At 74.0% G+C, this 185,253-nt stretch carries 170 protein-coding genes and 4 pseudogenes; 75 read left to right on the top strand and 99 right to left on the bottom strand.

Annotation, left to right across the window (positions count from 1 at the left end; all coding sequences use genetic code 11):
* Positions 1 to 123: 123 nt before the first annotated feature.
* Positions 124 to 1,242, bottom strand: a complete 1,119-nt coding sequence (locus tag ACF08D_RS16800) for an aminoglycoside phosphotransferase family protein (RefSeq protein ID WP_392223369.1) — start codon at positions 1,240 to 1,242, stop codon at positions 124 to 126.
* A gap of 233 nt (positions 1,243 to 1,475) precedes the next feature.
* On the opposite strand from ACF08D_RS16800, the gene ACF08D_RS16795 reads away from it, so the two are divergent.
* On the top strand, positions 1,476 to 2,969 hold the full coding sequence (locus tag ACF08D_RS16795) for a hypothetical protein (RefSeq protein WP_392223368.1): 1,494 nt from the start codon (positions 1,476 to 1,478) through the stop codon (positions 2,967 to 2,969).
* Positions 2,970 to 3,063: 94 nt separating this feature from the next.
* On the opposite strand, the gene ACF08D_RS16790 is transcribed toward ACF08D_RS16795, so the two are convergent.
* On the bottom strand, positions 3,064 to 4,500 hold the full coding sequence (locus ACF08D_RS16790) for a PP2C family protein-serine/threonine phosphatase (protein ID WP_392223367.1): 1,437 nt from the start codon (positions 4,498 to 4,500) through the stop codon (positions 3,064 to 3,066).
* A 236-nt stretch (positions 4,501 to 4,736) separates the two neighbouring features.
* A complete protein-coding gene (locus ACF08D_RS16785) occupies positions 4,737 to 5,531 on the bottom strand; it encodes an SDR family NAD(P)-dependent oxidoreductase (RefSeq protein ID WP_392223366.1) in 795 nt (264 codons plus the stop codon).
* 172 nt (positions 5,532 to 5,703) lie between these two features.
* Between ACF08D_RS16785 and ACF08D_RS16780 the strand changes: the two genes are divergently transcribed.
* Together ACF08D_RS16780 and ACF08D_RS16775 are read left to right on the top strand one after the other, a co-directional pair.
* Entirely contained in the window at positions 5,704 to 6,723 is a 1,020-nt protein-coding gene (locus tag ACF08D_RS16780) for an SDR family oxidoreductase (RefSeq protein ID WP_392224081.1), read from the top strand.
* Positions 6,724 to 6,869: 146 nt separating this feature from the next.
* The gene (locus ACF08D_RS16775; RefSeq protein WP_392223365.1) at positions 6,870 to 7,748 is read left to right on the top strand and encodes a hypothetical protein; all 879 of its coding nucleotides are present in this window, start codon (positions 6,870 to 6,872) and stop codon (positions 7,746 to 7,748) included.
* Between the two features lie 40 nt (positions 7,749 to 7,788).
* Here the strand turns inward: ACF08D_RS16775 and ACF08D_RS16770 are convergent, their stop codons facing one another.
* The 4 genes from ACF08D_RS16770 to ACF08D_RS16755 all read right to left on the bottom strand — a co-directional run bounded on the left by ACF08D_RS16770 (position 7,789) and on the right by ACF08D_RS16755 (position 11,668).
* On the bottom strand, positions 7,789 to 9,060 hold the full coding sequence (locus tag ACF08D_RS16770; RefSeq protein WP_392223364.1) for a cation:proton antiporter: 1,272 nt from the start codon (positions 9,058 to 9,060) through the stop codon (positions 7,789 to 7,791).
* On the bottom strand, positions 9,057 to 9,863 hold the full coding sequence (locus ACF08D_RS16765; RefSeq protein ID WP_392223363.1) for a VOC family protein: 807 nt from the start codon (positions 9,861 to 9,863) through the stop codon (positions 9,057 to 9,059). Before ACF08D_RS16765 ends, ACF08D_RS16770 begins: the two co-directional genes overlap by 4 nt.
* Positions 9,864 to 10,020: 157 nt before the next feature.
* Complete coding sequence (locus tag ACF08D_RS16760) at positions 10,021 to 10,902, bottom strand: ribonuclease BN (RefSeq protein ID WP_392223362.1); 882 nt, start codon at positions 10,900 to 10,902, stop codon at positions 10,021 to 10,023.
* Between the two features lie 97 nt (positions 10,903 to 10,999).
* Positions 11,000 to 11,668, bottom strand: a complete 669-nt coding sequence (locus ACF08D_RS16755) for an HAD family acid phosphatase (RefSeq protein ID WP_392223361.1) — start codon at positions 11,666 to 11,668, stop codon at positions 11,000 to 11,002.
* Positions 11,669 to 11,845: 177 nt separating this feature from the next.
* On the opposite strand from ACF08D_RS16755, the gene ACF08D_RS16750 reads away from it, so the two are divergent.
* The gene (locus ACF08D_RS16750) at positions 11,846 to 12,865 is read left to right on the top strand and encodes a GNAT family N-acetyltransferase (protein WP_392223360.1); all 1,020 of its coding nucleotides are present in this window, start codon (positions 11,846 to 11,848) and stop codon (positions 12,863 to 12,865) included.
* Between the two features lie 75 nt (positions 12,866 to 12,940).
* Here ACF08D_RS16750 and ACF08D_RS16745 read toward each other — a convergent pair whose 3' ends face one another.
* Both ACF08D_RS16745 and ACF08D_RS16740 read right to left on the bottom strand, forming a co-directional pair.
* Positions 12,941 to 14,275, bottom strand: coding sequence for a 3-hydroxybutyrate oligomer hydrolase family protein (locus ACF08D_RS16745; RefSeq protein WP_392224080.1), 1,335 nt, complete (start codon positions 14,273 to 14,275; stop codon positions 12,941 to 12,943).
* Between the two features lie 606 nt (positions 14,276 to 14,881).
* Positions 14,882 to 15,490, bottom strand: a pseudogene (locus tag ACF08D_RS16740) (PHB depolymerase family esterase); the annotation flags it as partial.
* 506 nt (positions 15,491 to 15,996) lie between these two features.
* On the opposite strand from ACF08D_RS16740, the gene ACF08D_RS16735 reads away from it, so the two are divergent.
* Entirely contained in the window at positions 15,997 to 16,188 is a 192-nt protein-coding gene (locus ACF08D_RS16735) for a hypothetical protein (RefSeq protein ID WP_392223359.1), read from the top strand.
* Positions 16,189 to 16,219: 31 nt separating this feature from the next.
* On the opposite strand, the gene ACF08D_RS16730 is transcribed toward ACF08D_RS16735, so the two are convergent.
* The 6 genes from ACF08D_RS16730 to ACF08D_RS16705 all read right to left on the bottom strand — a co-directional run bounded on the left by ACF08D_RS16730 (position 16,220) and on the right by ACF08D_RS16705 (position 21,757).
* The gene (locus tag ACF08D_RS16730; protein WP_392223358.1) at positions 16,220 to 16,570 is read right to left on the bottom strand and encodes a hypothetical protein; all 351 of its coding nucleotides are present in this window, start codon (positions 16,568 to 16,570) and stop codon (positions 16,220 to 16,222) included.
* Positions 16,571 to 16,764: 194 nt separating this feature from the next.
* Positions 16,765 to 17,682 carry a S1 family peptidase gene (locus ACF08D_RS16725; protein WP_392223357.1) on the bottom strand — a complete coding sequence of 306 codons (918 nt, stop codon included), beginning with the start codon at positions 17,680 to 17,682 and terminating at the stop codon, positions 16,765 to 16,767.
* Positions 17,683 to 18,456: 774 nt separating this feature from the next.
* A complete protein-coding gene (locus ACF08D_RS16720) occupies positions 18,457 to 18,903 on the bottom strand; it encodes a VOC family protein (RefSeq protein WP_392223356.1) in 447 nt (148 codons plus the stop codon).
* Between the two features lie 30 nt (positions 18,904 to 18,933).
* Positions 18,934 to 19,371 (bottom strand): helix-turn-helix transcriptional regulator, encoded by a 438-nt coding sequence (locus tag ACF08D_RS16715; protein WP_392224079.1) that lies wholly within the window; start codon positions 19,369 to 19,371, stop codon positions 18,934 to 18,936.
* A 186-nt stretch (positions 19,372 to 19,557) separates the two neighbouring features.
* Complete coding sequence (locus ACF08D_RS16710) at positions 19,558 to 20,997, bottom strand: glutamate decarboxylase (RefSeq protein WP_392223355.1); 1,440 nt, start codon at positions 20,995 to 20,997, stop codon at positions 19,558 to 19,560.
* Between the two features lie 154 nt (positions 20,998 to 21,151).
* Positions 21,152 to 21,757: a TetR/AcrR family transcriptional regulator gene (locus ACF08D_RS16705; RefSeq protein WP_392223354.1), complete on the bottom strand. Its 606-nt coding sequence runs from the start codon at positions 21,755 to 21,757 to the stop codon at positions 21,152 to 21,154.
* Between the two features lie 176 nt (positions 21,758 to 21,933).
* On the opposite strand from ACF08D_RS16705, the gene ACF08D_RS16700 reads away from it, so the two are divergent.
* The 3 genes from ACF08D_RS16700 (at position 21,934) to ACF08D_RS16690 (ending at position 25,771) form a co-directional block, all read left to right on the top strand.
* Positions 21,934 to 23,346, top strand: a complete 1,413-nt coding sequence (locus ACF08D_RS16700) for a purine-cytosine permease family protein (RefSeq protein WP_392223353.1) — start codon at positions 21,934 to 21,936, stop codon at positions 23,344 to 23,346.
* A 57-nt stretch (positions 23,347 to 23,403) separates the two neighbouring features.
* Complete coding sequence (locus tag ACF08D_RS16695; RefSeq protein WP_392223352.1) at positions 23,404 to 25,047, top strand: amidohydrolase; 1,644 nt, start codon at positions 23,404 to 23,406, stop codon at positions 25,045 to 25,047.
* Positions 25,048 to 25,216: 169 nt separating this feature from the next.
* Positions 25,217 to 25,771, top strand: a complete 555-nt coding sequence (locus tag ACF08D_RS16690; RefSeq protein WP_392223351.1) for a hypothetical protein — start codon at positions 25,217 to 25,219, stop codon at positions 25,769 to 25,771.
* A gap of 3 nt (positions 25,772 to 25,774) precedes the next feature.
* On the opposite strand, the gene ACF08D_RS16685 is transcribed toward ACF08D_RS16690, so the two are convergent.
* From ACF08D_RS16685 to ACF08D_RS16665, 5 genes are all read right to left on the bottom strand, one after another.
* Entirely contained in the window at positions 25,775 to 26,140 is a 366-nt protein-coding gene (locus tag ACF08D_RS16685; protein WP_392223350.1) for a hypothetical protein, read from the bottom strand.
* An 83-nt stretch (positions 26,141 to 26,223) separates the two neighbouring features.
* Positions 26,224 to 26,598, bottom strand: coding sequence for a fluoride efflux transporter CrcB (gene crcB / locus ACF08D_RS16680; RefSeq protein ID WP_392223349.1), 375 nt, complete (start codon positions 26,596 to 26,598; stop codon positions 26,224 to 26,226).
* Positions 26,595 to 27,008: a fluoride efflux transporter FluC gene (locus ACF08D_RS16675; RefSeq protein WP_392223348.1), complete on the bottom strand. Its 414-nt coding sequence runs from the start codon at positions 27,006 to 27,008 to the stop codon at positions 26,595 to 26,597. The genes crcB and ACF08D_RS16675 overlap by 4 nt, the downstream gene beginning before the upstream one ends.
* An 84-nt stretch (positions 27,009 to 27,092) precedes the next feature.
* On the bottom strand, positions 27,093 to 27,308 hold the full coding sequence (locus ACF08D_RS16670; RefSeq protein WP_392223347.1) for a hypothetical protein: 216 nt from the start codon (positions 27,306 to 27,308) through the stop codon (positions 27,093 to 27,095).
* A gap of 175 nt (positions 27,309 to 27,483) precedes the next feature.
* On the bottom strand, positions 27,484 to 28,800 hold the full coding sequence (locus tag ACF08D_RS16665) for a phytase (protein ID WP_392223346.1): 1,317 nt from the start codon (positions 28,798 to 28,800) through the stop codon (positions 27,484 to 27,486).
* Between the two features lie 329 nt (positions 28,801 to 29,129).
* Between ACF08D_RS16665 and ACF08D_RS16660 the strand changes: the two genes are divergently transcribed.
* Together ACF08D_RS16660 and ACF08D_RS16655 are read left to right on the top strand one after the other, a co-directional pair.
* The gene (locus tag ACF08D_RS16660) at positions 29,130 to 31,334 is read left to right on the top strand and encodes a SpoIIE family protein phosphatase (protein WP_392223345.1); all 2,205 of its coding nucleotides are present in this window, start codon (positions 29,130 to 29,132) and stop codon (positions 31,332 to 31,334) included.
* 57 nt (positions 31,335 to 31,391) lie between these two features.
* Positions 31,392 to 31,691, top strand: a complete 300-nt coding sequence (locus tag ACF08D_RS16655; protein WP_392223344.1) for a hypothetical protein — start codon at positions 31,392 to 31,394, stop codon at positions 31,689 to 31,691.
* A 103-nt stretch (positions 31,692 to 31,794) separates the two neighbouring features.
* Here ACF08D_RS16655 and ACF08D_RS16650 read toward each other — a convergent pair whose 3' ends face one another.
* From ACF08D_RS16650 to ACF08D_RS16635, 4 genes are all read right to left on the bottom strand, one after another.
* A complete protein-coding gene (locus tag ACF08D_RS16650; RefSeq protein ID WP_392223343.1) occupies positions 31,795 to 32,415 on the bottom strand; it encodes an L-threonylcarbamoyladenylate synthase in 621 nt (206 codons plus the stop codon).
* 115 nt (positions 32,416 to 32,530) lie between these two features.
* Positions 32,531 to 33,526 carry a hypothetical protein gene (locus tag ACF08D_RS16645; RefSeq protein ID WP_392223342.1) on the bottom strand — a complete coding sequence of 332 codons (996 nt, stop codon included), beginning with the start codon at positions 33,524 to 33,526 and terminating at the stop codon, positions 32,531 to 32,533.
* A 179-nt stretch (positions 33,527 to 33,705) separates the two neighbouring features.
* The gene (locus ACF08D_RS16640) at positions 33,706 to 35,181 is read right to left on the bottom strand and encodes an amidohydrolase family protein (protein ID WP_392223341.1); all 1,476 of its coding nucleotides are present in this window, start codon (positions 35,179 to 35,181) and stop codon (positions 33,706 to 33,708) included.
* A gap of 133 nt (positions 35,182 to 35,314) precedes the next feature.
* On the bottom strand, positions 35,315 to 35,905 hold the full coding sequence (locus ACF08D_RS16635) for a cysteine hydrolase family protein (protein ID WP_392223340.1): 591 nt from the start codon (positions 35,903 to 35,905) through the stop codon (positions 35,315 to 35,317).
* Positions 35,906 to 36,036: 131 nt separating this feature from the next.
* Between ACF08D_RS16635 and ACF08D_RS16630 the strand changes: the two genes are divergently transcribed.
* Positions 36,037 to 37,179, top strand: coding sequence for a GlxA family transcriptional regulator (locus ACF08D_RS16630; protein WP_392223339.1), 1,143 nt, complete (start codon positions 36,037 to 36,039; stop codon positions 37,177 to 37,179).
* A gap of 57 nt (positions 37,180 to 37,236) precedes the next feature.
* On the opposite strand, the gene ACF08D_RS16625 is transcribed toward ACF08D_RS16630, so the two are convergent.
* From ACF08D_RS16625 to ACF08D_RS16600, 6 genes are all read right to left on the bottom strand, one after another.
* Positions 37,237 to 38,598 carry a diacylglycerol/lipid kinase family protein gene (locus ACF08D_RS16625; protein ID WP_392223338.1) on the bottom strand — a complete coding sequence of 454 codons (1,362 nt, stop codon included), beginning with the start codon at positions 38,596 to 38,598 and terminating at the stop codon, positions 37,237 to 37,239.
* Positions 38,599 to 38,662: 64 nt separating this feature from the next.
* Positions 38,663 to 39,976: a hypothetical protein gene (locus ACF08D_RS16620; protein ID WP_392223337.1), complete on the bottom strand. Its 1,314-nt coding sequence runs from the start codon at positions 39,974 to 39,976 to the stop codon at positions 38,663 to 38,665.
* A complete protein-coding gene (locus tag ACF08D_RS16615) occupies positions 39,973 to 42,144 on the bottom strand; it encodes a transglycosylase domain-containing protein (protein ID WP_392223336.1) in 2,172 nt (723 codons plus the stop codon). Before ACF08D_RS16615 ends, ACF08D_RS16620 begins: the two co-directional genes overlap by 4 nt.
* A 301-nt stretch (positions 42,145 to 42,445) precedes the next feature.
* Positions 42,446 to 43,750: a DUF2993 domain-containing protein gene (locus ACF08D_RS16610; RefSeq protein ID WP_392223335.1), complete on the bottom strand. Its 1,305-nt coding sequence runs from the start codon at positions 43,748 to 43,750 to the stop codon at positions 42,446 to 42,448.
* A 179-nt stretch (positions 43,751 to 43,929) separates the two neighbouring features.
* Positions 43,930 to 44,916: an NAD-dependent epimerase/dehydratase family protein gene (locus tag ACF08D_RS16605; RefSeq protein WP_392223334.1), complete on the bottom strand. Its 987-nt coding sequence runs from the start codon at positions 44,914 to 44,916 to the stop codon at positions 43,930 to 43,932.
* Positions 44,917 to 44,997: 81 nt separating this feature from the next.
* On the bottom strand, positions 44,998 to 45,480 hold the full coding sequence (locus ACF08D_RS16600; protein WP_392223333.1) for a GNAT family N-acetyltransferase: 483 nt from the start codon (positions 45,478 to 45,480) through the stop codon (positions 44,998 to 45,000).
* Between the two features lie 122 nt (positions 45,481 to 45,602).
* Here ACF08D_RS16600 and ACF08D_RS16595 point away from each other — a divergent pair, with 122 nt between their 5' ends.
* Positions 45,603 to 46,475 (top strand): SDR family NAD(P)-dependent oxidoreductase, encoded by an 873-nt coding sequence (locus ACF08D_RS16595; RefSeq protein WP_392223332.1) that lies wholly within the window; start codon positions 45,603 to 45,605, stop codon positions 46,473 to 46,475.
* Positions 46,476 to 46,497: 22 nt separating this feature from the next.
* Here ACF08D_RS16595 and ACF08D_RS16590 read toward each other — a convergent pair whose 3' ends face one another.
* The 3 genes from ACF08D_RS16590 to ACF08D_RS16580 all read right to left on the bottom strand — a co-directional run bounded on the left by ACF08D_RS16590 (position 46,498) and on the right by ACF08D_RS16580 (position 48,695).
* Positions 46,498 to 47,016 carry a hypothetical protein gene (locus tag ACF08D_RS16590; RefSeq protein ID WP_392223331.1) on the bottom strand — a complete coding sequence of 173 codons (519 nt, stop codon included), beginning with the start codon at positions 47,014 to 47,016 and terminating at the stop codon, positions 46,498 to 46,500.
* 70 nt (positions 47,017 to 47,086) lie between these two features.
* Positions 47,087 to 47,959, bottom strand: a complete 873-nt coding sequence (locus ACF08D_RS16585) for a hypothetical protein (RefSeq protein ID WP_392223330.1) — start codon at positions 47,957 to 47,959, stop codon at positions 47,087 to 47,089.
* Between the two features lie 100 nt (positions 47,960 to 48,059).
* Positions 48,060 to 48,695: a TetR/AcrR family transcriptional regulator gene (locus ACF08D_RS16580; protein WP_392223329.1), complete on the bottom strand. Its 636-nt coding sequence runs from the start codon at positions 48,693 to 48,695 to the stop codon at positions 48,060 to 48,062.
* 168 nt (positions 48,696 to 48,863) lie between these two features.
* On the opposite strand from ACF08D_RS16580, the gene ACF08D_RS16575 reads away from it, so the two are divergent.
* Positions 48,864 to 50,399, top strand: a complete 1,536-nt coding sequence (locus ACF08D_RS16575) for an FAD-dependent monooxygenase (protein WP_392223328.1) — start codon at positions 48,864 to 48,866, stop codon at positions 50,397 to 50,399.
* Positions 50,400 to 50,462: 63 nt separating this feature from the next.
* Here ACF08D_RS16575 and ACF08D_RS16570 read toward each other — a convergent pair whose 3' ends face one another.
* From ACF08D_RS16570 to ACF08D_RS16560, 3 genes are all read right to left on the bottom strand, one after another.
* Positions 50,463 to 51,149, bottom strand: a complete 687-nt coding sequence (locus tag ACF08D_RS16570) for a ScbR family autoregulator-binding transcription factor (protein WP_392223327.1) — start codon at positions 51,147 to 51,149, stop codon at positions 50,463 to 50,465.
* 242 nt (positions 51,150 to 51,391) lie between these two features.
* Positions 51,392 to 52,339 (bottom strand): ScbA/BarX family gamma-butyrolactone biosynthesis protein, encoded by a 948-nt coding sequence (locus ACF08D_RS16565; RefSeq protein WP_392223326.1) that lies wholly within the window; start codon positions 52,337 to 52,339, stop codon positions 51,392 to 51,394.
* Between the two features lie 610 nt (positions 52,340 to 52,949).
* A complete protein-coding gene (locus ACF08D_RS16560; protein ID WP_392223325.1) occupies positions 52,950 to 53,681 on the bottom strand; it encodes a DUF4142 domain-containing protein in 732 nt (243 codons plus the stop codon).
* 199 nt (positions 53,682 to 53,880) lie between these two features.
* Here ACF08D_RS16560 and ACF08D_RS16555 point away from each other — a divergent pair, with 199 nt between their 5' ends.
* Together ACF08D_RS16555 and ACF08D_RS16550 are read left to right on the top strand one after the other, a co-directional pair.
* Positions 53,881 to 54,402 carry a MarR family winged helix-turn-helix transcriptional regulator gene (locus ACF08D_RS16555; RefSeq protein WP_392223324.1) on the top strand — a complete coding sequence of 174 codons (522 nt, stop codon included), beginning with the start codon at positions 53,881 to 53,883 and terminating at the stop codon, positions 54,400 to 54,402.
* 163 nt (positions 54,403 to 54,565) lie between these two features.
* Positions 54,566 to 54,808 (top strand): DUF6411 family protein, encoded by a 243-nt coding sequence (locus ACF08D_RS16550; protein ID WP_392223323.1) that lies wholly within the window; start codon positions 54,566 to 54,568, stop codon positions 54,806 to 54,808.
* A 171-nt stretch (positions 54,809 to 54,979) separates the two neighbouring features.
* Here the strand turns inward: ACF08D_RS16550 and ACF08D_RS16545 are convergent, their stop codons facing one another.
* Positions 54,980 to 55,714, bottom strand: coding sequence for an alpha/beta fold hydrolase (locus ACF08D_RS16545; protein ID WP_392223322.1), 735 nt, complete (start codon positions 55,712 to 55,714; stop codon positions 54,980 to 54,982).
* Positions 55,715 to 55,936: 222 nt separating this feature from the next.
* On the opposite strand from ACF08D_RS16545, the gene ACF08D_RS16540 reads away from it, so the two are divergent.
* The 5 genes from ACF08D_RS16540 (at position 55,937) to ACF08D_RS16520 (ending at position 60,071) form a co-directional block, all read left to right on the top strand.
* Entirely contained in the window at positions 55,937 to 56,521 is a 585-nt protein-coding gene (locus ACF08D_RS16540; protein WP_392223321.1) for a hypothetical protein, read from the top strand.
* Between the two features lie 112 nt (positions 56,522 to 56,633).
* Entirely contained in the window at positions 56,634 to 57,434 is an 801-nt protein-coding gene (locus ACF08D_RS16535; RefSeq protein WP_392224078.1) for an alpha/beta fold hydrolase, read from the top strand.
* Entirely contained in the window at positions 57,431 to 58,786 is a 1,356-nt protein-coding gene (locus ACF08D_RS16530; protein WP_392223320.1) for a SpoIIE family protein phosphatase, read from the top strand. The genes ACF08D_RS16535 and ACF08D_RS16530 overlap by 4 nt, the downstream gene beginning before the upstream one ends.
* On the top strand, positions 58,783 to 59,121 hold the full coding sequence (locus ACF08D_RS16525; protein ID WP_392223319.1) for an STAS domain-containing protein: 339 nt from the start codon (positions 58,783 to 58,785) through the stop codon (positions 59,119 to 59,121). Before ACF08D_RS16530 ends, ACF08D_RS16525 begins: the two co-directional genes overlap by 4 nt.
* A 119-nt stretch (positions 59,122 to 59,240) precedes the next feature.
* The gene (locus ACF08D_RS16520) at positions 59,241 to 60,071 is read left to right on the top strand and encodes an SDR family NAD(P)-dependent oxidoreductase (RefSeq protein ID WP_392223318.1); all 831 of its coding nucleotides are present in this window, start codon (positions 59,241 to 59,243) and stop codon (positions 60,069 to 60,071) included.
* Positions 60,072 to 60,086: 15 nt separating this feature from the next.
* On the opposite strand, the gene ACF08D_RS16515 is transcribed toward ACF08D_RS16520, so the two are convergent.
* The 3 genes from ACF08D_RS16515 to ACF08D_RS16505 all read right to left on the bottom strand — a co-directional run bounded on the left by ACF08D_RS16515 (position 60,087) and on the right by ACF08D_RS16505 (position 63,428).
* On the bottom strand, positions 60,087 to 60,734 hold the full coding sequence (locus ACF08D_RS16515) for a TMEM175 family protein (RefSeq protein WP_392223317.1): 648 nt from the start codon (positions 60,732 to 60,734) through the stop codon (positions 60,087 to 60,089).
* Positions 60,735 to 60,975: 241 nt separating this feature from the next.
* Complete coding sequence (locus ACF08D_RS16510; RefSeq protein WP_392224077.1) at positions 60,976 to 61,614, bottom strand: response regulator; 639 nt, start codon at positions 61,612 to 61,614, stop codon at positions 60,976 to 60,978.
* Positions 61,611 to 63,428, bottom strand: a complete 1,818-nt coding sequence (locus tag ACF08D_RS16505; RefSeq protein ID WP_392223316.1) for a sensor histidine kinase — start codon at positions 63,426 to 63,428, stop codon at positions 61,611 to 61,613. The genes ACF08D_RS16510 and ACF08D_RS16505 overlap by 4 nt, the downstream gene beginning before the upstream one ends.
* A 388-nt stretch (positions 63,429 to 63,816) precedes the next feature.
* Between ACF08D_RS16505 and ACF08D_RS16500 the strand changes: the two genes are divergently transcribed.
* Positions 63,817 to 64,656, top strand: a complete 840-nt coding sequence (locus tag ACF08D_RS16500) for a D-alanyl-D-alanine carboxypeptidase family protein (RefSeq protein ID WP_392224076.1) — start codon at positions 63,817 to 63,819, stop codon at positions 64,654 to 64,656.
* Between the two features lie 171 nt (positions 64,657 to 64,827).
* Complete coding sequence (locus ACF08D_RS16495; RefSeq protein WP_392223315.1) at positions 64,828 to 65,541, top strand: methyltransferase domain-containing protein; 714 nt, start codon at positions 64,828 to 64,830, stop codon at positions 65,539 to 65,541.
* A gap of 92 nt (positions 65,542 to 65,633) precedes the next feature.
* Here the strand turns inward: ACF08D_RS16495 and ACF08D_RS16490 are convergent, their stop codons facing one another.
* Both ACF08D_RS16490 and ACF08D_RS16485 read right to left on the bottom strand, forming a co-directional pair.
* Positions 65,634 to 65,858 carry a ferredoxin gene (locus tag ACF08D_RS16490; RefSeq protein WP_392223314.1) on the bottom strand — a complete coding sequence of 75 codons (225 nt, stop codon included), beginning with the start codon at positions 65,856 to 65,858 and terminating at the stop codon, positions 65,634 to 65,636.
* The gene (locus ACF08D_RS16485; RefSeq protein ID WP_392223313.1) at positions 65,855 to 67,048 is read right to left on the bottom strand and encodes a cytochrome P450; all 1,194 of its coding nucleotides are present in this window, start codon (positions 67,046 to 67,048) and stop codon (positions 65,855 to 65,857) included. The genes ACF08D_RS16490 and ACF08D_RS16485 overlap by 4 nt, the downstream gene beginning before the upstream one ends.
* 170 nt (positions 67,049 to 67,218) lie before the next feature.
* On the opposite strand from ACF08D_RS16485, the gene ACF08D_RS16480 reads away from it, so the two are divergent.
* The 4 genes from ACF08D_RS16480 (at position 67,219) to tpg (ending at position 72,120) form a co-directional block, all read left to right on the top strand.
* The gene (locus ACF08D_RS16480) at positions 67,219 to 67,989 is read left to right on the top strand and encodes a TetR/AcrR family transcriptional regulator (RefSeq protein ID WP_392223312.1); all 771 of its coding nucleotides are present in this window, start codon (positions 67,219 to 67,221) and stop codon (positions 67,987 to 67,989) included.
* A 135-nt stretch (positions 67,990 to 68,124) separates the two neighbouring features.
* Complete coding sequence (locus ACF08D_RS16475) at positions 68,125 to 69,192, top strand: hypothetical protein (RefSeq protein WP_392223311.1); 1,068 nt, start codon at positions 68,125 to 68,127, stop codon at positions 69,190 to 69,192.
* 94 nt (positions 69,193 to 69,286) lie between these two features.
* The gene (tap, locus tag ACF08D_RS16470) at positions 69,287 to 71,560 is read left to right on the top strand and encodes a telomere-associated protein Tap (protein ID WP_392223310.1); all 2,274 of its coding nucleotides are present in this window, start codon (positions 69,287 to 69,289) and stop codon (positions 71,558 to 71,560) included.
* 5 nt (positions 71,561 to 71,565) lie between these two features.
* Complete coding sequence (gene tpg / locus ACF08D_RS16465) at positions 71,566 to 72,120, top strand: telomere-protecting terminal protein Tpg (RefSeq protein ID WP_392224075.1); 555 nt, start codon at positions 71,566 to 71,568, stop codon at positions 72,118 to 72,120.
* On the opposite strand, the gene ACF08D_RS16460 is transcribed toward tpg, so the two are convergent.
* The gene (locus ACF08D_RS16460; protein ID WP_392223309.1) at positions 72,099 to 72,563 is read right to left on the bottom strand and encodes an ankyrin repeat domain-containing protein; all 465 of its coding nucleotides are present in this window, start codon (positions 72,561 to 72,563) and stop codon (positions 72,099 to 72,101) included. The genes tpg and ACF08D_RS16460 overlap by 22 nt on opposite strands.
* Positions 72,564 to 73,030: 467 nt before the next feature.
* On the opposite strand from ACF08D_RS16460, the gene ACF08D_RS16455 reads away from it, so the two are divergent.
* The gene (locus ACF08D_RS16455) at positions 73,031 to 73,363 is read left to right on the top strand and encodes an STAS domain-containing protein (protein WP_392223308.1); all 333 of its coding nucleotides are present in this window, start codon (positions 73,031 to 73,033) and stop codon (positions 73,361 to 73,363) included.
* 14 nt (positions 73,364 to 73,377) lie between these two features.
* On the opposite strand, the gene ACF08D_RS16450 is transcribed toward ACF08D_RS16455, so the two are convergent.
* On the bottom strand, positions 73,378 to 73,593 hold the full coding sequence (locus ACF08D_RS16450) for a DUF6199 family natural product biosynthesis protein (RefSeq protein ID WP_392223307.1): 216 nt from the start codon (positions 73,591 to 73,593) through the stop codon (positions 73,378 to 73,380).
* Positions 73,594 to 73,865: 272 nt separating this feature from the next.
* On the opposite strand from ACF08D_RS16450, the gene ACF08D_RS16445 reads away from it, so the two are divergent.
* Positions 73,866 to 74,447 (top strand): YdeI family protein, encoded by a 582-nt coding sequence (locus ACF08D_RS16445; protein ID WP_392223306.1) that lies wholly within the window; start codon positions 73,866 to 73,868, stop codon positions 74,445 to 74,447.
* A 45-nt stretch (positions 74,448 to 74,492) separates the two neighbouring features.
* Here ACF08D_RS16445 and ACF08D_RS16440 read toward each other — a convergent pair whose 3' ends face one another.
* Positions 74,493 to 77,660: a CHAT domain-containing protein gene (locus ACF08D_RS16440; protein WP_392223305.1), complete on the bottom strand. Its 3,168-nt coding sequence runs from the start codon at positions 77,658 to 77,660 to the stop codon at positions 74,493 to 74,495.
* A gap of 272 nt (positions 77,661 to 77,932) precedes the next feature.
* Here ACF08D_RS16440 and ACF08D_RS16435 point away from each other — a divergent pair, with 272 nt between their 5' ends.
* The 10 genes from ACF08D_RS16435 (at position 77,933) to ACF08D_RS16390 (ending at position 85,949) form a co-directional block, all read left to right on the top strand.
* Entirely contained in the window at positions 77,933 to 78,295 is a 363-nt protein-coding gene (locus ACF08D_RS16435; RefSeq protein WP_392223304.1) for a hypothetical protein, read from the top strand.
* Positions 78,292 to 79,224 carry a hypothetical protein gene (locus tag ACF08D_RS16430; RefSeq protein WP_392223303.1) on the top strand — a complete coding sequence of 311 codons (933 nt, stop codon included), beginning with the start codon at positions 78,292 to 78,294 and terminating at the stop codon, positions 79,222 to 79,224. The genes ACF08D_RS16435 and ACF08D_RS16430 overlap by 4 nt, the downstream gene beginning before the upstream one ends.
* 213 nt (positions 79,225 to 79,437) lie before the next feature.
* Positions 79,438 to 81,246 carry a PP2C family protein-serine/threonine phosphatase gene (locus ACF08D_RS16425; RefSeq protein ID WP_392223302.1) on the top strand — a complete coding sequence of 603 codons (1,809 nt, stop codon included), beginning with the start codon at positions 79,438 to 79,440 and terminating at the stop codon, positions 81,244 to 81,246.
* Entirely contained in the window at positions 81,243 to 82,433 is a 1,191-nt protein-coding gene (locus ACF08D_RS16420; RefSeq protein WP_392223301.1) for a B12-binding domain-containing protein, read from the top strand. Before ACF08D_RS16425 ends, ACF08D_RS16420 begins: the two co-directional genes overlap by 4 nt.
* On the top strand, positions 82,430 to 82,852 hold the full coding sequence (locus ACF08D_RS16415) for an STAS domain-containing protein (RefSeq protein ID WP_392223300.1): 423 nt from the start codon (positions 82,430 to 82,432) through the stop codon (positions 82,850 to 82,852). Before ACF08D_RS16420 ends, ACF08D_RS16415 begins: the two co-directional genes overlap by 4 nt.
* 90 nt (positions 82,853 to 82,942) lie before the next feature.
* Entirely contained in the window at positions 82,943 to 83,320 is a 378-nt protein-coding gene (locus tag ACF08D_RS16410) for an STAS domain-containing protein (protein ID WP_392223299.1), read from the top strand.
* On the top strand, positions 83,317 to 83,952 hold the full coding sequence (locus tag ACF08D_RS16405; RefSeq protein WP_392223298.1) for an ATP-binding protein: 636 nt from the start codon (positions 83,317 to 83,319) through the stop codon (positions 83,950 to 83,952). Before ACF08D_RS16410 ends, ACF08D_RS16405 begins: the two co-directional genes overlap by 4 nt.
* Before the next feature lie 153 nt (positions 83,953 to 84,105).
* A complete protein-coding gene (locus ACF08D_RS16400) occupies positions 84,106 to 84,522 on the top strand; it encodes a CBS domain-containing protein (protein WP_392223297.1) in 417 nt (138 codons plus the stop codon).
* A 197-nt stretch (positions 84,523 to 84,719) separates the two neighbouring features.
* Positions 84,720 to 85,133: a RidA family protein gene (locus ACF08D_RS16395; protein ID WP_392223296.1), complete on the top strand. Its 414-nt coding sequence runs from the start codon at positions 84,720 to 84,722 to the stop codon at positions 85,131 to 85,133.
* A gap of 75 nt (positions 85,134 to 85,208) precedes the next feature.
* The gene (locus ACF08D_RS16390; RefSeq protein WP_392223295.1) at positions 85,209 to 85,949 is read left to right on the top strand and encodes a tyrosine-protein phosphatase; all 741 of its coding nucleotides are present in this window, start codon (positions 85,209 to 85,211) and stop codon (positions 85,947 to 85,949) included.
* Here the strand turns inward: ACF08D_RS16390 and ACF08D_RS16385 are convergent.
* A complete protein-coding gene (locus ACF08D_RS16385; RefSeq protein ID WP_392223294.1) occupies positions 85,946 to 86,380 on the bottom strand; it encodes a nuclear transport factor 2 family protein in 435 nt (144 codons plus the stop codon). The two genes, ACF08D_RS16390 and ACF08D_RS16385, sit on opposite strands and share 4 nt — an antisense overlap.
* A 209-nt stretch (positions 86,381 to 86,589) precedes the next feature.
* Here ACF08D_RS16385 and ACF08D_RS16380 point away from each other — a divergent pair, with 209 nt between their 5' ends.
* Positions 86,590 to 88,086 (top strand): PLP-dependent aminotransferase family protein, encoded by a 1,497-nt coding sequence (locus tag ACF08D_RS16380; protein WP_392223293.1) that lies wholly within the window; start codon positions 86,590 to 86,592, stop codon positions 88,084 to 88,086.
* Here the strand turns inward: ACF08D_RS16380 and ACF08D_RS16375 are convergent.
* On the bottom strand, positions 88,041 to 88,550 hold the full coding sequence (locus ACF08D_RS16375) for a cupin domain-containing protein (RefSeq protein WP_392223292.1): 510 nt from the start codon (positions 88,548 to 88,550) through the stop codon (positions 88,041 to 88,043). The two genes, ACF08D_RS16380 and ACF08D_RS16375, sit on opposite strands and share 46 nt — an antisense overlap.
* 280 nt (positions 88,551 to 88,830) lie before the next feature.
* On the opposite strand from ACF08D_RS16375, the gene ACF08D_RS16370 reads away from it, so the two are divergent.
* Positions 88,831 to 90,201, top strand: a complete 1,371-nt coding sequence (locus ACF08D_RS16370; protein WP_392223291.1) for a serine hydrolase domain-containing protein — start codon at positions 88,831 to 88,833, stop codon at positions 90,199 to 90,201.
* 156 nt (positions 90,202 to 90,357) lie between these two features.
* Here ACF08D_RS16370 and ACF08D_RS16365 read toward each other — a convergent pair whose 3' ends face one another.
* The 7 genes from ACF08D_RS16365 to ACF08D_RS16335 all read right to left on the bottom strand — a co-directional run bounded on the left by ACF08D_RS16365 (position 90,358) and on the right by ACF08D_RS16335 (position 104,998).
* Positions 90,358 to 93,384: a condensation domain-containing protein gene (locus ACF08D_RS16365; RefSeq protein WP_392223290.1), complete on the bottom strand. Its 3,027-nt coding sequence runs from the start codon at positions 93,382 to 93,384 to the stop codon at positions 90,358 to 90,360.
* Positions 93,374 to 95,464: an amino acid adenylation domain-containing protein gene (locus ACF08D_RS16360; RefSeq protein ID WP_392223289.1), complete on the bottom strand. Its 2,091-nt coding sequence runs from the start codon at positions 95,462 to 95,464 to the stop codon at positions 93,374 to 93,376. Before ACF08D_RS16360 ends, ACF08D_RS16365 begins: the two co-directional genes overlap by 11 nt.
* A gap of 1 nt (position 95,465) precedes the next feature.
* Positions 95,466 to 97,418: a non-ribosomal peptide synthetase gene (locus tag ACF08D_RS16355; RefSeq protein ID WP_392223288.1), complete on the bottom strand. Its 1,953-nt coding sequence runs from the start codon at positions 97,416 to 97,418 to the stop codon at positions 95,466 to 95,468.
* On the bottom strand, positions 97,415 to 100,729 hold the full coding sequence (locus tag ACF08D_RS16350) for an amino acid adenylation domain-containing protein (protein ID WP_392223287.1): 3,315 nt from the start codon (positions 100,727 to 100,729) through the stop codon (positions 97,415 to 97,417). The genes ACF08D_RS16355 and ACF08D_RS16350 overlap by 4 nt, the downstream gene beginning before the upstream one ends.
* A 163-nt stretch (positions 100,730 to 100,892) precedes the next feature.
* Positions 100,893 to 102,383, bottom strand: coding sequence for a non-ribosomal peptide synthetase (locus ACF08D_RS16345; protein WP_392223286.1), 1,491 nt, complete (start codon positions 102,381 to 102,383; stop codon positions 100,893 to 100,895).
* Positions 102,384 to 102,441: 58 nt separating this feature from the next.
* Positions 102,442 to 103,731 (bottom strand): MFS transporter, encoded by a 1,290-nt coding sequence (locus ACF08D_RS16340; protein WP_392223285.1) that lies wholly within the window; start codon positions 103,729 to 103,731, stop codon positions 102,442 to 102,444.
* 370 nt (positions 103,732 to 104,101) lie between these two features.
* Positions 104,102 to 104,998, bottom strand: a complete 897-nt coding sequence (locus ACF08D_RS16335) for an arginase family protein (RefSeq protein WP_392223284.1) — start codon at positions 104,996 to 104,998, stop codon at positions 104,102 to 104,104.
* 578 nt (positions 104,999 to 105,576) lie between these two features.
* Between ACF08D_RS16335 and ACF08D_RS16330 the strand changes: the two genes are divergently transcribed.
* On the top strand, positions 105,577 to 106,488 hold the full coding sequence (locus tag ACF08D_RS16330) for a helix-turn-helix domain-containing protein (protein WP_392223283.1): 912 nt from the start codon (positions 105,577 to 105,579) through the stop codon (positions 106,486 to 106,488).
* Positions 106,489 to 106,542: 54 nt separating this feature from the next.
* On the opposite strand, the gene ACF08D_RS16325 is transcribed toward ACF08D_RS16330, so the two are convergent.
* Complete coding sequence (locus ACF08D_RS16325) at positions 106,543 to 107,400, bottom strand: alpha/beta fold hydrolase (RefSeq protein ID WP_392223282.1); 858 nt, start codon at positions 107,398 to 107,400, stop codon at positions 106,543 to 106,545.
* 271 nt (positions 107,401 to 107,671) lie between these two features.
* Between ACF08D_RS16325 and ACF08D_RS16320 the strand changes: the two genes are divergently transcribed.
* The gene (locus tag ACF08D_RS16320) at positions 107,672 to 108,253 is read left to right on the top strand and encodes a hypothetical protein (RefSeq protein WP_392223281.1); all 582 of its coding nucleotides are present in this window, start codon (positions 107,672 to 107,674) and stop codon (positions 108,251 to 108,253) included.
* Between the two features lie 203 nt (positions 108,254 to 108,456).
* On the top strand, positions 108,457 to 109,092 hold the full coding sequence (locus tag ACF08D_RS16315) for an NADPH-dependent F420 reductase (protein ID WP_392223280.1): 636 nt from the start codon (positions 108,457 to 108,459) through the stop codon (positions 109,090 to 109,092).
* Between the two features lie 44 nt (positions 109,093 to 109,136).
* On the opposite strand, the gene ACF08D_RS16310 is transcribed toward ACF08D_RS16315, so the two are convergent.
* The 8 genes and pseudogenes from ACF08D_RS16310 to ACF08D_RS16275 all read right to left on the bottom strand — a co-directional run bounded on the left by ACF08D_RS16310 (position 109,137) and on the right by ACF08D_RS16275 (position 115,395).
* Positions 109,137 to 109,367 (bottom strand): hypothetical protein, encoded by a 231-nt coding sequence (locus ACF08D_RS16310; protein ID WP_392223279.1) that lies wholly within the window; start codon positions 109,365 to 109,367, stop codon positions 109,137 to 109,139.
* A gap of 128 nt (positions 109,368 to 109,495) precedes the next feature.
* Positions 109,496 to 110,011: pseudogene (locus ACF08D_RS16305) on the bottom strand (DinB family protein).
* Positions 110,012 to 110,161: 150 nt separating this feature from the next.
* Positions 110,162 to 111,112 (bottom strand): polyphosphate kinase 2, encoded by a 951-nt coding sequence (ppk2, locus tag ACF08D_RS16300; RefSeq protein WP_392223278.1) that lies wholly within the window; start codon positions 111,110 to 111,112, stop codon positions 110,162 to 110,164.
* Between the two features lie 156 nt (positions 111,113 to 111,268).
* On the bottom strand, positions 111,269 to 112,528 hold the full coding sequence (locus tag ACF08D_RS16295) for a PP2C family protein-serine/threonine phosphatase (protein ID WP_392223277.1): 1,260 nt from the start codon (positions 112,526 to 112,528) through the stop codon (positions 111,269 to 111,271).
* A gap of 169 nt (positions 112,529 to 112,697) precedes the next feature.
* Positions 112,698 to 113,375, bottom strand: a complete 678-nt coding sequence (locus tag ACF08D_RS16290) for a DUF5701 family protein (protein WP_392223276.1) — start codon at positions 113,373 to 113,375, stop codon at positions 112,698 to 112,700.
* A gap of 113 nt (positions 113,376 to 113,488) precedes the next feature.
* Positions 113,489 to 114,013, bottom strand: a complete 525-nt coding sequence (locus ACF08D_RS16285; RefSeq protein WP_392223275.1) for a hypothetical protein — start codon at positions 114,011 to 114,013, stop codon at positions 113,489 to 113,491.
* Positions 114,014 to 114,166: 153 nt separating this feature from the next.
* Positions 114,167 to 114,940 (bottom strand): alpha/beta fold hydrolase, encoded by a 774-nt coding sequence (locus tag ACF08D_RS16280; RefSeq protein ID WP_392223274.1) that lies wholly within the window; start codon positions 114,938 to 114,940, stop codon positions 114,167 to 114,169.
* 86 nt (positions 114,941 to 115,026) lie between these two features.
* Positions 115,027 to 115,395, bottom strand: coding sequence for a winged helix-turn-helix transcriptional regulator (locus tag ACF08D_RS16275; protein WP_392224074.1), 369 nt, complete (start codon positions 115,393 to 115,395; stop codon positions 115,027 to 115,029).
* Positions 115,396 to 115,530: 135 nt separating this feature from the next.
* Here ACF08D_RS16275 and ACF08D_RS16270 point away from each other — a divergent pair, with 135 nt between their 5' ends.
* The 6 genes from ACF08D_RS16270 (at position 115,531) to ACF08D_RS16245 (ending at position 120,475) form a co-directional block, all read left to right on the top strand.
* Positions 115,531 to 116,409: an NAD(P)-dependent oxidoreductase gene (locus ACF08D_RS16270; RefSeq protein WP_392223273.1), complete on the top strand. Its 879-nt coding sequence runs from the start codon at positions 115,531 to 115,533 to the stop codon at positions 116,407 to 116,409.
* Positions 116,410 to 116,679: 270 nt separating this feature from the next.
* A complete protein-coding gene (locus tag ACF08D_RS16265) occupies positions 116,680 to 117,423 on the top strand; it encodes a GNAT family N-acetyltransferase (RefSeq protein WP_392223272.1) in 744 nt (247 codons plus the stop codon).
* Between the two features lie 178 nt (positions 117,424 to 117,601).
* A complete protein-coding gene (locus ACF08D_RS16260) occupies positions 117,602 to 118,276 on the top strand; it encodes a HEAT repeat domain-containing protein (RefSeq protein ID WP_392223271.1) in 675 nt (224 codons plus the stop codon).
* Positions 118,277 to 118,279: 3 nt separating this feature from the next.
* Positions 118,280 to 119,284, top strand: coding sequence for a MerR family transcriptional regulator (locus ACF08D_RS16255; RefSeq protein WP_392223270.1), 1,005 nt, complete (start codon positions 118,280 to 118,282; stop codon positions 119,282 to 119,284).
* Positions 119,285 to 119,412: 128 nt separating this feature from the next.
* A complete protein-coding gene (locus ACF08D_RS16250) occupies positions 119,413 to 119,814 on the top strand; it encodes a hypothetical protein (protein ID WP_392223269.1) in 402 nt (133 codons plus the stop codon).
* A 34-nt stretch (positions 119,815 to 119,848) separates the two neighbouring features.
* Positions 119,849 to 120,475 (top strand): DUF1707 domain-containing protein, encoded by a 627-nt coding sequence (locus tag ACF08D_RS16245; RefSeq protein ID WP_392223268.1) that lies wholly within the window; start codon positions 119,849 to 119,851, stop codon positions 120,473 to 120,475.
* Positions 120,476 to 120,488: 13 nt separating this feature from the next.
* Here ACF08D_RS16245 and ACF08D_RS16240 read toward each other — a convergent pair whose 3' ends face one another.
* Together ACF08D_RS16240 and ACF08D_RS16235 are read right to left on the bottom strand one after the other, a co-directional pair.
* Positions 120,489 to 120,875, bottom strand: coding sequence for a hypothetical protein (locus ACF08D_RS16240; protein WP_392224073.1), 387 nt, complete (start codon positions 120,873 to 120,875; stop codon positions 120,489 to 120,491).
* A gap of 526 nt (positions 120,876 to 121,401) precedes the next feature.
* Positions 121,402 to 124,641 carry an RHS repeat-associated core domain-containing protein gene (locus ACF08D_RS16235; protein ID WP_392223267.1) on the bottom strand — a complete coding sequence of 1,080 codons (3,240 nt, stop codon included), beginning with the start codon at positions 124,639 to 124,641 and terminating at the stop codon, positions 121,402 to 121,404.
* Positions 124,642 to 125,524: 883 nt separating this feature from the next.
* On the opposite strand from ACF08D_RS16235, the pseudogene ACF08D_RS16230 reads away from it, so the two are divergent.
* Positions 125,525 to 125,614 (top strand): annotated as a pseudogene (locus ACF08D_RS16230) (IS5/IS1182 family transposase); the annotation flags it as partial.
* A gap of 418 nt (positions 125,615 to 126,032) precedes the next feature.
* Here ACF08D_RS16230 and ACF08D_RS16225 read toward each other — a convergent pair.
* Complete coding sequence (locus ACF08D_RS16225; protein ID WP_392223266.1) at positions 126,033 to 126,539, bottom strand: carboxymuconolactone decarboxylase family protein; 507 nt, start codon at positions 126,537 to 126,539, stop codon at positions 126,033 to 126,035.
* Between the two features lie 70 nt (positions 126,540 to 126,609).
* Between ACF08D_RS16225 and ACF08D_RS16220 the strand changes: the two genes are divergently transcribed.
* Positions 126,610 to 127,497: a sigma-70 family RNA polymerase sigma factor gene (locus ACF08D_RS16220; protein ID WP_392223265.1), complete on the top strand. Its 888-nt coding sequence runs from the start codon at positions 126,610 to 126,612 to the stop codon at positions 127,495 to 127,497.
* Between the two features lie 104 nt (positions 127,498 to 127,601).
* Here ACF08D_RS16220 and ACF08D_RS16215 read toward each other — a convergent pair whose 3' ends face one another.
* The 6 genes from ACF08D_RS16215 to ACF08D_RS16190 all read right to left on the bottom strand — a co-directional run bounded on the left by ACF08D_RS16215 (position 127,602) and on the right by ACF08D_RS16190 (position 132,428).
* Positions 127,602 to 128,108, bottom strand: a complete 507-nt coding sequence (locus ACF08D_RS16215; RefSeq protein WP_392223264.1) for a MarR family transcriptional regulator — start codon at positions 128,106 to 128,108, stop codon at positions 127,602 to 127,604.
* Between the two features lie 161 nt (positions 128,109 to 128,269).
* On the bottom strand, positions 128,270 to 129,553 hold the full coding sequence (locus ACF08D_RS16210) for a PP2C family protein-serine/threonine phosphatase (RefSeq protein ID WP_392223263.1): 1,284 nt from the start codon (positions 129,551 to 129,553) through the stop codon (positions 128,270 to 128,272).
* The gene (locus tag ACF08D_RS16205; protein WP_392223262.1) at positions 129,526 to 130,530 is read right to left on the bottom strand and encodes a SpoIIE family protein phosphatase; all 1,005 of its coding nucleotides are present in this window, start codon (positions 130,528 to 130,530) and stop codon (positions 129,526 to 129,528) included. Before ACF08D_RS16205 ends, ACF08D_RS16210 begins: the two co-directional genes overlap by 28 nt.
* A gap of 38 nt (positions 130,531 to 130,568) precedes the next feature.
* Positions 130,569 to 131,159: an anti-sigma regulatory factor gene (locus ACF08D_RS16200; RefSeq protein WP_392223261.1), complete on the bottom strand. Its 591-nt coding sequence runs from the start codon at positions 131,157 to 131,159 to the stop codon at positions 130,569 to 130,571.
* Positions 131,143 to 131,553 carry an STAS domain-containing protein gene (locus ACF08D_RS16195; RefSeq protein WP_392223260.1) on the bottom strand — a complete coding sequence of 137 codons (411 nt, stop codon included), beginning with the start codon at positions 131,551 to 131,553 and terminating at the stop codon, positions 131,143 to 131,145. Before ACF08D_RS16195 ends, ACF08D_RS16200 begins: the two co-directional genes overlap by 17 nt.
* Complete coding sequence (locus ACF08D_RS16190) at positions 131,550 to 132,428, bottom strand: STAS domain-containing protein (RefSeq protein ID WP_392223259.1); 879 nt, start codon at positions 132,426 to 132,428, stop codon at positions 131,550 to 131,552. Before ACF08D_RS16190 ends, ACF08D_RS16195 begins: the two co-directional genes overlap by 4 nt.
* Positions 132,429 to 132,642: 214 nt before the next feature.
* Between ACF08D_RS16190 and ACF08D_RS16185 the strand changes: the two genes are divergently transcribed.
* A complete protein-coding gene (locus ACF08D_RS16185; RefSeq protein WP_392223258.1) occupies positions 132,643 to 133,110 on the top strand; it encodes a MarR family winged helix-turn-helix transcriptional regulator in 468 nt (155 codons plus the stop codon).
* A gap of 312 nt (positions 133,111 to 133,422) precedes the next feature.
* Here ACF08D_RS16185 and ACF08D_RS16180 read toward each other — a convergent pair whose 3' ends face one another.
* On the bottom strand, positions 133,423 to 133,914 hold the full coding sequence (locus tag ACF08D_RS16180) for a MarR family winged helix-turn-helix transcriptional regulator (RefSeq protein ID WP_392223257.1): 492 nt from the start codon (positions 133,912 to 133,914) through the stop codon (positions 133,423 to 133,425).
* Between the two features lie 102 nt (positions 133,915 to 134,016).
* Between ACF08D_RS16180 and ACF08D_RS16175 the strand changes: the two genes are divergently transcribed.
* The 3 genes from ACF08D_RS16175 to ACF08D_RS16165 all read left to right on the top strand — a co-directional run bounded on the left by ACF08D_RS16175 (position 134,017) and on the right by ACF08D_RS16165 (position 137,268).
* Entirely contained in the window at positions 134,017 to 135,195 is a 1,179-nt protein-coding gene (locus tag ACF08D_RS16175) for a PP2C family protein-serine/threonine phosphatase (protein WP_392223256.1), read from the top strand.
* 290 nt (positions 135,196 to 135,485) lie between these two features.
* On the top strand, positions 135,486 to 136,652 hold the full coding sequence (locus tag ACF08D_RS16170; protein ID WP_392223255.1) for a PP2C family protein-serine/threonine phosphatase: 1,167 nt from the start codon (positions 135,486 to 135,488) through the stop codon (positions 136,650 to 136,652).
* Between the two features lie 82 nt (positions 136,653 to 136,734).
* Positions 136,735 to 137,268, top strand: coding sequence for a hypothetical protein (locus ACF08D_RS16165; RefSeq protein WP_392223254.1), 534 nt, complete (start codon positions 136,735 to 136,737; stop codon positions 137,266 to 137,268).
* Between the two features lie 54 nt (positions 137,269 to 137,322).
* Here ACF08D_RS16165 and ACF08D_RS16160 read toward each other — a convergent pair whose 3' ends face one another.
* From ACF08D_RS16160 to ACF08D_RS16140, 5 genes are all read right to left on the bottom strand, one after another.
* Positions 137,323 to 138,513, bottom strand: coding sequence for a glycosyltransferase (locus tag ACF08D_RS16160; protein ID WP_392223253.1), 1,191 nt, complete (start codon positions 138,511 to 138,513; stop codon positions 137,323 to 137,325).
* 443 nt (positions 138,514 to 138,956) lie between these two features.
* Positions 138,957 to 141,128: a TerD family protein gene (locus ACF08D_RS16155; protein WP_392223252.1), complete on the bottom strand. Its 2,172-nt coding sequence runs from the start codon at positions 141,126 to 141,128 to the stop codon at positions 138,957 to 138,959.
* Positions 141,129 to 141,200: 72 nt separating this feature from the next.
* On the bottom strand, positions 141,201 to 141,779 hold the full coding sequence (locus ACF08D_RS16150; RefSeq protein WP_392223251.1) for a dienelactone hydrolase family protein: 579 nt from the start codon (positions 141,777 to 141,779) through the stop codon (positions 141,201 to 141,203).
* Positions 141,780 to 142,007: 228 nt separating this feature from the next.
* Complete coding sequence (locus tag ACF08D_RS16145; RefSeq protein ID WP_392223250.1) at positions 142,008 to 143,540, bottom strand: sensor histidine kinase; 1,533 nt, start codon at positions 143,538 to 143,540, stop codon at positions 142,008 to 142,010.
* Positions 143,541 to 143,555: 15 nt separating this feature from the next.
* Positions 143,556 to 144,308 carry a response regulator transcription factor gene (locus ACF08D_RS16140; protein ID WP_392223249.1) on the bottom strand — a complete coding sequence of 251 codons (753 nt, stop codon included), beginning with the start codon at positions 144,306 to 144,308 and terminating at the stop codon, positions 143,556 to 143,558.
* 332 nt (positions 144,309 to 144,640) lie between these two features.
* On the opposite strand from ACF08D_RS16140, the gene ACF08D_RS16135 reads away from it, so the two are divergent.
* The gene (locus ACF08D_RS16135; RefSeq protein WP_392223248.1) at positions 144,641 to 145,234 is read left to right on the top strand and encodes a carbonic anhydrase; all 594 of its coding nucleotides are present in this window, start codon (positions 144,641 to 144,643) and stop codon (positions 145,232 to 145,234) included.
* Positions 145,235 to 145,343: 109 nt separating this feature from the next.
* Positions 145,344 to 147,077 (top strand): SulP family inorganic anion transporter, encoded by a 1,734-nt coding sequence (locus ACF08D_RS16130; RefSeq protein ID WP_392223247.1) that lies wholly within the window; start codon positions 145,344 to 145,346, stop codon positions 147,075 to 147,077.
* A 22-nt stretch (positions 147,078 to 147,099) separates the two neighbouring features.
* On the opposite strand, the gene ACF08D_RS16125 is transcribed toward ACF08D_RS16130, so the two are convergent.
* The 12 genes from ACF08D_RS16125 to ACF08D_RS16070 form a co-directional block, all read right to left on the bottom strand.
* Positions 147,100 to 147,774 (bottom strand): LysE family translocator, encoded by a 675-nt coding sequence (locus tag ACF08D_RS16125; protein WP_392223246.1) that lies wholly within the window; start codon positions 147,772 to 147,774, stop codon positions 147,100 to 147,102.
* 72 nt (positions 147,775 to 147,846) lie between these two features.
* Entirely contained in the window at positions 147,847 to 149,106 is a 1,260-nt protein-coding gene (locus ACF08D_RS16120) for an aspartate aminotransferase family protein (protein ID WP_392223245.1), read from the bottom strand.
* 52 nt (positions 149,107 to 149,158) lie between these two features.
* Positions 149,159 to 149,683, bottom strand: a complete 525-nt coding sequence (locus ACF08D_RS16115; RefSeq protein ID WP_392223244.1) for a flavin reductase family protein — start codon at positions 149,681 to 149,683, stop codon at positions 149,159 to 149,161.
* Position 149,684: 1 nt separating this feature from the next.
* Complete coding sequence (locus tag ACF08D_RS16110; protein ID WP_392223243.1) at positions 149,685 to 151,379, bottom strand: amino acid adenylation domain-containing protein; 1,695 nt, start codon at positions 151,377 to 151,379, stop codon at positions 149,685 to 149,687.
* 6 nt (positions 151,380 to 151,385) lie between these two features.
* A complete protein-coding gene (locus ACF08D_RS16105; RefSeq protein ID WP_392223242.1) occupies positions 151,386 to 152,459 on the bottom strand; it encodes a hypothetical protein in 1,074 nt (357 codons plus the stop codon).
* A gap of 109 nt (positions 152,460 to 152,568) precedes the next feature.
* Entirely contained in the window at positions 152,569 to 153,618 is a 1,050-nt protein-coding gene (locus tag ACF08D_RS16100) for a 4'-phosphopantetheinyl transferase family protein (RefSeq protein WP_392223241.1), read from the bottom strand.
* Entirely contained in the window at positions 153,611 to 154,780 is a 1,170-nt protein-coding gene (locus ACF08D_RS16095) for an acyl-CoA dehydrogenase family protein (protein WP_392223240.1), read from the bottom strand. Before ACF08D_RS16095 ends, ACF08D_RS16100 begins: the two co-directional genes overlap by 8 nt.
* On the bottom strand, positions 154,777 to 155,031 hold the full coding sequence (locus ACF08D_RS16090; protein ID WP_392223239.1) for an acyl carrier protein: 255 nt from the start codon (positions 155,029 to 155,031) through the stop codon (positions 154,777 to 154,779). The genes ACF08D_RS16095 and ACF08D_RS16090 overlap by 4 nt, the downstream gene beginning before the upstream one ends.
* 139 nt (positions 155,032 to 155,170) lie before the next feature.
* A complete protein-coding gene (locus ACF08D_RS16085; protein WP_392223238.1) occupies positions 155,171 to 156,523 on the bottom strand; it encodes a type III PLP-dependent enzyme in 1,353 nt (450 codons plus the stop codon).
* Positions 156,516 to 158,024 carry a class I adenylate-forming enzyme family protein gene (locus ACF08D_RS16080; protein ID WP_392223237.1) on the bottom strand — a complete coding sequence of 503 codons (1,509 nt, stop codon included), beginning with the start codon at positions 158,022 to 158,024 and terminating at the stop codon, positions 156,516 to 156,518. Before ACF08D_RS16080 ends, ACF08D_RS16085 begins: the two co-directional genes overlap by 8 nt.
* Positions 158,021 to 159,295, bottom strand: coding sequence for an acyl carrier protein (locus tag ACF08D_RS16075; RefSeq protein ID WP_392223236.1), 1,275 nt, complete (start codon positions 159,293 to 159,295; stop codon positions 158,021 to 158,023). Before ACF08D_RS16075 ends, ACF08D_RS16080 begins: the two co-directional genes overlap by 4 nt.
* Entirely contained in the window at positions 159,292 to 159,564 is a 273-nt protein-coding gene (locus ACF08D_RS16070) for an acyl carrier protein (RefSeq protein ID WP_392223235.1), read from the bottom strand. Before ACF08D_RS16070 ends, ACF08D_RS16075 begins: the two co-directional genes overlap by 4 nt.
* 890 nt (positions 159,565 to 160,454) lie before the next feature.
* On the opposite strand from ACF08D_RS16070, the gene ectA reads away from it, so the two are divergent.
* The 3 genes from ectA to ACF08D_RS16055 are packed head-to-tail and all read left to right on the top strand — an operon-like array spanning position 160,455 to position 162,363.
* On the top strand, positions 160,455 to 161,036 hold the full coding sequence (gene ectA, locus ACF08D_RS16065; protein ID WP_392223234.1) for a diaminobutyrate acetyltransferase: 582 nt from the start codon (positions 160,455 to 160,457) through the stop codon (positions 161,034 to 161,036).
* Complete coding sequence (locus ACF08D_RS16060) at positions 161,033 to 161,869, top strand: enoyl-CoA hydratase-related protein (protein WP_392223233.1); 837 nt, start codon at positions 161,033 to 161,035, stop codon at positions 161,867 to 161,869. The genes ectA and ACF08D_RS16060 overlap by 4 nt, the downstream gene beginning before the upstream one ends.
* 56 nt (positions 161,870 to 161,925) lie before the next feature.
* Complete coding sequence (locus ACF08D_RS16055; RefSeq protein WP_392223232.1) at positions 161,926 to 162,363, top strand: hypothetical protein; 438 nt, start codon at positions 161,926 to 161,928, stop codon at positions 162,361 to 162,363.
* Positions 162,364 to 162,491: 128 nt separating this feature from the next.
* On the opposite strand, the gene ACF08D_RS16050 is transcribed toward ACF08D_RS16055, so the two are convergent.
* Positions 162,492 to 163,544 (bottom strand): Kelch repeat-containing protein, encoded by a 1,053-nt coding sequence (locus ACF08D_RS16050; protein WP_392223231.1) that lies wholly within the window; start codon positions 163,542 to 163,544, stop codon positions 162,492 to 162,494.
* Between the two features lie 363 nt (positions 163,545 to 163,907).
* Between ACF08D_RS16050 and ACF08D_RS16045 the strand changes: the two genes are divergently transcribed.
* Positions 163,908 to 164,270 carry a DoxX family protein gene (locus tag ACF08D_RS16045; RefSeq protein ID WP_392223230.1) on the top strand — a complete coding sequence of 121 codons (363 nt, stop codon included), beginning with the start codon at positions 163,908 to 163,910 and terminating at the stop codon, positions 164,268 to 164,270.
* A gap of 7 nt (positions 164,271 to 164,277) precedes the next feature.
* Here the strand turns inward: ACF08D_RS16045 and ACF08D_RS16040 are convergent, their stop codons facing one another.
* The gene (locus ACF08D_RS16040) at positions 164,278 to 165,129 is read right to left on the bottom strand and encodes a LysR substrate-binding domain-containing protein (protein ID WP_392223229.1); all 852 of its coding nucleotides are present in this window, start codon (positions 165,127 to 165,129) and stop codon (positions 164,278 to 164,280) included.
* A 176-nt stretch (positions 165,130 to 165,305) separates the two neighbouring features.
* Here ACF08D_RS16040 and map point away from each other — a divergent pair, with 176 nt between their 5' ends.
* Together map and ACF08D_RS16030 are read left to right on the top strand one after the other, a co-directional pair.
* On the top strand, positions 165,306 to 166,082 hold the full coding sequence (gene map, locus ACF08D_RS16035; RefSeq protein WP_392223228.1) for a type I methionyl aminopeptidase: 777 nt from the start codon (positions 165,306 to 165,308) through the stop codon (positions 166,080 to 166,082).
* A 373-nt stretch (positions 166,083 to 166,455) separates the two neighbouring features.
* Complete coding sequence (locus ACF08D_RS16030; protein ID WP_392223227.1) at positions 166,456 to 167,046, top strand: hypothetical protein; 591 nt, start codon at positions 166,456 to 166,458, stop codon at positions 167,044 to 167,046.
* An 18-nt stretch (positions 167,047 to 167,064) separates the two neighbouring features.
* Here ACF08D_RS16030 and dapA read toward each other — a convergent pair whose 3' ends face one another.
* Positions 167,065 to 167,982 carry a 4-hydroxy-tetrahydrodipicolinate synthase gene (gene dapA, locus ACF08D_RS16025; protein ID WP_392223226.1) on the bottom strand — a complete coding sequence of 306 codons (918 nt, stop codon included), beginning with the start codon at positions 167,980 to 167,982 and terminating at the stop codon, positions 167,065 to 167,067.
* A gap of 70 nt (positions 167,983 to 168,052) precedes the next feature.
* On the opposite strand from dapA, the gene ACF08D_RS16020 reads away from it, so the two are divergent.
* Together ACF08D_RS16020 and ACF08D_RS16015 are read left to right on the top strand one after the other, a co-directional pair.
* A complete protein-coding gene (locus ACF08D_RS16020) occupies positions 168,053 to 169,036 on the top strand; it encodes a LysR substrate-binding domain-containing protein (protein ID WP_392223225.1) in 984 nt (327 codons plus the stop codon).
* Between the two features lie 100 nt (positions 169,037 to 169,136).
* Positions 169,137 to 169,607 carry a hemerythrin domain-containing protein gene (locus ACF08D_RS16015; RefSeq protein WP_392223224.1) on the top strand — a complete coding sequence of 157 codons (471 nt, stop codon included), beginning with the start codon at positions 169,137 to 169,139 and terminating at the stop codon, positions 169,605 to 169,607.
* Positions 169,608 to 169,622: 15 nt separating this feature from the next.
* Here ACF08D_RS16015 and ACF08D_RS16010 read toward each other — a convergent pair whose 3' ends face one another.
* Complete coding sequence (locus ACF08D_RS16010; protein ID WP_392223223.1) at positions 169,623 to 171,071, bottom strand: helix-turn-helix domain-containing protein; 1,449 nt, start codon at positions 171,069 to 171,071, stop codon at positions 169,623 to 169,625.
* Between the two features lie 237 nt (positions 171,072 to 171,308).
* On the opposite strand from ACF08D_RS16010, the gene ACF08D_RS16005 reads away from it, so the two are divergent.
* Both ACF08D_RS16005 and ACF08D_RS16000 read left to right on the top strand, forming a co-directional pair.
* Complete coding sequence (locus tag ACF08D_RS16005; protein ID WP_392223222.1) at positions 171,309 to 171,932, top strand: hypothetical protein; 624 nt, start codon at positions 171,309 to 171,311, stop codon at positions 171,930 to 171,932.
* A gap of 198 nt (positions 171,933 to 172,130) precedes the next feature.
* Entirely contained in the window at positions 172,131 to 172,343 is a 213-nt protein-coding gene (locus tag ACF08D_RS16000; RefSeq protein WP_392223221.1) for a hypothetical protein, read from the top strand.
* Here ACF08D_RS16000 and ACF08D_RS15995 read toward each other — a convergent pair.
* A complete protein-coding gene (locus ACF08D_RS15995; protein ID WP_392223220.1) occupies positions 172,333 to 173,187 on the bottom strand; it encodes a hypothetical protein in 855 nt (284 codons plus the stop codon). The genes ACF08D_RS16000 and ACF08D_RS15995 overlap by 11 nt on opposite strands.
* Before the next feature lie 87 nt (positions 173,188 to 173,274).
* On the opposite strand from ACF08D_RS15995, the gene ACF08D_RS15990 reads away from it, so the two are divergent.
* The 6 genes from ACF08D_RS15990 to ACF08D_RS15965 all read left to right on the top strand — a co-directional run bounded on the left by ACF08D_RS15990 (position 173,275) and on the right by ACF08D_RS15965 (position 179,426).
* A complete protein-coding gene (locus tag ACF08D_RS15990) occupies positions 173,275 to 173,724 on the top strand; it encodes a hypothetical protein (protein WP_392223219.1) in 450 nt (149 codons plus the stop codon).
* A 175-nt stretch (positions 173,725 to 173,899) separates the two neighbouring features.
* Positions 173,900 to 174,349: a hypothetical protein gene (locus ACF08D_RS15985; protein ID WP_392223218.1), complete on the top strand. Its 450-nt coding sequence runs from the start codon at positions 173,900 to 173,902 to the stop codon at positions 174,347 to 174,349.
* Between the two features lie 332 nt (positions 174,350 to 174,681).
* On the top strand, positions 174,682 to 175,488 hold the full coding sequence (locus ACF08D_RS15980) for a hypothetical protein (protein ID WP_392223217.1): 807 nt from the start codon (positions 174,682 to 174,684) through the stop codon (positions 175,486 to 175,488).
* The gene (locus tag ACF08D_RS15975) at positions 175,485 to 175,973 is read left to right on the top strand and encodes a hypothetical protein (protein ID WP_392223216.1); all 489 of its coding nucleotides are present in this window, start codon (positions 175,485 to 175,487) and stop codon (positions 175,971 to 175,973) included. The genes ACF08D_RS15980 and ACF08D_RS15975 overlap by 4 nt, the downstream gene beginning before the upstream one ends.
* A 675-nt stretch (positions 175,974 to 176,648) precedes the next feature.
* Entirely contained in the window at positions 176,649 to 177,353 is a 705-nt protein-coding gene (locus ACF08D_RS15970) for a beta/gamma crystallin domain-containing protein (protein ID WP_392223215.1), read from the top strand.
* Between the two features lie 1,629 nt (positions 177,354 to 178,982).
* Positions 178,983 to 179,426 (top strand): hypothetical protein, encoded by a 444-nt coding sequence (locus tag ACF08D_RS15965; protein ID WP_392223214.1) that lies wholly within the window; start codon positions 178,983 to 178,985, stop codon positions 179,424 to 179,426.
* Positions 179,427 to 179,480: 54 nt separating this feature from the next.
* Here ACF08D_RS15965 and ACF08D_RS15960 read toward each other — a convergent pair whose 3' ends face one another.
* Complete coding sequence (locus ACF08D_RS15960) at positions 179,481 to 179,681, bottom strand: hypothetical protein (RefSeq protein WP_392223213.1); 201 nt, start codon at positions 179,679 to 179,681, stop codon at positions 179,481 to 179,483.
* A 345-nt stretch (positions 179,682 to 180,026) separates the two neighbouring features.
* On the opposite strand from ACF08D_RS15960, the gene ACF08D_RS15955 reads away from it, so the two are divergent.
* Positions 180,027 to 180,557, top strand: coding sequence for a hypothetical protein (locus ACF08D_RS15955; RefSeq protein WP_392223212.1), 531 nt, complete (start codon positions 180,027 to 180,029; stop codon positions 180,555 to 180,557).
* A 479-nt stretch (positions 180,558 to 181,036) separates the two neighbouring features.
* Here the strand turns inward: ACF08D_RS15955 and ACF08D_RS15950 are convergent.
* The 3 genes and pseudogenes from ACF08D_RS15950 to ACF08D_RS15940 form a co-directional block, all read right to left on the bottom strand.
* Positions 181,037 to 181,225, bottom strand: a pseudogene (locus ACF08D_RS15950) (hypothetical protein); the annotation flags it as partial.
* A 9-nt stretch (positions 181,226 to 181,234) separates the two neighbouring features.
* Entirely contained in the window at positions 181,235 to 181,576 is a 342-nt protein-coding gene (locus tag ACF08D_RS15945) for a PadR family transcriptional regulator (protein WP_392223211.1), read from the bottom strand.
* A gap of 87 nt (positions 181,577 to 181,663) precedes the next feature.
* The gene (locus tag ACF08D_RS15940) at positions 181,664 to 184,186 is read right to left on the bottom strand and encodes a Helicase associated domain protein (RefSeq protein ID WP_392223210.1); all 2,523 of its coding nucleotides are present in this window, start codon (positions 184,184 to 184,186) and stop codon (positions 181,664 to 181,666) included.
* 323 nt (positions 184,187 to 184,509) lie between these two features.
* On the opposite strand from ACF08D_RS15940, the gene ACF08D_RS15935 reads away from it, so the two are divergent.
* Positions 184,510 to 184,956, top strand: coding sequence for a hypothetical protein (locus tag ACF08D_RS15935; protein ID WP_392223209.1), 447 nt, complete (start codon positions 184,510 to 184,512; stop codon positions 184,954 to 184,956).
* Positions 184,957 to 185,253: the final 297 nt, after the last annotated feature.

The following is a 185,253-nucleotide window of genomic DNA, read 5'->3' as shown; positions in this document are numbered from 1 at the left end:
GGGGGGCGCGGCCCCCCCCCGCCCCCACCCCGCCCCGCCGCGGGGGGTTGTGGGGGCCCCACGGGGCGCGCCCCGGCCGGGGGGGGGCCCCCCCGGGCCCGGGGCCCCACCGCCCCGCGGGGCTCAGCGGGTGCCGACCGCCGCGCGCACCGCCCGCCGGGCGAGCGCGCAGTCGTCGTGCAACCGCCGCAGCAGCAGCCGCTGTTCCTCACCGGCCGACACCGCGCCCGGAGCGGCCGGGACGGAACCGGCGGGCGGAGCCTCGCGTATCGTGCGCTGCACGGCGGTCTCGTACGTCCGGATCTCCCGGGTCACCACCAGCATCAGGTTCACCAGAAACGCGTCCCGGGCCGCCGGGCCCTCGCGCTGGGCGAGCTGGCTGATGTGCCGCCGCGCCGCGGGAGCGTCACCCAGCACCGTCCACAGCGTCGCCAGGTCGTACCCCGGCAGGTACCAGCCCGCGTGCTCCCAGTCGACCAGCACCGGACCGGCGGGCGACAGCAGGATGTTGGAGAGCAGGGCGTCCCCGTGGCAGAACTGCCCCATCGCCTGCCGCCCGCCCGCGTGCGCCAGGCCGTGCAGCAGCTTCTGGAGGTCGTCCCGGTCCCGGTCGGTGAACAGGCCCAGCTCGTGGTAGCGCGAGATGCGCGAGCCGTAGTCGAGGGGGGCGTCGAAGGTACCGGCCGGCGGGCGCCAGGAGTTGACCCGGGCGATCGCGCCGAGCGCCGCCCGGACGTCCGCGCGCGGCGGGGCCTCCAGGGGGTGGCGGGTGAGGGCGGCGGCCCGCCCCGGCATCCGCTCGATGACGAGCGTGCAGTTGTCGGGGTCGGCGGCGATCAGCCGCGGCGCCCGCACCGGCGGCCGGTGCCGTACGAAGGCCCGGTAGGCGGCGATCTCGTGGCGGAACCGCTCGACCCACGCGGGGGAGTGGTCCAGTAAACACTTGGCGACGGCGGTGGCGCGTCCGGTGGTCCCCACCAGCAGGACCGACCGGCCGCTGCGCCGCATCACCTGCACCGGGTTGAACTCCGGGCAGATCCGGTGCACCGACGCGATGGCCTTCCGCAACTGCGCGCCCTGGGGACCGGACAAGTCGATCCTCCCGCTCAGCGGCCCGGCCACCGCACCCGCCCAGCGCCGGGCCCGTCCCGCCTGCGTGGGGTCCAGGTAGGGGCCGCCGCCCGCCGGGACGGTGCGCTGCGGACGGGGCGGGGCGGACACGGAGGACGATGCTGTGTACATGGGCGAGCCAGATCCCTTCGTGTGCCGACGATGCGAACGCTGCCCCGTCCCGGCGTCCGGCCGGACACCCTGGGGAATGAGGGCCGGTCACCGGGGCGGGGTGGCGCTTTCCTACCTGACACCCGGGCGCGGGTGGCACACCATCTGGCGGACCCTGGCGAACCCTGGCGAATAGTCGCCAGCCCTATGACAGCGGGCTAGTGTCAAGTCAGCCGAGAACCTGGGGGCTTGACGTGACCGGAGAACCCAACACCCGCCTTGCAGACCTGTTCGGCCTGGCCGGCTGGTCCAAAGGAGAACTCGCGAGACTCGTGAACCGGCAGGCGGCGGCCATGGGCCACCCCCAGCTGGCGACCGACACCTCGCGGGTGCGGCGCTGGATCGACATGGGGGAGACCCCGCGCGATCCCGTACCCCGGGTGCTGGCGGCCCTGTTCACCGAGCGACTCGGCCGTGTCGTGACCATCGAGGACCTCGGGTTCGTACGGCACGGGCGCGCCGGGAAACGGCGGGACGTCAGGAACGACGACAACCCTGACGGGCTGCCCTGGGCGCCCGAGCGTACGGCCGCGGTCCTCACCGAATTCACGGGAATGGACCTCATGCTCAACCGACGCGGCTTGGTGGGCGCGGGCGCCGCGCTCGCCGCAGGCTCCGCACTGACCAGCGCCATGCACGACTGGCTCCACACCGACCCCTCTCTCGCCGGCGACCGCCCCCGTCCCCAGGACCCGCTGCACGCCGACCCCGCCGGATTCGACCGCTACGAGGCAGCGCCCATCGGGTCGCAGGAGATCGAGGCGCTGGAGCGCTCGGTCGAGGTGTTCCGCGCCTGGGACGCCGCCCGGGGCGGCGGGCTCCAGCGCAAGGCCGTCGTCGGACAGCTCAACGAGGTGGGCGGCATGCTCGCCTACCGCCACCCCGAGCACCTCCAGCGCAGGCTGTGGGGCGTCGCCGCCAACCTCGCCGTGCTGGCCGGATGGATGTCGCACGACGTGGGCCTGGAGCCCACCGCGCAGAAGTACTTCGTCATCGCCGCCCACGCGGCCCGTGAGGGCGGCGACCGCCCCCGCGCCGGCGAGGCCCTCTCCCGGGCGGCCCGCCAGATGGTCCACCTGGGCCGCCCCGACGAGGCCCTCGACCTGATGAAGCTCGCCCGGTCCGGCTCGGGCGACGAGATCCTGCCGCGCACCCAGGCGATGCTGCACACCATCGAGGCGTGGGCGCAGGCGTCCATGGGCCGCGGCCAGGCGATGCGCCGCACCCTGGGCGAGGCGGAGGAGCTGTTCGTCTCGGACAAGTCCGACGTGCCGCTGCCGAGCTGGATGCAGACCTTCAAGAGCGAGGACCTGTACGGCATGCAGGCCCTGGCGTACCGGACGCTGGCCGAGCACGAGCCCGCCGCCGCCCGCCAGGCGCAGCACTTCGCGCAGAAGGCGCTGTCCCTCCGCAACGACGGCCGGCAGCGCTCCAAGATCTTCGACTATCTCTCGATGGCCTCGGCCTGCTTCATCGCCGACGACCCCGAGCAGGCCGACCGGTACGCCCGGCTCGCCCTGATGTCCATGGGGGAGACCTCGTCGCAGCGCACCTGGGACCGGCTGCGGGAGATGTACCGGCTCACCGGCCAGTACGCGGGCTACGCGAAGATCGAGGACCTCCGCGAGGAGATCCAGCTCGCCATGCCCAAGTCGGTGGCCAAGAAGCCCAGGGCCGCCCGGGCCTGACGCCCGTGCGACCCGCTCCACCCCTCAAATACCCTGATAAACGCCGCTGTTGAGCCGGTTCCGGCCCGGCGGACGCCCCCCGGGGCGGCGCGGCTCAGCCGATCCGCACGACCATGACACAGGCGTCGCACGCGCGCGGTGACCTCCCGAACTCCTCCGTCAACGACCGTACGCACTCCTGCGCGTCGCGCGCCGCGGCGAACCGCGGTGCCAGCTCCAGCAGCCTCTCCCGGCCGGTGTCGCGCGTCAGGCCGTCCGTGTGCAGCACCAGCACGTCCCCCGGCAGCAGCCGGACCTCGTCCTGCTCGTACGCCGCCCCGGGCGTCGCCCCGAGCAGGGCGCCCTCCGGCCGCTCCAGCGCCCGCCCCGTCCCGCCGCGGAACAGCAGCGGGGCGGGGTGGCCCGCCTGCGCCCAGGCCAGCGTCCGGGTCCGCCGGTCGTAGCGGCAGCACACCGCGCTGCCCAGGGCCGGCTGCGAGGAGGAGTCCAGCACCTGGTTGAGGTGGCCCATCAGGGCGCCGGGGCGGATCCCGGCGACGGCCAGGCCCCGCAGGGCGCCCAGCAGCATCGCCATGGTGGACGTCGCCGAGATGCCGTGCCCGGTGAGGTCGCCGACCGTCAGCAGGGCTTGCCCGTCGGGCAGTTCCAGCGCGTCGTACCAGTCGCCGCCGACCGGCGCGCCGGATCCCGCCGGCAGGTACTGCCCGGCCAGGTCCAGCCCGGCGGGGCCCTCGGACGGGAAGCCGGAGGAACCGCGCCACGGCGGCAGCACCGCCTCGTGCAGCTCCAGCGCCATCCGGTGCTCGGTCTGCTCGATGTGGCGGGTGCGCCGCAGGGAGTCCCGGGACTCGCGCACCGCACGCTCGCTGCGGCGCAGTTCGCTGACGTCCCGCAGGACCGCCCACATGGAGGCCGTGCAGCCGTCGGTGTCGAGCACGGGCTCGCCCATCATGTGCAGCGTCCGCACCCGGCCGTCCACGCGGACGATCCGGAACTCGCCGTCGATGGGCTTGCCGTCGATCAGGCAGCCGGTGACCATCGCCGTCAGCAGCGCCTGGTCCTCGGCGAACACCATCGAGGGCAGCTCGTCCAGGGTCATCGGGCCGGCCTCGGGCGACCGGCCGAAGATCACGTACAGCTCGTCGGACCAGCTCACCTCGTCGGTGAGCAGGTTCCACTCGGCGCTGCCGACCCGGCTGAGCAGCGACCCGGTGGGCGGCGGACCGGCGGGCGCCTCGACCCCGGCGGCGCCGGCGGCGCCCGCCGGGGCGGTCCCGGTCTCGGTGAGCCCCTCCGGGACGCCCTCCTTGAGCTGACCCAACTGGGCGCCCAGGTCGTCGAGTTGGTGGACGGCGAGATCGCACAGCGCGCGCTGCCAGCGGCCCTGCGGGTCGTCCTCGTCCGTCACGGCGTCCCGGCGTACCGCGTCGACGCCTCCCCGCAGTCTGCGGGTCTGCGAGATCAGGGCGTCCAGCGTGCCGCGCTCCGGCGGCTGCGGGGCGGGACGGTCCGCGAACAGATGGGACGGCATGTCGTACTCCGATACAGGCGCGATCGCGGCCAGGGTCTGAAACTGAGGACCGGTTACGACTGTTGCACAGGCGGGGACCCCCTGTAAGGGGTTTGGCAACACTCGATACGGTGGTGCTTACGGCATATGCCTACGGCCCGGCGGGAACGGCCTCTAGGTCGGCCGTCCGGTGGGCGCCCGGTCGTCCGCCCGGCACCGGCTGTCCGGCACCGGCCGTCCGGCCGGCCCGGCCGGGCTCAGGGCAGGATCGCGTCCACATAGCCGCCGTCGACCCGGACCGCCGCGCCCGTCGTCGCCGAAGCCTGCGGGGAACTCAGGTACACCACCATATGGGCGATCTCCTCCGGCTCGATCAACCGCTGGAGCAGCGACTGCGGCCGATGGGTGCGCATGAACGCGCGCTGGGCCTCCTCCCAGCCCAGATCCCGGTCCACCAGCTCGTACACAAAATCTTCGACACCACCCGTATGGGTGGGTCCTGCGATTACCGAGTTGACGGTCACGCCGGTCCCGGCGGCCTCCTTGGCGAAGCCCCGGCTCACCGCCAGCAGCGCCGTCTTGGACATCCCGTAGTGGATCATCTCGGCCGGGGTCACCACCGCGGAGTCGCTGGCGATGTACTGCACCCGCCCCCAGCCCCGCTCCTTCATCCCCGGGAGGTACGCCCGGGTCAGCCGCACCGCCGCGAGGACGTTCACCTCGAAGTACCGCCGCCACTCCTCGTCCGCGATCTCCAGGGCCGGGCGGGCCTCGAAGATGCCCAGGTTGTTGACGAGGACGTCCACCTCGGGCAGCAGCTCCCGCGCCAGCGCGGCGCCCTCCTCGCTCGCGATGTCCGCCGCGACCGGGACGACCTCGGCGTCCGGGACCTCCGCCCGCAGCCGCTTCACCGCGGCCGTGACACCGTCCTCGCTCCGCCCGTTCACCGCCACCGTCGCTCCCGCGCGGGCCAGCCCGGTGGCGATCGCCGCGCCGATGCCCTGCGTCGAGCCGGTGACCAGCGCCGTCCTGCCGGTGAGGTCCAGATGCATCCGACCGGTTTCCCTTCTCGTGTCCCGTTCACGCCGTTCATGACGTTCGTACCGTCCCCCGCGTCCCATGCTGCCCACCCGCATCCGCTCATACCCGCCCGTGACGGACGTGGACCGCCGCGCAGGGGGTACCCGGGGCCGAGGCGGTCACCGGAGGAGAGGAGCCGTGAACATGAACGCGGGCAAGCGGGTCGTCGTCACTGGAGCCACCGGAAACGTCGGGACGAGCGTGGTCGCCGCCCTCGCGGCCGACCCCCGCGTCGACTCCGTCCTGGGCCTGGCCCGCCGCCTGCCCGGCTGGTCACCGCCCGGCACCGAGTGGGCGCGGGTCGACCTCCGCGAGGAGAACGACCTGACCGGGCACTTCGAGGGCGCCGACGCGGTGATCCACCTGGCCTGGGCCTTCCAGCCCACCCACGACCCGGTGGCCACCTGGCGCACCAACGTCCTCGGCAGCCTCCAGGTCTTCCGCGACGTGGCCGCCGCAGGCGTACCGGCGCTGGTCCACGCCTCGTCCGTCGGCGCCTACGCGCCCGGGCCCAAGGACGACGCCGTCGACGAGTCCTGGCCCACGCACGGCTGGCCAGGAGCCGCGTACACCCGGGAGAAGTCCTACCTGGAACGCGTCCTGGACACCTTCGAGGCCCGCAACCCGGGCGTGCGCGTCGTCCGGATGCGCCCGGCGTTCCTCTTCAAGCAGGAGTCCGGCCCCGAGCAGCGGCGGATCTTCGCCGGGCGGTTCCTGCCGGGGCAGCTGGCCGGCCCCCGGACGATCCCCGTCGTCCCCGACATCCCCGGCCTGCGCTTCCAGGCGCTGCACACCGACGACGCCGCCGAGGCGTACCGGCTCGCCGCCACCGGGGACGCGAGCGGCGCCTTCAATCTGGCCGCCGATCCGGTGCTGGACGCCCGCGAGCTGGCCGGGCTCCTCGACGCGAAGGTGATACGGCTGCCCCGGCCGGCGATCCGCGCCGCGCTGGCGGCCGGGTGGGGGCTGCGCCTGATCCCCGCCTCGCCCCAGCTCTTCGACGCCGTGCTGCGCATCCCGGTCCTGGACTGGTCGCGGGCGCGCACCGAGCTCGGCTGGACCCCGCGCCGCACCTCCCTGGAGGCCGTCGAGGAGATGCTGGAGGGCATGCGCACGGGCACCGGCATGGACACCGCACCGCTGCGCGGCCGCCGGGCGAGCTGACCCCCGGCGCGGCCGGCCCCCCGGCGTCTGCGCGACACGCCCGCGCCGGCAGGTGACGCCGGGGCCCCGGGTGGGCACACCACAGACAGGGGCAGGACGCCCGGGCGTCCCCTCGCACACCCATGCGGTCGGTGAAGGGGGCCAGCGTGCCGGACAGGCGTCCTCGGGGCTATCAGCCGGACTGGCAACCTCGCCCCGCCACCCAGGAGTTGCTCGCGGCGGTCCAGCTCATCCTGGGCCGGTACGCGGCACAGCTTCCCTTGACGATCCGTCAGATATGGTACGCGGCCGTCGCCGACGGCGTCCTCACCCGCCAGGAGCGCACCTACAAGCGGCTGGTCGACGTCCTCGGCATGGCCCGCCGCTCCGGCCGGGTCTCCTGGCTGGCCATCGGCGACGGCACGGACCCCGCGGTGGAGCCGGTCGCCTACGACGGCCCCGGCGGCTTCCGGCAGGCGCAGCTGGAGGCCGCCCGGGGCTTCCGGCTCGACCGCCAGGCCGGGCAGGAGGACCGGCTGGAGGTGTGGTGCGCGTCGGCCGGGCTGGTGCCGCAGCTCGCCACCGTCACCGACCCCTGGGGCGTCCCCGTGTACGTGTCCGCCGGCGGGCTGTCCGGCAAGCGGGCCGCCGCCCAGCGGGCCGCGGCGGGCGGCCACAGCTCCGTACGCATCCTGGTCGTCGCCGACTGGGACCCCAGCGGGGTGCACCTCTACACCGCGCTCGCCGAGGACGTCACCGCCTTCGCCGCCCTCGACGCGCCCGATGTGACGATGCGCTTCGAACGGCTCGCCGTCACCGAGCGCCAGATCGCCGACCACCGGCTGCCCACCGCCCCGGTGAAGGCCGGCGACCGGCGCTCCTTCCCCAAGGCGGCCACCACCCAGGCCGAGGCGCTGCCGCCCGACGTGCTCGCCGCCCTGGTCCGCGACGCGATCAGCGGCAGCCGGGACACCGGTGTGCTGGCCGAGGTCCTGGAACGCGAGGACGTCCAGCGGCGGGCCCTCCTGGAGCGCTTCCCGGTCTGACCCGCACCCGTCACCGGGCCACCGCGAGGGCCGGGAACGGTCACGGCGGCGTCTCGTCCGCCGCCGTCCGCCCGCGCATCCGGTCGAGCCGGCTGATCACCGGCGTCGCGGTCGTCCCGTGCACCACCACCGAGGCCAGCACGGTGAAGGCGACCGCCGACCACAGCTCGGGCGCCAGGCCGCCGAACCCGTGCTCCCCGAGCGCGTACGACAGGTAGAACAGCGACCCGATGCCGCGCAGCCCGAACACCGCCGTCACCATCCGCTCCCGGCGCCCCGCCGCCGAGCCGAGCTGCGCCACCCAGCCGGTGAGCGGGCGCACCACCAGCACCAGCAGCAGCCCGACCGCCACCGCCTGCCAGGTCAGGGCCTCGAGGCCGCCCCCGGCGACGTACCCGCCGAGCAGGAACAGCAGCACCGCGGTGAACAGCCGCTCGATCTGCTCGGTGAACTCGTGCAGCACCTTGTGGTACCCGTGGCTGCGCTCGGCGGCGCGCAGGGTGCAGGCCGCCACGAACACCGCGAGGAAGCCGTAGCCGTGCAGCAGCTCCGTCACCCCGTACGACAGGAAGGTGGCGCCCAGCGCGACGAACCCCTCCATGTGCTCCGACAGGCGCAGCGCCGACGTCCGGGCCCGGAAGAACATCCAGCCCAGCAGCCGTCCCACCGCTATCCCGGCAATCAGCCCGATCGCGACCTTCCCCACCGCGTCGGTCAGGGACCAGCCGCCGATCCAGCCGCCCGACCAGCCGGTGCCCGCGGCGGCGGCCAGCGCGACGGCCGCCAGCACGAACGGGAAGGCGAGCCCGTCGTTGAGGCCCGCCTCGCTGGTGAGCGTGAAGCGCACCTCGTCCTCGTCCTCCTCCGCGTCGGTGGGCTCCCCCACCCGCACCTCGGCCGCCAGCACCGGGTCGGTGGGCGCGAGGACGGCGCCCAGCAGCAGCGCGGCGGCGGGCGGCCAGTCCAGCAGCGCCCAGGCGAGCACGGCCGTCGCCGCGATGGTCAGCGGCATGGTGATGCCCAGCAGCCGCCAGGTGCCCGCCCAGGCCCGCCACCCGGGCGGCCGGTTGATCGCGAGCCCCGCGCCCATCAGCGACACGATCACGCACAGCTCGGTGGCGTGCTCCACCCACAGCCGGTCGGTCAGCGGGTCGACCACCGGCACGGGCAGCGGCAGCAGCTGGACGAAGGCGCCCGCGGCCAGGAAGACCATGGGCATGGAGAACGGGCGGCGGAACACCACACGGGGCAGGACGGCGGCCGCGAGGGCGCCGACGCCCAGCCCGGCGTACACCAGATCGGAAAACGTCATTCAGGCAATGTGCGCGCGGTGACCGTGAACAAACCCCCGTCGGGGTCCCGCAGTGCGGCCTGGACACCGGGGTCGTGGTGGAGCACGGAGCCCCCGTGCCGCCGCGCGGCCGCCACGCACCCGTCGACGTCGCGCACCGGGAAGTGGACCTCCCAGCGCGGCCGGATCGCGGGGTCGGGCGCGGCCTCCAGGGCACCGGAGCTCAGCCGGGCGACCACCAGGCCCGCGCTGCGCAGCACCACCTCGTCGGCCTCGTACTCGACGTCGCAGCTGCCGGGCCGGTCGGAGGCCCAGTCGAAGACCTCCCCGTAGAAGATCGCGGACTCGAAGGCGTCCCGGGTGCGCAGCCGCAGCCAGGCCGGCGAGGCGGCGCGCCAGGTCTCCCAGCCCGACAGCAGCTGGCCCTCCCAGATCCCGAAGACCGCGCCGTCCCGGTCCGCGGCGAGCGCCCCGCGCCCGACCACGAAACCGACCGGGCCCACGGCCACCGTGCCGCTGCGCTCCCTGATCCGCGCGGCCGTCTGGTCGGCGTCGCGGACGGCGAAGTACGGGGTCCAGGCGACGGCCACCTGGAGCGCGGACGCCAGCGCCCCGATCCCGGCGACGGGCGTCCCACCCTCCAGGGCGACGCTGAACTCCTCGCCGAGCCGTGCCCGGCGGAACTCCCAGCCCATCGTGGCGCCGTAGAACTCCTGGGCGGCGCTCAGGTCGCGGGTCATCAGGCTCACCCAGCAGGGGGCACCGAACACGGAGCTGCTGGACGTCACCGCTGACGTGGTGGTGGCTGTCGGCTTCCTGTTCATGTGCAAAACCGTCCCGGGGTCCCCAGTGGTGCGGATGTGCCGCAGGCCGCCTCGACCTGCTCTGTCGTCTCCTGTGCCTCTGCCCGGTGTCCATCCTTGCACTCTTTGCACGGGATGGCCTTTCTCCCCTCGCGCACCCGGGACGCGCCCCGGCGGCTCACCGGCGGCGGCGTGCCCGGCGGACCCGGTCGCGCCACCGGCGCAGCACCCGGGCGAGATGCCAGCGCTCCTCGTAGACCAGCCGGCCCACCAGCGCCCCGCCGAACACCACGAAACCCACCCCGACCAGCCACGACTGGACGACCAGCATGGTGCCGACCGGTCCGTAGGTCACCGCGTTGGAGGCGATCAGCGGGGAGAAGACCAGGCGGGAGAAGACCCGCAGCCCCGCCAGCCCGATCACCGTGCACACCGCCCCGGGCAGCAGCGCCCGCCAGGGGAGCCGGCCGCCGAGCAGCAGCCGCTGCGACCACCAGAAGAACAGCACCGCGCTGCCGAAGGCGAGCACCACGCGCCAGGCGAGGTCGATGCCGGTCGCCGGGTGGGAGGCCACGTCGGCCGACAGCAGCAGATAGCCGATGAGCAGGGCGAGCCACACCGCGTGGCGCCACATGGTGTGCCAGCGCGCGGCGGGCAGTTCCCAGACCTTCTCGTAGCCGGTCTGCACTACACCGCCGAACGTCAGACCGAACACGGCCAGCGCGGCGATACCGAAGCCGGTGGTCGACTCCAGGGCCGCCCCGGGCGGCGCGAACAGCCGCTCCACCTCGTCCGTGGAGGCCGTCGCCACCCCGAGCCCGTCCGACAGCCACTGCGCGAAACCCGAACCGCCGGCCGGGTCGGCCGCCGCCACCACGATCAGCAGCGGGACCAGCGTCAGCAGCCCGAGGGCCGCGAAGCCCATCGAGCGGTGCATCAGCTCCAGGTCGGTCCCGGTCCGCCAGCCGCGCCCGGCGGCCGAGCCGTGGAAGGCGCCGTGCAGCCGCCCGAACCACCTGTCGCGGGACCCGCCCTCGGTCCCGGGAGACTTCTCGGACATGCACCTCGCATACCCGGCGGCGGGGTGCGCGGCCCGGGTGGGCGCGGGGGAGGGCCCGAATGGACGCCTCCGCCCGCGCCGCCGCGCCCGGCGGGTCCTACGACAGCTTGCCGTCGTAGTCGGGCAGCTTGAACGTCCGCTCGGCGTGGCCGCCGACCAGGTCGGTGGGCCGGTTGCCGACGTTGGCGATGATCGTGTAGCCCTTGGCCTCGATCTCGGCGCGCTTGCCCGTCTTGTACGCGCTCACCTCGTCGAACAGGTCGGGCAGGTCGCGCACGTACAGACCGTCGACGGGGTAGCCGACCGCCTTGAGGTTGTACGCGGTGGGCGCGTGCAGGATGCCGGGCCGGGCGGTGACGAAGAAGACGTCCACGCCGCGCGAGTCCGCGTACCGGGCCAGGTCCAGGGAGGCCCGGACGGCGGGCGTGGGGAACTCCCAGAAGTAGTGGAAGTCCGTCTCCAGCGAGGTGTTGTCGATGTCGAACACCACCGCCAGCTTCTTGCCGGAGGGCGACGCGGTGCGCTGCTCTATGTAGGGGCGGGCCTGGCTGAGCGCGGCGGCGACGTCACGCTGCCAGGTTCCGTAGTCCACGCCGGCGAGCTGGGCGCCGGTGAAGGCGGGGCCCGCCGCCGCGGTCCTGGCCGCGGCGGGGGCGGCGGCCGGGGCGGCCTGCGGGGCGGCGGTCGCCGCCGTGGCGGCGGTGGCGGTGAGAGCGAGGGCTGCCGTGGTGACGCCCAGTCTGGCGGTCCATCCGGGTGCGCGCATGGGGGGTTCAACTCCTGTGGGGAGAAGGGTCGGTGGAAGCGCTTGGCATGCTCGCGCCTCATCATGGACGGAATGAGGCGTTCCATCTACTGGTCGGTAGCCACGGGTTTTCGGAGTGGGGATCCGTACGGGAAAATCCGTTTGCGCGCGCGGCCCCCCGGCGCCGACAGTGGCCCGATGCGAACGGGACGAACCATGTCCGTGCGGGCCGCCCGGCCCGAGGACGCGCCGCGGATATGCGAGCTGCTCAACACCATCGACACCATCGAGATCGGGGCCCCGGAGACCGACCTGCACAGCGTCGAGGCCGATCTGACGCACGCGGAGACCGACCTCGAACAGGACTCGTGGCTGGCCTTCGACGAGGAGGACCGGCTCGTCGCCTACGCCCTGCTGTGGGACGAGTCGGGCGCCGAACGGATCGACATCGACCACTATGTGCTCCCCGAGCACCAGGACGCGGGCGAGCACCTGCTCGGCCTGGCCGAGCGGCGGGCCCGCGACCGGGCCCGCGCCAACGGCGCCGAGCGGGCCGTCATCCACCTCAACCTCAACCTCAGGCCCACCATCGACACCGGCATGCTCGCCCGGCGCGGCTGGCACACCGTCCGGCGCCACCAGGTGATGGTGCGCGACCTGTCCCCGCAGGACGACCCGCTGCCCGAGCCGCCCGCCGGGGTCACCCTCCGCGACTGCACCGCCGAGGAGGACAGGCGGCGCGCCCACGCGCTGGTGGAGGAGACCTTCGCCGAGCACTTCGACCACCAGCCGCGCACCTACGAGCAGTGGCTGGAGGACATCGACGCCGCCCGCCGCGACTGGTCGCTGGTCTGGATCGCCTCCACCGGCGACGGAGAAGGCGACGGAGAAGGCGTCGGCGATGGTGGCGTCGGCGGCGGGGAGGGCCGCGAGGACGCCGCCGTGCTCGTCACCCGCAACGACCGCACCGGCATGGGCTGGGTGGGCAACCTCGGCGTCCGCAAGAACGCCCGCGGGCGGGGCCTCGGCGGCTACCTGCTGCGGCACGCCTTCGGCACGTACGCCGCCCTCGGCCGCGACCGGATCGGGCTGGGCGTCGACACCCTCAACGAGACCGGTGCCCTGCGGATCTACGAGGCGCACGGCATGCGGCTGCACTACGCCGTGGACACCTGGGAGGTCACGCTCCCCGCCACCACTCCCGCGGCTTCCGGCTGAAGCCACGTCACGGCGGCCCGGTCCGGGTGACCGGGCCGGGCCGCCATGACGACCGGGGGCGGCGGGGGCGGGGGGTCAGAGGCGGCAGCCGGGCCCGGCCTGCGCCGGTACCGTCCGCCCGGGCGGCGGCCGGTGCCCCCGCACGGCCCAGTCCTCCAGCGCGGTGAACGCCGCGCGGTGGCACGGCACCAGCGGCCGGAGCCGGTCCGGGAAGGCGTCCACCAGCGCGTCGGTGTGGGTGCCGCCCTCGATCCGGTAGTACCGGTGCAGCCCGCCCCGGCCCGCGTCCCGCACCATCCGCGCGTACACGTCGGAGGTCCGGCCGATGGGCAGCAGGACGTCCAGCGTGCCGTGCACGGTGATCAGCGGCTTGCCGATCCGGCCCGTCAGCGCGACCCGGCCGACCGCCCGCCGCAGCTCCGCCGGACGGGAACCGTAGGCGTAGTCCTCGTCCCGCCCGGTGTACGCCGGGTCGAACTCCTCGCGGTACACCCGCTGCGTCAGGCCCCAGTAGGTGGTGTGGTGGTACGGCCACAGGAACTCCGACCCGGCCGGGTAGCCGGCGGCGTGCATCGCCGCGCGCGCCGCGCCGGCGCCCGGGCCGCCCGCCGCGTACACCGGGTACTGCCGCAGCGCCGGCGGGAGGAACGTGAAGAGGTTCGGGCCGTCCGCCCGCCACAGGGTCCCCTCCCAGTCCACCCCGCCGTCGTACAGCTCCGGGTGGTTCTCCAGCTGCCAGCGCACCAGATAGCCGCCGTTGGACATCCCGGTGACCAGGGTCCGGGCCGGCGGGCGGTGGTAGTGCCGCCCCACCACCGCCCGGGCGGCGCGCGTCAGCTGCGTCAGGCGGGTGTTCCACTCGGCGACCGCGTCACCGGGCGCCCGGCCGTCGAGGTGGAAGGACATGCCGGTGTTGCCCTTGTCGGTGGCGGCGAAGGCGTACCCCCGCGACAGCACCCAGTCGCCGATGGCCCGGTCGTTGGCGTACTGCTCGCGGTTGCCCGGGGTGCCGGAGACCACCAGCCCGCCGTTCCAGCGGGCCGGGAGCCGGATGACGAACTGGGCATCGTGCCGCCAGCCGTGGTTGGTGTTGGTGGTGGACGTGTCGGGGAAGTAGCCGTCGATCTGCACGCCCGGCACCCCCCGGGGCACCGGCAGGTCCCTGGGCGTGAGCCCCGCCCAGTCGGCCGGGTCGGTGTGCCCGGACGCCGCGGTCCCGGCGGTCGTCAGGTCGGGCAGGCAGGCCGCCACCTGGTGCGCGGCGCCCGGCACCCGGGGGGCGGGGCAGCGGGCGGTGTCCGCGCGGGCGGCCACGGGGGCCGAGGGGACGCAGCCGTCGTCCGCGAGCGTGTAGTGCCCGGCGGGCGACTCCCTGAGGGTGTGCGTGACGAACGTGTTGTAGAGGCCCATGTTCTGGCCCGAGCCCTTGGCGTAGGTGATCCCGCCGCTCGTCGTCGCCCGCCCGGCCGCCACATGCCGGTAGTTGTCGGCGGTCCAGCAGGAGACCGGCGCGCCGCCCGTGGTGCGCACGGTGACCGGCGCGGACAGTGCTCCGGGCCGCCCCTCCCCGTCGCGGGCCGCCACCGCGTAGGTGTGGGTCGTGCCGGGCGCGAGCCCCGTGTCGGTGAACGGGGGAGCGGTGGGCGTCGCGACGGGCGCGCCGTCGCGGTGGACCGTGTAGCCGGAGGCGCCCGGGACGGCCGCCCAGCCGAGGGTGACACCGGTGGCGGTCACGGCGCTCGCGGCCAGACCGGCGGGCGCGGGCAGCCCGCCCGGCGGCTCACCCGGGCCCGCCAGGCCGAAGAACTCCGTGATCCAGTGGCTGGAACAGATGCTGTCCAGGAAGTACGCCGCCGCCTCACCGCACTGCCGGGCCCCGGAACCGGGGTCCACCGGCGTGCCGTGGCCCAGGCCCGGCACCCGGTTCACCTCCACGGCGACCGTCCCGTCCGGGGCCGCGTACTGCTCCTGCCGGGTGGAGCCGGTCCCGATCACCACCGTACGGGTCGGGGTCTGCGGCAGCCCGTGCACCGCCGTCCACTGGTCGCGCAGCTCGTCCGCGTTGCGCGGCACCACCGTGGTGTCCCGGTCGCCGTGCCAGACCGCCACCCTGGGCCACGGCCCCGTCCACGACGGATGGGCGTCGCGCACCCGCTGCGCCCACTGGGCCGGGGTCCGGTCCACCCCCGGGCTCATGCAGGAGTACGCGGCCGTCACGTCGCGGGCGCAGTCGTGCGGGAGCCCGGCGACCACCGCGCCGGAGGCGAAGACGTCGGGGTAGGCGGCCAGCATCGCCGAGGTCATCGCGCCCCCGGCGGACAGACCGGTCACATGCACGCGCCGCGCGTCGGCGCCGTAGGAGGACACGGAGTGCGCGACCATCTGCCGGATCGACGCCGCCTCGCCCTGGCCGCGCCGGCTGTCCGACGGCTGGAACCAGTTGAAGCACCGGTTGAGGTTGTTGGCCGTGCTCTGCTCGGCCAGCACCAGGAGGAACCCGTACCGGTCCGCGTACTGCGCCAGCCCCGAACGGCCGGCGTAGTCCTGCGCGTTCTGGGTGCACCCGTGCAGGGCCACCACGACCGGGGGCGACGCGGGCAGGGAGGCGGGGCGGTACACGTACATGGCCAGCGCGCCCGGGTTCGCCCCGAAGGCGGTGACCCGGGTCAGCCCCACGGCCGCCCGCGCTCCCGGCTGTGCGGCGGGCTCGGCGAGCGCGGCCGGCGGTGTGGCGGGTCCGGCGAGCGCGGTGGGCGCCGGGCCGGTGAGGACGGCGGCGAGCGCCAGCACCAGAGCGGTCAGGACGGCGAGCGGCCGCCCGGGGGCGCGGCGTCGGCGGCGGGTGGGCGGTGGGGGCATGGCGGCTCCTCGGGGGCAGGCCGGCGGGTGGGGATTCCGGCACCGTAGGACCGCGGGATACCGCTCGGTATGTCAGGGGGCACCACAGTCGCCGCGACCGCGCGCGGAGACCGGGGGATTGCGCTCGGTGACCGGCCGTGCTAAGCGCGGGCCTCCGCCCGGAAGGCGGGCGGGCTGCGCGCGGCGGGCCCGATCACGCCCCGTACACTCGTCCACCGCTGCCCGCAGCGGTGGTGAGGGATCAACAGACGTCTTGGGAAAGGGCATTACACATGGACTCCGCCGTGCGAGGCGACGCACCCATCTACGACGGCCTCATCGAGGAGCGCGGCGACGTGCCCGCCGATGTGCGGCGCGTCGCCGAGGAGACGATCCGCCAGCTCACCCGCGCGTTCGACTTCAGCGCCGTGGGCCGGTCGTCCGGCTACCCGGGCATGGGTTTCCCGCCCCCCGCGTCCATATGAGGACCTCCGGCGGGGGGCGGTGCGCCGGGCCTCAGGGCTGGGCGTCCACGAGCCCGCACACCCACGCGAGGACGTCGTGCACGCCCCGCACATGGGCCGTGCGCTCCGGGGTCTCGGTGACGTCGCCGAGCTGGACCACCGCCGCGTCCAGCTCCGCCGTGAGCGCGTGGCTGGACGGCACGCCCCCGGTGCCGGCGGCCCCCGTCACCGGGCCCTCCGCCGACCGCCCCAGCGTCCACTCGTAGGCCGCCACGGCGCCCAGCGCGAAGGGGGTGCCCAGCCCGGGGGTGGCGGCCTTGTGCGCCAGCCGGTGATACGCCGCCTCGACCTGGGTACGCGCCCTGGTGCCGATCAGTACGTCCTGCTCGGGTTCGAAATCCACGTTCATAACGGTACGTCTCACCGCGGGGGCCGATGCGATGCCCCGACATGCGAACTTTCCGCCGGAGCGCCGCCCCGCGGTCGGGCCTCCCCGCCGGGACCGGTTCCGCGGTACGGCGGGCACGGCAGCGGCGGCCCGCCGGGAGGAGGCGGACCGCCGGTGGTGCGGGTGCGAGCCCGTGCGGGCGGGTGGTTCTAGAAGACGCTCACGCCGTACGCGCTGAGCGCCTCGGTGACGGGCTGGAAGAACGTGGTGCCGCCGCTGGAGCAGTTGCCGCTGCCGCCCGAGGTCAGGCCGAGCGCGGTGCTGCCGGAGAAGAGCGCGCCGCCGCTGTCGCCGGGCTCGGCGCAGACGTTGGTCTGGATCATGCCGTACACGACGTCGCCGCCGCCGTAGTTGACGGTCGCGTTGAGGCCCGTGACGGTGCCGCCGCGCAGACCGGTGGTGCTGCCGCTGCGCTGGACGGACTGGCCCACGGAGGCGTTGCCCGCGCCGGTGATGTCGCGGTAGCCGCCGTTGTAGAGGTAGACGCGGCCGTCCGCCGCCGAGGCGTTGGCGTGCCGGATGATGCCGTAGTCGTTGGTGGGGAAGCTGGAGCCCGTACGGGTGCCGAGCACCGCCGTGTTGCCCGAGTTGGTGTACCAGGTGCTGCCCATGTTGGTGCAGTGCCCGGCCGTCAGGGCGTAGTAGGTGTTGCCGCTGCGGACGTTGAAGCCGAGCGAGCAGCGTCCGCCGCCCGCGTAGATGGCCTGTCCGCCCGCGATGAGCTTGGTGAACCGGCCCGGGGTGCGCTTGATCTCCAGGGCGCCGGCGCGGCTGCCCGCCGCCTCCCGGATGCGGGCCAGTTCGGCGGCCGAGACGGTGGAGTCGGCCGTGACGACCAGCTTGCCGGTGCGGGTGTCGGTGTACCAGGCGGTGCCCGGGACGTCGGCGCCGCGGACGGCCTCGCTCGCTTGGGCGAGCTGGGAGGCGGTCGCCCGGGCGCCGTCGAGCGGCGCGGCGCCGGCGCTGGGAGCGGCAAGCGCGGAAGCGGTGAGAAGGGCGGCCGCGACGGCGGTCAGTCGCGCGCCTCTCGTGAGGCCGCTGAGGGGGGCGAAGCGCTTGAGGTTCACTGCATCCTCCGGTGGGGGATTCCGTGGCCCGCTGGGTGGGCGGGCCGTATGGGTGCCGGCGGGACGGCACCGGCGGCGGGTAGGCCGTCATGTGCCTGTCAAGCGACGAGAGGAATCCTCGGCTCCGGTCGGGTGCGGGGACAAGCGTGCCTTTCGGTCGTGCTACGCGCGTCAGTCGATCACGCCGTACGAGGCGGCCGGCGCCGGGCCCGGCGGGCACCGGAACCGGCCCCCGGGCGCCCCGGCGGCGGCGCGGGCGCAGGGGGTTTCGCAAAGCGACGCACTCCTTTGCTGAAAGCGCGTCAGGCGGCTGCTCCCGGCGTGGCGGACGGGGCGTCAGGTGTGCGCCGGATGCGCGGGGTGGGCCGCCGCCCGCGCGGTGGGCGGAACGCGATCGGCGCAGTTCAGCGTTCAACCGGGGCGGGGCCGCGAAGGTCTGGACCGGACCGGGGGCATCCGCTTCCGGCGGGGCGCCCCTCCGCTCCGGCGCGGGCCCCCGGGCGCCGGGGCGCGGCGGTGGCGCCGGCAATCACGGACGCCGCCGCCCCGCCCGGCGGCCCCGGGGACGGCCGGTGCGCCGGTCCGTCGCCACCGGGGGCCGGGGGCCGCCGCGCGGGTGCCCGGGGACGCGGCCGGGCGCTCCCTTATGGGGCGATCACGCCCGTTCGCCCCGGGCGCCACGCTGTCCGAATCCCGCCCCTCGGGCCCCGGCAACCGGCCGTACGGGCCTCAGCGGGCCCGCCCCTCGGGCCCCGGCAACCGGTCGTACGGGCCTCAGCAGGCCCACTCCTTGCCGGTGTCCAGGCCCCCCTCGCGCGGCTGGGTGAACGAGAACCAGTTCCCCGAGTCGTCCCGGAAGATCGCCTCCGTGCCGTACGGCCGCTCCTGCGGCTCCTGGAGGAACTGGACGCCCCGGGCCCTGAGCCGCTCGTAGTCCCCGTGGATGTCGTCGGTGGACAGCACCCCCGCGCCCAGCACGCCCTTGGACACCAGCGTCCGCATGGCCTCCGCGGACTCCGGGTCCATGGCCGGCGCGCCCGGCACCATCAGTGTCAGCTCCACGTCGGGCTGGTCCTTGGCGCCGACGGTCAGCCAGCGCATGCCGCCCTCGCCCATCGTCATGTCCGTGCGGACCTCCAGCCCCAGCTTCTCGGTGTAGAACTCCTTGGCCCGGTCCTGGTCCAGGACCCAGACGGTGGAGATGGCGAGACCCTTGATCATGTCGTGCTCCTCGGCGGTCGGCTTCGACTGTCACCGTAGGCCGGGGCCGCCCCCGTCCGCTTCTCCGGAATTGCGCTCCTCGCCGGCTGTCCCGTCCCGCGGCTCGGGGGCGGGCAGCGCGTTGGGGAACCCGCCGGCCCACAGCATCGCGTAGCACCCCGGGATCAGGGCTGCCCCGCGCCCCACGTGCCGCGCGCGGTACTCGCTGGGGGAGAGCCCGGTGGCCTTCTTGAACCGCGCGGAGAAGGTGCCCAGGCTGGTGAAGCCGACCAGGCCGCAGATCTCCGTCACCGACAGATCGGCCGTGCGGAGCATCTCCTCCGCCCGTTCGATCCGCCGCCTCGACAGGTACTGCCCCGGCGTCTCCCCGTACACCGCCCGGAACGCCCGGATGAAGTGGAAGCGCGAGTACCCGGCGTGCGCGGCGACCGCGTCCAGGTCGAGCGGCCCGGCCCAATCGCGGTCCATGGCGTCCTTGGCGAGCCGCAACTGCTTCAGCCGGGCCAGGCGGGCGCGGTGCACCAGGGGGCCGAGGCCGTCCCGGCGGCGGGGAGGAGTGGTCACGCCTCCCATGCTGGCACGCGGGAATCGGGGCGTCCGGGGGCGGCCGACCCCTCCGGTCCGGCCGGCCGGCCCCGCGCCCCCGGCCGCCGCTCAGTGGCGGCCCGGGCGGTGCGGGTTCTTGGTCTCGGCACCGTGCGCGAAGCCCCCCGCGTCGTCGGCGTCCCGCTGCGGCCCCGGCTGGCGCTCCAGCCGGTCGAGCACCCGCCGCAGGTCCTCCAGCAGCAGGTCCGCCAGGTCGTGGCCGAAGCCGTTGCGCACGACCACCCGCAGCACCGCCAGGTCGGTGCGGTTCGCCGGGAAGGTGTACGCGGGCACCAGCCAGCCGCGCTCCCGCAGGGCCGCCGACACGTCGTACACGCTGTACCGCTCGACGCCCTCCCTGACCCGGAACGCGAACACCGGCGCCTCGCCGCCGTCGGTGATCAGCTCGAACGGCCCCAGCTCCGCGATCCGCCGCGCCAGCCGCATCGCGACGTCCCGGCTGGTCTGCTGGACCCGCCGGTAGCCGTCGTGGCCGAGCCGCAGGAACGTGTAGTACTGCGCCACCACCTGGGCGCCCGGCCGGGAGAAGTTCAGCGCGAAGGTCGGCATGTCGCCGCCCAGGTAGTTCACATGGAAGACGAGGTCCTCCGGCAGCGCCTCCGCGTCCCGCCACAGCGCCCAGCCCACCCCCGGCATGACCAGCCCGTACTTGTGGCCCGAGGTGTTGATCGACGCCACCCGGGGCACCCGGAAGTCCCACTCCAGGTCCGGGTCGAGGAAGGGCGCGATCATGGCCCCCGACGCGCCGTCGACATGGACCGGTACGTCGAGTCCGGTACGCGCCTGGAGGTCGTCCAGGGCCGCCGCGATCGCGCCGACGGGCTCGTAGCTGCCGTCGAAGGTCGAGCCCAGCACGGTGACGACCCCGATGGTGTTCTCGTCGCACAGCTCGACCGCCGTCTCCGGCGTCAGGTGGTACCGGTCGCCCTCCATGGGCGCGTAGCGAGGCTCCACCTCGAAATAGTCGGCGAACTTCTCCCAGCAGATCTGGACGTTGACCCCCATCACGAGGTTGGGCCGGTCCACCGCCTTGCCCGCCGCCCGGCGCCGGTGCTGCCAGCGCCGCTTCAGCGCGAGCCCCGCGAGCATCGCGGCCTCGCTGGAACCGGTCGTCGAGCACCCCACCACCTGGCGCGGGTCGCCCGCGTGCCAGAGGCGGGCGAGCATCTGCACGCACCGCATCTCCAGCTCCGCCGTCTGCGGGTACTCGTCCTTGTCGATCATGTTCTTGTCGGCGCACTCCGCCATCAGGCGCTGGGCCTGCGGCTCCGCCCACGTACTGACGAACGTCGCCAGGTTCAGCCGGGCGTTGCCGTCGAGCATCAGCTCGTCGTGCACCAGCTGGTAGGCGGTGTCCGGCTCCATCGGCCCGTCGGGCAGGGCGTGCCGGGGGACCCTCACCGGCTCCCGGCTGAAGAGGGGGTTGGCCTCGATGTCGCGGCTGCGCCGCACGTCGTGCGGGGAGCGCCTTCCATGGTCGAGGGTCATCGTGCGACGTCCTTCCGCGCGGGCTGGACACGGACGGGCCCGTGTCTCCCTGCGGCTTTCCCGCCCTCCGGCGCCGCGTCAGCGGGCTCCGCGCATTCCCCCCGGAATGGACCAACGGGCCTTCGGGGCGGGCGGACCCTCACTCCGTACCGGGTCAGGCCACCACGAGCCGGCGCGCCGCCGCCCGCGCGGTGCGCAGCGCCCCGGCGCGGTCCGTACCGTGCTGGCTCAGCACCACCCGGGTGCTCAGCCCGTCCAGCAGCGCGAGCAGGGTGTCCGCCCGCTCCGGGATCTCCGCCTCCGGGACGGTGAAGCGGCCCTGCGCCGCACCCTTCGCCAGCAGCACCTCCAGGTCGCTCTGCCACCCGAGGTCCAGCTCCTCCTGGGCGGCGCGCAGCGGCCCCTCGCCGGTGGTACGCGCCCACAGCTCGATCCACACCGTCCAGCGCGGGTCCCGGGGGCCGCGCGGCAGGTACAGCTCCAGGAACTGGTCCAGCTTGCGGTCGGCGGTGGTCCGCCGGGCCAGCAGCGCGCGCCGCTCCTCGGTGAGCGCCGCCTCGCTCCAGCGCAGCGCCTCCAGCAGCAGCCGGTCCTTGCTGCCGAAGTAGTACAGGAGGTGGCCTCCGCTGGTGTCCAGCCGGTCGGCGAGTGCCGCCATGGTGAGGGTCGCCAGCCCGTCCTCGGCGATGGCGGCCATGGCCGCCTCCAGGATCCGTTCCGGTGTGATGCGCCCGTCCCGCCGCCGACCCGCGCCTGCCACCCGTTCCGCCCTCCGCGTCCCTGCCGCCCGATCCCGCCGTGCCCGACCCTATCCCCCTCTCCGGGGGACCGGACCGCGCCGGGGTATTGACGGACTCCCCACCATGCCGCATCTTGAATGCCATTCAAAGAACTAGAACGGCATTCAAACAACGCCTGCACACATCTGGAGGTCGGATGGCGACCGGACCCATCGGCACGGGAGTCGCGAGCGACGAGGTCTTCCACGTCGAGACGCACGGGATCGACCCGATCCCCGACAGCGACCGGCACGGCAGCCCCAAGGACCTCTTCTGGCTCTGGTTCGGCTCGAACCTGACCTTCACCTACGTCATCAACGGCGCCCTCGCCGTCGCCTTCGGCCTGTCCTTCTGGCAGGCCACCACCGTCGTGGTCGTCGGCGGCCTCGCCTTCGTGGTGATCAGCGCCGCCGGGCTGAGCGGGATACGCACCGGCACCGCCACCCTCGTCATCTCCCGCGCCGCCTTCGGCCACCTCGGCAACATCCCGGCCGGCTTCCTCAACTGGGTCGTCAGCATCGGCTACACCATCGTCAACACCGTGGTGGGCACCCTCGCCCTCGAAGCCTTCCTCACCGGCCTCGGCTGGGCGTCCGGCGACACCGCCCGCGCCCTCAGCCTGCTGATCACCCTCACCCTGACCTTCGCCGTCGCCCTGTGGGGCCACGCCACCGTGCAGCTCGCCGAGCGCTGGCTCGCCTACGTCCTCGCCGCCGGCTTCGCCGTCTTCCTGGCCTTCGTCCTCCCGCAGGCCGACCCCGGCGCCCCCGCCGCCGACGGCGCCGGCTGGCCCGCCTGGAGCCTCGCCCTCGTCGTCGCGCTCGCCGGCCCCTTCTCGTACCTCCCGATGCCCGCCGACTACACGCGCTACCTGCCCCGCGACACCCCGCTGCGCGCGATCACCTGGACCGGCGCACTCGGCGGCTTCGTCTCCTCCGTCGCCCTCGGCGTCGGTGGCGTCGCCGCCGCCACCAGCACCGACATGACCGACGCGGTGGCCGGCGCCACCGGCCTGCTGCCGGGCTGGTTCCAGCCCCTCTTCCTGCTGCTCGTCCTCGGCGGATCGGTCACCAACTCGATCATCACGCTGTACTCATCCGGCCTCAACCTCCAGGTGCTGGGCATCCCCTGGCGCCGCGCCAAGGCCCTCCTCATCAGCGCCGCCGTCACCGCCGCCGGCTCCCTCGGCGCGCTGTTCCTCACCGACTTCACCACCTCCCTGCTCGGCTTCCTCTCGCTGCTGATCATCGTCTTCGCCCCGTGGAGCGGCGTCTTCCTCGCCGACATGCTGCTGCGCCGCTGCCGGTACGACACCCAGGCCCTGGCCGCCGGCCGGACCGGCGCCTACGGCTACCGCTCCGGCTACCACCCCGCCGGTGTGACGGCCCTCCTCACCGGCCTGGTCTTCGCGGCCCTCACCTGCGACTCGGAGCTGTGGACCGGCCCGCTCACGGCACCCCTCGGCGGCGCCGACCTCACCCCCTACGGCGCGGTCGTCTCCGGCCTCACGTACTGGGCCCTCGCCCACCGCACCCTCCGGCACACCGCCGCCCCCGTCCCCGCCCACTGACCCCACGACCCGGACCCCCCGACCCGTACCGACCCCGTCCCTCAGGAGCGCACCACCATGCCCACCCCCGCCGACCTCGTCCTGCGCGGCGCCCGCGTCCACACCGTCGACCCCCGCCTCCCGGAGGCCGAGGCCCTGGCTGTACGCGACGGCCGCATCGTCCACGTCGGCACCGACGCCGAGGCCGACCGGTGGACCGGCCCCGGCACCCGGGTCGTCGAGGCGGGCGGACGGCTCGTCCTGCCCGGCTTCATCGACGCGCACAACCACGTACGGCTCGGGTCCGACGACGCCTGCGTCCAGCTCGCCGGAGCCGGCACGCTCACCGCCGTCCACGACCGGATCACCGCCTGGCTCGACCGCCACCCCGACGCCGACTGGGTCGAGGCCGAGGCGTTCGACTACTCCGCCATGCCCGGCGGCCGGATGCCGCACGCCCGGGACCTCGACCCCGTCACCGGCGACCACCCGGCCCTCGTCCTCAGCTACGACGTCCACACCGCCTGGCTCAACACCGCGGCCCTGCGCCGCCTCGGCATCGACCGCGACCACACCGCCCTGCCCTTCGGCGACGCCGACACCGACCCCGTCACCGGCGAACCCACCGGCTTCGTCCGCAACTTCGCCGTCAAGGGCCTCTCCCGCGACGGCCACCGCGCCCTCCGGGAGCTCGGCGTCCCCTGGGCGTCCCCCGACCGGCAGTACGGCCGCCTCGCACGCAGCCTCGACGACGCCGTCCGCTTCGGCATCACCACCGTCGTCGAACCGCAGAACTCCCTCGACGACCTCGCCCTGTTCACCCGCGCCCGCGCCGAGGGCCGCCTGCGCTCCCGGCTCGTCGCCGCGCTGTTCCACCCCCGCGGCACCACCGACGCGGACCTCGACGCCTTCGAGGAGGCCGCCCGCCGCTTCTCCGACGACCGGATGCGCGTCGGCCCGCTCAAGCTGTACATCGACGACGTCGTCGAACCCCGCACCGCCGCCCTCCTCGAACCGTACGCGGGCTGCCGCCACCACCGGGGCGACACCTACTACCCGCCCGAGGAGTTCGCCGACCTCCTCGCCCGGCTCGACGCCCGCGGCTTCCAGTGCTTCGTCCACGCCACCGGCGACCGCGGCATCCGCACCGTCCTCGACGCCGTCGCACACGCCCGCGCCACCAACGGCCCCCGCGACGCCCGCCACCAGGTCGTGCACGTCGAGTGCCTCGACCCGGCCGACGTCCCGCGCTTCGCCGAACTCGGCGTCGTCGCCTGCATGCAGCCCCGCCACTGCGCCCCCGAGATCGCCGGCCCCGGCCAGGACTGGGCCGAGAACGTCGGAGCCCACCGCTGGCACAAGGCCTGGCCCATGCGCAGCCTCCACCGCGCGGACGCGGCCCTCGCCTTCTCCAGCGACTGGAACGTCGCCGAGATGGACCCCATGATCGGCCTCTACACCGCCGTCACCCGCCGCCCCCTCGCCGGCGGCGAACCCTGGTGCCCCGAGGAGACCGTCGACCTGACGACCGCCGTGCACGGCTACACCATGGGGTCGGCCCACGCCAACTTCCTGGAGGACGAACTCGGTTCCCTGACCACCGGGAAGCTCGCCGACTTCGTCGTCCTCTCCCGCGACATCTTCGCCGTCGCCCCCGAGGACATCCCCGGCACCGTCGCCGAGACCGTGGTGGTCGGCGGAGAGATCGTGCACGAAGCCTGAGCCCCCGGCCGGCCCGCCCCCGCCGGCCGCTCCCCCCGCGGCCCGCGCACACGGCCGCGTACCCGCCCGGACACCCAGCGCGACGGGACCGGCGGGTACGCGCCACCGCACGCAACGGGTTCGGCGCGGACCGGTGCGCGGGCCGGGGGAGTGCCGATACGGTCCGCCCATGGACGACGTCGAGTTGACCAAGGGCACCGACACCTGCGCGCCGCCCGACCGCTACGTACGGCTCCGGCTGGCCGCCTACGACGCCGCCGCGGACGCCGGCATCTCCTGGGCCCTGCGCGCCCCGCGCCCCCGCCGGGAGGAGCTGCGCATCGCCCGCGAACTGCACCAGGACATCCAGGCCGCCCGGGCCGCGTGGGGCGCGCCCGACAGCCCCGGCGACCACTGGCCCCAGCTGGTGCGCAGGCTCCACAGCCTCCTCCACATCAGCCACCTCATCCCCGCCCTGCTGGAGACCAGCGGCGGCCAGGACCTCGACGCCGACCTGGTCCAGGCGCTGAGGACCGCCGCCGTCATGTGCGGCGACTTCGGCGGGCCGCTCACCGAACTGGAGGACGCCCTGCGCGGCGGCGCGCCCCGCACCGACCACCGCGACCCCGCCCGCGCCGCCGACCTCGACCTCCTGGCCACCGCCTGCCGCCACGCCTTGACCGCCCTGCTGCTCCTGGACAAGCAGCTGCTCACGCGCATCACCGCGGGCGCGGGCGCCCCGTAGCGGTCAGCGCCGCCCCATAAGCCCCCGCACCCGCCGGCGCAGCGACCGGCGCAGCCGCCGCACCGGACGCGGCGGCCCGGCGGGCGCCGCGGCGGTGCCCAGCGGCACGTGGGGCACCGGGCGGCGCACCCCACCGGTCTGCAGCACACAGGAGGGCACCCCGCCCGTCACGCGCGCGTGGCCGACCGTGACGGTGAACGGCCGGGGCGGATCGCCGGGCAGCTCGGCCGCCACCGAGGCGCCGGGGCCCTTGCCGTAGCCGACGACCTTGCCGTCGACCAGCACCTCGAACGGGCCGGTACGAGCGAGGAACTGGACCGTGACCGAGTGTCCGTCCAGATCGACGTGGAAGCGGTGACCGAGCGCCATGGCATGCCTCCCGGGCCGGGGCCGACCAGCACCTCCAGCGTACGCAGCCCGCCGCGCCCGCGCCGGTCACGCCCGCACACCCTTCAGGCCCAGAGGGCCTCCGCCAGCGCGGCACCCGCGCACACCGCGCCCAGGCCGGCGGCCGTGCTGCCCACCACGTTCAGCAGCGCCGTGCGCGACGCGCCGCCCTCGATCAGCCGCAGCGTCTCGTACGAGAAGGTCGAGTAGGTGGTCAGCGCCCCGCACAGGCCCGTCCCCACCAGCAGCCGCACCGGCGACGAGGCCGCCCCCGCCACGACCGCCCCCGTCAGCACGCCCAGCACCAGGCACCCGGCGACATTGGCCGTGAACGTCCCCCAGGGGAAGGCCGAGCGGCGCCGGAGCGAGACGGCCCGGTCGGTCAGATACCGCAGGGGCGCCCCCACCGCGGCCCCCACGGCCACCCACAGCCAGGTCACCGCGGCCACCTCCCCGCGACGGCCCGGCGCGTGAGCCACACCGACGCCCCGGCCGCGGCCAGCGCCAGCAGCGGCGTGAGCACCAGGCAGGCGAGGCCCGCCCCGGCCCGGCCGCCCGCCAGCAGGGTCCGTACGTCGACCGTGTACGCCGAGAAGGTGGTGAACCCCCCGAGCACCCCGGTGCCGAAGAACGGCCGCACCAGCCGGTGGGCCCTCCGCACGCCGTCGGTGACCACCATCAGCACACCGATGAGGGCGCACCCGGTGACGTTCACCCACAGGGTCGTCCACGGGAAGCCGCCGGCCGGCGTCGGCCACAGCAGCGCCGCTCCGTGCCGCGCCGAGGCGCCGGCGGCGCCGCCCAGTGCCACGGCGGCCACCACCGGCGCCTGTGCCCGCCACGCTGCCATGACCGTCCGTCCCGCCCGCCCTCACCCGGCCGGGTCCCGGCGGGCCCGGCGCGGGTCTGTCGCGGGCGTCAGCGTAACGCGCCGTTACCGCCGCAGACCGTCCAGGGGGCGCAGGTCGTCACCGGTCAGCGCCCGGCCCGCGCCCTGCGGCTCCGGGCTGCCGGTGTTGCCGTACGACTGCGTCGAGAAGTTGCCGTTCTGCGTGTGCACCTCGCGGTCGCCGTTCGCCGACGCCAGGGGGGCCGAGACCCCGAGGACGGCGGCGGCGACACCGGCGGTGGCCAGAACCTTCTTGATCATGGTGCGTTCCTTGCTGTCGGTCGGGCCGTCCCGCGGGCCCCGGAGGCCCGGAGACCGGGGACGCGCCCGCTGTTCGGGGGACTCGGCCTGCCCAACGGCCGCGCCGATGCCGACGTATGCCGCATTCACCCGTTTGCCGGTGCCCCCGCCGCTGCCCCCGCCGGGGGGCCCGGGGCTACCTGTCGACGCGGTCCAGCACCTCGCCCAGGTCCACGAACGCGAAGTTGGTGGCCTCGCGGCCGTCCTCCGCCGGGGTGTCGTGGCCGTCCTGCACGACGAGCAGGCCGCGCGGGTACTTCCGGCCCAGCGGGGCGTTCAGCGCGGCGGCGCCGTCGCACTCCTCGGAGCCGTCCACCCGGCCGCCGGGCCCGGCGACGACGCGGAAGCCGCCCTCGTACTCATGGGCCTCCGCCACCTCGCGGTCGTACAGGGCGAAGGTGTCGTCGCCCTGGCTGGACGCCAGCAGATACCCGTCGCCCCGGCCCTGCGGGATCAGCGTCAGGCCCTCGACGTCGGCCGCCAGGCGCGAGCCGCCGAAGCCCGGGTCGGCGCCGGGGACGCACTCCTCGGTGGCCTCGTCGTACGCCGCGGGCACACCGTACTCGCGGACGCGGTCCACGAGCCGGGGCGCGGCGCCGGTCAGGTCCGCGCGCACGCGCCAGATGCCGACGTCCTCCTGCCCGGCGTAGAGCATGCCGTTCGCCGGGTCGACGACCATCCCCTCCACCTGCGGAAGCTCGTCCGGCTCGCCGCACGGCGACCACGCGGTGCCGTCCGGCAGCCGGAAGGACGAGGGCAGGTCGATGCTTCGCACCGTGCGGTAGGTGAGGGTGCCGGCGGCGGTGGGGAGCAGCTCCAGCAGGGCCACGGTGGTCCGGCCCCGGCGGCTGACCAGGGCGTACGAGCGGCCGGAGGCGGCGTCGCGCCAGGTGGCCAGTCCGTACGCGGTGTGCTGGGCGTTGATCTCGTCCTGGTCCGCCGAGAACACCGGCGGGACGGCCGGGTCGGTGACGTCGGCCAGCGGCCCGCCGGGGCGGCCGGGCACGATGCGGTGGAAGCGGAGCCGGTCGTGGCCCCGGTCCGTGGTCACCGCGATGTCCGCGCGCCCGGCAGGCAGGCGCACACCGTGGACCAGGTCCACGTTGTTGAACCGGCCCGGGGCGTCGCCCGGGCGGGCGGCCGGGGGAGCGGGGACCGCCTGCACCTGCCGGGCGTCGAGGTCGTACACCCGCAGGCCGCCCTCCTTCGCGGTGGCGATGACCAGGCTGCGGTCCGGCCGGGCGGCGTCGCGCCAGATCGCCGGGTCGTCGGCGTCGGCGGCGCCGCCCGCCTCGTCGTCGTACAGCGTGGCCGTCTCCGCGCGCGGCGCGATGCCGGGCAGCGGCCCGGACGGGCCGGCCGGGACCGCCCCGGCGGGCGCCGCGGCGGTGAGCGCCAGCAGCGCCGTCGTCAGGAGCAGGGCGGCCGGCCGGACGGGACAGTGCCTGAACACGTGGGGAACCCCTTGCTGTCGGTGGGCGGGACATCGGGATACGGAGGGGGTGCATGTCGGGAGCATGGCAAGTCAGGGAGATCCTGGAGCCACCCGGTGACCCTGCGGCCTACGGCCGGTGTGCCCCGCGTGAACGCGACGGGTCCACGGCTCGGGGCCCCGTTTCGTGAGCCGGTGCTCCACGGCTCGGTGCCCCCGCGTCCCGAGCCGGTGCGCGGGGGCCGGATTCGGGCGCGGGGCCGGTGGTACCCGCCGCACCAGCCGCCTCGGTCACCGGCGTGCGCGCGCGCCGGGAACGAGGCACGGTGGCAGCACGGGAAGGAGCGGTCATGGGCGGCGGACAGGGGCCCCCGGCCGGCCGTGGCGCGGGCGGCGCGGCGGACGCGGGCGGGGCGGGCGCGGGCACGGGCCCGGCCGCGCGGGACCCCGACACGGGCGCGGACGCGGGCACGGCCGCACCGGGGGCGGACGCGGGCACGGCGGCACCCGGGGCCGTGGGGGCCCCGGTGGCCGGGGCCTCGTCCGCCGAAGGGCTGCTCGACGTCCTCGGGGTCGCGGCCGTGGTGCTGGACGCCGAGGGGCGCATCGTGCTGTGGAGCCCGCAGGCCGAGGCCCTGCTGGGCTACACCGCCGAGGAGGCCCTGGGACGGCACGCCGCGAACCTCCTCGTCGCCGAGGAGCACCACGAACGGGTGGTGCGCCTGTTCGAGCAGGTGATGAGCAGCGGCGACGCGTGGTCGGGCGAGTTCCCCGTACGCCGCAAGGACGGCACCCGGCGCGTCCTGGAGTTCCGCAACATGCGCCTCCTGGACGACCGGGGCGACTACTACGCCCTCGGGCTCGCCACCGACCAGGCCGCCCTGCGCCGGGTCGAACGCGACCTCGCGCTGTCGGTTCGGCTCGTGGACCAGTCACCGATCGGCCTCGCCGTCGTCGGCACGGACCTGCGGTGCGTCGGGGTCAACGCGGCACTGGAACGGATCGACGGACTCAGCGCCGAGCGGCACAAGGGCCGGCGGGTCGCCGAGGTGCTCCCCTTCGTGGACGCCGAGGCGGTCGAGGAGGCCATGCGTACCGTCCTGGTCAGCGGAAAGCCGCTGCTGGACCGGCAGATGGTGGGCCGCACCCCGGCCGACCCCGGCAACGACCACGCCTGGTCGGTCTCCCTGTACCGGCTGGAGGACGTGGCCGGCCGGGTCCTGGGACTGGCCGCCTCGGTGGTCGACGTCACCGACCGCTACCTGTCCGCGACCGAGGCCGAACGCGCCCGCGACCGCCTCGCGCTGGTCGCCGACGCCTCCGTACGCATCGGCACCACCCTCGACCTCGAACAGACCGCCCGCGAACTGGCCGACGTCGCCGTGCCCGCGCTCGCCGACATCGCCGCCGTCGACGTCCTCGACACCGTGCTCGAGGGCCGCCCCGCCCGCATCGCCGCCGACGGGCCCGCGGTCATCCGGGCGCTGGCCGTCGCCGCCGCCTACCCCACCGTCGCCGTCGACGCCGCCGACCCGCCCGGCGAACCCGCCCACTACGGCGCCGACCGCCTGGTCACCCGCTGTGTGCGCACCGCCCGGCCGGTGCTGGTCCCCGAGGTCGACGCCGACTCCCTGCCCCGCATCGCCCGCGACGAGCACGCCACCGAGCTCCTCGCCCGCGCCGGCATCCACTCCTACCTCGCCGTCCCCCTGATCGCCCGCGGCGAGGTGCTGGGCGCACTCGACCTCAAACGCGGCCGCAACCCGTTCCCGTTCACCGAGGACGACGCCCTGCTCGCCAGCGAACTGGCCGCCCGGGCCGCCGTCTGCATCGACAACGCCCGGCTGTTCCGCCGCCAGCGCGAGACGGCGCTCACCCTCCAGCGCAGCCTGCTCCCCGAGCCGCCCCGCCACCTGGTCGGCCTGGACGTGGCCTCCCGCTACCAGCCGGCCGGAGTGGGCAGCGAGGTGGGCGGCGACTGGTTCGACGTCATCCCCATGGACGACGGCCGCACCGCCCTGGTCGTGGGCGACGTGATGGGCAGCGGCATCCACTCCGCCACCACCATGGGCCGGCTGCGCACCGCCACCCAGACCCTCTCCCGGCTGCCGCTCGGACCGGCCGAGGTCCTGCACCATCTCGACGAGATCACCGCCGGACTGGACCCTTCGCTCGCCACCTGCGTCCACGTCATCTACGACCCCCACCGCGCCCAGTGCTGCGTCTCCACCGCGGGCCACCCGCCCCCCGTGCTGATCCGCGCGGGCGAGGGCCCCCGGCTGCTCGACCTCCCCACCGGCCCGCCCCTCGGTGTGGGCGGCGTCCCCTTCCGTGCCGTGGCCGCGGAACTCGCACCCGGCGACCGGCTGGTGCTCTACACCGACGGGCTGGTCGAGACCCGCGACCAGGACATCGACGTCCGGCTCGACCAGCTGCTCGACCTGCTCCGCACCCCCGACGCGACCCTGGAGGACACCTGCGACCGTCTGCTGCGCGAACTGCGCAACAGCGGCAACCACGACGACGTCGCCCTGCTGGTCGCCCTGGTCACCTGACGAGGCGGGGTGCGGGTCCGGGCGTGACTGATGGTGGATCGGGGCGTTGGTCTGGCTATGACCACATCTCAGCGCATTCTCGCCACCCTCGCCCTGGCCGCCGGTGCCGCCGGGGCCTCCGTCCTGTCGGCCCCCGCCGCGAGCGCGGCCATCGTGCCCGCCCCCGGCCCCCAGGGCCCGTCCGTGCTCAGCCGGGTCGACGACCTCGCCTCGATCGGCGTCGCCCCCGAGCACCGTGACAAGGTCCCCACGGTGACCGAGCAGTTCGGCGGGCTCGACGGGCTCCAGCGCCTCGGCGAGGCGCGGCAGCTCATCGAGCCGGTCGCCCCGGTGCTGGCCTTCCTGCCCATCGGCTGACGGCCCGTCACGCCCGGCCCGGGCCGCTCCTTTCCCGGGCCGGCCCGTGCCTGGGCGGCTTCCTTCCCGGGCCGGTCCCTTCCCGGGCGGGCCCGGCGGGCGGCTACTCGAACCGGGAGGTGTCGCCCGCCCCCCGGCGTACGATCTCCGCCTCGCCGCTCGAGAAGTCGATGACCGTGGTCGGCTCGGTGCCGCAGTCGCCCGAGTCGACCACCGCGTCCACCTCGTGGTCGAGGCGCTCCTTGATCTCCCACCCCTGCGTCAGGGGCTCCTCCTCGTCCGGCAGCAGCAGCGTGCTGGACAGCAGCGGCTCGCCCAGCTCCGCGAGCAGCGCTTGCGCGACCCCGTGGTCGGGGATCCTCACCCCCACGGTCTTCTTCTTCGGGTGCAGCAGCTGGCGCGGCACCTCCTTCGTGGCGGGCAGGATGAAGGTGTAGCTGCCCGGGGTCGACGCCTTGATCGCACGGAACACATCGTTGTCGATGTGCGTGAACTGGCCCAGCTGTGCGAAGTTCTCGCACACCAGGGTGAAGTGGTGCCGGTCGTCCAGGTTGCGGATCGACTTGATCCGGCCGATGCCGTCCCGGTTGCCGAGCTGACAGCCCAGGGCGAAACAGGAGTCCGTCGGGTAGGCGACGAGGGCGCCGGAGCGGATGAGGTCGACCACGCTGCTGATCGTGCGCCGCTGGGGGTTGTCGGGGTGCACATTGAAGTACTTCGCCATTCACCGAGCGTACGCGATGGACGCCCGCCCGGCCGGGGCGCCGTGCGGGCGCAGGTCCCGCCCCGGCCGCCGCGGCGGGCGAGCCGGGACGGGACCTGCGCCCGCCGGGCCGGTCTCAGCTCGCGGGCGCCTGGTACAGGCCCCGGCCCGCACGGCGGGCACGGGAGGTGGCCACCAGCCGGTCGAGCGTGCTGCGCACGGTGTTGACGGCACCGGCGGTCGCGTCGCGCCCGAGCTCCTTGGCGACGTCACGCGCGCGGACGGGGGTGTCACCGCTGCGGGCGAGGATGGCGGCGACCTGCTCGGTCAGGCCGCTGTTGCCGTCGGCCCCGGAGGCGGACGCGGCGCCGGACGTCGCGGACTTCTCCGCCGCGGAGGTCCTGGCGGCCGGCTTCTTGGCCGCGGCCTTCCGCGCACCGGCCTTCGCCGTTGCCTTCTTTGCCGTTGTCTTCTTCGTCGCCGCCTTCTTGGGCGCGGACTTCCGGGTTGCGGGCTGCTCGGCGGGGGACGTGGTGGCGGCCGTGCCGGTGGTGGTCTCGGCCGCCGTCTTGGCCTCGGCCGTCGTGCCGGCGGCGGGCTCGGCCGCTGCCTTCGTCCCCTGCTTGTCGGTCGCCTTGGCCGGCGCCTTGGCCGCAGGCTTGGTCGCCGGCTTGGCGGCCTGCTTGGTGGTGGACGTGGTCCTGGTGGACGCGGCCCTGGCCGGGCGGGTGGTCTTCTTCGCGGGCTTCCTGGCCGCGCTCTTGCGCCCGCTCGCGGACGCGGTACGACGGGAGCGCTGCGCCGGGACGGCCTCCTCGGCGGCCGGCCGGGACTCCGCCGCCTCCCCGGACTTCTCCTCCGCCTGCCGGTCCGCGTCCTGCTCCTCGGCCGGTTCCGCTACGGGGAGTTGGGCGGTGGCGTCGGTGGTGTCTTCGGTGCGCTGCGCCGGCAGCGACGACGTGGACAGCGACTGCAGCGCGGCCAGTGCGCTGCGGACCGACTCCAGTCGCTCGGTGACGGCCGCGAGGTCCTTCTCCAGGGACTGCTGGTGCTGTTCGAGCCGGGGGAGTTCCTCCCTCAACAGCGCGGTGGTCGCTTCGATGGTGCCGGCTGAGGCGGCGGGGAAGGCCATGTGTCCTCCTGCGGGGGTGCGTGGCGTTGTGAAGGATGGGAACACCGTGTTGCAGCGTACGGCTGTTGCGTTGTGCCAAGCAAACATACGAGTGTGCGTACGAGAGGTGCCAACACCGCCACCACCACTCGTCCGTGTGCATTCGCCAATCAACGGCCGTCCTTCACAACGCTGTTGTGTCAGAGGATGTCGCGTACGCGGTCGGCGGCGTCCTCGGCCTCGCGTACGACGGCGTCGGTGTCCGTGTCCACGAGCCGGCCGTCGGCCTTGCGCAGGTGGCCGTCCACGAAGACGTGGCTGACGTTGGGCGGCTGGCCGTTGAGGACGATCTGGCTGGTCCAGTCGATGCGCGGTGCGAAGTTGAGTGTGCCCGGGTCGAGGACCACCACATCGGCGCGCTTGCCCGGGGTCAGGGATCCGACGCGGTCGGCCAGGCCCACGCACTCGGCGCCGCCGAGGGTCGCCATGCGCAGCACGTCCGGGATCGTGGGGTGCACCGCGGGGTCCTGGTGCAGGGCCCGCTGGAGTCCCACGGCGGCCTTCATCACGCCGAACATGTCGGAGGTGTCGTTGGTTCCCCCGTCGTGTCCGAGCCCGGTCCGCACACCGCGGGCGTGCAGCGCGGGGAGGCGGATGATGCCGGAGGCCAGGCGCATGTTGCTCAACGGGCAGTGGGCCACGCGCACCTCGTGCTCGGCGACGAGGGCGATCTCGTCGTCGGTGAGGTGGATGGCGTGGTTCATCAGCAGGCCGGGGCCCAGCGCGCCCGCGAGGCGCAGCGCGCGGATCGGGTCGTCCGCGCGGTCGCCCCGGTGTTCCAGCACATGGGAGTTGAGCATCACCCCGAGGTCCCGGGCGAGGGCGCCGTACTGGCGCAGTGTGTCCACGGTGGCCATCCCCGCGTGCGCGGCGATCTGGAGGGAGGCCAGCGGCAGGGGGTCGAGCAGGTCCCGCTTGACGCGGGTGACATGGCCGGCCGGGCCGTCGCGGCCGGCGGGCCCGGTGCCGGACGCCGGCGGCATCATCGCGTACACGAAGCGGATCCCGCTGTCGGCCAGCGCCCGCACGTAGTGCGCACCCGTCTCGTACGGGATGGGGTGGACCCAGTCGACGACCGTGGTGACACCGGCCTGGAGCGCGTCGAGGGCGGCGAGGCGGACGAAGCGGTACATGTCCCGGGCGGCGATGCGGGCGAGGGTGGTGCGGTTGCAGGCGGCCAGCCAGCCGTACAGGTCCTGGCCGCTGCAACCGCCGCGGATGCTCGACTGCCAGAGGTGGTTGTGGATGTCCACGAACCCGGGCAGCACGATCCGGCCGCTCACGTCCACCACCCGGGTGCCGGGTGCCGCGGGGAGCCGCCGCCCCACGGCGGCGATCCGGCCGTGCCGCATCAGGATGTCGGCGCGGTGGAGGGTGCCCAGGGGACCGTCGCCCACGGACGGGTCCATGGTGAGGAGCAGTTCGGCCCCGCGCAGCAGGGTGGTGGCCGGGGCCCGCCGGCTGCCTCTCGCGGTGTCGCCGGGGGCCGTGGCGGGTCTGGGCCCATGGCCTGCCGGGGCGGCGGCGCCCAGGGCGAGGGGGATGCCGCCCAGGCCGGCGAGTACGGTACGGCGGTTCGGCGCGGGGGTCGCGGGGTTCGCGGGGGTGTCCGTCATGGTGGTGGTATCCCGCGCCGGATGGCCGGAAGCAAGCCACAATTCCGGTCAACGGTAATGGAATTCCGTTTCCGTTTGGCTGGTGCTCGCCGTTTGTTCCGCTGCCGTGCCCCTCACCAGCACCTTCCTACGGTCAGTTCAGGACCGCCCCGGAGGCCACCACCTCGCCGTACAGGTCCTGGACCGTCGCGAGCGCGCCGTGGTGCAGTTGCTCCGCGGTCACACCGGCGACGGACGTCTCCAGCGGGCGGGTGGCGCACGCGTCGGCGACCACGGTGACCCGGTTGCCCCGCAAGAACGCCCCCGCCGCCGTGGCGGCCACGCACATGTGGGTCATGAAGCCGGCGACGACGACGTCCTTCCGCCCGGTGGCGTCCACCCGGTCCCCCAGGTCGGTGCCCACGAAGGCGTCGGGGACGGTCTTCACGACCACCGGCTCGCCCCCGGCCGGGGCCACGAGCGGGTGGATCCGCCCGATCTCGGCCCGGATGTCGTACGGGGTTCCCTCGCCGCCGTCGTTGATCACATGGATCACCGGCGCACCGGCCGCGCGCGCCCGGCCGAGGAGGGCGGACGCCGCGTCGAGGGCGGCCTGCCACCCCGACAGCTCCATCACCCCGCGGGTGTAGGTGTTCTGGTAGTCGACCAGGACCAGTGTGGCGGTGCCGAGGGACGCCGGGGTCCGGTCGAAGCCGTTGAGTTCGCGCAGGGTGGTCGTGGGCATGGCTGCACCTTCGTTCACGGGGGAGAGGGGAGTTGGGCCCTCCGGTGAGGGCGCTTCCCACGCTACGATCCGCCTGTTGTGGCGGCAATGACGTCCAACTTGCAGATACCGACATCGGGGGAGCCCGCACCATGGGCAGTGGCAGTGGCAGTGGCAGTGGCAGTGGCAGTGGCAGCAGCGCCGACCGTGGCATCGGCCGTGACGGCGCCGGCCGTGGCGGTGACCGCGGGCATGACGTGGCGGCGGAGACCGGCGGCCCCGCCGAACGGCTCGTCGTCGTCCTGCTCTTCGACGGCGTCGACCTGCTGGACGTCACCGGGCCGCCCGAGGTGTTCGCGCTGCTGCGGCGCGAGCGGGACGGCGCCGGCGGCTACCGTGTCCTCCTCGCCGCGGCGACCATGGACCCCGTCACCACCGGCGCCGGCGTCCGCGTCCTGCCCGACACCACCTTCGACGAGGTCGCCGGCCGCGCCATCGACACGCTCCTCGTTCCCGGCTCCGTCGAGCTGGACGACCAGCGCCGGGTCCGCGCCCTCACCGACCCCTCGGTGGTCCACTGGGTGAAGCTGCTGGCCGGCCGGGCGCGGCGCCTGGCGTCCGTCTGCGTGGGAGCGCATCTGCTCGCCGCCGCCGGGCTGCTCGACGGCAGGCGGGTCACCACCCACTGGTCCACCGCGCAGCAGCTCGCGGCCGACCACCCCTCGGTGGAGGTCGACGCCGACCCCATCTTCATCCGCGACCGCGACGTGTGGACCGGGGCGGGCATCACCGCCTGCCTCGACCTCTCGCTGGCGCTGGTGGCCGAGGACTTCGGCGAGGCCACCGCCCTGCGGGTCGCGCGCCAACTGGTGATGTACCTGAAACGGCCCGGCGGGCAGAGCCAGTTCAGCGTGCCCATCGAACCGGTGTCGACCACCCGGCGGATGGACGGCCTGCGCCACCACATCGCCGAGCACCTCGCCGGGCGCCTCACCGTCGCCGGGCTCGCCGCGCACGCCCATGTCGGTGAGCGGCAGCTCACCAGGATCTTCAAGACCGAACTGGGCACCACTCCGGCCGCCTACATCGAGTCCGCCCGGGTGGAGGCCGCCCGCAACCGGCTCGAGACCACCGACGACACCCTGGACCGCGTCGCGTCGGCGTGCGGCTTCGCCACCACCGACACGCTCGTCCGCGCCTTCCGCCGGCAGCTCGACACCACGCCCACCGAGTACCGCAACCGCTTCCGGTACGCCGGGCGGCGCACGACCCGGCCGGCCGTGCCGCGCCCCTGAGGCCGTGGGCCGGTGCACGGCCGCGGGCCCGGCACGGCCGTGGGCCCGCGACCGCGGCTACCAGCGCGCGCCCGGACGGCGGGGTGCGGCCGTGCGGCCCACCGCGGCGGCGAGCTTGCGCACGCGGCGCCAGTCGAACGGGGGCCGCGGCTGCGGCACGCCCGGCCGCAGCCTCGGCACCCGGACACGCAGCGCCCTCGGCGCGATCCGGCAGTGGACCGGCACGGGCAGGACGAACGCCTCGCCGTCGATGCCCGCGTCCACGGTCGGGTGGTCGGCGTCGACGACCACTTCCCGTGCCGTCAGCACCGACAGGCCGCTCGCCTCCGGGTCCAGCAGGAGCGCCGCCGCCTCCGCCGCGCTGTCCACCCGGAGCCCCAGGACGCCCAGCGTCCCGGAGTCGAGCCGCACCCGGCGGCCCAGCACGGCCGGGTCGTCCCGCCGGTAGGGGTTGTTGCTCACCAGGATCGCCTGGGGGTCGGCGAGCGTCGTGCCCCCGGCCCGGGCGGTGAGCCGGGGCCCGCTCTGCCGGGTGAGCAGCTCCGGCAGCAGGTCGAGCGCCGTGCCCACCTTGTCGTCCCGGTAGGCGGGGCTCTGCACGACGGTGCCGTACACCCCGAAGGAGACGTTGTTGACGAAGGGGTGACCGCCCGCGAAGCCCAGGTCCACATGGAGCTCGACCCCGTCGGTCAGGGCGTCCAGACAGGTGGCCGGGTCGTCCCGGTCGAGGCCCAGGTCCATGGCGAAGTGGTTGCGGGTGCCCGCCGAGATCACCAGGAACGGCAGGCCGTGCTCGGCCGCCACCGCCGCCACCAGCGCCTGCGTGCCGTCGCCCCCGGCCACGCCCAGCAGGTCGGCGCCCTCGGCCACCGCCCGCCGGGCCAGCTCGGTGACGTCCTCCGGGCTCGCCGGGTCCAGCAGCGCGACCCGCGCCCCGAGCCGCTCGGCCTTCTCCTTGAGGCCGAACCGCTCCACCTTGCCGCCGCCCGAGTGCGGGTTCATCACCAGGAAGGGCCGCAGGGGCGGCGCCGTACGGTGCTCCTTCACCCGCACGGGACGCAGCCCCGTACTGCGCAGCGCGTACCGCCCCGCCCAGACGGCCAGCACCCACAGCGCCAGCGACAGCAGCACCACCCACAGCAGGTTGGCGACGGCGAACATCACGACCACCGCCACCGGCGCGGCCGCCGCCAGCGCCACGGCCGCCGCACGGGCCGCACCGCGCCGGGTCAGCGTCCACCAGACGGCGGACACGGTTACCGCCGCGCCCAGCGCGCCCACCAGGAGCAGCAGCACGCCGCCGGTGCCGCCGAACAGCAGCGGCAGCAGCGCCGCCAGCGTCACCGACGCCAGGGACAGCCTCGCCGACCACCGCTGCTCGCGCTCGGCGCGCTCGCCGCCGTGCCACCCGACCCCCATGGGTCCTCCCCTCGTCCGCGGACATCGTAGGAGGCCCGGCCGAATCCCGGGTGGACGCCACGGGTCAGTCCGGCAGCATCGACGACCATCCGGCCGGTTGCGCGGGGTCGAGAGTGCGCCACTGCGCCAGCAGCTCGGGGTCCTGGGCGTCCAGCCAGTCGGTCAGCTCGCGGAACGACACGCACCGCACCTCGTCGCGCCGGCAGACGTCCCGCATCACGTCCTCCACGGCGTCCATGTAGATGCCGCCGTTCCAGTCCTCGAAGTGGTTCCCGATGAACATGGGGGCGCGGCTGCCGTGGTAGACCCGCTGGAATCCGGCGAGGTAGGCGTCCCGGGCCTGCTTGCGCCAGGTGGCGTGCATCGCCGGGTCCCCGTCGGTCCGGCCCTCCGACTGGTTGTAGAGGAAGTTGAAGTCCATGGACAGCACCTGGAAGTCCTTGCCCGGGAACGGCACCATCTGGAGCGGCAGGTCCCACACCCCGTCCTTCTTCGACGGCCATGTCTGGAAGTTGCCGGCGGAACTGGCGTCATAACGCCACCCGAAGGGCTTGGTCGCCGGTATGAGGGTCTTCTGCCCCTCCAGGCAGGGCGCCCGTCCGCCGGCCACCTCGCGGGTGGGGTCGAAGGGCAGCGGGTCGAGGTCGGTGAACCCGGTGTTGGTCTTCCAGTTCTGTACGAAGGAGTAGAACTGGTCGATCTCACTGGTCCACTCCTGGGTCGACCAGTCACCTCCCCCCTTGGCGCCGCAGAAGTGGCCGTTGAAGTGCGACCCGATCTCGTGGCCCTCCTTCCACGCCTTGCCGAGCTGGTCCAGCGTGGTGCGGATGTGCTCGCGCGTGGGGTACGAGATGGCCGCCGCGCCCTTGTCGTGCAGGGGCGGCCGGTACAGGTCCTTCTTGTCCTTCGGCAGCAGGTAGATACCGGTGAGGAAGAAGGTCATATGGGCGCCGCTCTCCTTCGCCACGCGGCGGAAGCGGGAGAAGAGATGGTCGTCGCCCTCCAGCGCGCCGTCCCAGGAGAAGACGACGAACTGCGGTGGCCGCTGGCCCGGCTTGAGCCGCGTGGGCTTGAGCTGACCGGGCTGCGGCCCGGTGTACGACGTCGACCCGTCGCCCAGCACCCGGACCCGGCCGTCCCACTTCTCGTCCGCCGCGCCCTTCTTGCCGCCGGCGCCCTTCTGCCCCGCCGGGGGCCGTGGCGCCGGGGCGGACGAACGATCCGCCGACGCCACCGGGGCGTCGTCCCCCGACCCGCCCGTCACCAGCGGGACGAGGCTCCCGCCCGTCACCAGGACGACCGCGGCCACCCCGATGGCGACACCGCGCCGGGTGGCGCGCTCCCGCAGCCGCCGCACCGCCGTGCTGCTCCGGATCATCGTGTGGTCCCCCGATCGCTCCCGGCGCGGTCCGGCGTGTCCCGCACGGCCCGCGCGTACTGCTTCCATATCGCGGCCGGTCCGGCCGCGGCCCCGCCGCCGAGGTCCTTGAGGGGCAGGGGCGCCAGGCTCGTGGCGAGGTCCATGCGGTAGACGACGACGGCCGTCGCCGCGCTGTCCGTGTATCCGGCGAACCAGCGTGCCGTGTCGTCCTCGGTGCCCCCGGTCTTCCCGGCGACCGCCCCCGGCCCCGCGCCGGAACCGTCCGTGCCGGTGCCGCCCGCGCCGCCCGCGTCTCCGGAGTCACCGCCGCTCATGTCGCGCGCCTCCGGTGTCCTCGACAGCGCCTCGGTGACCTGGCCGGCCACCTCGGCGCTCATGGCGCGCGCGGAGCGCGGCGCCGCCAGCGGCACCGGCTCTCCCCGGTGGGTGATGCGCCGTACCGAATAGGGCTCGGTGTGCGTGCCGTCGCCCGCGAAGGTGCTGTACGCGCCGGCCATGCGGATGGCACTGGGTGTGGAGTTGCCCAGGGCGAAGCCGGGCACCGGCGGGCCGAGGCTGGAGGCCAGCAGACCGGCCGACAGGGCGGTGCCGCGCACCCGGTCCAGGCCCACGTCCATCCCGAGCTGGAGGAAGGGCGCGTCGGCCGACTCGGCCAGGGCGCGCCCCAGACCGATGCGGCCGTGCGAACGGCCGTCCAGATTGGTGCCCTTGACCATCTTGCCCGCGCGGTCCCAGTAGGGGCCCTCCGGGGTCCGGAGGGGGACGCCGTCGTCCGCGTCGTACGGGGTCGTGGGGGTGACGGGGGTGCGCGGCCCCTCGCGCTCCAGCCGGACGCCGTGCTCCAGCGCGGCGGCGTAGACGAAGGGGGTGAACGCGGTGCCGGCCGGGACCGTGGCCGCGTTCGACTCGTTGAACGCCTGTTTCTGGTAGTCGGGTCCGCCGTGCACCGCGAGGATGCGCCCGTCGGGCGCGACCGTGGCGGCTCCGAACCGGGCGAACCGGTCCTCTGCCCGCTTCTTCGGGTCGAGCGAGGCGCGGGCGTCGTTCACGGCCTTCGTCAGGGCGGTCGTCCGGCGCTTGTCGAAGGTCGTGTACACCTGGTAGCCGCCGAGGTCGAACTGCGAGTCCGGGATGCGGCTGACCCGCTTGGCGTATGTCTCGGCCAGCTCCACCAGGTAGCCGTTCTGCCCGCCGACGGTGCTGGGGGTGGTGGGCTCCCGGGGCTCGGGGAAGGTGTCGTACCGGGCGCGCTCCTCGGGGGAGAGCCGGCCGATCTGGACCATGCGGTCCAGCGTCCAGGACCACCGCTCCACGGCCCGCTCGCGGTTGGCGGGGGAGATGGCCGGGTCGTACAGCGAGGCGCCCTTGAGCAGCGCCGCGAGGAAGGCGCCCTCACTGGCGTTGAGCTGGGTGACGTCCTTGCCGTAGTACGCCTGCGACGCGCGCTGCAGGCCGTAGGTGCCGCGCCCGAACCAGCTGGTGTTGAGGTACCCCTCCAGGATCTGGTCCTTGCTGTGGTGCCGGTCCAGCTTCACCGCGAGGAGCACCTCGGTGAACTTCCGGGAGAAGGAGCGGTCCTGGCTCAGGTACACGTTCTTGACGTACTGCTGGGTGATGGTGGACCCGCCCTGGGTGTCGCCGTCGCCGACCGTCCGCCACAGGGCCCGGGTCACCCCGCTCACCGAGACGCCGGGGTCGGAGTAGAAGCTCGCGTTCTCCGCGGCGAGCACCGCCCACCGGACGTGCTCCGGGATCTTGGCCAGCGGCATCTCCTGGCGCCTGACCCAGCCGGTGCGGGCCATCGGGGTGCCGTCCGCCCAGTAGTAGACATTGTCCTGCTGGGTGGCGAAGCCGTTGAGATCGTCCGGTATCTCGGTGCGCGCGTACGCGAGGGTGACGATCCCCGTGAGCGCCGCGACGGCCAGCAGGAACGAGCCCAGCGTCTGGCGCCAGGACGGCACCCACCGGCGCCAGCCCTCCCGGCCCGACCGCGGGTAGTCGGGGCGCCGCAGGCGCCGGGCCGGCCGTGGCTTGCGCCGCTTGCCCCGGCCGGGCGCGGCCACCGGCCGGGCCGTGCTCCGCAGGGTGCCCGCGAGCCCGGCCACGGGCCGCACCGCCGTACGCACGGTGTCCGCGAGCCGGCCGCGGGCGAGGCGCCCGGTCATCTCCGCCCCGCCCTGATCCGTCCCCCGGACCCGCGGGGACCTGCGGGCGCCCGGTCCGGCGCCCCCCGTCCGGCGCGATGAAGCAACACAGCAGTGCCCCCCAAAACCTGACTGAGCGTAACGCTCACGATGTCACGCCAAGATAACAGGCCCGTCGGACACCCCCGCCGGAACGACGGGTTTCCGGCCTGGTTCGGCCGGGATCCAGCGTGTTCGGGCGGCGGCTCGGCGCTCGCGCGGTTCCCCGGCGGGCCACCCGCCGTACCCCTCCGGGCACCGGACTCCCGGTGACCGTCCGCGCTCAGCCCCGGCCGCCCCAGGGCGCCGCCGCCCCCGGAGCGGAGGCGGAGGCACCGCGGCCCTCCGGCGCGGCGGGGGCGGAGGCGCGCGCACCCGTACTGCCGAAGGCGAGGCCCTGGCCCGTCAGGCCGACCCGGATGCCCGACCCGTCCACCGCGACCCGGCGCAGCCGGAGGTCGCCCGCGGATCTCGGCAGTTCGAAGGAGAGCGAGAAGCGGTCGGCGAGCTGCGGCGGACGCAGCTTCAGCAGCGCGCCGATCAGACCCGGGTCGATGCCGGCCTTCTCCAGGAGCCAGGGGTGCTCGGCCACCAGGTCCACCAGGTTGACCTCGGTGAGCTTCTTGAGGACCAGCGGCGAGCCGGTCAGCCGCCGCAGCTCCGCCTCGTCCCGCAGCGCGCGCTCGATCGACGCACGCGGGACGCCCAGGCGCTCGGCGATCGCGGGCACCGCGAACAGCGCCTTGAGGTCGGCCGCCTCACTGGCGATCCGCCGGGCGGCCTCCGGGTGCAGGCGCAACCCGGACGTGGCCGGGTCCTCGCCGGGGCGGTAGGTGAACAGCCCTGGTACGTCCAGGCGCATGTCCTCGACCGTCGTGGCCACCGCCCGGTCCCCGTCGCGCCGGACGTGCGCCTCCGCCCGCAGGCTCACCTCGCGGCCCGCCACCGGAAGAGTGCCGTGCACGTGGATGCCGTCGCCGCCCGCGCTGCTGAACCGCACATGGGAGGCGCCCAGTTCACGGTTCAGGTCGTCGAAGGAGAGCAGGACGTCCCCCTCCATGCGGTCCACGACCGCCCCCTCCACCGAGGACGGGAGGTCGCCCACGACACGGATGTCGGAGGCGGTCGCGTGCACCTCGGCCAGCGACACCCGGTCCGCCGCGACGTCGGGGACGGTGACGTTCACCGTACGGATCCGCTTGTCCAGCACCTGGGTGACGAACGGGAACCCCGCGATGTCGACCTGGGGCCGGGCCGCCAGCCGCAGCGACCGCTGGATCTGCTCCTCGGCCTTCTCCTCGGCGTACGCCACCGCCAGCCGGTCACCGGCCACGAACAGCACCGCGCCGACCACGGCGGTGGCGGCGAGCTTCACCACGACCGGAACGGCGGCGAACCGGCTCCTGCCCCGGTGGTCGGGCGGCGACCAGTCCTCGTCCGTGTCGTCGTCCGAAGGGATGCCCAGGCGCGTCGGCCGCCGGCGGGAGGGCGGCTCGACGGATCCGAAGTCCGGCTCCGGGTCCGCCAGTTCGGCCAGCTCGTCGTACGGGTTGTGCCGATGCGTCGCTATGCGTGTGGGGGGTCGCATCGACTCATCCCATCACGCGACCCACGGGGGCACGCAAGTCCGTTCGGGCCGTGGCGACGAGACATGCGCCACGTACGCCTCACCGCCAACACCCCCGCACCACCTGCCCGGATCCCCGCGCGCTCCCCTTCCCGCGCGTACGAAACGCAGCCGGCACCCCACGCCCCGCCGCCCGGCCGTCAGCCCAGCTCGGCCAGCAACGCCCGCTCCCGCGCGGCGCTCAGCCCCGCCCGGCGCTCCCGGTCCAGGCCCTGCTCCCGCTCCCAGCGCAGGGTGTCGGCCAGCATCTCCGCACGCGGCCGGTGCCGCAGCCCCGCCGCCCGCGCCGCCGCCCCGCTCCGGGCGGACCAGCCCTCCCAGCCCGGCTCCGCCATCCACAGGGGCAGCGACTCGGCGCCCATGAACTGCGCCACGCCCCGGGCGCACAGCCACTCCGAGGAGGCGGCGACCACCGGGCCGGTGTGCCCGCCCACGGCGCGGCTCATCCGCAGCCAGTCCCCGAACTCCACCACCGGGCCCACCGCGTCGTACGTCCCCACCCGCCCCGCCTCCGCCATGTCCAGCAGCCACGACGCCAGGTCCCGCACGTCGACCACCTGGGTCGGCGCCCCGGGCGTCGCCGGAACCAGCATCGCGCCCCGCGGATCGCGCGCCGCCCGGGCCACCCAGTACCCCGACCGTCCCGAGCCGTCGCCGGGGCCGCCGATGAGACCGGCCCGCGCGATCACCAGCCGGTCGCCCACCACCCCGGCCGACGCCTCCTCGCAGGCGACCTTCGCCTCCCCGTACGACGATCTGTCGGCCTCCTCCTCGGCCGTCGACACCAGCAGCGGAGCCGACTCGCCGGCCCCGAGCGCGGCATGGGAGGCGTACGCGCTGACCGACGACACATACGTCCAGTGCGCCGCCCGGTCACCGAGCGCGCGCAGCGCCCTCCGGACGAAGCCCGGCTGCCACGACACCTCGAACACCGCGTCCCACGCGCGGTCGCACACCGCGTCGTACGCGCCGGGCTCCCGCCGGTCCGCGGCCACCAGCCGCGCCCCGTCCGCCACCGCACCGCTCTCGCCCCGGGCCAGGCACGTCACCCGGTGGCCGCGCGCGACCGCCTGCCGCGACAACTCCCGCCCCAGCCAGGCCGTTCCGCCCAGTACCAATGTCTCCATGCGGCCATTGCACCACCCCGTCCGCCGCCCGCCCGCGCCGCTTCGCCGACAGCAGACGGGCCGGAACACCGCTCCGTCCGGTCACACCGGACGGGACACCCGCAACTCCGCCACCAGCTCGTCGTCCTCGCGCTCCCCGGTGGGCACGAAGCCCAGCCGCTCGTACAGGCCCGCCGCCACCGTGTTGTCCGGGTGGTACGACAGGCAGATCCGGGTGCAGTCCGGGCGCCGCGACAGCTCCCGCACCAGCGCGCGGACCGCCGGCGCGGCCACGCCCCTGCCCTGCTCGGCCGCGTCGACGACCATGCCGCCGATCCAGTAGGCCCCGCCCTCGTCGTCGTACGCCCACATCACATGGCCCACGACCCGGTCGTCCGCCGTGATGCCCAGCGACGTCCACACACCCCCGCGCAGCGAGAGCAGCAGATAGCGCGCGGCGAGCGCCGCGACGAAGGCGCGCTGGTCGTCCCGGGGGGCCACATCGGCCACGGCCCGCCAGTTGTCGTCGTCGATCGGGACCAGGCCGACGGCCCGCCCGCTCCGGTCATGTGTTTCCTCGTTCACCCGGACACCTTCGCCGATCCCGGCCGGGCGGCGCAACGCCGTTGTGACGCATCCTGGTGGTACCAACACCAGGCTCACCGCACTCTCCCGTCCCCACCCGCCCCGTCCGCCAAGGTGAGGGCATGAACCGACGCACCGTCCTGATCACCGGCGCGACCCAGGGCCTGGGCCGTGGCATCGCCCTCGTCCTCGCCCGGCGCGGGCACCACCTCCTCCTGCACGGCCGCGACCGCGCCCGCCTCGACGCCGTGGCCGCCGAGGCGGCCCGGTGCGCCCCGGACGACCCCACCGGCAGCGCCGCCCCCGGCGGCGACCCGCGCCCCGCCGTCCGCACCTACCTGGCCGATCTCTCCGACCTCGACCAGGTGCACGACCTCGCCGCCCGCGTCCGCGCCGCCGAACCCCGGCTCGACGGCCTGGTGAACAACGCCGTCGCGGGCGGCGGCGCCGAGCCGCTGCGCAGGGAGGTCAGCCGCCAGGGCCACGAGCTGCGCTTCGCGGTCAACCACCTCGCGCCCTACGCCCTCACCCGCGACCTGCTGCCCCTCCTCACCGCGTCTGCCCCCGCCCGGGTGGTGAACGTCGCCTCGATGGGGCAGGAGGCGGTCGACTTCGACGACGTGATGATGGAGCGGGACTACGAGGGCCTGCGGGCGTACTGCCGCAGCAAGCTGGCGATGATCATGGCGACCTTCGAGCTGGCCGCCGAACTGAAGGACACCGGCGTCACCGTCAACACCCTCCACCCCGCCCACCTGATGGACACCGAGGGCGTGCGCGCCTACGGCCTCACGCCCGCGGTGGGCGTGAACGAGGGGGTCCGCCCCACCGTGCGGCTGCTGCTCGACCCCGGACTCGACGGCACCACGGGCCGCTACTTCGACCGGTTCACCGACGCCCGCGCCCATGCCCAGGCGTACGACCCGGAGGCCCGCCGGCGCCTGATGGCGCTGACCCACCGCCTCCTCGCCGCCCCGGACCGGCCGGGGGACTGAACCGGGCGCGCGTACGGGCGCCTCAGCCGTACGTCCGGTGGCACAGGCGCACGATCGACGGGTCCGCCACCCCGTGCGACGCACGGCACAGGTCCCGCATGGTGACCGACCGGCGGGGGAGCGGACGCCGCGCGGCGGGCGCCGGGCGCGCCGTACGCGGCCGTTCCGTACGGCGCGGGGCCGGCCGTCCGGCGGGCCGCTCCACGCGCGCGTGCGTCCGCCCGGAGGAGCCGTCCGCCCGTGGCGCCCGGTGCGGACGGGTGCCGGGTGGCGGGACGTGCCGCGGCCGGCCGGCCGCCGCTCCGGCGCCCCCGCCTCCGGCCCGGGCGGGCGAGGGCCCGGTGTGCGCGAGTTCCTCACGGGGCGGCGCGGGGCGCGGCGCGGGGGCCGGCTCCCCGACGGGGGTGGGGAGCCGGCCGCCGGCCGGGGAGGGGCTCGGCGGCCGGACCGGGGCGGCGCCGCCCGGGACGGTGGTGCACGCGGAGGTCGTCAGCAGGACGGCGGCGAGCAGGACGGGCGGGAGGATCCGGCGAAGGCGCATGGCCACACCGTGCCGTGCGCGCGGCGGGCCGCGCCCGGGACGCGCTCTCCGACCACCGTGACGGGTGACGTCAGGGGTGCCGGCGGTGACCCGCGCCCGGGCGCGGGGCGCCGAGGAAGCGGAGCAGCGAGTCCCGCACCGCGCCGACGAAACCGTCGCGGACCTCGTCGCCGACCCGGTCCAGCGACAAGTACGGGTTCAGGTCCTCCAGTTCGACCAGCAGGAGGTCACCGTCCGCCGTACGGCAGGCGTCCACCCGCTGGATGCCGTGGTCCAGGGTGTTCCACTCGACGAACCGCCGGGCGAAGGCGAGGTCGGCGGGCGCCGGCGCGTACGGTTCGAGCACCCAGCGCCGGTCCGGGTCCGGCGCGTACAGGGCGTACTGGAAGGCGTCGTCCACGTAGAAGAACGACACCTCGTGGCGGAAGTCGACACGCGGCTGGACCAGCAGCCCGCCGGGGGAGGGGGCGCCCTGGAGGAGGCCGGGCAGCTCGTCGCCGGTCACGAAGCGCAGCCCTATGGAGTCCGCCCCGGCCTTCGGCTTGACGGCGTACCGCTCGGCACGGGGCAGCCGCTCCAGGTCCTCGGCCCGGTCGACCGTGGGCACCACGGGGAACCCGGCCGCCGTCAGGTCCAGCAGGTACTGCTTGCCCGCCATGTCGGCCCGGCCGGTCAGCGGGTTGTACACCCGGGTGCCCAGGGCCGCCGCCCGCTCGCGGAAGGCGCCGTACGCCTCCCGGTAATGGATCACCGGGCCGCTGTTGCGGACGACGACGGCGTCGAACCGGTCCATCAGGGCGGCGGCGTCGAGCGGGTGGCACAGGGCGAGGTCGAAGTCCGCGCGCAGCCGGGAGGACAGGAAGACGTCCTCGTCGCCGTAGCGCCGCCCCCGGGCCGGGTACGCCAGGTCGGTCACGTACAGCAGGGCGGGACGGGCGGTCATGGTGCGGCTCCTCGGTCGCGCGGGGGACCGGGGCATCGTCCCAGCCGGTGGCCGCACGGCCCCGGCCGGGGGTGCCCGGCGCACGGGCAGCCGGGGACGCTCACGCCACGGCGTAGTCGCCGAGGGCGGGTTCGAGCAGGGCGAAGGCGCGGTCCGCCTCGGCGGAGACGGTACGGGCGATCTCGTCGCCCGGCGCCCCCGCGAGGGTCAGCTCCTGGACGCGGTCGAACAGGACCCGGGTCGCCGCCGCGAGGAGCGCCGCCGCGGTGCGCGCGGTGATGTCGCCGGGCGGGGCGCCGGTGGCGTCGGCGAGGGCGTCCGCCAGCGCGGCCTCGCGCCGGTCGTGCAGGGCCCGCAGCCGGGCGGACAGGGTCGGGCTCTCGTGGACCATGCGGGCGAAGTCGGGGCCCGCGAACCCGGCGACGGGGTTGCGGGCGGCGGCGTCCGCCGCGAACGCCTCGCGCAGGGCGGCGAGCGCGGACTGCCCGGGCGCCCGGCCGGCCACGGCCGCGGCGAGGCTCCCCGCGAACGCGTCCTGGTGGTCCAGGGCCATGTCCTCCTTGCGCGGGAAGTAGTTGGTCACCGTCTTCTTCGCCACGCGGGCGGCGGTGGCGATCTCGGCGATCGTCGTCGCCTCGAAGCCCTGGGCGATGAAGAGGCGGGTCGCCCGGTCGGAGATCAGCTGCCGGGTCTCGCGCTTCTTGGTCTCGCGCAGACCTGTCGGTTCGTCGCTCATGACTGAACCTTACCCTCGTGGCAACTTTATGCCGAGACCCCCGGGGAGGAGCGGACCTGCCGGGGGTGCGCCCAGCCCGCCCGCATATGATCCTTTCGTACTCGGGCGTCACGGTGCCCCACGCGCGCGTGGGGGCCGAAGAGGCGGGCAGTGGAGGGGAGTTCGGGGATGACACATCCGGCGCGGGTCGAGGCGCGGGTCCTGGTGGTCGGCGGCGGCCCGGTCGGGATGATGCTCGCCGCCGAACTGGCCGCCCGGGGAACCGCCGTCGCGGTCGTCGAGCACCGCACGACCACCTCCGAGCGGCCCAAGGCCACCACCCTGCACGCCCGCACGGTCCAGACCCTGGCCCGGCGCGGCCTCCTCCCCGGCGCCGCCCACGGTGCGGACGGCCACGGCCCCGGCGCCGCCCCCGGGCCGGGCGGCATGCCCTTCCACTTCGCCGGCATCACCGGACTCACCCTTACCGCCCCGCCCGGCGAACCCGTCCCCATCCTGAAGATGCCCCAGGCCGGCCTGGAACGGTTCCTGGAGGCCCGAGCCCGGGCCGCCGGAGCGCGCGTCCTGCGCGGCCTGGAGCTGACCGGCCTCGTCACCGAAGCCGACGGGGTACGCGCCGAGGCGTCCGGCCCGGAGGGCACCACGGTCCTCCGCGCCCGGTACGCGGTCGGGGCGGACGGCGCCCGCAGCACCGTCCGGCGGCTGGCCGGGATCGAGTCGGACACCTGGCCGGCGACCGTGACCGCCCTCATGGGACAGGTCCGCACCGAACGGGCGGGGGCCCTCGCGCCGGGCTGGCACCGCACCCCGCGCGGCTGGCTCGTCGCCAAGGACGGGCCCGACGGCACCACGCACCTCCGCACGCTCGCGTGCGACGGCCCCGTCTCGGGCGCCCCCGCCGACCGGGGCCGGCCGCCCACCGTGGAGGAGATCGGCCGGGAGGCGTCGTACATCGCCGGCTACGACATCGCCCTGACCGACGCCCGGTGGCTCAGCAGGTTCAGCGACTTCACCCGGCTCGCCCGCACCTACCGCTCCGGTCCGGTGTTCCTCGCCGGCGACGCGGCGCACGTGCACTTCCCGGTCGGCGGCCAGGGGCTGAGCACCGGACTGCTCGACGCGGCCAACCTCGGCTGGAAACTGGCCCTCGCCGCCGCCGGGGACGCGGGCGACCCGCTGCTCGACACCTACGACGCCGAGCGCCGCCCCGCCGCCCGCCGCGTCATCGACAACACCCGCGCCCAGGTCGCCCTGATGCGCCCGGACCCGTCCCTCGACCCGCTCCGGGACCTCTTCACCGACCTGTTCGCCTCCGGGCGGGGCGACGACTGCTTCGGGCCGATGATCAGCGCCCAGGAGACCGTGCTGCCCGACATGTCCCCGTCGTCCTGCGAGGGCACCTTCCTCGGCAACGTCCCGCTCGACACGGAGGACGGCCCCACGGACGTGATCCGGCTGCTGCGGGAGGGCCGACCGCTGCTGCTGGTGGCGGGCGACGAGGGCATGCGCCACACCGGCCCGGCCCGTCCGTACGCCGGGCGGCTGCGCGTGGTCCGCTGCGAGCCCGCGCCGGGACTGCCGGGCGAGGCGCTGCTCGTGCGCCCCGACGGGTACATCGGCTGGGCGGCCGGCGGCGGAAAGCTCGGCGACGTCCTGGACCGGTACTTCGGACGCGGTACGGGACCGGCGGGCGAGCCGCGCTAAGCGAGCGCCGGAGGGCTCGCGGGGCCCGTGGCGCCGGTCGCGCGCCGGTGGGCCCGGGGCGCGTCAGGCGACGGGCTGACGGTCCAGCAGGCCGGGGGAGAGGGCCGTCTCGGGAGAGGCGTCCAGCTCCGCGAGGACCAGGGCCCCCCTCGTACGGGAGAGGTCGATCGACGCCAGCACGGAGGACAGGACCACCGTCGGGAGGACGTGGCGCAGCAGCGCGCACACCCGGTCGGGCAGGTCCTGGTAGTCGCTGACGGCCTGCGACATCGCCTGGACCCCGGCGAAGCTGCCCACCAGCACCTCGCCGGTCTCGGTGGGGATGACATGGGGGAGCAGCTCGCCCCGGTCGCGCGCGTCGTGCAGCAGCTTGTCCATCACCTGGCCCCAGCGCAAAAACGGCCCCGACCGGTCGAGGTCGTGCGCCTGCTGGTCCAGCGACAGCCGCACCCCGGCCCGCACCATGGGGTCGGTCTGGAGGCGGTGGGCGTGCAGCATGACCACGTCCACCAGCTCCTGCGTCCGGCACGCCCGGCGGGGCACCACCATCCGCTGGTCCTGCTCGGCGAGTACGCCCTGCGCCAGGTCGTCCTTGGACTCGAAGTGGAAGTACAGGGCGCCCTTGGTGACCCCGGCGGTGCCGAGGATCTCGGAGATCGTGGCCGCCTGGTACCCCCGCTGTTCGAACACCTTCGCCGCCGCGGCCAGAATCGTCTGACGCGTACGGATGGCTCGGTCCTGCTTCGCCACTCTCGCCTCCTCCACCGGCTCTTCGGACGGAGTGTCCGCCCCCGTAAACAAACCGCTGGGTCTGTATCTTACAGGCCCTCACTCGCCGGAGGGCCTGAATGGTTTCCCACGGCAACCGGAGTGGCCGGAAAGGAACCCACGGAACACCGGGCCGTTCACCCGGTATCACCCGTTGTGCACCTGCCCCCGGCGGGTGCGGGCATGCGGCATTGTGCCTCGCGGGCGCCGCCCGGGCCACGCCCTCAGACTGGCCGGGAGGCCGTCACCGTCGAGGTGAAGACCGGTTCGCCGTCCTGCCGGCCCGTCACCAGGACCGCCGTGCCGCCCGTTCCCTGCCCGGGAAGCGGAGCGGCCTCGATCAGGCAGGGCGCGTCGAACTCGGCGTACCGCGTGAAAGCGCTGGTGATGGCGAGCGGCAGCATGCCGGACGCCCCGGTCACCGCGACCGCCGCCTGCCGGGCCGCCTCGATCAGGACCATGCCGGGGATGTGGTCGACCGGGTGGTCGAAGAGCACATGGTGGCGCCTGTCCGCCCGCAGCTGCCACCGGCGTTCCTCACCGGTGGGGGAGAGGACCACGTCCATCGGGGAGGTGCGGCCGACGCTCTGCGGCGAGACGGGCGCGGTGAGCGGGAGGGGCGGGCGGGTCTCCTCGCCGCGGCCCGCCCGGAGCCGCCGGTAGACGGCCGGGGAGGTGCAGTCGTACGAGGCGCTCCCGGTGACGGCGACCTGGCCGTCCCGCCTGATCACCGCCGCGTAGCGCAGCCCCGCGAGCGCCCGGCCCCGTCGCTTGACCTCGGTGCAGGTGACGTCGATCTCCAGGGCCGCGGGCGTCTCACCGACCTCGATGGCCCGTGGTTCCACGGCGAATTCCAGGTCCCACATCAGGAAATGGTGGCCGAACGGAACCCCGAATTCCGCATGGGCGAGCAGCGAACCGATCTGACGGATCGTTTCCGCCGCGAGCAGCGGGTCGTGATGGCGGCCGATGGGGCCGAAGAAGCTGTGCCCGCGGGGCCATTGCGCGGTCACGTCGAAGTGGGTGTCGTCCCGGCGGCGCCAGTCGGTCAGCATGACCTCGGCGACGGCGGCCCGGTGCACGAACTCCTTGGGCACCGTGGTCGTCAGGGACGGAAAGCGGAAGGCGGGCGGCAAGGGAGTCGGCGCGGTCTCCCGGTCATGGTCACCCATGGGTGCGGTGCTCCGAAGGTCCTCGGTTCGGAACGTGCTCGTAGTCATGATTCCCCCCAAGACGCTCGCGGTGTACGACGGGCGAGAGAGCGCTTTGCTCGTTCTTGAAGATACAGACCAACCGGTTTAGTTTCTACCCAACCTTTGGCCATTGGCGTGCACAGTGAGCCTATTGTGCAGGGCGTTGCACGTTTTCCGCGGGGTGTCCGGGCGTCGACTATTGCCGTGAACCGACGTTTCATGGCCGAAACCTGACGCATGGTGAGCCGGCCCAGTGGGGCTGCGGAGCATTCCGTACCGGAACCCCGGTGTTCGAACACCGGGGGCGCGCCGAGGCGGGTTCGGTCACCGCCGTGGTCGTCCACGGGACCGCACTGACCCGTCATGGGCCGGGGCCGGGCCGCCCGGCCGGACGCGCCCTCGCGGGCCGCCGGGCCGGGGGGGAGTGTGTTGGTGAGGAGGGCTCCGAGCGGAGGCCGACCTGCCGTGTACAGCCGCGTCACCGTGCCTGGGCCGAGCTCCCAGCAGCAGCGTCCGGCCATGAACCGGCGCCCTCCTCCCGGCAAGCATTGCACAATGCAAAGGAGGGCGCCAGGGTCCCGGCACCGCCCTACTTGGGCGTCACCGCCGCCTCCACTTCCCGCAGCGTCGCGGAGTCGACGAGCCCCGTGTCCTCCAGCACCTCCATGTGGTCCAGGACCGTCTGGTTCGCCTGGCGCGCGTGCCGGCGGATGAGGTCGTTGCCGGTCGCGGCCCGTACCTCCGCGATCGTCGCGAAGATCTTCCCGTGCGACGCCCGCAGCAGGTTCGCGAACAGCCGGTCGAACTCCGCGCCCCGCGCGTTCTCCAACTGGCGGACGAAACCCTGCTGTTCCTCGGTGGCCTCGTTCGGCAGAGGGACGCCGAGGATTTTGGCGTCCTCACGGACCAGCTGGTCGAGCTTGCTGTGCCCGTCCAGCAGGTGCAGCCCCGCGCGTTTGACCGCCTCACTGGACGCGTGCGTCTGGGCGAGCCGTCCCGCCGGGATCTCCCACAGGCCCGCCTGGCGGACCGCGACGAGGAAGGTCTTGTCGACCTCCGTCACCGGCTGCGGCCCCGAGGCCGCCGCCTCTCCCTCCCCGCCCGCCGCCGGATCGTCGGCGGCGCCGTAGCCGGTGGACCCGAGGCCCGCGGAGTGCGCACCGCCGTGCTCGGCGGTCCCGGCCGTCCGGGCGGAGGCCGTCTCCCCGCCGCCCAGCCGCACCGCGGCCAGGACGGCGAGCGCCGCGGCGCAGGCGGCGAGAGCGATCAGGGCCGTACGGAGCCGGGCCCGCGGCGGCGCGTGGTGTCGGATCGAGCGCATGTGTGTGTCCTCCCAAATCGGCACAAGCGGCGGACGGCTTGCCGCCGTGACGTGGTCACGGCGTTCCTGTCGTCACGTCGTCATGTCTTCGGGGAGCTGTTGTGGCGGCTGGCACGGCACGCGACAGGAGGTACGCGCCCGGCGGCCGTCGTGTTCACCGGTCCGCCGCCGGGGATCCCGTACGCGGTAGAAAGGACGTATGACCAGCGAATCAGGGGCGCCGGCCGGGCAGGACGACGTCGATGCCGTGACCCGGGCCGTCCTGACGGCCTCACGGCTGCTGGTCGCCATCTCCGCGCGGTCCCTGGCGGCCGTCGAGGAGCGCGTCACCCTGCCGCAGTTCCGGCTGCTGGTCGTGCTCTCCACCCAGGGCCCGGCCAAGCTCGTGGCCCTCGCCGACCGGCTCGGGGTCAATCCGTCCACGGCCATGCGCATGATCGACCGGCTGATCGCCGCCGGTCTCGTCGACCGCCGGGTCAATCCGGAGAGCAGGCGGGAGACCATACTGCGGCTCACGCCCGAGGGTCGGGCCCTGGTCGACCAGGTCACCGCGGAGCGGCGGGGCGAGATCGCCGCGGTGGTGGAGCGCCTCGCCCCCGCCCGGCGGAGGGCCCTGGTGGAGGCGCTGACGGCGTTCAACGAGGCGGGCGGTGAGCCCGGTGTGCCGGACGCCGGAGCGGAGGTGCACCCGCTCGGCTGGACGGACGCCGCCGACCGGTAGCGCGGCCGTCGCCGCCCGGCGCGCGTGTGCCGTGGGGCCGCGGGGCCCGGTGGGGCGCCCGGGGCGCGGGCGCGCGCACCGGGACGGCCGGCCGCCGGGCCTCGAGGCATACGGGCGGGCAGGGCGGGCAAGCGGCTGGCACCCGGATCGTGAGGAGTACGAAATGATCATCGGTGTCGTCGTGGCCATCTGCGTCGTCCTGGCCGTTCTGGCCTTTCTCGTCCCCCGCCTGTCCCATCACCCCCAGCGCGGCACCCAGCGGTCGCTGGGTCTCGGCGCGCGGGCGGGCGGCAAGGCCCCCGGCCCCCTGGGGCGGCTGCTCAGCAAGCCGTTCCACAGCAGCTCCCGCGCCGTCGGGCGCAGCGGCTCCGCCGGCCGGCGCGCCCGTCGCCGGATGCCGTTCTGACGCGCGGCGCCCGGTACCACGCCCGGCGGCGTACCCGGCCGCGCGTCACGCCCGGCGGCGTACTCCGCCGTCCCGCGACCGGCGGTGTGTCCGCGCCCGGCGGTGTACGCGCCCGGTGGCGCACCCCCGTCGAACCGCGCCCGCCCGTCGCCCCCGACCCGCCCGATCCGGTTACCGGGCGGGCGCCGGGAGGCGGCGGGCGAAGTGCCGTATCGCGTGGGTGAACGCCTCCGGTTCGTCGAAGTTCGCCAGATGCCGGGCCCGGGGAATCAGCTCGATACGGGCCCCGGGATTCGCGTGCGCGAAGTCCCTCTCACCGGACCGGAAGACACCGTCCTTCTCCCCGTTCAGGAGGAGCACCGGCACCCGCACCGGACGCAGGGAGTCCGCGTCGAAGCGGCCCAGCACCTCGCCCCAGGCGGCCGGCAACGCATGGAAGGCGTACCCGGCCCGGATGGTGGGCTCCACCACCTCCGGCGCGTAGAGGCGGCGCAGCATCCGGTCGTTCCACCCGGCCAGCCGGCCGGCGGGCAGACGCGCCACCAGCCCGGCGGCCCAGCGGTAGGGAACCGCCCACCTCCCGCGCGTGGAGGCGCTCGCCCCCGCCAGCACCAGCCCGCGCACCGCCTCCGGCCGCCGCCGGGCGAACTCCAGCGAGGCATAACCGCCCAGCGAATGCCCCACGACCAGCGCCGGTCCCGCTCCGAGCGCGTCCACCGCTCCGGCGATGACCTCCGTCGCCGCCGCCAGGCTCCACGGCTCGGCCGACCGGGCTCCGTGCCCCGGCAGATCGACGGCCGCCACCGGGAACTCCCCGCGCAGCGCCGCGAGCTGAGGACTCCACTGCGCCGCGCTGAACCGTGTCCCGTGCACCAGGACGATGGGCGGTGCCCCCGTCGTGCGCATGACCGCTCCCCTTTCCCCGTTCTCCCCGCTTCCCCGTTCAGTGGTTCATTCTTCCGGACACCACTGACACCGGCCGCCGCCTCCCTCTGTCCCTCGTGGGGCACCGACGACCGCGAAATACGGATGACCCGCCCCCGGGGAGACCGGCATCATGCCCCGGTGCCCACCGGCACGAGACAGGAGCCGGACGGGTGCGCCGGCGAGCACGACCGGAGGACCGGCATGACCACGAACGAGCCGCGGCGGGCGAGGGACGACGAGGGCGTGCGGCGCCGGCTGGACAAGGCCGTCCGCACCGGGCGGCTCGTCCGCCTCCACCGGTCGATCCCCGACGCGGAACGCCTCGAAGGGTTCGTCGTCGGCACCGGCCCCGCCTGGACCCTGCTCGCCGTCTGCTCCGACATCCGGCTCGACGGATGGGCGGCCGTCCGCACGCCCGACATCACCAAGGTGCGCCGCCGCGGCGACGAGACCAGCCTCACCGTCCGTGCGCTGCGCCGGAGCGGTCAGTGGCCGGTCCGCATGCCGGACCCCGCCGTCGAGCTGGACGACCTGCCCGCCCTCGTACGCAGCGCGGGCGAGGGCTTCGGCCTCGTCGCCGTCCACGCCGAGCACCGCGACCCGGACTGCTGCTGGATCGGCGCGCCGGTGCGGCTGCGGCGGGCCTCGCTGCGGCTGCGCGAGGTGGACCCCGACGCGCGCTGGAGCGACGAGCCCACGACCTTCCGGTTCCGCGACATCACGCGCGTGGACTTCGGCGACCACTACGCGCGCGTGCTGCGCGAATTCGCGGGCACGCCCGCCTGAGACGCCGACCGCGCCGCCGTGCCCGTACGGACGGACCCCTGCGGAGGGCCCCTGCGGAGGACCCCTACGAGGGATTGGCCCGGAGGGCGCGAGGGGTGACACGATGAGCACCATGGACGTGACGAGCAGGAACAATGTGGTGGTCACCGGACGGCCGGACGGCCCCGTGGTGATGCTGGCCCATGGCTTCGGATGCGACCAGAACCTGTGGCGGCTGGTCGTGCCCGCCCTCGCGGACCGCTTCCGCGTGGTCCTGTTCGACTACGTCGGATCCGGGTCGTCCGACCTGTCCGCGTGGACCCCGGAGCGGTACGGCTCGCTGGACGGCTACGCCCAGGACGTCCTGGACATCTGCCAGGAGCTGGACCTGACCGGGGTGACCTTCGTCGGGCACTCGGTGAGCGCCATGACGGGCGTCCTGGCCGCCGCGCGGGAACCGGACCGGTTCGCCAAGCTGGTCCTCCTGGTCCCCTCGCCCCGCTACATCGACGACGGCGACTACAAGGGCGGCTTCAGCGCCGAGGACATCGACGAGCTGCTGGAGTCCCTGGAGTCCAACTACCTCGGCTGGTCCGCCCAGATGGCGCCCGTGATCATGGGGAACGCCGACCGGCCCGAGCTGGGGGAGGAGCTGACCAACGCCTTCTGCCGGACCGACCCGGACATCGCCCGGGTGTTCGCCCGCGCCACCTTCCTGTCCGACAGCCGCGACGACCTCCCCGGGGTCACCGTCCCCACCCTCGTCGTGGAGTGCGCCGAGGACGTCATCGCCCCCCGGGCCGTGGGCGCGTACGTCCACGCGGCCATCCCCGGCAGCAGCCTGGTGACCCTCGACGCCACCGGCCACTGCCCGCAGCTCAGCGCACCCGAAGCCACCGCACAAGTGATCGCCGATTTCGCGGCCCGTGCATGATGTGCCGCACGGAGCAGGATCCTCCGCCCGACGGGCACGCCCGGCCCGCATCCCCCGGCGACCGGACACCCATGGGCGGCCCGGCGTCCGACGCGGCGTTCAGCGCGCTGCTGGAGGACGACGTGGACGACCTGTACGAGAACGCCCCCTGCGGCTACCTCTCCACCCTGCTCGACGGCACCATAGCCAAGGCGAACGACACCCTGCTGGGGTGGCTCGGCCGCACCCGCGAGGAAGTCATCGGCCACCTGCACTTCGCCGACCTGCTCACCGTCGGCGGCAAGCTCTACCACGAGACCCACTTCGCCCCCCTGCTGCGCATGCAGGGCGAGGTCAACGGCATCGCCTTCGAGCTGAAGGCCACCGACGGGACCCGGCTCCCCGTACTGGTGTCGTCCCGGACGAAGACCGGCGGCGACGGACAGCCGCTGCTCATCCGCACCACGGTCGTCGACGCCCGGGACCGCCGGGCGTACGAGACCGAACTGCTGCGCCGCCGCAGGGAGGCCGAAGCGGCACAGCAGGAGGCGGAACGGTCCCGCCGGGAGGCGGAGGCGGCGCGGCAGGAGGCCGAGCGCGACAAGGACCGGCTGAAGAGCGTCCTGGCCGTGCTCCAGCGCAGCCTGGTGCCGCCCTCGCTGCCGCAGCCCGACGGCATGGAGGCCGCCGCCTACTACCACACGGCCTCGCCGGACCAGCTCGGCGGCGACTTCTACGACCTGTTCCCGCTGGGCGACGGACGCTGGTGCTTCTTCCTCGGCGACGTGTGCGGCAAGGGGCCCGAGGCGGCGGCGGTGACCTCCCTCACCCGCTACACGCTGCGGGCGGCCGCCGTGAACGACCCCGATCCCGTCACCGTGCTGTCCACCCTCAACACCGTGCTGCACCAGCACTACCAGGGCAGCGACCCGCGCTACTGCACCGCCGTCTTCGGCACCGTCACCCCCCGGCCCGCCGGGGCCGGCGTGCACCTCGCGAGCGGCGGCCACCCCCCGGCCGTCGTGATGCGCGCCGACGGCACCAGCGACTACGTCCGCACCCCGGGCGGCCTCCTCGTGGGGATCATCCCCCACGCCCCCTTCACGGACGCCACCCTGGACCTCGCCCCCGGCGACACCCTCGTCCTCTACACCGACGGGCTGACCGAGGCCCGCATCGGCCCCGAGGGCAGCCGCTACGGCGACGAAGCGCTGCTCGCGTACGCCTCCGGCCTCGCCCCCGCCACCGCCGACAAGGCGGTGAGCGCGCTGACCACCCTGCTGGAGAGCTTCGGCGAGGGTTTGGACGACGACACCGCCGTCCTGGCCCTCGGCGTCCCCGCCCCGACCGACCTCGCCGAAGAACCGACGTGACCGACCTGACCACACGCACCCGGACCACCCCGGCGGGCCCCGTCGTCGAGATCCACGGCGACCTCGACCACCACACCGCCGGCCACCTGCGCGCAGCCCTCCGCGAGGTCCCCCTCGCCCCCGGGCAGCTGCTCGTGCTCGACCTGCGCGGCCTCACCTTCTGCGACTCCAGCGGCATCTCCGTCCTCATCGCCGCCCACCGGCAGGCCGGCGCGGCACAGGCCCGGATGGCGCTGGAGCACGTACCCGAGGCGGTCACCCGCACGCTGGGCATCGTCGGCCTCGACCAGCTTTTCGACATCCGCCCCGCCCTCCCGCCAGCCGGTGAGGTCTGACCGGCGGGCGCTCACGCGCGCGTCCGCCCGGGGCGGGCGATCCTTCCTATGATCGACACACCGGTACGCGTCCGCGTCCGGTGTACGTTCCCGCGCACGACCCGAGGAGTCGAACAGCCGTGACCGAGCAGCGAGTCGTCCTCATCACCGGCGGCGGGACCGGGATCGGAGCCGCCACCGCGCGGCTGCTCCGCGAGCAGGGCCACCACGTCGTCGTCTCCGGACGCCGGGCCGAGCCCCTCCACCGCGTCGCCCAGGAGACCGGGGCGCTGGCCCACCCGGCCGACGCCGGTGACCCCGAGGCCGTCCAGGGCCTCGTGGACGCGGCCGTGTCCGCGTACGGGCGGCTCGACGGGCTCGTGCTCAACGCGGGCGTCGGCCGCGGCGGCGCGGTCGGCGACCTGACGACCGAGGACTGGGACACCGTGATGCGCACCAACCTCCACGGCCCCTTCCTGCTCCTGCGCGCGGCGATCCCGCACCTGCTGGCCGCCCGGGGCGCGGTCGTCGCCGTCGCCTCCGTGTCCGCCCTGCGCAACGGCGTCGCCAACGCCGCCTACGCCACCTCCAAGGCGGGCCTCCTCCAGCTGTGCCGCTCGGTGGCCGTCGACTACGGGCCGCACGGCGTCCGCGCCAACACCGTGTGCCCCAGCTGGGTGCGCACCGACATGGCCGACCGGCGCATGGCCCGCTTCGCCGGCGAGGCGGCCCTCGGCGACCTCGACCACCACACCGCCGGCCAAGTCGACCGCGCCTACGAGGAGGCGACCCGGCTCGTACCGGCCCGCCGCCCCGGCGAACCCCACGAGGTCGCCGAGGCCATCGCCTGGCTGCTGTCCCCCGCGGCGTCGTTCGTCAACGGCGCCACCCTCACCGTCGACGGCGGCGTCACGGCCGTGGACCCGGGCACCGTCGCCTTCGACTTCGGGATCACGCCCCGCACCCCCTGACCCCCTGACGCCCCCTCAGGCGTCCGCCCGGCGATCCGCGCGCCGGTGGGACAGCAGCGACAGCGGCACCGCCGCCAGCCAGCTGCACATCGCCGCCCTCGGGGAGTACCAGGCGATCCCCACCGACGCCAGGAACACCAGCGCCTGCACCGGCCACGTCAGCGGACGCGCCCCCTCCGGCGCCAGCCGCCGGACGACATGGCGCTCCTGCGCGTACACCAGGAGCGCCGCCAGCCCGATGACCACCCCGTACAGCGCCGGGCCCAGGGGCCGGTCCGCATAACCCTCCAGCACCCGGGTGGGGAACGGGATCAGCGAGATCAGCGCCAGGAACCCCACGTTCAGCCAGAACAGCCGGGCGTCGAGCCACTCCACGCCCCGCAGCGCCGTGTGATGCGCCCGCCAGAACATGGCGATCACCACCGCGCTCAGCAGGAAGGCGCCGATCTGCGACCACACGTCGTCCAGCGCGTCCCGCAGCTGGCGCCCTTCGAGCCCGTCGGGCAGCTCGACGTCCAGGACGAGCAGCGTCATGGCGATGGCGACGACCCCGTCGGTCAGGGCCAGCATCCTGTGCTTCGGCATCCGTTCGCCCAAGCCGTCGCCCGCGCCCGAGCTGTCGCCCTCGCCCGGTCCCGCCGTCCGCCCGTGCCCCTGGTCCATTGACCTGTAGTAGCACTCCGGCATCGCCGCGCAGGGCCTCCGCGGGCCCCAGGTGTGTCGTCGCCTCCCGGACTCAGGGTTAACCCTGGTGCGCTCCGGCGCCCGCCCCTCTACTGTTGGCGGCACGGGGGGCAGGACACGGGGGAACGGGGGAAACGGGGGACCTTGTCCTGAACACGGTGGCCGGCCTCCGCCGACGATGTCGTGCGGAGGCCGGCCGCGGACCCCGGCCGGACGGGCGTCACGACCGCAGGTAGGCGAGCACCGCCAGGACCCTGCGGTTGTCCGCCCCGCCCGACTCCAGGCCCAGCTTGGTGAACACGCTCCGGATATGCGTCTCCAGGGTCTTCGCGCCGACGTGCAGCCGCTCCCGGATGGCCTCGTTGGAGCGGCCCTCCGCCATCAGCGCGAGCACCTGGCGCTCACGCTCGGTCAGTTCGTCGAGCAGCCGGTCGGCCCGCCGGCGCGCCATCAGCCGGGCGACGATCTCCGGGTCGATGGCCGGTTCCCCGGCGGCGACCCGCCGCAGGGCGTCGTACAACTCGGCCGCGTCGGCGACCCGTTCCTTCAGGAGGTACCCGAAACCGCCCGGACTGCGCGCCAGGACGTGTACAGCCGCGCTCGTCTCGACGTACTGGGACAGCAGCAGGACGCCCGTGCCCGGGTACCGGGCCAGCACCGCCTCGGCCGCCCGCACACCCTCGTCGGTGTGGGTCGGCGGCATCCGGATGTCGAGGAGCACCGCGTCCGGCCGGGCGCTCTCCACCAGGCCCAGGACGTCACCCGCCTCACCGGTCTGCCCCACGACCTCCACCCCGCAGTCCTCCAGCAGCCGCACCAGCGCCTGGCGCAGCAGAGGGGCGTCCTCCGCCACGATCACGCGCACGGCAGCTCCGCCCGGATCCGGGTGCCCTCGCCGCGCGGGCTGGACACGGTCAGCCGGCCGCCCACCGCGGCCACCCGGTCGGCGAGGCCCTTCAGCCCCGTACCGCCCGGGGCGGACGCGTCGTCCGGCAACCGCGCGCCACCGACCCCGTCGTCCACCACCTCCACCACCAGGAACGCCCCGGCCGGCCGCACACCGACCCGGATCCGGCGGGCGGCGGCGTGCTTCACGGCGTTGGCCAGCGCCTCCGACACCAGGAAGTACGCGGTGGTCTCCACGACCGCGGGCCGGCGGCCGGGCGCGGCCTCCACCGTGACCGGCACCGGGCACTGCTCGGCGAGCGACGTCAGCGCGGCGCCCAGTCCCGCGCGGGCCAGGACCTCGGGATGGATGCCCCGCGCCAGGTTCCGCAGCTCCTCCAGCGACTGCCGCAGGCTCTGCTCCGCCTCCGCCACGGTGCTCCGCAGCTCCGGGTCGGCCTCCTCGGCGAGCCGGGTGTCCAGGCGCCGCAGGGTCATCAGGGTGTAGAGCATGCGGGTCTGCGCACCGTCGTGCAGATCCCGCTCCAGCTTCCGCCGTTCCTCGTACGCCGCCTGGAGGATGCGGCGCGGTACGGCACGGGCGCGGTCGGCCTGGTCGTCCGCCTCCGCGCGCAGCCGCCGGTCCCGCAGCCACAGCCGTACGACCTCGGCGACGGCCGTCATCAGCTCGGTGTCCTCCCCGAGCGACCGGTCGTGGTCCAGGACGGCACCGGAACCCGGCCCCTCGTCCACCCGCAGCACGGTCCGGTCCCGCCCGGCGGGCGGCACCGGCGCGGGCACCGGGCGGCCGTCCGGATCGACCGGGTCGCGGCCACCGGCCCGTACCCCCAGCGCCAGCTCCGGATCCCCCAGGGTGCGGCGGAGCATGTCCTGCACCTCGCCGTGGCCGGGCGAACGGCCCACCGTCAGCACCAGGTCGCCCACCGACGCCCGCCGCAGACGCATCCGCAGCAGGCCCGCCAGGAACACCACCGGCACCGCCACCTGGCTCACGTCCGACAGCACCGTCACCACGGCGTCCGCCCCGCCCAGCCCCTCCGGAGCCAGCAGGTACAGCACCTCCCAGCCCACGAACGACAGCGTGAGACCGACGGCCACCCAGGACGGCAGCAGGATCCGGCGCCGCGCCGGGCTTCCCGCCCGCCAGCGCCGCACCATCGTCAGCGTCACCAGCACGGTCAGCACCACGCCCGCCCACCGGTAGACCACGTCCACCGCGTCGAACAGCCCCGGCGCGTCGATCAGGAACAGGGCGTTCGGACCGCACCGTGCGCACGACAGGTAGCTGGACGCGCTGTCGGCCGCCGGGTCGTACAGCAGTGCCCGGACGAGCCCGCCCACCGCCACCAGCGCGTACCCGGCGACGACCAGCCGTCGCTCGCCCACCGTGGCCGCCCGCCCGTCGGGGAACACCAGCAGCAGATGGGCCAGCACCGCGAGGTTCAGCGCCTCGCCCCAGGCACCGGCCGCGAACAGCAGCGGCACCGGAAAGCCCTGGAGGTTGCCCAGGAACCAGGTGAGCCCCTCCGCGTACAGCAGCAGCCCCGTCCGGTTCGCCGGGCGCCGCACCCGCGCCACCATCCCGGAGACGGCGAACGCCCACCCCACCGAGAGGTCCCGCACCAGATCGGCCGGGCCCGCACCCGCCAGGGCGTACCCCCACGCCCCGCAGCCGCCCGCGCCCAGCGCCGCCACGCCCCACGGCACCACCGGCCGCCACCCGTCCAGGCGCCGGCCGCCGCCCTCGCGCGCCGCATCTCTCCGCATGCCACCCCTCACCCCGCGCCGGGTCCCACACCCGGCACCTCATGTACGCGCCCCATTCTCGCCCGAGCCGGACCTTCCTCTTCCCCTCCGGCCCCGGGGGCCCCGGCCCTCCGGTCCCCGTCCCTCGGGACCCCCGCCCGCGGCTCCGCCCGCGGCTCCGTCCGCCTCGCCCGCCGCTTCGTCCGCCGGTCCGTCTGCCGTTCAGCGGCGGCGTCACTCTTTCGGGGGCTTCTCGCGGCCGGGGCGCATCCCCGGGGGCGGGTGGCAGGTCTTGCCGTTAGCGGTAGATCCGGCAGCGGGCCGCGGCTGCACGTACGGGAGTGTCGATGTGAACAGCAGCAACAACAGCCGTTCTTGGTGCAGCCGCAGGTGGGCGGTCAAGGTCACCGTGCCGGCCGTACTGGCGGTCGGGGCCACCCTCGCCCCGGCGCACGCCGCCCCGGCGCCGGCGCCGGTGATCACGGCCAAGGGCGGGTTCGTGATGAATGCCGGGAGCGGAGCGGCCCTCTACGGCAAGGCCCCCGACAAGCGGATGCCCACCGGGTCGACGGCCAAGATCATGACGGCCCATGTGGTGCTCAACCAGAAGAAGCTGAACCTGGACGCCAAGGTCACCGTGCAGATGGCGTACAGCGACTACATCGTGGCCAAGACCGCCTCCTCCGCCCGGCTGATCGTCGGCGACAAGGTGACAGTGCGTCAGCTCCTGTACGGGCTGATGCTGCCCTCCGGCTGCGACGCCGCCTACGCCCTGGCGGACCACTTCGGCACCGGCTCCACCCGCCAGGCACGGGTGAAGTCCTTCGTCGGGAAGATGAACTCCGCCGCCTCCTCCCTCGGTCTGAAGAACACCCACTTCGACTCGTTCGACGGCATCGGCAACGGCAAGAACTACTCGACACCGCGCGACCTGACCAGGCTGGCGAGCCGGGCCATGCAGAACGCGACCTTCCGGGCCATCGTGAAGACCAAGTCGACCAAGCAGCGGGTCACCACCAAGAACGGCGGCCACCGCGACATGGCATGGACCAACACCAACAAGCTGCTCAGCACCTACCGGGGCGCCACCGGGGTCAAGACCGGCTCGGGCCCGGAGGCCAAGTACTGCCTGGTCTTCGCCGCCACCCGCAACGGCCGTACGGTCATCGGCACGGTCCTCGCCTCGTCGTCCGAGGCGAACCGCAACAAGGACGCGGCGAAGCTGCTGGACCACGGCTTCCGCGGGTGACGCACACGGCGCTCGCGAGTGCGCGACGCGGTGCATGCGGTGCACGCGGTGCCTGCGGTGTACGCGGCACGAGCGGTGCCTCTGATACGGGCGCGGGTATACGTGCCCGGTGAGCCGATCCGGCCGCCGGGCTCCCGGCCCCGCCCTCCGACCGATGTGGAGACGACCCCCATGACCCTGCTGCGTGACGACGACCTGGCCACCGCGTTCGACCGGGCCGCCCTCACCTACGACCGGCTCACCGCGGCCAACCCCGGCTACCACACGGACCTGCGCCGGTCCGCGCGGCGCCTGCGCCTCCCGGACGGGGGAGCGGGCCTGCGGGTGCTGGACCTCGGCTGCGGGACCGGGTCGTCGACCCGGGCGCTGCTCGAAGCCGCCCCGCACGCGCGGATCACCGCCGTCGACGCGTCGTCCGGCATGCTCGACCGGGCCCGCGCCAAACAGTGGCCCGACCGGGTGACCTTCCGGCACCTGCCCGCCGAGGAACTGGCGGACGCCGTCGGCGAGGAGTCGTACGACGCCGTCTTCGCGGCGTACCTCTTCCGCAACGTCACCGACCCGGACGCCGTCCTCACCTCCGTACGGGCCGTGCTGCGGGAGGGGGGCCGCCTGGGAGTGCACGAGTACAGCCTGAGCGGCTCGGCCGCCCACCGCGCGCTGTGGACCGCGGTGTGCGGGGGAGTGATCCTGCCCTTCGGCACCCTGACGGGGGACCGCGAGCTCTATCACCACCTGTGGCGCAGTGTGCTGGACTTCGACACCGCGCCCGCCTTCGCCGCACGGCTTGCCCGCACCGGTTTCACCTCGGTGCGGACACTGCCGGTCGCGGGATGGCAGACCGGCGTGGCGCACACGTTCCTCGCCGGCCGCGGCGAGCGGTAGCCCGCGAAGGGAGCGGACCGCCTTCGAGGGCCGGTGACCCGGCCACCGACGGCGGTCCGTCCCCCCTCCAACTGCTCTCAGGGTGGGTGTGCTCAGGGGCGGGGGCCCACGACCCGGCCGCCTTCCCGTACGACGATGGCCAGCGCCGGACAGGAGTCGGCGGCGTCCAGGGCGCGGTCGTCCTCCTCGATCTCCTTGTTCACCGGCTCGGCGTGCTCACCGTCGAGCCGGTACAGGTCGGGAGCGAGAGCCGCGCACATCCCGGAGGCCATGCACAGCCCCGGATCGACCTCGGTGGTCCAGGACACCCCGCTCACCACCCCACCGGCATCTCGCGCGGTCCGCGCACCAGCATCTGGTTCTTCCACACCACGTCACCGGCCACGCGCAGCCCGGAGAAGCGGGCGATCAGGGCGCTCAGCGCCTCCTGCAGTTCGAGCCGCGCCAGCGGCGCCCCCAGGCAGTGGTGCACGCCATGGCCGAACCCGAGGTGCTGGACACCGGTCCGGGTCACGTCCAGCCGGCCCGGGGCGGTGAACTTCAGCGCGTCGCGGTTGGCGGCCCCGACCGCGACGAGTACCGGCTCCCCGGCCCGTACGAGTGTGCCGCCGACCTCGACGTCCTCCGTCGCGTACCGGGGGAAGGCCGCGCCGCTGCCCAGCGGCACGAACCGCAGCAGTTCCTCGACGGCGCCCGCGATCAGCTCCGGCCGCTCGCGCAGCAGCGCCAGCTGGTCCGGGTGGTCGAGCAGGGCGTGCACGAAGTTGGGGATCTGACTGGCCGTCGTCTCGTGCCCGGCGACCAGGATGCCCACGCACAGGTCCACCAGTTCGAGCTCGCTCAGCCGGTCACCGGTGTCCCGCGCGTCGATCAGGGCCGTCATCAGATCGGCGCGGGGGGCGGCCCGGTGGTCCTGGATGAGCGTGCGCATATAGGCGCGCAGCTCCTCGCGGTTGCTCTCCGCCTCCTCGGCGGTGAGGGAACTGGTCGACAGCGCCGCGTCGCTCCACACCCGGAACCGGGGCCGGTCCTCCTCCGGGACGCCCAGCATCCGGCAGATCACCGCGACCGGGATGGGCAGCGCGTAGTGCTCGACCAGGTCCACCGGTGGGCCCATGGCCTCCATCTCGTCGAGGAAGCCGTGCGCGAGGTCCCGCACCTGCGGCCGCAGCTTCTCCACCCGGTGCATGGTGAACGCCTTGGCCACCAGGGTGCGCAGCCGGGTGTGCCCGGGCGGGTCCATGCTCAGGATGCCCGCGTCCTGCTGCGACTCGGCCTGGCGCGGCTCGTCGTGCTTGAGGCCCTCGGCACGGCTGAAGCGCCGGTCGCCCAGTACGAGCCGGGCGTCGGCGTACCGCGTGGCGAGCCAGGCGGGGTCGCCGTACGCCATGCGTACGCGTAAGAGCCCCGGGCGCTCCAGCGCCTCGGCGTAGGCGTCGGCCAGGCCCAGCCCCTCGGGCTCGTTGAACGGATAGGCCAGCGGGGCCTGTTCCTGCGTGGACGTCATGGGTACCTCCCCTGGTACGTGCGGCCACTCGGTGTAAGCAGCTGCTTACAAACCTAGAGTTGGGCTCCCGGGCGGTCAACGGTGCCTCGCGGCGCCCGGGTCCCGCGCGTTCCGCCGCGGGGGTCTTCCCGTGGCGGGCGCCGGACGAACAGGGGTGGGTGGCAGTGGCGGTGGCCAGGAACGCGAACGCCGGGGTGGCGCCGCGCGGGCGTGCGCGGGACGAGTCGGCGGGCTCGGACGGCGCCGACCGTACGGAGAGCGCGGGCACCGACTGTACGGAGAGCACGGGCGCCGGCGTGGACGGGGCGGCGGACGGTGGCGTCGTGGGCTCCTCGACACGGGAACGCCTGCTCCTGGCGGCGTCCGGGCTGTTCGCCGAGCGCGGTTACGACCGGGCCACCGTCCGGGACATCGCCGCGCGCGCCGGCGTCAACCAGGCGCTGCTCTTCCGGCACTTCGGCTCGAAGCAGGCCCTCTTCGGCGAGGTCGTGTCGCGGGACGGCCGGGAGCAGCTGCGCAGCACTCCGCCCGAACGGCTGGCGGAGACCGTCCTCATGAGCATGCTCGCCCCGCCGCCGGTCCGGGGGAGCAGCGAGGGCGCCCACCGCTCCCTGGAGACGCTGCTCCGCTCGGTCGGCGCCGGGGACGAGGTCTCGGCCGCCGTCGCCGGCCTGGGGGACGACTACTCCCGGGCGCTCGCGGGCCTCAGCGGCGCGGACGACAGCGGGGTGCGCGGCGACCTCGCCCTGGCCTGGCTCGTCGGTATCGGCCTCATGCGGGTGGTCGTCGGCAAGCGACCCCTGGCGGACGCGGACCCCGAGGCGATCACCGGACTGGTCGTGGACACCCTGGGCCACCTGCTGGAGGGCATCGCCCCACCGGCACGGGGCGGCGGCGGCCGTCGGGACGGCGACGAGGGCGGCGGCGAGGACGGCGGCTGACAGGGATGCGCTGGTGAAGGGCCGGAGGCGGGCGCCCGAACGCGTTTGCGGGTGGCGTCGCTCATGGGTGATACTCCGGGTCCCCCCACCTCACTTTGTCATGTCATCTTTTCCTTCTGTGGGGGACTCTGCACCATGGATGTCGCACGCATCGTCGTCCTGATCCTGGCCGTCGCGTTCGGGGTCGTCTCGTACCGCCGCTTCATGGGCGGTGGTTCCGGCGAGACGAAGTCGGCGCGCCGGGCGCAGGAACTCGGCTTCCTCCCCGAGTCGCGGCAGAACACCCGGAGCGCGGCGCCCGAGCCGCACGTCGAGCGGGTCACGGCCGCCGCGGCCCGGGGGCGCTGGGAAGGCGCGGCCGAGATGCTGGCCGAGACCCGGGCGAACCGGGACTGGGAGCGCCGCTCGCACCTGGCCGACCGGTTCGGCTCCCAGGAGGCGGCCCGCCCGGGCAGCTGGCTCGACGCCTGGGAGGCGGCGGCCGGCCCGGACGACCCCGACGTCGCGCTCGTACGTGCCAGGGCGACAGTCGCCCTGGCCTGGCACCTGAGGGGCGCCCAGTACGCCAAGCACACCAGCGCCGAGCAGTTCGCCGGATTCTTCACCACCCTGCGCCAGGCACCCGGACTGAACGCGCGGGCGGCCGAGCTCGCCCCCGATGACCCCTCCCCGTACGTCAGCGAGATCTGGGCGGCGGTCGGCCTGAACTACTCGCACGACGAGATGGAGCGGATCTGGAAGGAGATCACCGCCCGCGCCCCGTACCACTACGGCGCCCACCGCGCGGCGCTCCAGTACTGGTGCGCGAAGTGGCACGGCTCCGCCGAACTCGCCACCGGCTTCGCCCGCGACGCTGCCGCCGCCGCACCGCCGGGAACCCTGCTCACCGCACTGCCGCTGATCGCCTGGTACGAGCACCACGACAGCGACGCCAAGGCGGCGGACTTCCGCTCCCCGGACGTCACCGCCCTGGTGGACGCGGCCCTGATGGACGTCTCCGCCGCGCCGCCCGGCCACCCGCACGTGGCGGGCCTGCGGCACATCCTGGCGTACTTCCTCACCCGGCAGTGCCGGTACGACGCCGCTGTCGAGCAGTTCCGGCTGGTGGACGGGCACGTGGGCGCGCTGCCCTGGTACTACCTCGGCGAGGAGGAGGCGTACTGCCGCTGGCGGGACCGGGCGATCCGGGGCGCGGGCTTGTAGTGCACCACGACCGCCAGACGCACCGGACGGGCTAAAGAGCGGGCTAAATCCACGGGGTGGACGTTGCTAGGGTGCAGGGCGGAGGTCGAGGCACATGGCAACTGAGGACGAGCTGTTCGCGTCGGTCGACGCCCTGCTGCGGGAGGAGCCGCAGCTGCCGCCCCCGGCGGAGCGGGCGCGGCTGCGCGAGGCCGCCGGGATCACCCAGGCGCGGCTGGCGCAGGCCCTGAAGTCCACCACCCAGACGGTCAAGAACTGGGAGAACGGCCGCTCCGAGCCCAAGCCGCCCCGCCTGGAGGCGTACCAGCGGCTGCTGAGGGGCTGGGCGGAGAAGTACCCGGCCACGGGGGCGGCCGCTCCCGGCGCGGCAGCCCCCGTCGCTGAGGTGGCCCCTACTGGCACGGCGGCCCCCGTCGCGGACGCGACCGTACCCGCGCCGTCACCGGTCGCCCCCGCGACAGACGTCCCGGCGGCCGCTCCCGCACCGGTCGTCCCCGCACCGGCCGCCCCCGCACCGGTCGTCCCGGCGCCCGCACCGGTCGTCCCGGCGCCCGCGCCGGAGCCGGCACCCGGCCGAGCGCCCGCATCCGCCCCCACCCTCGGGCGGACCCCGGCACGTCCCGCCGCCTCCGCGTCCGTGCCGCCCGCTCACACCTCCGCACCCGCCGCCCGCCGGCGCGCCGCGCCCGCTGTCGCCGCCGGGCCGTACCCCCACGGGCCGCTCGCCGTCCTGGACGGGGACGGCTCCGCGTACGGGGTCGACGGCATCGTGCTGGACTGTCCGGCCACCACCGTCCCGGAGCTGGTCGAGTGGACCCTGAGCGCTTCGGGCCTCGGAGCGCCGCGCCTCCACCGCAACGGCCGCGACTCCGACCCGCTGATCGTGCTCACCGCCGGCGCCGCCCTGCGACTCGGCCTGCCCGAGCGGCTGGAGGACCGCCGGGGCCTGCGCCTCGCCGACGACCACCCGGTGGTCAAGCAACTCGCCCGGGCGAAGTGGAAACTCACCCGGCGCGGGTTCGGCCCGTGGGCGCGCGTGTACCGCCCCGTCCGGGGCGGGGACCGCCAGTGCGTCCAGTTCGCCGTCCTGCCCTGGGACGCGCTCGACTCCCGTGCCTGGCCCGGAGTCGCGGACCTGGAGCCGGCCGACATCGCCCGCGCCCTCGGCCTCTACGCCCGCCGCGTCCTCACCCCGCGCGGTTCCACCGCCGTGTCCGGGCTGGAGCTGATGACCGCGCTGCGCCCGCCGACCCGCGCCGTGCAGGACAAGGCCACCGGCCAGTGGGTGCCGGGGCACAACCCCGGTTCGCTGGGCACGGAACCGGTGGACCCCGCGCCGCCCGAGGCCCCGCCCGAGCACCCCGTGGTGGTGCACGGCGGCTGGAACGGCGGCTTCCTGGACGAAGAGGCGTACCAGTGGGTCCGGGACCTGGACCTGCTCACCGGGGAGGAGGCCGCGCTGCCGTGGGCGGTCGGCCTGGACCTGAACACCGCGTTCCTCGCCGCCGCGTCACGTCTCGTCGTGGGCCTGTCCGGCCCGGAGTACGTACGGCGCCCGGTCTTCGACAAGAAGATCCCCGGCAGCTGGCTGGTGGACCTGTCGCACGTACGGCTCGATCCCCGCCTCCCGTCGCCGTTCACCCCGAGCGGCGAACCCCCGGACGGTCCCGCCTGGTACCAGACGCACACCGTCGCCTACGCCCAGGAACTGGGCCACAACGTCGAACCGGTCGAGGCGTATCTGCGCCGGGAGAGCGGCCCGTACCTCGACCCCTGGCACGACCGGCTCAGGGCCGCGTACGCCGACACCCTGGCGGACCTCGGCGTCATCAAGGACCTGGGCGACGCGGCGTTCCTCGACGCCATGGAGGCGCTGGAGGAGCACCGGTCGGCCGACCCGGGTGCGGCGGCGGTCCTCGCGGCGGTCAAGGCCACCGTCAAGGGCGGGATCGGCAAGCTCCGGGAGCGCCCCCAGGGCCGCCACTACAAGGACGGCGAACGCTGGCCCGCCCTGGAGCGCCCCACCTGGCGCCCCGACATCCGCGCCGCCGTGATCTCACGGGCGCGGGTCAACATGCACCGGAAGATGCTGCGGATGGCCGAGTTCACGGGCCTGTACCCGCTGGCCGTGCTGTCGGACTGCGTCGTCTACCCCTCGCCCGGCCGGTCGCCGCTGGACTTCCTCCCGTACAGCGCCTCGGGCAAACCGATGCCCGGGGCGTTCCGCCTCGGCCCGGGACCCGGCCTGGCGAAGGTCGAGGGCGTCCAGCCGATGTCCTGGGCGGTCGACCTGATGGAGCAGGGCCACAGCCCCGCCCGGCACATCAAGGGCGACGGCCATGACGCCACCCTCGACGAAGGCGAGTGACGGACGTGGGAGACATCGACGAGGCGCTGGAGCGCGCCGACCACGAGGGATTCACCCGCAATCCGCCCAGGAGCATCCAGGCGCGGGTGACCTTCCTGCTGAAGCAGCTGAAGTCGGCCAAGGCCGTCGCGCAGGAGATCGGCGTCACCGCCGACTCCGTCAACCGGTACCGGCGCGGCGCACGCAAGAACCCGCCCAAGGAGGTCGCCGACCGCATCGACGCGGCCGTACGGGCCCGTTGGCAGCCGAGGGTACGCCGGCGCCGCCGCGAGCAGGCCGCCGCCACGACCGGCATCACCGTCGAGACCCGCGCCCGCTTCGGCTACACCGCGCCGGTCGGCAGCACCGACGACGGCCGGGTACGGCGCCTGACGGTGCACCTGCCGCCCGCCTACGCGGACCGGCTGTTCGAGGCGCAGCGCGAGGGAGCCGACGACCGGCTGCTGCGGGGGATCGTGGCCGAGGGGCTCCAGGAGATCTACTTCAAGGACGGCGGACGCCGGGCACAGGACCTGGAGGTCGAGTTCACCGACATCGACTACTTCGACGTCTCCTTCTGAGGGATGTACTGGTTGCCCTTCGGGCCCGGGCGGTCGGCACCGGCCGCCACCAGTACGTCGATGGTCTCCGGGTACGGGCCGGCCCGGGCCCACTCCAGAGGCGTCCGTCCCGTGCCGTGGTCCTCGCGGCGGTGGGGATCGGCTCCTGCGGCGAGCAGCGTCCGGACCGTCTCCGTGTGCCCCCAGCAGGCGGCCGCGCAGAGCGGGGTGCCTTCCGTGCCGTGACCGCTCTCGGCGTCCGGTTCGGCCCCGGCGCGGAGCAGTGAGCCCGCGATGCCTGCGGCTCCGCCGACGGCGGCGGCGTACAGGGGCGTGGTGCCCTCGCCGTTGGCCGCCCGGGGACTGGCTCCTGCCCGCAGCAGCGCCTCGACGCGCGCGGCATCACGGAGGGTCGCCGCCAGGACGAGTGCGTTGGTCAGTTTCTTCGCCCGTCTGCGTTTCACAACGGCGGACCCTAGCCGTTGGCGGAAGTGGCGCTCCACCGCTTATTCCGCCGTGGATCGTGGGGAGTTACCACGGATCGGCGCGGCCGGGTCGGAGGCGCGCCGCCGCCGTCCGCGCAATGCCCTGATCGTGGCGCGTGTATGCCACTGCCGAGTGAGGGCGCATCGAGAGGGCACCACGCCGGGTAAGGAACGTCTGCGATCATCGTTCTCGTCATCCGGAGGCCCGTCCCCGGCACGGCCCGTCCGTCCGGCGGGGGTCCGGGTGGCAGGTGGCGCCGCGTACGCGCGCCGCCCGGAGGACGTGACCCCCGAGGCGACGACAGACAAATGATGACCCGATCGACAGAAGCTGCTCCGCGCACCCCCGAGCCGAGTGGGCACCGCGCCGGCGGATGCGAGACCTCTCGCACCCCTCGGCAGACGCGTCTTTCGTCGGCCGGTCGCGCTCACACAGGAGACAGTCGATGGACGCGCATGTACAAGCCCTGCCCGACGAGTCCGGTACGAGGATCATCCTCTGCTCCGGGGAGTTCGACACCGCGACCGCCCCTCAGCTGCGCTCGGCCCTGGAGGCGGCGGAGGCCGACCGCGTCCGGCGCACCGTGGTCGACCTCTCCCTGGTCACGTTCGCCGACTCGTCCCTCATCAGCGCCCTGGTGGACGGCCACCACAAGCAGCGGCTGGTGGTGGCCCTGCCAGTGACCTCCCCGGTTCGCAGAATCCTTTCCCTGACAGGGCTGGAGGACGTACTGGATCTGGCCCCGGACCTGAGCACCGCGGCGGCGCCGGACCAGTGACCCCGGGCGTGCCGTCAGCGGAGGTGGACGACGAGCATCCAGACGGCGACGATCAGGAAGATCACTCCGGTGATCCGCATCATCGTGTAGCCGGCCGGCGAGGGCTCGGTCGCGTCGTAGTCCTTGACGAAGGGGCGCTGGAGGGGGCGGTTGATGCTCCACAACAGCTTCGGTTTGAACACCTGGACGAGCCCCATGACAATGAAGATGCTCAGCAGCGCGATGATCACGCGAACCCTCCCGTTCGAACTCCGCGCCCGGCCCAACGGCCGCGCGTCCGGCGTAGGTTGGCTTCTGCCCGCGAAGCGTTCCGCGATGCACTCCCGCGATGCACTCCTGCGGCGCACTCCCGCGATGTGCCTTGTGGGTCACCGGCGAGGCCGGGGCACACCTGGCGGTCCGGTCCACCGCGCGCGGGTCCCGCCCAGGCGGAGGGTGGTCACCGTCGGTACGGTGCCCCGCCGGCCGACGTCGTCGCCCTCCGGGGGATAGCCTCGGACGCATGGGCGACATCGACGGGGTGGAGATCATCGGCTTCCCGGACGGCGGGGCGTTCGAGCGCTGGCTCGCCGAGCACCACGGCCGCCGGGAAGGGATCTGGGTCAAGGTCGCCAAGCAGACCTCCGGCATCCCCTCCGTCACCGCCGACGAGCTGGTCGACATCGGCCTGTGCTACGGCTGGATCTCCGGTCAACGACGGTCCCTCGACGAGCGGTACTACCTCCAGAAGTACGTGCCCCGCCGCCCCCGCAGCCTGTGGTCCCGGGTGAACGTCGAGAAGGTCGCGGAACTCACCGCGGCCGGCCGTATGCGCGAACCGGGCCTGGCCGAGGTGCGCAAGGCCCAGGAGGACGGCCGCTGGGCCGCCGCGTACGCGTCGCAGCGCACGGCGACCGTCCCGCCCGATCTCGCCGCGGCCCTCGACGCCGACCCGGACGCACGGGCCGCCTTCGAAGGGCTCGACCGTACGAGCAGGTACCAGCTGATCCTCCCGCTGCTCCAGGCCACCACCCCCCGCAGCCGGCAGGCCCGGCTGGACCGCGTTCTGGCCGCCCTGCGCGCTCCGGGAACCCCGCCCGCGTAAGGGCCCACCGTGTGGTCGTGGCCAACGTGCCCACGGTCGGGGCGCTCACGGCCCCACATGCACATACGCCGACCAGTCCAGCACGGCGCCCGGCCGTCGCTCCCGCAGCGTCCACAGCGCCGCGTGCAGCGCCGACGCCGGGTCGGGGACCCCGCCGGGGACCCCGACCCGGTCCAGGCGCTCGTGCACCAGCTCGGCCACCTCCGCCGCGAAGGCGTCGTCCATCGACCACTGCGTCGCCACGACATCCCGGAACCCGGCCAGTTGCAGCGCCGTGGCGAAGGTGATCGCCTCGTCGGCAAGGACGAGCCCGCCCCGGTGCGTCTCACAGGCGGACAGGAACGCGAACCCGGCACCCGTCGCGCCCCCGGCCCGCAGCCGTGTCACCTCCCGCAGCTCCAGCGGCCCGTCGTACAGGCGGAGCACCCCGCGCGACGGCCGGGCGAGATCCTGCTCCCCGTGGCACGCGAAGTGCGCCCAGGAACAGCGGCCGAGGGCGTCCGTCACGGCCCGCACGGTGGCACCGGCCCCGGTGACGAACTCGGCGTCCGGATACCGCCGGCGCAGCGCGTCGGCCTCCTCGCCGGCGGCGGGCAGGTCCGCCAGGCCGGGCGTCACCGGCATCGAGACGATCAGCCCGGCCGTGCGCCCGCCCGCGTCCGGCCCGGGACGCTCACGGGCGTGCAGCAGGGCGCGCAGCGTCGGGGTGTACGAGGAGACCACCCGGTCCGCCACGGAGTCACCGTCCGCGCCGTTACCCGCGCTGCCGCCCGCGCCGTCACCCGCGCCGTCACCCGCGCTGCCGCCCGCGCCGCCGTTCGCGGCGGGCCGCCCGGCCGCGTGCAGCGGCAGAAGGGTGAAGAGCCCGGCCGGACACCACCACAGGCGCGGGCCCGTGGCGTCCCGTTCGATCCGGCCGGTGAGCCCCAGCGCCGCCAGCACAGGGCCCGCGACCGTCTCCCACAACCAGGAGCGTGACTCCAAGAGCGTGCTCCGGGCCCGGAGCGGGGACCGCCCGGGGAGCAGCGCATCGGTGAGCCCGGCCGCATGGGCGGCGACCTGCCGGGCGTCCGTGCGCAGGGCCACCGGCCGCACCCCGCCGCCCGTCAGGAGCAGGGCGCAACAGCCGTACTGGCTCGGTACGACCAGGACGACCGGGCCGCCCGCCGCGACGGCGCGCAGCGCGGAGAACGGCGGCGGCCGGAGGAAGCCGCCCAGTCCCGGCCGGGCCCGGATCTCGGCCAGCACCTCCTCGCGTTCGCGCGCCAGGGCGGCACGGCGATCACCGGCCCGCCGGCGCTCGGCCACCTCCCGCGGACCGCCCGCCGCACCGGCCCTGTCGGGCAGCCGGTCCAGCTCGGCCAGCACCTCGCGCAGCCGGTCGGCGAGCTCCGGAGCCCCCGCCCTCACACCGGCGTGGTCGGAACGGCCCTCCATGGACTGCGCCAGCAGGATCCCGCGCCCCTGTTCGAGCAGCTCCACCGCTCGCTCCGGCCGGCCGGCACGCACGGCCACCGCGGCGGCGTCCGTGCCGAGCTGCGGATACTCGGCGAGCAGCCGCTCCCGGTCGTCCCGCTCCAGGCCCCGCCAGGCCGTCAGCTCCAACTGCTCCAGTGCCTGGGCGAAATGGGCGACCGCACCGGTGAAGTCCTGCGCCCCGGCGGCCAGATGACCGGCCGCGGCGGCGGCCCGCACCCGGAGACGGGCGGGTGCGGAGGGCACCGCCGAGGCGTCGCCCAGCGCACGCCGCGCCCGGTCCCGGTCGCGGGCGCCATCTTGGTCTCGGTCCCGGTCCGAGTCTCCGTGATGCGCTGGTACGCCGGCTCGCGCCGCCAGGGCGAACCCCAGGTCGGTCAGCGCCTCCGCACGCTCCGGATGGTCGTCCGGCAGCAGCGCCTCCGCCTCCCGCAGTGCGTCGATCGCCTCGGTGAGCGCGGCGCGGGCGCCGCCCGGCGTGTCGCCGCGGGCCGCGCCGGCCCGCAGAGCGGCGGCCAGGCCCATGAGGAGCGCCGGCCTCTGGTACTCGCCCGGCGCCGCCGCCCGCACCGCCTCACGGGCCACCGCGACCGCGTCCACCACGTCCTGCGAATCACCCGCCACGGCGTACCGGCCGCGCAGGACACCGGCGAGCAGATCCAGGCAACCGGGCCGGTCGGGGTGCCCCTCACCGGTGAGCGCGAGGGCGTCCCGCAGCAGGGCCACGGCCGCGTCGTACCGCTCCGTGCCCGGCGGGCGCGTCCCGGGGTGGCTCCCCAGGGACGCCGCCAGGTTCATCAGCCGGCTGGGCAGGTCGGGGTGGTCGCGCGGGGTGATCCGTACCGCCTCGTACTGGGCGGCCAGCGCCTCGTTCATGGCGTCCGTCCGCCCGGTGTGCCGGTGGTACTGGCCCAGCGCCGTACTGAGGTTGGTGAGGAACGCCGCACGGTGCGGGTGGTCCTCCGGCGCCCGGTACGCCGCCTCGCGCAGGGCGCGGACGGCCAGGTCCAGCGTGGCCGTCTTCCCCGAGCGCTGGAACAGGCGGATCGCCGTGTGCCCGAGGCCGGAACAGAACGTCAGCCGGTACGGATCTCCCTCCGGGACCGCCTCGCCGCCCTTGACGGTCACCACGAACGCCCGGTCCAGACTGTCGGGGTCGCCCGTGTACTCGTACCGCCGGGTCAGCACGTTCCCCAAGGTGACCAGGGCCTCCGCCCGCAGGACGTCCGGCGCCTCCTGACAAGGGTTCGCCCGGGCGGCGAACAGGCACAACTCGACCGCGTCGTCCAGTAATCGGGGGTCGCCGCCCGTCTCCGCGTCCTTCAGCAGCCCGACGGCGCGCCCGGTGCAGTCGCCGAGCTCCGCAGCGCTGAGAGCGGACCCCGCTTGGCCGCCCACCCGCGCGTACGCGTCCCGCAGCTCTGCGGGCACACAGTGCGGAGCCACCGGCTCCACCAGCCGGAACAGGAACGCGGCGCGCTCGGCGTCGGCCTGGGCGTCAGCGTGCCGGAAGCGGTACCAGTGGAACGTCGCCAGCAGCACAGCGACGTTGAACGCCCGCGCGCCCTCGGCCGGTCCGCTGTGCGGAGCGAGCCAGTCGACCGTGCGAAACAACCGCTCGGCGAGCCGCTCGGCCTCGTCCTCCCACAACACGGCCGGATCGCCGCCTGAGGAGAAGGCGCCCAGCCGGTCCTCCATGGCGAAGGCCAAGCCCTCAGCCAGATCCTCCGTGTTCACGACGCCCCCCGTGACGGTCGCGCGGAATGCCGCCGAATCCAAGACCCGTGCGTACGACGAATGAGACTATTCGGTGCGACGCCAGGGGAGGGGGGCCTGTGGACAACTCCGCCGCGGACAGAGCCGGCCACGCGCCGGTACGCCACGACGCACCGGCAGGCAGCCAGGTGGACGAGACGGCCCGGGACGGCGCCCCGGACGGTGCCGCCCGCGTCCCTCGCGCCGTGCCGGACGCCGGACGTCGCGCTGTTCCGGACGCCGGATGCCGCGTTGTGTCGGACGCCGAACGCCGCGTTGTGCCGGACGCCGAACGCCTCGGACGGCTCTGCGTCGACCTGCCCGACGTGCGAGCCCTGGCACGACAGGGCGGCTGGTCGGCCGAACTGGCGCCGATCCTGGGCGGGTTGCGCGACGGGACTCTCGCCGTCGCCACCGCCGAGGAGCGGATCCATGCGCGGCTCGGGCTGCCGCTGCGGCCCCGGGGTTTCGCCCAGCTGCCGGGCCAGGACCCCGTGGCGCCCCCGCCCGGCGCGTACACCTGCCCGGCGGGACGCTGCGCGCGGTTCGAGCACCGGGAGCCGGGCGGCCCGCTGCCCGAGTGCACCCTGTACGGCGAGCCGCTGGCCTTCGGATGAACGCCTTCCTGGCGGAACTCGGCAAGAAGCTCGCCGAACGGTGGGTGAGCCTGCTGGTCCTGCCCGGCGTCCTCTTCGGCGCCCTGCTCGCGGCCGGTTCGGTGCTCGGCCACCGCCACGCGCTGGACTGGCGGATGCTGGGCCGGGCCGCCGAACAGCTGGCCGCCCACTACGACCGGCGCCCGGTACCGGCCGTCCTGCTGGCCGTGGCCGTCCTCGTGGCCGCCGGGCTCGTCGGTCTGGCGGCCCGGGGCCTCGGCACCGTGGTCGAGCGGGCCTGGCTGGCCTCCGGCCCGGCATGGCTGACCGGCCGGCTGGTCCGCCGGCGCCGCGAGCGGTGGACGCGCGCCCTCGCCGCCGAACGGGCCGCCGCCGCAATCGGCGCGGACGCGTCTCGTTCGCGTATCACCGACCCGCCCGCCTTCGGCCCGCCCGCTTCCGCCCCGCCCGCTCCCGACCCGGCCGCCCTCGCGGACGCCCGTAATGCCGTCGCGCTGACCCGGCCCGCCCGGCCGACCTGGATCGGCGACCGCCTCCGGGGCGTGGGGGCGCGGGTCCACGCCCAGTACGGGCTCGACTTCCCCTTCGCCTGGCCCCGCCTCTGGACCCTGCTGCCCGAGCCCTGCCGCACCGACCTGGTCGCGGCACGCGGCGCCCTGTCGGACGCGGCCGCACTGAGCGGCTGGGGGCTGCTCTACCTGGCCCTCGGCACCCTCTGGTGGCCCGCCGCACCGGCGGGAGCCGCCCTGGTGCTGCTCGGCCTGCGGCGGGGGCGCGAGAGCGCCGCGAACCTCGCCGACCTGACCGAGGCCGCCGTCGACCTGTACGCGGCCGATCTCGCCCTCCTGCTCGGCGTCGACCTGCCCTCGGGCCGGGTGACGCCCGCCGTGGGCCGACAGCTCAGCGAGCGGTTCCGCAAGGGGGCCTGAGGGGTGCCCGGGGGAGGTGACCGGGAGGGCGGATGCCTGGGCACGGGATGACAAACCGTAGCGAGCCCCGGCCAACCGGATGTGTCCCTATGTAGCCGAATTGTGAGGGTGCGGCCCAGCAGGTTGATGCGCTCCGCACATGTGCGAGAGGGTGGCGGGAGCCGTGTCTTCCAGTGGAAGGTGATCGGTCCGCGAAAGGCGGACCTGAAGACCATGACGAGTTTGGAAGGCCCCTCGCGCTCGGCGCAAGGACTGCTGCCGGACATGGGCGCCACGTGGAAGCGGGCGCCCTGTCCCGTGCTGGTCGTCGACGCCGCGGGCGCCATCGTGGAGATCAACGCCCGCGCCGCCGCGCTGTTCCCGGACGCGGCGTGCGGTGCGCTCCTGGCGGACGTGGCCCCCGCCTGGCTGGCCGACGCGCACCGCCGTACCGCCGCCCGTGCCCAAACCCGGTCCGGTGCCGGACAGGACCGGCCGGAGGACAGCGGCACGTACTCCGTCGGCGTCCCCCGCCCCACCCCCGCCCAGCCCGCCGCCGTGATCCAGCGGACGGGCGAACCCCTGCCGCCCACCGCGCTCCGGGACGGCGTGGACGACCCCACCGCGCCCGTACGCGGCCGGCACGGCCAGTGGGCCCTGGAGGCCCACGCCACACCGGGCACGGACGGGCACGTGGTGTGGTGGCTGGTCGACGACAGCGGCCGGTCGCGCGCCGAAGCGGCGCTGAAGAGCGAGCAGGATCGCACCGCCTTCCTCGCCGACGCCTCCTCCCGGCTGCTCGCCTCGCTCAACACCGAACGGTGCATGGAGGTGACCGTCGAGCTGGCGGCGGAGCACCTCGCCGACGCCGCCGTCCTGGTGGCGCCCTCGTCCGGCAGGCGCCACCCGCTGGCCGTCGGCGTCGGCGTCGGCGGCACCGTCACCCACCTGACCGCGAAGATCGACCCGTCCGCCGTGCCCGGCCTGGCCGAGGCGCTGCAGGGCTTCCCGCCCGTGCCGTCGCGGTGGATCGACCCCGCCGCGCTGCCCGACTGGGCCGTACCCGCGGGGCTGGCCGGCACCGTCGGCTCGGTCGTCATCACCCCGCTCCCGGGCCACGGCGTCCCGGCCGGAGCGCTGATCCTGCTGCGGCGCGGCGACCACGCCGCGTTCGACGCCTCCGAGGAGGTCTTCGCGCGCGTGTTCGCCGCCCGCGCGGGCGCCGCCCTGTCCGCCGCCCGCCTCTACATGGAGCAGCGCGCGATCACGGCCACCCTCATGGCGGAACTCCTGCCGCCGGACCTGCGCCACGTCCACGGTGTGGAGTTCGCCGGCGGGTACCGGGCCTCGAAGGACACCGACCGCGTCGGCGGCGACTTCTACGACGTCCACCCCGGCGCCGGACCGGAGGAGGAGACCCTCGCCGTCCTGGGCGACGTCTGCGGCAAGGGCCTGGAGGCCGCCGTCCTCACCGGCAAGATCCGCAACACGCTCCAGGCGCTGCTGCCCCTGGCCGGCGACCACCAGCACCTGCTGCGCCTGCTCAACGGCGCGCTGCTCAACAGCCACCACACCCGGTTCGCCACCCTCGTGCTCGCCTCGGTCCGGCGGCGGTCGGGCACCACCCACCTCCGGCTGACCAGCGCGGGCCATCCCGTACCGCTGATCGTGCGCGGTGACGGGACGGTCGAGGAGGCGGAGACCCACGGAACCCTCATCGGGGCCCTGCCCGACGTCAAGGCCACCACCGCGCACATCGACCTCAGGCCGGGGGAGACCTGCCTGCTGTTCACCGACGGCATCACCGAGGCCCGCGGCGGGCCGCTGGGGGACGTCATGTTCGGCGAGAGCCGGCTCAAGGCCGCGCTGGCGGAGTGCGCCGGCATGCCCGCCGAGGCGGTCGTGGAACGCGTCCAGGTGCTCGCCGCGGAGTGGATCGGGGACAACCGGCACGACGACATAGCCGTCATGGCCATCACCGCTCCCCGTACCACGCATCTCACAGCAGTAGACGGACATACTCCGGGCAGGTACACCGCATGACCGACACCACCACCGTCACCGAGGGCGGTTCCCTGCTCGCACGGGCCTGCGAAGAACTGTGGCAGGCGGTGCGGGAGCGTGACGAGTACGCCGCCGGGCAGGCCGTCTTCTCCGCCCTGGCCGCCGGTGCGAGCGCGGAGGACGTCCTCCTGGAGGTCATCGCGCCGGTCCAGCGCAGGGTGGGCGGCGAGTGGGCGGCCGGGCGCTTCACGGTGGCGCAGGAGCACGCCGCCACCGCGATCCACGACCGGATCATCGCCGCCATGGCCCACCGCGCGGAGACCCTCGGGGCGTCCGGGGCGTCCGGGGCGTCCGCATCCGCCGTACCCTCCGCGGCCGGCTCCGCCCCCGTCGCCGCGGCCGGGGTGGAGCCGGTCGCGGCGGCGGGCAGTGTGACGGTGGCCTGCGTGGACGGCGAGTGGCACTCGCTCCCCGCCCGGCTGCTCGCCGAGGTCCTGCGGCACCGGGGCCACCGGGTGGACTTCCTCGGCGCCAAGGTCCCCACCCCACACCTGATCGCCCACCTGCACCAGACCGCCCCCGACGCGGTGGCGCTCTCCTCTTCCATCCCCGTACGCCTGCCCGGCGCGCACGCGGCGATCACCGCCGTACAGGCCATCGGCATCCCGGTCCTCGTCGGCGGCGCCGCCTTCGGGCCCGACGGCCGCTACGCCCGGCTCCTCGGCGCCGACGCCTGGGCGCCGGACGCCCGCGCCGCGGCCGGGCTCCTCGCCCAGGGCCTGCCCCGCCCGGCGACCGGCGCCGTACGGCAGACGGTCGAGGACCTTCCCCACCTCTCCGACCAGGAGTACACCCTGGTCCTGCGCAACAAACGGCAGCTGGTGAAGAACACCCTGACCGGCCTCGAGGAGCGCCTGCCGGCCGTGCGCGCCTACACCGACGCCCAGCGCGACCGCACCGCCGAGGACGTCGTCCACATCCTCGACTTCCTCACCACCGCGCTCTATATGGACGACGCCGAACTCTTCACCGGCTTCCTCGACTGGACCGGCGACGTCCTCGAGGCCCGGCACGTCCCGGCCGGTGTTCTCGACCCCGGCCTGGCCATCCTCCAGGAGGAGCTGAAAGACTTCCCCCGCGCCCTCCGCATCCTCACCCGTGGTCGTGCCGCCCTGCGCGGACGCGACGCCCGTCCCCCGTTCCCCGGACCCCGCCACGACGCATGAGCATTCACCTCCCGGACCATTCCGACGCCTTCGACCTCGCCACCACGCTGGACGAGACCGGCGACGCCCGCATCAGCATCACCGGCGACCTCGACTGGGACACCGCCGACGAGCTCACCGAGACCGCGCGGGTCTGCCTCGGCACCGTTCCGCCGCCCCGCCACCTGCGGATCGACTGCGCCCGGCTCACCCTGTGCGACTCCCTGGGGCTGGCCGCGCTGCTCATGACCCACCGGAACGCGTCCGCCGCCGGGACCCGGCTGCACCTGGACAACCGCCCCGCCTCGCTGGACCGGCTCCTGGAGATAACCGGTACGGACCACCTGTTCGCCGAGGCGGCACCCGCCTCCGGGAGACCCGGTCACGAACAGGACCGCGCCGGCTCCGCGCGCCCCCCGCTGCCGCCGTCCCCGTCCTGAAGGGCGGGCCGGCGTCCGCGCCCGTACGTTCCGGCGGGACACGCCACCCCCGGCTTTCCCGCGCCGCCGGCGCCTTGCAAGAATGCCCCGGTGAGCGATGAAGCCGAGATCACCACCACCTTGACCGACGACGTTCGGGTCGTCCGGATCATAGGGGACTTCGACCTCGACTCCACCGACGATTTCGAACAGGCATTCGCCGTGCCCGCCGACGGGTCCGTACGCGCCACCGTCGCCGACCTGTCCCGGGTGACCTTCGCCGACTCCTCCTTCCTGCACCTGCTCCTCTCCGCGCGGCAGCGCCACCAGAGCGCCGGCCTCCCGCTCGTCCTCGCCGACATCAGCCCGCTGGTACGCCGCCTGCTGGACCTCACCGACACCGCCCGTGTCTTCGCCATCGCCCCGCACCTCCTGGCCGCCATGGAGACGGCCCGCGGCGCCGAGGGCTCCCGGACGCCCCGGCCGTGACCGGAACGCACCGCGCCGACAGGGCGGATCACGAGCCGCGCCCCGCGGACGCGGAGTGTACGAAGGGGGAGACGGCCCCTGCCGGTTCGCGCGCGCCCGAGTCGCCCGCGCCCAAGCCGGCCGCGCCCGAGTCGGCCGCGCCCGAAGGGACCCTGTCCCGAGAGACCCCGTCCCTGGATACCTCGTCCCTGGATACCTCGTCCCTGGATACCCCGTCCCTGGAAACCCCGCCCGGAGCCTCCGCGTCCGAGGAGTTCCAGCCGCCCACGAACGCCGCCACGGCCCGCGCCCATGTACGCCACCTCCTCCACACCCGTGTCCCCGTCCCGCCCTCCCCGGCCGTCACTAACGACATCCTGCTGGTCGTCACCGAGCTGGTGACCAACGCCCTCCGGCACGGCGACGGGCTGACCGCCTTCGGCCTGCGTCTCGACGGAGACGCCCTCACCATCCGGGTCGCCGACGCCTCACCGGCCGTCCCGCACACCGTGCCGCGAGAGCTGCCCTTCACCCCCGGCGGCTTCGGCTGGCCGCTGATCCAGCGGCTCAGCCGCAGTGTGACGGTCACCCCCGCCGCCCGGGGCAAGACGATCCAGGTCGTCATGGGCATCGACGGGCCCGTCGACCGCTGACCCACCCCCACCCCGTACGCGCGGGGCCGACCGGACGAACCGGGTCCGCGCCGCGTTACACCCCCTGCCCAGCGGGCACGCGTGAGCCGTCGAAGCCCGCGGCCGGCACGATCGCCCACCGCGGGACCCGGTCACGGAAGGGAAGGTCACGACATGACGACAGCACGACAGATCATGACCGAGGGCACCGAGTGCATCGGCGCCGAGGAGACGGTCCTGGAGGCCGCGAAGAAGATGACCCGGCTCGGGGTCGGGGCGCTGCCGATCTGCGGCACCGACAACAAGCTCAAGGGCATGCTCACCGACCGCGACATCGTGGTGAAGGTGCTCGGCGCCGGCAAGGACCCGGCCGCCTGCAAGGCCGGTGAGCTGGCCCAGGGCGAGGCGGTCACCATCGGCGCCGACGACGACGCGGACGAGATCCTCCGCACCATGACCGAGCACCAGGTGCGGCGGCTGCCCGTCATCGACGGACACGACCTGGTCGGCATGGTCGCCCAGGCCGACGTCGCCCGCGCCCTGCCCGACCCCAAGGTCGGCGACCTCCTCCAGGCGCTCTCGACGCCCTGACGAGTCAGGAGCGGCGCGGGAATGGGCGGGCGGCACAAGGGTGTTGACGCCGATGGGGTGACGGGGGCGATGGAGGCGCGGCCGCAACACCGTTGTGCGGGCGGGCCCATGGCGTCCGCCGACGGGCACGGCCCGTACGGTACGCATCGGTCCCTCACCGCCGGCCTTCTCGCTCCGCTCCGAAAGGACCGCTCCACGTGACCGACGACCAGCGCACCATCACCAACCCGGCCACCCTGCACGACCCCACGCCGTTCGGCTACAGCCACGCCGTGTCCGCACCCGGCGAACTCGTCTTCATCGCCGGGCAGTACGCCTCCGACCCCGAGACCGGGGCACCCGTACCCGGCGACTTCGCCGCCCAGGTCGAGCTGGCGCTCGCCAACCTGCGGCACGCCCTCCAGGGCGCCGGCCTGGACCTCGAGCACGTCGTCCGGCTCGGCTCGTACGTCGTCGACCACGACCTCGACAGGCTGGCGGTCCTCGGCAAGGCGCTGCACAACGCCTTCGGCGAGCGGCTGCCCGCGCAGACCCTGAGCGGCGTGGCCGCACTGGCCCTGCCCGGCATGCTCTTCGAGATCGACGCGGTGGCGGTCCGGCCCGCTTCCTGACCCCGCCGTGGGAACCATGGCTCGTCCCCCGGCCGTCCTTCGGACCGACCGCGATCACCGGCGGAGGGGCGAGCCATGACCGGCGACCGTCATCTGGACTGGGACGGCTGCTTCAACGTCCGCGACCTCGGAGGGGTGCCGACGGAGGACGGGCGAGCGACCCGGCGCGGCGCGGTCGTGCGTGCCGACAGCCTCGACCGGCTGACCGAGGACGGGTGGCGGGCCCTGTACGCGTACGGGATCCGCACCGTCGTCGACCTGCGCAACCCCGAGGAACGGGGGCCGGACCGCGGTCGGCGGCCGGACGGTGTCACCACGGTGCACGTACCGATCGACGACACGGCCGACACCGCGCTGTGGACCCACCTCTGGGACGAGGGCCTCGACGGTACCCCGCTGTACTACCGGCCGTTCCTGGACCGCAAACCCGAACGGTGCGCCGCCGCCGCCGACGCGGTCGCCCGCGCCCGCCCCGGCGGAGTCGCCGTCCACTGCGGCCTGGGCCGCGACCGGACGGGCCTGGTCGCCCTGCTCCTCCTCGCCCTCGCGGGCGCCACCGCCGAGGGCATCGCGGAGGACTGCGACCTCAGCGGCGAGCGCGTCCCGTACGTCTTCGCCGCGCTGGGCCGGCCCGACGACGCCGCCGACGTACGGGCGGCGCTCGCCCGCCGGGGCGCGACGGTCCGCTCGGCGGTGCTGGACGCGCTCGCCGGACTGGACGTGGAGGCACGCCTCCGGGCGGCGGGCCTGTCCGGCGAGGGCGTGGCGGCCCTGCGAAAACGCCTGGCGCCACCCTCTGACGCCCCACCCTGCTAGGGCATGCAGGCCTCGGCGATCGACCGGCTGTCCTCGTACAGGTGGTGCCGCGTGATCCGGCCGCTCTCGACGGTGAGCCGCAGGGCGAACGGGCCGGCGAAGGTCTTGCCCGTCGCGCGGACCCGGCCCGACACCTGGCCCGTCAGGACGGCGTCGGGGCCGTCCACCAGGAACGCGTCGACGGAGGCGTGGGCGTCCGCGGGGACGGTGTGCTCCATCAACTCCGTGAACTGCGCCGCGCATTCGGCCGCGGTGGTACGCGGGCGGATCCACGGTACGCCCGGGTTGTCGGCCAGCTTCCAGTCGACCTCGTCCGCGAAGAGCGCGACCAGCCGGGCGGTGTCCCCGGCGAGCCGGGCGGCGAGGAACGCCTCCACGACGGCCCGGGTGGCCTCGGCGGCGGAACCGCCGGTGGTGATCGTCGTGGACATCGCGCTCTCCTCGGGGTCGGCGTGGTCGGCGTGGTCGGCGTTGCGTGCGGGGCGTACCGCCCCACACCGGTGATCCTGCCGGGAGGACCGCACGGCCGTCGATTACCCCCGACGTCATGCGCGCGTGCCGGGGCCCGGCCTCGCCCGTCGCCGCGCGGGCGCACCGGCCTAGTGTGGGGCCGGAGAGACCGACCGAAGGGGGCTGTTCCGTGCCGCGAACGCGGACCGATTCCGCGGGGGAGGCAGGCGCCGACCTGCACCTCGCGCTGCCGCCCACCGGGCCGCGCAGGGCCGCCGTCGCGTCCGCGCTGCGCGAGGCGGTGCGCACGGGGCGGCTCGCGCCGGGCACCCGGCTGCCGCCGTACCGCTCGCTCGCCGCCGACCTCGGCGTGGCCCGCAACACCGTGGCGGACGCCTACGCGGAGCTGGTCGCCGAGGGGTGGCTCACCGCACGGCAGGGATCAGGCACCCGCGTCGCCGAACGGGCCGCCGCCAAGGCGCCGCGCGTACCGAAGAAGGCCGGACCGTCGCGTCCCGGCCGGCCCGCCCACGACCTCCGCCAGGGGCAGCCCGACGCCACGTCCTTCCCCCGCGCCGCGTGGACCGCGTCCGTACGCCGTGCCCTGAGCGCGGCGCCGCACGACGCGTTCGGCCCGCCGGACCCCCGGGGCCGCCCCGAACTGCGGCAGGCGCTCGCCGGGTACCTCGCCCGGGCGCGCGGAGTGTGCGCGTCGCCCGAGCAGATCGTGGTCTGCGCCGGTGTCGCGCACGGGCTGCGGCTGCTGTTCGGCGGCGGGGTGCTGACCGGGCCGCTGGCCGTCGAGGCGTACGGCCTCCCCTTCCACCGGGGCATCCTCACCGACGCCGGCGTACGCACCCTCCCGCTGGAACTCGACGAGCACGGCGCCCGCACCGACCTCCTGGCCACGCGCCCCGAGACATCGGGGCGGCGCGGAGCGCGGGCCGTGCTGCTCACCCCCGCCCACCAGTTCCCCACCGGGGGACCGCTGCACGCGCCCCGCCGGGCCGCCGCCGTCGACTGGGCCCGGGCCCGGGGCGGAGTGGTGCTGGAGGACGACTACGACGGCGAGTTCCGCTACGACCGGGAACCGGTGGGAGCCGTCCAGGGCCTCGACCCCGACCACGTCGTCCTCCTCGGCTCGGTCAGCAAGAGCCTCTCCCCGGCCGTCCGGCTCGGCTGGATGGTCCTGCCCGAGCGCCTGGTCGACGGCGTCCTCGCCGCCAAGGGCCTGCGTGAAGCCTGGACCGGCGTCACCGACCAGCTGGCGCTCGCGGACTTCCTCACCTCCGGACAGTACGACCGGCACGTCCGCCGCATGCGGCAGCGCTACCGCGCCCGCCGCGACCGGCTCGTCACGGCGCTGGCGGCCCACGCCCCGCACATCGAGGTCACCGGCATCGCCGCCGGGCTGCACGCCGTGCTGCGGCTGCCCCCGGGCACCGAGACCGCCACCGTCGACGCCGCCCGCCGGCTGGGCCTGGCCCTCGACGGCCTCGCCGACTTCCGCCACCCCGACAGCCGCCAACCCCACCGGGACGGGCTGGTCGTGGGCCACGCCACGCCCCCGGAACACCGCTACCGCGCCGCGCTCGACGCCCTGTGCCGGGCACTGCCCGGCCCGGAGGGCGGACGGCCGGGTCACCCGCCGGCCAGGGCCCTCGACCACACCGGGCTGTCGACGTAGTGGTTGTCGAAGCGCCGCGAACTGTCGCGGATGCCCTGCACCGTGGCCTCCCCGCGGTGGACGCGCTCCAGCAGGCGGTAGTAGTCGAAGCGGTCCAGACCGGGGGTGAAGACCACCAGCACCTCCGCCCCGCCGCCGGGCGCCGGGGCGAAGGCGTGCGGGACACCCGGCGGCACCGTCAGGAAGTCCCCCCGGCCCAGGGTCAGGATCTCGTCGCCCACCAGGACACGCAGGGCGCCGTCGAGGACGTGGAACATCTCGGTCGCGCCGGTGTGGAAGTGCGCGGGAGCGCCCGGCGAACCCTCCTGGAACGTCGCCCTGTTGGCGGTGAGCGCTCCGCCGGTCGCCTGCGCGTCGGCGAGCAGCGTGATCAGGCTCGTGGGCCCGTCCTGGAGCGTCTCCGCCTTCCCGGCGCGTACGAGGAGGGGTTCGGCCGGCCGGTGGGCCGCGGTGGTGGTGGTCATGGATGCTCCTGGTGTCCGGACGACCGGCTCCGCGCCGGTCCTCTGCGCCGTATCTGCTGACACCACCGAATCTACGGCGGGCAGAGACCCATCGAGAGGTGCAATGAAGGGCCACATGTATGGGTCAATTCCTGCGGCCGGACACCTCACCTGACAAACGTCACCGGTTTCCATGAGGACGATCCACCCCAGGGAGGAGGAGGCGAAGGACCCCACCGGTGAGGATGGTTGGGGGGATGCGCAGACCCGTGCCCCCTCACCCGCGCAGGAAGAAGGGCCCATGGAACAGACCCGACGACCCGCCCACACCCCGCACCGCCGCCGGCTCCGCCTCGCCGCCGTCACATCGAGCGCGGTCCTGCTCTCCCTCACCGCCGCCGCGCTCCCGGCCCACGCCGCCCCCACTCCCGTCACCGCCCAACCCGCGCACACGGCAACGCCGTTCGGCCCCGGCGCGGACCAAGGAGCCCACCGGCTGGACCGCAAGGCCCTGGACGCCTCCCTCCGGGCCGTCCACGACGCGGGCATGTACGGCACCTACGCGGCCGTCCGTGACGGCGCGGCCCACTGGCGCGGAGCCGCCGGAGTCGCCGACCTCACCACCGGCCGCCCCGTACGGCCCGGCTTCGAGCACCGGGCGGGCAGCGTCACCAAGACGTTCACCGCGGTCGCGGTGCTCCAGCAGGTGGCCGCCGGACGCATCGACCTCGACGCCCCGATCGGCGACTACCTGCCGGACCTCGTCCCCGGCGAGCGCGGCCGGGCGATCACCGTGCGCATGCTGCTCAACCACACCAGCGGGCTCGGCGACCACGTCCTCGCCGCCTTCCCCGGCCTGGAGCAGGACGCCCGCAAGGCCCTGGACGCCCGCCGCTTCCACCGCTTCGACCAGAAGGAACTCGTACGCCTCGGCCTCGCCGCGCCCGCAGCCGCCCCACGGGGAACGTACGCCTACTCCAACACCAACTACGTCATAGCCGGGCTGCTGCTGCGCGAGGTCACTGGAGAGGCGCCCGAGGCGTACATCACCCGCCATGTCATCCGCAAGGCCGGGCTGCGGCACACCTACTTCCCCCGGACCCCGTGGCTGACCGGGCCGCACTCCCGGATGTACGAGTCCATGCACGGACTGATCGAACCCGCCCGTGACTACAGCGTCTACGACATGTCCTGGTGCGGCACGGCCGGGTCTCTGGTCTCCACCGTCGACGATCTCACCCTCCTCTACCGGCAGTTGCTCACCGGAAAGCTCCTCGGCCCGGCAGGGCTGCGCGCCATGAAGACCACCGTCCCGGTCCAGGAGCCGGCGCCCGGCGAGGAGGCCGTCATGCGGTACGGCCTCGGGATCTACACGCTGCGGATGCCCGACGGGCAGTGGTACTGGGGTCACGACGGCGGGGTCTTCGGCGCGGGCACCTGGGTGCTGTCCACCGAGGACGGGCGCCGCCAGTCCGCCATCGGGTACAACCTGATGAAGTATCAGCGCTTCGACGACGAGGGCGTGCTCCAGCCGCACGCCATCGACGCGGCCACGCTGCGGCACATGACGCTCGCCCTCGGCGGCACGCCCGGATCCGCCTCCGCGAAGGACCGGCGCACGGCCGGGGGCATGCGGCTGCCGTTCGCCGCACCCGAGAGCCCCCGACGCTGACGCACCGCCGCCCCTCCGAGCCGCCGGCCCCTCCCGGGACGAATGTCCCGGAAGGGGCGGACGGCCAGAAGGGGCGGAGGGACGGAAGGGGCTGAAGGCCGGACGGGGGACGGAGGCCGGAGGGCGCCGGCCCGCACGGTCAGGAGGCGTGCACGGTCAGAAGGCGTGCGGGGCCACCATCTCCCCGAGCACGGTGCGCCAGTCCTCGCCCGGCCGCTCACGGAGCGCGGGGGCGAGACGGTCCGCGCGGTAGTGCCAGTGGTGATCGAGGTCGGGGTGGACCTCGTCCGTCTCACCGATCGCCGCACCGGCCCGGCCGGCGCCGTCCCCGACCCCGTCACCGGGATGCAGCAGGTCCGTCAGCCGTACCGCCAGGTCGTGCCAGGAGACATGGCCGCTCACCGCGTTGGCCACCCCGTGCACCGGCGCGTCCAGGCACGCGGTGACCGCCCGGGCCAGCGCCGCCGCGTGCACCCAGGGCGCGCCGTACCAGGGGCGGCCACGGGTGCCCGGCCTGGGCAGGAGCACCGGTCGGCCGTCCCGTACGGCCTGGTAGAGCACCCCGGTGGCGCCCCAGCGGAGCTGATCGCGCAGCCGGTCGTGGGCGCCCCACACCAGCGGCGACCGCACCGCGCTCGCGCCGCCCCGCCCCCCGGTGCCCGCCGCGTCCAGCAGCAGCCGCTCGCAGTCCAGCTTCGCCCTGCCGTACGGGCTCAGCGGCGCAGCCGACGGCGACTCCTCCTCGACCACGTCCTCGTCGGGGTGCCCGTACGCGTCGACACTGCTGACGAACACGAACGGACCGCGGCGCCACGCACCGGTCATCGCCTCCATCGCCGCCACGTCCACCTCGGGACGGGTGAAGGTGCACGCCGCGTGGATCACCGCGTCCGCGCGGCCCACCGCCGCGCGCAGGCCGTCCAGGTCGGCGAGGTCGCCCTCGACGACCTCCACCCCCTCACCGGCCACCAAATGTGCCGACTCCGGCCGGGCGAGGGCCAGTACGGGACGTCCCCGGGCGGCCAGCTCACGCAGGACGAACGCCCCGACGCCGCCGGTGCCCCCGGTGACCAGGACCGTCCCCTCGCGGGAGCCCCGACCGCCCGTGCCCCGCGCGGCCGGACGACCGCCCGTCGCGGGCGAGGTCGCGGTGGCGGCGGCACGCTCCCGCGCCCGCCCGTCCAGCAGGGCGACGACCGCCCGGGGCGTCCGGGCCTGGAGCACGTCCAGGCCGGTCACCGGCAGCCGCAGCGCCCCGCGCAGCCGCTCCGCGAGCCGTACCGCCGACAGCGAGTGGCCGCCCAGGACGAAGAAGTCGTCGTCGGGCCCCGGCGCCGGGCACCCCAGCACCGCGGCGAACGCCTCGGTCACCGCCCCGGCGTGCGGACCCCCGAGGGCGGGGGCCGACGGCAGCCCCGGCAACCGGGACGTGTCGCACGCCCCCTCGGCCGTACGGGGCAGGGCATCCAACGGCGTCACGGTCACCGGCACCAGCCCGGCCGGCAGCGACGCCCGCAGGTGCCCGAGCAGTTCGGCGCGCGAAGGGCCACCGATACGGCGTGGCACCGCGTACGCGAGCAGCGGTCCGCCCTCGGGCCGGACCACGGCGGCGTCGGCCACCCCCGGGTGCGCCCGCAGCACCTCCTCGGCGGGGTGCGCGTCCGTGCCCCCGGCACCCGGCGGAGCGGCGGGCACCGGCAGTTGGGACAGCCGCAGCCCCGGGTCACCGGTGACCGCCGCGAGCAGCGCGGCATAGCCCCCGGCGAGCGCCGCGGCGGCCTGCTCGTCCAGCGCGGCCCGCTGGTACTGGACCAGCGCGGCGGGGTCGGCGGTGTCGGCCAGGCCGAACGACAGGTCGAACTTGGCCTCGCCGACCGGGACGTCCACGTACACGCCCTCGGTCCCGGGCAGCCGCAGCACCGTGGGCTCCGCCATCACATCGGCGGTCACCCGCACCAGCGCCGTCCCGCCCGAGTCCCGCGCGGCGGCACCGAGGCGCTCCACGACGAGGTCGAACGGGACGTCGTGGTGGCGCTGCGCCTCCAGCAGCGCGTCCCGCACCCGCTCCACGAGCACCGTGAACTCCGGGTCCCCGGACGCGTCCACCCGCACCGGCAGGGTGTTGACGCACAGCCCGACCAGCCCCCGCATCTCCGAGCCCCTGCGGTGCGTACCGGCGACCCCGATCAGCAGGTCGTCCTCGCCGGTGAAGCGGTGCAGCGCCGCGAACGCCCCCGCGAGGGCGACCGTGAACAGCGTGGCCCGGTGCGTGGCGCCCAGCCTCCGCAGGGCGTCCGGCACGCCCGGGTCGAGCGGCAGCGTCCGGACGGCCGCCGGGCGGGTGCCGGCCGCGCCGGACGGCCCCACCGGGCGGGGAAGGGCGAGCGGCACGGCGTCCGCCAGGCGGGCGGTGCAGCGGCGCAGGCCCTCCTCCAGCCGGGACGCCGCCTCCTGCTCGCGCCGGGCGTAGTCGGCGTACTGCAGCGATACGGCGGGCAGTTCGGGCCCACAGCCACCGAGGGCGGCCGCGTACAGATGCCCCAGCTCGCGGGCGACCAGCTCCAGCGACGGCCCGTCGATCGCGATGTGATGGAACGTCAGCAACACGGTGTGGTCCTCGTCGCCGTGGCGCAGCACCAGCAGCCGGGGCACCGGGCCCGCCGCCAGGTCGAACGGCCGGCGCGCCTCCTCCACCAGCAGGCCGGGAGCCCGGTCCGGGGTGGCCTCCACGACCCGCACGGCGATCGCGGGGGGCTCCGCCAGGACCTCCTGGAAGGGCTCCCCGTCCCGCTGCCCGTAGCGGGTGCGCAGGATCGCGTGCCGCCGGACGAGCCCGGCCAGCGCGGTGCCCAGCGCGGACACGTCCAGCGGGCCGTGCAGCCTGGTCGCGAACGGCACGCTGTACGAGGCGTGTTCGTGGCCGAGCCGGTCCATGAGCCACATCCGGCGCTGGGCGTGCGACAACGGCGCGACGTTCTCCGCACCGGCGTCCCGGACGCCCTCTTGCGGGACCGCGCCGACGCCCCGGCCGGGTTCCTGCGGGACCGAGCCGTCGTCGGCCTTCGGCGGGACCGCCCCGGTGCCCCGGCCCGCCGCCCGCTCGCGCGCCCGGCGCAGCAGCCGCTCCTGGAGGGCGAGGGCGTCCGGGGCCGTCGGGCCGGCGGTCGTGGGGTCAGTGCTCATCGCGGTCCTCCTGGACGCTCGGGCGCAGGTCGCTGTGGGCCTCCAGCAGGGCCCGTTCCACCAGGGCGGCCTGACCGGCCACCGTGGGCGCGGTGAAGAAGTCGGCGAGCGCCATCTCGACCCCCAGCTCCTCGCGCAGGTCGTCGGTGACGACCAGGGCGAGCAGCGAATGCCCGCCCAGCGCCAGGAAGTCGGCGTCCGGCCGGGTGACCTCGCGGCCCAGCGCCCGGCTCCACACGTCGGCCACGGCCTGCTCGACGGGGCTCAGCGGCGCGGCCGGTGAACCGTCGCCGGGCCCCGCGCCGGCCGTCGCCAGGTCGGCGAGCGCGCGCCGGTCGACCTTCCCCGACGGGGTCAGCGGCAGGTGCTCGACGACCGTCACCTCGTCCGGGACGAGATGCGCGGGAAGGCGCGCGGCCAGCCGGTCGCGGAGGACGTCCGGCCGGGGCACGGGCCCGGGGGTCGCCACGACGAAGGCGACCAGCCGCGCGTCGGTGACGGCGGCCACGGCGTCCGCCCCGTCCACCGCGTCCACCCCGTCCACCGCGTCCGCCCCGTCCGCCTCCTGCGCCTCCGCGCCGGTGTCGTTGTCGTTGCCGTTGCCGTTGCCGGGGAGGGCCTCGGCGGCCGGGCGGTGCACGGTCACGGCCGCATCGTCCACGTCGGGCTCGTGGCGCAGGGCGTGCTCCACCTCCCCCGGCTCGATGCGGAAGCCGCGTACCTTCACCTGGTCGTCGGTCCTGCCGTGGAAGTCCAGGACGCCGTCCGGGCGCGTGGAGACCAGGTCGCCGGTGCGGTACAGGCGGCCCAGCTCCGGATGGTCCACAAAACGCTCGGCGGTCATCGCGGGCAGGCCCGCGTACCCGAGCGCCAGCCGGCTGCCGCCGATCCACAACTCACCGCGCCCGCCGTCCGGGACGGGCCGCCCGTCCTCGTCCAGCACATGGACGGTGGCACCCGCGACGGGGCGGCCGATCGGCACCGGCCCCTCGCAGTCGGCGGCGGTGACCCGGTGGGCGGTCGCGAACGTGGTCGTCTCCGTGGGCCCGTACCCGTTGACCAGCTCCAGCCAGGGGAACGCGCGCAGGACCCGCCGGGCGTGCTGCGCCGACAGCGCCTCCCCGCCCACCACCACCGTGCGCAGCAGCGAGAAGACCCGCGAACGGCGCGCGGCCAGCTGGTGGAAGAGGGCGGTGGTGAAGAAGGCGACGGTCGCGCCGTGCCGTTCCACCTGCCGGGCCAGGTCCTCGAACGTGGGCCGCTCGGCGGTGCACACCACCACGGCGGCACCGTTCGCCAGGGCCACCCACAACTCGAACGTCGACGCGTCGAAGGTCATCGGTGAGTGGAACAGCACCCGGTCGCGGGGCGAGAGGGTCACATAGTCCGGGGTGGCCAGCAGCTCCGCGACCGCCCGGTGCGGTACGCACACTCCCTTCGGGCGGCCCGTGGAGCCCGAGGTGAACATGATGAACGCCGTCCCGTCCGGGCCCAGTTCGGCCGGGTTCGCGGTGGACGCCGACTCCGACTCCGACCTCGACTCCGCCATCGACGCCGGCATGGACATCGGCGAGGAGGGCGACAGGGGCTCCTCGGCCGGCAGGGCCAGCCAGGGGCCGGAGAGCCCCGCCGACTCCAGCAGCTTGCCGTCCCCGACGGTGAGGGTCACCTCCGCGTCGGCCGCCATCGCCTCGGAACGCGGACGCGGATGTGCCGGATCGAGCGGTACGCAGGTGGCGCCCGCCCACCAGAGGGCGAGCTGGGCGACGACGGTCCGGGCCGAGCGCGGCATCAGCAGCGCCACCCGGTCGCCCGGCCGGACACCGTGGTCCCGCAGGTGCGCGGCGAGGGCCCGGGACCAGGAGACCAGCCGGGCGTAGGTCAGCGTGGTGTCCCCGTCGGCCACGGCGAGCGCGTCGGGAGTACGCCGGGCGTGCCAGGCCACCAGGGCCGGCAGTCCCGCCGCGTGCCCGGGGTGCGGGTCGGCGAGAGCGTCCCGGCCACCCGTCGCCGTGGTTGTGGTTGTGGTTGTGGTTGTGGTTGTGGTGGCGGTGTCGATGTGTGCGGTGAGCGTCGTCATCTCAGGCTCCCGTCTCTCGCGTCCCGGCCGTGCGGCGGCTGTCGACCAGCGCCGCGATCGCCCGCAGGTCGGGCTGGCGCAGCAGCTCCGGCGCCCGCAGGCGTACCCCGCTCTCGCGCTGGATCGCCGCCAGCAGACGCGCGGCGACGATCGACGTGCCGCCCGCGCGGGTGAAGTTGTCGGCGAGCGTGGTCCCGGGCCGGGCCAGCAGCTCGCGCACGGTGCCGAGGACGAGCCGCTCACCGTACGAGGAGGGGGCCGCCGTCGCGGCACCGTCGCCGTCCGTGGCGTCGTCCGCCCCGCAGGCCCCGCCTGCCCCGTCGGCCTCGTCCGCCAGGCGCGTCAGCTCCGCCCGGTCCACCTTGCCGTTGGCGTCCAGCGGGAAGGCGTCGGTGAACCGTACGGCGGAGGGGACCGCCTGCTCGGGGAGCCAGTCCCGTACCGCCGCCAGAAGCGCGTCGGCGGAGGCGGTGGCACCCTGCGCGAGCCGGATGTGGGCGACCAGGCGCGCGGGGCCGCCGGCCGCGCGCTGCGCGGTGACGACCGCCCGGACGACCGCCGGGTCCTGCTCCAGCGCGGCCTCGACCTCGGCGGGCTCGATCCGGACGCCGCTGATCTTCACCTGGTCGTCCAGGCGGCCGAGGAACTCCAACACCCCGTCCGGCCGCATGCGCACCCGGTCGCCCGTGCGGTACAGGCGGTCCACGCCCGGCAGTCCGAGCCCGGGCGCCGGGGCCGTGAAGCGGCGGGCGGTCAGCTCCGGATCCAGGTAGCCCAGCGCCAGGGCGGCCCCGCCGATCCGCAGTTCGCCCTCCTCGCCCCGGTTCACCGGCAGGCCGTCGGCGCCGGTGACGACGACGGTCACACCCGGTCGCGGCAGGCCGATCGGAGGCGCGTCCACGCTGTCCGCGTCGGTGTCCGACGCGCGCATGACGTGGGTGGTGGTGACGACGGTGGCCTCGGCGGGGCCGTACGCGTTGTGGACGGCCGCGGTCACGTCCGGTCCCGGGCGGCGGCGCATCCGGTCGCCACCGACAATGAGGTGACGCAACGTCAGGTCCTGGGGCCACGGCTGCTCCAGCAGCGGCTCGACCAGGGGAGTGGCGGCGACGGTCACCGATATCGCCGCGTCGCGCCACCAGGACGTCAGCACCCCGGTGTCCCAGCGGACGTCGTCGGGCGCCGGGACGAGGGCCGCCCCGGAGGTCAGCCCCGCCCACAGCTCCATCAGGTGGGGGTCGAAGGCGACCCCGATGAGCAGCGACTGCCGGTCGCCGGGCGCGAGTCCGGTTTCGGCGCGGTACCAGTCCAGCAGGGCGGCGAGAGCCGGTTCGGCCACCGCGAGCGCCTTGGGCCGGCCGGTGGAGCCGGACGTCAGCACGGCGTAGAACGCCCCGCCGGGTGCCCGGAGCGCCCCGGGCCGCGCGGTGGCGAAGGCCGCCACCACCGGGCCGGACGCGTTGACGCCCCGGTCGGGCAGCGGCAGCGCGAGGTGCTCGGCCTCCCGGTGCCGGGGCGGCAGCAGCGCGGGGTCACCGATCAGGCAGGCGACGTCCAGGTCCTCGGTGACGGCCTCGACACGGCGCGCACCGGGGCGCGGCCCCAGCGGCAGGTACACCGCGCCGATCCGGGCGAGAGCCACCGCCGTCACCACGAGCGCCGCCGAACGGTCCAGGCAGACGCCCACCAGGTCGCCCGCGCCCACCCGGTCGCGCAGACCGGCGGCGACCCGGCCGGCGGCGGCGTCCAGCTCCTGGTACGTCCAGGTGCGGTCGCCGTCGGCCACGGCCGGGGCGTGCGGGGTACGGCGTACCCAGTCGTCGAACAGGGCGAGCACCCCGGTCGTCGCCGCCCCGGCGTCCGGCACGACGCCATGGGCGACGCTCGGCAGCACACCGGCGGACGAGGCCGGAGGCAGGCTCCCGGTGCGGAGAAGGGAGGTCGGCTGGGTCATCGGGTCTCCGTCGAAGTGGCGTGAGAGGCGGTGGAAAGAGTCGAGGCAGGGGCAGGGGCAGGGGCAGAGGTGGCGGTGAGACCGGCGAGGGCGCGGGCCTGGTCGCCGAGCACCGGGTGGCGGAACAGCAGCCGCATCGGGGGCCGCCGGCCGAGGCGCGGTTCCAGCCAGGCCGCCAGCTGCGCGGCGAGCAGCGAGTGGCCGCCGGCCCGGAAGAAGTCGGTGCCCCCGTCGAAGCGGTCGTGACCCAGGACGTCGCGCCAGCCGTCGGCGAGCAGCTCCGCCATGGGGTCGTCGGGTATCGCCACGGCGTCGGCCCGGACCTCCGCGCCGGTGCCGGGGGTGTCCGGGCCGTTGGGTTCCGCCCCGGCCGCGGGTGCCAGGTCCGCGGCCGTACGCGCCAGCGCCGTACGGTCCGGCTTGCCGCCCGCGACGGTGGGCATCGTGTCGAGGCGCACCCAGCGGCCCGGGACGAGCGCGGCGGGCAGCCGCCGGACCAGCTCGGCGTGCAGCGCCCGCTCGTCCCACGCGCCCGGGGCGTCCGGGCCCTCCAGGAAGCCGACCAGCCGGGGCCCGCCCGCGGCCTCGCGGTCCAGGACGACCGCGCAGGACCGCCCCCCGAGCGCCGCCGAGGCGGCCGCCTCGATCTCCTCCAGCTCGATGCGGTAGCCCCGCAGCTTGACCTGGTTGTCGCGGCGGCCGAGGAAGTACAGCAGCCCGTCCAGGCCCCGGTAGCCCATGTCGCCCGTCAAGTACACCCGTTCGCCACCGAGCGCCTCGGGCCGGACGAACCGGGCGGCTGTCGCCTCCGGGTTGCCCACGTAGCCCTCGGCGAGCCCGGCACCGGCGATCGCCAGCTCGCCCACCGCGCCGTCCGGCAGCGGCCGGTGGTACGCGTCGAGGACGTGGACCCGCTCGCCGGGCAGCTCGGTGCCCAGCGGGATCTCCGCCCCTTCCGCCCCTTCCGCCGGCGCCTCGCGGGCGACCCGATGGACGGTGGTCGTGACGGCCGCCTCGGTGACGCCGTACGCGTTGAGCACCTCGGCGTCGGTGTCCGCGAGGAACGCGCGCAGCACGTCGGCCGGGAGGCGCTCACCACCGAGCACGAGCAGCCGCGGGGCCCAGCCGCCGTCCCGCAGGGCGGGCCGCAACTCCTCCCGTACGGCGAGGAAGTAGCTGGTCGGGAGGTTCGCCACGGTCACCCGGGCGCAGGCCAGCAGCTCCGCCAGCTCGGTGCCGGTGGGGACCTCGCGCTCCGGGACGACGAGGCAGGCACCGGCGTACAGGGACGGCAGCACCTCCTCCAGGGCCACGTCGAACGACGGCTGCGCGAAGAGCAGGACGCGGTCGCCGTGGCGCAGCCCGAACCGCTCGCTCACCCCGAGCAGATGGTTGACCAGCGCCGCCCGGCCGACGGCCACCGGCTTGGGGATCCCGGTCGACCCGGAGGTGTGGATGATGTACGCCGGGTCGCCCGGCACGGTCTCGGCGGCGTGCGCCCGCGGCAGCTCCGGCGCGTCGACCGTGGCGGTGGGCAGACCGTCCGGGACCGCCACCGGGTGGGTGTCCGAGGTGAGCACCAGCGCCGGGGCCAGCCTGCGCAGCAGCAGGTCCAGCCGGGCGGGCGGGTCGGACGGCGAGAGCGGGCAGTGCACGGCACCGGTCCGCAGGCAGGCGAGCAGCGTCACCACCGCGTCCACCCCGCGCGGCAGGACGGCCGCCACCGGCCGGCCGGCGGTGACCCCGGCGGCCCGCAGGCGGTCGGCGAGCGCGGCCACCCGGGCGTCCAGCTCCCCGTAGGTGAGGCGCCGGGCACCCACCAGCACGGCGGGCAGGGACGGGTCGTGTGCGCCGAGAGGGTCGAGCGGATCGGGGACGGGCACCTGGGCCTTCGCGGCGGAAGCCGCGACCGCGCGGGCCGACACCGCCGGGGCCGGGGCCGCCGGGTCCGGAACCGCGGCCGCCTGGGCCGGGATCGCCGGGGCCAGGTCGGCGAGGGCGGTGGCGGGGGCGTCGAGGTAGGCGCGCAGCAGGTCCAGGAACCGGCCGGCGATCAGCTCCACCACGTCCTCGCCGAACATGTCGGCGTCGTAGTCCCAGACCAGGATCATCCCGGCCGCGCCGTGCCGGAGCCCGACCCCGCGCCGGTCGTCGGGCAGCAGCACCACGTCCAGGTCGAAGCGGGTCGTCCCGGTGTTGAACCCCTCGAACAGGGTGACGTCCAGGCCGGGCACGTCGATCTCCGGCAGCTCCGCGTCGTGGGCGCTGAACATCACGTCGAACAGCGGGTTGTCCGCCCCCGACGTGTGCAGGCCCAGCTCCCGCGTCAGCTCCTGCACGGGCACGTCCTGGTGCGGCAGCGCGCGGATCAGGACGTCCGTCACCTCGTCCATCGTCTCCTCGGCCGGCGCCGCCGGGTCCAGCCGCAGCGGGAGAGGGATGGTGTTGACGAACATCCCGGCCGTCTCCTCGTGCCCCAGCGGCCGGTTGCCCACCGCCGTGCCGACGACCAGGCGCTCACGTCCGCTGTGGCGGCGCAGCAGCTCGGCGAAGAGCCCCAGGAGGGTGGCGAACGGGGTCAGGCCGCGCTCCCGCGCGTGGTCGCGCAGGCGCTCCGCGAGGTCCGCGCCGATCGTCTGCCGCATCTGGCCGCCGTGGTGGCGCCGCCGGGTGCCGGGCCGGGCCAGGCCGGGGAGCGGCAGGTCGTAGGGCAGGCCGTCCAGTTCGGCGGTCCAGAAGTCCAGTCCGGCGCGCCGGTCCGCCGCGCTCGCCGCACGGGCCTGCGCGGCGACGTGGTCGGCGTACGAGGGCGCGGGCGGCAGCGCGGCCGGCTTACCCAGGACGTGGCTCCGGTACACGCCGAACACGTCCTTGAGCAGGATCGCGAACGAGTGTCCGTCGTGGATCAGGTGGTGCTCGACGTGCACGAGCCGGTGGTGCTCGTTCCCGAGCCGTACGAGCGTCCAGCGCAGCAGCGGAGCCTCGTACGTGTCGAGCGGGGTCTCCGCCTCGGTGCGCAGCAGGTCCCGGAACTCCGCCTCCGGGTCGGCGGCGCCGGTCAGGTCGACGGTGCGCAGCCGGAGCCCGCAGCCCTCGGCGACCCGCTGGCCGGGTACGGCGCCGGGGACGGCGACCAGCTCCATGCGGAGCCCCGGGTGCCGGTCGACCGTGGCGGCGAGGCCGCGGCGCAGGGCGTCGGTGTCGAGCGGCCCCCAAAGGTCGAGCGCGGCGGTGAAGTTGTAGGCACGGCTGCCCGGTTGCACCTGTTCGTGCAGCCAGACGATCTCCTGCGAGGAGGAGAGCGGAAGCATGAGCGATCCCTGGGTTAGTCGGGTCATGTGACGGTCGCCGGGCACGGTGGTGCGTGCCCGGTCCGGAGGGCGTACGGGGGCACCCGGCCGCGGGTCGCGCGGACGGGCCCCGCCGTACCGGTGGTCGGGGTGGTGGGTACGGGAGTGAGGGGAGCGGGTCCGGTCAGCCGGTCGCCGGGGACTGCGGCGTTTCCGGGGCCGCCGGGGCGGCCGCCGCACGGGCCGCTGCCCCGAGCGCGTCGGTGAGGGCGTCGAACGCGGTACGGGCGGTGTCGTCGGCGATCACGGCGCGGTCCCACACCATGCGCACGCGCAGCTCGGGGCCCTGGGTCACGGAGACGGCGAAGGGGCCGCGCACGGGCCTGCCGTCGACGTCCACTTCACGCCCCTCCACGCCGCCGAGGCGCAGCGGGGGCCGCTGCGCGGCGTCGTCGACGGTCAGCATCCCGTCGAGACGGCCGGACCAGCCGGAACCGGCCTCCCGCGCGGCACGCACGACCGCGTCGAAGGGCACGTCGGCCCGGTCCAGGTCGTCCCACCAGGCGTCGGCCGTCACCTCGGGGCAGATGGGCGCCGCCGCGGTCACCGCCGGGAAGACCACCGTGTTCAGGAAGCAGCCCAGCACCCGTTCGGCACCGGCCGGCCGGCCGCCCCACGGATAGCCGAGCGGAACGACGTGCCCGGGCCCGTACAGGGCGCGCACGGCCGGCCGGCAGGCGGCGAGCAGCTCGGGGAAGGGCACCCCCGCCGGGGGCGCGGGCACCCGCGCGGAGGCCGAACCGCTGGGCGCCGCTCCCGCACCCGGCTCGCCCGGCGGGGGGACCGGCGCCCGGTCCTGTACGGCGCGGAGCCGGTCGCCCCAGTAGGCCAGCGCGTCGGGCGAGGCGGCGCGCTCCTCGGCGTCCAGCTGGAGCAGCACGGCGTCGCGGTAGGCGGCGAGTTCGGCGGAGTCGTCCACGTCGGGACCGGTGGCGGGGCCGATCGCGGCGGCGGTGTACGGGCCGGTGCCCGCGGCGGCGGCGCCCGGCCGGGCGGTTCGGCCCGCCTCGGCGTACGCGGCCCCCAGCTCCTCGACGATCCGGGCGAGGGACCTGCCGTCGCAGGCGGTGTGGTCGAGCACGACGGCGAGCACCTCGCGTCCCCGCGCGTCCCCGTCCGCCGCCCGGACGCCCACCGGACGCTCGTCCGCCGACCGCCCGCCCATCGGGTCGCCGTCCGCCGACCGCCCGCCCACCGGCTCGCCGTCCTCCGCGAGGTACAGCCGCAGCGGCGGCCCGTCCGGGGCCCAGGCGCGCAGGGCGCGGCGCAGCGCGGCTCGGGCGTCCTCGCCGGGCTCGCGGGCCACCCGGACGACAGGCACCTCCGGCCGTTCCACGCGCAGCACCGGGGTGCCGCGCACCACGGTGGGGCGGCTGCGGAGCACCGGGTGCAGGACGGCGAGGTGCTCGGCCGCCGCGGCGAGGCGCCCGGTGTCCACGGTGCCGCGCGGGAAGGCGAAGAACATCGGCACCAGGTCGGGACGCCCCTGGGGGTCCAGCGAACGCACCAGGATGAAACGGCGCTGCGCCCCGGTCACCGGCAGCAGGACGGGCGAGTCCGCCCGCGCGGCCAGGTCTCGGTAGCGAGCCAGGTACTGGCCCGTGATGCTGAGCACGTGATCCTCTTCTGTCGATGCGTGTCGGTACCTGTGTGTGGGGGGAGGGCCGTACGGGTCAGCCGAGCGCGGCGGGGGAGTCCGCGTCCCGTACCGCCTCAGCCTCCGCCTTCGGCCCCGCCCCGGCCTCCGCCTCGGGCGTGGCGTCGTCCGGGAGGTCGCGCATCCGGCGCAGCGGCGAGAGCAGGAGCGGCAGCGGTACGGCGAGGAAGCCGACCGCGCAGCACAGCAGCGCGGTGCGGGCGCCGAACCCGTCGGCCAGCGCGCCGCCGGCGAGCGCCCCGAGCGGGAGGGTGCCCCACATGAGGAAGCGCAGGGTGGCGTTCATCCGGCCCAGCAGGCGGGGTGGGCACAGCGCCTGACGGAAGCTCACCTGGGCGACGTTGTAGACGACGGCGCCGAGGAAGACGACGCCCGAGCCGAGGGCGAACAGGGCCGCGCCGCCCACCCGCTCCGACAGCGGCCACAGCAGGGCGAACGGCCCGGTCACCAGGACCGACAGCAGGATGATCCGCGCCTGGCCGAGCCGGGCGGCCAGCGGCCCGGCGACCAGCGCGCCCAGCAGGCCGCCGGCCGCTCCGGCGGACAGGACGAGGCCGACCGCGCCGGGGGCGAGCCCCAGGACGCGTACCAGGTACACGGTCTGCGTGGCCATCAGGACGGCGGTGAGGAAGTTGCCGAGGCCGGTGGTCACGGCGATCACCCGCAGCAGCGGGCGGCCGAGCACGAACCGCAGTCCCTCGCCGATCTCCGCGCGCAGGGACGCGCCCGGGGCCGGCTCGGGGCGGGGTTCCGTCCGGGCGATGCCCCGGAGGAAGAGGGCGGACAGGACGTACCCCAGGGCGTCGGCGGCCACCGCGAGCGGGGCGCCGAGGAGCTGGACCAGGCCACCGCCGATCCCGGGGCCGGTGACCTGCGCCGAGGAACGGACGGTCTCCAGCGCGCCGTTGCCGCGCACCAGGTGCTCCTTGGGCAGGAGGTGGGGCAGGAAGCTCTGGTGGGCCACGTCGAAGAAGACGGTGGCGACGCCGGTGACCAGGGCGACCGCGTACAGCTGAGCCATCGTCAGGACGTCCGCGACGGCCGCCGCCGGGATGCTCGCCATGGCGAGGGCCCGGACGGCGTCCGCGCGGATCATCAGTGGCAGCTTCCGCATCCGGTCGACCCAGGCCCCGGCCGGCAGCCCGATCAGCAGGAACGCCGCGGTCTCGGCGGCCGTGAGCAGGCCCACCTGGAAGGCGGGCGCGTCCAGTTCGAGCACGGCCACGAGGGGCAGGGCGACCAGGGTGACATGTGCTCCGAACTGCCCGGCCGCCGCTCCGGCGAGCAGCAGGCGGAAGTCACGCATGCGCAGAGGGCCGCTGGTCACGGCTCCAGATGTGGCGGGCATGTGAAGGACATTCACTGACCACCCGTTCAGTAGTCAAAGCACACTGGCCACTTTCGGTCGTTTCTTTCGCCTCTTTCCGGCACGCTCAGGAAAATTTACGGTGTACGAGGGTGACGGGCGGATGAACCGTGCGGTGCCGTGGCCGCGCCCAGGACAGGGTGCCACGGCGCCGATCACGGTGTGGCACCGGCCGACCACAAGCGCGAACATCTCCGGCTTGTTTCTGTCCGAAAGTAGTCATTCATCTGCACCGTGTGGTCGGAACGGCTCATTCCCCCCATTAAGGGGGTTGACCCGCCGGCGGAGGCGCATGGAGTCCTCGCGGCGCTCAGGGCCGCAGCGCCTCCACCACCAGATCGGTGAGCAGCGCCCCGGCCGTGCCGTCCGGGTCGAGGTCCGGGTCGTAGATCGTCACGTTCAGACCGGCGCACCGCTCGGAGCGCACCAGCGTCCGCAGCAGCGGCCTGAGTTCGCCGGGCAGCAGACCCCCGGGATCGGGACTGTCGACCGCGGGCATCACGGACGGGTCGAGCACATCGGCGTCCAGATGCACCCAGAAGCCGTCCAGGACGGGTGTCTCCAGACTGCGCACGGCCGCCCCCGCCACCTCGGCCACCCCCCACTCGCGCAGCTCGCCCACCGTGGCGACGGGGATCTTCAGCGCGCCCAGCTCGGTACGGTCCTCCTCGTCGTCGTCACGGATGCCGAACAGCCGCACGTCCTCGTCGCGCAGGTACGGCTTCAGCCCGTCGATGTCGGCGAGTTCGTCCTGCCCGCGCCCGGTCGCGATCGCCAGCTCCTCCCCGGCCGCCGCGCCGATCCGGTCGGAGTTGCCCGTGTGCCGGAAGTCGGCCGACGCGTCGACGGCCGCGAGCCCGTAGCGACCCAGGCGCCGGAGCGCCAGCGAGGCGCCGAGCTGGATGGAGCAGTCGCCGCCGAGGACGAGGGGGAAGTCCCCTGCCCGCACGTGCCCCTCGATCCGTTCGGCCAGCCTCCGCGTGTACGCGGCGATGGCGGCGGCGTGGAAGACGCCGTCCCCCTCTCGCCAGTCCCCCCGGTCGTAGCGCGGCGGGACGACGACCCCGCCCTCGGACGCGTTCAGCCGCCGCACGATCCCGTTGTCGCGCAGCGCTCCGGCGAGCTTGTGACAGCCCGGCACGGTGCCGGGGGCCGGAGGGCGCAGCCCCAGGTTGGACGGGGCGTCGATGATCACGATGTTTCGCATGCCGCCATCCTCCGTGCCGCTCCCGAGCGGCATCAACGGTTCCGCGTCACCGTCTTCGCGGTCATCGCGCAGTTGTCGTCGCGCGAATGTCCCCGCCGCCGGTACGTCCCGCGCGACCGTCCCGCCCGTACGTCCCGCCCGCCCGTCCCGCGCGCACCTTCCGCCCGTACGGATGTGCGCCCCCTGGGCGCGCGGGCGCACATCGCCGTACCCCCCCACGGGGCATCGCCGTCCGGCGGGGCACTGGGCAGGATCAGCTCCGGCGATCTTGTCGCGCGCCGCCCCGGCGGGCGGCAGGCCGAGCGCCACCCATCCGGATCCTCGAAGCCAGGGCCAGGACGACCAGCCGCAGATGCACCAGGAGCTCGACGACAACCGCCGAGCACGGCCGCACCGCCGTTGACGGCGACCCCCGGCCGCTGACGAAGGCCGCCACCGCCGCCGACGGCGACCCCGCGTGCCGTTCCGGCCGCCGGAACGGCACGCCCTCCCGGCGGCGTACGGACCTACTAGCATCGGCCGATTCCGGGGCAGCGACCGGACGGCCGCGCCGCCCATGCTGGACGCGGAGGTGTGCGGTGCGCTGCTTCACGGACCCGGAGAACGGCTGGGAGCTGGTCTGGCGACGTCCCGACCCGCGACTGTGGCCCGGTGTGGTGCAGTACCGGGGATACCGGCTCGCCCTGCGGGAGCCGCGCAGACGGCTGGAGATCCCCGACGGGGCCGTGACCCTGGTGCTGCCCTTCGAGAACCGGCTGCTCACCTCGGACGTCGCCGCACCCACCGGGCCCGGCGGGGGACCGGTCCGGCAGCCGCCCGTGGAGCATCGCACCGGCCTCCTCTCCGCCCTGCGCACCGGGCCGACCCTCGGCGAGCACAGCGGCCACCTGCACGGGGTGGAGGTCGCCATGACGCCCTGGGCCGCGTACACGCTCTTCGGCATGCCCATGCACGAGTGGGCCGGACGGATCGTCGACCCGGCCGACCTGGCCGGCCGCCGGGTCGGCCGGCTCGGTGAGGCGCTGGCCTGCCTCCCCGACTGGGAGGGGCGCTTCACGCTGCTGGACGCCGAGTTGTGCCGCTGGTGGCGCGAGGGCCCGGAGCCCTCACCACGTGTGGTGTGGGCGTGGAACGAGCTCCGCCGGACGGGCGGCGCCGTCCCCATCGGGCGCCTCGCGGAACGGACCGGCTGGGGGTGGCGGCAGTTCGACGGCCACTTCCGGAGCCAGATCGGCCTGCCGCCCAAGGTGGTGGCCCGCATCCTGCGGCTGCACCGGGCGCTGCGGCTGCTGCTCGGCGGTACGGCGGGGGCGTCGGCGGCCGCCCTGTGCGGCTTCTCCGACCAGGCGCACATGAGCCGGGAGGTGCGGCGGATGACCGGTTTCCCGCCGTCGCGCCTGCTGCCGGCGCGGCTGCCCGTACCGGCCGATCCCCTCTTCCAGGACCGCATCCGCGGCCGGGTCACCAGCTTCGGCTGGCCCGGACCCTGACACCCCCGGCGGCCCGCCCGGCCAGGTGCTCCCGCCTGCCCCCGCTCGTACGGCTCAGCGGGTGCGGGGGACCGGCTCGGCCCCCGTCTCCACCAGGAAGTCGGTGAGCACCCGGGCCAGCCGCTCGGGCTGGTCCTCGGGGACTAGGGTGGACGAATCGGCGATCTCCACCAGCCGCCCCCGCGGATAGAGCCCGGCAAGCCGCGGGCCGTGCTCACGCGGCATCAGCCGGTCCTCGGTCGCCCACACGACCAGCACCGGGCGGTCGAAGTCCCGCAGCCGCTCGCTCCACGCCAGCAGGGTGGCCCGGTCGGGCGCCCCGGTGGCGAACTTGGCGAAGTCCCTGCGGATGGCCCTGCTCCGGGTGGCGGGAGCGAACCAGTCGTCCAGGACCTCGTCGGGGACGCCGCGCAGGCTCATCCCGCCGTAGCCGCCGCGCATGTGCCGGAACGCCGGGACACGCATCAGGCTCGTCAACAGCCGGACGCCGCCGGGGACCGCGCACACCCGCGCCATCGCCTTGGCCGGCCCCGGCGGGAAGTTGTCGAAGGCTTCGCAGGCCACCAGCACCAGGCGCGCCAGCCGCTGCGCCCGCCCCTCCGACACCAGGAACTGGCCCCCGCCCCAGTCGTTGAGGACGAGGGTGACCCGGTCGAGCCCGAGCCGTTCGATGAACTCGCCCAGGAGCAGGGCGACACCGCGCTGGGACAGGTCGGCGTCCGGGCGCATCGGCCGGCGGTGGCCCCCGAGCGGCAGCGTGGGCAGGACGCAGCGGTACCCGTCCAGCAGTGGTACGACCTTGCGCCACTGCGTCTCGTTCATCGGCAGACCGTGGCCGAACACCAGCACGGGCCCGTCCCCGCCGGTGTCCTGATAGTCGATCGGTCCGGCCGACAGCTCGATCTCCGGCATCACACCCCCACCTCGGTTCACCCTCTCGTCCGCTGCTCGTTCGCTTCGCGTCCGCGTCTCGCTCGTTCCGATCTATCACGTCCCACCGCCGGGCGAGCGGAAACCGGCCGAGGAATCGGGCCCGGCGCCGGCGGCGCCAGAATCTTCAAGACCCCGCGGCCCCGCCTCACGAGGATGTTCCCCGGTGGCGCGGACGGCCTCCCGCCGGCCCGAACCACCGTCGCGTCAGTGGACGACCACCACGCAACAACGACACAAGGGGGAACACCGCATGAGGAACACCGTCAGGAACAGGAAGACGCTCGCGGTCACCTGCGTGACGGCGGCCGTCGTCACGCTCGGCGGGCTGACGGCAGCGGCCCCGGCCGCCGCCGAGACCTCCGGCGCGGGCACGGCGACCGTCTCCGGCCGGGGCGTCACCGCCACGTTCGAGGGCGGACGGCTGGACCTGGCGCGCGGCTGGGGGGACGCCAGGGCGTGCGGGGTGTGGCGCGACGCCGTCACCTGCTTCCGTACCGTCGCGGAACTCGACCGCAATGCCGCCGCCGTGGGCCGCGCCCGGGCCGAGTCGGGGGCGCTCGCCGCCTGCTCGTCCCCGCTCCAGCTCGCCGAGCACAACAACCTGCGCCCCCGGATCCTGCGGTTCTACGACCGGGGTTACTGGCAGAACCTCGACCGGTACAGCTTCAACGACAAGACGTCCTCGTACCGGACCGGCGCCTGCACCGCGCACCTGGCCGAGCACAACGACGGCCGCGGCTACTGGTATCCGGGCAACACCGGACCGAACCACACCGAGAACGCGATGCGCAGCGGGTGGAACGACCGGGTGAGCTCCATCAAGATCGACTGACCGAAGCACCGGGGCACACCCGGGCACGGGGGCATCAGGCCCGGCCGTCGCGGTCCCACCGCGGCGGCCGACGCCGTTCCACCGGCCGTACCTCGCGGGGAGCCCAACAGCCCACCGAGACCTGAGACGTACGTCCTTGGTACCGCACCACCCCGGCCCCCGGCCCGATCCGTGGCCGGCCGCCTCGGCGATAGCGTCCCACCATGCGTATCGGACTTCTTGGCACCGGACATGTCGCACAAGCCCTGGCGAAGGGCTGGAGAGCCGCCGGGCACGAGGTGCTCCTCGGCTCCCGCCATCCCGGCGAACGGACCGGCCTGGGGCTCCCCGTGGCGAGCCTCGGCGAGACCGCCGCCCACGCGGAGGTCCTGGTCAACGCCACTCCCGGAACGGTCTCCGTGGAGTTGCTCCGCTCCATCGGGGCGCCCGCCCTCGCCGGCATCCCGCTGATCGACGTCGGGGTCGGGCTCTCCGACGACTACACCGAACTGTCCCACCCCAACAGCAGCCTGGGCGAACAGATCCAGGCGGCCTTCCCCCGCACGCCGGTGGTGAAGACGCTGTGCACCATGGACGCCTCCGTGATGACCGCCCCGGACACCCTCGACGGCCCCAGCACCGTTTTCCTCTCCGGCGACGACGCCGAGGCCAAGCGCACCACCGCCCGGCTCCTCACCGACCTCGGCTGGCCCGCCTCGTCGCAGCTGGACATCGGCGGGATCACCACGGCCCGCGGCCAGGAGCACTTCGCCCTGCTGTTCATGGGCATCGCGGGCGGCCTGGGCGGCCACACGTTCAACATCAGGGTGGTCCCGCCCCGCGTCAGCACAGAAGAATGAGGCTTCGGCGCAGCTGACTGAGGGTCAGGGCAGGTGACTGAGCTTCAGCGCAGCAGGGTGAGCGTCAGCGCGCCGATCACGGTGGCCAGGGAGCAGCCGAGCATCACGGTCCGCCCGCGCCACGGCCCGGTGCCACCGCCGTCCCCGCCGCCCCGGCCGGCGGCCCGGGGGACGGGCGCCGATGGCGCGGTCAGCTCGGCGCACCGGGGGCAGGGGGTGTCGTGGGAGTCGAACCAGTACGCGCCGTCCAGCGCGGCGAAAGGAAGGCTGTTCACACCGGGCCAACCGCGCGGACGGACGGGCGGCAACGCGTCGGCCGCCAGTCGCAACCGGATCGCGACCTCGCCCATACCCGCGGCATAGGCGCGGACCCGGCCCCTCCACCGGGAGGCGAGCGCGGGCGCTAGTAGTACCCCTTCACCCCGTCGAGCAGCTCCCGCACGATGTCCGCGTGCCCCGCGTGCCGCCCGGTCTCCTCGATGAGGTGAATGAGCATCCAGCGCAGGTTGGCGCCGCCGGAGCGGTAGTCGGGGTGCCGGCCGACGTCGTCCAGGGAGGCCGCGGCCACGATCTCGTCGCTGCGGGCGCACTGGGCCTCCTACTCGGCGAGCAGCTGCTTCAGCGGGACGCCGTCCGTGAGCCAGCTGGCGTCCTCCTCGGTCTCGTCGAAGGAGGGGTTCCGCGTCTGGTCGCCGCCGAGGAACAGCACCTCCAGCCAGCAGTGTTCGACCCATCGCATATGGCTCACGAGCCCGGCCATCGTCATCGCCGGCGACGTCGGGACGACGGAGCGATGCGCGTCCGCCTCGCCGAGGCCGTCGCACTTCCACCGCAGGATCTGCCGCTGGAGATTCAGCCAGCCCACGAGCGCGGTGCGCTCGTCCGCCCGGAGGGGAGGTCGCTCAAGTGAAGGTGTCATGCCTGCGGACGATAGGACGCCCGGGCCCGGCTGTCTCCCGGCTTTCCCGGCCCGGGCCGCCAACTCCCGCTCGTACGACTCCAGTTGTCGCTTCCGCCCGTGCAGCCGGCCCCCGGCGCCGGCCGCTGTGGCCACTGGCCGTTCTCGGCCTCAGGCGGGCGGGTGCTGGCCCGGGCCGGCGTGGGCCGGGGCGAGCGGGGTGGGGGAGAGGGCCGTGTCCTCCTCACCCGGTTCGAGAAGGGTGTCGGCGGCGCCGACGATCAGCGGATCGGGAGTGCCGACCACCTCCTCGTCCTTGTTGTCGTAGTCGATGCGGCTGAGCAGGTGCCGCATCGCCTCCAGGCGGGCGCGGCGCTTGTCGTTGCTCTTGACCACCGTCCACGGCGCCTCCACGGTGTCGGTGGCGCGGAACATGGCGACCTTCGCCTCGGTGTAGGCGTCCCACAGGTCCAGCGAGGCGAGGTCGGTGGGGGAGAGCTTCCACTGGCGTACCGGGTCCACCTGCCGGATGGCGAACCGCGTACGCTGCTCGGCGCGCGAGACGGAGAACCAGAACTTCACCAGGTGGATGCCGTCCTCCACCAGCATCCGCTCGAAGGCGGGGCACTGCTTGAGGAAGAGGTCGTACTGCTCGTCGGAGCAAAAGCCCATGACCCGCTCGACACCGGCGCGGTTGTACCAGGACCGGTCGAAGAACACCAGCTCACCGGGGCCGGGCAAGTGCCCCACGTAACGCTGGAAGTACCACTGCCCGGACTCCTTGCTGGTCGGCTTGTCCAGGGCCACCACCCGCGCACCCCGGGGGTTCAGCCGCTCGGTGAACCGCTGGATCGTGCCGCCCTTGCCGGCCGCGTCCCGGCCCTCGCAGATCACGATGAGGCGCGAGTCCGTCTCCTTGACCCAGCGCTGCAGCTTCAGCAGCTCTATCTGGAGCGTCCGCTTGATCCGCTCGTACTCGGCCCGGCGGACCTTGCGGGAGTACGGGTAGTTCTCCTGCCAGGTGCGGATCGGCCGCCCGTCCCCGTCGAAGAGGATCGGCCGCTCCGGCCGGCTGTCGTCCACACTGAAACCGGCCAGCAGATCCTTCTCGGCCTCGCCCACGAGCGGCTCTCCCTCCGCGCGGTGTCCCTCACCATTGTCGCGCCACAGCCACCGGACGGCAGGGCACGAACCCGCATGTACCCCGGCGATCCCGCCGTACGTACGCGAGACCCCACCAGTCCACCGGGTTCGTCCTCACGCAACGCGCCCGGGCGGCTACAGGGGCGGTCCCGCCAGGTGATCGCCGGGGCGGTGGCGGGTGCGGGCGGCCAGCACGGCGACGTCGTCCTCGGCGTGCCGGGCGTCCAGCCGGTCCAGCACCTCGCCGATCAGCTCCCCCACCGTGCCGCCCGGTGACGGCCGCAGTCCGGTCAGCCGGGCGAGAGACGCGTCGATGTCCTCCCCGCGACGCTCCACCAGCCCGTCGGTGAACATCAGGAGCGTCTCGTCCGGCGTCAGGGCGCGGGCCGACATCTCGTACCCGCCGAACCCCGTCCCCAGCGGAGGGCCGACCGGTACGGGCACCAGCTCCCCGGTGCCGTCGGCGGAGAACACCACCGGCGGCAGGTGCCCGGCGCTGGCGAACGCCACCACCCCGCGCGCGGGGTCCACCCGCCCCAGCAGGCACGTCGCGGGCCGCCGGACGCCGTCGCCCGCCACGGCGGCGTCCAGCTGCCGCAGCACCCGGTGGGGCGGCAGGTCGGTCGAGGCGATGTACCGGAGCATCGAGCGGTACGCGTTCATGTCGACGGCCGCGTCCAGGCCGTGGCCCATGACGTCCCCCATGACCAGCAGGGTGCGCCCGTAGTGCAGGCGTACGGTCTCGTACCAGTCGCCGCCCACCAGGGCGCCACCGCCCGAGGGAAGGTAGTGCGTGGCGAGATCGAGGTTCGGGTGCGGCTGCCCGGGCTCGGTCAGCAGCGCCCGCTGGAGACTGACCGCCGTGTCGCGCACCCGGGCGTGCTCGCGGGCGTGCCGGACGTGCACGGCGGCCAGTCGGGCGGCGAAGTGCACCACGGCGGTGTCAGAGTCCGTGAAGGGGCGCCGGGCCCGCAGCGCGAGCGCGCTGCCGTACAGCCGCCGCCCATGGACCAGGGGCACCGACACCGCGTACGGCGGCCCGCCCGAGAGGACGATCGGCTGCCCCTCGTCGTGCGCCTCGACGGAGGGTGCCGCGCCGGAGGGTGCCGCACCGGAGGGCGCCGCGCCGGGGGAGAGGCGCCCGAGCAGGCCGTCCGGGTCGGCGGCCACACGCAGGGCCTCGCCCGGCTCCCCGGCGACCCCGGCCGTGGCGGTCACGTCCACCATCGCCGCGTCGCACAGGTCGCGGCACAGGAACCGGACCAGCTCCTCGCAGGTGCCCCGCTCGTCCAGCGCCGTACCGATCGACTCGACCGCCTGCTCCAGCAGCACCAGCCGCGCCCCGGCGGGCCCGCTCGCCGCCCCGCCGCGCTCGTCACCGCCGCTCCGGCTCACCCCTCGCCCGCCTCCTCCCGGCCGCCGCCCCGCCGGCGCGGGGAACTCCCGCCATACCATCAGCCCGGTGACGCCGAGCGGTTCACCGGAACCGCTCCAACCGGGTGAATCGGCGCGGGGGCCGGGGGGAGCCGGACCAGGAGCTGGCCCGGCACCTCGCCCCGGGGCCTCAGGCCGTACGGCGGCCCGTGGTGGAGGCGAAGCCCAGCCAGGTGTGGCGGTTGCCCCACCAGCACCAGCCGACCTTCGGGGCATTGCGCCGCTCGCGGCCGTCCCGGCCGGTGCCGTTGCTGATCCAGAGAGCGGGAGTACGGGAGTCGAAGGTGCCGTTCGGCTTGCGCAGCCGGGAGCCGATGGTCATGAAGCACAGGTTGCGTTCGAGGGCCGACGGCTGCTGGATCACCCAGTGGATGCCCTCGGTGAGCACCAGCGGGCTGCGCCCCTCACCGGTCAGGGCCGGCAGCGCCTCCTCCGGGCTCCAGTTGGCCATGCGGTCGCCCCGGTCGATCCCGGTCACCAGGTAGAGCGGCGAGTCCGGCAGATCGATGCCCTGCGGGGTGAAGAGGTCGACGTCGGGCATGTCGGTGACGACGAACCCCGGCTTGTCGCCGAGGCGGAGCAGCGGTGCGAGCAGCGAGGCGGGCGCCCGGTCGGGGTGCAGGGCGAGCAGGGTGCCGCCGTCTCCGCAGTCTCCGCCGTCCTCGCCGTGGGCCTTGTCGGCGAAGGCGCGGACGTCCTCGGCGGTGATTCCCGCCCGGGTGTGCAGATCGAGTGCGATGAGACGTTCCGCCTGGGCGGACAGCGACGGCAGGGGGAGCGGTACGGCGGTCGTGGGGGCGTCGGGCAATGCGACTCCTCGTCAGCGCGGGCCAGTGCAAAGGTGCTACCGACGTAAAAGTAGCCCCACTCCCCCTGGGGTGTCAACATAAAATTACTATGTACGTAAGATTTTTTTCCGGGCTACTCCTCCTCGACGGCGGCCCGTGCCGTCCCGCCCCGGGATGAGCCGGTGCGCAGTCGCGCCTCCACCCGCTCCAGCCGGCGCCGGGACCGGCGCACCGACCAGGGGTTGCTCAGTGCGAGCGCCATCAGGAATCCGGTGAGCGCGGCCGAGCCGTGGTCCCCGGCCGCCAGTTGCGACACCCCCGTCACCAGCCAGACGGCCGCCAGCCCGAACGCGAGCACCTGGAGAACCCTGCTGCTCTGCTGCCCCAGCATGCGGCGTTGGCGCTCGGCGATCTCGCGCGCGGCGCCGCGCTCGGCCTCCTCGTCCGGTACGCGCCCCCGGCGCAGCTCGTGCCCGATCCGCACGTACCGGTTCGTGCTCAGCCCCCAGCGCCGGGCTCGCCGCCCCTCGTACGACCGCACCACGGCGATCAGCACCGTTGACAGGGCCGGCATCGCCGCCCCGCCGATCAGCCCCACCGTGACCCGGGCGCCCGGATCCGCGACCAGCGCCCCCGTGCCGAAACCCCACACCGTCACAGCCGCAAGGATCAACGCGTAGAATCGCAACGCCCAGTGACGGTCCGTCATCTCCCTCATGCCTGACATCCGCCCCTCCCGTCCGTCTCGCGGCTCGCCTACCCCCGGCGGGCCCGAGCGTGCCCGGACGCCCTCGTTCCGCGGGAGCGGGTGTCACGTCTGCTGCCGGAGGGCCTCTTCGGTCGCGCGTACGAACCCGTCGGGGTTGTCCAGCATGATGTTGTGGCCGCAGCGGGGGACCGGGACGACACGGACGCCTGCCTCGGCGAGGGCGGCGGCACCGGCCGGTGCGCCCCCTGCCGCCGGGTACAGGAAGGTGCGCGGGACCGTCAGGCCGACCAGCAGTTCGCGCATGGTGGGCGTGGTGCCGCGGGCAAGGTGGGTGGCGCTGCGGTGGAGCGCCTCCAGCCCGGCCAGGCGCATGGTGGACCACCAGTGGGCCCCCGCCCGGTCGCGGAAGTCCTCCCATCCGCCGGCGAGGAACTCGTCCTCCTCGTACGCGGCGATGCCCCTGCTGCCGACCACCGTGATGTCGGGCGCCGCGGGGTCCAGGTTGGCGTCGACCAGGACGAGCCGGGAGACCAGCCCGGGATGGCGGGCCGCCAGCACGACGGCCACCGAACCGCCCATGCTGTGCGCGATCACCTCCGCCCCGCCGGCGCGGGCGGCCCGGAGCGCATCGGCCAGCGCGTCGGCGTGGGCCTCCAGTGTGTAATCGAAGTCGGTGGGCCGGTCACTGTGGCCGTGACCGAGCAGGTCCACGAGGAGGGAGCGGTGGCCGCCGAGGCGCGGGTCGACCGCGACATGGGTGAAGTACGCGGGCGACGTGGCGCCGAGACCGTGCACATAGACCCGGGTGGGCTCGGCGCCGGGCAGTTCGACCCACCGTATGCGGTCGTTCCCGGCGGTGACGGTGGCGCTGCGCATGGACCGGCTCCTTGAATGAGGGGTGGGGGACGGGGAACTGGGGGCGGGGAGTGAGGCGAGGTGCGGGGTGCGTGCGGCCACCGACCCTAACCGCCGTCTGCCGGGGCAACGACCTTCTCGGCCCCGATGCGCCGGATGCGTGCGGTGCCCCACTCGCCCAGGGACGCGAGAGCGGCGTTCAGGGAGACGCCGTGCTCGGTCAGCGAGTACTCCACCTTGGGCGGCACCTCGCGGTACACCTCCCGGTGCACCAGCCCGTCCTCCTCCATCTCCCGGAGGTGCTGGATCAGCATCTTCTCGCTCACCCCCGGCAGGCCGCGCCGCAGCTCGGCGAACCGGCGGACCCCGTACTGCTCCAGCTCCCAGAGGATCAGCGACTTCCACTTGCCGGCCACGACGTCCATGGCCGCGTCGATTCCACAGAAGTACGGGCCGCGCCGCGCCGACTTCGCCATCCGCTCGTCCATCCCCTCCCGCACGACGGGCACTTACCCGCAGGTGCGTACCCCACTTTCAAGTCGGTACTGGTCCACCGTACCGGTGGCGGAGAGGATCGGAGCGAGAACGCGGAACACGAAGGGACACCCTCGATGACCACGGAGAACCATCAGGAGCGGGTCAGTGTGCTGGGGCTGGGCGCCATGGGCGGTGCCCTCGCCGAGGCCCTGATGCGGGCCGGCCACCCGACGACCGTCTGGAACCGCTCAGCCGGCAAGGCCGACGCGCTCGCCGCGCGGGGCGCGACGGCCGCCGCCACGGCCCGCGACGCGGTGCGGGCCGGCCCGGTGGTGATCGTCTGCCTGCTCGACCACGCGTCCGTCCACGAAGTGCTGGACCCGCTCGCCGGGGAGCTGGCCGGACGGACCGTCGTCAATGTGACCACGACGTCCCCCGCGCAGTCCCGGGAGCTGGCCGCCTGGGCGGAGCGGAGCGGCGTCACCTACCTGGACGGCGGCATCATGGCCGTACCGCAGATGATCGGCAAGCCCGGGTCGTCGGTCCTCTACAGCGGGGCGGCCGACGCCTTCCACCAGTACAAGCCCCTGCTCGACACCTGGGGGACGAGTACGTACCACGGTGAGGACGCCGGAATGGCGTCCCTCTACGACCTCGCGCTCCTCGCGGGTATGTACGTGATGTTCGCCGGGTTCCTGCACGGCGCCGCCATGGTCGCGCCGGCCGGGGTTTCCGCGAGCGAGTTCGCCGCCATGGCCGCGCCGTGGCTGCGCGCCATGACCGGTGCGTTCGAGGAGTACGCCGCCGTCATCGACGGTGGTGACTACGCCGTCGCGGGACAGCAGAGCCTCGTGTTCTCGTCCCTCGACGACATCCTGGACGCCAGTACCGGTCAGGGCGTCAGTACGGAGGTGGTCGCCGCCGTCCAGGGGCTGATCCAGCGTCAGATCGACGCCGGTCATGGACACGAGGGCTTCGCCCGCATCATCGAGAGCCTCCGGCACCCGGCCTGAGAGCTGCCGGCCCCGCGCCAGGCCCCCACACCGGCCGGTCGCCGGCCCGCCGGTCGGGCGGCGCCGCGCTCGACGCGCAGGGCGTGCGGGCGGAGTCGTACGCGGGGTGAGGCCCTCCACCGCCCCTCCCGGCAGGGGTCACCGGCCACGGGCGGAGGCCCGTCGGAGATGATGGCCCCCGCGCCACCGGGTCCACCGGACGGGCGCGGGCGGCGAGGCACATCCGGGCGCCGACGGGCCGGCAGTACGCAGAGAGGAAGGCACACGACCATGACGAGCGGGGACACCGGGGTCCGGGACGACATCGCGCTGGACGACCCGGTGGGCGAGTCGCTGCGCGGCCACCACGCGGCCCTCGGCCGCCGGCTCGGCCGGGCCGCCACCTACCTGTCCGACGTCACGACCTTCTCCACGGTCCCCGCAGCGGCGGAGAGCACGGACTGGGACGATCTCGCACGGCTCCTGGGCCGGGACGCCTTCGCGGACATGTTCAGCTGCCCGGCGAGCCCGCCGTCCGACTGGGAGCCCGTCTTCGTCCTCGAAGGCCGGCAGATGATCTGGCCCGCCGGGCATCCGGCTCCCGCGCTCCCGGCCGCCCCTGACCGGGCGGAGGCGGCGAGCGGCACCGCCGTGGTCGAACTGGGCGAGGCCGACGTGCCCGACATGCTCGACCTGATCGCCCGGACCCAGCCCGGCCCGTTCTGGCCGCGCACCCGCGAACTCGGCACGTACCTCGGCATCCGCGACGCCTCCGGCACTCTGGTGGCCATGGCCGGGGAACGGCTCCGTCCACCGGGCTGGACCGAGATCAGCGCCGTCTGCACGGACCCCGAGGCCCGGGGCCGCGGCCACGCCGCCCGACTGGTCGGCGCGCTCGCCGCGCGCATCCTGGCCCGCCACGAGCGTCCCTTCCTGCACGTGGCCGAGGCGAACACCGCCGCGATCGCCCTGTACGAACGGCTCGGCTTCACCACCCGCAAGCACGTGACGTTCCAGGGCTTCCGGACGCCCTGACGGCCTGCCCTGACGGCCCGCCTTGACGGTCCGCCTTGACGGTCCGCCCCGGACGGCCTCGCCCTGGTGGACGCCGTGGCGACCGGCTCCGACGCTCGCCTTCGCCGGTGGCCGGCCGGCGGCGCTTGACCTTGACACCGTGACAAGGTCTTCACTGCCGGACAAGGAGGTGATTCTCATGGCGATCACAGAACCCGGCACCCCTGTGCCCCACACCCTGCGACGGCTGGCGGACGCCGACGCCTCGGTGCGCCTGCGGGCCGCGCTGGACGCCGGCAGCACGCCCGACCCCCGCTACATCGAGCCCCTCGTCGAGCGCTGCGCCACCGAGCCGGAGTTCTTCGTCCGCGACATGCTCACCTGGGCCCTCACCCGCCACCCGTCGGACCTGACCCTTCCCGCGCTGCTCCGTGACGTCCGTTCGCCGCCGCGGGCCCAGGCACGCAGCCAGGCCCTCCACACCCTCTCGAAGATCGGGGACCGGCGGGCCTGGCCGGCCATCACCCCCGCGCTGCTGGCCGACCCCGACGACGAGGTGGCCCGCAGCGCGTGGCGCGCCGCCGTCCTCCTCGTACCGGAAGGCGAGGAGGCGGAACTCGCCACCGCGCTGGCGGCCCAGCTCGGGCGGGGCGGGACGGAGACCCACCGCAGCCTCAGCCGGGCCCTCGTCGCGCTCGGCGACGCGAGCGTACCGGCGCTGCTCGCCGCGACGACGGCACCCGGCGCCGGCACCCGCGCGCACGCACTCGCCACGCGGCGACTGCTGAGCGACCCCGACGCCGGATTCGCGTACGCCATCGAAGAAGCGAGGCGCGTCGTGGCCCTCGGCGGGCCGGGACAGGAAGGACGATGAGGCGTGCTGATCGGTGAGGTGGCGCGGCGGTCCGGAGTCAGCGCGCGCATGCTGCGGCACTACGAGGCGCTCGGCCTGGTGCGCCCGTCGGGCCGCACCGGCTCCGGCTACCGGGAGTACGCCCCGGAGGACGTCCAACGGGTCTTCCACATCGAGAGCCTGCGGTCCCTGGGGCTGTCGCTGCGGGAGATCGGCCGCGCGCTCGACGAGCCGGGCTTCACCCCGTCGGCGCTGGTGGGCGACCTGATCCGCCAGACGCGTGAACGCATCGCGGCGGAGACGGAGTTGCTCACGCGGCTGTGCCGGATCGACGCCACGGGCCCGGCCGGCTGGGAGGACGTCCTCCAAGTCGTCGCGCTTCTCAGGGCGCTGGGTTCGCAGCATGCCGCAGCCCGTCAGCGCGCGGCCCTCCACTCCGCCGACGAGGTCCCGGTGCCGGCGGAAGCGCTGGTCGAGGCGGTACTGAGCGAGACGGACCCGCACGTCGCCGGCGCCCTGCGCTGGGCGCTGGCCCGCGCGGGCGGCGAGGCACCGGCGCTGCTGGCGGCCGGTCTCGCCTCGCCGGTGGCCGCCGTGCGGGAACGTGCCGTGCGGGCCCTCACCGAACTGCCCGGCGCGGATGCCGACGTACACCTGGGCGCGGCCCTCGCGCACCCCGATGCCGTGGTACGCGGACAGGCGGCCCTGGCCCTCGGTTCACGGGGCGTGGCCGAAGCGGCTCCGACGCTCATCGACATGATCGTGGAGGGCCGGAACGACACCGACGCGGCCGACGCCCTGAGCGTGCTGGCGGGCGACACCGCGACGGCCGCGCACCTCACCGCCCGGATCGTCCACCGCCTCGCCGACGCCACCACCGCCCCGCCCGCCCGGGGACGCCTGACCCAGTCGCTGGCGGGCATCCCCGGGGCCGGGGCGGCGGCAGCCCTCGCGGAGCTGACCCACGACGCGGACCGCGCGGTCGCGCTGACCGCCACGTACCTCCTGCGGCTGCGCGACACGGACTGAGGTGCCCCGGCAGCTCGGCATCGCACCGGTCACGTGTCATGCCGGCAACGTGCACGCAGCCGTTGTCCAAGCTACGGACTGCCCAAAGCCCTTGACCCCCACCACGGTTGAGGTTCGAGGATGAAGCCATGACGACTTCCGGCAACGAGACTCTCCTCTTCCGCAACACCATGCGGATCACCGACGGCCACCTGGCCGGCTTCCGCGAAGCCATCGCCCAGGCAGTGGCGTTCGCCGAACAGCACGGCCCGCAGCTGATGGTGCAGACCTTCATCGACGAGCAGCGGATGCTCGCGCACAGCTTCCAGCTCTACCGGGACTCGGAAGCGGTCCGCACCCACTGGAAGCTGGCCGACCCCCATATCCAGGAGGTGATGAAGCACTGCCAGGTCGACCGCTTCGAGGTGTTCGGACAACCGGCCCCCGATGTCGCCGAAAGCCTGCGCCAGGCGCTCGGCGACCGGGTCGAGCCGGAGTTCTCCACCCGAGCCGCCGGTTTCACCCGCTTCCCGGCGTCGACACAGGTCTAGGTGGGTCGGCCCCGGGCCGCATATCCTTCCCGTCATGACCGTCCAGCCTCCGGAGCCCTCTCCGCGTCCTGTTCCGTCCGGCGAGTTGCGTGCTTCGCACGACGACCGGGACGCGACGGTGGAACGGCTGCGCGACGCGGCGGCCGAGGGGCGCATCGACCTCGACGAGCTGGACACGCGCCTGGAGCAGGCCCTGACGTCCAGGACCTACGCCGAGCTGGCCGCCCTGACCGCTGACCTGCCGCAGCCCAACTCCACACCGGACCAGCCGCCCTTGGTCCTCAAGGGCGGCCTGTCCGGCGTCTCCCGAGGCCCCGGACGGTGGGACGCGCCCGGGCATGTGATCGCCCACGGCGGCCTCGGCGGTGTGAAGCTCGACTTCACCCGGGTCGAGTGCCGCCTCCCGGAGATCGTGGTCGAGGCGTACGGGGAGACGGCCGGTGTCACGATCGTCCTCCCCGACGGCTGGGCCGCCGACACCGGCGGCATCGACCCCGGGACCGGCGGTCTGAAGGACCGGACGACCCCCGACCGGCTCCCGGGTACCCCCCTGGTCCGGCTCACCGGAGCCGGCGGCCTGGCCGGCGTGGTGATCCGCCACCCCAACCGCCGCGAACGCCGCAAACTGGAGGCCAACCCGGCGCCCCAAGAGTGTCCGTGAGCTTGTAGGTCGCTCATGCTCCGCACGTCCGGGCTTTGCCGTCGAGCTGGAGGAGGTCGCAGGCGATGAAGTGCGCCGGCATCTTGCGGGCGAGGCGGGCGGCCGTCCGGCCTCCGGAGACGGCTCGCCGCTGGAGCGCCTCGAACGACATCTGGCCCTCCACCCACACGATCAGCTCGCCATCGGGGACCAGGCCGTCGGGCGGGTGCGCGGCTGCGGCCACGAGATCGGGGACGCGGCTGTGCATGAGGCTGCCGCAACGGGACTGGATCAGCAGCGGGCCGCGCGTCGGCCATGGGGTGAAGACGAGCGCCCGGTAGCCGTCGAACTTCGGCTGAAACCGCAGCTCCCCGGGCAGCGCACCCGGCGCGGGCACCGTGTCAGGGGCCTGCGCCAGCATCGGTTCCACCGGCGGCCGAAGGACCATACGTCCGGTCTACGGGCTGCCCGGCGTCCCCGCGATCGGGCGCAGCCACCGGTGTCGAGCGAGCTGGGCCAGGCAGGACTGCCGAAGACACGTTCGCCTCTTCTGAAGCCCTCGACCATGCGCTCGAGCAGGAGCGAGGGCGACGTCCGCTCACGCGGCCTCGTCCAGGCCCGGCAGGAACACCTGACCGCCGGAACGAACCCGGACGCCCGGACGTACCGCGGCCCCGACCAGAGCCATCTGATCGGGGCCGCGGTAGAGAAACGGGCACCGGGCCCAGGGAAATCAGCCGGGGGCGCGGCGCTGCGCCCATGAGCTGGTGAGCTGACCGCCCGCGGATTGTGTCCCTACTTCCGTGCTCTGGACAGGTAGGGGGCGATGGCGAGAGCCAGCGCGGCGGTTGTCAGCAACGTGCCTCGCATGCCGTCGCCGTCTATGAAAGCGATCACTGCCAGGACCATCAAGACAATGGCTGCCAGTCCTGCGAGCACTCGTCCTGCTAGAAGCATTGGTTCTCCGCTGCGTCGATGGCTCCCGCGGCTCCGGCTACGAGAGCTCCGGCTGCTGCAAGGCTCGCTCCGGCCGTCGATGGGGCAGTAATTGCCACCCCTGCTAGGCCGAGTCCAGCTCCGACAAATGTCAGACCGGCCTTGAGGCAGTTGCTGCGCGTGTCCAGCCCGGTGGGGTCGGTGTGGTTGATGGGGTCACCTTGGGCGTAAAGGTAGAGATTCACCTCTTGGCCGCTGGGGTCGGGTTGGGTGAAGCGGGCGGTGTTGGGGTCGTAGTAGCGGGCGCCCATCTTGTGCAGCCCGGTGGGGTCGGCGTAGGCGCCGGCGAAGCGGTAGGGCTGGGGAATTGACTCGGTGATGGCGCGGGCGCGGCCGGTGGGGTTGTAGGCGTAGGTGTGGGTGCGGGCACCTTGCTCGTCGACGAGGCCGAGGATGTTGCCGGTCGCGTCGGTGAGGTAGTAGTAGCTTTTGCCCCCGGTGCGCATGGAGTTGAGTGTGCCCGCGGGTTCGCGGATGAATCCGGTGTCGACTCCGGCGGTGGTGGTTCCGGTCAGGCCCAGGGCGGTGTGGTGGAACCAGGTGTCGCCGAGCTTGGTGCGCTCGCTGTTGTCGGTGCCAGCGTGGACGGCGTCGCGGGCGGTGCCGGAGGTGGTGATGGTGGTGAGCTGGCTGTGGTCGCTCCAGGTTTCGCTGGAGCGGGCGAAGCCGGTGCCGGGGGTGGCGGCGAGTTCGTTGCCGGACTTGTCGTAGGCCCAGCCGTCGGTGGAGCCGCCCTTCGAGATGAGCTGGGAGGCGTCGTTGTAGCCGAAGGTGGGAGTGGTGGGGCAGGTCGCGGCGGAGGAGTCGTAGTGGGTGAGGTTGCCGGCCTTGTCGTGGCAGTACAGCCAGGATGCCTGCTTCACTCCTGAGGCGTTGGCTTCCTTGGCGTACTGCAGGCGGCCCTGGGAGTCGTAGGTGTAGCTGGTGGTGAGCTTGGTGGCGTTGTCGGTGCGGGTGCGGATCTTCGTGCCGTCGGTGCCTGCGCCGGGGCCGTAGCCGTAGGTGTAGGTCAGGTCGACCAGGGTGGTGGTGCCCGAGGTGGTCTTGATGGCCTCGGGGCGGCTGGACTCGTCGAGGGTGACGGTCTGGGTGGTGCCGCCGGGGTAGACGGTCTTGGTGCGCTTGTCGTTGTTGTTGTAGTCGTAGTCGGTCTTCTTGCCGGCCGGATCGGTCAAGAAGTCGAGACGTCCTGCGGCGTCCCAGGTGTAGTCGGTGGTGCCGTTGGGGTCGGTGTAGTAGTCGATCTCCCCGCCAGGCGTGTACGCGAGGATCGTCTGCGCGCCCTTCTGGAGGGTACGGGTGGCTTCGCGGTTGAGCTTGTCGAAGGTCCAGACGGTGGTGCCCGAGGCGTCGGTACGAGAGGTGAGGTTGCCGTCCCCGTCGTAGGTGTAGGCCACCGCCATGCTGGTGGAGGACACCTTCTTGACGCGGTCACGCGTGTCGTAGTCGTACACGCTCTTGATGCCGCGGCCGTCGGTGACGGTCTCCACCCGGCCCAGGCCGTCGTAGGTGTAGGTCACGGCCCCGAGCGGGGCGGGCGGGGTGACCTTGGCCAGGTTGCCCTTGGTGTCGTACGTGAAGGAGGTGACCTTGCCGTTGGCGTCCTTGGACGTGCACCGCTGGCCCTCGAACCCACCGCACGTGGGGGTGGCCTTGTTGTACGTGTACGACCTCTGACCGCCGGCCGTCCCGGTGGTGGTCACCGTCTCGGTGTTGCCGTTGGTGTCGTAGGTGTAGTCCTCCTTCTGACCGTCCGGGGCGCTGAAGCTCTTGGGCAGATCGGTTCCGGCGATGGTCTGATAGGCGGAGACGTCTGCCGTCGCTCCGGTCGGCAGCTTGGCGGAGGAGGGGTTGTTGCGGGCGTCCCAGCCGTAGGCGGTGATGTTCCCGCCGGTGCCGCCCGTCCCGGTGCCCATCGCGTCGGTGGCCGTCTGCACCAGGCGGTTCTTGTACGTCTTGGACCGCGAGTGGCCGAGCGGGTCGGTGACCTTGGTGATCTCGCCGTCGGCGTTGTGCGTGTGGACGGTCTTGTCGCCGTCGGGGTCGGTCACCGTGGTAGTCCCCGCTGCGGACGGGGTGGCGCCGGAGTAGTCGTAGCGCCAGGTCGGCCCGGTGTGGCCACTGCCGTTCGAACCAGTCACGCGCTGCACCGACCTGACCCGGTTGTGGGCGTCGTAGGTGAACAGCGTGACCGTGCCCTCGGGTGTGGTGACCTTCGTGACGCGACGCGAGGTGTCATAGTCGTACGACGTCGTCTTGCCCGCCGTATCGGTGGCCTTGGCGATCTCCCCGGCTGGGTTGAGGTCGAAGACGGCGGTTCGGCCGGTGTGGTCCTTGGCCTGCCACTGCGAGGCGTCGGTCTTGACCAGGTCGATCCAGCGACCGGAGCGGGTCTCGGTCAACTTGAAGCCCTTGTGCTCGGCCGTCTCGTCGTACTGATCGACGGTGATAGTGCCCTTGTTCTTGTCCGTGACCTTGGTAAGAGTGCCGTGGGCGTTGTAGGTGTCTTCGGAGCCGGACTTGCGGTCGGTCAGGGTGTAGGTGCCGTCCGCGTTCTTCGTCAGGTCCTTGGAATAGCCGGCCGGGGTGGTGAACGTGCCGTCGGCCTTCTTGATGAAGCGTATGGCGTCACCGGTCGCGTCATGGATCACGACCTCCGCCGGGAGGATCTGAGCGTAGCGCTCGTAGCCCTGCCACCACCGCTGGGACATCTTGCCCCAGGCCGCGTCGAGTGAGTTGTAGGTGCGGGTGAGCTGCAATTGCCTGCCGACACCGGCGATGCTGAAGTCGGTCGCCGCCAGCATCAGGTTGCCGTTGGACAGGTTCACCCGCGCGACCAGAGCATCGTGCAGGCGCGTGTCGGAGAACTGGTGCCAGGGAACCTGCCCCTGCCCCTCAGGCACATACGTCGTCTCCGCGGCACTCGCAAGAGTGCCGCTGCGTGTGGCCGGTGCGGTCGGCGTCCCGCCCGCCGCGCGGATCTCCTGGGCTGCGCGCCACGCCGCGACCTCGGCCGAAGGCTCGGCCTCCGGCTCGGACGCAGGAGCACGGGTCTGACCCGACGGAGTGGGCGGCGCGGTGACCGGCTTACCCGGCGTGGTCCACGGGGACGTGGGCTTGGGCAGCTCGGGTTCGGGCATCGGCGCCGCCAGCGCCGGCACACCGGGCACCACCAGACACACGGTCGTCATCGCAGCGGCGAAGGCGTAACGAGAACTTCTGCGGGCACGCCGAAGAGACGTGCCCGAGGCACGGGAATGCATCAACTTCCCCCCACAGGAAGAGTCGCCACCGTGACCCCACTGGCCACGCGGCGCACACAACATTCCACAATTTGTTCACGCGACGCTTGGGGCTGCCCTCGAACTACTCGTACACACGGGCGATTTCAGGTCAATCACACAGGGGGTGTGTGCCTGTGCAAATCCTTGCCAGGGAGCAACCTTTGCCGGGTGCGCGCTTGCGAGAGGCGCTGCACAGACCGTCCGGAATGTTCTCATCGGCCACCCCGCTTCGGAGTCGGGTCCGGGAGCAAGGGCTCGATCCGCGCCCACTCTGCGTCAGTCAACGGCACACCCGACCAGCGATCAGATGATCGGAAAGTGGCGGACTAATCGCCAGAGAAGGCAAGGTGCAGGTCTCTGTCCACGCGGCAGCGCAGGCCCCCAGGCCAGTAGCGTCGAGATGGCCTGGCTCTCGGTGCCTCGCAGCCGAGCAAGATCCGAACCTTCAAGCTCACGCACCATGCGGTCCACGGCATCACCGCGCAGCAGGGTCTCCCCGTAAGGATCTACGTCAGCCAGGGTGGGCAAACGGTGCCGGCCCAACGCTGCCAGGGCCGCCCAGAGCTCGTCATCGACGACCATCCGCTCAACTGCCCCCGTCGCGGGGCGCGGCCCTGCCTTCCGTCCGGTCCGAGCGGTTGAGACCCCCCGCCGCAGCTCGATGACAAGCGTCATCACACCCCCTCGTTGGCCCTCGGACCGTCAATCTCGTTGCCCCTCGGGCCGTCAATCTTACCGAGCAGCAGCTCACCTTCATGATCCGAACGAGACTGCCTGGGTCGTCTCCGGACTGACGGATGGGTCGTGGGCGTTGGTTGCTCCGTTGCTGGCGCCGGGCCGGATGGGCCGGCCCGTTCGGCACCGGCGCCAGGTCGTCAACTGAATCTTGTGGAAGCTGTCCGTTCCCGCCGTGCCATCATGACTGGGGCGACGAGGCGGAGTGCGGCCTGATAGGCGATGGCGAGCATGTCCGCTTGCACGGCCAAGTCGCGCTACTGCGACAACAGACTGATACAACGCTCGACCGCGTTGCGTTGCTCATGCGGCTCGGAGTCGAAAGCCGGTGGGCGACCGCCGGACGTTTGTGGGCGGTCTGCAACGAGCGGAGCTCGTCGGGATGGTCCGCCAGGGTTGACAGGTGAGGTACTTTCCACGCGATGGCCAGCAGGGTCGGTGGTGATCGGCCCACCGCGGACCGGATCGGGCGGCATCAGCGGCTCGATCCAGTCCCACATCCCATGACTGGCAATCGGACGGGTACATCCGACCAACCGACCAACCGAGCAAAGCGACACACTCTAGTCCCACTGGTTCTCGCCCAGGGACGTGACCGGCTTGGGCTTGCCGATCACGGCCAGGGCGGTGAAGAAGCTTATCTGGCCGATGGCGACGGTGAGGGTGGCCAGCGCCTTGTTGTCGTAGTGCTGCGCCACCTCCGCGTACAACGCGTCCGTGACGCGCTCCCGGCCGTGCGGGGCGGGCTGGAGGGTCGCTTCCACCAGCGCGAGGGCGGCGCGCTCGGCGGGGGTGAAGCAGAGCGCGTCCTGCCAGGACGAGACGGCGGTGATGCGCTCCTCGGTCTCGCCGGCCTTGCGCAGGAAGCTGGTGTTGAGGATGGTCAGGTACGTGTTGTGGGCGATCTGCCCGGCGCGTAGATGGATCAGGTTGATGGTGGTGCGCGGCACCGACTGGTTGCCCGTGGCGCGGAAGAGCGCCGCGCTGACGTCGCTCAGCTCGGGAACGAACCTGGCCGGGTCCTCCATCCGCGAGATGGAGGCGGCGGCGGTGGCGGTACTGGCAGTCATCGAGACTCTCCTCGTTCATCGGTTAGCGTCCTTCACACGACCGACGGATCTCGCGACGAGGATGTGACAGGTGAACGGGGACGTTTTTCTGGCCGAGCGCTTCGATGCGGAGCGGCCCCACCTACGGGCGGTGGCCTACCGGATGCTCGGCTCGCTCAGCGAGTCCGAGGACGCCGTCCAGGAGACCTGGCTGAAGCTCGACCGCAGCGATGTGAGCGGCGTGAAGAACCTGGGCGCCTGGCTGACGACGGTCGTCGGCCGGGTCTGCCTGGACATGCTGCGGTCCCGTACCACTCGCCGCGAGGACCCGCTGACCGAGCCGGACGACCGCGTCCGGATACCCGACCCCGTCATCAGCGGCCTGCCGGCCACCGACCCCGAGCAGGGCGCCCTGATCACGGACTCGGTGGGGATCGCGCTCATGGTCGTCCTGGAGACCCTGTCCCCGGCGGAGCGGCTCGCCTTCGTCCTGCACGACATGTTCGACGTGCCCTTCGACGAGATCGCCCCGCTCCTCGGCCGGACCTCCGCCTCCACCCGCCAGCTCGCCAGCCGCGCCCGCCGCCGCGTCCGGGGCGCCACGCCACCCGCCGACACGGACGTCACCCGCAAGCGCGACGTGGTGGACGCCTTCCTCCGGGCCGCGCGCGGCGGCGACTTCGACGCCCTGCTCGCCGTCCTCGACCCCGCCATCACGGCCCGATCCGACGGCGGCACGCTCCTGCCGTGCCACACCCGCCGGGGAGCCGGCGACGTGGCCTCCCAGGCGATCACCTTCGCCCGCTACGCGCTGGACGCACGCGTGGTGCTGGTCAACGGCTCCCCGGGCGTGGTCTCGTACGGCGAGAACGGTCGCCCGCTGTCGGTGATGTCCTTCACGATCCGGCACGGCCGGATCACCGCACTCGACATCCTCACCGACCCGACGCGCCTGGCCACCCTCCCCCTGCCCGCCTGACGGCACCGGCCCCCGCCACCACAGCAGTTCGCACCTCGCGCACCGAAACGTCCTGACGGCACGGTGAGTTGACGGATAGTCGGCATCCGCCCGGGCGCCGGCGCTCAGGCGGACTCGGCCGAAGTCCCGCCGCCGGCGGCCTTCTCCGGCCGGCCGGCGGCGTCGTCCGTGGCCAGGCGGAAGCTGCTCAGCCCCGCCGCCAGCGCCGCACGGTCCGCCGCCGGCATGGTGGAGATGACGTCCAGCAGCGCGGCCTCGCGACGGGCACGGAGGTCCTGCAAGTACGTTTCGCCACGCTTCGACAGGCGCAGCTCCAGCTCCCGGCGGCTGGCCGAGCTGGGGGAGCGCTCCACGAAGCCCAGGGCGTCGAGCCGGTCGCACATCCGGCTCACCGAGGAGGGCGCCGACTTGAGCACGTCCCCCAGGGTGCGCAGGTTGATCGGCTGGTCCCGCTCCAGGATGTACAGGACCCGCAGCTGCGAGGTCGAGACGGGCGCCGGCGAGGTGGAGTCCCGCCCCTTGCTCCAGAGCACCTCGAGCAGTTCGATGACCTCTCGGGCGGAATGCGCGGCGGCATCCCGGTCGGCGCGTGAAGAGGTATCGGCATGCATGTCATCAACTGTGACACTTCGCAACGCCCTTGTCAGTCTCTGAGACACGGGACTCCTCATTCAGCGTCGGGCGTGCCGGTCGGCGGAGACGACCCAGCCTAGGGCACCCGGCGTGCCCGGTGCGAGGGGCCCCGGCCGCCCGCGCCGGGGGCCCGTACGGGTCACACGAGGCGGACGGCGAGGGCGAGAGTGTCGTCGTGGTGCAGGACGCGGGTGAGCAGCTCGGCCGCGATGGCGCCGGGGATGCGCGCGGTGCTCTCGCGCCGGTGGCGCCGGGCGGACTGGAGCAGCAACTGCTCTCCCCGGCGCAGATCGCGGCGGTTCTCCGTGAGGCCGTCCGTGTACAGGACCAGCAGGTCGCCCCGGTGCAGCCGCGTGCGCAGGACCCGCTCGCTGCCGGGCTTGGGGTAGCCGATGCCGCGCCCGCGCACCTCCAGGAACTCGGCGGTTCCGTCGGGGCGGACGAGCAGCGCGGGAGGGTGGCTGCCGTTGGCCAGCCGCAGGTCGCCGGTGCGCGGGTCGAGCCGCGCCAGGAGCACGGTCGCCATCACCCGGGGGTCGAACGGTGTCAGGAGCCGGTCCGTGCGCTCCACGATCGTGTCGAGCGGATGGCCTTCCAGCACCAGGGTCCGTACGGCGTGCGTCACGGTCAGCGCGGTACGCGTACTGGTGACCCCGTGCCCGAGCGCGTCCACCACGGTGATGTGGACCGTCCCGTCCGGCAGGGCGAACCAGTCGTACAGATCCCCGCCGGTGGGATCGTCGACCCCGGCCGGGGCGTAGTGGACGGCCAGTTCGAGACCGGCCACCTCCAGCGGCCGGGGCCGCAGCGCGTCCTCCAGGGCGCGCAGCGTCCGGCCGTGCGCCCGGCGCAGATGCTCGTCCCGCTCCTCCAGCTGGACGAAGAGGGCCATCACGCCGTTGTTGGTCGCCGCCAGTTCGTGCTCCAGCCTGCGGTGCTCCGCCGCCAGCGCGTCGGCACGGGCCATCGCCTCCCGCAGCTCCTCCTCCAGCAGGGAGTGATCGGTCACGTCCCCCGCCGGGCGCGCGGGCGCCGGCGGATCCGCGGGGCGGGGGAGCGGCGGCGTACGGGAAGGAGGCACCCTCGCGGGCCGGCCGTCGACGGGCAGGGACCAGACCAGCGAACCGTCGGCGTCGGCGCGGCCCGGCAGCGGCAGCCGCTCCGGCTCCCGCCAGGCCCCCGTGCCGCGTACGGGGGCGCGCAGGGTGATCACCAGCAGCGCGGTGCCCTCCGAGCCCGCGGAACGATGGCCGGTGGCGACCGTCACCGTGACCGCCTGCCCGCCGCTCAGCGCGGGCGCGCTCGCCTCACTGAGCGACAGGACCAGGCGGGCGCGGTGCTCGGCCGTGAGGCGGTGCGACAGCGCGATGCCCCGTGCCGTCCGCCGTAATTCCGTCAGGGTGCTGAGGGTGTAACGCGGCATGTCGCCCCTTGTGAGGCGCCGAAGGCGAGGGCGGTGGCGTCATCGCGGCGACGGCGGTGGCTGTGGATCAGCGAGGCCACCAAGAGCGGCGGTGGCAGTCGCAGGTGTACGGCGGAGGCGTCCCGTATCCACCGGTGATCGACCCCGCCGGTGTGCACCAGGACGACGGAGTCCGCCTGCCACGGCACGGTCCCGGTGCGCGGCGGCGGCATCCCGTGCCCCACGACCCCCGGCCGGCCGGCCGGCTCCGGCTCCACCCCGCGCGGGGAGAGCGCCAGGACCCGGATGTCGCCCACCACGCAGTACTCGGCGCGGTCGGCGTGCGTGCGCACCAGCGCGGCGGCCGCCCCGCTCGTGTGGCGCAGCGCCCGGTCGAGCGCCGTCATGATCTCCGGCAGCCCGTGATCGGCGAGGGGCCGGAAGGTCCGTACGGCGCGCTGAACCGCCCCGGCGGCCTCGGGCCCGTCGCCCTGCCCGTCCAGGACCAGCCCCGTCCATGTCTCCCCATGGCGTACGAGGGCGTGACTGTCGCCGCACTCCGCCCGGCCGTGGGCGGGCAGGCTCAGCGCGCCCACGGCCGCCGGCTGTTCCTGGGGGAGCCGGGGGTCGGCGATCCAGGCGTGCGCCAGCGTGCCGTACCCGGCGCCGGAGCGGATCGTGAAGTGGCTCGCGATCCGGCGCATCGCGCCCAGCCCCGCCCCGAGCGTGTTGGTGGTGGTGTACCCGTCGGTGAAGCTCTGGTCGAGGTCGCGGATGCCGGGCCCCCGGTCCACGCCGAAGATGTCCATGCCGCGGCCGACGGCGGCGGGCTGGAGGTACAGGGCGCCGTTGCGGGCGTGCTTGTCGATGTTGCTGGCCAGCTCGCTGGCCAGCACGGCCGCCCGGTCCGGCAGCCCGCCGGGCAGCCCGCAGGCGCGGGCCATGGCACCGGCCTGGGCCGCCGCGACCTGGACGGCGCTGTGATGGTCGATGGGCACGTGGACGGCCGGCGGGCGGCCCGGCGCCTGGGCGGGCGTCACAGGGGCCGGGCCCAGCGGATCGCGACGACGGTGGTGCCCCGCCCCGGGGCGGTCCGGACGTCGAACTCGTCCATCAGGCGCCGGGCGCCGCCCAGCCCGTGACCCAGCCCGGCACCGGTGGTGTACCCGTCGGTGAACGCCTCCTCGACGTCCGGGATCCCCGGCCCCTGGTCGCGTACCGACAGCTGGAGCCCGGTCCGGCCGTCCCGCCGCACGGTACGGATCTCGCATGTCCCGCCGTGCCCGTGGATGTAGGCGTTGCGGGCCAGTTCGCTCGCGGCGGTGACGATCCGGGTCTGGTCGACCAGGCTGAAGCCGAGGCGCAGGGTGGCGGCGCGTACCGCGTGGCGCACCGCGAGCAGGTCCTCCTCGGACCGGAGCGGGTGCGTGGCGCCGTCCCCGTCCTCGTCCCCGTCCCGTACGCCGCCGACGCCCTCGCCCGCTCCGGCCCCGTCCACGACGGCCCCGGCCCCGTCCACGACGGCCCCGGACCCGGGCACGGCGTCTTCGGAACCAGGCGTTCCGGATGGCGCTCCGGTGTCCTCGGCCGCCGTCCGGACGTCCTCCAGATCACGGTGAGGGGACATCGGCAGCCCCTTCCCGAGGCAGGCCGTTCCGGTACCAGCCCAGCATGGACATGCCCTGCTCGGCGGTGAGCGCGGTCTCCACCCCGGTCAGGCGCAGCCCCAGCTCCACCAGCGTGATCGACACCGCGGGCCGCATCCCCGCCACCACCACGCGGGCGCCCAGCAGGCGGGCGGAGGCGGTCAGTTCCATGAGCGTACGGGCGACGAACGAGTCGATGATCTCCAGCCGCGAGATGTCGATCAGTACGCCCCGCGCCCGGTCGGCGACGACACGCTCGGTCAGCTCCTGGGTGAAGGCGACGGCAGTCTTGTCGTCCAGCTCGCTGAGCATGCCCGTCACCAGCACGTCGCCCAGGCGCAGGATCGGTACGCCCGCACCGGCCGGGGCGCTCACCGGAGCGCCGGGGAGCCGGCCCGCCGGGCGGTCCCGCCGGTCAGCGTCATCGCGGCGGCCAGCGCGTCGGCCAGGGTCGCCCGGGTCTCGATGGCGGAGAGGTCGATGCCGAGCTGGGCGATGATCTGGGCGATCGGCGGGCGGATGCCGCTGATCAGGCAGTCCGCTCCCATAAGGCGTACGGCGTTGACCGTCTGCATCAGATGGTGCGCCACGGCGGTGTCCACGGTGGGCACACCGGTGATGTCGATGATCGCCGCCTGCGCCTCGTCGCGCTGGATGGCCTCCAGGAGGTTCTCCATCACCACCTGCGTCCGCGCGGTGTCGAGCGTGCCGATGAGTGGGACCGCCAGGATGCGGTCCCACAGGCGTACGACCGGGGTCGAGACCTCCAGCAGCTGCCGGCCCTGGCGGCTGATGATCTCCTCGCGCCCCTCCACGTACGTCTCGAAGGACAGGGCACCGGCGGCGTCCAGGAGGCGGTTGACCAGCAGCGCGGCGGTGTAGAGGGTGCCGGCGTCCTGAGTGGACCGCTGCACGGCCTCCAGCAGGGCCTCCTTCAGCGCCAGTACGGCGAGGGAGGTGGCCGTCGGCGTGGCGCCGCCGCGCGCCCGGCGCAGCGACAGCTCGACGATCGCCCGGTGCAGTACGGGGTGCGTGGCGACCACGCGCTCCTCGGGCTCCGCGCTCTCCAGGCCCGACCGCAGGGCGTCGACCAGCAGGTCGGCCTCCTCGCGCAGCTCGGCCTCGGTGATCCCGGTGCCGAGGACCGCCTGCTCCAGCTGCAACTGCACCCAGCGATCGGCTACCTTGTCAGGCGCCTCCCGCAGGGCCGCGAGGACATGGATGCGAGCCTCGGGCCCACTGGCGTTCATGACCATCCACCTTCGCAATAGTTGTCGCGCGGCAAATATACCCGTACCCAGGCCGCCGCAGGGACCCCGCCGCTCGCAGGAATGCGGCAGCCCCGGCCGGGCACGAGCAGGGAAGCGAACCGGCGGCGACGCCGGCGACGGGCGACAACGGGCGAGGAACGGGCGCCCCGAGCGGCACATGAGCGACGGCCACACACAGACACCCGGGACAGGCGTGCAGAAGAGCAGGGCGGCGCCCCGAGGCGACGCGGACGCGGCGAACGCGGCGGCCGCACTGGTCGCCCTGTGGGAGTACGTGGCGCTGCGCGCCCCCGATCCCGTACCCCGCCTGGGCCTGCGGGCCCTGGCCGCCGTGGAGCGGTCCGAGGAGCTGGGGCTCACCGAGCTGGGAAGGGCGCTGGACATCACCCCGGCGTCGGCCAGCCGCCTCTGCGGGCGCCTGGAGACGGCCGGGCTGCTGGCCCGGCGCCCGCACGCCGTGGACCGGCGCAGGGCGGTGCTGGCGCTGACGCCGGAGGGGGTCGAGGCCGTCGAGGAGATGCGGTCCCAGTACGCCCGGGTCATCGCGGCCGCGCTGCCCCGCTCCGACGACCGGCTGCATGCCGCCAAGGAGGCCTGCGAGATGGCCCTGGCCCGGCTGCGCGAGGTGGCGTCCTTCGGCTGGAGCCGCCGCGACACCTGAGCCGACCCGTGTCCGGTGTCCGGGCCGCGCCACACCCGCCAGGACCCGCCGGCGCCGCCGAGCCGTCCGCCTGCCGGACCGCCGGTCCCGCCGCGCCGACCACCCGACGGGCCGCCGGGCCCGAGGGGCGGGGGATTGGCGGCACGGGCCGTGACGGTGGCGCAATAGTTGTCGTTTGACAACTGTGCACCCAAGGAAACACTCTTACCTGGTGCTGGCCCCCTTCGTGCTCCGCCCCGCGGTCGCACGCCCGAGCAACTATGGCAGGTGAAGCCGTGAAGCGGACTCCACGCCGACCACGTCCGCCGTCGGTCAGGCCGTCTCCGCCGCGTCGTCACTGCCTTCGGAGGCGGCGCCTTCGACGGCGAGACGGAAGCTGCTCAGCCCGGCCGCCAGCGCCGCGCGCTCCGCGGACGGCATGGCGGAAATGACACCCAGCAGGGCGGCCTCGCGGCGCGTGCGCAGGTCGGCCAGGTAGCTCACCCCGCGGGCGGACAGGCGGAGTTCCAGCTCCCGCCGGCTGGACGAGCTGGGGGAGCGCTCCACGAACCCCAGGGCGTCGAGGCGGTCGCACATCCGGCTCACCGAGGAGGGCGCCGCCCCCAGCACCTCGCCCAGGGTGCGCAGATTGATCGGCCGGTCGCGGTCAAGGACGTACAGCACGCGCAGCTGCGAGGACGACACCGGGGCCGGCGACGCCATGTCGCGCCCCTTGTTCCACAGCACCTCGAGCAGCTCGATGACCTCCCGGGAGGCACTCACGGCGGCGTCCCGGTCGGCGCCTGGGGAAGTCTCGCCAGCCATGCCCCCAACTGTGACACTTTGCAACGGCCTTGTCAGTCTCTGCGACATATCAGGCCATCTACTCCTTCTTCTCATTCATCCCGAACAGGTGGTAATTCAACGGTGGACAGATTTTCGGCTGTGGAACGCGCGCTGCGAGGTGCCCCCGCTCACGCCCTCTTCGAAGCGGTACGGGACGCCCTCACCGCCTCCTACACGGCCGTCTCCGTCGACCTGCTCATGGCCGATTACGCGATGACCATACTGCAACCGGTCAACGCGCTCCCCTACACCGCGCAGCCCGTCTCCGTGCACGGCAGCCCTCCGGGACGGGCCTTCGGATCCCAGCGCCCCCACGTGGAACGGCCTCCGCGCACCGACGAGGTCGTCGCGCACTTCCCCGTCAGCGTGCGCGGGGAGCGCATCGGGGTCCTCACCGTCCGCCTGCCCGGTGATCAGTACACGCCGGAGACCGAGCGGGAGCTCCAGGACGTCGCCGAGGTCCTGGGCCACGAGATCGTCGTGGCCGAGCGCGACACCGACCTCTACCTCCAGGCCCGCCGCGCGAACCGGCTCACCCTCGCCGCCGAAATGCAGTGGCAACTGCTCCCGGGCCGCTCCTGCGCGAGACCCGAGTACGAGATCGGGGCCCAGCTGGAGCCCGCGTACGCGATCTACGGGGACAACTTCGACTGGTCCGCCTCCGCCGACCACCTGACCCTGACCGTCACCAACGGCATGGGCCAGGGCACCGAGGCCGCCCTCCTCACCAGCCTGGCCGTCAGCGCCCTGCGCAACGCCCGCCGCGCCGGGCTCTCCCTCGTCGACCAGGCGTTCCTCGCCGACCAGGCCATCTATGGCCACTACCACGGCGCCGCCCACCTCTCCGTCCTCCTCCTGCGCTTCGACCTGGCCACCGGAGAGGTGGAGATCGTCGACGCCGGCTCGCCGAAGATGTGGCGGCTGCGGCAGGGCAAGGCGGAACCCATCGAGCTCGAGCCGCAGCTTCCGCTCGGCATGTTCGAGGACACCATCTACACGGCCCAGCCCTTCAGCGTGCTGCCCGGCGACCGCCTCTTCTTCCTCAGCGACGGCGTCTACGACGTCGCCTCACCCGCCGGGGAGCGCTACAGCGAGACCGCCCTCACCCGGGCCATGACCGCGACCCGCCTCCTGCCCCCGTCCCAGGTGCCGCGCGCGGTCCTCCACGAGCTCGCCGGGCACCGCGGCCCCATCGACGCCGCCGACGACGCCATGGTCGTCTGCCTCGACTGGCACGGCCGCCCGGCCGCGGACGCCTGAGCGCGAACGCCTGAGCGCGAACGCCCCTCGGCCCCCCGCCCCGGCACCCGACCGCCCCGCGCGCCCGACGCCGATCGTCCGGCACCCCGGTGCTGCCGGCCCGGCCGGGCGTCCCGCCGGGCGCCGGGCCGGCCTTGTTTGCCCCGGGGGCCGCGGGGAAGGGTTGACCCGTCCCCGGAAACACGGCTCCCCGTCCGGTGGCACCGGCCGCCGGCCGGCGCAGAATGGTGAAGGGTGCAGCGGAGCTGTCCCGCACCGCGGCCCTCCGTGGAACAGGTGGTAATCCGGCGTTGGACACACCCAGGGACGTGGAACGCGCCTTGCGCTCGGCGGAGCCGCACGGGCTGCTGCCGGTGGTGCGCGACGAGATCACCGACCGCTACGGCGCGACCTCCGTCGACCTGCTCATGGCCGACTACGCGATGACCATGCTGCAACCGGTGCCCGCCCTTCCGTACGCGGTGGAACCCATCCCGGTCAACGCCAGCGCTCCCGGCCGCGCGTTCGCCAGCCAGGAGCCGCACGCCGAGACCGACCAGTTCTCCTCGCTCGTCACCCTGCACCTCCCGGTCAGCGTGCGCGGCGACCGCATCGGGGTGCTCAGCGTGTGCCTGCCCGCCGAGCGGCACACCCCCCAGGTGGTGCGGGAGCTGCAGGAGATCGCCGAGATCCTCGGTTACGCGATCATGGTCGCCGAGCGGGACACCGACCTCTACCTCCAGGCCCGCCGCGCCACCCGGCTCACCCTCGCCGCCGAGATGCAGTGGCAGCTCCTGCCCGGCCGCTCCTGCTCCCGGCCGCAGTACGCGCTCGGCGCCCAGCTGGAGCCCGCGTACGCCGTCTACGGCGACAACTTCGACTGGTCCGCCACCGCGGATCACCTCACCCTGACGGTCACCGACGGGATGGGCGAAGGCATCGAGGCGGCCCTCCTCACCAACCTCGCCATCAACGCCCTGCGCAACGCCCGCCGCGCCGGGCTCTCCCTGCCCGACCAGGCGTACCTCGCCGACCAGGCCGTGTACGGGCACTACCGCGGATCCGTCTACCTCTCCACCCTGCTCCTGCGGTTCGAACTCGCCACCGGTCAGGTCGAGATCGTCGACGCGGGATCCCCCCGGGTGTGGCTCCTGCGCGACGGCGTCGTGGAGGAGATCTCCCTGGAACCGCAGCTGCCCCTCGGCATGTTCGAGGACACGCCCTACACCACCGAGCACATCCAGGTGCGGGCCGGGGACCGCCTCGTCTTCCTCAGCGACGGCGCACACGACGTCGCGTCCCCCTCCGGTGAGCGGTACGCCGAGAAGGCACTCGCCCGCGCCCTGCTCAGCACCCGGCTCCTGCCGCCCTCCCAGGTGCCCCGCGCCATCCTCCAGGAGCTGGCCGGGCACCGCGGCTCCGCCGAGGCCCTGGACGACGCCGTGGTCGTCTGCCTCGACTGGCGGGGCGGCCCCTGAGCGCGCCCGCGGGCGGCGCCGTGGGGACGCCGGAGGCAGGGCCAGGTCGGAGGGGCGGTGAACCCCGGCGTACGCTGCGGACATGAGCGAGACTCGTGCCCTTTTGCGGCGCATACGTGCCTGGTTGGTGTTCTTCATCGTCTGCCTGGTGCTCAGCGGGGTGACGGCCTTTCCGCTCGTCACCGAAGTCGGCCTGATGGAGGACGCGTTGAGCGGCTGGGCGTCCCCGGTCGCCGACGCCCTGCCCTCCCTGCGGGAGTGGATCGAGCGCGTGGGAGCCGGTCTCGACACGGCCGACCAGCGCTACCCCTTCCTCCTCTACGGCACGGACTGGCTCGCCTTCGCGCACCTCGTCATCGCCGTCGCCTTCTACGGCCCCTACCGCGACCCCGTCCGCAACATCTGGGTCATCGAGTTCGGCATGATCGCCTGCGCCGGCATCATCCCGCTCGCCCTGATCTGCGGACCCATCCGGGGCATCCCCGTGTGGTGGTCGGTCATCGACATGTCCTTCGGGGTGTTCGGCATCGTCCCGCTGCTGGTCGTACGACGCCTGATCAAGCGTCTGGAGGCGCTGACCGCCCCCGTGACCGGAGCCCGGGTCCTGACCGCCTGATCGGCCCGGCCGGGGTCCGAAGGGCCGGACCGGCGTACGCGGCATTACGGCCGGTCAGCCCGCCGAGCCGCCACCGCACGCGGGAACCGGGCCGGTGGCGCCGTCCCGGAGCGCGGCGAGGTCCAGCGGCGGCAGCCGGGACAACTCGGCCCTGGCGGCGCGCATGGCGGTCGCGTGGCGCGAGGTGCCGAGGAGGGCGCTCAGCGCCCCGGCGATCTCGTCGCGCCCCGCCGTGACGTCCAGCGACCGCCCCAGGCCGCGGCCGCTGAACGCGGCGGCGTTGCCGGGCTGGTCGGCCAGAACGCCCATGCTCAGCACCGGTGTTGCCGCCTGCACCGCGTCGAGCAGCGAGGCCCGGCCCGCGTGCGTCACGAACGCACCGGCCCGGTGCAGGAGCGCGGGCTGCGGGACGCGCGTGACGACCGTGATGTGCGGACCCGCGCTCGGCAGGCGGGGCGCCAGGTCGCCCGCGGACACGATCGCGTCGCAGTCGAGGGCACGAACGGCGGCCATGACCTCCCGGTAGACGCCCTCGGCCACCGTGCGCAGGCCGGACATCGCGGTGGCAAGGGTGCCCAGGCTCACGTACACGAGCGGGCGCGAGGGGCGCAGCGCCACACCCGGGTGCCGGAACGGGGCGGTACGGAACGCCGGGAGCGTGCGCCGGACCGCACGCGCCGAGGCCGGGGGCGCCGGGAAGAACCAGGGGAGCGGCGCGGGCGAGAGCATCGGGGGGAGCGTGGGGGAGTCCTGCCCGTACCGCTCGTACAGCGGAAGCAGCGCGGGCGCGACATGCGTGTCCCAGAGGTCCACCAGCACCGGCCCGAGGCCGTTGTCCGCCGCCACCAGCGGCAGCCGCAGGACCCTGGCCGCGAGGTGCGCGCCCGGGTCGCTGCACTCGGCGATCACCAGATCCGGCCGGTCCCGGCGCCACGCGCCGATCAGGTCACGGGCTTTCACCGCGGCCTGCCGGGGCCAGAGGCGGCCGAAGACGTACCGGTTGAAGGCGGCGTTGCCCTGGCTCCTCCACACCCGGCCGGCGGCCCTCTGGAGCCCGGGATCGCACGTCCAGTTCACCCCGGCGGCACGGAAGTCCGCCCGGCGCCGCCGGACCTCACGGCGGAACATGGGCGGCGCGTACACGGTGACATGGTGACCCTGGCCGAGGGCCGGGCCGACGACGTAGTCCAGGGCGGACACGTGGGACGGAATCGGTTCGGCGGTCACCGCTGTCCGTAAGGTCACGGAAGCACTCCAAGCAGAGGTCGGCGGGTCGAGTCCCGGACACCGGACACCCGTGGCCCGGCCACCACCGAGGCTGCGCCCTCCCGGCCGCTCGCCGCCACCGCCCCCGGCCGGCGCGGGACACGGGAACATTCGCACCGCCTGTGACCAGCGCAGACGCAGGCCGCCTGGAACGCCGTGCGGGAACGCGGGAAGGCCCGGGACGGAGCCCGAGGGACCGGTCGGCGGTCGGCTCGGGCAGCAACCGGGGCGCCGAGCCTGACGATCGGGGTGCGACCGTCCCCCGATCGCGGGAGCGGGCGGGAAAACGGCTCGGGCGGCGCGCGTGCGGTGAGCACGAGCGCCGCCCGGGCGACGCGAGAGCGAGGAAAGCGGAAGAACTCGTATCAGAGAGGAAGGAGAAGGAAGCCCTTCCATGGCCTCGCCACGGGCAACGCTAGCACTCAGCCGGGGATCAGGTCGCGCAGATTTCCGGGGGTGACGACCCGCGACGCCGGGTGCAGGCCGTCGGGGCGCTCGAGGCCCACGTACATCACGGGCTCGTCCGGGACGGGCGTGCCGTCCCACAGGTCCACGGTGGTGCCGTCCCGGTCCATCAGGCCGATCAGGTACCCCACGGTCAGCTGCTCGCGCTCCACGAGGGCGCGCACCACCGTGGACACCGACAGCTGGTTCTCCTCGACCCGGTTGGCCGACGAGATGCCCCGCAGGTACAGGTGCAGCCACTTCGCGCGCCACCGGCCGTCGTCCTCGCGCCGGAACACCAGCGGCAGCGCCACCCGGCCCACTCCGCGCAGCTCCGACTTCATCCGCACCGTACGCGGCTCGAAGGGCCGCCCCTTCTGCTCGCCGTCCCGCACCATGAACCCGAAGAAGGACTCCTCGGCCTCGTCGAAGCCCTCACCGGCGTAGATGTTGACCTGCGGCACGATGAACGTGCTCCGCACCCGGTCCAGGGACAGATTGATGAACTCCGAAGCCCCGTCGGGCGCCTCGGTGATGTCGCCCGAGTGCACGCCCCCCACGGCCTTGAGCGAGGTGTAGGAGAGCCAGGAGTCGGTGCTGTAGTCGGCGTGCAGGAGCAGCGCGGAGAGGTCGTAGTCGGTCCGCCGCGCGCTCTCCTTCCAGTACACGAAGAACCGCAGCTCGTCGCCGCCGACCGCCGACACCGACCCCCGTGGCAGCACGCCGAGCCCGGACGCGGTGGCCCGGCCGCTGAGGGGGAGGGCCACGTCCAGGACGTCCGGGTCGACCAGCAGCCGGCCGGGCGCCGGGAGGCGGCGGCGCAGCTCGGCGTCCAGGGCGCCGATCAGACGGTCGCGGTCGGCGGCCGGCACCGGGGGCCGGTGGTCGGGCGACACCCACGCCCGGCCGCGCCGGTTGACGAAGATACGGGGCGCACCGGTCTCCGCCGCCCGGTTGTGGAGGTGTTCGCGCACCGAGAGCACCACCCGGCCGGAGACCTCCGGCGCGGCCCGCACCGCCGCGGCCACCACCGCGTCCCGCTCCTCCTGGTCCGCGGCGACGCGCAGCAGCAGGTCCAGCGCGCGGAACAGCCTGCCCGGCGCGGACGCCAGCAACCGCACCGCACCGAGCACGTCGAACGCGTCGAGCCGCTCCTCGACACGGCTCTCGAAGGACCGGGCCTCCTTCTCGCCCCGCGCCACGGCGAACACCTCGGCGGCGTGCGGCCACCGCGGGTACTCGTGCGGATGCAGCCGCTCGCCCAGCCGCTTGAAGGGCTCACGGTGCGCGTGCACATCGGAGAGCTTCCCGGGGCTCGCCGCGACCACGGTGTCCAGCCCCGCGAGCAGGGCGCGGCGGACCGGCCGCGAGAGCGCCCGGAACCGCGTCGGTTCCTGGAGTGTCACATCGCCCCCGGACAGCACACAGGCCAGCCGCAGCACATCGGTGACCGTGTCGAGGAGCAGGCCGGCGCCGGCGGTGAGCCGGGCCGCGTTCACGACCGCCCGGTTCTCCCGCACCGGGATCGCCTCGGGCTGCGGGCCGGCCGCGCACCGCGCGGCGAGCACCGAGAGGTCACGCAGGTCGTCCTCGCCCAGCGGAGTCGTACTGCCCGCCAACGCCAGGTACAGGTCCGTGAGTTCGGCGTCCAGCTCCCGCCCGAGGTGCAGGACGGTCACCCGGTCGCCCGCCGAGGCGATCAGCTCGTCCTGCGCCGCGAGCATCTCCTCGTACGTGTGCTGGTACCGCCCGTACGCGGGGAGGCTGAGCAGGTTCAGCACCCCCTGGGTCAGCTGGGTCAGCACGTTCTCGCGCGCCGCCCCGTCGTCGAGCGCCTTCGCGACGCACCGCATCCAGAACTCCTCGGTGTCCGGAACGTTCGCCGGGAAGTCGATGAAGTACGCGTTGTGCCGGACGTGGTCACCCACCATCTCGCCCACGGTGGCGAGCGTCCGCCGGGCGGTGTGCACGACCGCGGCCTCGGACAGCCCCGACAGCCGCTCCAGCAGCTCCACCGAGAGCTTGAACCCCACCGACGCCAGGGCCGCGTCGAACTGCCGCGCGGCGACGGCACCTTGCCCGGCCGAGCCCCTCGGGCTGGGGACGCGGTGGGTGTGCCGGATGACCAGTGATTCAAGACCGTGCGCCATCCGGGGATGATCGCAGAGGCGCCCGGGACGGCGCACCGGAGTTTTCGCGCCCGTCCCCCGGTCCGGCGCCCTTCAGCCGATGCGGGCGAGGAAGGCGAGCACGCGCCGGGTGACCTCCGCCGCGGCCCGTTCGTCGTACGTCGGGAGGCTGCTGTCGGTGAACAGGTGCCTGTCCCCGGGGTAGAGGAACAGCTCGGCGTCGGCCGCCGTCCCGACGAGCGCGCGGGCCGCCTCCACATCGCCCTCCCCGGCGAAGAACGGATCCGCGTCCATGCCGTGGACCTGGACCGGGACGTCCCGGGGCCAGGCGCCGCCGAACTCAGCGACCGGGACGCACGCCTCCAGCAGCACCGCGCCCTTCGCACCGGGGCGGGTCTGCGCCAGCTTCTGCGCGGGCAGCACGCCGAGCGAGAACCCGACGAGGACGAGCCCGGTGGGCAGCCCCTCGGCGGCCCTGCCCCCGCGCTCGATGAGCGTGCCGAACCCGGCCTCCGCGGCGTACCCGACGCCCTCCTCCAGGGTGCCGAACACCCGCCCCTCGAACAGGTCCGGGGTGTGGACGGTGTGCCCGGCCCGTCCGACCCGCTCGGCGAACGCGCGGACACCGGCGGTCAGTCCGTGCCCATGATGGAAGACCAGCACCTCGGCCATGTCGCTCTCCTCGTCACCGGGGCGCCCGGGCGGCGCCCGGCACGAGTATGGCCCGAGGCGGCCGGAGAACGGCTGGTCGGTGCCGCCGGCGAGAGGGGGATGCGCCGGAGCGCCCACTCCGCCCGGCGTACCGGCACTCCAGGGGATGGTCCGGTCCGCGCGCCCCGGCGCACGATGCGCGGCGGCGACGACCAGGTCCGAGAGGGCTTGGTGGTGGTCGTACGGAGGTCAGGCGCCGGGCCCGGTGCGCGACGGCCCCCGGCGGCGGGGCACCGGGACCGACCGCAGGGAGGGCCACGGGATCAGGGCCTCGACCCGGCCGGCGGGCGCACCGCCCCCGGGCGAGGGGGAGGGGACGGCGGGCAGCCGCACCACCGCGTCCACCCCGCCCCGGGCGGCCTCCTCCAGCGCGGCACGCCCGCCGCTCGCCACCGCGAGCCGCTGCACCAGCGGCAGGCCCAGACCGCTGCCGCCCTCGCCGGCACCCGGGGCGCGCCAGAACCGGTCGAAGGCCCGGTCCCGGTGCTCGGGCGGCATGCCGGGGCCCTCGTCCAGCACATGCAACTCGGCCCAGCCGGGGCGCTGTTCGCGGGCGCCCCGGCGCGGTGGGCGCGGCGGGCGGCGGTCGACCAGCACCACCGAACCGGGCCGGGACACCCGCAGGGCGTTGGAGAGCAGGTTGTCCAGGATCTGCTCCACGGCACCCGGTACCGCGAGCGCCCGCCCCGCGTGCTCGATCCCCAGGGCCAGCCGGCAGCCCCGTTCCTCGAACACCGGGGCCCAGGTCCGCACCCGGTCGAGCGCGACGGCGTCGAGGTCGACGGCCACCGGCGTCGCGGCCTTCTCGTCCAGCCTGGCCATCGCCAGCAGCCCCTCGACCATGCGGGCCAGCCGTTCCGTCTCCGTCATCGCCGCCGTGAGACCCGGCCGGGCGCGGGGGGCCACGTCCGGCTCCAGGTTGTCCAGCCGCAGCCGCAGCGCGGCCAGCGGCGTCCGCAGCTGGTGCGACGCCTCACCGGCGAACGCGCGCTGCGCCTCCAGCAGGTGCTCCAGCCGCGCGGCGGTCTCATTGAAAGTGATCGCCAGCCTCCGCACCTCGGGCGGGCCGGTCGACGTGGCCAGGGTCGCCCGCGCCGACAGGTCGCCCTCGGCGAGGCGGGCGGTCGCCCGCTCCAGCTCCCGTACGGGCCGGCTCGTCCACCGGGCCAGCCGGAACGCCACGCCCGCCACGGCCGTCAGGGCCACCAGCCCCACCAGCGCCAGGGTCAGCCACACCCCGTGCACCCGCCGGTGCACCGTGCCGGTGGGGAAGCCGACCCGTACCGCGCCGAAGCGCGAGGCGCCCAGCGGCACCGGCGCGGCGGCGGACAGTTCCCGTACCCCGCCCAGAGCCGCGGTGCGGACCTGGGTGGCCGCCCGCCCGCGCAGCGCGGACCGCACCTCGGGACGGCCGGCCATGGCCCGCGTACCGGCGGGGGACAACGGGCCGGACGCGGCGGTGAGGCTGCCGTCCGGGCCGAACACGTACACGTCCCCGCCGATCCGCGCGGCGCAGTGCGCCACCCGGTCACCCAGGGCCGCGCCCCGGCCGCCCGCCACGGAGACGGCCGCGTACGCCGCGAGGGACTCCGCCTCGTCCTCCGCCGCCCGGGTCGCGCGCTGCTGCTCCGCCCGGCCGTAGACGATGCCCAGCGGCACCTCCAGGCACAGCAGCACCAGCAGGGCCACCGTCAGATGGCTCAGCAACAGCCGCCGGGTCATCCGATCGCCCGCCCGTCAGTCGTGCGCCGCCGGGACGACCAGGCGGAACCCCACGCCCCGTAACGTCCGGATCCAGCCCGGGTCGCCCAGCTTGCGGCGCAGCGCCGCCACATGGACGTCGAGGGTCTTGGTGGGCCCGTGGAAGTGCGGGTCCCACACCTCGGCCAGGATGCGGCGGCGCGAGCACACCGCGCCCGGGTCCTCGGCGAGCAGCGCCAGCAGGTCGAACTCCTTGGGCGTCAGCTCCACCAGGGCGCCGCCCACCCACGCCTGGCGGGTGCGGACGTCCACCACCAGCGCGCCCAGACGCCGCGGCTCCTCGGAGACCGGAACGTCCGGCTGCGCCACGGAACCGGAGCGGACCGCCCCGGGGAGGCCCGCCCCGGCGAGCGCCGCGGGGTCCGGGTGCGCCGCGGTGCTCCGGGTGCGACGGGTCACGGCGCGGATGCGGGCGATCAGCTCCCGCATGCTGAAAGGTTTCGCCAGGTAGTCGTCCGCGCCCATCTCCAGGCCCACCACCCGGTCCGCCTCCTCGCCCCGCGCGGTCAGCATGATGATCGGCACGTGCGAGACCTGCCGGATCCGGCGGCAGACGTCGATCCCGTCCATGTCCGGAAGGCCGAGGTCCAGCAGCACGATGTCCCCGAACGGCCCGGCGAGCGCGTCCCCGCCCGTCGCCACCCGCTCGACCGACAGCCCGTAGCGGGAGAGCCCCTCCGCCAGCGGCTCGGCGATGGTCGCGTCGTCCTCGATCAGCAGCACCCGCATGTGTGGTCCCGTCCCTCCGCTCAGCGCCGGGCGCACCGCGCCGCACGACGACCCGAACGCGCCACCACCTGGGCTTCCGGCGCCTGTTCGGAGTCCGCACCGTACCCCAGGACCCGGCCCCGGACCCGCCTCCGAGGGCGTCTTCGAGCGATACCTCACAGAGCGGGCCCGGCAGAGAACTGGACGGCCGCCGGCCACGTATTAACCAAACGCTTCCCTGCCGCTGGAAGAGGGGTTCCTAGGGTCGTCGGCACAGCCCGGGGCAGCACGGCGCACCGCACGGGTGCGCCCGGCGGCCCCGGAACCATGTCGACCAGGAGGACAGAGGACACATGCAGACCCTTCTCGACCACGCCCGCTCCTTCCACCGGCAGGTGGCCGACGCCGGGGACACCTACCGGCACCTCGCCGAGGGCCAGTCCCCGCAGGCGCTCGTCATCAGCTGCTCCGACTCGCGCGTCGTCCCCGCGCACATCACCGGCGCCCGCCCCGGCCAGATCTTCGAACTGCGCAACGCCGGCAACATCGTCCCCCCGCGCTGGGCCGCCGACGTGTCCGGCGAGGTGGCGACCGTCGAGTACGCCCTGGAGGTGCTCGGCATCCGCGACGTGGTCGTCTGCGGCCACTCCCACTGCGGGGCCATGAGCGCGCTCGCGTCCGGCGGCGACCTCTCGCTGCTCCCCGGCGTCGAGGCGTGGCTCTCGCTGGTCCGCCCCGCGCTGGCGCCCCGGGCGACGGAGGAGGACGGCGCCCTGGAGCGCCTGGTCCAGCTCAATGTGGTGCACCAGCTGGCGACGCTGGGCACCTACCCCGTCGTCCGCCGCCTCCTGGACGCCGACGACCTCCGGCTGCACGGCTGGTACTACCGCGTCGACACCGGCGTACTCCACGAACTGGGCGACGACGGCACGTTCGCCGCCCGCTGACCCGCCCCCGCGTCCCCGCTCGTATCCCTGACGGCCGCCCCCGCACGCCCCAGCGACCCGCGTTCGTACCCCCACGGCCCGGACGGCCCCCCGTACAAGGAGCACCCACGTGTCCTCCCCGCCCCCGACCCGGCGACCCGCCCGGCACGCACGCCCCACCGCCCGCACCGCCGGCCCACCCCCGTCCCCACCGCACACCGGCACGCCCGCCGCACCTCCGTACGCCGGACCCGAAAGCGCCACAACCACCCCCACACGCACCCCCACCCCCACCCCCGCGCGGCCGGCCGGGACCGTCCCGAGCCTCGCCGCCGAACTGCGCGGCGCCCATCTGGGCACCGAAATCACCGCGTCCTTCGTGGTGTTCCTCGTCGCCCTGCCACTGTGCATCGGGGTGGCCGTCGCCTCCGGCGCGCCACCCGAGCTGGGCATCGTCTCCGGCATCGTGGGCGGCCTCGTCGTCGGCCTCATGCGGGGCAGCGCGATCCAGGTGAGCGGCCCGGCGGCCGGGCTCGCCGCCCTGGTGGCGGACGCCGTGATGGACCACGGCCTGGCGATGCTCGGCATCATCGTCCTGGTCAGCGGCCTCCTCCAGATCGCCCTGGCGCTCGTCCGGCTGGGCCGCATGTTCCAGGCCATCTCGGTCGCGGTGGTCCAGGGCATGCTGGCCGGGATCGGCCTGCCGCTGATGATCGGCCAGTCGTACGCCATGGCCGACGCGAAGGCACCGGGGACCCCCGTCGAGAACCTCCTCGGGCTGCCGGGCCTCCTCACCTCCACGTTCAGCGACGCGGACGCGCTCGCCGCGGCCGCGCTGGGCATGGCCACCGTCGCCCTCAGCTTCCTCTGGAAGAAGGTGCCGGGCCCGGCCGGCCGGATACCGGCCGCGCTCGTCGCGGTGGTTCTCGGCATGGGCGTGGCCGCACTGCCGGGCGTCGGCATCGCGACCCTCCAGGTCGGCGACCTGCTCGGCTCCGTGCACCCGCCCGGGGCCGGCGAACTCGCGGGCCTGGCGGACCCGGCGGTCGTCGCCACCGTCCTCACCTTCACCGTGATCGCCTCGGCGGAGAGCCTGTTCACCGCCGCCGCCGTGGACCGCATGCACACCGGCCCGCGCACCCGCTACAACGCCGAGCTGCTCTCGCAGGGCGTCGGCAACACCGTCTGCGGCGCGCTCGGCGCCCTGCCGATGACGGCCGTCGTCGCCCGCAGCTCCGCCAACGTCCAGGCCGGGGCGCGCACCCGCCTCTCGCGCACCCTGCACGGGCTGTGGCTGCTCGCCTTTGCCCTCCTGGCGCCCGGCCTGCTCGCTCTGATCCCCATCACCGTCCTCGCGGGCGTCCTGGTCCACAGCGGCTGGAAGCTGCTCGCCCCGGAGCAGTTCCGGCTGATCTGGCGTCAGGACCGGGGCGAGGCGGCCGTGATGGGCGTCACCACCCTGGCGATCTTCACCACGGCGCTGCTGGAGGGCGTCCTGATCGGACTGGCGGCAGCGACCCTCCTCGCGGTACTGCGCATGTCACGCACCACCCTGCGCCGGACGGTCGACGGCACCACGGCACAGCTCACCGTCACGGGCAGCGCCACCTTCGTACGGCTTCCGCAACTGGCCGAGGCCCTGGAGGAACTGGCCGCCGCCGCGACCCCGCACGTCCGGCTGGACCTCTCGGGCCTGACCCACCTGGACCACGCCTGCCTGACCCGGATCGAGGAGTTCGCCGACCAGCAGCGCAGGACCGGCACCCGCGTCGACCTGCTCCTCCCGGGCACGCCCCCGCTCCCACCGCCCGATGTCCACCCGCACGCCCCGGGCTTCGCCTGGTTCACCGCCCCGCGACGCTGAGCCCCGGCGGGCGCCGGGGGCCTCACGCCACCGCCGCGACGCCGATGCCGATGGCGATGAAGAGCCACCCGGTCGTCAGTTCCCAGCGATGGCGGACCTTCGGGCGGGACAGCAGCGCACGCAGCCGTGCGGCGACGGCGACCAGGGCGAACCAGTACACCACCCCGATCAGGACATCGAGGATGCCCAGGAAGAAGATCTGGCCGGTCACCGAGCCGCCGCCGTTCACGAACTGCGGCAGGATGCTGAGGAAGAACAGCGCCGCCTTCGGGTTCAGCACATTGGTCAGAAACCCCTGGGCGAAACCCGAGCGCCACCGCGCCCCGGCCGGCTGCGGTTCCCGCGACGCGGGCTCCGGGGCCGCGTCCCGGTCGTCGCCCGGCGCACCCCTCCCCGCCGCGCGCTCCCGGGCGGCCCGGCGCGCGGCGATCACCGCCCGTACCCCCAGGTACACCAGGTACGCGGCGCCCAGCAGCTTGATGGCGTCGTACACCACGGGGGAGCGGGCGGCGATCACCGACAGGCCGACGGCGGCGGCCAGCATGTGCACGCACAGCCCGGCCTGCGCGCCCAGTGCCGCCGCCCGCCCCTTGGACGGATGCTCGGCCGCCGAGCGCACCACCACCAGGAAGTCCGGCCCCGGCACGACGTACGCCACCAGCACCACGCCGAGGAAGCCGATGAGGTCGACCGACATCCGTACTCCGTTCGTCCGCCCCGCACCCGTCCGGCCGCGGGGGATGGTGGGTCTCGTCGGGCCGGCGCCCGGTCAGGCGACGAGGGCCCGCTCGCCGACGACGGCCGCGACCGCCTCGTCGAGTATCGCCAGCCCCCGCTCCACCTGCCCGTCCGCGACCGTCAGCGGCGGCAGCAGCTTGACCACCTCGTCACCGGGGCCCGCCGTCTCCAGCAGCAGCCCCGCCCGGAACGCGGCGTCGCACACCTCGCGCGCCGCGCCCGGGCGGTCGAAGGGCAGGCCCCACACCAGGCCCCGGCCGCGCGGCGCGCCCAGCCCGTGGCGGCGGGCCGTCCGGGCGAGGGCGCGCCCCACCCGTTCGCCCAGCGCGGTGGTCCTGGCCTGCAGCGCGCTGTCGGACCAGAACACCTCCAGGGCCCGGGTGGCGGTGACGAACGCCGGGTTGTAGCCCCGGAAGGTGCCGTTGTGCTCGCCGGGCCGCCACACGTCGTACGCGGGGCGCATCAGGGTGAGGGCCATGGGCGTCCCGTACCCGCTGATGGACTTGGACAGGCAGATGATGTCGGGGACGATTCCGGCCGTCTCGAAGGAGAAGAACGGACCGGTGCGTCCGCACCCCATCTGGATGTCGTCGGCCACCAGCAGCGCGCCGTGCTCCCGCGTCCACGAGGCCAGGGCCCGCAGCCACGCCGGACGGGCGGGATTGACCCCGCCCTCGCCCTGGACGGTCTCCACCACCACGGCCGCGAGCGGAGCGTCGGCGGCCGCCGCCTCCAGGGACCGGACCAGCCGGCTCACGGACTGCTCGGCGTCGAGGGCCGGGTCGTCGAAGGGAACCGGGACGGCGTGGGGGAGCGGAACGCCCGCCCCGGCGCGCTTGGCGGCGTTCGCGGTGACGGCGAGCGCCCCGAGCGTCATCCCGTGGAAGCCGCGCTCGAAGTAGCCGACGGCGCGCCTCCCGGTGACCTTGCGGGCGAGCTTGAGCGCCGCCTCGACCGCGTTGGTGCCGCCGGGCCCCGGGAACTGGACCCGGTGGTCCATACCGCGCGGCAGGAGCACCAGATCGCGCAGCCGCTCCAGGAAGGCGCCCTTGGCGGCGGTGTGCATGTCCAGCCCGTGGGTGATGCCGTCGCCGGTCAGGTACTCCAGCAGCGTCGCCTTCAACTCCGGCGGATTGTGGCCGTAGTTGAGGGCGCCGGCGCCCGCGAAGAAGTCGAGGTAGGTGCGGCCGTGCTCGTCGTGGAGCTCGGCGCCGTGGGCGGTGGTGAAGACGGTCGGCCAGGCCCGGCTGTAGCTGCGGACCTCGGACTCCATGCTGGCGAAGACGCTCATGCTGATCCTGTCTGGCTCGGACGCGGATGCTGCGGAGACTGCTGACGGGGTGTCATGAAGGGGGCTGTGAGTGGGAAACGGCGTGCTGGTGGCGCTGGTAGAGGACGAGTGCCGGCGCGGCGGGATCCTGACCGGTCCACAGCGCGCGGCCGATGAGCAGGGTGTGGTCGAGCGCCGTGGGCGACTGGTCGAGGCGGCACACCACGGCGGCGGCGGTGCCGGCCAGGACCGGGCAGCCCTCCTCGTACCGGAAGTCGACGCCCTGGAACCGTTCGGCGGCGGGCAGCCGTGCGAAGCGGTCCATCAGCTCCCGCTGCTGCCAGCTGAGGATGTTGACCGCGAAGCCGCCGTGGTCGCGGGCGTGGCGGACCGTACGGCCGGCACTGGCCAGCGACACCAGCACCGAGGGCGGTTCGGTGGACAGCGACAGCACGGCGTTGGCGGTGCAGCCCACCGGCCCGTCCGGCCCTTCGCTGGTGACGACGGCGACGCCGGTGGCCAGCTGCGCCATGGCGGTGCAGAACTCGTCCCGGCCGGGCAGCCGGGTGGGGGTCTCGGCGGTCGTGGTGGCGGTCACGTCACCGGGTTCCTTCCGTGAGGGGTACGCGGCGGTCGCCGGCGGCGGCCCGCCCGGCAGAAGCAGAACCGCCAGTGGCGGAGGGGCCGCCGACGGGATCGGGGACGGCGGGATCGGGGACGGCGGGGGAGGGGCCGCCGGTGGCGGAGGGCGCCCGGCGGGCGGTGTCGAGGGCCGCGAGCACGGCGCCCCGGTCGGTCTTGCCGTTGAGGTTGAGCGGCAGCTCCGCCAGGCGCAGCAGGGTGCGCGGCACCATGTAGCCGGGCAGCCGCTCCTGGAGGGCCCCGAGCAGCGGCCCCGAGTCCTGGGCGTCCCCGGTGTAGACGGCCTCCAGCACGGGGGTGGGCCGGTCGGTGCGGGCCACCACGACGGCGTCGGTCACCCCGGGGCGGGAGCGCAGCGCCGCTTCGATCTCCCCCAGCTCGACGCGGTAGCCGCTGATCTTGATCTGGCTGTCCAGCCGGCCCAGGTGGACCAGGTCGTCGCCGTGGCGCTCCACCCGGTCCCCGGTGCGGTACCAGGCGGACTCGGTCAACTCCCCGCCCGTGTACGGGGCGAGTCCGGTGGCGGGCTCACCGGTGGCGAAGCGCCCCAGGTCGTCCGCCGGGTCGAGGTACCCGGGGAACCGCTGCGCCCCGCGCACCAGAAGTTCACCCCGCTCGGCCGGGCGCAGGTGCTCGTCCACCACCAGGGTCTCCGCCCCGGGATGGGCGGTCCCGATGGGCACGGTCCCGTTCGGGGTGCGCGCCCAGTCGTCCGGGCCGGCCGGGAGGCGGTGACCGGTGCAGGTGACGGTCAGCTCGGTGGGACCGTACAGGTTCTCCAGCCGGGCACCGGGAGCGGCGGCGGCGAACGCCCCGGCCTGGTGCAGCGTGAGCGGTTCGCCGGCGAAGGCCGCGTACCGCAGGGTCGGCATGGAGCCCGGTACCAGCCGCCGCAGCCGCACGGCCAGCGACACCACCGACGGCACGGAGAACCAGTGGGTCAGCCGGTGCCCGGTCACGAAGCCCACCGGGTCCATCAGCTCGTCACGGGTCGGCACGACGAGGGCCGCGCCGGTGCTCCAGGCCACGAACATGTCGAAGACGGACGGGTCGAAGGTCAGGTCGAAGGTCTGCGACATCCGGCTGTCCACCCCGGCACCGGTGCGCTCGACCGCGTGCCGCAGATAGGCGTCGGTGTTGGCATGGCGGATGACGACGCCCTTGGGCCGCCCGGTGGAGCCGGAGGTGAACAGGATGTACGCGACGTCCTGCGGACCCGGGCCGGGAACACCGTCCAGCGCCTCCCGCCCGCCGGGAGTGCCGGTGAGGTTGACCGGGACCAGCGGTGCGGCCCGCCCCGCCGGTCGGGCGTCGGCGGCGGCGTCGGCCAGCACCAGCGCGGCGCCCGCCTGCCGCACCACGGTCTCGTTGCGGTCGGGCGGCGCGGCCGGGTTGAGGGGCACGACCGCCGCGCCCAGCCGCTGCACCGCCAGGTAGGCGGCGTACGTGGCGGGGGTGCGCTCCGCGAGGAGGGCGACCCGGGGCGGTGGCGCGGCGCCCCCGGCCAGCCGGGCGGCCAGCGCCTCGGCGTGCTCCCGCAGCCCGGCGTAGGTCAGGGCGGTGGAGCCGGCGACGAGGGCCGTGCGGTCGGGGTGCCGGTCGGCCGTGCGGGCGAACCGGTCCCAGAGGGTCAGCGATGACGAGGTCGGCACCGGGGATCATCCTCCCTGCGGGGCGTGAGTGTCGGAGAGCCGGGCGCCGAGCGCGGTACCGGCTTCGGCGGGCCGGGCGGTGGGGCCGCCGTACCCGTGGGCGGCGTGCAGCGGAGAGGCGGCGGCCTCCAGCTCGGCCAGCGCGGTGAACGCGCCGGTGACCAGCGACGGCCGGGGGCGCCCCCGCCGGGCGGAGTTGGCGGCGAAACGCAGCATCCGGGGGAGTTCCCGCCACTTCGCCGTGGTGGCGGCCACCGCCTGCCGCTCCGACGGGGACAGCCCGGCGTCCACCGAGGCCAGCAGGTGGGCGTCGCGGAACAGGTGGTGCTGCGCCGCCGCCCAGGTGTCCTCCAGCACCCCGCGCGACCCGTCGCCCGTTGTGTCCTCCACGTCCGCGATGCTCGCCATGTCCGCCAGCAGCAGTCGTGCGGTCTCCCCCAGGGCGGCGGCGCCGGTCAGCCAGGGGCCGCCGGGCAACCGCTCGTCGGTGGCGCCCGGTTCCTCGGCCAGCCACTGGTACGTCTCGTGCTCCGGCGGGGGCACCGGGAAGCCGAAGGCCAGGGCGTTACGGGTGCGGTGCACCGGGGTGAGGCCCCGGGGGAACGCCAGCAGGTCCCCGAACTCCTCGTCGGACACCGACCCGGCGAAGGGCTCCTGGGAGCCGCCGCCGCTGAACAGCGCGGTGAAGGCGTCGACGAGGTGCCAGTGCCCGTCCGCCTCCCGGCCGTCGACCACGAGCAGGTGCGGCGCGTGGTCGTCGGCGGAGCCGGTGAGCCAGGGCAGTGCCCCGCTGTCCGCGACGACCAGGACCCGGCCACGGGCGGCCAGTTCGGCGCCGATCCCGGCGAGGGCGGTCCTGGCGTCGGGGGCGCCCCGGTAGCCGAGCCGACGGCCGCCGGGCAGGTTGTTCAGGGCCCGGTCGTGGTGCGAGAAGGCACCGGTCGCGGGATCGACCGCGAGGCGCACGGAGCGGGCCAGCAGGTCGGTGGAGCGGGGGTCGCGGGCGGAGAGGTAGCCGGCGAGATTCTCCGTGTAGCAGCTCAGGCCCAGGCCGGCGGGCGGGGTGGGATCAGTACGCATAGAGGTCCTTTACGGAAGGCGGGACGGGTACGGCGCCTCCGGCCGGCGGGGGAGCCCCGCGCGGCGGGAGCCACCCGGGCGGCGGGGCGGCCACAGGCCAGGCGCACCATCACGGCGCTGCGCGCCGGCAAGCGGCGGCGGGCGGACGATCGGCGGTACGGGCATCGGCATCGGTACGGGCATCGGCACCCGTACGGGCATCGGCATCGGTACGGGCATCCGCCCCCGTACGGGCATCGGCACCCGTACGGGCATCCGCACCCGTAAGGTCGTCGGCACCCGCACCCGCACCCGCATCGCGTACGGGCGGGCCGAAGGCACAGGCGAGCGCGGCCGGTTCAGCGGGGCCCACCGCCCCCTCAGCGGCGTCCCCCGCCCCCTCAGCGGCGTCCCCCGCCCCCGCAGCGGCGTCCCCCACCCCCTCAGCGGCGGCTCCGGCCCCGGCCCCCGCCGAGGCGCAAGCCCGCACCGGCCACGGCAGCCGGAGCCACCGCACCGCACGCCAGGTGCCGGTCATGGTGTCCGGGTCGGCCGGCACCCGCCAGGGCGCGCCGGACAGGCCGGTGCCACGCGCCTTCACGCAGGCTTCCTGCACGGCCCAGACGCGCGCGAAGGCGCTGGCGGCCCGGTCGGGCGCCAGGGCCGACAGAGCCGCCAGCCGGGCCGCCGTCGGCGGAGGGCAGCAGCGGCGCAGCATGCCCGGTGACGGAGGGCGGGGCACCTGGACGTCGACGCCCACGTCCAGTCCGTCGGCCACGGCGGCGAGGGTGTAGGCACCGCTGTGCGAGACGCTGACCCCCGTACCGGGCCGCCCGGGCAGCCAGGGACGCCCCGCCGGTTCGGGCACCACCGGCAGCCGGGCCTCCGCCTCGCCCCGCTCCAGGGCGAGGAGCAGCCGCAACAGCGCGCGGCCGGCCAGGTGTTCCCGGCCGCGCCAGGAGGCCATCGCCGCGGCCGACCGGTGCTCCCGCGGCCGTAACCGCGCCAGCTCCGGGGGCGAGGCCAGCACCTCCTCGACGCGCGCCAGGGCGACGACCACACCGGGCGCGGGCCTCCACAGCCCGAGCACCGGGACACCTTCCCGCCCGGCCGTCCCGCGCCCGGTACGGTGCGCGGCGGCAAGGGCTCCCCGCTCGGGGACGGTGAGAGTCTCAGACAAGGGTCGTCTCCTGGTCCAGCAGGCTGAGCGAGCCATTGGCCAGATGGAGCCGGTCATTGGCGTAGTTCAGCGACGCGGAGCGCAGGTCGCGCAGGGCGCGCTCCAGGGCGAGCGGCTGGTTGCGGAGGTACCCGTGGCGCAGGCCCACCAGCTCGACCAGCTCCTCCACGGCGGCCAGGCACTGCTCGGACGCCGTCACCTTGAGCGCGTTGACGAGCAACTGCCAGGGCGCGCCGCCGCGTTCGGCCTCCGAGAGGGTCTCGTAGACGCCGGTGGCGTGGCTGAGCATGGCCTGGACCGTGTCGATGCGCTGGCGCGCCCGGGACAGCCGGGTCAGCAGCAGCTCGCTCTTGAGGTCCCGGCGGCGCCGCTCCTCGGGGCTGCGGAGCAGCCGTATCGTGCGGGACAGGGCGCCGGCCGCCGTGCCGAGCCAGCAGGCGCTCCAGCCGAGGTGGGCGAGCGGGGCGAAGACGTCGACGGTGACCCGCCGGAAGTCACCGTGGGCGCCGACGACCTGGTCGTGCGGTACGGCGCCGGTGAACCGCATGGGGACGCTGTGCGTTCCGCGCATGCCCAGGGGGTCCCAGCCGCCGAGGACCTGCACGTCCAGCTGGTCGCGCTCCGCGTAGACCAGGGACACCTGCCCGTCCGAGGTGGCGCCCGGGGCGCGGACGGTGATCAGGTAGGCGTCGGCGTGGGCGCCGCCGGTGACGATGGGCGCCATCCGGTCGAGCCGGACGAGGTCCCCGTCGCGCTCGGTGTCCGTCTGGGAGCTGAGCAGGTGCCCGCCCTTTCCGGCCTCGGTGGTCACCGAGCCGAGGTACAGCTCCCCGCGGGCGACCCGTGGCAGCACCCGTTCGCACAGCTCGTCGGAGGCGTGGTGCACCAGGGCGGCGACCTGCTGGCCGTGCATGGCGAAGACCATCGCGGCGGACATGTCGTGGCGGGCGATCTGCTGGGACACGGCCAGCAGGTCCGCCACGGTGCCGTCCAGCCCGCCGTGTGCGGCCGGGACCAGCAGGCCCAGGAGGCCGGAGGCGCGCAGGGCGTTCAGGCCCTCCAGCGGGAAGGCCGCCTTGTCGTCGCTCTCGGCCGCGTGCTGCCCGATGGTCTCCAGGACCGGAGCCAGCCGCCCGGCCGGCTCCGGGGCGAGGGCCCTCACCGGTTCGCCAGGTCGCCGGAGCGCGCGCTCTGCACGGCCGCCCACAGGGTGCCCGCGGTCTCGAAGTTGGCATCGGTGAGCTGGTCGTCGGGGAGCAGCACCCCGACGTTGTCCTCCAGGTCGAAGACGAGGTCGATGGCCTGCATGGAGTTGAGCCCCAGGTCACGCAGCCGGTCCTCGGGCCGCAGCTCCTGGCCGGGGTCGAGGTAGCGCAGGTGGGGACGGAGGGTGTCGACGAATATCTGGTCCATGGGAGTCTCCCGTCGGGAATCGCGTGTGATGCGGTGAGGTGGGACGTGCTGTTACGAGCAGGGCAGGCGCGGCCGTCCGTACGGGGACGTCGGCGCCGCGGCCCGGAGTCCGGGGCCGCCCGGCCGAAGTGACGCGAGGTCAGCTCTCGGCGGTCCGGCGGACGAAGTCCAGCCGGTCGCTGCGCAGGACCCGCCCGCCGTCGGTGACGACCTCCAGCGGGGCCGGGTGGCCGAGGAACAGCACCAGGCTGGCGTGCAGGCCGTACGCACCGGTGTTGGGCACGGCGAGCAGGTCGCCGGGTGCGACGGCGGGCAGGGGGTGCGAGCGCGCCCAGGTGTCCAGCGGGGTGCACAGCGGCCCGCAGATCATGGCCGGCCCAGGCGCCCCGGTCGGCCCGGCCGCCCCGATCGGCCCGGGTGGCTCGGTCGGCCCCGGCGCCCCGGTCGGCTCGGCGTCGTCCGCGACCGGCGGCGACGGCGTTCCGTGGCCGTCGTCGGGCCGGACGACATCGGGGTGCAGCGGTGGCACCCGGCGCAGGCCGGCCATGCCGCCGAGGTGGTTGATGCCGGTGTCCAGGACGACGACCCGCTGCCCGTGCGACTGCTTCACGTCCAGCACCCGGGTGAGCAACTGCCCGCAGGTGGCGGTCAGATAGCGGCCCGACTCGAACGCCACCGTGGGGGCGCCGTCCCGCCAGCCGGGCAGTGCCTCGTCCAGCTCGCCGGCCAGCCGGGCGGCCAGGCCGGGGTACGCGGGCAGGTCGCCCTCCCGGGCGTAGGGGGCGCCGAAGCCGCCGCCCAGGTCGATGGTCCGCAGGGGCACGCCGAGCGCCTTGTGCAGCACCCGGGCCACCTGGACGGCCTCGCTGAAGGAGTCGCCGAGTGCCTGCTCGTCGGCGATGTTGGTGGCCAGATAGAGGTGCAGCCCGTCGATACGGGCGTGCTCGCCCCCGGTGTAGCGCCCCGGACGGGCCTCGACGTCCCCGGCGTCGGCGCCGAACGCGGAGGGGTCACCCGTCATGCGCAGCCCCGCCCCGCGGCTGCCGCCGCCCGGGTTGACGCGCAGCAGGTAGGTGACGCGCACCCCGTGCCGGGCGGCGGCCCGGTCCAGCTGGTCGATGCCCCACGTGGAGTCCACCGCGAAGTCGCGCACCCCGGCCGCGAGCGCCCCGTCCACGTCCTGGTCGCGCTTGCCGGGGCCGGTGTAGAGGATGTCGCGGGCGGGCACCCCGGCCGCCAGGGCGGCGTCCAGCTCGCCGGGTGAGCTGACCTCGGCCCGGCAGCCCAGGGCGTACAGCGCGGCCACCACCTCGGGATGGGGGTTGGCCTTGAGCGAGTAGTACAGCTCGCTGGGGCGCGGCAGCCAGGAGCGGAGCCGGTCGTGGGCGGCCCGTACCCGGGCCAGGTCGTAGACGTACGCGGGGGTGGTGAGCCCGTGCGGCACGACCGCCGCCCCGGGCGCGGGCGCGGCGCGGTGGAGGGTCTCAGACACGGCCGGCCTCCGCGAGCTGCCCGGCCAGGACCGCCTTGGCCGTCTTGCCGTTGGCGTTGACGGGCAGTGCCTCCACGGTGTGGCACACCGCGGGGACCTTGTAGTCCTCCAGGTGCTCGCGCAGCCGGGACAGCACGGTCGCGGGGTCGGCGGTGCCGGTGACCACCAGCACGGCCTCCGGGCGCGAGGCGTCGGGGGTGAGCACCGCCGCGGTCTCCACGTCGGGCAGCCTGCGGGCGGCGGCCTCGACCTCGATGGCACTGACCCGGAACCCGTCCTGCTTGTAGATGTCGTCCCGCCGGCCGGCGAAGTAGAGCCGCCCCGCCTCGTCGGTCCACCCGTAGTCCCCGGTGCGCAGCTCGGGGAAGAGCCCGTCGCGCCGGGGGAAGCGGGCGGCGGTCAGTTCGGGGCGGCGCCAGTAGCCCGCCATCACGTTCGGGCCGCGTACGGTGATCTCGCCGACCTCCCCGGCGGGCAGCCGCTCGCCGGCCTCGTCCACCACGAACACCTCGGTGCCGGTGAGCGGCAGGCCGCAGCTGCCGGGGCGGACCAGGTCCTCGTCGGGCTCCGCGATGGTGAGCCGCTTGCACTCGGTGAGCCCGAACATGAGCTGCACGCGCAGCTCGGGCAGCACCTCGCGCAGCCCGCGCGGCACATCGGCGGGCAGGGCGGCACCGGTGTTGGTGAGCAGGCGCAGCGGCGGGCGCTCCCCGCCGCGCCGGCGCAGCAGCCGCAGCAGCGCCGCCGACACCGGCGGTACGGCCGGCAGGACGGTGGCCCGGCTGCGCAGCAGGTTGGCCAGGAGCGCCGGGCCGGACTCGGCGGCCGAGCCGAGCCACAGGCGGCTGCCCGCGAGCACGGAAAGGAACACCTGGTAGAGGCCGTAGTCGAAGGAGAGCGGCAGCGGGCAGTAGACGGTGTCGTCGTCGCGGTAGCCCAGCCGTTCCGCGATGGCGTGGACGGCGAACATCATCTGCTGGTGGGTGGAGACGACGGCCTTGGGCATCGCCGTGGTGCCGGACGTGTAGATCAGGCACACCGGGTCCACCGGCAGCGGTCCGGGTACGGCACCGTGCGGTGCGGGGGCGGCGGACGCCTCGGTGTCGAGGTCCCGCGGGGAGAGGGCGGGGACCCCCGCCTCGCCGGCCGCGTCACGGGTGGTCGCCGACGCGGCGACGACGAGGGCGGGTTCGCAGTCGGCCAGCACGTGCCGCAGCACGTCCCCGCGCACCTGGTCGTGCAGGACGGAGAAGACCACGCCGAGCCGGGAGGCCCCGAAGAGCAGGGGCACCAGCGCCGGACCGGCGTCACTGGTCACCACCAGACGGTCGCCCCGGCCGAGGCCGCGGGCCCGGAGGGCGGCCGCGTGGCGGTGGCTCGCCGCCACCAGTTCGGCGCGGGTGAGGGTGATGTCCGCGCAGGTGACCGCGGGGCGGGCGGGGTCGGCGACGGGCGCGTCGAGCAGTTCGTGCAGCACGGTGGCCTTCGGGTACGCGTTCACGAGTGCGCCACCTCCAGGCCCTCGGTGGTGCGGACGACGAGGCCCACCAGGCCGTCGACGCTGCGGAGCACCGCGGGCTGAAGGTCGCCGGGGGCGAACTCCACTCCGTAGGCGTCCTCCAGGCGTTCCACCGTCTCCACCATCTGGAAGGAGGCGAAACCCTCCAGCCGGCTCAGGTCGTCGGTACCGGCGACGGCCGCGGGGTCGGCGCCGAGGACGTCGGCGACGGTGTCCGTCACCGTCCGGCGTATCTGCGCGGGGTCGGGCATGGGGTCTCCTGATCCGGTACGGGCCGCTTCGACGGCCAGCTCGGCGTCCGCGCGCAGCAGCCGCGCGAGGGTGGTGTGGATCTGCGGGGGCACGGGCCGGCCACGCTGGACGCGGCGCGAGGCCAGGTAGCACTGGCCGGCCAGCTCGTCCCAGGCGGCGGCCCGCTCGGCGGCGGCCGAGGCGTGGGCGGAACCGGGCGCCCGGTCGGCCACCCAGGCGGCGTGCAGCCGCCGCGACCGGGCGAGCAGCCAGGTCTCCAGCAGCAGCGCGGTGCACGCCGCCGACTGGTCGGAGAGGTCGCGGAAGGCATGGGCGTACCGTTCGGGCGCGTCCCCGGCGAGCAGCAGGGCGGCGTCCTCGGCGTTGCGGGCCAGCGTCCGCGCCACCGGTTCGCGGGCGGCACCCGGACCCGGAAGGGGGCGTACCGACACCGGGACGGCCGGCGCGCCGTCGAACAGCGCGGCCGCCTGCGCCCGTTCGTAGGAGCAGATCACCGGCTCGGCCCTGCCGTAGGGGGTCTCGTTGTCGTAGGCGTCGACCGCCTCCACCCGGGCGCCGCCGTCCGTGGCGCGCAGCAGCAGGCTGTGGTCCATGTGCTGGTGGCCGTGGTACGGCAGCCACGGCATGCGGTACGCGTCGCCGACGACGTACAACGCGCCGCCGTCCGCGGGCAGCCGGTCCAGCAGGGCCGCTCCCTCGGTGACCGGTGCCCCGATGTCCAGGGCGAGCCCGAGCGGTCCGGCCAACTGGCGCACTTGGTCCACCGGTTGCTGCTCGACGGTGGGCAGGGCCCCGGTGGTGCGGGAACGGGTGGTGAACCGTAGCCGGCCACCGAGTTCCCGATGGGTGCCGCTCCCGTGCGCGGCGTCGGCGAGCACGGCGGCGTTCACCTGGACGCAGTCCAGCGCCGTGGTGTCGATGCCCCGGATCGCCTCGGCCAGCGGGTCGGTCAGCGGTTCGGTCAGCTCCGACGCGGGCGTGCAGCGGGTGGGGGCGCTCACGCGGCGCGGCCCTGCGTCGCCGTGCCGGCGGTGCGCACGATGTCGACCAGGTCGCCGACCGTGTAGAGGTCGGCGAGCCGCTCGTCGGGGATGGTCAGGTCGAAGGACTCCTCGATGTCCTCCAGCACATGCACGATCGTCATCGAGTCCATGTGCAGGTCTTGTTCCAGCCGGGTGTCCGGCGTCAGGCCGCCGCGGTCGGGCGGCGGGGACTCGGCGCGTGCACGGAGCAGGGGGGCGAGGGTGTGCAAGACGTCATCGGTGGTCATGTACGGGTGTCTCCTCCGCGTACGGGATACGAAAGTCGATGCGGGCGGGCTGGAAGGGAAGGCGCGAGGCGCCCGGCGGTGAGCCCGAGCAGTGGTCGAGCGGGGATGAGGAAATTTTCCGGCGGGAGCGCACCGACGTGTGTGGTCGCCCCGTCATCACCCGGTGCGCCGGTGAGCAGGCGACACGTCGGATGCCCTGTGAAATGAAGTTCGGGAAAGCGAACAGCGGTGCGCGACGGTACGACTAGCCATCCCGATCAACTCCATGCGAAACAGAACCGCAACTGTCCAAAAATCGCCCCGGAGTGCCACCCGCTGCGAAAGCGCCCGGGCGCGGCGCCGAGGCAATCGGCACCGCGCTCACCCTCTGTGAGAGATCCCAGGGCACAGCCCAACGAGGCAGGTGCGCAAGCGACTTGATGGCGCATCCGAGAGGCCGGAGGAGGCGGGGAAAAAGATCTTGGCGCGCTTGCGAAATCAAGACACCCACCCCGGCGGCCGTGCGACCTCACGGTGCGTGGACGCCCGGACATGTGAAGATTCTTGTTGGTTCTGGCGCGGTTCGGTCGCCCTGTGCTAGACACGGAGAAAGGTCATTTGCTGTCTCCCGCCCGCGCTTGTTCACGAACTCGTAAAGTCCGGGCTCTTTCTGGAAAGAGGAAGAGAAGAGACGCAACCGTCAATCGAAGAGACGCGCACGTCACATCGAGCAGACGCAGCCGTCACCGCCGAAAAACCCACACGCGAAATTCCGGATCCCCCACCCCCAACCCCTGCGCCGGACCACGCGAACCGCCGTCGCGGAATTCACGGACCTCCCTGTCCGTGCCCCTGCCCATGCCCTCGTACGGGCGCTTCCGCGCCCTCCGACCGGGAAGGCCCCACGCCTGATGAGCGACTCACCCGCCCCACGCTTCACCCTGCGCGCGCCCCGACCGACGGACGCCCCGGCCGTATGGCGGCTGGTGCGGGACTCCGAGATCCTGGACACCAACAGCACGTACTACTACAACCTGTGGTTCCGCGACTTCGCCGGCACCTCCGTCGTGGCGACCGACGAGACCGGCCGGCTCGTCGGCTTCGTCACCGCGTACGTCCGCCCCCGCAGCCCCGACACCCTGATGGCCTGGCAGTCGGCCGTCGACCCGCAGGTCAACGCCCCCGGCCTGGCCGTGCGGATGATGCACGAACTGGCGGACCGCGCCGCCGAGCACGGCGTCACCAGCCTGGAGACCACCATCAACCCCGGCAACCGGGCCGTCGCCCTGATGCTCCGCAAGTTCGCCCAGGAACGGGGACTCGACGTGCACACCGAGACCCTCTTCGCGACGGAGGACTTCCCGGCCGACGAACCGCACGCCCACCCGCCCGAGGTGCTGTACCGGATGACCCCCGCGCTCCCCGCCCCCACCCGCACCCCCGGCCCCACCCCCGCGGCGTCCGCCCCGCTCACCGCGGCGAGCCCCCGATGAGCCACGCCCCCCTCGACCTCACCGTGCGGGAGGACGGCCTCGCCCTGGTCACCCTGCACGGCAGCGGCACGGGCAACGCCCTCGGCGGAACGTTCTGGGACGACCTGCGCGACCTCATGGAGGACGCCCGGGAGCGCGACGACATCCGCTCCATCGCCCTGACCGGCGCGGGCGACCTCTTCTCCGTCGGCATGGACCTGCGCTGGTACGTCGTACGGCTGCGGCGCGCCCAGCGCTCCAAGGACCCCGGCTTCATGGACACCGACGTGCGCCGCCTCCAGCAGGCGGTGGCCGCCGTCGCCGACTGCCCCAAACCCGTCACCGCCCTCGTCGACGGCGAATGCACCGGCGCCGCCCTGGAACTGATCAGCGCCTGCGACATCCGCTACGCCACGCGCCGCGCCCGCTTCGCGCTGCCCGAGGCGGAGCTCGGAGTCGTCGCCGACCTCGGCGGACTCCAGCGGCTGCCCCTGCTCGTCAACCAGGGCCACCTGCGCGAGCTGGCGTTCACCGGCCGCACCGTGGACGCCGCCCGTGCCGCCCGTATCGGCCTGGTCAACGACGTGTTCGACGACCGTGCCGCACTGCACGACGCCGCCCGCCGCCTCAACGCGGAGGCGAGCCGGCACCCCGCCCCCGTCCTGGAAGGCATCAAACGCACCCTCGACACCGCGCACCGCGATGCCGTCACCCAGGGCCTCGACCACGCCACCCGCTGGAACTCCGCGCACACCGGCCCCGACGGCCTCGCCCGGGCCATGACCGCCCGGCTGCACCGCAGCCCACCCGCCCCGGCCACCCCGGACCGTACGAGCCCCGCCCCGGCACTCTGACCCCCGCGCAGCACCCGCCACCTTGTCGCCGGACCCCACACCCCAGGGAGAACTCCGTGACTCAGGCCCCGCCCCGCCGCCGGCCCCGGCCCGCCCTCGTCCGCGGCCTCGCGACCCGCTTCGCGCTCATCATCACCGACCCCCGGGCCGGCAACGCCCGGCACATCTCCTGCACGGACGACACGATCGACGTCCACTACCCCGAGACCCGCATACGCTGCCGCCTCCGGCGCATGGCCGCGAGCGGGCGCCTGTTGTGCACCTTCCACGTCACCCACCTCGCCCCGGACGGCTCCACCGACGGGACCTACCACGTGGAGCTCGCCCTGGACGGCGCCACCGGGTCACCCGCCCAGCGCGAAGCGGTCCTCCACCAGCTGCACGCGTACCACTGCGCGGCCGCCGCCTCCCGCCTCCGAGCCGCCACCCGCGTCCCACGGCGCGACCGCCCCCTGAACCACCCGGCCGACCGCACGGTGGCCATGGCGGCCTGACGGCGGAGGCGCCGTACCGGGTGCGACACGACACGCTCCTTCAGTGCACACGTGCCGGAACCGGCCAGGGGTGAGCCCGCCGGTGGTGTCCGGCGGGATCGAGACACCCCGCCGGACACCACCCCGGCCTACCTCAGCCGCAGCTCCACCAGGTCCTTCGATGCACCGCCACCGCAGGCGGGCGCGCCTGCGGCGAAGTACGCACGGCCGTGCACCGCCCCTGCCCCCAAACCGTGCCGGCCCCGGGGCAGGGAGCCGGCGGCGGACCAACCGTCCGACACGGGGTCGTACACGGTCACGTCGCCGAACGTGTCCCCACCGGAACCGCACTCGCCCCCGGCGTAGACGATCCGGCCGCCGAGGACGACCGCCGCCCCGGCCGACCGGGGCACGGGGAGCGGCGCGGCCGCGCTCCAGCGGCCCGTACCGGCGTCGTAGACGTCGTGGCGCGCCAGGTTGTCGGTCACATCGGCCACCCTGCCGCCGAACACATGAATCTCGCGGCCGAGGACCGCGACGCCCGCGTGGTCGCGAGGCTCGCCGGGCAGCGGCCGTGCCGCGGACCAGCGACACCGCCTCGGGTCGTACACGAAGTGGCTGTTCACCGTGCCGAATCCCAGCGAGATCGGGGGGTTTGGCAGTGTGACGACGGACGTCGACTCACGCCCGCCGACGAGGTGGAGCCTGCCGTCCACGGCGACGGCGGCGACCGATCCGAGCCTCCGCGGCATGTCGGGCAGCCGGCTCCAGCGGTCCTCGGCCGGGTGGTAGACGTAGGCCGCCGGTTGCGGGTCCAGGTGCACCGCGTCGGTGAACCCGCCGAAGGCGTACAGCCTTCCGTCGAGAGCGGCCACCGCGACATGGGTGAGCGCGCGCGGCAGCGGCGCGTGCGACGCCCACCGGTCGGTGCGCGGGTCGTAGCTGGTGACCACGTCCGACGCCCACACCGGTGCCGCGCCGTCACGCTGGAGGGTGCCACCGACCACGTACAGGCGGCCGCCGAGCACGGCGGCACCCACCTCGGCGCGGGCCTGCGGCATGGGTGCCCGGTCCCGCCACAGGGCCCGGTCGCCGGAGACCGGCTCCATGGCCCGGGCGCCGCTGCGGGGCGCGGCCAGACCGACCGCGGTGATGGAGAGTCCAGCCAGTGCGCTCAGAGCGCTTCGTCGAGAAAGAGACATGCCCCGACTGTCGGGGCGGCTCCCGGCAGACGTCCAAGACCGAGACGGGCGGCCCGATACCGCATGGGTATCGCGCCGGGCGGCGTACCCCCGTCGGTGCGGTTCCCCTTCTCCGGCCCCCCGTGTGGACGGTGATACCCGTACGGCATCGGGGCCGCGGATCAGGTCTTGGACGAGGCCCGCGCCGCGGCGGTGGAATCGAGACATGACTGACGAAGCGAAGAGCAACGGTGGTCCGACCGCCGACCCCGCCCGGCCGGAGACCGGACCGTACGGCGAGGCGGTGAGCGCCGCCAAGCCCCCCGCGACACGGCGGGTTTACGGACCCGGGCAGCACGGCCGGGCCTCCGGTGGAGGAAACAGATGACCGTCGCGTACGGGATCCTGGCCGGCCTGCTCGCCCTCTTCTACCTCTACGCGGGCGGGATGAAGGTGGTCCGGAGCCAGGAGCAGTTGCTGCCGATGATGGCCTGGGTGGACCGCACACCACTGCCGCTCGTCCGGACGATCGGTGTGGTCGAAGTCCTCGGCGCGCTCGGACTGGTGCTCCCGCCGCTCACCGGCGTGGCACCCGGGCTCGCACTGGTCGCGGCCACCGGGTTCGTGGTCCTGCAGATCGGCGCGACCGGGGTGCATCTGCGGCGCGGGGACCGCCGTATCGCCCTCAACGCCACGCTCCTGATCACGGCAGCCGTCACCGGCCTGCTGGCCGCGGCATGGTGGTGATGACCACTCAGGGGCGGTAGGCGGTCGTGGCGATCCGTACGAACGACCGCAGCAGCGGGTTCGTGTCACCGTCGTTCCACGCCGCCACGACGCGGCTCGGCGCCATGTCGGTCAGCGGAACGACGGCCAGGTCCTCGGACAGGTCGTGGCCGAGCGGGGCCATCCCGACCGTGCCGTTCCACAGCACTGCCTGCACGCACTCCTGCACGCCGCGCACGACCGGGCCCTCGCGGGGCTCGCCTCCGTTCCAGTACGCCCGCCAGAGCGGGTCGGTGCCGTCCGGGAACCGGAACCAGCGCCGTCCCGCCAGGTCGGCCAGAGTCAGCCGGTCTCGGCGGCCCAGCGGGTCGTCGGCGCGCAGCACCGCGCCCACCGGGTCGACCCGCAGCTCACGCACGGTCAGGCCTGTCTCGTCGAACGGTGCGCGGGTCAGGGCGACGTCGACCAGCCCGGCGCGCAGCCCGCACGTCGGGTCGGTGAGGTCGGTTTCGCGGATGCGCACCTCGACATCCGGGTGCCGGCGCCGGTACGCGGCGGCCAGCCGCTGCGCACCCGGGTCGGTGGTGTCCCCCAGCAGCCCGACCGTGAGAACCGTGGCCCCGGCCGCCGCGGCCACCCGCACCCGTACCTGGTCGGCCCGGTCGAGCAGGGCGCGCGCCTCCTCCAGGAGCGTCGCGCCGGGCGGGGTGAGCGTCACCCCCGCGGGGGAGCGCTCGAGCAGGGAGGCGCCGAGGTCGGCCTCCAGCTGCTTGATCGCCCGGCTGAGGGGAGGCTGGCTCATGTACAGCCGGGCGGCGGCCCGGCCGAAGTGCAGCTCCTCGGCCACGGCCACGAAGTACCGCAGGGTACGCAGGTCCATGGCCAGGGACGATACCCACACGGTATTGGGCCCGTCGCGGGCGTACCCGAATACGCCCATCCCCACCGTTCAGCGCGCCCCGCTCCGGACCGGGCCCGGGAACCGATGTGCCCTCCCTATTCAAATACCGGTATAGTTTTACCGCAAGTGTTGGTGACCCCGTGAGGAATGCGGCAATGATCGAGATTCTGAACCCCGCCCTGCTGGACCGGGCGAAAGACACCGGCGCCCTGGTCGGCGACATCCTGCACACCCTGAAGGGCCGGAGCGCGGTCGGCACCAACCTCCTCGAGATCGACCAGTGGGCCAGGGAGATGATCGCCGAGGCGGGGGCAACGTCCTGCTACGTCGACTACGCGCCCTCCTTCGGGCGCGGCCCGTTCGGCCACTACATCTGCACGGCCGTCAACGACGCGGTGCTCCACGGGCTCCCCCACGACTACAGGCTCGCCGACGGCGACCTGCTCACCCTCGACCTCGCCGTCTCCAAGCGGGGGGTCGCGGCGGACGCGGCCATCAGCTTCGTCGTGGGGGAGACCCGGCCGCCGGAGAGCGTCGCACTGATCGAGACGACCGAAGAGGCCCTGGCGGCCGGTATCGCCGCCGCCGGCCCCGAAGCCCGTATCGGTGACATCTCGCACGCCATCGGCACCGTCCTCCGGAAGGCCGGGTACGAGATCAACACCGAGTTCGGCGGCCACGGCATCGGGTCGACGATGCACCAGGACCCGCACGTCGCCAACACCGGCCGCCCCGGCCGGGGATACAAGCTCCGCCCCGGACTGCTGCTGGCGCTGGAGCCATGGGTCATGGCCGACACCGCCGAACTCGTCACCGACGCCGACGGCTGGACGCTCCGCAGCGCCACGGGCTGCCGGACGGCCCACAGCGAGCACACGATCGCCATCACCGAGGACGGGGCCGAGATCCTCACGCTGCCGGCCCTGTCGTAGCCGCAGGGCCTCCGCGGGCGGGGACGCGGCCGGACCGGCAGCACCGGACGTCGGCCGACCACCGCCACCCGCCCGACCACCCGTCACCCACCCATCGACGGCCGCACCCCCACAGCCGTGACGTGCACCTGTAAGGTCTTCCGAGTGGTCCAGGACGATCGATCGTCTTCGCGGTCGGCTCCCTCCAGGTCACCCTCAACGGCACTTTCCAACTCCGCGAGCGCCTCTGGCTGCTGACCGGACTCGGCGCGGGGCTCGCCGCCTTCGCCCTGATCATCGTCGGCGGCACCTGGCTGATCACGCGCAGCCGTTCCCGCCGCTGACCACCCCCTCCGCTCACATCCACCTGCGCGACGATCGATAACGTGCGGGGATGACGACAACGGAGAAGCCGAGGGTTCTGTACCGCCAGAACACCGGGTTTTGGCGGATGACGGCGAAGTGGGTGCTGGTCTTCGGGGCCCTGTACGCGGTGGACGGCGGGCTGATCCGCTCCTGGGGCGACGCCCTGGCCTGGCCGCTGATCGGGCTCCTGCTGTGGGCCCCGTTCGGCGTCGGCGTCGTCTGGTACCCGAAGAAGGACCACCTGATCACGCTGACCACACGGGAGTTGAGGATACGGCGCAAACGGCTGCCGATGGAGCAGGTGAACCTGCTCCATGTGGCGCGGCTCTGGCTGGACGGCCGGTCGACCGCGGATGCCCAGCCGGTACGGGAGTGGAGGCGGGCCGAGCGGGGGGTGTGGGTGCCGCTGTGGGACGGACAGGCGTACGGCCTCGAGTTCCGCGACCCGGCCGCCTTCGCCCAGGTCTTCGGCACCTTCGCGGTCGAGGCATGCGGCGGCCCCGACAGCGTCCGAGCCCAAGCGGCGACGGCCCGCTACCCCGAACCGCGCCCCACGGTGGTCCGCTCCACCGGCAGCGGCAGTGGGTCCCGGCTGGACGTCCTGGACCTCTTCGACTGACCGCGCCCCGACACGCCCTCAGGCCGCCGCGACCACACGGGACCCGATGCCGGCCAGCTCCATCGCGTTCCGGACCGCATCACCGGACGCGGCGAGCAGCGGCAGCCGGACGGCGGGGCCGGGGATACGGCCCTGGGCGTGCAGGACACCCTTGATCACGGTCGGGTTCGGCTCGGCGAAGAGCGCGGCGGACAGCCGTGCGAGCGCGGCCCCCAGCCTGCGGGCCGACGCGGTGGCGTCGCGGTGCCACAGTGCGATGAGCTCCGCGTACTCGGCGGTCCGGATGTTCGCCGACGCCAGGATGCCGCCGTGCGCGCCCGCCGCGAGCAGCGGCGAGATGACGGCGTCGTCACCGCCGAGCACGGCGAAGCCCGGCGCCGCCGAGCCGAGCAGCTCCATGGTGGCCGCGTCGATCGCGCCCGTCGCGTACTTGATGCCGACGACCTGCGGAAGGTGCATCAGCTGGTTCAGCGTGCCGCTGCCGAGGGCCTGCCCCGTGCGGTACGGGATGTCGTAGACGACCAGGGGCAGGCCCCCGTGCTCGGCGAGGGCGGTGAAGTGCGCCAGGGTGCCCGCCTCACCGGGCCGGACGTAGGGCGGCGCGGGAACCAGCGCCGCGGCGACGTCGCCCCTCTCGGCGAGCCCCCGCAGGGTCGTGATCGCGGCGGCGGTGTCGTTGGTGCCGACGCCGACGATCAGCGGGGCGGCATGGGTCCGGCAGGCGGCCGCGCACACCCGTACCACCGCGCGCTGCTCCTCGACGGTCAGCGTGGCCGTCTCCGCGGTGGTGCCCAGCGCGACGAGCCCCCGGGCGCCGCCGCTGGTCAGCGCGTCGTCGGCGAGGCGGGCGAGCGCGTCGAGGTCCACGCTCAGGTCGTCGGTGAACGGAGTCACCAGGGGCACGAACAGGCCGGTGAGGTTCGCTTCGGGCTTCATGCCTCCAGCGTGACGCCCCGTACCCAGAAGATCTAGTTCATGTTTCTTCGCCTATGCGTAAGCTCATCTTATGCTCGATGTCCGACGACTCCACCTGCTGCGCGAACTGGACCGGCGCGGCACCATCGCCGCCGTCGCCGAAGCGCTGACCTTCACCGCCTCGGCCGTCTCCCAGCAGCTGAGCGTCCTGGAGCGCGAGGCGGGTGTGCCCCTGCTGGAGCGCAGCGGCAGACGAGTGGTGCTCACCCCCGCGGGCCGCGCCCTCGTCACCCACGCCGACGCCGTACTCGAACGCCTCGAACTGGCCGTTTCCGAGCTGGCCGGGGCCCGCGAGGGCATCGGCGGGCCGCTGCGGATCGGGACCTTCCCCTCCGGCGGTCCCGCGATCGTGCCCGCCGCGCTGGCCGAGCTGGCCCAGCGGCATCCCGCGCTGGAACCGATGGTGCGGGAGATCGACTCGGCGCGGGTCTCCGACAGCCTGCGCGCCGGCGAACTCGACGTGGCGCTCGTGCACGACTACGACTTCGTACCGGCGTCCCCGGACACCGCCATCGAGCAGGTGCCCCTGCTGGAGGAGCCGATGTACCTGGCCACCGGCACCGCCACCGCCACCGCCCCCGGCCCCACCCCCGAACCCCTGGGAGACGCCACCGCACACACCGGCACGCTGGCCGCGCTGATGGGCCCCTGGGCCACGGCACCCTGGATCACCGCCCGGACCGGCACGACCGGCCACGCCATGGCGGTACGCGCCTGCCAGGCGGCCGGCTTCCAGCCCCGCATCCGCCACCAGGTCAACGACTTCCGTACCGTCCTGGCCCTGGCCGCCATCGGCCAAGGAGCCGGACTCGTACCGGAGATGGCCACCGCCCACGCACCCGGGAACGTGGTCCTGACCCGGCTGCCCCTCTTCCGCCGCTCCAAGGTCGCCTTCCGCTCCGGCGGCGGCACCCACCCGGCGATCGAGGCGTTCGTGGCCGCCGCGCGCACAGCGGTGCTCACAACGGGCAACGACGAACAACCAGTTGGACGGACCGGACCACACATGCGGTAGGGTACGAGCAGCGTCGCGTGCCGGTGGCAGACCGTGTCAGGCATGGAGGCGCCGAACCGAAGGAGGTCGACGATGCACTCGTCGCACCCTTCGCTCTCGCGTGACTGAGCGCGAGACGACCAGGCTCGTGGCCTGGAGCCAAGAACTCCGCAGCGTCCACCACCGACTGCGGGAAGCACTGTCCGTGACCCGCGCCTCCCTCGCCGAGGGCACCACCGGTGAGGCGGCCACCCGGGAACTGCTGCTGTACTGCCACGGCTTCTGCGCGGCCCTCGACGCCCACCACCAGGGCGAAGACCGTTCCCTGTTCCCGGCCATCGAGGCCGCCCACCCCGAGCTGCGCCCGGTCCTGCGCGCACTCGAGCAGGACCACTCGATGATCGCGCACCTGCTGGGCGGCCTCCGGGCCGCGGTGGAGCGGGCCGCGCCGCCCGAGGAGCTCGACCAGCACCTCGAGGGCATTGCCGCGATCATGGAGAGCCACTTCCGCTACGAGGAGCGGCAGTTGCTCACCGTCCTGGAAACCCTGGAGCTGGCGGCCGAACCGGACGAGGTGTTCGGTCCGCTCTGACCCTCGGCCGGTGACCTAGCTGTACGGCTGCCACCGGCGCTGCTGGGTGTCGTACGCGTACCGGGGCAGACCCGCGATGGAGGTGGTACGGAAGGGCCGGCCCTGGTCGTCGATGCGTACGGTGCCCTCGCGGCCCTGGGAGCTCCAGTCCAGCTCCAGGTACCACTGGCAGTCGCACGAGCCGGTCTCGGCGGTGACGAGCAGCACCTCCGGGTCCTTCGCCGAGACGCGGTAGGGCAGGCGCACGGCCGGGATCGGTGTGCCGGAGTCGTTGCCGGCGACCGCCCGGGTGATGGGCCGGTCCTTGTCCAGGTCCACGGCGAAGTACCGGGGGGTGAGCGAGCCGCCGCAGCCCTGGTCCATCGCGTAGGCGTTGCCTTCGGCCGGTGCCGTACGGCCGACCACCCGCACGCGAAGCGCCTCCAGGACGACGGCCGTGTCGCTGCTTCCCTGCACCGTCAGCTGCACCAGCGTCCGGCCGCCGTGTGCCGCGTTCTGCGTCGCCGCCCAGGGCGCCGCGTCCTGCGGCACCGGGGGAGGGGGCACCTGGCCAGGGGGCCTGGCGACGACGTAGTCGTGGCCGCAACCCTGGTCCCAGGCATGGGAGTTGGCGGACCAGGTGAGCGGCGGTGCGGCGGGCCGCTCGTTCCGGGGCGTGGCGGAGGTCGTGCGGGGCGGTCGCGAAGGGCCGGGCTTCGGGCCGACGGAGCCGCCCGACGGCCGTACGGACCCCGACGGCCGTGCGGGGCCGGGGCTGCCGCCGGGGCCGCTGGGCGAGGGGTCTCGCCGTGGGGGAGTGCCGACTCGCGCCTCACCGGACTCCTCCGCACTGGCCGACTGCGGACCGCCGGCGGACGTCCGCTGTCCGCCCGGCAGCGCGGACAGGGCCCCGAGCGTCACGAGCACGGCACACACGCAGGCCAGCCCGGTCATACGACGTCGCCGGCGGTACCAGGGGCGGCGCACGACCGCCCGGGGCGCGGGCCCCGTCTCAGCGACCGGCCCGGCCCCGCCCTCCGGGTCCGGCCCGGCCCCGCCCTCCGGGTCCGGTCCGGCGCCGCCCTCCGGGTCCGGCCCGGCCTCCGCCCCGCTCGCGGCCGGCGTCGCATCGGCATCCGATGCGCTCCCCGCTGTCCCCGCCGTACGGGACGGGCGCCGGGCCGCCGCTGCCGCCAGCCAGTGGCGGTGGAGCTCCAGGCGCTGCTCGGGGCTGGCCCCGCACAGGGCCGCGAAGCGTTCCACGGGGGCAAAGTCGAGCGGCACCGCCTCGCCCGCGCAGTAGCGGTGCAGGGTCGAGGTGTTCATGCCCAGACGGCGGGCCAGCGAGCCATAGCTGCGGTCGGTGCGCTCCTTCAGCGCCCGCAGCAGCGCCGCGAACTCCGCCACCTCGCCGCCACCACCGCCCTGGCCCCCGCCCTCGCTCGCGTGCTCACGCTCGTCCTCACCCTCGCCCGGTGCCGGCACGGCTCCCCCTCGCCCTCGTACGACCCATCCCGGCCCCGGGACGGCATCCCAGGCACCTCGTATACCTGCACGTCAGAAGGGCTGGGATGGTTCCATCCTCACCGGCCCCCCGCCGGCTGTTGCGCGCAGCCGCCGCCACCGCCGATGCTCTTGGTGCCGCACCTCACCAGGCCCGGGCCGACCAGCCGGCCTCACCGCGGCTTCCTGCTCACGCATACACCGACCGGGGGAACTCCCATGTCCATCCGCATCCGTACGAGCGCCCTGAGCGCGCTGGCCGTCGCCGCCCTCGCGGCGGGCACCGTCCTCACCGCACCGGCCGCCGGCGCCGCGCCCAAGGCCACCGGGCCCGCGTTCCTGTCGGCGTCCCAGCTGCCTCCGCACCCGTCGTCCTCCTGGACCGCCGACCCGGTCACCGGCGGGGTCCCCCAGGCACTCGACCTGTGCCTGCACACGGAGGGCGTCCCCGCCTACGACTACCGGTACCGGCAGTTCCGCACCGACCTGGACACCAGCGCCGTGCAGCTGACCGTCGTGGCGGACACCGCCGCCCACGCGAAGGCCCTGGCGAAGCACTACGACGACCTGAACCGCACCTGCGCGGACCGCATCGAGGACGGCGCGCCCGACATCGAGGCCGAGGGCCGCGACTACGGCACGCTGCCGGCCGAGGAGGGCGCCCGCGTCCGCGGCCTGCACACCAAGACGTCCGGGGGCGCCAGCGACATCGCCCTGATGTCGGTCGGGCGGGACGGACGGACCGTCACCGTCGTGCAGTGGCAGCAGATGGGCGGCTTCCAGGACGCGCCCGTGGCCGCCTTCAAGAAGACCACGACCACGGCCGTGAACAAGCTCTACTGACCGACCCGTCACGGCACGAGACCGGGGTCGTCCTTCCGCCACGGGGGTCGGAAGGACGGCCCCACGCCCGTGTGCTGCACCTTTACCACCGCCATCATCCGTCTACGCGGGCCCGGTGAGGCCACGCCGCCCGACCGGCGAAGCGCGACGAGCTGCTCCGGGCTGCCCGGTCGCGGTAGCCCGGTAGTGGCACCGGTAGTGGCGGAGACCCACGACGGCTGCGACCACTGCGCTGCTCCCAGCCACGGCCGTGACCGCCTCGACGGGGGCGGCGCCCAGGGACGCCGGATGACGCTGGACGCCACCGTGGAGCGCACCGCGACGGTGCGCCACCGCACCGGTGCGCTCCACCGCACCGCCCCACCGCCGTTGCGGCACGACCCCACGCACAGGACGAGGATCAGCCTGTGAAGGCTGGGAGCACAAGGTGGTACGTCCCGTAGTTCATCAACCCCGCGATGACGGCGGCGACCAGGGAAACGACGAGTATGAGCACCCTGTCGCCCGCCGGACGGCAGACGGTGGCGTACGCGGGGCTTTTCGAGTGGTAGGCGATCCGGACCGTTTCCCCCTTGTTGTGACCGAGGATGTAGCGGGTCACGCCGTCGGTGGCCGAGAACGCGTGGACGGTGTTGCCGTCGTCCTCCCGGAACACCTGCCGCCCCTCCACAGTGATGCCGTAGCGGGGCAGGTACCAGTCCCGCCACACCATGGCGAACAGATTCACAACGAAGTAGGAGCAGGCCACGCCCGCCGCCCCGAGCAGCAGCGTCGCGATGGCCCGACTCCAGTCCTCGCCCAGCACACCGACGACGACGGCCAGGGCTGCGACGGCCGCGCAGCCGGCGTACATCAGCCGGATGCCGTGGGAGGGCAATCCGACTGGGACCAGGTTCTCGTCCGCTTCGTCTTCGCCCTCGTCACCGATGACCAGGCTCCGGACCACGACGAGCGCGGACCCGTCGACTGTCTCGTCGTCCGCGGTCTGTTCCGGCAGAGCGGCGTTCACCGCGTCGGCGAAGACCCCTGCGGCGGCCGCGCTGACGTCGCTGACGCGGTACACCGTCGGATCGACTCCCGCCGGAGCGGTCAGCTCCAGGAGGACGTAGCGCCGTTCGGCGCGGACCCGGGCGATCGCGGCGAACGGTATGCGCAGCTCGGCGTCCGGACGCCGCAGCAGCAGTTCCTCACCGGTGGAGCGGAGTTCGATGCCCCTGTCGCCACGGAGGACGGGGACGGGCGAAGAGATCGACATACGCGTGATCGTAGGTGGCGAAGTCCCTGCTGGTGAAGGGTCTGCGGGGGCTTCCGGATTGAACCTGTGGTGCCGTATCGTCCGTCCGTGAACCTGGTGATGAGCGTGCTCCTCCTTGCCGTCCTCGCATCTGCGGCCTTCTGCTTCTTCGGTCTGATACAGATCAAGGGCGAGGCGGTGGAGCTCAAAAAGATGACGGAGCTGTACGAATCCGGCGTCGAGGTGCGAGCGGAGCTGGTGAGCCTGGTGCCGTTCGGTACCCGCGGCTACGCGAGCGCTGTCTATGCGTGGCAGTCCCCGGAAGGCTCCGGCCGGTACCAAACGGGTGCGAGCGTGGGCCACGCCCACGTCGTCGGACAGAGCTACCCCCTCGTCTTCGACCCGCAGAACACCAGGCGGGTGCGCCTGGGGACGAAGGTCGCGGTCCGCAGAGAGCGCAAGCGCCGCCAGGGCTACGTACGCGACGCCCAGCGAATGGCCCTCCTGGCCCTCGCGGGCGGCGCCTTGGCGACGGTGGGGCTGATCATCAGCCCCTGACGGGCCGTCAAGGTCCGCACACAGGCAGACGGTGACAACCACGGGTGGGCTGCTGCCGGCGGATCCTGGGGGGGCAGGTCGCGGGGACATGCTGCCAGTCTGGCGGGATCTGAGGGGGCGACTGACGCGGTGGATCGTGAGGAGACGCCTGAGGAGGAGAGACACCCTGTCTGAGTTGCTGCGCCGAGAGGTCCTGGACGTCGAGGTCGCGTTCCGAGGCTTCGGGTTTCAGGAGTCCGACGACAATGCGGTGCCCGTGCCGTTCGGCGACAACTTCGCATGGGGGGTGTTTCTCCAGGAGCATGAGCGGCGCTTCGACCTGTTCAGCGCCGGCCATACCCATACCGCTGGGGTGGAGGTCAGGGTGTGGGCATCGGTGCCGCCGGCTGCGGAGGGGGAGTGGGACGAGATCGGTGAGGTCGACTTCGAGACGACCACCGGGGATGTCGCGGTGTGGACGATGACGCTGGGTCGGTCAGATCGCCTGCTCCGGCTGGGCAGCCCGGGGTGGTGGCGGGTGCGTGTCGGCTGCACCGGCCGGGATGAGGTTGCGAGGGTGACGCAGACGGAGGGCGTTGCGTACGGGGTGGAGAAGTATGTGATCGATTTCTGGCCGAAGGCGTGACGGGGTGGCCGGCGCCCGGCGCCGACAACACACCCCGACTAGTTGATCTTGGCTATCAAGCCGTCACCCGGTCCGTCATTGATCCGGTTTGCGGGGGTGAGGGGAGAGCGCGGTGCGCAGGTTCACGTCCGGCCGGACAGTCGTACGGCGCGACGTGCACCGTGCGGGCCGGGTGTGGCATCACGTCGCCGCCGAGTGCCGGAAGCCGCCGGAGCTCCAGCAGCGCCCCGGCACGCATGTTCGCCAGGCGGGTGCTGCGTCGGCATGCCTGTCTGAAGCAATATTGTGCAGTCGTCAATTAAAGCAATTGATGACCCAATGAGATGTGTGGCTTGAACTGTGAGCTCTGGCTGATATTGACGGCGGTTCCTCAATTCTTCCTCAGGGAATGGATCTTCCCGCGTGATGAGGAGCGGATTGCCGTAGGTTCTGGCGTGGCCCGCCGCGTTGATCATGCGAGCGGCGTCACCCGTGCTGCTTATGGAGGGGGAACGATGAGGAAGACAATGATCAAGGCGGCTGCCGTCCCGGTCATGGCCTTGGCGGTGCTGGCCGCCCTGATGCCGCAGGCCATCGCCGATGAAGGGACGGAGCCGGAGCCCATGGTCACGCCGTCCGTGATACCGGAGGACAGCGGGGAGGACGATTCCCTGGCCGCTGTACTGACCAAGGACACCGGCGGCCCCGAGGGGGTGGCTCAGGCGTGCGACAACCCGTACAAGAAGTGGACGGAAATCACCTCCAAGAAACCCTACTTCATTCCGGCGAACTGGAAGGGCACGTCGTACAAGGACGGTCCGGGCGGCACCATGGTGGTGCGAGTGGAAAAGGCCGGTAAGATTTCGGCCTCCATCACCGCGGGCGCAGAGGCTGAGCTCAGCGGCGTGGTCGCGTCGGCCAAGGCAAAGGTGGATGTCACCATTGGCGCCGAGGTGGGTATCACCATCGGGCACGAGTACCGCCGGAACGTCACCAACCGCAAGTACGGCCACCTCCAGTACGGATCCTGGGGCTATGTGGTGGGGTGGAAGAAGTGGGAGACCACTCCTGACCGGTGCCGCGCGAGGGTCATCAAGAGCGGAACGGCGAAGGTGCCCACCCGGGAGGTCGGGTGGAATTACTGGGAGACCGCGTCATGACAGCGGCACGGCGCCTGTTCGTCGGCACGGCCGTCTGCGTCCTGGCCGTGGCCGCCACGGGCTGCTCGGACAACCAGACCTCCAAAACGTCTCCGTCCCCCCCACCGTCCTCAGCCGGCAAGTCGCCCTCGTCCCCCGGGCGGGCGGTCAAGGAGGACGAGCAGGGCCGGCGTGCCCAGGCCGCGGTGGAGGTCGTCCCCCCAGACGATCCGGCCTTTGTCGAGTCCGGTCTGGAGCGGGTCGCCGACGGGGTGCACCGGAACTCGGCGTTGACGCCGGGGAAGGAATACAAGCTCTCCGTGGCGTGCATCGGCCAAGGCCGCATGAAGATCGCGGTTCAGGACAAGGAAGGGGAACTGTCCTGCGACGCGGTTCCCTGGGTTCAGCGCATCCAGCAGGCACCCGGCCAACTGCCCATCGATATCACGGCCGACGCGGGAGCCTCCGGCATGGTCGCCTGGCAGATCACCCGGGCCACGACCTGACCCGCCACCCCCTGTAACTGCGGCGTATGCGGCCGCTCCTTCCCACACGATCGAGGGGGCGCTGGAGGGCGAGCTTCTACGCTCGCCCTCCAGCGTGCGGGATGCGCGGTTCTGCCTCAGGGCTATACAACCTGGCGGGGTCACACTGCTGTCTCTCGCGAAAGTGCCACGGGAGTTTCTCGCTGAGATGGCACTGCAGGCCGCTCAGCGTTGCTGGTCAGTGCCTATTTGAGTCTTACCAGCGAGGACAGGTCATGAGAATCTGCTCCGCCCTCTGGTGAGGAATTCCTGCTCAACGTCATGAGAGTCGGTACACGACAGCGCCTTTGACCTGCGGTTTTGCTGTAGACAAGAGCTTTCACGGGCCAGTGGTGAGTCCTGATGCGACCGTTGATCAGCAGACGCACCACCCGCAGGAGCCCGGACCGCACCGTGGCCTGGAGGCCGGCCACTGAGTGGACCCGATGGCGCCCTCCCGGTGCGGTTGGTGCGCACCGACGACGTGGTGGGCACCACTCCACCGGGTGGAACGCACAGGCTGGAGTGGAGTCCACTGTGCCCGACATCCACTCCACCCGGTGCATCGCGCTTGGGACGATCTTCGGCTGGGCATTACTGAGCGGAGATCCAGTTGATTACGTAAAGTAGTCAGTCCTCTACGTTAGGGAGTCTCTTGTGGATACCTCTACGGCGACCTTCTTCACTGACACCGGGTTCAACGGCACCGCGCAGACCTATCGCGCGGGCGAGACTGTGGACCTTCAGGGAGGCGAGTTCGACGGCAAGTTCCGGTCTCTGCGCATGAGTGACAACGTCGCCGTGACGATGTGGAAGGACGGCGTCGACAGCGGCGGCGAAGGCGGCGAGACGACGTTCAGCCTCGACACGCCCAATCTGGCCGAGGGCTTCCGCGCCCTGCGGGTGGTCGAGTGCGGCGGGGTGCCGCTGCTCATCAGGTTCCGGGCCCCTCAGCGGGACGACGGGGCCACCCCCGCCGTCTCCTTCTCCAGCCACCTAGGCACCGTGCACGTCCCGGCCGATGGCGAGTACCACCGCATCGACACCGTGAAGGCGGCAGGCGTCTCCGTCAAGCGCAGGTTTCACGTCCGGCCCACGACCATCCCCATGGGTGCGACCGAGCCTGCCGCACGGGGAGGCAGCGCACGCGAGGGCTCGATCCGGAGGGCGAGCCATAACAGCAAGAAGGAGACTCACGACGCAGTGTTCGTCTGGGACAAGGGGCAGAAGACCGCGGCGGTCTCCCACTGGGACCCGATCGACCGCACGGGACGCATGCTCAGGGCGGGCGAAAGGCCCAGGAAGACGCTGGACATCACCTCGGACGGCGCCGGCCGATTCACCGTGACGCCCGCGACCTGACATCGCCAAGCACGACACCGCCCCAACGAGGCCCCTCCGCTGTGGGATGGGCAGGCGTACTGGGGCCGCCCTCACCTGGTGCGCGTACCGCCTACCGCGTGGAGCGCACCGTGGCTGGGAGGCCGGCCGCGGAGTGGACCCGCTGGTGCGCCCCTGGTGCGGTGGTGCGCACCTATCCACTCCACCGAGTCGCGCACACCGGCCCGGGAGTGGACGCCACCGTGCCCGGCTTCCACCGAGTGGAGCCCACCCGGTGGAAGTGGACGCCATCGCCAGGGACGATGGCGTCCATCCACCCGATGCGCACCTGCCGCATTTCCCCTTGACGTGGGCCCGTGACCCTATTGGCCAATTCCACTGGGGCTGTCGGACGGTCCGCGTGGTCAAGGGGAAACGTGGAGTGTCAAGGGGCGATGCAGCCCGAAATGTCAGCCGGGCAGGTAGCTGGCGACGTCGCGGACACCGGCGAACCAGCCGTCTCGAGCTGCTGCTCCGACCCGTGCGGGGCGGTGCTCTCGGAGGCCCAGGTGTGGGCGCCAGCCACTGCCCGGCCTCCAGCTTCGCCACGATGTCGTCGGCCTGCTCGTGTCCGACCCGAGCCGCACGGAGCGCACCCATCGCCCGAAATCCTTTTCCTAGTGCACGACGGTACCCGGCGACGTGGACAGCGGGGTCGTGGCCCGAAGCGCAAGAAGTTCTGTTATCCCGTCAGGTCGTTAATCCAGTCGAGCTGAGTCGGCGACTTGAGCACAGTTGGTGCGTCAGCTCCACCACAGTGGTTGAGGGGGCTGATGAGCGGGATCTGAGCCAGCAAGCCGGCGCCTCCTCCGGCCCCGTTCATGGTGCCCCCGCGGGGTTGAGCCATTGCCCGGTGATTCGCACAGGTGTTGTCGTGCGACGGCGAGGCGATGACAACGATTCCACCCGCGGCGGCGGAGGTTGTGGAGGCAATGCCGATGCTGACGACCGACGCAATCAACATAACGGCGTTCCCGGTCTCGCGAGTGCTCATGTCGAATCAACGACCACCGGCCCAGCCCGTTACCACTGCACGGCGAAGCGCCGGGTACCGCAGCTACGAATTTCCCTCGCTTCGCGGTGAGGTTCGCGTTCGAGGCAGGCGCGGGCGGCTGCGATGCCACGCTCCCACGCCGCCGCCCTCATGTTCTTCGCCGCCGGGGCGGGGGCCAGCTCGGGGGTGCTCACTCCGAGCGCGGTCACCCTTGGGTGACCTCATCGACGGCCGTGCCTCCGTCCTGGACTCCGCCCGCGGTAGCCGGCCACGAGTGCGACGACGGCGGTGGCGGTGGGCGAGGGCGGCGTCGAACGTCTCGCGCCCGGCGGGGGAGTGGACCCGGCCCTGGTGCTCCTCATCGGCCTGGCCTCGGTGGACCAGAGCGACCGCGAGGTCATCTGACCGGGGGCCGCCGCGCTGCTAGCCGGAGGCCGCCTTGTCCGCCCACACCACCGGGCGGAAAGATCGACACGGACACTGACGTCACACCGAGGCGGAAGAACACGGTGAACAACACGCTGCTGCATCCGGACGGCTGGCTCGTGCCGGGGCTGCCCCGGCCGGAGCAGCCCCAGGACGGCTGAGGCGAGTGCGCCCTGGCCATCGCCCCGCAGATGATCCCCCGCAGCCTCGTCAGCAAGAGCGCCGGCATCGCGCTCGACCTCGCGACCGGCCTGGCCCGCGACCCGAACGACGGGCCCGGAAAAGCGGTCTTCTTCTCCGACGTCACCCTCTGGCTCGACAAGCAGGGCAAGGACTGGGCGGACTTCGGAGCCGATTACGAAGCCGTCATCGACGAACTCATCAAGGCACCGGTCCCGCAGCTCTACATGACGCTCGTGCGAGTCTCGCCCGGGAAGGTCGAAGCCGCCCGCACACCCGTCGGCAGCTGGAAGCGCGATCAGCTCGCCGTCTGGGGTGTGCCGTGGCCCCCGCCGAAGGGCTGGAAGGACGAGTTGGCCGAACGCTGGAAGGGCGCCCGCCCGGCCGGACCGCCGGCGCCCCCGCCCACCCCGGCCCCGGCCGACTTCGCCCAGGACACGCTCGACTTCGGCTGACGAGACGACAGTGGGGCCGGACAGGATCACCTTGCCCGGCCCCGCTGTCCGCTGTCAGCGCGACTGGATCCAGAGGCCGCCGTACGCGACGACGGCACCGCCGACCGCGGTGGCAACCCCTCGGATCAGATGCAGGCCGGCCTCGTTGCGGAGCCGCCGGGCGCGCTTGGCCCACCGGGTCCTCGAGGACGCGCCATCCGGTGTCGGGAGGGGTTCCGGATCCGGGCTGTTGCCCGTACGCTCGGGCTTGGACATGAGCTTCTCCTTCGTCGGGGACGTTCGGTCTTCTGCAGACGGCTCCCTGCCCACCAGGGGGCCGTCGCCGTTTCCGGCGACAGCCGTGCCGCTGTCCACCCATTGAGATTTTTGAGGTCTCGCGGGGTGGACGAGGACCAACAAAAGCACCTCGAAACCCGCTCTGACCAGCGGAAACAGTGGATTGTCGAAAGAAGTCCATCTGTGTTGACGAGACGCCAATGCGGTTCTAGGCGGGTCTTCGTGACCTCAACACGGGTGATCCCGGGCTCACCTGGGGCGTCGTGCCGAGCATTCGTGAAGAATGGTGTGTCGAACTGAGTTGCAGCGTGCCAGAGTTGGCGGATGCCTCAGATGCTGCGGATGCCCAGCAAAGCCGACCTGCCTGATGGAACCAGGCGCGACTTTGTAACCGAGCGGTTCATCCACTTCAAGGAAGCAGGGCGTGCTACACCCGCCCGCATCACAGCTACGACCAGCTCCATGCAGGATCCGCTTCCTGTCAGCCGGGAAACGATCCGCCGGCTCCTCAAAGGGGAGACGATCAGCACGTGGGAGCGAGTCGACGCGGTCCTGCGCGCCCTGTGCGAGATCGGTGGCCAGGACCCTGACCGCAGGCGCTGGCCCGAGTCGTCCGACTGGAACGACGACGGCGATCCGACCACCTGCCGAGAGCGCCTGCGCCAGTTGCTGAACGACGACATTGATGGCGTCGAACCGGAGAACGCCCCGGCTCCTGTCCCACCCGCGCGCTCCAACTCGGGGTGGGGCGGCACTCGTACGCCACCCCCGCAGGACGATCCATGGGCCACCACACCCAAACCGGCCCCGACTACTCCAACCGCGGGCGGCTACTCCGACGAGCCGCCCTTCTAAGCACGTGCACATGCGGCCCGCCAACAGCCCGTGATCAGCCATGCCACCCTGGCGGGGAAGCGGCTCTGCGACGGCTCCTGCTACCTGGGGCCTCACTGGACACGCTGCCGTCGCGCCGCGAGGCGAAGAGTCCAGGCGAAGTACAGTCCGCCGCGCAGTGTGACCCGCATCAGCCAGGCCACCCGGGTAAGCAGAGGCTGATTGCCGAGGTCGACCCACTCCGCCATCCACTCTTCGGACCAGCGCTCGCGGGCGTCAGCGGGCAGGAGGCGGCAGAGTGCTTCGAACAGGGGCCGCGCCCGGCGCAGGCGCCGGTCAACGCAGTCCTCCATGTCACTCGCGGATTCATCCCTTACCGCGTCGTCAGTGAATTCCTGGGGCGGGGGCGATATCTGCCCGAGCCCGCGTCGGATGCCCGAGGAGTGACCTCGCACGATGTCCCGCTCAGAGTCGCTGCTGTCGGCACTGGGAGCTGACCGGCCTTGTCCGAGGCCTTCCACCCGGTAGAGCTGCCGATGGCCGCGGCCATCGAGAGCGTCGGTGATCTTTTCGGCTTCGTCACGAGTGGCGTACCTGCCGACCCGGTACCGGTTGCCGTTGTCGTCCTGGCGGATCACTAACCAGGGGAGCGTGAGCGGTTCGCTGACCTCATTGTCGGCGCCGTGCATAACGCAGCCTCAACTCCCCAGACCGTCAGCAGGGCGAAGGCGCGCAGAGGTGGCGCCCCCCTGGTAGGCGGCGGCGAGAGCGACGCGGGCGGACTCGGCACCACTTGGGGCGAAGCGGTAGTAGCGGCGGCGGGGCCGGGGCGGGTCGGTCTTCTCGATCTCGCTCTGCTCTTCCCAGAAGGACTCAAGCCAGCCTGTGTTCTCAAGGCGGGCGAGGATCGGGTGGATGGTGCCGGTTGGAAGGCCTGCTGCTTGGGAGAGTTCCAGGCCGTAACGGGCCTTGGCAGGGCTCTCCAGCAGAGCTCGCAGCACCAGTTGCGTCTGGAGCGTCATACGCGGCGTCTTTGCCATGCCAGAACTCTAGTATGGGAGCCACCTGCACAACAGCAGAACACGGCATCTGCTTCAGGCAGATGCCGCGCCCCAAACCCTCGCCATCTACGCCCAGCGCATCCCGATCGCGGACAACTGATCGCGCCGGTCCTCCGACAGCGTCCCCGCACGCGAGCGCTGGTTGCTGACCCATGCCCCAAGTCGGAACTGCAGTTCCCATCCCTCGTCTGCGAGCACGGTCTCCACGTGCTTGCGGGGGATGTTCAGATGCCCCTCACGCTCGTAGTACTGTTTGGCGGCTGCCAGGTTGGCGGCCCATTTGTCGGCCTGTGTACGGCGTGGGGGCGGTTTCTCCTCCTCGGTGGCGGGTTGGATGCCGAGGATCTGCTCGCACATCCATTGCTGGACGGTCGTGAGCTGGTCCCAGCCGTACCGGACCGAGCGGACCCACCGTCCGAGGTCTTCGCCCTGGTGCATCACCGTGCCGGGCTCGGTCGGCAGCGTGCCGTCGGCCTCCTCCAGGTGGAGGCGGACGAGGTGGAAGCACCGTTGCCATTCCACGGGCCAGGTGGGGCACCAGGAGGGGTCGATGTTCTCGAGCTGCTCGCGCCGCTCCGCCGGCAGGGCGCCGGTCCACGACTGAACCGGGAGCCCTTCGGCCTGGCGCTGCTCAAGCTCCAGAGCGCGCCGGGCGGCGGCGCGGGCGTTCTTCAGCCAGATGCCCACCCGGTAGCCCTGGTGGGTGGCGTCGAGTGGGGCCAGGAGGTGCCCGTGTTCGGCCGCCCACCCGCGCGCGGCCGCGAGTCCTTCCTCCCATGCGACGTCGTAGTGCGACCAGATCATGCCGAGCTTCTCCAGCTGGGCGATGCGGTCCTGGTCCAGATGGCCGCGGGCGTAGAAGCGCCGGTTGTCGGCGGTCCACTGCCCGAGGGGGAAGTTCGCGAGCGAGGCCGGCCACCCGACCGCTTCCGCCTCCTCGCCCTCGGGCACGCGGTACGTGAACGGCACGCGGAGGTCGCCGTGTGCGCGGGTGTAGATGACGGCGGCTTCCACGCCGCGCCGCCAGTGTTCGTGTTCGGGGTTGAGGACGCGCAGGTTGATGAACGCGGCCAGCTGCGCCGGGTCGCGGGGCGTGGAGAACTTCAGCAGCTGGCGTGCGGGCGCCGACGGCCCGCCGGGCCCGTTGCCCTCGCCCCGGCCCTCCGGGCCCCCGCTGCGGCTCTGAACGCCTCTGACACGGCTCTGCGCCTGCTGCTCGGCGAGTTGCTCCACCACCCGGGTGTCGTGCGCCCGCAGCGCCTCCAGCAGCTTCGCCAGCCCGCCGAACGCCCTGGAGGTGAGCATGTTGTCCGCCGTCTCACCTGGCCCGAGCAGCACCGGCACCACGAGAGAGGCGACCTTGCCCTCGCCCGGGTGCATCCGCAGCGCGCGGCCGACGGCCTGGACGAGGTCGGGCATCGAGCCGCGCACGTCGGCCCAGTAGACGGAGTCACACTCCCGGGTGTCCACGCCCTCCCCGAGCACCTTCACCGAGCCCAGGAAGCCCTTCTCCACGACCGTGCCGTCCGTGGCGATCCCGGCCGCGAACTCACCGAGGACCCGGCGCCGATGGCCCGGCTTGTGCTCGCCGCACAGCCAGTTGGCCCAGATCGTCTTGGGGTATAGCTCGGGGTCGGATGCGTGCAGCTGCGTGGCGACGCCCGTGAGGCCGGCCGCGAAGGCTTCGGCCTCCTTCACCACATGGTGGAAGACAAGCGTGCGCCGAAAGCCCTCCTCCGCCGACGCCTTGACCAGCGCGGTCTGCAGCGCGGCGAGCCGGGCCCCGCGGACCTCGTCCGAACGCCCCTCAACGCCCAGGAGCTGCGCGGCCTGGACCTGGGTGTCGGTGATGTCCACGCACACCACCTGGTAGGGCGCGCAGATCCCCCGGTCGATCGCCTCCGACAGCGTCAGCGTAAAGCAGCGCGCACCGAACGGCCCGCCGGGGTCGTCCTCCATCGACGCGACCAACTCGCCCGGCGCGCCCTGGTTGGCGTCTTCGTCCCCGAGCTGCCACAGGCGGGGTGTGGCGGTCATGTAGAGGCGGCGCAGGGCCGGGATGCGGGTGTTGTCGTGGATGACCGCCCACGGCTTTCCGATCCGACCGGAGGTCCGGTGCGCCTCGTCGACCACGATCAGGTCCCAGCCCGGAAGGCCGGCCCGGTGCGCGCGCTCCAGGATGCCGAGTCCGAGGGAGGCGTACGTGGCGTACACGGTCACCTTGTCCAGGACCCGCGTCCACTCCACCAGCTCGTCCACGTCCGTGGTGTTGGGGAAGGACACGTCCTCGCCCCGCAGCGAGGACACCCCGATCATCGGCCCCCGGCGGCCGGCCTCGCGCCACGCGGCCTCGGTCTGGGTGAGCAGGTCCAGCGAGGGCACGAGCACCAGCACACGGCCCGCACGGAGCTTCTCCGCGCTGCGGGCCGCGACCCGGGTCTTGCCGGACCCGGTCGCCATGATCACTTGCGTTCGAAGCCCTCGCTCAGGTGCAAGTGACCTTGCAGGCAATTCGAGGGCGCGCACGACCGCGTCAATGGCTTCTCGCTGGGCTGCCTCGCGCTGATCAGCGCGGTCTGTGCCTGGCATATCGCCTGCCCTTCTCCTGGGACACCACCCGGTCGCTTCGATCCACGGTTAGCAGGAAACCTGCACCTAGAGACTCACATGGGCTGTGGCTGGGCCGACGTGACCGGCTGGTCGATCTGCCCCACCGAACCACCGGCAAGGCGACTGGGCGAATCTCGAAAACTCTCCGGAACGGCGGTGGGGAGTGCTCTGATTCCAGAGTCTATCTCGCCCCTAAAAATGAAACACTCGACGTCTTGAAGAGAACAACGACGTGGTAGCTTCCCACCGATCACCCTCCACCGCACGGGCTCATGCCCACCGAAGACAGGTAGACGCCCGCCATGACTCCCCAGTGGTACGTCCTCATCGAAGAGGACACCCGCACCACAGCACGCCCTGACGGCATGGAACTGAAGCTGCACCGATGGATGCTCGCGGGCACCTACCATATCGGCACCGACGAGACGGAAGCCGAAGCAGCAGCCCAGGACGCAGCCCTGAAATACATCCCAGGGCTGCTTGCCCGGCACGCGCAAGCGGGAGATGAACCAGCACGGCATGCTTTCCTCGCTCAAGACGGTGCCTGGGTGGTGCTCGTGAAACAGCAGCACCGCGAGTGCCACATACGGGTCACCACAGCCCGGCTCATGCATACACAGGAAGAGAGGAAAGCACCGCCAAAGACTCTCAAGGAGAAGCTCCGCAACGCCCTGGAGGGACCGCCACCGCCCCTGGAGCCCTGGACCCCTCCACGCCGGAACGACGAAACCGCCCCCGCCTCGTCGTAGCCAGCAGGCCCGCGGCAGCGGGCCCAGGGTCTTGGAGGCGAAGCCGGAAAGACCCTCAGGCGGGGGAGCGCAGCGGACCCGCCGGCCAGGCCGAAGCGAAGCGGAGGCCTACAGCGGGACAAAGTCCCGCTGGTTCGGAAGCGCAGCGGACGAACCATCAACCCCGTTGCGTAGCAACGGGGTTGCCTGCCGGGGCGCAGCCCCGGCACGTGTACTCCCGCGGAGCGGGAGTACAACCCCCGCGCGCAGCGCGGGGGTTCGCTTGCTTCGCGCGCAGCGCGAAGGGACCCGCTCCGC

The organism is Streptomyces sp. NPDC015131 (assembly GCF_043079975.1).
Taxonomy (GTDB): Bacteria; Actinomycetota; Actinomycetes; order Streptomycetales; family Streptomycetaceae; genus Streptomyces.
The sequence above is the reverse complement of the archived record's forward strand: the minus strand, read 5'-3'. Positions and strand labels throughout refer to the sequence as shown.

Bases quoted from the DNA above. Each gene is read 5' to 3' on its own strand.
- ACF08D_RS16800 (WP_392223369.1), bottom strand. From the start codon at position 1,242: ATGTACACAGCATCGTCCTCCGTGTCCGCCCCGCCCCGTCCGCAGCGC.
- ACF08D_RS16790 (WP_392223367.1), bottom strand. From the start codon at position 4,500: ATGCCGTCCCATCTGTTCGCGGACCGTCCCGCCCCGCAGCCGCCGGAG.
- ACF08D_RS16785 (WP_392223366.1), bottom strand. From the start codon at position 5,531: ATGCATCTGGACCTCACCGGCAGGACGGCGCTGGTCACCGGCTCGACG.
- ACF08D_RS16780 (WP_392224081.1), top strand. From the start codon at position 5,704: ATGAACGCGGGCAAGCGGGTCGTCGTCACTGGAGCCACCGGAAACGTC.
- ACF08D_RS16770 (WP_392223364.1), bottom strand. From the start codon at position 9,060: ATGACGTTTTCCGATCTGGTGTACGCCGGGCTGGGCGTCGGCGCCCTC.
- ACF08D_RS16765 (WP_392223363.1), bottom strand. From the start codon at position 9,863: ATGAACAGGAAGCCGACAGCCACCACCACGTCAGCGGTGACGTCCAGC.
- ACF08D_RS16760 (WP_392223362.1), bottom strand. From the start codon at position 10,902: ATGTCCGAGAAGTCTCCCGGGACCGAGGGCGGGTCCCGCGACAGGTGG.
- ACF08D_RS16755 (WP_392223361.1), bottom strand. From the start codon at position 11,668: ATGCGCGCACCCGGATGGACCGCCAGACTGGGCGTCACCACGGCAGCC.
- ACF08D_RS16750 (WP_392223360.1), top strand. From the start codon at position 11,846: ATGCGAACGGGACGAACCATGTCCGTGCGGGCCGCCCGGCCCGAGGAC.
- ACF08D_RS16745 (WP_392224080.1), bottom strand. From the start codon at position 14,275: ATGGGCCTCTACAACACGTTCGTCACGCACACCCTCAGGGAGTCGCCC.
- ACF08D_RS16735 (WP_392223359.1), top strand. From the start codon at position 15,997: ATGGACTCCGCCGTGCGAGGCGACGCACCCATCTACGACGGCCTCATC.
- ACF08D_RS16720 (WP_392223356.1), bottom strand. From the start codon at position 18,903: ATGATCAAGGGTCTCGCCATCTCCACCGTCTGGGTCCTGGACCAGGAC.
- ACF08D_RS16715 (WP_392224079.1), bottom strand. From the start codon at position 19,371: ATGGACCGCGATTGGGCCGGGCCGCTCGACCTGGACGCGGTCGCCGCG.
- ACF08D_RS16710 (WP_392223355.1), bottom strand. From the start codon at position 20,997: ATGACCCTCGACCATGGAAGGCGCTCCCCGCACGACGTGCGGCGCAGC.
- ACF08D_RS16700 (WP_392223353.1), top strand. From the start codon at position 21,934: ATGGCGACCGGACCCATCGGCACGGGAGTCGCGAGCGACGAGGTCTTC.
- ACF08D_RS16695 (WP_392223352.1), top strand. From the start codon at position 23,404: ATGCCCACCCCCGCCGACCTCGTCCTGCGCGGCGCCCGCGTCCACACC.
- ACF08D_RS16690 (WP_392223351.1), top strand. From the start codon at position 25,217: ATGGACGACGTCGAGTTGACCAAGGGCACCGACACCTGCGCGCCGCCC.
- ACF08D_RS16685 (WP_392223350.1), bottom strand. From the start codon at position 26,140: ATGGCGCTCGGTCACCGCTTCCACGTCGATCTGGACGGACACTCGGTC.
- ACF08D_RS16675 (WP_392223348.1), bottom strand. From the start codon at position 27,008: ATGGCAGCGTGGCGGGCACAGGCGCCGGTGGTGGCCGCCGTGGCACTG.
- ACF08D_RS16670 (WP_392223347.1), bottom strand. From the start codon at position 27,308: ATGATCAAGAAGGTTCTGGCCACCGCCGGTGTCGCCGCCGCCGTCCTC.
- ACF08D_RS16660 (WP_392223345.1), top strand. From the start codon at position 29,130: ATGGGCGGCGGACAGGGGCCCCCGGCCGGCCGTGGCGCGGGCGGCGCG.
- ACF08D_RS16655 (WP_392223344.1), top strand. From the start codon at position 31,392: ATGACCACATCTCAGCGCATTCTCGCCACCCTCGCCCTGGCCGCCGGT.
- ACF08D_RS16650 (WP_392223343.1), bottom strand. From the start codon at position 32,415: ATGGCGAAGTACTTCAATGTGCACCCCGACAACCCCCAGCGGCGCACG.
- ACF08D_RS16645 (WP_392223342.1), bottom strand. From the start codon at position 33,526: ATGGCCTTCCCCGCCGCCTCAGCCGGCACCATCGAAGCGACCACCGCG.
- ACF08D_RS16640 (WP_392223341.1), bottom strand. From the start codon at position 35,181: ATGACGGACACCCCCGCGAACCCCGCGACCCCCGCGCCGAACCGCCGT.
- ACF08D_RS16635 (WP_392223340.1), bottom strand. From the start codon at position 35,905: ATGCCCACGACCACCCTGCGCGAACTCAACGGCTTCGACCGGACCCCG.
- ACF08D_RS16630 (WP_392223339.1), top strand. From the start codon at position 36,037: ATGGGCAGTGGCAGTGGCAGTGGCAGTGGCAGTGGCAGTGGCAGCAGC.
- ACF08D_RS16625 (WP_392223338.1), bottom strand. From the start codon at position 38,598: ATGGGGGTCGGGTGGCACGGCGGCGAGCGCGCCGAGCGCGAGCAGCGG.
- ACF08D_RS16620 (WP_392223337.1), bottom strand. From the start codon at position 39,976: ATGATCCGGAGCAGCACGGCGGTGCGGCGGCTGCGGGAGCGCGCCACC.
- ACF08D_RS16615 (WP_392223336.1), bottom strand. From the start codon at position 42,144: ATGACCGGGCGCCTCGCCCGCGGCCGGCTCGCGGACACCGTGCGTACG.
- ACF08D_RS16610 (WP_392223335.1), bottom strand. From the start codon at position 43,750: ATGCGACCCCCCACACGCATAGCGACGCATCGGCACAACCCGTACGAC.
- ACF08D_RS16605 (WP_392223334.1), bottom strand. From the start codon at position 44,916: ATGGAGACATTGGTACTGGGCGGAACGGCCTGGCTGGGGCGGGAGTTG.
- ACF08D_RS16595 (WP_392223332.1), top strand. From the start codon at position 45,603: ATGAACCGACGCACCGTCCTGATCACCGGCGCGACCCAGGGCCTGGGC.
- ACF08D_RS16590 (WP_392223331.1), bottom strand. From the start codon at position 47,016: ATGCGCCTTCGCCGGATCCTCCCGCCCGTCCTGCTCGCCGCCGTCCTG.
- ACF08D_RS16585 (WP_392223330.1), bottom strand. From the start codon at position 47,959: ATGACCGCCCGTCCCGCCCTGCTGTACGTGACCGACCTGGCGTACCCG.
- ACF08D_RS16580 (WP_392223329.1), bottom strand. From the start codon at position 48,695: ATGAGCGACGAACCGACAGGTCTGCGCGAGACCAAGAAGCGCGAGACC.
- ACF08D_RS16575 (WP_392223328.1), top strand. From the start codon at position 48,864: ATGACACATCCGGCGCGGGTCGAGGCGCGGGTCCTGGTGGTCGGCGGC.
- ACF08D_RS16565 (WP_392223326.1), bottom strand. From the start codon at position 52,339: ATGGGTGACCATGACCGGGAGACCGCGCCGACTCCCTTGCCGCCCGCC.
- ACF08D_RS16560 (WP_392223325.1), bottom strand. From the start codon at position 53,681: ATGCGCTCGATCCGACACCACGCGCCGCCGCGGGCCCGGCTCCGTACG.
- ACF08D_RS16555 (WP_392223324.1), top strand. From the start codon at position 53,881: ATGACCAGCGAATCAGGGGCGCCGGCCGGGCAGGACGACGTCGATGCC.
- ACF08D_RS16550 (WP_392223323.1), top strand. From the start codon at position 54,566: ATGATCATCGGTGTCGTCGTGGCCATCTGCGTCGTCCTGGCCGTTCTG.
- ACF08D_RS16545 (WP_392223322.1), bottom strand. From the start codon at position 55,714: ATGCGCACGACGGGGGCACCGCCCATCGTCCTGGTGCACGGGACACGG.
- ACF08D_RS16540 (WP_392223321.1), top strand. From the start codon at position 55,937: ATGACCACGAACGAGCCGCGGCGGGCGAGGGACGACGAGGGCGTGCGG.
- ACF08D_RS16535 (WP_392224078.1), top strand. From the start codon at position 56,634: ATGGACGTGACGAGCAGGAACAATGTGGTGGTCACCGGACGGCCGGAC.
- ACF08D_RS16530 (WP_392223320.1), top strand. From the start codon at position 57,431: ATGATGTGCCGCACGGAGCAGGATCCTCCGCCCGACGGGCACGCCCGG.
- ACF08D_RS16515 (WP_392223317.1), bottom strand. From the start codon at position 60,734: ATGGACCAGGGGCACGGGCGGACGGCGGGACCGGGCGAGGGCGACAGC.
- ACF08D_RS16505 (WP_392223316.1), bottom strand. From the start codon at position 63,428: ATGCGGAGAGATGCGGCGCGCGAGGGCGGCGGCCGGCGCCTGGACGGG.
- ACF08D_RS16495 (WP_392223315.1), top strand. From the start codon at position 64,828: ATGACCCTGCTGCGTGACGACGACCTGGCCACCGCGTTCGACCGGGCC.
- ACF08D_RS16485 (WP_392223313.1), bottom strand. From the start codon at position 67,048: ATGACGTCCACGCAGGAACAGGCCCCGCTGGCCTATCCGTTCAACGAG.
- ACF08D_RS16475 (WP_392223311.1), top strand. From the start codon at position 68,125: ATGGATGTCGCACGCATCGTCGTCCTGATCCTGGCCGTCGCGTTCGGG.
- tap (WP_392223310.1), top strand. From the start codon at position 69,287: ATGGCAACTGAGGACGAGCTGTTCGCGTCGGTCGACGCCCTGCTGCGG.
- ACF08D_RS16455 (WP_392223308.1), top strand. From the start codon at position 73,031: ATGGACGCGCATGTACAAGCCCTGCCCGACGAGTCCGGTACGAGGATC.
- ACF08D_RS16445 (WP_392223306.1), top strand. From the start codon at position 73,866: ATGGGCGACATCGACGGGGTGGAGATCATCGGCTTCCCGGACGGCGGG.
- ACF08D_RS16430 (WP_392223303.1), top strand. From the start codon at position 78,292: ATGAACGCCTTCCTGGCGGAACTCGGCAAGAAGCTCGCCGAACGGTGG.
- ACF08D_RS16425 (WP_392223302.1), top strand. From the start codon at position 79,438: ATGACGAGTTTGGAAGGCCCCTCGCGCTCGGCGCAAGGACTGCTGCCG.
- ACF08D_RS16420 (WP_392223301.1), top strand. From the start codon at position 81,243: ATGACCGACACCACCACCGTCACCGAGGGCGGTTCCCTGCTCGCACGG.
- ACF08D_RS16415 (WP_392223300.1), top strand. From the start codon at position 82,430: ATGAGCATTCACCTCCCGGACCATTCCGACGCCTTCGACCTCGCCACC.
- ACF08D_RS16400 (WP_392223297.1), top strand. From the start codon at position 84,106: ATGACGACAGCACGACAGATCATGACCGAGGGCACCGAGTGCATCGGC.
- ACF08D_RS16390 (WP_392223295.1), top strand. From the start codon at position 85,209: ATGACCGGCGACCGTCATCTGGACTGGGACGGCTGCTTCAACGTCCGC.
- ACF08D_RS16385 (WP_392223294.1), bottom strand. From the start codon at position 86,380: ATGTCCACGACGATCACCACCGGCGGTTCCGCCGCCGAGGCCACCCGG.
- ACF08D_RS16375 (WP_392223292.1), bottom strand. From the start codon at position 88,550: ATGACCACCACCACCGCGGCCCACCGGCCGGCCGAACCCCTCCTCGTA.
- ACF08D_RS16370 (WP_392223291.1), top strand. From the start codon at position 88,831: ATGGAACAGACCCGACGACCCGCCCACACCCCGCACCGCCGCCGGCTC.
- ACF08D_RS16365 (WP_392223290.1), bottom strand. From the start codon at position 93,384: ATGAGCACTGACCCCACGACCGCCGGCCCGACGGCCCCGGACGCCCTC.
- ACF08D_RS16360 (WP_392223289.1), bottom strand. From the start codon at position 95,464: ATGACGACGCTCACCGCACACATCGACACCGCCACCACAACCACAACC.
- ACF08D_RS16355 (WP_392223288.1), bottom strand. From the start codon at position 97,418: ATGACCCAGCCGACCTCCCTTCTCCGCACCGGGAGCCTGCCTCCGGCC.
- ACF08D_RS16350 (WP_392223287.1), bottom strand. From the start codon at position 100,729: ATGCTTCCGCTCTCCTCCTCGCAGGAGATCGTCTGGCTGCACGAACAG.
- ACF08D_RS16340 (WP_392223285.1), bottom strand. From the start codon at position 103,731: ATGCGTGACTTCCGCCTGCTGCTCGCCGGAGCGGCGGCCGGGCAGTTC.
- ACF08D_RS16335 (WP_392223284.1), bottom strand. From the start codon at position 104,998: ATGCGAAACATCGTGATCATCGACGCCCCGTCCAACCTGGGGCTGCGC.
- ACF08D_RS16325 (WP_392223282.1), bottom strand. From the start codon at position 107,400: ATGCCGGAGATCGAGCTGTCGGCCGGACCGATCGACTATCAGGACACC.
- ACF08D_RS16320 (WP_392223281.1), top strand. From the start codon at position 107,672: ATGAGGAACACCGTCAGGAACAGGAAGACGCTCGCGGTCACCTGCGTG.
- ACF08D_RS16315 (WP_392223280.1), top strand. From the start codon at position 108,457: ATGCGTATCGGACTTCTTGGCACCGGACATGTCGCACAAGCCCTGGCG.
- ACF08D_RS16280 (WP_392223274.1), bottom strand. From the start codon at position 114,940: ATGCGCAGCGCCACCGTCACCGCCGGGAACGACCGCATACGGTGGGTC.
- ACF08D_RS16275 (WP_392224074.1), bottom strand. From the start codon at position 115,395: ATGGCGAAGTCGGCGCGGCGCGGCCCGTACTTCTGTGGAATCGACGCG.
- ACF08D_RS16270 (WP_392223273.1), top strand. From the start codon at position 115,531: ATGACCACGGAGAACCATCAGGAGCGGGTCAGTGTGCTGGGGCTGGGC.
- ACF08D_RS16265 (WP_392223272.1), top strand. From the start codon at position 116,680: ATGACGAGCGGGGACACCGGGGTCCGGGACGACATCGCGCTGGACGAC.
- ACF08D_RS16260 (WP_392223271.1), top strand. From the start codon at position 117,602: ATGGCGATCACAGAACCCGGCACCCCTGTGCCCCACACCCTGCGACGG.
- ACF08D_RS16250 (WP_392223269.1), top strand. From the start codon at position 119,413: ATGACGACTTCCGGCAACGAGACTCTCCTCTTCCGCAACACCATGCGG.
- ACF08D_RS16245 (WP_392223268.1), top strand. From the start codon at position 119,849: ATGACCGTCCAGCCTCCGGAGCCCTCTCCGCGTCCTGTTCCGTCCGGC.
- ACF08D_RS16240 (WP_392224073.1), bottom strand. From the start codon at position 120,875: ATGCTGGCGCAGGCCCCTGACACGGTGCCCGCGCCGGGTGCGCTGCCC.
- ACF08D_RS16235 (WP_392223267.1), bottom strand. From the start codon at position 124,641: ATGACGACCGTGTGTCTGGTGGTGCCCGGTGTGCCGGCGCTGGCGGCG.
- ACF08D_RS16225 (WP_392223266.1), bottom strand. From the start codon at position 126,539: ATGACTGCCAGTACCGCCACCGCCGCCGCCTCCATCTCGCGGATGGAG.
- ACF08D_RS16215 (WP_392223264.1), bottom strand. From the start codon at position 128,108: ATGCATGCCGATACCTCTTCACGCGCCGACCGGGATGCCGCCGCGCAT.
- ACF08D_RS16210 (WP_392223263.1), bottom strand. From the start codon at position 129,553: ATGCCGCGTTACACCCTCAGCACCCTGACGGAATTACGGCGGACGGCA.
- ACF08D_RS16200 (WP_392223261.1), bottom strand. From the start codon at position 131,159: ATGTCCCCTCACCGTGATCTGGAGGACGTCCGGACGGCGGCCGAGGAC.
- ACF08D_RS16190 (WP_392223259.1), bottom strand. From the start codon at position 132,428: ATGAACGCCAGTGGGCCCGAGGCTCGCATCCATGTCCTCGCGGCCCTG.
- ACF08D_RS16180 (WP_392223257.1), bottom strand. From the start codon at position 133,914: ATGGCTGGCGAGACTTCCCCAGGCGCCGACCGGGACGCCGCCGTGAGT.
- ACF08D_RS16165 (WP_392223254.1), top strand. From the start codon at position 136,735: ATGAGCGAGACTCGTGCCCTTTTGCGGCGCATACGTGCCTGGTTGGTG.
- ACF08D_RS16155 (WP_392223252.1), bottom strand. From the start codon at position 141,128: ATGGCGCACGGTCTTGAATCACTGGTCATCCGGCACACCCACCGCGTC.
- ACF08D_RS16150 (WP_392223251.1), bottom strand. From the start codon at position 141,779: ATGGCCGAGGTGCTGGTCTTCCATCATGGGCACGGACTGACCGCCGGT.
- ACF08D_RS16145 (WP_392223250.1), bottom strand. From the start codon at position 143,540: ATGACCCGGCGGCTGTTGCTGAGCCATCTGACGGTGGCCCTGCTGGTG.
- ACF08D_RS16140 (WP_392223249.1), bottom strand. From the start codon at position 144,308: ATGCGGGTGCTGCTGATCGAGGACGACGCGACCATCGCCGAGCCGCTG.
- ACF08D_RS16135 (WP_392223248.1), top strand. From the start codon at position 144,641: ATGCAGACCCTTCTCGACCACGCCCGCTCCTTCCACCGGCAGGTGGCC.
- ACF08D_RS16125 (WP_392223246.1), bottom strand. From the start codon at position 147,774: ATGTCGGTCGACCTCATCGGCTTCCTCGGCGTGGTGCTGGTGGCGTAC.
- ACF08D_RS16120 (WP_392223245.1), bottom strand. From the start codon at position 149,106: ATGAGCGTCTTCGCCAGCATGGAGTCCGAGGTCCGCAGCTACAGCCGG.
- ACF08D_RS16105 (WP_392223242.1), bottom strand. From the start codon at position 152,459: ATGCGTACTGATCCCACCCCGCCCGCCGGCCTGGGCCTGAGCTGCTAC.
- ACF08D_RS16090 (WP_392223239.1), bottom strand. From the start codon at position 155,031: ATGGACCAGATATTCGTCGACACCCTCCGTCCCCACCTGCGCTACCTC.
- ACF08D_RS16070 (WP_392223235.1), bottom strand. From the start codon at position 159,564: ATGACCACCGATGACGTCTTGCACACCCTCGCCCCCCTGCTCCGTGCA.
- ectA (WP_392223234.1), top strand. From the start codon at position 160,455: ATGAGCGACTCACCCGCCCCACGCTTCACCCTGCGCGCGCCCCGACCG.
- ACF08D_RS16060 (WP_392223233.1), top strand. From the start codon at position 161,033: ATGAGCCACGCCCCCCTCGACCTCACCGTGCGGGAGGACGGCCTCGCC.
- ACF08D_RS16050 (WP_392223231.1), bottom strand. From the start codon at position 163,544: ATGTCTCTTTCTCGACGAAGCGCTCTGAGCGCACTGGCTGGACTCTCC.
- ACF08D_RS16045 (WP_392223230.1), top strand. From the start codon at position 163,908: ATGACCGTCGCGTACGGGATCCTGGCCGGCCTGCTCGCCCTCTTCTAC.
- ACF08D_RS16040 (WP_392223229.1), bottom strand. From the start codon at position 165,129: ATGGACCTGCGTACCCTGCGGTACTTCGTGGCCGTGGCCGAGGAGCTG.
- map (WP_392223228.1), top strand. From the start codon at position 165,306: ATGATCGAGATTCTGAACCCCGCCCTGCTGGACCGGGCGAAAGACACC.
- ACF08D_RS16030 (WP_392223227.1), top strand. From the start codon at position 166,456: ATGACGACAACGGAGAAGCCGAGGGTTCTGTACCGCCAGAACACCGGG.
- dapA (WP_392223226.1), bottom strand. From the start codon at position 167,982: ATGAAGCCCGAAGCGAACCTCACCGGCCTGTTCGTGCCCCTGGTGACT.
- ACF08D_RS16020 (WP_392223225.1), top strand. From the start codon at position 168,053: ATGCTCGATGTCCGACGACTCCACCTGCTGCGCGAACTGGACCGGCGC.
- ACF08D_RS16005 (WP_392223222.1), top strand. From the start codon at position 171,309: ATGTCCATCCGCATCCGTACGAGCGCCCTGAGCGCGCTGGCCGTCGCC.
- ACF08D_RS15995 (WP_392223220.1), bottom strand. From the start codon at position 173,187: ATGTCGATCTCTTCGCCCGTCCCCGTCCTCCGTGGCGACAGGGGCATC.
- ACF08D_RS15975 (WP_392223216.1), top strand. From the start codon at position 175,485: ATGACAGCGGCACGGCGCCTGTTCGTCGGCACGGCCGTCTGCGTCCTG.
- ACF08D_RS15965 (WP_392223214.1), top strand. From the start codon at position 178,983: ATGATCCCCCGCAGCCTCGTCAGCAAGAGCGCCGGCATCGCGCTCGAC.
- ACF08D_RS15960 (WP_392223213.1), bottom strand. From the start codon at position 179,681: ATGTCCAAGCCCGAGCGTACGGGCAACAGCCCGGATCCGGAACCCCTC.
- ACF08D_RS15955 (WP_392223212.1), top strand. From the start codon at position 180,027: ATGCCTCAGATGCTGCGGATGCCCAGCAAAGCCGACCTGCCTGATGGA.
- ACF08D_RS15945 (WP_392223211.1), bottom strand. From the start codon at position 181,576: ATGGCAAAGACGCCGCGTATGACGCTCCAGACGCAACTGGTGCTGCGA.
- ACF08D_RS15940 (WP_392223210.1), bottom strand. From the start codon at position 184,186: ATGCCAGGCACAGACCGCGCTGATCAGCGCGAGGCAGCCCAGCGAGAA.
- ACF08D_RS15935 (WP_392223209.1), top strand. From the start codon at position 184,510: ATGACTCCCCAGTGGTACGTCCTCATCGAAGAGGACACCCGCACCACA.